The organism is Oricola thermophila, from assembly GCF_013358405.1.
Lineage (GTDB): Bacteria > Pseudomonadota > Alphaproteobacteria > Rhizobiales > Rhizobiaceae > Oricola > Oricola thermophila.
Map to the genome: position 1 here is coordinate 281,723 of NZ_CP054836.1, position 230,031 is coordinate 511,753.

The 230,031-nt window shown below is 63.7% G+C and carries 210 protein-coding genes, 1 tRNA gene, 2 other RNA genes and 1 pseudogene (2 of these 214 only partly in view); 134 read left to right on the plus strand and 80 right to left on the minus strand.

The window, feature by feature from the left end:
• The 26 genes from HTY61_RS01285 to HTY61_RS01405 all read left to right on the plus strand — a co-directional run.
• Positions 1-998 carry the 3' portion of a putative bifunctional diguanylate cyclase/phosphodiesterase gene (locus HTY61_RS01285; protein ID WP_175275091.1) on the plus strand. The gene continues 583 nt to the left of window position 1, outside the view, so only the last 998 of its 1,581 coding nucleotides appear in the window; its start codon lies off the left edge, out of view; the stop codon is at positions 996-998.
• 57 nt (positions 999-1,055) lie between these two features.
• Positions 1,056-1,468, plus strand: an RNA gene (rnpB, locus tag HTY61_RS01290) — RNase P RNA component class A.
• A gap of 419 nt (positions 1,469-1,887) precedes the next feature.
• Positions 1,888-2,328 (plus strand): division/cell wall cluster transcriptional repressor MraZ, encoded by a 441-nt coding sequence (mraZ, locus tag HTY61_RS19420; RefSeq protein ID WP_246272986.1) that lies wholly within the window; start codon positions 1,888-1,890, stop codon positions 2,326-2,328.
• Positions 2,325-3,326, plus strand: a complete 1,002-nt coding sequence (gene rsmH / locus HTY61_RS01295; RefSeq protein ID WP_343045203.1) for a 16S rRNA (cytosine(1402)-N(4))-methyltransferase RsmH — start codon at positions 2,325-2,327, stop codon at positions 3,324-3,326. Before mraZ ends, rsmH begins: the two co-directional genes overlap by 4 nt.
• Positions 3,323-3,694, plus strand: a complete 372-nt coding sequence (gene ftsL, locus HTY61_RS01300) for a cell division protein FtsL (RefSeq protein ID WP_175275093.1) — start codon at positions 3,323-3,325, stop codon at positions 3,692-3,694. Before rsmH ends, ftsL begins: the two co-directional genes overlap by 4 nt.
• Position 3,695: 1 nt before the next feature.
• Positions 3,696-5,372 carry a peptidoglycan D,D-transpeptidase FtsI family protein gene (locus HTY61_RS01305; RefSeq protein ID WP_175275094.1) on the plus strand — a complete coding sequence of 559 codons (1,677 nt, stop codon included), beginning with the start codon at positions 3,696-3,698 and terminating at the stop codon, positions 5,370-5,372.
• Between the two features lie 46 nt (positions 5,373-5,418).
• On the plus strand, positions 5,419-6,876 hold the full coding sequence (locus HTY61_RS01310; RefSeq protein WP_175275095.1) for a UDP-N-acetylmuramoyl-L-alanyl-D-glutamate--2,6-diaminopimelate ligase: 1,458 nt from the start codon (positions 5,419-5,421) through the stop codon (positions 6,874-6,876).
• A gap of 53 nt (positions 6,877-6,929) precedes the next feature.
• The gene (locus HTY61_RS01315) at positions 6,930-8,321 is read left to right on the plus strand and encodes a UDP-N-acetylmuramoylalanyl-D-glutamyl-2,6-diaminopimelate--D-alanyl-D-alanine ligase (protein WP_175278365.1); all 1,392 of its coding nucleotides are present in this window, start codon (positions 6,930-6,932) and stop codon (positions 8,319-8,321) included.
• 47 nt (positions 8,322-8,368) lie between these two features.
• A complete protein-coding gene (mraY, locus tag HTY61_RS01320; RefSeq protein ID WP_175275096.1) occupies positions 8,369-9,451 on the plus strand; it encodes a phospho-N-acetylmuramoyl-pentapeptide-transferase in 1,083 nt (360 codons plus the stop codon).
• Positions 9,448-10,803, plus strand: a complete 1,356-nt coding sequence (gene murD / locus HTY61_RS01325; protein ID WP_175275097.1) for a UDP-N-acetylmuramoyl-L-alanine--D-glutamate ligase — start codon at positions 9,448-9,450, stop codon at positions 10,801-10,803. Before mraY ends, murD begins: the two co-directional genes overlap by 4 nt.
• On the plus strand, positions 10,803-11,957 hold the full coding sequence (gene ftsW, locus HTY61_RS01330; RefSeq protein ID WP_175275098.1) for a putative lipid II flippase FtsW: 1,155 nt from the start codon (positions 10,803-10,805) through the stop codon (positions 11,955-11,957). Before murD ends, ftsW begins: the two co-directional genes overlap by 1 nt.
• Before the next feature lie 9 nt (positions 11,958-11,966).
• Complete coding sequence (gene murG / locus HTY61_RS01335) at positions 11,967-13,085, plus strand: undecaprenyldiphospho-muramoylpentapeptide beta-N-acetylglucosaminyltransferase (RefSeq protein WP_175275099.1); 1,119 nt, start codon at positions 11,967-11,969, stop codon at positions 13,083-13,085.
• 23 nt (positions 13,086-13,108) lie between these two features.
• Positions 13,109-14,521 (plus strand): UDP-N-acetylmuramate--L-alanine ligase, encoded by a 1,413-nt coding sequence (gene murC, locus HTY61_RS01340; protein WP_175275100.1) that lies wholly within the window; start codon positions 13,109-13,111, stop codon positions 14,519-14,521.
• Positions 14,518-15,489, plus strand: coding sequence for a UDP-N-acetylmuramate dehydrogenase (gene murB, locus HTY61_RS01345; protein WP_175275101.1), 972 nt, complete (start codon positions 14,518-14,520; stop codon positions 15,487-15,489). The genes murC and murB overlap by 4 nt, the downstream gene beginning before the upstream one ends.
• A gap of 38 nt (positions 15,490-15,527) precedes the next feature.
• The gene (locus HTY61_RS01350) at positions 15,528-15,938 is read left to right on the plus strand and encodes a PaaI family thioesterase (protein WP_175275102.1); all 411 of its coding nucleotides are present in this window, start codon (positions 15,528-15,530) and stop codon (positions 15,936-15,938) included.
• An 83-nt stretch (positions 15,939-16,021) separates the two neighbouring features.
• The gene (locus tag HTY61_RS01355) at positions 16,022-17,434 is read left to right on the plus strand and encodes an MATE family efflux transporter (RefSeq protein ID WP_246272890.1); all 1,413 of its coding nucleotides are present in this window, start codon (positions 16,022-16,024) and stop codon (positions 17,432-17,434) included.
• Between the two features lie 202 nt (positions 17,435-17,636).
• Complete coding sequence (locus HTY61_RS01360; protein WP_175275103.1) at positions 17,637-18,572, plus strand: D-alanine--D-alanine ligase; 936 nt, start codon at positions 17,637-17,639, stop codon at positions 18,570-18,572.
• The gene (locus HTY61_RS01365; protein WP_175275104.1) at positions 18,560-19,489 is read left to right on the plus strand and encodes a cell division protein FtsQ/DivIB; all 930 of its coding nucleotides are present in this window, start codon (positions 18,560-18,562) and stop codon (positions 19,487-19,489) included. The genes HTY61_RS01360 and HTY61_RS01365 overlap by 13 nt, the downstream gene beginning before the upstream one ends.
• A complete protein-coding gene (gene ftsA, locus HTY61_RS01370; RefSeq protein ID WP_175275105.1) occupies positions 19,489-20,811 on the plus strand; it encodes a cell division protein FtsA in 1,323 nt (440 codons plus the stop codon). The genes HTY61_RS01365 and ftsA overlap by 1 nt, the downstream gene beginning before the upstream one ends.
• A gap of 67 nt (positions 20,812-20,878) precedes the next feature.
• A complete protein-coding gene (gene ftsZ / locus HTY61_RS01375; protein WP_175275106.1) occupies positions 20,879-22,549 on the plus strand; it encodes a cell division protein FtsZ in 1,671 nt (556 codons plus the stop codon).
• A gap of 269 nt (positions 22,550-22,818) precedes the next feature.
• The gene (gene lpxC, locus HTY61_RS01380; protein WP_175275107.1) at positions 22,819-23,775 is read left to right on the plus strand and encodes a UDP-3-O-acyl-N-acetylglucosamine deacetylase; all 957 of its coding nucleotides are present in this window, start codon (positions 22,819-22,821) and stop codon (positions 23,773-23,775) included.
• Positions 23,776-23,959: 184 nt separating this feature from the next.
• The gene (locus HTY61_RS01385) at positions 23,960-24,835 is read left to right on the plus strand and encodes an outer membrane protein assembly factor BamD (protein WP_175275108.1); all 876 of its coding nucleotides are present in this window, start codon (positions 23,960-23,962) and stop codon (positions 24,833-24,835) included.
• 47 nt (positions 24,836-24,882) lie between these two features.
• The gene (recN, locus tag HTY61_RS01390) at positions 24,883-26,553 is read left to right on the plus strand and encodes a DNA repair protein RecN (RefSeq protein ID WP_175275109.1); all 1,671 of its coding nucleotides are present in this window, start codon (positions 24,883-24,885) and stop codon (positions 26,551-26,553) included.
• An 86-nt stretch (positions 26,554-26,639) separates the two neighbouring features.
• On the plus strand, positions 26,640-28,760 hold the full coding sequence (ligA, locus tag HTY61_RS01395) for an NAD-dependent DNA ligase LigA (protein WP_175275110.1): 2,121 nt from the start codon (positions 26,640-26,642) through the stop codon (positions 28,758-28,760).
• Between the two features lie 87 nt (positions 28,761-28,847).
• Positions 28,848-29,546 carry an AzlC family ABC transporter permease gene (locus HTY61_RS01400; RefSeq protein WP_175275111.1) on the plus strand — a complete coding sequence of 233 codons (699 nt, stop codon included), beginning with the start codon at positions 28,848-28,850 and terminating at the stop codon, positions 29,544-29,546.
• A gap of 8 nt (positions 29,547-29,554) precedes the next feature.
• Positions 29,555-29,851 carry an AzlD family protein gene (locus HTY61_RS01405; RefSeq protein WP_175278367.1) on the plus strand — a complete coding sequence of 99 codons (297 nt, stop codon included), beginning with the start codon at positions 29,555-29,557 and terminating at the stop codon, positions 29,849-29,851.
• Here the strand turns inward: HTY61_RS01405 and HTY61_RS01410 are convergent.
• On the minus strand, positions 29,841-31,676 hold the full coding sequence (locus tag HTY61_RS01410; RefSeq protein ID WP_175275112.1) for an aminopeptidase P family protein: 1,836 nt from the start codon (positions 31,674-31,676) through the stop codon (positions 29,841-29,843). The two genes, HTY61_RS01405 and HTY61_RS01410, sit on opposite strands and share 11 nt — an antisense overlap.
• A gap of 215 nt (positions 31,677-31,891) precedes the next feature.
• On the opposite strand from HTY61_RS01410, the gene HTY61_RS01415 reads away from it, so the two are divergent.
• Positions 31,892-32,077 carry a hypothetical protein gene (locus HTY61_RS01415; protein WP_175275113.1) on the plus strand — a complete coding sequence of 62 codons (186 nt, stop codon included), beginning with the start codon at positions 31,892-31,894 and terminating at the stop codon, positions 32,075-32,077.
• 55 nt (positions 32,078-32,132) lie between these two features.
• On the opposite strand, the gene HTY61_RS01420 is transcribed toward HTY61_RS01415, so the two are convergent.
• From HTY61_RS01420 to HTY61_RS01435, 4 genes are all read right to left on the minus strand, one after another.
• Entirely contained in the window at positions 32,133-33,014 is an 882-nt protein-coding gene (locus HTY61_RS01420) for a 50S ribosomal protein L11 methyltransferase (RefSeq protein ID WP_175275114.1), read from the minus strand.
• Between the two features lies 1 nt (position 33,015).
• Positions 33,016-34,863 (minus strand): cation:proton antiporter, encoded by a 1,848-nt coding sequence (locus tag HTY61_RS01425; RefSeq protein WP_175275115.1) that lies wholly within the window; start codon positions 34,861-34,863, stop codon positions 33,016-33,018.
• Positions 34,864-34,966: 103 nt separating this feature from the next.
• Complete coding sequence (locus HTY61_RS01430; RefSeq protein ID WP_175275116.1) at positions 34,967-35,545, minus strand: SCO family protein; 579 nt, start codon at positions 35,543-35,545, stop codon at positions 34,967-34,969.
• Between the two features lie 88 nt (positions 35,546-35,633).
• Positions 35,634-35,810: a hypothetical protein gene (locus HTY61_RS01435; protein ID WP_175275117.1), complete on the minus strand. Its 177-nt coding sequence runs from the start codon at positions 35,808-35,810 to the stop codon at positions 35,634-35,636.
• Positions 35,811-35,946: 136 nt separating this feature from the next.
• Here HTY61_RS01435 and HTY61_RS01440 point away from each other — a divergent pair, with 136 nt between their 5' ends.
• Complete coding sequence (locus HTY61_RS01440; protein WP_175275118.1) at positions 35,947-36,747, plus strand: DUF2189 domain-containing protein; 801 nt, start codon at positions 35,947-35,949, stop codon at positions 36,745-36,747.
• A gap of 121 nt (positions 36,748-36,868) precedes the next feature.
• Here the strand turns inward: HTY61_RS01440 and HTY61_RS01445 are convergent, their stop codons facing one another.
• On the minus strand, positions 36,869-37,609 hold the full coding sequence (locus tag HTY61_RS01445) for a helix-turn-helix transcriptional regulator (RefSeq protein WP_175275119.1): 741 nt from the start codon (positions 37,607-37,609) through the stop codon (positions 36,869-36,871).
• A 220-nt stretch (positions 37,610-37,829) separates the two neighbouring features.
• Between HTY61_RS01445 and HTY61_RS01450 the strand changes: the two genes are divergently transcribed.
• Entirely contained in the window at positions 37,830-38,750 is a 921-nt protein-coding gene (locus HTY61_RS01450) for a diacylglycerol/lipid kinase family protein (RefSeq protein WP_210268618.1), read from the plus strand.
• Between the two features lie 58 nt (positions 38,751-38,808).
• Here the strand turns inward: HTY61_RS01450 and HTY61_RS01455 are convergent, their stop codons facing one another.
• The 5 genes from HTY61_RS01455 to HTY61_RS19730 form a co-directional block, all read right to left on the minus strand.
• The gene (locus HTY61_RS01455; RefSeq protein ID WP_175275121.1) at positions 38,809-40,404 is read right to left on the minus strand and encodes an isocitrate lyase; all 1,596 of its coding nucleotides are present in this window, start codon (positions 40,402-40,404) and stop codon (positions 38,809-38,811) included.
• Positions 40,405-40,607: 203 nt separating this feature from the next.
• Entirely contained in the window at positions 40,608-40,826 is a 219-nt protein-coding gene (locus HTY61_RS01460; protein WP_175275122.1) for a calmodulin, read from the minus strand.
• 301 nt (positions 40,827-41,127) lie between these two features.
• Positions 41,128-42,105, minus strand: a complete 978-nt coding sequence (locus HTY61_RS01465) for a hypothetical protein (protein ID WP_175275123.1) — start codon at positions 42,103-42,105, stop codon at positions 41,128-41,130.
• Between the two features lie 179 nt (positions 42,106-42,284).
• Positions 42,285-43,229, minus strand: coding sequence for a lysozyme inhibitor LprI family protein (locus tag HTY61_RS01470; RefSeq protein WP_175275124.1), 945 nt, complete (start codon positions 43,227-43,229; stop codon positions 42,285-42,287).
• 4 nt (positions 43,230-43,233) lie between these two features.
• Complete coding sequence (locus HTY61_RS19730; protein WP_175275125.1) at positions 43,234-45,891, minus strand: ATP-dependent helicase; 2,658 nt, start codon at positions 45,889-45,891, stop codon at positions 43,234-43,236.
• 148 nt (positions 45,892-46,039) lie between these two features.
• Between HTY61_RS19730 and HTY61_RS01480 the strand changes: the two genes are divergently transcribed.
• The 5 genes from HTY61_RS01480 to HTY61_RS01500 all read left to right on the plus strand — a co-directional run bounded on the left by HTY61_RS01480 (position 46,040) and on the right by HTY61_RS01500 (position 50,853).
• Positions 46,040-47,683 carry an acyl-CoA synthetase gene (locus tag HTY61_RS01480; protein WP_175278368.1) on the plus strand — a complete coding sequence of 548 codons (1,644 nt, stop codon included), beginning with the start codon at positions 46,040-46,042 and terminating at the stop codon, positions 47,681-47,683.
• A gap of 120 nt (positions 47,684-47,803) precedes the next feature.
• Positions 47,804-48,460 (plus strand): DUF2726 domain-containing protein, encoded by a 657-nt coding sequence (locus HTY61_RS01485; RefSeq protein WP_175275126.1) that lies wholly within the window; start codon positions 47,804-47,806, stop codon positions 48,458-48,460.
• Positions 48,461-48,543: 83 nt separating this feature from the next.
• Positions 48,544-48,945: a GFA family protein gene (locus HTY61_RS01490; protein WP_175275127.1), complete on the plus strand. Its 402-nt coding sequence runs from the start codon at positions 48,544-48,546 to the stop codon at positions 48,943-48,945.
• A 215-nt stretch (positions 48,946-49,160) separates the two neighbouring features.
• Positions 49,161-49,802 (plus strand): PEBP family protein, encoded by a 642-nt coding sequence (locus HTY61_RS01495; protein WP_175275128.1) that lies wholly within the window; start codon positions 49,161-49,163, stop codon positions 49,800-49,802.
• Between the two features lie 73 nt (positions 49,803-49,875).
• Positions 49,876-50,853 carry a YHYH protein gene (locus HTY61_RS01500; RefSeq protein WP_197945344.1) on the plus strand — a complete coding sequence of 326 codons (978 nt, stop codon included), beginning with the start codon at positions 49,876-49,878 and terminating at the stop codon, positions 50,851-50,853.
• A 42-nt stretch (positions 50,854-50,895) separates the two neighbouring features.
• On the opposite strand, the gene HTY61_RS01505 is transcribed toward HTY61_RS01500, so the two are convergent.
• From HTY61_RS01505 to HTY61_RS01520, 4 genes are read right to left on the minus strand one after another with little or no spacing between them, the layout of a single operon-like run.
• The gene (locus HTY61_RS01505) at positions 50,896-51,654 is read right to left on the minus strand and encodes an iron ABC transporter ATP-binding protein (protein ID WP_175275129.1); all 759 of its coding nucleotides are present in this window, start codon (positions 51,652-51,654) and stop codon (positions 50,896-50,898) included.
• The gene (locus HTY61_RS01510; RefSeq protein WP_175275130.1) at positions 51,651-52,595 is read right to left on the minus strand and encodes an iron chelate uptake ABC transporter family permease subunit; all 945 of its coding nucleotides are present in this window, start codon (positions 52,593-52,595) and stop codon (positions 51,651-51,653) included. Before HTY61_RS01510 ends, HTY61_RS01505 begins: the two co-directional genes overlap by 4 nt.
• The gene (locus HTY61_RS01515; RefSeq protein ID WP_175275131.1) at positions 52,588-53,535 is read right to left on the minus strand and encodes an ABC transporter permease; all 948 of its coding nucleotides are present in this window, start codon (positions 53,533-53,535) and stop codon (positions 52,588-52,590) included. The genes HTY61_RS01510 and HTY61_RS01515 overlap by 8 nt, the downstream gene beginning before the upstream one ends.
• A gap of 16 nt (positions 53,536-53,551) precedes the next feature.
• Positions 53,552-54,454 carry a siderophore ABC transporter substrate-binding protein gene (locus HTY61_RS01520; protein ID WP_175275132.1) on the minus strand — a complete coding sequence of 301 codons (903 nt, stop codon included), beginning with the start codon at positions 54,452-54,454 and terminating at the stop codon, positions 53,552-53,554.
• 361 nt (positions 54,455-54,815) lie between these two features.
• Between HTY61_RS01520 and HTY61_RS01525 the strand changes: the two genes are divergently transcribed.
• Both HTY61_RS01525 and HTY61_RS01530 read left to right on the plus strand, forming a co-directional pair.
• Entirely contained in the window at positions 54,816-56,837 is a 2,022-nt protein-coding gene (locus HTY61_RS01525; RefSeq protein ID WP_175275133.1) for a TonB-dependent receptor domain-containing protein, read from the plus strand.
• 64 nt (positions 56,838-56,901) lie between these two features.
• Positions 56,902-57,813 carry an alpha/beta hydrolase gene (locus tag HTY61_RS01530; protein WP_197945345.1) on the plus strand — a complete coding sequence of 304 codons (912 nt, stop codon included), beginning with the start codon at positions 56,902-56,904 and terminating at the stop codon, positions 57,811-57,813.
• 15 nt (positions 57,814-57,828) lie between these two features.
• Here the strand turns inward: HTY61_RS01530 and HTY61_RS01535 are convergent, their stop codons facing one another.
• Positions 57,829-58,398, minus strand: coding sequence for a TetR/AcrR family transcriptional regulator (locus tag HTY61_RS01535; protein WP_246272891.1), 570 nt, complete (start codon positions 58,396-58,398; stop codon positions 57,829-57,831).
• Between the two features lie 111 nt (positions 58,399-58,509).
• Between HTY61_RS01535 and HTY61_RS01540 the strand changes: the two genes are divergently transcribed.
• Genes HTY61_RS01540 through HTY61_RS01550 form a run of 3 tightly spaced genes read left to right on the plus strand, consistent with a single transcriptional unit; the run spans position 58,510 to position 62,980 of the window.
• Positions 58,510-59,619 (plus strand): efflux RND transporter periplasmic adaptor subunit, encoded by a 1,110-nt coding sequence (locus tag HTY61_RS01540; RefSeq protein WP_175275134.1) that lies wholly within the window; start codon positions 58,510-58,512, stop codon positions 59,617-59,619.
• Positions 59,616-62,690 carry an efflux RND transporter permease subunit gene (locus HTY61_RS01545; RefSeq protein ID WP_175275135.1) on the plus strand — a complete coding sequence of 1,025 codons (3,075 nt, stop codon included), beginning with the start codon at positions 59,616-59,618 and terminating at the stop codon, positions 62,688-62,690. Before HTY61_RS01540 ends, HTY61_RS01545 begins: the two co-directional genes overlap by 4 nt.
• Positions 62,687-62,980 carry a transcriptional regulator gene (locus HTY61_RS01550; protein ID WP_175275136.1) on the plus strand — a complete coding sequence of 98 codons (294 nt, stop codon included), beginning with the start codon at positions 62,687-62,689 and terminating at the stop codon, positions 62,978-62,980. The genes HTY61_RS01545 and HTY61_RS01550 overlap by 4 nt, the downstream gene beginning before the upstream one ends.
• A gap of 48 nt (positions 62,981-63,028) precedes the next feature.
• Here the strand turns inward: HTY61_RS01550 and HTY61_RS01555 are convergent, their stop codons facing one another.
• The 5 genes from HTY61_RS01555 to HTY61_RS01575 form a co-directional block, all read right to left on the minus strand.
• Positions 63,029-64,705 carry an alkaline phosphatase family protein gene (locus HTY61_RS01555; protein WP_175275137.1) on the minus strand — a complete coding sequence of 559 codons (1,677 nt, stop codon included), beginning with the start codon at positions 64,703-64,705 and terminating at the stop codon, positions 63,029-63,031.
• A complete protein-coding gene (locus tag HTY61_RS01560; RefSeq protein ID WP_175275138.1) occupies positions 64,702-66,651 on the minus strand; it encodes a TRAP transporter permease in 1,950 nt (649 codons plus the stop codon). The genes HTY61_RS01555 and HTY61_RS01560 overlap by 4 nt, the downstream gene beginning before the upstream one ends.
• Before the next feature lie 57 nt (positions 66,652-66,708).
• Positions 66,709-67,716 (minus strand): TAXI family TRAP transporter solute-binding subunit, encoded by a 1,008-nt coding sequence (locus tag HTY61_RS01565; protein ID WP_175275139.1) that lies wholly within the window; start codon positions 67,714-67,716, stop codon positions 66,709-66,711.
• A gap of 95 nt (positions 67,717-67,811) precedes the next feature.
• Complete coding sequence (locus tag HTY61_RS01570; RefSeq protein ID WP_175275140.1) at positions 67,812-68,738, minus strand: LysR substrate-binding domain-containing protein; 927 nt, start codon at positions 68,736-68,738, stop codon at positions 67,812-67,814.
• A gap of 49 nt (positions 68,739-68,787) precedes the next feature.
• Positions 68,788-70,308 (minus strand): helicase HerA domain-containing protein, encoded by a 1,521-nt coding sequence (locus HTY61_RS01575; protein ID WP_175275141.1) that lies wholly within the window; start codon positions 70,306-70,308, stop codon positions 68,788-68,790.
• 353 nt (positions 70,309-70,661) lie between these two features.
• On the opposite strand from HTY61_RS01575, the gene aqpZ reads away from it, so the two are divergent.
• Positions 70,662-71,348, plus strand: coding sequence for an aquaporin Z (gene aqpZ, locus HTY61_RS01580; protein ID WP_175275142.1), 687 nt, complete (start codon positions 70,662-70,664; stop codon positions 71,346-71,348).
• Between the two features lie 123 nt (positions 71,349-71,471).
• Positions 71,472-72,350: a dienelactone hydrolase family protein gene (locus HTY61_RS01585; RefSeq protein ID WP_175275143.1), complete on the plus strand. Its 879-nt coding sequence runs from the start codon at positions 71,472-71,474 to the stop codon at positions 72,348-72,350.
• Between the two features lie 8 nt (positions 72,351-72,358).
• Here the strand turns inward: HTY61_RS01585 and HTY61_RS01590 are convergent, their stop codons facing one another.
• A complete protein-coding gene (locus HTY61_RS01590) occupies positions 72,359-76,246 on the minus strand; it encodes a response regulator (protein ID WP_175275144.1) in 3,888 nt (1,295 codons plus the stop codon).
• 131 nt (positions 76,247-76,377) lie between these two features.
• Entirely contained in the window at positions 76,378-78,009 is a 1,632-nt protein-coding gene (locus tag HTY61_RS01595) for a chloride channel protein (protein WP_175275145.1), read from the minus strand.
• Positions 78,010-78,117: 108 nt separating this feature from the next.
• Between HTY61_RS01595 and HTY61_RS01600 the strand changes: the two genes are divergently transcribed.
• The gene (locus tag HTY61_RS01600; RefSeq protein WP_175275146.1) at positions 78,118-79,527 is read left to right on the plus strand and encodes an FAD-binding oxidoreductase; all 1,410 of its coding nucleotides are present in this window, start codon (positions 78,118-78,120) and stop codon (positions 79,525-79,527) included.
• Positions 79,528-79,673: 146 nt separating this feature from the next.
• The gene (locus HTY61_RS01605) at positions 79,674-83,405 is read left to right on the plus strand and encodes an AsmA family protein (RefSeq protein ID WP_246272988.1); all 3,732 of its coding nucleotides are present in this window, start codon (positions 79,674-79,676) and stop codon (positions 83,403-83,405) included.
• Here HTY61_RS01605 and HTY61_RS01610 read toward each other — a convergent pair.
• The 3 genes from HTY61_RS01610 to ssrA all read right to left on the minus strand — a co-directional run bounded on the left by HTY61_RS01610 (position 83,399) and on the right by ssrA (position 84,668).
• Complete coding sequence (locus HTY61_RS01610) at positions 83,399-83,629, minus strand: ribbon-helix-helix domain-containing protein (RefSeq protein WP_175275148.1); 231 nt, start codon at positions 83,627-83,629, stop codon at positions 83,399-83,401. The two genes, HTY61_RS01605 and HTY61_RS01610, sit on opposite strands and share 7 nt — an antisense overlap.
• Positions 83,630-83,648: 19 nt before the next feature.
• The gene (locus HTY61_RS01615; RefSeq protein WP_175275149.1) at positions 83,649-84,200 is read right to left on the minus strand and encodes an SspB family protein; all 552 of its coding nucleotides are present in this window, start codon (positions 84,198-84,200) and stop codon (positions 83,649-83,651) included.
• Between the two features lie 111 nt (positions 84,201-84,311).
• Positions 84,312-84,668, minus strand: a transfer-messenger RNA (tmRNA) gene (gene ssrA, locus HTY61_RS01620).
• Positions 84,669-84,772: 104 nt separating this feature from the next.
• On the opposite strand from ssrA, the gene HTY61_RS01625 reads away from it, so the two are divergent.
• Both HTY61_RS01625 and HTY61_RS01630 read left to right on the plus strand, forming a co-directional pair.
• Complete coding sequence (locus HTY61_RS01625) at positions 84,773-85,084, plus strand: DUF2853 family protein (protein ID WP_175278372.1); 312 nt, start codon at positions 84,773-84,775, stop codon at positions 85,082-85,084.
• Positions 85,085-85,188: 104 nt separating this feature from the next.
• Positions 85,189-85,983, plus strand: a complete 795-nt coding sequence (locus tag HTY61_RS01630; RefSeq protein ID WP_175278373.1) for a thymidylate synthase — start codon at positions 85,189-85,191, stop codon at positions 85,981-85,983.
• A 30-nt stretch (positions 85,984-86,013) separates the two neighbouring features.
• On the opposite strand, the gene HTY61_RS01635 is transcribed toward HTY61_RS01630, so the two are convergent.
• From HTY61_RS01635 to HTY61_RS01645, 3 genes are read right to left on the minus strand one after another with little or no spacing between them, the layout of a single operon-like run.
• Entirely contained in the window at positions 86,014-86,502 is a 489-nt protein-coding gene (locus HTY61_RS01635) for a DUF488 domain-containing protein (RefSeq protein WP_343045204.1), read from the minus strand.
• Positions 86,499-87,158: a 5-formyltetrahydrofolate cyclo-ligase gene (locus HTY61_RS01640; protein ID WP_175275151.1), complete on the minus strand. Its 660-nt coding sequence runs from the start codon at positions 87,156-87,158 to the stop codon at positions 86,499-86,501. Before HTY61_RS01640 ends, HTY61_RS01635 begins: the two co-directional genes overlap by 4 nt.
• Positions 87,155-87,469 carry a hypothetical protein gene (locus HTY61_RS01645; protein WP_175275152.1) on the minus strand — a complete coding sequence of 105 codons (315 nt, stop codon included), beginning with the start codon at positions 87,467-87,469 and terminating at the stop codon, positions 87,155-87,157. Before HTY61_RS01645 ends, HTY61_RS01640 begins: the two co-directional genes overlap by 4 nt.
• 120 nt (positions 87,470-87,589) lie before the next feature.
• Here HTY61_RS01645 and HTY61_RS01650 point away from each other — a divergent pair, with 120 nt between their 5' ends.
• From HTY61_RS01650 to HTY61_RS01665, 4 genes are all read left to right on the plus strand, one after another.
• Complete coding sequence (locus tag HTY61_RS01650; protein ID WP_175275153.1) at positions 87,590-88,426, plus strand: LysR family transcriptional regulator; 837 nt, start codon at positions 87,590-87,592, stop codon at positions 88,424-88,426.
• A gap of 232 nt (positions 88,427-88,658) precedes the next feature.
• The gene (locus HTY61_RS01655; RefSeq protein WP_175275154.1) at positions 88,659-89,210 is read left to right on the plus strand and encodes a dihydrofolate reductase; all 552 of its coding nucleotides are present in this window, start codon (positions 88,659-88,661) and stop codon (positions 89,208-89,210) included.
• 201 nt (positions 89,211-89,411) lie between these two features.
• Complete coding sequence (ligA, locus tag HTY61_RS01660) at positions 89,412-89,804, plus strand: protocatechuate 4,5-dioxygenase subunit alpha (RefSeq protein ID WP_246272892.1); 393 nt, start codon at positions 89,412-89,414, stop codon at positions 89,802-89,804.
• Entirely contained in the window at positions 89,804-90,652 is an 849-nt protein-coding gene (locus HTY61_RS01665; RefSeq protein ID WP_175275156.1) for a class III extradiol dioxygenase subunit beta, read from the plus strand. Before ligA (HTY61_RS01660) ends, HTY61_RS01665 begins: the two co-directional genes overlap by 1 nt.
• Before the next feature lie 53 nt (positions 90,653-90,705).
• Here HTY61_RS01665 and HTY61_RS01670 read toward each other — a convergent pair whose 3' ends face one another.
• Both HTY61_RS01670 and HTY61_RS01675 read right to left on the minus strand, forming a co-directional pair.
• Positions 90,706-92,811 carry a TRAP transporter permease gene (locus HTY61_RS01670; protein WP_175275157.1) on the minus strand — a complete coding sequence of 702 codons (2,106 nt, stop codon included), beginning with the start codon at positions 92,809-92,811 and terminating at the stop codon, positions 90,706-90,708.
• Between the two features lie 130 nt (positions 92,812-92,941).
• Positions 92,942-93,967 (minus strand): TAXI family TRAP transporter solute-binding subunit, encoded by a 1,026-nt coding sequence (locus HTY61_RS01675; protein ID WP_175275158.1) that lies wholly within the window; start codon positions 93,965-93,967, stop codon positions 92,942-92,944.
• 313 nt (positions 93,968-94,280) lie between these two features.
• Here HTY61_RS01675 and hflK point away from each other — a divergent pair, with 313 nt between their 5' ends.
• The 4 genes from hflK to HTY61_RS01695 all read left to right on the plus strand — a co-directional run bounded on the left by hflK (position 94,281) and on the right by HTY61_RS01695 (position 98,149).
• Complete coding sequence (hflK, locus tag HTY61_RS01680; protein WP_175275159.1) at positions 94,281-95,387, plus strand: FtsH protease activity modulator HflK; 1,107 nt, start codon at positions 94,281-94,283, stop codon at positions 95,385-95,387.
• Positions 95,387-96,295 (plus strand): protease modulator HflC, encoded by a 909-nt coding sequence (gene hflC / locus HTY61_RS01685; protein ID WP_175275160.1) that lies wholly within the window; start codon positions 95,387-95,389, stop codon positions 96,293-96,295. The genes hflK and hflC overlap by 1 nt, the downstream gene beginning before the upstream one ends.
• A 12-nt stretch (positions 96,296-96,307) precedes the next feature.
• Positions 96,308-96,496: a DUF2065 domain-containing protein gene (locus HTY61_RS01690; protein WP_175275161.1), complete on the plus strand. Its 189-nt coding sequence runs from the start codon at positions 96,308-96,310 to the stop codon at positions 96,494-96,496.
• Between the two features lie 144 nt (positions 96,497-96,640).
• A complete protein-coding gene (locus HTY61_RS01695; RefSeq protein WP_175275162.1) occupies positions 96,641-98,149 on the plus strand; it encodes a Do family serine endopeptidase in 1,509 nt (502 codons plus the stop codon).
• Positions 98,150-98,185: 36 nt separating this feature from the next.
• Here the strand turns inward: HTY61_RS01695 and HTY61_RS01700 are convergent, their stop codons facing one another.
• Both HTY61_RS01700 and serB read right to left on the minus strand, forming a co-directional pair.
• Positions 98,186-98,752: a GNAT family N-acetyltransferase gene (locus HTY61_RS01700; protein WP_175275163.1), complete on the minus strand. Its 567-nt coding sequence runs from the start codon at positions 98,750-98,752 to the stop codon at positions 98,186-98,188.
• Positions 98,749-99,651 carry a phosphoserine phosphatase SerB gene (gene serB, locus HTY61_RS01705; RefSeq protein ID WP_175275164.1) on the minus strand — a complete coding sequence of 301 codons (903 nt, stop codon included), beginning with the start codon at positions 99,649-99,651 and terminating at the stop codon, positions 98,749-98,751. The genes HTY61_RS01700 and serB overlap by 4 nt, the downstream gene beginning before the upstream one ends.
• A 47-nt stretch (positions 99,652-99,698) precedes the next feature.
• Between serB and miaA the strand changes: the two genes are divergently transcribed.
• Both miaA and HTY61_RS01715 read left to right on the plus strand, forming a co-directional pair.
• Positions 99,699-100,580 carry a tRNA (adenosine(37)-N6)-dimethylallyltransferase MiaA gene (gene miaA, locus HTY61_RS01710; protein WP_175275165.1) on the plus strand — a complete coding sequence of 294 codons (882 nt, stop codon included), beginning with the start codon at positions 99,699-99,701 and terminating at the stop codon, positions 100,578-100,580.
• A 130-nt stretch (positions 100,581-100,710) separates the two neighbouring features.
• Complete coding sequence (locus HTY61_RS01715) at positions 100,711-101,472, plus strand: GGDEF domain-containing protein (protein WP_246272893.1); 762 nt, start codon at positions 100,711-100,713, stop codon at positions 101,470-101,472.
• A gap of 78 nt (positions 101,473-101,550) precedes the next feature.
• On the opposite strand, the gene HTY61_RS01720 is transcribed toward HTY61_RS01715, so the two are convergent.
• Complete coding sequence (locus tag HTY61_RS01720) at positions 101,551-103,488, minus strand: ATP-binding protein (RefSeq protein ID WP_197945346.1); 1,938 nt, start codon at positions 103,486-103,488, stop codon at positions 101,551-101,553.
• 337 nt (positions 103,489-103,825) lie between these two features.
• Here HTY61_RS01720 and HTY61_RS01725 point away from each other — a divergent pair, with 337 nt between their 5' ends.
• The 5 genes from HTY61_RS01725 (at position 103,826) to HTY61_RS01745 (ending at position 108,825) form a co-directional block, all read left to right on the plus strand.
• Positions 103,826-105,589: an acetolactate synthase 3 large subunit gene (locus tag HTY61_RS01725; protein ID WP_246272994.1), complete on the plus strand. Its 1,764-nt coding sequence runs from the start codon at positions 103,826-103,828 to the stop codon at positions 105,587-105,589.
• 141 nt (positions 105,590-105,730) lie between these two features.
• Complete coding sequence (gene ilvN / locus HTY61_RS01730) at positions 105,731-106,303, plus strand: acetolactate synthase small subunit (RefSeq protein WP_175275169.1); 573 nt, start codon at positions 105,731-105,733, stop codon at positions 106,301-106,303.
• Between the two features lie 56 nt (positions 106,304-106,359).
• Entirely contained in the window at positions 106,360-107,487 is a 1,128-nt protein-coding gene (locus tag HTY61_RS01735) for an ATP-dependent DNA helicase (protein WP_175275170.1), read from the plus strand.
• A 61-nt stretch (positions 107,488-107,548) separates the two neighbouring features.
• On the plus strand, positions 107,549-107,812 hold the full coding sequence (locus tag HTY61_RS01740; RefSeq protein ID WP_175275171.1) for a hypothetical protein: 264 nt from the start codon (positions 107,549-107,551) through the stop codon (positions 107,810-107,812).
• Positions 107,813-108,078: 266 nt separating this feature from the next.
• Positions 108,079-108,825 (plus strand): pyridoxine 5'-phosphate synthase, encoded by a 747-nt coding sequence (locus HTY61_RS01745; protein WP_175275172.1) that lies wholly within the window; start codon positions 108,079-108,081, stop codon positions 108,823-108,825.
• Positions 108,826-108,828: 3 nt separating this feature from the next.
• Here HTY61_RS01745 and HTY61_RS01750 read toward each other — a convergent pair whose 3' ends face one another.
• A complete protein-coding gene (locus HTY61_RS01750) occupies positions 108,829-109,260 on the minus strand; it encodes a potassium channel family protein (RefSeq protein ID WP_175275173.1) in 432 nt (143 codons plus the stop codon).
• 181 nt (positions 109,261-109,441) lie between these two features.
• Here HTY61_RS01750 and HTY61_RS01755 point away from each other — a divergent pair, with 181 nt between their 5' ends.
• The 7 genes from HTY61_RS01755 to HTY61_RS01785 all read left to right on the plus strand — a co-directional run bounded on the left by HTY61_RS01755 (position 109,442) and on the right by HTY61_RS01785 (position 115,339).
• Positions 109,442-110,284, plus strand: coding sequence for a hypothetical protein (locus tag HTY61_RS01755; protein ID WP_175275174.1), 843 nt, complete (start codon positions 109,442-109,444; stop codon positions 110,282-110,284).
• 94 nt (positions 110,285-110,378) lie between these two features.
• Positions 110,379-111,062 (plus strand): TetR/AcrR family transcriptional regulator C-terminal domain-containing protein, encoded by a 684-nt coding sequence (locus HTY61_RS01760; RefSeq protein WP_246272894.1) that lies wholly within the window; start codon positions 110,379-110,381, stop codon positions 111,060-111,062.
• 24 nt (positions 111,063-111,086) lie between these two features.
• Positions 111,087-112,106, plus strand: coding sequence for a ketol-acid reductoisomerase (ilvC, locus tag HTY61_RS01765; protein WP_175275175.1), 1,020 nt, complete (start codon positions 111,087-111,089; stop codon positions 112,104-112,106).
• Between the two features lie 217 nt (positions 112,107-112,323).
• A complete protein-coding gene (locus tag HTY61_RS01770; protein WP_175275176.1) occupies positions 112,324-113,571 on the plus strand; it encodes an aminotransferase-like domain-containing protein in 1,248 nt (415 codons plus the stop codon).
• 1 nt (position 113,572) lies between these two features.
• Positions 113,573-114,283 carry an NUDIX hydrolase gene (locus tag HTY61_RS01775; RefSeq protein ID WP_175275177.1) on the plus strand — a complete coding sequence of 237 codons (711 nt, stop codon included), beginning with the start codon at positions 113,573-113,575 and terminating at the stop codon, positions 114,281-114,283.
• A 31-nt stretch (positions 114,284-114,314) separates the two neighbouring features.
• A complete protein-coding gene (locus HTY61_RS01780) occupies positions 114,315-115,217 on the plus strand; it encodes a PhzF family phenazine biosynthesis protein (protein ID WP_175275178.1) in 903 nt (300 codons plus the stop codon).
• A gap of 46 nt (positions 115,218-115,263) precedes the next feature.
• Positions 115,264-115,339: transfer RNA gene (locus HTY61_RS01785), tRNA-Lys, on the plus strand.
• A 433-nt stretch (positions 115,340-115,772) separates the two neighbouring features.
• On the opposite strand, the gene HTY61_RS01790 is transcribed toward HTY61_RS01785, so the two are convergent.
• Genes HTY61_RS01790 through HTY61_RS01800 form a run of 3 tightly spaced genes read right to left on the minus strand, consistent with a single transcriptional unit; the run spans position 115,773 to position 119,531 of the window.
• Positions 115,773-117,179 (minus strand): aldehyde dehydrogenase family protein, encoded by a 1,407-nt coding sequence (locus HTY61_RS01790; protein ID WP_175275179.1) that lies wholly within the window; start codon positions 117,177-117,179, stop codon positions 115,773-115,775.
• Between the two features lie 25 nt (positions 117,180-117,204).
• Positions 117,205-118,797, minus strand: coding sequence for a thiamine pyrophosphate-dependent enzyme (locus HTY61_RS01795; RefSeq protein WP_175278375.1), 1,593 nt, complete (start codon positions 118,795-118,797; stop codon positions 117,205-117,207).
• A gap of 47 nt (positions 118,798-118,844) precedes the next feature.
• On the minus strand, positions 118,845-119,531 hold the full coding sequence (locus HTY61_RS01800; protein WP_175275180.1) for a GntR family transcriptional regulator: 687 nt from the start codon (positions 119,529-119,531) through the stop codon (positions 118,845-118,847).
• A 145-nt stretch (positions 119,532-119,676) separates the two neighbouring features.
• On the opposite strand from HTY61_RS01800, the gene HTY61_RS01805 reads away from it, so the two are divergent.
• The 12 genes from HTY61_RS01805 (at position 119,677) to HTY61_RS01860 (ending at position 133,317) form a co-directional block, all read left to right on the plus strand.
• Positions 119,677-121,140: an FAD-binding oxidoreductase gene (locus HTY61_RS01805; protein ID WP_175275181.1), complete on the plus strand. Its 1,464-nt coding sequence runs from the start codon at positions 119,677-119,679 to the stop codon at positions 121,138-121,140.
• Positions 121,141-121,189: 49 nt separating this feature from the next.
• Positions 121,190-122,164, plus strand: a complete 975-nt coding sequence (locus tag HTY61_RS01810; RefSeq protein WP_175275182.1) for an MBL fold metallo-hydrolase — start codon at positions 121,190-121,192, stop codon at positions 122,162-122,164.
• A gap of 66 nt (positions 122,165-122,230) precedes the next feature.
• Positions 122,231-123,280 (plus strand): TRAP transporter substrate-binding protein, encoded by a 1,050-nt coding sequence (locus tag HTY61_RS01815; protein ID WP_175275183.1) that lies wholly within the window; start codon positions 122,231-122,233, stop codon positions 123,278-123,280.
• A gap of 65 nt (positions 123,281-123,345) precedes the next feature.
• Positions 123,346-123,822 (plus strand): TRAP transporter small permease, encoded by a 477-nt coding sequence (locus HTY61_RS01820; protein ID WP_210268619.1) that lies wholly within the window; start codon positions 123,346-123,348, stop codon positions 123,820-123,822.
• Positions 123,823-123,824: 2 nt separating this feature from the next.
• The gene (locus HTY61_RS01825; RefSeq protein ID WP_175275185.1) at positions 123,825-125,144 is read left to right on the plus strand and encodes a TRAP transporter large permease; all 1,320 of its coding nucleotides are present in this window, start codon (positions 123,825-123,827) and stop codon (positions 125,142-125,144) included.
• A gap of 438 nt (positions 125,145-125,582) precedes the next feature.
• Positions 125,583-126,299, plus strand: a complete 717-nt coding sequence (locus tag HTY61_RS01830) for an alpha/beta fold hydrolase (protein WP_175275186.1) — start codon at positions 125,583-125,585, stop codon at positions 126,297-126,299.
• A 373-nt stretch (positions 126,300-126,672) separates the two neighbouring features.
• Complete coding sequence (locus HTY61_RS01835; protein WP_175275187.1) at positions 126,673-127,407, plus strand: GntR family transcriptional regulator; 735 nt, start codon at positions 126,673-126,675, stop codon at positions 127,405-127,407.
• Positions 127,408-127,531: 124 nt separating this feature from the next.
• A complete protein-coding gene (ligM, locus tag HTY61_RS01840; RefSeq protein ID WP_175275188.1) occupies positions 127,532-128,941 on the plus strand; it encodes a vanillate/3-O-methylgallate O-demethylase in 1,410 nt (469 codons plus the stop codon).
• Between the two features lie 329 nt (positions 128,942-129,270).
• A complete protein-coding gene (locus tag HTY61_RS01845) occupies positions 129,271-130,278 on the plus strand; it encodes a TRAP transporter substrate-binding protein (RefSeq protein ID WP_175275189.1) in 1,008 nt (335 codons plus the stop codon).
• 9 nt (positions 130,279-130,287) lie between these two features.
• The gene (locus HTY61_RS01850; protein ID WP_175275190.1) at positions 130,288-130,800 is read left to right on the plus strand and encodes a TRAP transporter small permease; all 513 of its coding nucleotides are present in this window, start codon (positions 130,288-130,290) and stop codon (positions 130,798-130,800) included.
• Positions 130,797-132,101 (plus strand): TRAP transporter large permease, encoded by a 1,305-nt coding sequence (locus HTY61_RS01855; RefSeq protein ID WP_175275191.1) that lies wholly within the window; start codon positions 130,797-130,799, stop codon positions 132,099-132,101. The genes HTY61_RS01850 and HTY61_RS01855 overlap by 4 nt, the downstream gene beginning before the upstream one ends.
• Before the next feature lie 319 nt (positions 132,102-132,420).
• Positions 132,421-133,317: a methylenetetrahydrofolate reductase gene (locus tag HTY61_RS01860; protein WP_175275192.1), complete on the plus strand. Its 897-nt coding sequence runs from the start codon at positions 132,421-132,423 to the stop codon at positions 133,315-133,317.
• Here HTY61_RS01860 and HTY61_RS01865 read toward each other — a convergent pair whose 3' ends face one another.
• On the minus strand, positions 133,318-133,821 hold the full coding sequence (locus HTY61_RS01865; protein ID WP_197945347.1) for a LuxR C-terminal-related transcriptional regulator: 504 nt from the start codon (positions 133,819-133,821) through the stop codon (positions 133,318-133,320).
• A gap of 247 nt (positions 133,822-134,068) precedes the next feature.
• Here HTY61_RS01865 and HTY61_RS01870 point away from each other — a divergent pair, with 247 nt between their 5' ends.
• The 36 genes from HTY61_RS01870 to HTY61_RS02045 all read left to right on the plus strand — a co-directional run bounded on the left by HTY61_RS01870 (position 134,069) and on the right by HTY61_RS02045 (position 169,561).
• Positions 134,069-135,271 (plus strand): substrate-binding domain-containing protein, encoded by a 1,203-nt coding sequence (locus HTY61_RS01870; RefSeq protein ID WP_175278376.1) that lies wholly within the window; start codon positions 134,069-134,071, stop codon positions 135,269-135,271.
• A 72-nt stretch (positions 135,272-135,343) separates the two neighbouring features.
• On the plus strand, positions 135,344-136,114 hold the full coding sequence (locus tag HTY61_RS01875) for an ABC transporter ATP-binding protein (protein WP_175275194.1): 771 nt from the start codon (positions 135,344-135,346) through the stop codon (positions 136,112-136,114).
• Entirely contained in the window at positions 136,111-136,833 is a 723-nt protein-coding gene (locus HTY61_RS01880) for an ABC transporter ATP-binding protein (protein WP_175275195.1), read from the plus strand. Before HTY61_RS01875 ends, HTY61_RS01880 begins: the two co-directional genes overlap by 4 nt.
• An 8-nt stretch (positions 136,834-136,841) precedes the next feature.
• Positions 136,842-137,843: a branched-chain amino acid ABC transporter permease gene (locus HTY61_RS01885; protein WP_175275196.1), complete on the plus strand. Its 1,002-nt coding sequence runs from the start codon at positions 136,842-136,844 to the stop codon at positions 137,841-137,843.
• 12 nt (positions 137,844-137,855) lie between these two features.
• Positions 137,856-138,956, plus strand: coding sequence for a branched-chain amino acid ABC transporter permease (locus HTY61_RS01890; protein ID WP_197945348.1), 1,101 nt, complete (start codon positions 137,856-137,858; stop codon positions 138,954-138,956).
• On the plus strand, positions 138,956-139,792 hold the full coding sequence (locus HTY61_RS01895) for an alpha/beta fold hydrolase (protein ID WP_175275197.1): 837 nt from the start codon (positions 138,956-138,958) through the stop codon (positions 139,790-139,792). Before HTY61_RS01890 ends, HTY61_RS01895 begins: the two co-directional genes overlap by 1 nt.
• A gap of 132 nt (positions 139,793-139,924) precedes the next feature.
• On the plus strand, positions 139,925-140,404 hold the full coding sequence (locus tag HTY61_RS01900; protein WP_428978271.1) for a formate dehydrogenase subunit gamma: 480 nt from the start codon (positions 139,925-139,927) through the stop codon (positions 140,402-140,404).
• Complete coding sequence (locus HTY61_RS01905; RefSeq protein ID WP_175275198.1) at positions 140,401-141,957, plus strand: formate dehydrogenase beta subunit; 1,557 nt, start codon at positions 140,401-140,403, stop codon at positions 141,955-141,957. The genes HTY61_RS01900 and HTY61_RS01905 overlap by 4 nt, the downstream gene beginning before the upstream one ends.
• A gap of 4 nt (positions 141,958-141,961) precedes the next feature.
• Complete coding sequence (gene fdhF, locus HTY61_RS01910) at positions 141,962-144,838, plus strand: formate dehydrogenase subunit alpha (protein ID WP_175275199.1); 2,877 nt, start codon at positions 141,962-141,964, stop codon at positions 144,836-144,838.
• A gap of 4 nt (positions 144,839-144,842) precedes the next feature.
• On the plus strand, positions 144,843-145,664 hold the full coding sequence (gene fdhD, locus HTY61_RS01915; protein WP_175275200.1) for a formate dehydrogenase accessory sulfurtransferase FdhD: 822 nt from the start codon (positions 144,843-144,845) through the stop codon (positions 145,662-145,664).
• The gene (locus HTY61_RS01920) at positions 145,654-145,878 is read left to right on the plus strand and encodes a formate dehydrogenase subunit delta (protein WP_175275201.1); all 225 of its coding nucleotides are present in this window, start codon (positions 145,654-145,656) and stop codon (positions 145,876-145,878) included. Before fdhD ends, HTY61_RS01920 begins: the two co-directional genes overlap by 11 nt.
• Positions 145,879-146,026: 148 nt before the next feature.
• Positions 146,027-146,569, plus strand: a complete 543-nt coding sequence (locus tag HTY61_RS19380; RefSeq protein WP_197945349.1) for a hypothetical protein — start codon at positions 146,027-146,029, stop codon at positions 146,567-146,569.
• A complete protein-coding gene (locus HTY61_RS19385; protein ID WP_197945350.1) occupies positions 146,527-146,688 on the plus strand; it encodes a hypothetical protein in 162 nt (53 codons plus the stop codon). The genes HTY61_RS19380 and HTY61_RS19385 overlap by 43 nt, the downstream gene beginning before the upstream one ends.
• A gap of 209 nt (positions 146,689-146,897) precedes the next feature.
• On the plus strand, positions 146,898-147,974 hold the full coding sequence (locus HTY61_RS01935) for a hydrogenase small subunit (RefSeq protein ID WP_175275204.1): 1,077 nt from the start codon (positions 146,898-146,900) through the stop codon (positions 147,972-147,974).
• Entirely contained in the window at positions 147,974-149,773 is a 1,800-nt protein-coding gene (locus HTY61_RS01940) for a nickel-dependent hydrogenase large subunit (RefSeq protein WP_175275205.1), read from the plus strand. The genes HTY61_RS01935 and HTY61_RS01940 overlap by 1 nt, the downstream gene beginning before the upstream one ends.
• A gap of 12 nt (positions 149,774-149,785) precedes the next feature.
• Positions 149,786-150,355, plus strand: a complete 570-nt coding sequence (locus tag HTY61_RS01945) for a HupE/UreJ family protein (RefSeq protein WP_175275206.1) — start codon at positions 149,786-149,788, stop codon at positions 150,353-150,355.
• 10 nt (positions 150,356-150,365) lie between these two features.
• Positions 150,366-151,079: a Ni/Fe-hydrogenase, b-type cytochrome subunit gene (gene cybH, locus HTY61_RS01950; RefSeq protein WP_175275207.1), complete on the plus strand. Its 714-nt coding sequence runs from the start codon at positions 150,366-150,368 to the stop codon at positions 151,077-151,079.
• A 315-nt stretch (positions 151,080-151,394) separates the two neighbouring features.
• A complete protein-coding gene (locus HTY61_RS01955; RefSeq protein ID WP_246272895.1) occupies positions 151,395-152,081 on the plus strand; it encodes a HyaD/HybD family hydrogenase maturation endopeptidase in 687 nt (228 codons plus the stop codon).
• 17 nt (positions 152,082-152,098) lie between these two features.
• The gene (locus tag HTY61_RS01960; RefSeq protein ID WP_246272896.1) at positions 152,099-152,395 is read left to right on the plus strand and encodes a HypC/HybG/HupF family hydrogenase formation chaperone; all 297 of its coding nucleotides are present in this window, start codon (positions 152,099-152,101) and stop codon (positions 152,393-152,395) included.
• Between the two features lie 14 nt (positions 152,396-152,409).
• Positions 152,410-152,844: a thioredoxin domain-containing protein gene (locus HTY61_RS01965; protein WP_175275210.1), complete on the plus strand. Its 435-nt coding sequence runs from the start codon at positions 152,410-152,412 to the stop codon at positions 152,842-152,844.
• Positions 152,845-152,868: 24 nt separating this feature from the next.
• On the plus strand, positions 152,869-153,699 hold the full coding sequence (locus tag HTY61_RS01970; RefSeq protein WP_175275211.1) for a hydrogenase expression/formation protein: 831 nt from the start codon (positions 152,869-152,871) through the stop codon (positions 153,697-153,699).
• Positions 153,696-153,920 carry a rubredoxin gene (locus HTY61_RS01975; protein ID WP_175275212.1) on the plus strand — a complete coding sequence of 75 codons (225 nt, stop codon included), beginning with the start codon at positions 153,696-153,698 and terminating at the stop codon, positions 153,918-153,920. Before HTY61_RS01970 ends, HTY61_RS01975 begins: the two co-directional genes overlap by 4 nt.
• Entirely contained in the window at positions 153,921-154,502 is a 582-nt protein-coding gene (gene hybE / locus HTY61_RS01980) for a [NiFe]-hydrogenase assembly chaperone HybE (protein ID WP_175275213.1), read from the plus strand.
• A gap of 7 nt (positions 154,503-154,509) precedes the next feature.
• Entirely contained in the window at positions 154,510-155,613 is a 1,104-nt protein-coding gene (locus HTY61_RS01985; RefSeq protein ID WP_175275214.1) for a nickel-dependent hydrogenase large subunit, read from the plus strand.
• Positions 155,613-155,954: a hydrogenase maturation nickel metallochaperone HypA gene (hypA, locus tag HTY61_RS01990; RefSeq protein ID WP_175275215.1), complete on the plus strand. Its 342-nt coding sequence runs from the start codon at positions 155,613-155,615 to the stop codon at positions 155,952-155,954. The genes HTY61_RS01985 and hypA overlap by 1 nt, the downstream gene beginning before the upstream one ends.
• Complete coding sequence (hypB, locus tag HTY61_RS01995; protein ID WP_175275216.1) at positions 155,954-156,826, plus strand: hydrogenase nickel incorporation protein HypB; 873 nt, start codon at positions 155,954-155,956, stop codon at positions 156,824-156,826. The genes hypA and hypB overlap by 1 nt, the downstream gene beginning before the upstream one ends.
• Positions 156,827-156,838: 12 nt before the next feature.
• Positions 156,839-157,093 (plus strand): HypC/HybG/HupF family hydrogenase formation chaperone, encoded by a 255-nt coding sequence (locus HTY61_RS02000; RefSeq protein ID WP_175275217.1) that lies wholly within the window; start codon positions 156,839-156,841, stop codon positions 157,091-157,093.
• Positions 157,090-158,241 carry a hydrogenase formation protein HypD gene (gene hypD / locus HTY61_RS02005; protein WP_175275218.1) on the plus strand — a complete coding sequence of 384 codons (1,152 nt, stop codon included), beginning with the start codon at positions 157,090-157,092 and terminating at the stop codon, positions 158,239-158,241. The genes HTY61_RS02000 and hypD overlap by 4 nt, the downstream gene beginning before the upstream one ends.
• On the plus strand, positions 158,238-159,275 hold the full coding sequence (gene hypE / locus HTY61_RS02010; protein WP_175275219.1) for a hydrogenase expression/formation protein HypE: 1,038 nt from the start codon (positions 158,238-158,240) through the stop codon (positions 159,273-159,275). Before hypD ends, hypE begins: the two co-directional genes overlap by 4 nt.
• 3 nt (positions 159,276-159,278) lie before the next feature.
• Positions 159,279-160,970, plus strand: a complete 1,692-nt coding sequence (locus HTY61_RS02015; protein WP_175275220.1) for a hydrogenase maturation protein — start codon at positions 159,279-159,281, stop codon at positions 160,968-160,970.
• The gene (locus HTY61_RS02020; protein WP_175275221.1) at positions 160,967-162,481 is read left to right on the plus strand and encodes a sigma-54-dependent transcriptional regulator; all 1,515 of its coding nucleotides are present in this window, start codon (positions 160,967-160,969) and stop codon (positions 162,479-162,481) included. Before HTY61_RS02015 ends, HTY61_RS02020 begins: the two co-directional genes overlap by 4 nt.
• Positions 162,482-162,487: 6 nt before the next feature.
• Entirely contained in the window at positions 162,488-163,858 is a 1,371-nt protein-coding gene (locus HTY61_RS02025; RefSeq protein ID WP_175275222.1) for a sensor histidine kinase, read from the plus strand.
• Positions 163,845-164,858: an NADH-quinone oxidoreductase subunit B family protein gene (locus tag HTY61_RS02030; protein ID WP_197945352.1), complete on the plus strand. Its 1,014-nt coding sequence runs from the start codon at positions 163,845-163,847 to the stop codon at positions 164,856-164,858. The genes HTY61_RS02025 and HTY61_RS02030 overlap by 14 nt, the downstream gene beginning before the upstream one ends.
• Entirely contained in the window at positions 164,855-166,303 is a 1,449-nt protein-coding gene (locus tag HTY61_RS02035) for a nickel-dependent hydrogenase large subunit (protein ID WP_175275224.1), read from the plus strand. Before HTY61_RS02030 ends, HTY61_RS02035 begins: the two co-directional genes overlap by 4 nt.
• Positions 166,279-168,627, plus strand: a complete 2,349-nt coding sequence (gene hypF / locus HTY61_RS02040; protein WP_175275225.1) for a carbamoyltransferase HypF — start codon at positions 166,279-166,281, stop codon at positions 168,625-168,627. Before HTY61_RS02035 ends, hypF begins: the two co-directional genes overlap by 25 nt.
• A 49-nt stretch (positions 168,628-168,676) precedes the next feature.
• The gene (locus HTY61_RS02045) at positions 168,677-169,561 is read left to right on the plus strand and encodes a DMT family transporter (protein ID WP_175275226.1); all 885 of its coding nucleotides are present in this window, start codon (positions 168,677-168,679) and stop codon (positions 169,559-169,561) included.
• Positions 169,562-169,590: 29 nt separating this feature from the next.
• Here HTY61_RS02045 and HTY61_RS02050 read toward each other — a convergent pair whose 3' ends face one another.
• Entirely contained in the window at positions 169,591-169,986 is a 396-nt protein-coding gene (locus HTY61_RS02050; RefSeq protein WP_175275227.1) for a DUF3775 domain-containing protein, read from the minus strand.
• A gap of 203 nt (positions 169,987-170,189) precedes the next feature.
• Here HTY61_RS02050 and HTY61_RS02055 point away from each other — a divergent pair, with 203 nt between their 5' ends.
• Together HTY61_RS02055 and guaD are read left to right on the plus strand one after the other, a co-directional pair.
• Complete coding sequence (locus HTY61_RS02055; RefSeq protein WP_175275228.1) at positions 170,190-171,416, plus strand: urate hydroxylase PuuD; 1,227 nt, start codon at positions 170,190-170,192, stop codon at positions 171,414-171,416.
• Positions 171,413-172,726 (plus strand): guanine deaminase, encoded by a 1,314-nt coding sequence (gene guaD, locus HTY61_RS02060; protein ID WP_246272897.1) that lies wholly within the window; start codon positions 171,413-171,415, stop codon positions 172,724-172,726. Before HTY61_RS02055 ends, guaD begins: the two co-directional genes overlap by 4 nt.
• A gap of 70 nt (positions 172,727-172,796) precedes the next feature.
• On the opposite strand, the gene HTY61_RS02065 is transcribed toward guaD, so the two are convergent.
• The 4 genes from HTY61_RS02065 to HTY61_RS02080 are packed head-to-tail and all read right to left on the minus strand — an operon-like array spanning position 172,797 to position 177,837.
• Entirely contained in the window at positions 172,797-173,423 is a 627-nt protein-coding gene (locus HTY61_RS02065; RefSeq protein WP_175275230.1) for a sarcosine oxidase subunit gamma, read from the minus strand.
• Positions 173,416-176,295, minus strand: coding sequence for a 2Fe-2S iron-sulfur cluster-binding protein (locus tag HTY61_RS02070; RefSeq protein WP_175275231.1), 2,880 nt, complete (start codon positions 176,293-176,295; stop codon positions 173,416-173,418). The genes HTY61_RS02065 and HTY61_RS02070 overlap by 8 nt, the downstream gene beginning before the upstream one ends.
• Positions 176,292-176,570 carry a sarcosine oxidase subunit delta gene (locus HTY61_RS02075; RefSeq protein WP_175275232.1) on the minus strand — a complete coding sequence of 93 codons (279 nt, stop codon included), beginning with the start codon at positions 176,568-176,570 and terminating at the stop codon, positions 176,292-176,294. The genes HTY61_RS02070 and HTY61_RS02075 overlap by 4 nt, the downstream gene beginning before the upstream one ends.
• Before the next feature lie 7 nt (positions 176,571-176,577).
• Entirely contained in the window at positions 176,578-177,837 is a 1,260-nt protein-coding gene (locus tag HTY61_RS02080; RefSeq protein ID WP_175278379.1) for a sarcosine oxidase subunit beta family protein, read from the minus strand.
• A gap of 221 nt (positions 177,838-178,058) precedes the next feature.
• Between HTY61_RS02080 and HTY61_RS02085 the strand changes: the two genes are divergently transcribed.
• The 4 genes from HTY61_RS02085 to HTY61_RS02100 all read left to right on the plus strand — a co-directional run bounded on the left by HTY61_RS02085 (position 178,059) and on the right by HTY61_RS02100 (position 184,474).
• Entirely contained in the window at positions 178,059-180,410 is a 2,352-nt protein-coding gene (locus tag HTY61_RS02085) for a mechanosensitive ion channel family protein (protein WP_175275233.1), read from the plus strand.
• A 111-nt stretch (positions 180,411-180,521) separates the two neighbouring features.
• Positions 180,522-180,785, plus strand: a complete 264-nt coding sequence (locus tag HTY61_RS02090; protein WP_175275234.1) for a hypothetical protein — start codon at positions 180,522-180,524, stop codon at positions 180,783-180,785.
• A gap of 189 nt (positions 180,786-180,974) precedes the next feature.
• Positions 180,975-183,536, plus strand: a complete 2,562-nt coding sequence (locus tag HTY61_RS02095; protein ID WP_175275235.1) for a GcvT family protein — start codon at positions 180,975-180,977, stop codon at positions 183,534-183,536.
• 107 nt (positions 183,537-183,643) lie between these two features.
• Positions 183,644-184,474, plus strand: coding sequence for a DUF1194 domain-containing protein (locus tag HTY61_RS02100; protein WP_175275236.1), 831 nt, complete (start codon positions 183,644-183,646; stop codon positions 184,472-184,474).
• Positions 184,475-184,483: 9 nt separating this feature from the next.
• On the opposite strand, the gene HTY61_RS02105 is transcribed toward HTY61_RS02100, so the two are convergent.
• The 7 genes from HTY61_RS02105 to HTY61_RS02140 form a co-directional block, all read right to left on the minus strand.
• A complete protein-coding gene (locus HTY61_RS02105; RefSeq protein ID WP_175275237.1) occupies positions 184,484-185,482 on the minus strand; it encodes a GlxA family transcriptional regulator in 999 nt (332 codons plus the stop codon).
• Between the two features lie 628 nt (positions 185,483-186,110).
• Positions 186,111-188,138, minus strand: coding sequence for an ASKHA domain-containing protein (locus tag HTY61_RS02115; protein WP_175275239.1), 2,028 nt, complete (start codon positions 188,136-188,138; stop codon positions 186,111-186,113).
• 9 nt (positions 188,139-188,147) lie between these two features.
• Complete coding sequence (locus HTY61_RS02120; protein WP_175275240.1) at positions 188,148-189,095, minus strand: methyltetrahydrofolate cobalamin methyltransferase; 948 nt, start codon at positions 189,093-189,095, stop codon at positions 188,148-188,150.
• A 12-nt stretch (positions 189,096-189,107) separates the two neighbouring features.
• Entirely contained in the window at positions 189,108-190,010 is a 903-nt protein-coding gene (locus tag HTY61_RS02125) for a methylenetetrahydrofolate reductase (RefSeq protein ID WP_175275241.1), read from the minus strand.
• Complete coding sequence (locus HTY61_RS02130) at positions 190,007-190,318, minus strand: virulence factor (RefSeq protein ID WP_175275242.1); 312 nt, start codon at positions 190,316-190,318, stop codon at positions 190,007-190,009. Before HTY61_RS02130 ends, HTY61_RS02125 begins: the two co-directional genes overlap by 4 nt.
• A 123-nt stretch (positions 190,319-190,441) precedes the next feature.
• Entirely contained in the window at positions 190,442-191,092 is a 651-nt protein-coding gene (locus HTY61_RS02135; RefSeq protein ID WP_175275243.1) for an exopolysaccharide biosynthesis protein, read from the minus strand.
• Positions 191,093-191,174: 82 nt separating this feature from the next.
• Positions 191,175-191,798: a DUF1638 domain-containing protein gene (locus HTY61_RS02140; protein ID WP_175275244.1), complete on the minus strand. Its 624-nt coding sequence runs from the start codon at positions 191,796-191,798 to the stop codon at positions 191,175-191,177.
• 115 nt (positions 191,799-191,913) lie between these two features.
• Here HTY61_RS02140 and HTY61_RS02145 point away from each other — a divergent pair, with 115 nt between their 5' ends.
• Complete coding sequence (locus HTY61_RS02145; protein WP_175275245.1) at positions 191,914-193,005, plus strand: glycosyltransferase; 1,092 nt, start codon at positions 191,914-191,916, stop codon at positions 193,003-193,005.
• A gap of 118 nt (positions 193,006-193,123) precedes the next feature.
• Here the strand turns inward: HTY61_RS02145 and HTY61_RS02150 are convergent, their stop codons facing one another.
• A complete protein-coding gene (locus HTY61_RS02150) occupies positions 193,124-193,822 on the minus strand; it encodes a corrinoid protein (RefSeq protein WP_175275246.1) in 699 nt (232 codons plus the stop codon).
• Positions 193,823-194,088: 266 nt separating this feature from the next.
• On the opposite strand from HTY61_RS02150, the gene HTY61_RS02155 reads away from it, so the two are divergent.
• Positions 194,089-195,675: a trimethylamine methyltransferase family protein gene (locus HTY61_RS02155; RefSeq protein WP_175278380.1), complete on the plus strand. Its 1,587-nt coding sequence runs from the start codon at positions 194,089-194,091 to the stop codon at positions 195,673-195,675.
• Positions 195,676-195,939: 264 nt separating this feature from the next.
• Entirely contained in the window at positions 195,940-196,401 is a 462-nt protein-coding gene (locus HTY61_RS02160) for a glyoxalase superfamily protein (protein WP_175275247.1), read from the plus strand.
• A gap of 376 nt (positions 196,402-196,777) precedes the next feature.
• Here the strand turns inward: HTY61_RS02160 and HTY61_RS02165 are convergent, their stop codons facing one another.
• Positions 196,778-197,590, minus strand: coding sequence for a hypothetical protein (locus tag HTY61_RS02165; RefSeq protein ID WP_175275248.1), 813 nt, complete (start codon positions 197,588-197,590; stop codon positions 196,778-196,780).
• 538 nt (positions 197,591-198,128) lie between these two features.
• Positions 198,129-199,169 (minus strand): SIR2 family protein, encoded by a 1,041-nt coding sequence (locus HTY61_RS02170; RefSeq protein ID WP_175275249.1) that lies wholly within the window; start codon positions 199,167-199,169, stop codon positions 198,129-198,131.
• 232 nt (positions 199,170-199,401) lie between these two features.
• Between HTY61_RS02170 and HTY61_RS02175 the strand changes: the two genes are divergently transcribed.
• The 3 genes from HTY61_RS02175 to HTY61_RS02185 all read left to right on the plus strand — a co-directional run bounded on the left by HTY61_RS02175 (position 199,402) and on the right by HTY61_RS02185 (position 204,268).
• A complete protein-coding gene (locus HTY61_RS02175) occupies positions 199,402-201,018 on the plus strand; it encodes a trimethylamine methyltransferase family protein (protein WP_175275250.1) in 1,617 nt (538 codons plus the stop codon).
• A 242-nt stretch (positions 201,019-201,260) separates the two neighbouring features.
• Entirely contained in the window at positions 201,261-201,695 is a 435-nt protein-coding gene (locus HTY61_RS02180; protein ID WP_175275251.1) for an endonuclease domain-containing protein, read from the plus strand.
• Entirely contained in the window at positions 201,692-204,268 is a 2,577-nt protein-coding gene (locus HTY61_RS02185; RefSeq protein ID WP_175275252.1) for a GcvT family protein, read from the plus strand. The genes HTY61_RS02180 and HTY61_RS02185 overlap by 4 nt, the downstream gene beginning before the upstream one ends.
• A 12-nt stretch (positions 204,269-204,280) precedes the next feature.
• On the opposite strand, the gene HTY61_RS02190 is transcribed toward HTY61_RS02185, so the two are convergent.
• The 12 genes and pseudogenes from HTY61_RS02190 to HTY61_RS02240 all read right to left on the minus strand — a co-directional run bounded on the left by HTY61_RS02190 (position 204,281) and on the right by HTY61_RS02240 (position 212,611).
• The gene (locus tag HTY61_RS02190) at positions 204,281-205,087 is read right to left on the minus strand and encodes a hypothetical protein (protein ID WP_175275253.1); all 807 of its coding nucleotides are present in this window, start codon (positions 205,085-205,087) and stop codon (positions 204,281-204,283) included.
• 51 nt (positions 205,088-205,138) lie between these two features.
• Positions 205,139-206,959: a hypothetical protein gene (locus HTY61_RS02195; RefSeq protein ID WP_175275254.1), complete on the minus strand. Its 1,821-nt coding sequence runs from the start codon at positions 206,957-206,959 to the stop codon at positions 205,139-205,141.
• 119 nt (positions 206,960-207,078) lie between these two features.
• Positions 207,079-207,560: pseudogene (locus HTY61_RS02200) on the minus strand (hypothetical protein).
• A 9-nt stretch (positions 207,561-207,569) separates the two neighbouring features.
• The gene (locus tag HTY61_RS02205; RefSeq protein WP_175275255.1) at positions 207,570-207,836 is read right to left on the minus strand and encodes a DUF1488 family protein; all 267 of its coding nucleotides are present in this window, start codon (positions 207,834-207,836) and stop codon (positions 207,570-207,572) included.
• 122 nt (positions 207,837-207,958) lie between these two features.
• Positions 207,959-208,183, minus strand: a complete 225-nt coding sequence (locus tag HTY61_RS02210; RefSeq protein ID WP_175275256.1) for a hypothetical protein — start codon at positions 208,181-208,183, stop codon at positions 207,959-207,961.
• A gap of 30 nt (positions 208,184-208,213) precedes the next feature.
• On the minus strand, positions 208,214-208,339 hold the full coding sequence (locus HTY61_RS19580; protein WP_281367568.1) for a hypothetical protein: 126 nt from the start codon (positions 208,337-208,339) through the stop codon (positions 208,214-208,216).
• A 30-nt stretch (positions 208,340-208,369) separates the two neighbouring features.
• Positions 208,370-208,657: a hypothetical protein gene (locus tag HTY61_RS02215; protein WP_175275257.1), complete on the minus strand. Its 288-nt coding sequence runs from the start codon at positions 208,655-208,657 to the stop codon at positions 208,370-208,372.
• Positions 208,658-208,824: 167 nt separating this feature from the next.
• Positions 208,825-209,394, minus strand: a complete 570-nt coding sequence (locus HTY61_RS02220; protein ID WP_175275258.1) for an OsmC family protein — start codon at positions 209,392-209,394, stop codon at positions 208,825-208,827.
• Positions 209,395-209,407: 13 nt separating this feature from the next.
• Complete coding sequence (locus HTY61_RS02225; RefSeq protein WP_175275259.1) at positions 209,408-210,643, minus strand: NAD(P)-binding domain-containing protein; 1,236 nt, start codon at positions 210,641-210,643, stop codon at positions 209,408-209,410.
• Between the two features lie 241 nt (positions 210,644-210,884).
• Positions 210,885-211,445, minus strand: a complete 561-nt coding sequence (locus tag HTY61_RS02230; protein WP_175275260.1) for an OsmC family protein — start codon at positions 211,443-211,445, stop codon at positions 210,885-210,887.
• Between the two features lie 84 nt (positions 211,446-211,529).
• Entirely contained in the window at positions 211,530-211,685 is a 156-nt protein-coding gene (locus HTY61_RS02235) for a hypothetical protein (RefSeq protein ID WP_175275261.1), read from the minus strand.
• A 26-nt stretch (positions 211,686-211,711) separates the two neighbouring features.
• Positions 211,712-212,611, minus strand: a complete 900-nt coding sequence (locus HTY61_RS02240) for a class I SAM-dependent methyltransferase (RefSeq protein ID WP_175275262.1) — start codon at positions 212,609-212,611, stop codon at positions 211,712-211,714.
• 358 nt (positions 212,612-212,969) lie between these two features.
• Here HTY61_RS02240 and HTY61_RS02245 point away from each other — a divergent pair, with 358 nt between their 5' ends.
• Positions 212,970-213,650 (plus strand): winged helix-turn-helix transcriptional regulator, encoded by a 681-nt coding sequence (locus tag HTY61_RS02245; protein ID WP_175275263.1) that lies wholly within the window; start codon positions 212,970-212,972, stop codon positions 213,648-213,650.
• 320 nt (positions 213,651-213,970) lie between these two features.
• On the opposite strand, the gene HTY61_RS02250 is transcribed toward HTY61_RS02245, so the two are convergent.
• The 5 genes from HTY61_RS02250 to HTY61_RS02270 are packed head-to-tail and all read right to left on the minus strand — an operon-like array spanning position 213,971 to position 215,824.
• A complete protein-coding gene (locus tag HTY61_RS02250; protein WP_175275264.1) occupies positions 213,971-214,780 on the minus strand; it encodes a transglutaminase-like domain-containing protein in 810 nt (269 codons plus the stop codon).
• Positions 214,781-214,789: 9 nt separating this feature from the next.
• Positions 214,790-215,056, minus strand: coding sequence for a DUF1488 family protein (locus HTY61_RS02255; RefSeq protein ID WP_175275265.1), 267 nt, complete (start codon positions 215,054-215,056; stop codon positions 214,790-214,792).
• Positions 215,053-215,322 (minus strand): hypothetical protein, encoded by a 270-nt coding sequence (locus HTY61_RS02260; protein ID WP_175275266.1) that lies wholly within the window; start codon positions 215,320-215,322, stop codon positions 215,053-215,055. The genes HTY61_RS02255 and HTY61_RS02260 overlap by 4 nt, the downstream gene beginning before the upstream one ends.
• 46 nt (positions 215,323-215,368) lie before the next feature.
• Positions 215,369-215,509 (minus strand): hypothetical protein, encoded by a 141-nt coding sequence (locus tag HTY61_RS02265; RefSeq protein WP_175275267.1) that lies wholly within the window; start codon positions 215,507-215,509, stop codon positions 215,369-215,371.
• A 27-nt stretch (positions 215,510-215,536) separates the two neighbouring features.
• Positions 215,537-215,824 carry a hypothetical protein gene (locus tag HTY61_RS02270; protein ID WP_175275268.1) on the minus strand — a complete coding sequence of 96 codons (288 nt, stop codon included), beginning with the start codon at positions 215,822-215,824 and terminating at the stop codon, positions 215,537-215,539.
• A 250-nt stretch (positions 215,825-216,074) separates the two neighbouring features.
• Between HTY61_RS02270 and HTY61_RS02275 the strand changes: the two genes are divergently transcribed.
• The 4 genes from HTY61_RS02275 to HTY61_RS02290 all read left to right on the plus strand — a co-directional run bounded on the left by HTY61_RS02275 (position 216,075) and on the right by HTY61_RS02290 (position 219,575).
• Positions 216,075-216,923, plus strand: coding sequence for a UDP-2,3-diacylglucosamine diphosphatase (locus tag HTY61_RS02275; RefSeq protein WP_175275269.1), 849 nt, complete (start codon positions 216,075-216,077; stop codon positions 216,921-216,923).
• A 26-nt stretch (positions 216,924-216,949) separates the two neighbouring features.
• Positions 216,950-218,173: a BtaA family protein gene (locus tag HTY61_RS02280; protein WP_175275270.1), complete on the plus strand. Its 1,224-nt coding sequence runs from the start codon at positions 216,950-216,952 to the stop codon at positions 218,171-218,173.
• A gap of 3 nt (positions 218,174-218,176) precedes the next feature.
• Positions 218,177-218,842, plus strand: coding sequence for a class I SAM-dependent methyltransferase (locus HTY61_RS02285; protein ID WP_175275271.1), 666 nt, complete (start codon positions 218,177-218,179; stop codon positions 218,840-218,842).
• A 64-nt stretch (positions 218,843-218,906) separates the two neighbouring features.
• A complete protein-coding gene (locus tag HTY61_RS02290) occupies positions 218,907-219,575 on the plus strand; it encodes a dienelactone hydrolase family protein (RefSeq protein WP_175275272.1) in 669 nt (222 codons plus the stop codon).
• A gap of 90 nt (positions 219,576-219,665) precedes the next feature.
• On the opposite strand, the gene HTY61_RS02295 is transcribed toward HTY61_RS02290, so the two are convergent.
• Genes HTY61_RS02295 through HTY61_RS02310 form a run of 4 tightly spaced genes read right to left on the minus strand, consistent with a single transcriptional unit; the run spans position 219,666 to position 223,132 of the window.
• The gene (locus HTY61_RS02295; protein ID WP_175275273.1) at positions 219,666-220,619 is read right to left on the minus strand and encodes an ABC transporter permease; all 954 of its coding nucleotides are present in this window, start codon (positions 220,617-220,619) and stop codon (positions 219,666-219,668) included.
• Positions 220,609-221,535, minus strand: coding sequence for an ABC transporter ATP-binding protein (locus tag HTY61_RS02300; RefSeq protein WP_343045207.1), 927 nt, complete (start codon positions 221,533-221,535; stop codon positions 220,609-220,611). Before HTY61_RS02300 ends, HTY61_RS02295 begins: the two co-directional genes overlap by 11 nt.
• 8 nt (positions 221,536-221,543) lie before the next feature.
• Complete coding sequence (locus HTY61_RS02305) at positions 221,544-222,734, minus strand: COG1470 family protein (RefSeq protein WP_175275275.1); 1,191 nt, start codon at positions 222,732-222,734, stop codon at positions 221,544-221,546.
• A 53-nt stretch (positions 222,735-222,787) separates the two neighbouring features.
• A complete protein-coding gene (locus HTY61_RS02310; RefSeq protein WP_175275276.1) occupies positions 222,788-223,132 on the minus strand; it encodes a hypothetical protein in 345 nt (114 codons plus the stop codon).
• 236 nt (positions 223,133-223,368) lie between these two features.
• Here HTY61_RS02310 and bmt point away from each other — a divergent pair, with 236 nt between their 5' ends.
• Positions 223,369-224,385, plus strand: coding sequence for a betaine--homocysteine S-methyltransferase (bmt, locus tag HTY61_RS02315; protein ID WP_175275277.1), 1,017 nt, complete (start codon positions 223,369-223,371; stop codon positions 224,383-224,385).
• A gap of 65 nt (positions 224,386-224,450) precedes the next feature.
• Here the strand turns inward: bmt and HTY61_RS02320 are convergent, their stop codons facing one another.
• From HTY61_RS02320 to HTY61_RS02340, 5 genes are all read right to left on the minus strand, one after another.
• Positions 224,451-225,515 (minus strand): TRAP transporter substrate-binding protein, encoded by a 1,065-nt coding sequence (locus tag HTY61_RS02320; protein WP_175275278.1) that lies wholly within the window; start codon positions 225,513-225,515, stop codon positions 224,451-224,453.
• Positions 225,516-225,544: 29 nt separating this feature from the next.
• Positions 225,545-227,089 (minus strand): TRAP transporter large permease, encoded by a 1,545-nt coding sequence (locus HTY61_RS02325; protein WP_175275279.1) that lies wholly within the window; start codon positions 227,087-227,089, stop codon positions 225,545-225,547.
• A gap of 12 nt (positions 227,090-227,101) precedes the next feature.
• On the minus strand, positions 227,102-227,620 hold the full coding sequence (locus tag HTY61_RS02330; RefSeq protein ID WP_175275280.1) for a TRAP transporter small permease subunit: 519 nt from the start codon (positions 227,618-227,620) through the stop codon (positions 227,102-227,104).
• Between the two features lie 72 nt (positions 227,621-227,692).
• On the minus strand, positions 227,693-228,745 hold the full coding sequence (locus HTY61_RS02335) for an AraC family transcriptional regulator (RefSeq protein WP_175275281.1): 1,053 nt from the start codon (positions 228,743-228,745) through the stop codon (positions 227,693-227,695).
• An 82-nt stretch (positions 228,746-228,827) separates the two neighbouring features.
• Positions 228,828-229,088, minus strand: coding sequence for a hypothetical protein (locus HTY61_RS02340; protein ID WP_175275282.1), 261 nt, complete (start codon positions 229,086-229,088; stop codon positions 228,828-228,830).
• Between the two features lie 451 nt (positions 229,089-229,539).
• On the opposite strand from HTY61_RS02340, the gene HTY61_RS02345 reads away from it, so the two are divergent.
• Positions 229,540-230,031, plus strand: the beginning of a protein-coding gene (locus HTY61_RS02345) for an aspartate aminotransferase family protein (protein WP_175275283.1). 894 nt of this gene lie beyond the right edge of the window; 492 of the gene's 1,386 nt are visible here — the first part of the coding sequence; its start codon is at positions 229,540-229,542; its stop codon lies off the right edge, out of view.

A 230,031-nucleotide genomic window follows, 5' to 3' on the forward strand; every position in this document is an offset into this window, starting at 1 on the left:
GCTATATCGAACAGGCCTGCGAGGCATTTCTCGCCGTGCTGCACGAAGGCATTCAACTCAACAATCGTCGCCAGCCGTTGTCTGCATCCATTGGCGTGGCCATGGCGCCGCGCGACGACACCAACCTGCGGGTCCTGCAGTCCTATGCCGACATGGCGCTCTACCAGACGAAGCGCAACGGCCGGTCCGGATGGTCGTTCTTCCGCAAGGACATTCTCGGAGACATGCGCCGGGAACGCTTCATCGAACGCGAGTTGCGCGCGGCCATCCTGCTCAAGCAACTGGCGGTCGCCTACCAGCCGATCGTCACCGAGGGCGGCAAGCTGCACTCGCTGGAGGCGCTTGTGCGCTGGGAACATCCGGTGCGCGGCATCATCAGTCCGGCGGATTTCATACCGATCGCCGAAAAGTCCAGTCTGATACACGAACTGGGACTCTACGTGCTCGAGCAGGTCTGCCGCGACATGGCGGAGTTGCCGGAGGTGGCAATCAATGTCAACGTCTCGGCAAGGCAGTTGCGGCTGGCCGAGTTCAAGGACGACTACCTCTCCGTACTCGAGGCGCAACGCGTTGACCCGGAGCGGATCGTGATCGAGATCACGGAAAGTTCGCAGATCGAGGCCACCGACAGGTTCGTGCAGCGTATCGCGGACCTGCGTGCTGCCGGGTTCCGGATCGCGCTCGACGACTTCGGCCTGGGCTTCAGCGAATTCGACCAGTTGCGGCGGTTGCCGTTCGACATCATCAAGATCGACAAGTCATTCATTCAGAACATCGGGTTCGATCGCGTTACGGACGTCTTCGTCAGCGCTGTCGTCCAGATCGCGGATCATCTCGACCGGAGCGTCGTGGCAGAAGGCATCGAATCGGAAATCGACGGTACACGCGCTGCGGTTGCGGGCTGCCGCCTGTTCCAAGGCTATCACTACAAGGCGCCGGCCAGCGTCGCCGAAGTGGCGGCGAAATACGGATCGGCAAAGCGGAGCAAGGTCGCCTAGTCCGCACAACACCATATTGTTTGCATCGAGACGCCCGACCGACTACATGCACATCCACCAGCCGGCCGGGCGGCCGCGCCTGTCACATGCCGAAAGGCGGCGGGCGAGGAAAGTCCGGGCTCCACGGAGACACGGTGCCGGATAACGTCCGGCGGGGGCGACCCCAGGGAAAGTGCCACAGAAAGCAAACCGCCCCGCCTGCCTTTTTCGCCGTAAACGGGCGCAAACACAGGCGGGGCAAGGGTGAAAGGGTGGGGTAAGAGCCCACCGCATGGCTGGCAACAGACATGGCATGGCAAACCCCACCGGGAGCAAGACCGAATAGGGACGGCACAGGGCTTCGGCCCGGTTCAGTTTCCGGAATGCCGTCCGGGTAGGTTGCTAGAGGCGGGCAGCAATGCCCGTCCCAGATGAATGGCCGCCACGGCGGCAACGCCGTACAGAACCCGGCTTACAGGCCGGCTGGTAATCTTTTTTCCGACATGGCGGATCGCCGGGCCGGACCCGGAACGCGCGGGCCTGGCGCGGCAATTCAACGCTTCCTTAAGGTTAACACCTCATAAATACGGGAATGTGCCGGCATTCGCGCAGGGTCGACATGACGGATTGTGCAAGTTGTTCCCATTGATTCCCATGGTGTCCCATGATATCCCATAATGCGAATAGGAGCGGCAGGCGGACTGTCCTCTTTCATCAGAGTTTGCACGGTGCTCGCTGGGGACGGGCGGGAGAGTGCGGCGCGTCCTGTGACGCGCCGTTTGCGCTCTATACGGCGCTGCTCGACGGGCGGCGCGAGGCAAAGCCGCCCTGTGCGGCACGGTGATCGGAAAGTCTTCGACGATGGCTTCGCTACAGGCCTTCAGGGGGACGGGAACGGCGAGTGTTGGGTGTGGACCGGTTTCTGTCGAATGCGGTGAACAGGATCGATGCCAAGGGACGGGTCTCCGTGCCGGCCCTGTTTCGTGCCGTGTTGCAGAAAAGGGGCCTCGGCGAGCTCTATGCCCTGCAGGCAATCGACACGGCCGCGATCGACGCGGGAGGCATGGATCTCCTGGAGCGCTACGAGGCGCGACTGGCGCAGGACGATCCGTTCCTGCGCTCATCCGACGACATGTCCTTCTTCTGTCACGGGGATGGCGCCTTCCTGAAACTGGACAAGGATGGTCGCATCACGGTGACGGACTTTATCCGCGAACATACCGGCATAACGGACGAGGTCGCCTTCGTCGGCCGGGGTCACTTCTTCCAGATGTGGCAGCCGGAACGGTTCAGGGCATATCGCGAGGAGGTGCGTGCCCGCCTGCGCGCGGCTCGCGAGGCGTCGGCGTGAACGGTGAAACGCGTCATATCCCGGTAATGCTGGACGAGGTCGTCACCGCCCTTGCGGCCGGTCCGGACGATCATGTTGTCGACGGCACTTTCGGCGCGGGCGGTTACAGCCGGGCGCTGCTGGAGAATGGCGCGCGTGTGACGGGCTTCGACCGCGATCCGGATGCGATACGGGACGCGGCGCCGATGCTTGCCCGCTATGGCGGCCGGCTCGACCTGATCGAAGCCCCGTTCTCGGCAATGGGCGAGCATTTCCAGGCGGCAAGCGTCGACGGTGTCGTCCTCGACATCGGCGTTTCCTCGATGCAGATAGACCAGCCCGAGCGCGGATTCTCGTTCCAGAAGGACGGTCCGCTTGACATGCGCATGGCCAAGTCGGGGCTGTCCGCCGCCGACGTGGTCAACTCCTTTCCCGTTTCCGACCTGACGAGGATCATCGGCATTCTTGGCGAGGAGCGCAACGCGGGCCGCGTTGCGCGCGCCATCGAGAACGAGCGGAAGGCAGGCCGGATCGAGACGACCGGACATCTCGCCCGGATCGTGGAAAAGGCGGTCGGGCGTGGCCCGAAGGACAAGATCCATCCCGCGACGCGGACCTTTCAGGGCTTGCGCATCTTCGTCAATGACGAGCTCGGCGAACTCGGCCGGGCGCTGTTCGCAGCAGAAGCGATGCTGAAACCGGGCGGACGGCTGGTCGTCGTGACGTTCCACTCGCTTGAAGACCGTATCGTCAAGCGCTTTTTCCAGGACAGGACCGGGGGCTCAGGCGGCTCGCGTCACATGCCCGAGGTGAGCGAAAAGCCGGCCACTTTCCGCATCGAAGGCAAGGCCATGGTCAAGGCGTCGACCGCGGAGGCGGAGCGCAATCCGCGCGCAAGGTCCGCGAAGCTGCGCGCCGGCATTCGTACGAATGTACCCGCGCGCGCGTCCGAGATGGATCTGTTCGGCCTGCCCGACCTGCCGTGGCCGAAGGCCGTATTCGGGAGACGCCAGCAATGATGCGCATCGTCAACGCCATCCTCGTAGTCCTCATGCTCGCAGCCGCGACCTGGACCTACAGCGTCAAGCACGAGGCCGAGCGCAATCTTGCCGAGATACGCAATCTCGAGAGCCGCATCGCGTTCGAGAAGGACACGATCGATCTGCTGGAAGCCGACTGGGCCTATCTGAGCCAGCCGGCGCGATTGCAGAAACTCTCCGATCTCTACGCGGAAGAGCTTCAGCTGCGTCCCACGGAACCGCAGCAGATCGTTCGCCCGGTCGAGCTGCCGGCTCCGCCGGCCGTGCCTTCCGGCGACGGAATAGCCGAAATCATCGCGGGCGAGATGGCCGATCCCATGATGACCGGCAGCGTGGAGGGCAACTGACATGGCCCTGACGATGGGCAATTCGCACTTCACCGTATCCAACGTCGCGGCGCAGGTAAGGTCGCGCACCGTCATCGCGATTCTCTGCTTCGTCGCCGTGTATGCGGCAATCGGGGCCCGGCTCGTGCAATACGGCATGACCGAAGTCGAGACCGCGAGCCACTATGCGGCGTCCGACCGCAGCCTCGCCTCCAGGCCCGATATCATCGACCGCAACGGCAATGTGCTGGCAACCGACATCCATGTCGCCTCGCTGTACGGCGAACCGAGGCGGATCGTCGATGTGGACGAGGCTGTGGAGGCATTGTCCTCGGTGCTGCCCGATGTGGATTACAGGGAATGGCATCGCAAGCTGTCCTCCGGCGCGGGGTTCGTATGGCTGCGTCGCGAACTGACCCCGCGCCAGCAAGCGGACGTGCTGGCGCTCGGCATACCGGGGATCGGTTTCCGGACGGAAAAGAGCCGGTTCTACCCGGGCGGTCCGCTCGCATCGCACATCCTCGGCCTCGTCAATATCGACAATGCCGGGATCGCCGGCCTGGAGAAATACATCGACGACCAGGGGCTCGGTACATTGCAGGACCTCGGTCTCGACGTTCATGCTGAACTCGAGCCCGTGCAGCTCTCGATCGATGCCCGGGTGCAGCATGTCGTCCATGACGTCCTCAGCGATGGCATGGAGCGCTATGACGCGATCGCGGCCGGCGGTGTCGTGCTCAACGCGAAGACCGGCGAGATCGTCGCGATGGTTTCCCTGCCGGACTACGACCCGAACAACCCGTACAATGCGCTCGACAAGGACCGGCTGAACCGCATGTCGGCAGGCGTGTTCGAAATGGGGTCGACATTCAAAGCATTCACGACCGCGATGGCGCTCGACAGCGGCAAGGTGACGCTGCAGGACAGTTTCGATGCCTCGAAGCCGATCCGGATCGGCGGGTTCACGATCGATGACTTCCACGGCAAGCGCCGCGTGCTGTCGGTGCCGGAAATCTTCATCTACTCATCGAACATCGGTTCGGCGCGCGAGGCCGATGCGGTCGGCATCGACGGCCATCGGGAATTCCTGCATCGGCTCGGACTGCTCGACCGGATGAAATTCGAACTGCCGGAAGTGGCGACGCCGACGGAACCCCGGGAGTGGAAAAAGCTCCATTCGATCACGATCTCCTTCGGCCATGGCGTCGCGACCACGCCGCTGCAGACGGCGGTGGCGGCGGCGGCGCTAATGAATGGCGGCAAGCTGATCCCGCCGACGCTTCTTCCGCGCTCCAAATCCGAAGCAGAAGCGATTGCCAAGACCGTGCTCAAGCCATCGACCAGCGAGGCGATGCGCTACCTGTTCCGGCTCAATGCGGAGAAGGGGTCTGGCAGGCGTGCGGATGTCGAGGGCTACAATGTCGGCGGCAAGACCGGTACGGCGGAAAAGGTTGTGAACGGACGCTATTCCAGCGACAAGCGGTTCAACGCCTTCCTGGCCGCGTTCCCGATGGACGATCCGGAATATGTCGTTCTCACCATTATCGACGAACCGAAGCCGGAAGAAGGTCAGCATAGCGCGACAGCGGGATTGAATGCTGCTCCGATGGTCAACCGCATCATCCGTCGCGCCGCGCCGCTGCTCGGCCTGACCCCGGAATTCGGTTCCGGCGAAGATGCCTTGCTCGTGTCGTATTGACGGTTAAACAGGCACAGGAACAGGAATCACGGACACCGGACCCGAAATGCGCTTGCAGGACATCGACGGACAATCATTGGCGGAGGCCGCGAAACAGGTAGGCGCGGTGGAGTTTGGCGGCGTTACCGCCGATTCGAGGAAGGTCGAGCCGGGCGACCTTTTCGTCGCTCTGTCGGGAAGCAAGGCGGACGGGGCGTCCTTCGCCAAGGCCGCCGCCGATGCCGGGGCGGTCGCCGTCTTGTGTGCCGCGGACGCAGATGTAGGCTCGTTGCCGGTACCGGTCGCCCGTGTCGCCGATCCGCGCCACGCGCTCGCGCTGATCGCCTCGAAACTGTACGTGCCGCAACCGGACACGGTCGTTGCCGTGACCGGCACGGCCGGCAAGACATCGGTCGCATCATTCACCCGCCAGATCTACGCGGCGGCCGGGCTGGAGGCGGCAAGCGTCGGCACGACCGGGGTCATTTCGCCGAAACTCACCATCGAGGGATCGCTGACGACGCCGGACCCGGTGCGCCTGCACAAGGTGCTGCGCGATCTCGCCAGGGCCGGCACGACGCATGTGGCCATGGAAGCCTCCAGTCACGGACTCGACCAGCGCCGTCTGGACGGGGTGAAGCTGGCCGCCGGGGCATTCACCAATCTCGGACGCGATCACATGGACTACCACCCGACGGTGGAGGACTACCTCGCCGCCAAGCTGCGGCTTTTCGACAGCCTGCTGGAGAAGGGGCAGCCCGCGGTAATATTCGCCGATGATGCCTATTCGCGGCAGGCCGAGGAAGCCGCGGCAAGGGCGGGACTCGATGTGCTGACGGTCGGCCGGAAGGGAACCTTCATCACGTTGAAGCGGGTCGAGCACGAGCGCTATCGCCAGGAGATCGAGCTTTCGCACGGCGGCAAGACCTATCTCGTCAAGCTGCCGCTCGCGGGCGATTTCCAGGTGGCCAACGCGCTGGTTTCGGCAGCTCTTGCCATTTCGACAGGGGTTGAACCCGATACCGCCATCCAGGCCCTCGAAGGGCTGGAAGGCGCGCCCGGGCGGCTCGACCTCGTGGCGCACACGCCCGGCGGGGCGCTGGTCTATGTCGACTATGCGCACAAGCCCGAGGCGCTCGAACAGGTTCTCCTTTCGGTCAGGCCGTTCACCACTGGTGATGTTGTTGTGGTGTTCGGAGCCGGCGGCGACCGCGACCCGGGCAAGCGCCCGATCATGGGCGAGATCGCCAGCCGCCTTGCCGACAGGGTCTATGTCACCGACGACAATCCGCGTTCGGAAGATCCCGCAGCGATCCGCGCGCAGATCATGGGCGCGGCGCCCGGCGCAACAGAGATCGGAGACCGGCGGGAGGCGATCCGCACGGCTATCGCATCCCTGAAGAAGGGCGACACGCTTATCATTGCCGGCAAGGGGCATGAAACCGGGCAGACCGCGAACGGCGTGACGGTTCACTTCTCCGACCACGAGGAAGCCCGCGCGGCGATCGGCGAGGCGGCGGCGTGAGCGGGGAGCCGGCGATCGAGAAGGCCGTCGAGCCGCTGTGGACCGGCCAGGACATGGTTGACGCCATGGGCGCGCGGCCCGTGCGCGAACTTCCCGGTGCCGTGACCGGCATTTCCATCGACAGTCGTACCCTTCAGCCGGGCGACGCCTTCTTTGCGATCAAGGGCGACAAGTTCGACGGGCACGACTTCGCAACGGCTGCCGCCGCGGCGGGCGCTTCCGTGCTCGTGGTGTCGGAAGGAAAACTGCCCGCCCTCGGGCGCGTGCACATGCCGATGATGGTGGTTTCCGATGTGCTTGATGCGTTGTGCCGCCTCGCGGCGGCCGCGCGTGCGCGCTCCAAGGCGAAGATCATCGCGGTCACGGGCTCGGCAGGCAAGACCACGACCAAGGAAGCGCTGCGCCACGCCCTAGAACCTTCGGGAAAGGTGCACGCCTCGGCCGCGTCGTTCAACAATCACTGGGGCGTGCCGCTTACATTGGCCCGCATGCCGGCCGATACGCGGTTCGGAATTTTCGAGATCGGCATGAACCATCCCGGCGAGATCACGCCGCTGGTCAAGCTGGTACGACCGCACGTCGCCATCGTGACGCTGATTGCCGCTGCCCATCTGGGCCATTTCAAGGATCTGAACGAAATCGCCCAAGCGAAGGCGGAAATCTTTTCCGGCATCGAGCCTGGTGGCTATGCGCTGATCAACCGCGACGATGCGAAATTCAACCTGCTCAACAGGCTCGCCAAGGCGGCCGGCGTCGAGAAGATTTTCGGTTTCGGCGCCCACGACAAGGCCAAGGTGCGGCTGCAGAATGCCAAGTATCTTGACGATTGCTCGACCATCACCGCGAAGGTGCTCGACGAGGAGGTGGCCGCGAAGATCGGCGTTCCGGGCAGGCACATGGTGCAGAATGTGCTGGCAGTGCTCGGCGCTGCAAAGCTGGTCGGTGCCGACATGACCACGGTATGCCACGCGCTGGCGACGCTGAAGCCGGAAAAGGGCCGGGGGCAGCGCCATCGGCTGAAGGCCGGCAAGGGGAAATTCATTCTGATCGACGAGAGCTACAACGCCAACCCGGCATCCATGGAAGCGGCTCTGGAACTGCTTGCCTCCACGCCGGTAGAGGGGCGCGGGCGCCGCATCGCCGTGCTCGGCGACATGCTGGAACTCGGCAGGCACTCCCGCGAATTGCACGAAAGCCTCGTCGGTCCCGTCATGGCTGCGGGGATCGACAGGCTTTATCTCGCTGGCACCGAGATGAAGGCGTTGGCGGACAAGGTTCCCAATGACATCTATTGCGAGTACGAGGAAGCGACCGACGACCTGGTCGGCTCCTTGCTGTCGACGCCGCAGGCGGGCGATGTGTTCGTGATAAAATCTTCCAACGGAATCGGTTTCTCCCGTGTCGTGGAGGCATTTCTGAAAAAGTATCCGCGTGCGGACGGGTAACGGGAAACTGCGCAGGACCGGCGCCTGCCGGAGAGGGATTTGAGATCATGTTCTACTGGCTGACGGAGTTTTCCGATCAATTCCAGCTCTTCAATCTGTTTCGATACATAACCTTCCGCACCGGCGCCGCGCTGATCACATCGGCCTTCATCGTCTTCCTATTCGGTCCGCGGATCATCTCGGCGCTTCGCATCCGCCAGGGCAAGGGCCAGCCGATCCGCGCGGACGGGCCGCAAACCCATTTCAAGAAAGCCGGCACGCCGACGATGGGCGGGCTGATGATGCTGTGCGGCATCACGGGGTCGGCGCTGCTGTGGGGCAACCTGACCAGCGTCTATGTCTGGGTTGTCCTGCTGGTCACCCTCGGTTTCGGGCTGATCGGGCTGTACGACGACTACCTGAAGGTGACGAAGCAAAACGACAAGGGGTTCTCCGGCCGGGCACGCCTCATCATAGAGTTCATTATCGCCGGCATGGCGACATACATCATCATGCGGGTCGGCAATTCGCCTTTTTCCTCAAGCCTGACCTTTCCCTTCTTCAAGGACTGGCTCCTCAACCTCGGATGGTTCTTCATTCCCTTTGGCGCTTTCGTGATCGTCGGTGCCGGCAATGCGGTCAATCTCACTGACGGGCTGGATGGGCTGGCGATCGTGCCGATCATGATCGCTGCATCCTCCTTCGGCATAATCGCCTATCTCTCGGGCAATGCCATCTTTGCCGAGTATCTCCAGATACATTTCGTGCCGGGCACAGGCGAACTCTCGGTCATTCTCGGCGCGGTCATCGGTGCCGGGCTGGGATTCCTCTGGTTCAATGCGCCGCCCGCGGCCATATTCATGGGCGATACCGGCTCGCTGGCGCTGGGCGGGCTGATCGGCACGACGGCCGTGGCGACCAAGCACGAGATCGTCATGGCCATAATCGGCGGCCTGTTCGTCGTCGAGGCGCTGTCCGTCATCATCCAGGTCGCCTATTTCAAGATGACCGGTCGGCGCGTGTTCCTGATGGCGCCGATACATCACCACTACGAGAAGAAGGGCTGGACGGAGAGCCAGATCGTGATCCGTTTCTGGATCATTGCGGTCATCCTGGCGCTGATCGGCCTTTCCACGCTGAAGCTCAGATGAACCGGGTTACCACCGCCAAGAACAAGCGCATCGCCCTGTTCGGACTCGGCGGGTCCGGATTGGCGACGGCGCGCGCACTTGCCGCGGGCGGAGCGAGGATCACCTGTTGGGACGACAACCCCGAGAGCGTGGCAAAGGCTACGGCAGAGGGTATCGTGACCGGCAATCTGCACGAATTCGACTGGTCTTCCGCGGACAGCCTTGTGCTCGCGCCCGGCGTGCCGCTGACCCACCCGAAACCGCACTGGGTCGTCGATCTTGCACGCAACGCCGGCGTGGAAGTCATCGGTGACGTGGAGCTTTTCTGCCGCGAGCGCCGGGCGCTCGCGCCGACGGCACCGTTTATCGCGATCACCGGCACAAACGGAAAGTCGACGACCACGGCACTGATCGCGCATATTCTGAGGACGGCCGGGCGCGATGTCCAACTCGGAGGGAACATCGGCACGCCGGTCCTGGAATTGGAGCCGCCGGCGGCGAACCGCTACCATGTCGTCGAATGTTCATCCTACCAGATCGATCTTTCTCCCTCACTTGATCCGAGCATCGGCGTGTTGCTCAACTTGTCGCCCGATCATCTCGACCGTCACGGGTCGATGGAGAACTACGCGGCGATCAAGGCACGGCTGCTGCAAGGCGCCGACTATGCGATTTGCGGAATCGACGACGAGCATTCGCGCCGGATCGCGATCGGACTTGAGGACGGTGGTTCCCGTATCGAAACGATTTCGGTAAGCGGCGCCGGAAAAACGCTCGACCTGTCTGCCGCGTCCTCGCTGCGTGGCGACCACAATCTGCAGAACGCGCTGGCAGCGAAAGCGGCATGCAAGGCGCTCGGGTTGGGCGAGGACGAAATCCTGACCGGGCTAAACAGTTTCCCGGGGCTTGCCCACCGCATGCAGATCGTGGCGCGGTGCGGGCGGACGGTCTTCGTCAACGACTCAAAGGCGACGAATGCTGATGCAGCGGCAAAGTCGCTTTCGAGCTTCTCGTCAATCCACTGGATCGCCGGCGGCCTGCCGAAAGAAGGCGGCATCGAGGCGCTTCGACCGCTGTTCGGGCGCGTCGAGAAAGCATACCTGATCGGCGAGGCAGCGCCTGCGTTTGCAGCGACTCTGGGCGATACGGTGCCCTACGAGATTTCGGGTACGCTGGAAGCAGCCGTCGGTCACGCCGCCGAAGGGGCGGCGGCCTCGGATGCCGGGGAGCCGGTGGTGCTCCTGGCTCCGGCGGCGGCGAGCTTCGACCAGTTCCGGAACTTCGAAAAACGTGGTGAAGCCTTTGTTAATGCGGTGATGGCATTGAAGGGGATTGAAGCTTCGCCGACGGCGCAACCGGGGGACGACGCATAATGTACAATCGAAGTGACCGTAGCGCTGTGGCGGAGTGGTGGTGGACCATCGACCGCTGGTTCCTCGCAGCGTTCATTACTCTAATCGGTTTCGGGGTCGTGCTGTCATTCGCCGCCAGCCCGGCGGTGGCGGAACGCATCGGTCTCGATACATTTCATTTCGTCGAGCGGCATGCGTTGTTCCTCGTGCCGGCCATTGGCGTGATGATTGGCGTGTCCTTCCTCGACCAGCGGCAGATACGCAGGCTCGCCCTGGTCGTGCTGCTCGTTTCCGTGGCTTTGATGATCGTTGCGTTGTTCTTCGGCGTCGAGGTCAAGGGATCGCGACGCTGGGTGCGCCTCTTCGGCCTTTCCCTGCAGCCATCCGAATTCATGAAACCGGCCTTCGTCATCCTGTGCGCGTGGCTTTTTGCGGAAGCCGAACGACGGCCGGGGATTCCGGGCAGCCTTATTGCCATGATCCTCTTCGGCGCGATGGCCACGCTGCTCGTGGCACAGCCCGATCTTGGTCAGACGGTGTTGTTGGCGGGAACCTGGGGCGCGATGTTCTTCATCGCCGGTCTGTCCTGGCTGTGGATCATGGTGCTGGGCGGTATCGCCGCGGGCGGGATGGCAGGGGCCTATTTCGCGTTTCCGCATGTGGCGGCGCGCATAAATCGGTTTCTTACCGGTGAGGGCGACACATTTCAGGTCGATACCGGACGCGAAGCGATCATTCGCGGTGGCTGGTTCGGACAGGGGCCGGGGGAGGGTTCGGTCAAGCGCATCCTGCCGGACAGCCACACCGACTTCATATTCTCCGTTCTGGCCGAGGAATTCGGTATCGTGCTCTGCGGCGTTCTGGTCGCCGTGTTCGCTTTCATCGTGTTGCGGGGGTTGATGCGAGCGATGCGCGACCGCGATCCGTTCCAGCGTTTTGCCGTGAGCGGACTGGTCATCCTCATCGGGTTGCAATCGACGATCAACATCGCGGTCAATCTCCAGCTCATGCCGGCCAAGGGCATGACGCTTCCCTTTGTTTCCTATGGCGGCTCGTCCATGATCGCCGTAGCGATGACCGCAGGTATGGTTCTCGCGCTGACCAGGCGCAGGCCGGAAAGCCGGGCAGGGCGGGTGCAGTTCCATTCCGCCACCCGGTTCCGGCCAGCGGTATAGGGCCGAGCAATGGGCGCGAGGCGAGGCACAATACTGATTGCGGCAGGTGGGACGGGTGGCCATCTTTTCCCGGCGGAGGCGCTTGCCCACGAACTGAAGGCGCGGGGCTGGTCGGTGCCACTGGCAACCGATGCACGCGCAGCGCGCTATGCTGATCGCTTTCCGGAGGACAAGCTGCATGTAATCGAGTCGGCAACGCCATCGGGAAAGAATCCTGCGAAGCTGGTCGGTGCGGTCTGGAGCCTGATCAAGGGCTGGATGCAGTCAAAGGCCCTGCTGAACCTGCTCAGACCGAAAGCCGTGGTAGGTTTCGGCGGCTATCCCACGGTGCCTCCGTTGTTCGCGGCGGCAGGTCGTTTCCCCACGTTGGTGCATGAGCAAAATGCGGTCATGGGGCGGGCCAACCGGATGCTCGCCAGTCGTGTCACCGCCATAGCAGGAGGTTTCCTGGCGGCGGACGGTCCATTCCGTGAAAAGATCGTCGAAACAGGCAATCCCGTAAGGCCGGCCGTTATCGCGGTGTCGCATGTGCCTTATGTAGAGCCGACGAAAACCGGCCCTGTCAGGCTGGTGGTGTTCGGGGGGAGCCAAGGAGCGCGCTTCTTTTCCGACATGATCCCCGAGGCTGTCGCGCTGATGCCCGCTGACCTGCGCGAACGCCTGGAAATCGTCCAGCAGGCGCGGCCGGAGGACGAGGCACGGGTCAAGGCACGGTACAGAGAACTCGGTGTTTCTGCGGAGGTTGCGGCCTTCTTCTCGGATTTGCCGGATCGTATCGCAAAAGCCCATCTTGTCATGTCGCGGTCCGGGGCCTCGACGGTCTCGGAAATAGCAGCCATCGGCAGGCCTGCCGTGCTGGTGCCATATCCGCATGCGCTCGATCACGATCAGGCCGCCAATGCGGCGGCCCTGGAGGCTGCCGGCGGGGCATTAGTACAGCGCCAGGCGGCGCTCGATCCGCAGGCCATAGCGACGCTTCTGACGGAATTGCTGAGCGATCCAGATCGCCTCGGGGCGATGGCCGCCGCCGCGCGCAAGGCGGGCAAGCCGGAGGCCACCGCCTTGCTTGCCGATCTGGTAGAGGCTATTGCGACAGGTCAAACTCCGGGCGCCTTCAAGGCGCGCTGACACAGCCAGACAGGACATACTTCATGAAGATGCCGCAGAACATCGGCCTTGTGCATTTTGTCGGTATCGGCGGCATCGGGATGAGCGGTATCGCCGAGGTGCTGCATAATCTCGGATACAAGGTGCAGGGGTCCGACCAGGCGGACAATGCCAATGTCCAGCGGTTGAAGGCAAAGGGGATAGAGGTCTTCATCGGTCATTCACCGGACAATCTCGGCGAAGCCGAGGTCGTCGTAGTGTCGACGGCAATCAAGGCCGACAATCCGGAACTCGTCGCCGCGCGCGAGAAGTTGTTGCCCATCGTGCGGCGAGCCGAGATGCTGGCGGAGATCATGCGGTTCCGCAATGCCGTGGCCATAGGCGGGACGCACGGCAAGACGACAACCACCTCGATGGTGGCAACGCTGCTGGATGCCGGCGGGCTTGATCCGACCGTCATAAATGGCGGTATCATCAACGCCTACGGAACCAATGCGCGCATGGGCGAGGGCGAGTGGATGGTGGTCGAGGCCGACGAGAGCGATGGGACCTTTCTGAAGCTACCTGCCGACGTGGCGGTCGTGACGAATATCGACCCCGAGCATCTCGATCATTACGGATCCTTCGACAAGGTGCGCGAGGCATTCCGCCAGTTCGTGGAGAACGTTCCGTTCTACGGGTTCGGCGTGATGTGCATCGACCACCCGGAAGTTCAGGCACTGGTCTCCAGGATCGTCGACCGGCGCATCGTCACCTATGGCGAGAACCCGCAGGCGGACGTGCGTTTCATGAACCTGCGCATGGACGGTGCGACATCGGTGTTCGACGTGACGATCCGTGATCGCAAGACCGACGCGGTGACGGAGATCCGCGAGCTGAGGCTGCCGATGCCCGGGCGGCACAACGTGTCGAATGCGACGGCTGCAATCGCCGTGGCGCACGAGTTCGGAATGGATGCGGAGGCAATCAAGCGGGGGCTTCTTTCCTTCGGCGGTGTCAAGCGGCGCTTCACCCCCACAGGCACCTGGAACGGAGTGCACATATTCGACGACTACGGCCACCATCCCGTCGAGATCAAGGCGGTCCTTCATGCCGCGCGTGCGGCCGCGGGCGACGGGCAGGTGATCGCGGTCATGCAGCCGCATCGATATTCCCGCCTGCATGATCTGTTCGATGACTTCGCGGCGTGTTTCAACGAAGCAGAAACCGTGCTGGTTGCGCCGGTCTACGCGGCGGGCGAGAAGCCGATCGAGGGCGTGGGTTCGGCCGAACTGGTGTCACGGATGAAGGCTGGTGGGCATCGTGACGCGCGCCTGATCGACGGGCCTGACGCTGTTGCGCCCGTCATTCGCGAAATCGCGCGGCCCGGCGATTTCGTCATATTCCTCGGCGCGGGCAATATCACCCAGTGGGCCTATGCGTTGCCGACGGAACTCGGAGGCGAGCCGGCCTCATGACGGCAGTCGACGGAAATGCATTGCTGGAACGCCTTTCCGGCAAGCTCGACGGCATCCGCGGGCGGCTTACGCCCAATGCGCCGATGGACCAGATCACCTGGTTCCGCACGGGCGGCCCGGCCGAACTGCTGTTCCAGCCGGCGGATGAAGACGATCTCTCGGCCTTCCTGAAGGTGCTGCCGGAGGATGTGCCGGTCACTGTCGTCGGCGTTGGCTCCAACCTGCTGGTGCGCGACGGCGGCATTCCCGGAGTTGTCGTCCGGCTCTCGGCAAGGGGGTTCGGCCAGGCGGAGGTCGTATCGGAGAACCGGATTCGCGCAGGCGCGGCGATACCCGACAAGCGGCTGGCGGCTGCCGCGCTGGAGGCGGGGATCGGCGGCTTCCATTTCTACCATGGCATTCCCGGCAGCATCGGCGGGGCGCTGCGAATGAATGCCGGGGCAAACGGCGTCGAGACGCGCGCGCGCGTCATCGAGGTCCATGCCGTCGACCGGCAGGGCAACAGGGTAACGCTGTCGAACGACGAGATGGGCTATTCCTATCGCCATTCCTCGGCGCCGAAGGACCTGGTCTTCACAGCCGCTGTGTTTGAAGGCTTCCCGGAGGATTCGGCGACGATCAGGGCCGAGATGGATGCCGTGCAACACCATCGCGAGACTGTTCAGCCGATCAAGGAAAAGACCGGTGGCTCGACCTTCAAGAATCCCGAAGGAACGTCGGCCTGGAAGGAAGTCGACAGGGCGGGATGCCGCGGCCTGACGATAGGCGGAGCGCAAATGAGTCCCATGCACTGCAACTTCATGATCAACACCGGCACGGCGACGAGTCACGACCTGGAGACATTGGGCGAGACGGTGCGCGCACGCGTGCTGGAAAATTCCGGCGTTCGGCTCGAATGGGAGATCAAGCGGATCGGCCTGTTCAGGCCGGGACAGGAAGTCCAGGAATTCCTGGGGCGCATGATCTAGCGGCGCGGGGATGCTCGCCGTGCCGGAGGAGAAACGACATGCCCGACATGCTGGAGACCGGTCGCAGGATCCTCGCCGATCAGCCATTCAGCGCGCTGTTGGGAACCGAACTGACCCGGTTCGACAATCAGGGCGCCGAATTGCGCCTCGCACTGCGCAATGAACACCGCCAGCAGCATGGCTTCGCGCATGGCGGCGTGGTCTCCTACCTGGCCGACAATGCGCTCACATTTGCCGGCGGCTCGGTACTCGGAGACGCCGTCACTCTGGAAATGAAGATCAACTACATCCGTCCGGCCGTGGGCCAGGTCCTGGTTGCTCGGGCGGAGGTGGTGTCGGCGGGGAAAATGCAGGCGGTATGCCGCTGCGACGTGTTCGCGGTGAAAGACGGCGAAGAAAGGCTTTGCGCGGCCGCCCAGGGCACGATTTTCCCCGTAAGGGGCGGATAGCCGGAACTTCGCGATCTGCACAGCCTTGCCGAGCGATCGCATTTGTCATGGAAGTCGCCGACCAAATCATGCATAGGCGCCTCATGGCAAACGGTATCAAGTTCCTGGGCAGCCGCGACCGGTCCGCTTCCGGCGAAAACGGCACCCCGGCCGAAATGGGCTGGGGCGGGCATCTGCGCGCGACCATGGTGCTCGGCATTCCGCTGGTCGGGGCGCAACTCGGCCTGATGCTCATCAATACCACCGATACCGTCATGCTGGGCTGGTACTCCGTAGAGGCGCTTGCCGCGGCGGTGCTCGCGACGCCGTTGTTCTTCACGGTGATGATCTTCGGTTCGGGATTCAGCCAGGCGGTCATGCCGATTGCCGCCCAGGCGGAGGGCAAGGGTGATGTTCGCGGGGTGCGCCGTGCGGTGCGCATGGGACTCTGGGTGGCATTGTCCTATTCGGCCGTCGTCATGGTTCCGCTGTGGCACACGGAGGACATATTGCTCGCCTTCGGCCAGGAACCCGCAATCGCCGCGCTCGCGGGTGACTACATGCGCATCGCGCAGTGGGCCATGTTCCCGACACTTGTCGCGCATGGATTGCGCGCCTTTCTGTCCGCCATCGAGCGACCGCGCATCATCTTCTGGTCCACGGTGGCCGGGGTGGTGCTGAACGGGCTTCTCAACTGGGCGCTGATTTTCGGCAACTGGGGTGCACCGGAACTCGGCGTGCGCGGTGCGGCATTCGCCTCGCTGGGGACAACGACGCTCACCCTGATCATCCTCGTGGCCTATGTGACATTCAATCGGCGGGCCTCGGAGTACGAAATCCTTGCCCGCTTCTGGCGCGCGGACTGGCCGGATCTCCTCGAGGTGTTGCGGGTGGGCCTGCCGATCGCGATCACGATCCTGGCCGAGGTCGGCATTTTCGTCTGTTCCTCGCTGATGATGGGCTGGCTCGGCGTGGTGCCGCTTGCCGCGCACGGAATCGCGATTCAACTGGCCTCGATATCCTTCATGGTTCCGATGGGCATGTCGCAGGCGGCGACCGTTCGCGTCGGGCGGGCATTCGGGCGCGGCGATGCTGTGGCGCTCAACCGGGCAGCAGGCACAGTGATGGCGGTCTGTATCGCGTTCTCCGCGATCAGCGGGCTCCTGTTCTGGACAATTCCCGAATCGCTGATCAGTCTCTTCCTCGACAACTCTAAGCCCGAGGCCCCCCATGTCATCGCCTATGCTGTGCCGCTGCTCATGATTGCAGCCCTGTTCCAGCTTTTCGACGGTGCGCAGGTCGCCGGAGCGGGGCTGTTGCGCGGCCTCAAGGATACCAGGGTGCCGATGTGGCTTGCGATAGGGAGCTACTGGGCGGTGGGGTTCACGCTCGCATACGGGCTCGGATTCGTGGCGGACCTGGGCGGTATCGGGGTCTGGTGCGGGCTGGCCGCCGGACTGGGATTCGCCGCCGTAACCATGAACGTCCGGTTCGTGATCCTGCGCCCACGGGCATGACACGGGTGTCGCCGGGGGCGCGGGGCCAGGCTTCCTTTTGATACGCAGGCCCTTGCCAGCGAATCAAAGCTCTGATTCTTATGGGGCAGTTTCCAGTATTACCGATTCGGGCGCTGTTCGAACCCGGCGTGTCCGCGTGATTCCGTTGCGCGGAGGGGCTGGTCCAACCATGCGTTCGTGGCGGCACCAGGAAGGGGTACCAATGGCCGATCGCGCGCGAAAACATGTCGTGGTTCTTATGGGCGGCTTTTCGTCCGAACGGCCCGTGAGCCTGATGTCGGGCAATGCATGTGCCGACGAGCTCGAGCGTTGCGGTTACAGGGTTACGCGCCTCGATGTCGGACACGACGTGGCGCAGAAGCTGGCCGAGATCAGGCCGGACGTCGCGTTCAATGCGCTGCACGGTCCGTTCGGCGAGGACGGGACGATCCAGGGAATCCTCGAATACATGGAAATTCCCTACACCCATTCGGGCGTTCTGGCCTCCGCGATCACGATGAACAAGGACATGGCCAAGCGGGTGGCGAAGAGCCATGGAATTCCCGTGGCCGAGTCGAAGACGATGAACCGGCACGATTTCACCTCGAGCCATCCGATGCGGCCGCCATACGTCGTCAAGCCGGTGTCGGAAGGCTCCAGCTTCGGCGTCGTGATCGTCAAGGAGGACCAGCCGCATCCGCCGCAAGTCATCACTTCCGACGAGTGGAAGTACGGCGATACCGTGATGGTCGAGCGCTATGTTCACGGCCGCGAACTGACCTGTGCCGTGATGGGCAATGTGGCGCTTGGCGTGACCGAGATCATTCCGCAGGGGCACCAGTTCTACGACTACGATTCGAAATACGCGGAAGGCGGATCAAATCACGTCTGTCCGGCGGAAATTTCACCAAATATTTACCAAACAATAACCAAGCTGGCGCTCAAAGCTCATCAGGCGTTTGGGTGCCGGGGCGTGACGCGTTCGGACTTCCGCTACGATGATCGCTTTTCCCCGAATGGGGAGGTGATCTGGTTGGAAATCAACACCCAGCCCGGGATGACGGCGACATCGCTTGTTCCCGAACTGGCCTTGTATGCCGGGCATTCCTTCGGCGAGCTCTTGAGTTGGATGGTGGAGGACGCATCTTGTTTGCGTTGAATGCGACATCGTCGAGGAAAGCGCGAATCGCCTTCGCCGCACGCGATGGCGAGAACGGTCGGGTATTGCCCCGGTTTCTTCGTCGGCCGGCGCGCTTCTTCGCCAAGGTGTTCGACGGCGAGATCGTCATCCCGCGTTTCGTCGAGCCCGTCGGTCTCGTCGGCATCTTCGCTGCGACCGCTCTCTACGGTTCCGTCGTCAGCGGCCAGTTCGGGGGGGCGGCGGAAAGAGTGACGGCTGCGCTCGGGTTCGCCGTCAATGAGGTCGAGGTCTCCGGTCATCGCAATACTTCCGAGGTCGCGGTGTTCGAGGCGCTCGGGCTCGATGAATTCACCTCACTGATTTCGCTTGACGCGGCAGAGGCGCGAAAGGCGTTGGAAAGCCTACCGTGGGTGGAAACGGCGACGGTGCGCAAGGTCTATCCGGGGAAGCTTGAAATCGGGCTGGAGGAGCGGCGGGCGTTCGCTATCTGGCAGACGGGCGAGACCCTGTCTCTGATCGAACGTGACGGTCGTGTAATCGGTGCATATGGCGGGGCCGGCTTTGCCTCCTTGCCGCTGGTTGTCGGACCCGGTGCCGCAACGGCCGCGGCTCCCTTCATGGAGATGTTGTCGCGCTATCCGCGTTTCGCTTCGCAGGTGAAGGCGCTGATCCATGTCGGCGAAAGACGCTGGGACGTGCGGCTTGCCAACGGCATAACCGTCAAGCTGCCGGCAGAGGCGCCCGAAAAGGCGGTCGAGCGACTCATGGCGATGGATGAGCAGACGCAGATCCTGTCCCGCGACATCGCATCCGTCGACCTGCGCCTGGAAGATCGTACCACTGTTGCGCTGACGGAAAACGCGATGTTGCGCCGCGCCGCGGCACTGGAAGCGCGCGCAAAGGCCATCAAGGCCAGCAAACGGAGCAGTATTTGATGCCGCTGAAGGCCCGCGCTCCCGAAAACAGAAAAGCACGCCGTTCCGCGGTCGTCACCGTTCTCGACATCGGCTCGACGAAAACCGTGTGCATCATCGCGCGCATGGTCCCGAACAATGGCGGGCAGTTCCTGCCCGGGCGCACGCACGCGCCGGAGGTGATCGGCATCGGCCATACGCGATCGTTCGGCGTGAAATCCGGCCTGATCAACGATCTCGATGCTGCCGAGCAGTCGATCCGCCATGCCGTCGATGCGGCGGAACGCATGGCCGGGCTCACCGTGGATTCGATCATCGTCAACATCTCCGCCGGCCGGCTGGCCAGCCATATCTCCAGCGCCTCCATCGAACTGGACGAGAGCCGGCCGATCTCCGCCGGGGATATCAGGAAGGTTTTGAAGGCCGCCATTGCGCGCGCGTCCAATGTGGACCGTACCGTGGTGCACATGCTGCCGGTCGATCATGTGCTCGACGGCGAGCGCGGCATTGTCGATCCGCGCGGCATGATCGGCCGCGAGCTGACACTGAACATGCATGTGCTTACGGCGGATTCGGCGCCGCTGCGCAATGTGGAACTTTGCGTCAATCGCGCGCATCTGAGCGTCGAGGCCATGGTGGCCACCCCCTATGCGAGCGGATTGTCCGCCCTGGTCGATGACGAACTCGACCTTGGCTGCGCCTGCGTCGACATGGGCGGCGGCACCACCTCCGTTGCCATCTTTGCCGACAGGGCATTCATCCACGCGGATTCCATTGCCGTCGGCGGCCACCATGTCACCATGGATATCGCGCGCGGCTTTTCCTGCCGCCTGGACGATGCAGAGCGTTTGAAGGTCATGCAGGGTTCTGCGCTTGCGACACCGGCAGACGAACGTGATGTCATCCAGGTTCCCGCGATCGGGGATGAGGACCAGGGCGAGGTGACGCAGGTGCCCCGCAGCCTTCTCAACCGCATCATTGCTGCGCGTGTCGAGGAAACGCTGGAGATGTTGCGCGACCGGATCAACAAGTCCGGCTACTCGAGCGTTGTCGGCAAGCGGGTGGTGCTGACCGGCGGCGCCGCGCAGATGACCGGCCTGCCGGAGCTGGCGCGCCGTATCCTCGGGCGCAACGTTCGCATCGGTCGTCCGCTTGGCGTGAGCGGCCTTCCGACATCGGCCAAAGGGCCTGCCTTCGCTGCGGCGGCAGGACTGATGATCTATCCGCAGGTCAGCGACAATGACCAGCGAAGCATGAAATTCGGCGATCCGTTCCGGGTCGCTGGTACGGGAACCGACGGTCCGCTGGGACGCATGACCCAGTGGCTGAAGGAGAGTTTCTAGCAATCCGCGGGGAAGCTCCCCGCAAACGGATGTGGCGGCGCATCCGGCATCAGAAAGGATGAATACCATGACGATCAATCTTCAAAAGCCGGACATCACCGAACTGAAGCCGCGCATCACGGTCTTCGGCGTCGGCGGTGGCGGCGGCAACGCAGTCAACAACATGATCAGTGCCGGCCTCGAGGGCGTGGACTTCGTCGTGGCCAATACCGATGCCCAGGCATTGTCGATGAGCAAGGCGGAGCGCGTGGTCCAGCTCGGTCTCGGCGTGACCGAAGGCCTCGGCGCCGGCTCGCAGCCGGATATCGGCCGCGCGGCAGCGGAGGAATGCATCGACGAGATCGACGACCACCTCAGCGGCACGCATATGTGCTTCGTGACGGCCGGCATGGGCGGCGGGACCGGTACAGGAGCCGCTCCGGTGGTGGCTCGCGCGGCCCGCGAGAAAGGCATCCTGACCGTTGGCGTCGTGACCAAGCCGTTCCATTTCGAGGGCAAGCGCCGGATGCGGACCGCCGAGGCGGGCATCGAGGAGCTGCAGCAGTGCGTGGACACGCTGATCGTCATCCCGAACCAGAACCTGTTCCGGATCGCGAACGACAAGACGACCTTTGCCGACGCCTTCGGCATGGCCGACCAGGTGCTCTATTCGGGCGTCGCCTGCATCACCGATCTCATGGTCAAGGAAGGCCTTATCAACCTCGACTTCGCCGACGTCCGTTCGGTGATGCGCGAGATGGGCAAGGCCATGATGGGAACAGGCGAAGCCTCGGGCGAAGGTCGGGCAATGGCCGCCGCCGAGGCGGCGATCTCCAATCCGCTGCTTGACGAAACCTCCATGATGGGCGCGCAGGGTCTGCTCATCTCCATCACCGGCGGTCGCGATATGACGCTGTTCGAAGTCGACGAGGCGGCGACGCGCATTCGCGAGGAAGTCGACCAGGATGCCAATATCATCCTCGGCGCCACCTTCGACGAGGCGCTCGAGGGCGTGATCCGCGTCTCCGTGGTGGCAACCGGCATCGAAGCCGCCGCTGCCGAGGGTGGCGCCACGGAATTGCGAGCCCAGCCGCGTCCGGCTGCCGCCGCTTCCCGCCCGGCCACCGCGCCCGCCGCGCCCGTTGCCGCTCAGACCGCACCGGCTGCGACGGCACCCGCTCCCAAGGAAGAGGAGCCGGTGAGCGAGGTCGTTCGCGAGGCCGAGCGGGACATGGCCGCTTTTGAGGAAAGGGTGGCAACCGCAACGGCGCAACCCAAGCCGGAGTTCCGCCCGCAGAGCAAGCTCTTTACCGGGGTTCAGCAGCCGATGCGTGCGGCGCCGGCAACCGCGCCCATTGCCCGTCCGCAGCGGGAAGAGCCTGCCGCCCAGACGGAAGCGCCGCGCATGCCGCGCGTCGAGGATTTCCCGCCGATGGTCAAGGCCGAGGTGGAGTCCCATGCCGCGCGCACCAATGCAGCCGAGGATGACGAACGTGGTCCGCTGGGACTGCTGAAGCGGCTCACGCACGGCCTCGCGCGCGACGAGAAGCCGACCCCTGCGCAGAAGCTGCGCCCGGCAGGTAGCGGCGTCGAGCAGCGACCCGCCGAACCGCGCCGCCAGCTGTCGCAGGATGCCCAGCTTTATGCGCCGCGCAAGGGACAGCTCGACGATCACGGACGCGCGAATCCCCAGGGATCAGCTTCCGCGGAGGAAGACCAGCTGGACATTCCGGCCTTCCTTCGCCGGCAGGCAAACTGACACTGGCGAATTGTAACGGATTGAAATGAAAGGCCGCGACAAGCGGCCTTTTGTTCTTTGTTAACCAACTGAAATAGCTGATTTTTTAACAAATATGCATGACGCAGGGCGTGGTAACAGTCGGTAAAAAAGCGTGATTGGCTCAAGCGCCGACTCAAAGATATTGTCCACGCCTTGAGGGGAGTGTTTTTCGGCCTCGCGGTCGAAAAGGTTAATGTGTATTTGCCAACCATGTTGCGCCATCGGGCGTGGCGTGAATGGGAAGGCCGATGGGGACACAATTGCTAGGATATCAAGCAACGCTTTGTGAGAAAGCAGTACTATCGGGCGTAACCGTTCACTCCGGCGAGCAGGTTTCCATATCTCTCCTCCCGGCTGCTCCCAATACTGGAGTCAAATTCCGGCGAATCTTTGAAGATGGCACGACTTCGGAGGTCATGGCCGTTGCAGGGCAGGTCGGCGCCACGGACCTCTGCACCATGATCGGCGATCCTGCCGGCGTTCACATTGCCACCATAGAGCACCTTATGGCCGCCATCTGGGCGACCGGGCTCGACAACGTCATCATCGAACTCGATGGAAACGAAGTGCCGGTCATGGACGGTTCGAGCCGCGTGTTCATCGATGCGATCGACGAGGCCGGAATCGTGCATCACGCGGTCAAGCGGCGCTATGTCCGGGTGAAGAAGACTGTTCGTGTCGAGATCGGCGGCTCCTGGGCCGAGTTTCGTCCCTATTCCGGCACCCGGTTCGAGGTCGTGATCGATTTCGATAGCCCGCTTATCGGTCGCCAGGAGTTCAAGTCGGATGTGGACGAGGACGTGTTCCGCGAGGAACTTGCCGATGCGCGCACTTTCGGCTTCATGAAGGATGTCGAGCGGCTCTGGGCCTCCGGGCACGCACTCGGTTCCTCTCTCGAGAATTCCGTTGTGATCAGCGACGATCACACCATCATCAATCCGGAAGGCCTGCGGTACCGCGACGAATTCGTGCGTCACAAGACGCTGGACGCAGTGGGTGACCTGGCGCTGGCCGGCGCGCAGTTCATCGGATGCTACGCTTCCTATCGCGGCGGTCACAGGTTGAACGCTGCGGCGCTGAAAGCGCTTCTGACAGATCGTACGGCCTACGAGATCGTCGAGACCCCGGAAAAGCGGGAACGCGTGTTTTCCGGCGATTTCGTCACCGTTGCCGCCGCTCCCGCCTACGCTCCCTGGATGCTCTGAGGCTGTCTCTGAAGGACCCGGGGCCGCATAATCCCAAATCCATTGCAAGTGCGCGATCACCGAGATTGACGGATCGCCACAAAATCGCGACATTCCGGTCGCACGGCGTTGCCCGGCGGAGGGCGAACCGGTATGCACGCAATGCAACCGGGGGTACACCGCGGGGCAGAACGGGAATTTGACCATGGCGACGACGTCTTACGGAAATGCAGCGCGATCGGGACGAACGGCCTTGCGTGTCGCGATCATCGTTGCGTGCGCAGGTTTTGTCACCGCCTGTCAGTCTAAGACCGATGCGCTTGATCTGTCCGGTTATGTCGACACGATCGAGCCTGCGGATGTGCTGTACAATCAGGGTCTTGCGAACATGAACGCCGGGCGGTTGCGGGAGGCGGCGAAGAAATTCGAGGCGGTCGATCGCCAGCATCCCTATTCGGAATACGCGCGCAAGGCCAACGTGATGGCCGCTTACACATCCTACAAGCTGGGAAACTACGACGAAGCCATCCAGGCGGCGCGTCGTTTCGTCAATCTCTACCCGACGGACGAAGACGCGTCATATGCGCAATACATCATCGGCTTGTCCTATTTCGCCCAGATGCCGGAAGTGACGCGCGACCAGCGGGATACCAAGCTCGCGGTACAGAACTTCAACGAGCTCCTGGAGCGGTATCCCGGTTCGATCTACGAGGAAGACGCCAAGGCCAAGATTCGCGCCGCCCGCGACCAGCTTGCCGGCAAGGAGATGCAGGTTGGCCGTTACTATCTCGAACGGCGTGAGTATCCCGGCGCCATCAACCGCTTTCGCAACGTGGTAGAGGACTATGCGAACACGCGTCATGTCGAGGAGGCATTGGCGCGCCTGGTCGAGACCTATTACGCGATGGGGCTTGTGTCGGAAGCGCAGACCGCAGCGGCAGTTCTCGGTCACAATTTCCCGGATAGCCAATGGTATGCCGATTCCTATGCCTTGCTGCAGTCGGGCGGCCTGGAGCCACGCGAGAACACCGGGTCGTGGATTTCGAGAATCGGGGGCCGTATCATCGGTGCTGAAGGCTAGGGCCGACAAGTCCTTATCGCACCGGAACCGCCAGGGGCTGAACGAACATGCTATCGCAGCTTTCGATTCGTGACATCGTCCTGATCGAAGCGCTCGATATCGACTTTTCCAAGGGATTATCCGTGCTGACCGGCGAGACCGGCGCCGGCAAGTCGATCCTCCTCGATGCCCTGTCTATGGCGCTGGGGGCGCGTGGTGATGCTTCCCTGGTGCGGCATGGCGCGAGCCATGGGCAGGTCACGGCAATGTTTGATCTCGCGCCCGGCCATTCCGTTCGGAAACTGCTGGAGGAAAGCGGCATCGATGCGGATCCCGGTGAACCGGTGATACTGCGCCGCATGCAATCCAGCGACGGGCGTACACGCGGTTTCGTCAACGATCAGCCGGCGAGCGCCAGCCTTCTCAGGACGATAGCTCGCAATCTTGTCGAGATTCACGGCCAGCATGACGATCGGGCGCTTGTCGACGTTTCAACGCATCGCGAACTGCTGGATGCCTTCGGTGGTCTCAAGGTCGAGGTCGGGCACGTGGCAGAACTCTACCGGGGATGGAAGACAGCAGAACGCTTGCTGGCAGAGTATCGTGCCAAGGTCGAGGAGACTTCTCGCGAGGCAGATTACCTGAAGGCTTCATACGAGGAACTTTCGGCATTGGCCCCCGAGCCGGGCGAAGAGGAGGTATTGGCGGAACGACGGGCGCAGATGATGCGAGCCGAGAAGATCGCCAGTGACCTGGCGGAGGCGCATGAGGTTCTTTCAGGTCAGGCATCACCGGTCCCGCATATCGCCAGCCTGTTGCGGAGACTGGAACGAAAAGCCGCCGAGGCGCCCGGTCTATTGGAGGAGGTGAATGCCTCGCTGGGCTCGGCGCTCGATCATCTGGCAGATGCGCAAAGCCGTATAGAGATTGCCGTCAATACCAGCGATTTTGATCCGCATGAACTGGAGTCGGTCGAGGAGCGCCTGTTCGCTTTGCGGGCGGCATCGCGGAAGTTCAACGTAGCCGTCGACGAGTTGCCGGCATTGGCCGTGCAATTTGCCGACCAGCTGGCGGAACTTGATGCGGGCGAGGATCGACTTCGGGAGTTGGAAAAGACGGCGACCGAGGCGCGCGACATGTATGATCGCGCGGCGGCGTCCCTGTCGGAAGCGCGCGCGAAGGCACGTGATGCCCTGGTCGCGGCGGTGATGGCGGAACTGCCCGACCTCAAGCTCGAGCGTGCCGAATTCATCGTCCAGATGGATAGCGATCCGCAGCAGCGTTCGGAGGAAGGGATCGACCGCATCGAGTTCTGGGTGCGCACGAACCCCGGCACACGGCCGGGACCGATGATGAAAGTCGCCTCCGGGGGCGAGCTGTCGCGGTTCCTGCTCGCCTTGAAAGTCGCGCTTGCCGACCGGGGTTCGGCTCCGACGCTGGTGTTCGACGAGATCGATACGGGTGTCGGCGGCGCGGTGGCAGATGCCATCGGAGCGCGGCTTGCACGGCTGGCGGACAAGGTGCAGGTGCTTTCCGTGACGCACGCCCCGCAGGTTGCCGCGCGGGCTCGCACTCATTACCTGATTTCTAAAGCTGCATCGCATGGCGAACAGGTCGTTACCTCCGTTGCGTGCATGGGCGACGACGAAAGGCGGGAGGAAATCGCTCGCATGCTGGCGGGTGCCACGATCACCGATGAGGCGCGTGCCGCCGCAGCGCAGTTGCTGAATGCCGGCTGACGCGGAGGTGGTGGATCGCGACGAAATCGGCTTGCGGGTCGGGGTTTCGGCGCTAAGTTCCGCGTGATCATCAGGCGACAGGCGCAATGGCGAAGAACGAACCGATACCCGTAGACATTTTGAGCGAGGAACAGGCTGCTGCCGAGCTCAAGCGGCTTGCTGCCGAGATTGCGGAACACGATGCGCGTTATCATCGCGAGGACGCGCCGATCATTTCGGATGCCCAGTACGATGCTCTGAAACAGCGAAATCTGGCCATTGAGCAGCGGTTCCCCCACCTCAAGCGACCCGATTCGCCGAGTGAGAGGGTCGGCGCCGCGGTCTCGGAAAAATTCGAGAAGATTCGCCACAGCGTGCCGATGCTGTCGCTCGATAACGCGTTCTCGGATGATGACGTGCGAGATTTCGTTGCCCGGCTTCGTCGTTTCCTGAAACTTGCCGAAGATGCGCCGCTCCGACTCACGGCGGAACCCAAGATTGACGGATTGTCGCTGTCCCTTCGCTACGAAGACGGCGAACTCGTTTACGCGGCAACGCGCGGCGACGGAGCGACGGGCGAGAACGTCACCGCCAATGCGAGGACGATTCCCGATATTCCGCACAGGCTGAAAGGCAATCCACCCGCGGTCTTGGAAGTGCGCGGCGAGGTCTACATGACCAAGGAGGATTTCGCGGCGCTGAACGAGCGGCGGGAAGCGGCGGGAAAGCAGACCTATGTCAATCCGCGCAACACGGCGGCAGGGTCGCTGCGCCAGCTCGACGCCTCGGTAACGGCCGAACGCCCGCTGAAGTTTTTCGCCTATGCATGGGGCGAGGTTTCCGACATGCCTGCGGATACGCAGATGGGCATGGTCGATGCCTTCCGGGAATACGGCTTTCAGACCAATCCCCTGATGGCGGTGTTCGACAATGTCGAGAAGCTGATCGAGCACTACCACCGCATCGAGATGGAACGCGGCGAACTCGCCTACGATATCGACGGCGTCGTCTACAAGGTGGACGACCTGAAGCTGCAGGAACGGCTGGGCTTCGTCTCTCGTTCGCCGCGCTGGGCGATCGCGCACAAGTTTCCGGCGGAAAAGGCGATGACGACGCTCAACGCCATCGACATCCAGGTCGGCCGCACGGGCGCGATCACGCCGGTGGCGCGGCTGGAGCCGGTCACGGTCGGAGGCGTGGTGGTGGAGAACGCGACACTGCACAATGCCGAGGAGATCGAGCGGCTCGGCGTCATGATCGGGGACACGGTGATCGTGCAGCGTGCCGGTGACGTGATTCCGCAGATCCTCGGGTTCGTGGAGGAGAAGCGGCCGCCGGACGCGAAGCCTTTCGAATTCCCCACCACGTGCCCGTGCGAACTGAAGACGCCGGTCGTCCGGGAAACCAACGCAAGCGGCGAGGAAAGCGTGGTGCGGCGCTGCTCGGGCGAATTCGCATGTCCGTTCCAGCGCAAGGAGCACCTGAAGCATTTCGTGTCGCGGCGCGCCTTCGACATCGAGGGGCTTGGGGACAAGCAGATCGAGTACTTCTTCGACGACGAGGGCGGGTTGGCGATCAGGACGCCCGCCGACATCTTCACGCTGGCGCGGCGCGATGAAAGCGCCATGACCAAGCTGAAGAACCGCGAGGGCTATGGCGAGGTTTCCGCACAGAAGCTGTTCGATGCCATAGAGGAGCGTCGCACCATCTCGCTGGAGCGATTGATCTATGCACTCGGTATTCGCCATGTCGGCGAAACGACCGCGAAGACGCTGGCGCGGGCCTATGGGGACTGGGCGTCATTCGAGGCGGCGGCGCTGAAGATTGCCGATGGTGACGTGGCCGCGCGCGAGGAGATGGATGCGCTGGAGGACATCGGAGACGCCGTGATCGATGCCATAGCGCGCTATTTCTCCGAGCCGCACAACCGCGATGTGGTCGACGCGCTGATCGCGGAACTGACCGTCGAGGAGGCTGAGAGGCCGCAGACGGATACCGAATTTTCCGGCAAGACCATCGTCTTCACCGGTTCCCTGGAACGCATGTCACGCGACGAGGCCAAGGCGATGGCGGAGAGACTGGGCGCGAAGGCGGCAGGCTCCGTGTCGAAGAAGACCGATCTTGTGGTGGCCGGGCCGGGCGCCGGCTCGAAACTTGCCAAGGCGCAGGAACTCGGCATCGAGGTCATCGACGAGGACGAATGGTTCCGGCGCGTCGAGGCGCTCTGACATCCTGGGGCGGAGTTGTCGCGGTGACAATTCCGGCCGTGACACGTCAATAATGTTGACCTATACGAGCTGCCCGGGAGACGAGATATGTCAGTCAAGCAGGACTTTGGCGATGCCCTGAGGGCGGCGGTGCCCGTCATTCTCGCCGCAGGGCCGTTCGGACTGCTGTTCGGGGCGATTGCCGTGGACAACGGATTTACCGTCGGCGAAGCCGTCCTGATGAGCGCAACCGTCTATGCCGGGGCCAGCCAGATGGTCGGGATCGACCTGTTCGGTGACAAGATCGAACCGTGGCTGATTGTCTTTTCCATCTTTGCCGTCAATTTCAGGCATGTTCTCTATTCGGCCGTTATCGGCCGGAAAATCGGCCATTGGACGGCATTTCAGCGCTATGTCGGGTTCTTTCTGCTTATCGATCCGCAATTCGCCGAGGCGGAAAAGCGAACGGAGAATGGCAAGCCACTAAGCTTTGCCTGGTACATGGGCCTTGCCATTCCGATCTATCTGAGTTGGGTGGCGGAAGGTTTCCTTGGCGCCACGTTCGGCAAGCTGGTGGAAAATCCGGCGGACTACGGCATCGATTTTCTGCTGCCGATCTACTTCCTGGGCTTGGTCATGGGCTTTCGCAAACGGCCGAACTGGTTGCCGGTGGTCATGGTCAGCGCCGTGGCCTCGATCGGCGCCTATGCAGTGGTCGGATCACCCTGGCACGTTTCGATCGGCGCACTGGCCGGCGTGGCATCGGCCGCAGCTATCGGAACCCAACCGAAAGAGGCGAGGGAATAGCCGTGGAATTGTCGACCATATCGTGGATCATACTTGCCGGAGCGGTCGCGACCTATGTGACGCGTATCGGAGGGTACCTGGTATTGTCGCGATTTACGTCGATCCATCCCCGCGTAGAGGCCGCGCTCAATGCCGTGCCCGCGGCAGTCCTGACCACTCTGGTCGCGCCGGCTGCTATTTTTACCGGACCGGCGGAGACGGCGACCATCATCCTCTGTTTCCTGGCCGCCTTCTACCTGCCTTTCATGGCCATGTTCGGCCTGGGCTGGATCGCGATACTGACATTGCGCACAGTCATCGGCTGATCCGGGCGGTCATTTCCTCCAGCCAGCCCAGGACATTCCGGTCTTCGACCAGCGGCGAAATCTCGTCGCGAACGCGCGCATGATAGGCATTCAGCCAGTCAAGCTCCGCATCGCTCAGCAAGGTGACATCCACGAGCCGGCGGTCGATCGGGCACAGTGTCAACGTCTCGAAGGAATGCATCGCGATTTCGCCGCCCTCAGGAATCTCGGCCGGCCGGACGAGTACGAGATTCTCGATGCGGATGCCGTGCGAACCGGCCTTGTAGTATCCCGGCTCGTTGGAAACGATCATGCCGGGCAGGAGTTCCTGCATGCCGCGTTTGGAGATGCTTTGCGGGCCTTCGTGCACACCGAGAAACGAGCCGACGCCGTGGCCCGTGCCGTGCGCATAATCGAGACCGGCCTGCCATAGCGCATTGCGGGCCAGGACGTCGATGTCCACGCCCCGCGTACCAGCCGGAAACCGTGCCATGGATATCGCGATCATGCCCTTCAGAACGAGCGTGAAATGCCGGCGATGCTCAGCCGTGGGATCACCGCAGGGCACGACGCGGGTGATGTCAGTCGTTCCATCGTGATATTGCGCACCGGAGTCCACCAGCAGCAGTTCGCCGGCTTCCAGCTTGCGGTTCGTCTTCTCCGTTACGCGGTAATGCACGATGGCGCCGTTCGGGCCGGCGCCGCAGATCGTGTCGAACGAAATCTCGGCAAGCTCCATGCCGAGCCGTTTCCCGGTCTGGCGTCGGAATTCCTCCAGCGCGGTCACAATGGCGATCTCGTCGAGCGAACCCGGTTCCTGCGCGTCCAGCCAGGCCAGGAATGCGGCAAGCGCGGCTCCGTCCCGGCGCTGGGCATTGCGCGCGCCCTGTTGCTCGGAGGGGTTCTTTTGCGCGCGGGGCAGCCGTACCGGATCTGCAGCCTCTACGAGCGTTGCGCCGGCACCTTCCAGCTCGTCGGCGATCCTGCGCGCGGTAAGCGCCGGGTCGACCATCACCTTCGCGCCTTTTCGGCCCAGTTCCCGCAGGCCGTCGTCAAACTCCGATGGAGGACGCAATCCGGCAAGCTGTGTCAGGTAGGCCTCGGTGCGCACCGGCAGCTTGCGCTTGTCGATGAACAGCGTCGGATCGCCCTTAACCGGGACGATGGCAAAGGCCAATGCAAGCGGCGTATGGACGACGTCTGCGCCACGTATGTTGAACAGCCAGCAGATCGACGCGGGATCCGTCAGGACGACGGCGTCGGCTTCCCTTTCCTTCACGGCATCGGCAATGCGACCGATCTTGTCGCGTGGCGTTTCACCAGCATATTCGAAGGGATGGACATGAACCGGTTCCAGCGGTGGCGCCGGCACGTCGTTGCGGATGGCATCGACAAGGTTCCGATCAACGGCGACGAGTTCTGCTTGCCTGGCTTCGCAGGCCTCGGCGAGTTTGCGTGCGTCGTCCACGGTGTGCAGCCATGGATCGAAGCCGATACGCATGCCTGCCTGGACACGGTCCGCCAACCACTTGTACGGCGGTGTGGCGATCATGTCCTGTGGCGTGAAAACTTCCGGATCGGTCTGGGCGCGGACCTGTAGCGTATATCGACCGTCGGTGAAGACATGCGCTGCGTCGTGAAGGATGATCGCGGCACCGGCCGATCCGGTGAATCCCGTCAGCCAGGCAAGGCGTTCCGCTCGTTCGGGCAAATACTCGTTCTGGTGTTCATCTGCGTGGGGTACGAGAAAACAGTCGAGACCTTCCTCGCGCATGCGGGCACGCAGTGCAGCGACGCGCGCCTTGCCGGCAGCGGGATCGCTCTTTTCGGAAAATTGCTGATACATGGCAGACCCTGAACTTGATCGCCGGCGGACGTTAGGCGCTCGGGGGCCGAGGATCAATCGGATTTCCTTCGGGTTGGGTGCTGCGTCGCAGCATGTGATTTCGCATATGCGAAATATGCATGGCTGCACTGCGACTTTGGGCGTAGTCAAATGACCGAAGCGGTCTCATATTGAAAACGTCGGCAGGAAGCCGGCGATGTCCCAGGAGAATCCCAATGACCGTAAAATCGAAAAAAGGCATGATTCACAATGCCTTCGACGCAATGGTCAACGCTCGTGCACGCCAGGCCTCGTCCTATGTGAATGGCGCACTCTTGATGCTCGACGATGACACGCTGAAGGCCTACGGCTACGATCGCTCGGAACTGCGGCGGCGCCCCACGGCATTCTATCCGTTCTGAGCCGCTCACGGTTCCATCGGATTGAAGGGCGGTCCACTTGGCCGCCCTTACGCGTTCATGGCTCCAGGTGCAATGTCACCCACTCGTCGCGCCAAATGGTGCGGCGATGATACAGCCCTGTGGTGCGAAAACCGGCCAGAACCATCTGGCGCTGGCTTGCCAGAATTCCGGACAGAATCACCCGTCCGTTCGGTGACAGGCTGGCTGTTATGTCCGGTGCCATGCGCATCAGCGGCCGGGCAAGGATGTTGGCAACGATCAGGTCGAACGGGCCTTCCTCGATGAAGGCGCGGTCGGCAAAACCCGCTGCCGTTTCGAAGCGAATTCCGCCGGAGACGCCGTTAAGCCGTGCATTGGCGCGGGCCACCCGCGTGGCAACCGGATCGATGTCGGTCGCCAGGACCGGGCAGTGGGCCAGTTTCGCGACGGCAATTGCGAGCACGCCGCTTCCCGTACCGAGATCCAGTACCCGGGCCGGTCGCCGGGTGCGGACAAGCTGTTCCAACATTATCAGGCAACCGGAAGTCGTGCCGTGGTGCCCGGTGCCGAAGGCCTGCCCGGCCTCGATCTCGATTGCAATGTCATTCGCACGGACAGCGTCGCGGTCATGGCTTCCATGCACCAGGAAACGCCCGGCGCGAACGGGTTTCAATCCCTCGAGGGATTTGGCAACCCAATCTATATCCGGCAGAATCTCGCGCGAAACCGGCAGGCCGAAACCGTCCGAACCGAGGCGATCCACTATGCGCGCCTCGACTGCGGCAACGGCTTCCTCCTCTCCGTCGGCATAGACGGAGATCTCGTAGATATCCGCGTCCTCGTCGATTTCCATGTTTGCCAGCGCGAAGCCGTCGTCTTCGAACTCTCGTTCAAGCAGTTCGAAGATGCGTTCCGCCTCAAGCTTCGTGGCTGACAAATGAAGACGTGTTTGTGGCATTTCAGCTTTCGTCCTTGCCGTTGGCTTCCGCCCGCTTTCTCTTGCGGCCTTCGGGGGTATCCGCCTGGCGCGGCGGTGCAAAGCTCAGGACGATGTCGCCTTCCTGTATCTTTGCGCCGCCGGATGCGGTCTCGAAGACCAGCTTGCCATCCGGCTTGCGCCAAAGGATGGTCCGAGCTTCCGGGTCGCGGCTTGCAATATAGGCCTCGCGGCCGAATTCTTCCGTCAGGCGGGTGGACTGGAAAGTCCAGCCCGAAGAGCGGCGTTCGCGCAGTTCGCGGAAATCGAGTCCGGGCTTGAACAGTTGCCGGCCGCCAATGGTGAAGTGCATGGCCTGCCGGTCGGACTGCTCGCGCTGCCCACCGATTTCGTAGACATTGTTTCGTCCAAGCTCGGGACCAAAATCGGTGCACACCAGCGCGTTGTAGGCATCGTTGTCGGTGGCGGCAATCAACGCATTGAACCGTTCTATGTTCAGGTGGTGATGGGCGTGTTCCGACAGCGGATCTCCGTAGTGGGTATCAAGCCCGGCCTGGCGCGCGTCGACAAGATGATTCCAGTTGGCATCCGCGATGGTGACCGGTACCTCCATCTCCTTCAGCTTGGCGGCCAGCGCTGCCGCCCATCGCGAACCGCCTACAATCAGGATACCCGGTTTGCCGGTCGTGCGCAGGCCGAGAATGCGCGCCAGTGGCGAAAGCGTGAACCCGTGCAGCAATATCGTTGAAACGACGACGGCGAAAGTGAAGGCGACCATTCGCTGACCGTCATCCGTACCCCATTTGCCGAGCAGCCCGCCGAACAGGCTCGCGACAGCGACGGCGACGATGCCGCGCGGCGCGATCCAGGCGGTGAGAACCCGCTCCTGCCAGGAAAGGCCGGTGCCAATGGTCGCCAGAGCGATTGCCACCGGTCGGATGACGAAGAGAAGAGCGAAGACGAAACCGGCCGCTCGCCAGTCCAGGCTGCGGATGACCGGCCATTCCAGAGCTGCCGTCAGGAGTATGAACAGGCCTGAAACCAGCAGGACCGTTATCGTTTCCTTGAACCGCCGCAATTCGCCGAGCGATGCCATGCGCGAATTCGCCATGCGGATTCCCATGATCGTCACTGCCAACAGCCCGGATTCCTCCAGAAACACGTTCGACACGGCAAAGACGGCAAGCACGGCGGCGACCAGAACCGGAGCCTTGAGAAACTCCGGCACATGACCGCGTATGAAGGCCCAGATCAGGAGCTGGGCGGCTGCAAGGCCGGCACCGATCGCAAAAGCGAAGCCGAGCAGGATAGCGACAGCGACACCTTCGGCGTGATGATCGCCATGGAAGACCATGAATATCTCGAACGAGATAACCGCGAAAAGGGCGCCGATGGGATCGTTGACGATTGCCTCCCAGCGCAGAAGCGAGCCGGGACGGGATTTCAGCCGGGCAGTGCGCAGAAGCGGCATGATGACTGTCGGTCCGGTCACGACCAGTATGGCGCCGAGGATGATCGCTACGGGCCATTCGAAGCCGCCCACGAAGTGTCCGGCAAGCGCAGTTCCGAACCAGGTCAGCGGTCCGCCGACCAGCACGATGCGGCGAACCGCCTTCGACGTTTCGCGGATTTCATGAAAGTTCAGGGTCAGGCCGCCCTCGAAGAGGATGATCGCGACTGCCAGTCCGACCGCCGGCTGGTAGACCTTGCCGAAATCCTCCGCCGGCACAAGGAAACCGGTAACGGGGCCGGCCAGGAAACCAGCCGCGAGCAGAAGCACGATTGCCGGCAGGCGCAGCCGCCAGGCGAGCCATTGTGCCAAGATGCCGGCTGCACCGATGAAGGCCAGTTTGACCGCAATATCTTCCATTGCCGAACTCGCCTTTCGTTGCCAGCCGCCTCGAACCTATGTCGCCTCGCCGGTCATATTGCCTTTACGGCATGCCGGGCAAGGCCCAGAGCGCGACAGGCCGTCAGGTTCCGGCGAGATCGCGCAGTTTACTGATCGCGCTTTCGGTGTCCTCGCCATAGGCGATGGTCTTGCGGAACCGGCCATGGCTGTCCAGCAGGATAACCGATGCAGTGTGATCCATGGTATAGTCACCGTCTTCGGTATCGATGCGCTTGAAATAGATGTTGAAGCCACGGGCCATGGCACGCACGGCATCCGGTTCGCCGGTTATGCCGACCACGCGGTCCGTTACACCCGTTATGTAATCGCGGAGAAACTCCGGCGTGTCGCGTTCCGGGTCGATGGTAATGAAATAGGCTTTTATGTTCTTGCCTTCATCGCCGAGCGCCTCGAACCACCCGTTCATCTCGTAGAGCGTGGTCGGGCATATCTCGGGGCAGTGGGTGAAGCCGAAGAAGATTGCAGTCGGATGACCGCGAAACGCGTCTTCCGTGATCGGCTGCCCGTTGTGATCTATCAGGTTGAAGGCGACGCCGTACGGCTCTTCCGACGTACTCTCCTGTTGCCGGTAAATCTCGTAGCCGAGCCAGGCGCCTGCGACGCCCAGGACAACGATAAGTGCTGCGAATAGCGCGCGCATGTTCATCAAATCCCCTTGTCGTTCCGGGAGTCCAGTAGCGAATTCGGTTCAGGATTTCAGCCGGTCATATTGGCGCGGCATGCGGTTTCTAGAGACACCAGGCCAGACCGGCCTGCAACAGCGACCAGAACAGGTTTTCGGCGTTTGCAAACCAGGCGGAGAAGCCGACGAGGCCCGTCGCGGCAACGATGGCGCCGATCAAGACGGCCGGCCCCTTCCTGCCGGACTGCGTATCGGTATTCTCCGTGGTCGGATACTTGCTCATCGAACGAACCTTAGCGGATATTTGCATACTATCAATGGACGGGCTTTGGCCACGCGGGAAGCCGACGCGACAAATTGACCGACGTCAATGTGCGCCGGCATCGCCGATCGCACTGTCAGGCGAAGGAGGAGGAGAGATGACAGCGAAAAGGAAATCAGATGGTGCGGTCGCAAGATCGCCGGCGATGCCGCAGGTAAACCGGATAGCCTTCGGTGATCTGGCTGAAGTGTTGCGTGCGGGACTGTCGGATTTCGCGCGTGCTCCCCAATACGGTCTGTTCTTCGGCGGCGTGTATGCGGCGGGCGGCATCATCATCGCCCTGTCGCTGACAATCTGGAAGATTCCCTGGATGATCTACCCCGTCGCCATCGGCTTTCCCCTGATCGGCCCGTTCGTCGCCGTGGGGCTCTACGAGGTCAGTCGGCGGATCGGGGCGGGCAGGCCGCTCGACTGGCGAGGCGTCCTGGGCGTGATCTGGCTGCAGAGGCAGCGCGAACTGGGATGGATGGCTTTTGTCATGCTGTTTGTCTTCTGGGTGTGGATGTACCAGGTCCGACTGCTGGTGGCTCTGATCCTATCGCGCATGTCATTCTCCACGTTCGACCGCTTCATCGAGATCGTCTTCACGACACCGCAGGGCTGGATCTTTCTCGCCGTCGGCCACGTGGTCGGTGGCGCGCTGGCCCTGGTGCTGTTCTCTGTCACGGTCATCTCGATTCCGCTGCTGCTGGACAGGGAAGCGGATTTCGTCACCGCGATGATCACCAGCGTGAAAACCGTGCTGGCCAGCCCGGCACCGATGATCTCCTGGGGCATCTTCGTCACGCTTGCCGTGATCGCCGCGTCGGTACCGTTATTCGTGGGGCTTGTGGTGGTGTTGCCCGTCCTCGGCCACGCGACATGGCATCTGTACAGGAAGGCGATCCAGGCGCCCTGAGCTCGCTTCGGCCGAGGGGTGAGGCCGATCTTGCGACGCTTGTTTTTCGATACGCCGGGCAAGCGGCGCGGCAATGATCACTGGCGCGGAGGCTTCCGGAGCGGCTTCACCGATGGACAGCCTACAATCCGTGGTCGAACCTGGTGAACAGGCTCAGTCGCAGGGCGCTGGCGATAGCCGCGGCCTTGTTGCTGACGCCGAGCTTCGCCTTGGCGCTCTGGACATGGGCGACAACCGTCCAGCGCGACAACCCCAGGAGGTCGGCCGTCTGCTGGTCGGTCTTGCCGCAGGAGCCCCAGTACAGGACCTCGATTTCACGCTCCGTCAGCGTGTGGTGAGGTATGTTCGTCTTCATGAACCGCTCGGTCACGGCGATCGAGACGATATCCGCCTGTTCGTGAAATCTGGCCATGGTTGTGGTGGACGCGTCCGTTTCCGCGGTGAGGTCCATGTCGGTGGAGAAGATCGTGATCGCGCGGATGTTGCCGCCGATCCTGACAGGAAGCCCGATCGTGAATGCTCCGATCTCGTGCATCAGGGCATCGGCCGCGAAGTCGGCCAGTTCGGGTGTTTCCGGATTTGCCAGTTCGAAAATGACAGGCTCCACGGAATGCAGGCCCGCCGTGATGAGGGGGTCAATGCTCGCGTAGTTCTTCTCCGCGTAGCGTCTCAGCCATGGAGCCGGGTAGGTCGACACGATCAGTCGGGAGAGAAAATCCGGGTTGCCCAGTTCGGCCCAGAACGACACGTAGTTGGAATCCGTTGCGGCGCGCGCGGATTTCAGCGTTTCGAGGAGTGCGGGAGGAAAGTCGGGATCCGACTCTGTTATCTTGAAATCGGGCGCCACCAGTACACGAAACACGTTTTGCCCCTCCCGAAATCGCCATACCGCCGCGGCGACGGTACATCATGCGCATGCCAGAAGGTCAGAGTATACAATCGGTTGCACCGCGTAGCGAATTTCTTTGACAACTGTATCTGTCAGCGCACCATTTCCCGACGCAATTCCGGGGCCTACTGTCCTTGTGCGGGAGCCGGAAATCCCGGGGCGGCCGACGCCGCGACCGGACAACAGCGGAGCAATGCAGTTCATGCGGTTTGCCGCCGTCATCAATCAGGATGCCTCGACGATGAAAGGCATTTCGCGCGACCGGATCGCCGGTTGCCTGCGCGACGGTTTCGCTGCGCGCGACCATTCGATCTCGACAAGCTTCGTTGCGGGCAGGGAGATCAAGGCGGCGCTGCAGGCCGCGAGGGACGACGAAAAGACCGATGCGGTGATCGCCGGCGGCGGCGACGGAACGATCTCGATGGCCGCGGGCCTGATGCAGGGAACCGGAAAGGCGCTCGCGGTTCTGCCCGGCGGCAACATGAACCTGTTCGCCCGATCGCTCGGCATCCCGCTCGACCTTCCGGCGGCGGTCGCCGCACTGGCTGCCGGGCGACCGATGGCGGCCGACATCGCCTTCGCCAATGACAGGCCGTTCATCCACGAGTTCTCGCTCGGGCTGCATCCGGAAGTGGTCGAGTTGCGCGACCGGGAGGCGTTCGGCGCCCGGCTCGGCAAGGTGGTCGCTACAATGCGGTCGCTGTGGCGGGTCCTGCTCAGGCCGCCGCGCGTGCGCGTGTGGCTCGATGACGGCGACGGCGAGCGCGCGGTCGCGGCCGCCGCGCTGGCGATTTCCAACAACCCGTTCGGGGAGGGGCATCTGCCCTATGCCGACAGGGTCGATGGCGGGGTGCTGGGCGTCTATATCGTCCATACGCTGAACCCCGCGGAACTGGCGGCGATCGCTGCGCGGATGTCGACCGGCGGATGGATGGACACGAGGGACGTCGAGGCCTTTACCGCGACGACGCTGCGGCTGACACGGGACGGGCCGATCAAGGCGGCGATCGACGGAGAACTGGCCAGGATGCCGGGCTCTGTGACGGTGCGCATCGCGCCGGGGGCGCTGACGGTGATCGCGCCGCGCGAGGAAGACGCGGTGCGCGGCCAGTAGCGCAACGGAAAGAGGCGGGCCGGGGCCCGCCTCTCCCTCCTCCCGAAGGTTCGCCGGGTCAGGCGGCGAACTGGTTCATCGTGTTGGCCGCGCCGCCCGCCTTCAACGCGGCCTCGCCGGCGAAATACTCCTTGTGGTCGTCGCCGATGTCGGTGCCGGCCATGTTCTGGTGCCTGACGCAGGCGATGCCCTGCCGGATCTCGGCGCGCTGGACGTTCTTCACGTAGCCCAGCATGCCCTCCTCGCCGAAATACTCCCGGGCCAGGTTGTCGGTCGACAGCGCCGCCGTGTGGTAGGTCGGCAGGGTGATGAGGTGGTGGAAGATGCCGGCCTCGCGGGAGGCGTCGCGCTGGAAGGTGCGGATGCGCTCGTCGGCCTCGGCCGCCAGCTCGGAACCGTCATAGGCGGCGCTCATCAGCGTCTCGCGGTCATAGGCGGAGACGTCGCGGCCCTCCTCCTTCCAGGCATCGTAGACCTGTTGGCGGAAGTTCAGGGTCCAGTTGAAGGACGGCGAGTTGTTGTAGACCAGCTTGGCGTCCGGCACGACCTCGCGGATGCGCTTCATCATGCCGCCGATCTGCCCGATATGCGGCTTCTCGGTCTCGATCCAGATCAGGTCCGCGCCGTTCTGCAGCGAGGTGATCGAGTCGAGGACGCAGCGGTCCTCGCCGGTGCCCGGGCGGAACTGGAACAGGTTGGAGGGCAGGCGCTTAGGACGCAGCAGCTTGCCGTCGCGGCTGATGACGACATCGTTCGGGCCGATCTCCTCCGGCGTGACCTCGTCGCAGTCGAGGAAGGAATTGTACTGGTCGCCGAGATCGCCCGGCTCCCTGGAATAGGCGATCTGCTTGGTCAGGCCGGCACCCAGCGAGTCGGTGCGGGTGACGATGATGCCGTCCTCGACGCCGAGCTCGAGGAAGGCGTAGCGGCAGGCGCGGACCTTGGCGAGGAATTCCTCGTGCGGGACGGTGACCTTGCCGTCCTGGTGGCCGCACTGCTTCTCGTCGGAGACCTGGTTCTCGATCTGCAGGGCGCAGGCGCCCGCCTCGATCATCTTCTTGGCCAGGAGGTAGGTCGCCTCGGCATTGCCGAAACCGGCGTCGATGTCGGCGATGATCGGCACGATGTGGGTCTCGTGGTTGTCGATCCTGTGCCGGATCTCGCGCTCGCGGTTGGCGTCGCCGGCCTCGCGGGCGGCATCCAGCTCGCGGAACAGCAGGTTCAGCTCGCGCGCATCGGCCTGGCGCAGGAAGGTGTAGAGCTCCTCGATCAGCGCCGGGACTGCGGTCTTCTCGTGCATCGACTGGTCCGGCAGCGGGCCGAACTCGGAACGCAGCGCGGCGACCATCCAGCCGGAGAGATAGAGGTAGCGGCCCTTGGTGGTGCCGAAATGCTTCTTGATGGAGATCATCTTCTGCTGGCCGATGAAGCCGTGCCAGCAGCCCAGCGACTGGGTGTAGTTGGCCGGATCGCGGTCATAGGCGGCCATGTCCTCGCGCATGATCTTCGCGGTGTAGCGGGCGATGTCGAGGCCGGTCCTGAACCGGTTCATCGCCTTCATGCGGGCGACCGCCTCGGCGTCGATGGCGTTCCATTTGCCGCCATGGCCGTCGATGAGTTCGCGCGCCTGCTCGATGTCCTGCGTGTATGACATGTCGGTTCCTCTCTGTCGTCTTGTAAAAATCGGTAATGCTGCAATGCGAGAGAGAGGGCGGAATGTCACGAATTTCGCGCATTTCCGGCCGGAAAATCGTGTCGAAATGTGACGGAGCGGCGCGGCTGGCGGTAAACTTGTAAAATATTTACAAGGTGCGCCCCGTCGCGGGGCGCACCCTCGATGGCGGGCCGGAGCCGCGGTCAGCCGGCGAGCGCGGCGAATTCCTCGGGGGACAGGTCGCCCGAGCCGTCGGCATCGGCGGCCGCGAAGGCGTCCTCGGTCAGCTCCGGCATCGCCGCCATGGCCTCGTCCATCGAAACCGTGCCGGACGCGTCGGCGTCGACCTCGGCGAACTCGGCGGCCATGGCCAGGCCGGTGGCTGCCGCGAGCGCGGCGACGGCTACGAGAAGTTTCTTCATGGTGACATCTCCCATCTTCGTTTCCGGGCCGCGGGTGCGGCCCGATCCCGCCGCGAGGCATTCGCGGCGCCACGGATCGTGTCGGCCAATTGTGGCGGGCGATTGGATCAATCTTGGCGAAAATTGGAACGGCATTTTCGGAAACCCGTTCTGAATCAACAGGTTATGCCCGTCTCACACACGATTTCCAACGGAAATTCCGAGGGATTTACCGGGAGGACGGGGGCGCCGGGGCGCGCGTCGGCGCCCCCGCGTCGGACGGGCGGGGCGTCGAGGGGCGAGGATTTCGGAAATGCCGCGCTCATGACGTGTTCCAGGCGTCGAGTGCCAGGGTGTGGCATTCCTTCAGCACCTCCCCGATTTCGCTCCTTGGTCGCCTTCGCCAGCCCGGCGGCGGGGCGGGGCGGAAGGGGCGGAAGCGCCAGGGGGATGGCCGCCGGACGGCGTCGGGCGAAAGGCCCTTGATCTCGCCCGCGTCCGCCAATTGGATTCGCTCGATGGCGTGGGCGAAGCGCGCCCGCCAGCGGGCGAGGCGGGCGGCCTGACCGTCGAGATCGTCCAGCGCCAGCGCGAGCGCCCGGATGCGCCGCGACAGGGCGCGGGCGTCCACCAGCTCGCCGGGGTCGCGGTCCGGATCGGGCCAGTCGTTTTCCTCGTCCTCGTCGTATTCGAGGAAGACGTGGCCGAAGGGGCCGTCCAGCCCGGTGACGTCGAACAGGAAGGGTGCGTATCGCTTCCACGGGTCGAACAGGGCGAAGGAAGGCCGGTCGCGGTACAGGTCGAGTAGTTCGGCGTCGGAGGGGGCGGCGTCCGGCTGCCCGCGCTTGCCGTCGTCGGCGGGGCCGACCGGGCGTTTGCCCTCGTCCGGGTCGTCGTCACGGAGGATGACCGTGAGCGCGCTGTTCTTCGGCTCCGGTGCGGGCGCGGCATTCAGGGAATGGTCCCTCGGGTCATCCCCGGTCCTCGGCTCAAGGCCGGGGATGGAGGGGGCGGTCCCGTCATCCTCGCAATCGGTGCCGGGGATGGCAGGAGATTGCCTGCCGCGCGGTTCCGCCTTGCGCGTGACGACCGTCACCAGCTTGCAGGCGGCCATGGCGACCAGGCGACGCGCGGCGAACTCGGCGGGGCGCAGGACCGACAGGATGCGGGCGCGCAGGCCGCGCGGCAGGTAGACCAGCGAGCGGCCCGTCCTTATCCCCGCCATGAAGAACAGCCGCGCGACGATCCTGAGAAGATCGTCCAGGTTCCGCTCCACCGCTCGTTCCCAGTCGAATTCCATCGCCTTCTCCGCAACTACCGGGAGGAGGGTAAGAAAGGGCCGGATGCGGTGAACAAGTTTTCGCGGGAATGGCGGGATTCCGGGGAAGGGGCGCGGGATTTATCCAACGGGGTGGAGACTTCGCGCTTATTTTCCTGACTTTGGGGATCAGGGGATACGGCCAGTGCTCGCAAGTTTTGCTACAAGTCTCCTTCCTTTCGATCCAGCCACCACTGAAGCTCGTGTATGCGCGCCTCTACGGCTTCCAATTTTGCGGAAGCCCATAACATTGGATACATTGATCCGCCTTTAACTAGCGAAGCCCGTAGGTCTGCTTTGCTGTCAGCATATGCAGCCCACTTGGATTGATTTTCCGCAAGAAGGAGCGGATCAACATCCTCGTCATTTGCTACTTGGGTAACGATTTCGTCGAGGTGTTTTAGCCTTTCATCTAAGGTAGCTTTGGCTACCACGTTCATTTGCATTTGCGTACGCGGAATCGAGCCTTTGAGTCTTTCTACGATTAACCAGTCTGTAGCCTGAATGAATTGCTGCGTTGCATCCAAGAAACCATCAAGCTCATCAATTTCGTAAGGTTGTTCGCGCGGTAGTTCATGTACCACTATGTGGCGGACCCATAGAACGCGGGCCAACTGCGCTGCCATTAAGTCGAAGTCTTTTATAATGGGGGGTAGAGGCCATGTTTCCTGATCGTCAGTCCAGCGCTCATGAGCCCTTGTCAATCCGCCCTTGAAATCTGGAATAAGCTCTTCAAATGTAGCGAGAATTCTGTCAAAACTATGGGTGGATATTGAATGGGAAACAATATCTCCAATCGACAACTTTTTCTCATGGGTGTTTATTAGAAACAAAAAATCTATTCGCGTTCCTTTTGTTAGTTTCTCTGCTCGTTCTGTGTAGGGTGATCCGCTGTCAACTAGTTCTCGGATTGCCTCTCGTATAAATATCTCAAGAACTGTTACAATGCGGCACGGGATAAAATCGCTAAGTGAAGCGGCTACATCTTTTACAGAATGCCATTCTGTCCTGAGTCTTTCGATTTCGTTTGACAGTTCTATTCCGAGCCGCGGTCTGCCTCTTCGTTCTTTCCACTCAACAATCTGATCGATGGTGTTGGAGGGCATGGCTTCACACCCGCTCCACAAACCCGTCCAGCACGCGCTTCTCGCCGGCCTTGTCGAAGGCGACGGTGAGCTTGTTGCCGTCGACGGCGACGACGTTGCCGTTGCCGAACTTGAGGTGGAAGACGCGGTCGCCGACCGCGAACTCCGACGGCGTGTCGGCCACCGACTTCGCCACCAGCTCGCCCTCGATGACGCGGCCCTTCACCGACTTCCGCCCGGCGCCGTAGCCGGAATCCGCCTCGCCATAGCCGATGCGCTCGACGCCGACGCCGGAGCGCGAGCCCCAGTTCCTCGCCGTGGCATCGGTGCGGTTGGCGCGCGCGCGCTGCCAGCCCGGCGAGGGGCGGTCTGAGGAGAACGGGTCCGCCCGGTCGAAGCGCGAGGCGCCGTAGGAGCCGTAGCCGCCGCCGACGCCGGTCGGCTCGGCAACGTCGCAATGGGCCGCCGGCAGCTCGTCCAGGAAGCGCGAGGGCAGGGTGCCCTGCCACATGCCGTGGATGCGCCGGTTGGAGGTGAACCAGATGTGGCAGTTGGTCTTGGCGCGCGTCAGGCCGACATAGGCCAGGCGGCGCTCCTCCTCCAGGCCGGAGCGGCCGCCCTCGTCCAGCGAGCGCTGGTGCGGGAACAGGCCCTCCTCCCAGCCGGGCAGGAACACGGTGCCGAACTCCAGCCCCTTGGCGGCGTGCAGGGTCATGATGTTTACAGCGTCAAGATGCTCCTTCTGCTCGGCGTCCATGACCAGGCTGACATGTTCCAGGAAGGCGCGCAGGCTCTCGAACTCCTCCATGGCGCGGACCAGCTCCTTGAGGTTCTCCAGCCGGCCCGGCGCCTCGGCGGAGCGGTCGTTCTGCCACATGGCGGTGTAGCCGGACTCGTCGAGGATCGTCTCGGCAAGCTCGGGATGCGGGGTGCGGTCCATGCGCTCGCGCCAGCGGTCGAAGCTCTCCACCAGCTCGCGCAGGGCGGCGCGGGGCTTCGGCTTCATCTCCTCGGTGGCGACGATATCGCGCGCGGCCTCCAGCATCGGGATGCCGCGGGCGCGGGCATGATCGTGGACGAGGCGGACGGAGGCATCGCCGAGGCCGCGCTTCGGGGTGTTGACGATGCGCTCGAAGGCGAGGTCGTCCGCCGGCTGGGCGACAACGCGCAGATAGGCCATGGCATCGCGGATCTCCATGCGCTCGTAGAAGCGCGGGCCGCCGATGATGCGGTACTCGATGCCCATGCGGATGAAGCGGTCCTCGAACTCGCGCATCTGGAAGGAGGCGCGCACCAGGATCGCCATGTCGTCGAGGTCGTGGCCGTTGCGCTGCAGCGCCTCGATCTCCTCGCCGATGGCGCGGGCCTCCTCGTCGGAATCCCAGGCGGCGTGGACCTGCACCTTGGCGTGGTCGGGGTCGGCGGCCTCGGTGAACAGCGTCTTGCCGAGCCGGCCCTCGTTGTGGGCGATCAGGTGGGAGGCGGCGCCGAGAATGTGCTGCGTGGAGCGGTAGTTGCGCTCCAGCCGGATCACCGTGGCGCCGGGAAAGTCCTTCTCGAAGCGCAGGATGTTGTCCACCTCCGCGCCGCGCCAGCCGTAGATCGACTGGTCGTCGTCGCCGACACAACAGATATTCACGCTCACGGGCCGTTCCGCGCCTTGCGGCGCCGGCCCTCCGCCTTCGGCGGCCCGGTTTGCGCTTACGGCCGGGCGTTCGCTGCGCGAACCGGCCTCCGCGGGGGCGGACGAAAAGTCGTCCGGCGCGCGGTCGCGCGCTCCGCCTTCGGCGGGGGAGGCGGAGCCCGAGACATAGGGCGCCGGGGCCTCGGCAAGCCCGGCATCCTTCGATGCCGGCCTTTGCGCCAGCAGGCGCAGCCACATGTATTGCGCGGTGTTGGTGTCCTGGTACTCGTCGACCAGGATGTAGCGGAACTTGCGGTGATACTCGGCCAGCACGTCCGGGTTGTCGCGCAGCAGGCGGATGGGGTGGCAGAGCAGGTCGCCGAAATCGCAGGCGTTGAGCGTCTTCAGGCGGTCCTGGTAGGCGGCGAACAGCTCGCGGCCCCTGCCCTCGCCGAAGGCGCGGGCGTCGCCCTCCGGGATGTCGCGCGGGCCCCAGCCCTTGTTCTTCCAGCCGTCGATCATGTGGGCGAAGGAGCGCGGCGTCCAGCGCTTGTCGTCGAGGCCCTCGGCCTGGATCACCTGCTTGACGAGGCGGACCTGGTCGTCGGTGTCGAGAATGGTGAAATCGGAGCGCAGGCCGGCAAGCTCGGCGTGCCGGCGCAGGATCTTCACGCCGATGGAGTGGAAGGTGCCGAGCCAGGGCATGCCCTCGATCGCCTCGCCGACGAGGACGCCGATGCGCTCCTTCATCTCGCGCGCGGCCTTGTTGGTGAAGGTGACGGCGAGGATCTGCGAGGGGAAGGCGAGGCCGAGCGACAATATGTGGGCGATGCGGGTGGTCAGGACCCGCGTCTTGCCGGTGCCGGCGCCCGCCAGGACGAGAACCGGGCCCTCGGTGGTCTCCACCGCGCGGCGCTGCTCGGGATTCAGGCCCTCCAGATAGGACGGGGCTTGCTGCCGGCGGGCGGCCATGGCGCGCGCGGCGATGGAGCCTTGCGCCGGTTCCGGGCGCGGCGGCTCGTCGTCGCCGAAGGGGATGTCGTCGAATGGATCGCTCATTGAAGGGCAATGTAGTGATTCGGGCGGGAAAGACCAGAACGAAACGCGAATGGCAAGGCCGGTTCCACCGGAACGAAGGATGCTGGTGACAGCGGGCGCCGCATGGCCCAAGATCGGCAGGCGACAAGGCCGTCCAGGGGAGGAGACGATGGAAGGCACGATTTTCGGCGAGGGGCTCGACCGCAACGCCGCCAACTACCAGCCGCTTACGCCGCTGAAACATCTCGAGCGCGCGGCGGCGGTGTTTCCGGATCATGTCGCCATCATCCACGGGACGCTCAGGCGCAGCTACGCGGACTTTTACGCCCGCTCGCGAAGGCTGGCCTCGGCCCTGCGGAAGGCGGGTATCGGGCGCGGCGACACGGTGGCCGTGATGCTGTCCAACACGCCGGCCATGCTGGAGGCCCATCACGGCGTGCCGATGGCCGGCGCGGTGCTGCTGTCGATCAACACGCGGCTCGACGCCGAGGTGATCGCCTTCCAGCTCGACCACGGCGAGGCGAGGGCGGTGATCGTCGACCGGGAATTCTCCGCCGTCATGGCCTCCGCGCTGAAGCGGGCGGAGCGCAATCCGCTGGTCATAAACTACGACGACCCGGACTATCCCGACGACGCGCCCTTCCCGAAGGGGGAGCCGATCGGATCGCTCGAATACGAGGACTTCATCGCCGGCGGCGACCCGGACTTCGAATGGGCGATGCCGGACGACGAGTGGGACGCGATCTCGCTGAACTACACCTCGGGGACGACCGGCAACCCGAAGGGCGTGGTCTACCACCATCGCGGCGCGGCGCTGATGGGCTATGCCAACGTGATCGCGAGCGGCATGGGCCGGCACCCGGTCTACCTCTGGACGCTGCCGATGTTCCACTGCAACGGCTGGTGCTTTCCGTGGACGCTTTCCGTGCAGGCGGGCACGCATGTGTGCCTGCGCTGGGTGCGGGCGAAGGCGATGTACGACGCCATCGCCGAGCACGGGGTGACGCATCTGTGCGGCGCGCCGGTGGTGATGTCGATGCTGCTGAACGCGGCCGAGGCGGAGAAGCGCGACTTCCCGCAGACGGTGACGTTCAACACCGCGGCCGCGCCGCCGCCGGAAACCGTGCTGGCCGGCATGGCGCAGGCCGGTTTCGAGGTCACGCATCTCTACGGGCTGACCGAGACCTACGGGCCGGCGGTGGTCAACGAGTGGCACGGCGAGTGGAACGCGCTGGAGGGCCCGGAAAGGGCGGCGCTGAAGGCGCGCCAGGGCGTGCGCTACGCCGCGCTGGAGGACGTGACGGTGATGGACCCGGAAACGATGGAACGGGTGCCCGCCGACGGCGAGACGCTGGGCGAGGTGATGTTCCGCGGCAACATCGTGATGAAGGGCTACCTGAAGAACCCGTCGGCGACGGAGCAGGCGTTCGCCGGCGGCTGGTTCCATTCCGGCGATCTCGGCGTGATGCACGAGGACGGATACATCCAGCTCAAGGACCGCTCGAAGGACATCATAATCTCCGGCGGCGAGAACATCTCCTCGATCGAGGTGGAGGACGCGATCTACAAGCACCCGGCGGTCGCCGCGGCGGCGGTGGTGGCGAAGCCGGACGAGAAATGGGGCGAGAGCCCCTGCGCCTTCGTCGAGCTGAAGCCGGGGAAGGCGGCGACGGCGGAGGAGATCATCGCCCATTGCCGCACGCTGATGGCGCATTTCAAGTGCCCGCGCCACGTGGTGTTCACTGAACTGCCGAAGACATCGACGGGCAAGATCCAGAAATTCGTGCTGCGGGAAAAGGCAAAGGAGGCGTGAGGGGGCGGCGTAGTTGTTTCGGATTGAAGATGTTTGAATAATTTCGGGATAAACATAAGTTCTTACATGTGAATCCTGCGCATTAACCTGGAGTATTCGATTTAGTCATAGAATTTCTTCATGGCTTTCGAATTCGAAGCATTGACCGGGTTCCCGGTAATATTTCTCGCTGTCCTGGCGGTGGCCTTCTATGGCGGAATGACGTTCGAGCGATTTCTCGCCGCTCAGCGAAGGCGGAAGTGGCGGGGAAGGAAGCGCCGCCGCTGGCAGGACAGGCGCGTCGGGGCCGATCTCAAATATCGCGGGGAGGAATCGAAACCTGCAGGGCCGGCACCGAAGCCGATCGACGCAGCGGAACAATTGCGGATCGTTATGGACGCGGATTTCGCGATCCAGCCGCTGCTCAACAAAAGCGAGGCGCGGGTTTTCAAGGAACTCGACCGCATGGTGATCGATTGCAATCCCGGCTGGCAGGTGATGGCGCAAGTGTCGCTCGGCGAAATTTTGCGCTGCAAGGACGTCAAGGCCTATAGCTGCGTGAATTCAAAGCGCGTCGACCTCCTTCTCGTCGACGAAAACTGCCAACCGCGCCACGCCCTCGAATATCAGGGCGGCGCGCACCATCAAGGGACGGCGGCGGCACGCGACGCGGTCAAGAAGGAAGCGCTCAGGCGGGCGGGCATAGGCTATCACGAGGTCATCGCCGGGCACACGACCCCTTCCGATCTCAGGCGGCTGGTCGAGCGGCTTGTGGACAAGCCGATTGCCGCGCAATAGCCGGGCAAACCGGGCGTTTATCGCTTGCAAAATCTTCCCGGAGCCGGCTTATCAGTCGTCGGACGTGCGGCAGGGAGGAATTCATGACCAGCAAACATTCGGGCTCGTGCCTGTGCGGCGCGGTGACGTTCGAGATCGAGGGGACGTTCGACCGGTTCATGCTGTGCCATTGCAGCCGCTGCAGGAAGTTCTCCGGCACGGCGCACGCGTCGAACCTGTTCTGCGACACGGGCACGCTCACCTTCCTGTCGGGCGAGGAGAAGATCCGGCATTTCGACGTGCCGGGCACGCGGTTCCTGAAGGCGTTCTGCGCCGACTGCGGCTCGCCGCTGCCCCGGGTTCGCGGCGAGGGCGTCGCAGTGCCTGCCGGCTGCCTCGACACGCCGGTCGACATCGCGCCGACGGCGCACATCTTCTTCTGCGATCGTGCGAACTGGGAGGAGGGGCTGGACGCCTGTCCGAAATTCGACGGCTATCCGAAGTAGGGCGCAGTCCCCGTCCGTCCAATGACACGGATTTCGCGTGCTGTTCGCCGGCCGAGCAGCGCGCTGCGGAACATGTACAATTGTTAATTTGAACGACGGCGATCCAGGGCCTAGCGTGGCATCGTTCCATGACGCATTCGGCACGGCCGTTCCGGCCATTCGCCCTTCGCGTCCATGATTTTCTCCGGCGATCACGCCCAAAAGAGGTCCAGGAAATGCGCCATCTGCTGCCCGCAATCATCATCGCAGGGCTGACCGTCCAAGCTGCGGCCGCCGAGACCTTCTCGACCGACGTGTGGGCGGACAACTGGTTTGCTTTCAAGGTGAACGGCGAGACCGTGGCCGAGGACAGCGTACCGATCACGACGGAACGCTCCTTCAACGCGGAGAGCTTCACCTTCGAGGCGGAACGTCCGTTCGTCATCGGCCTGATCGCCAAGGATTTCAAGGAAAACGACAGCGGCCTCGAATATATCGGGACCAATCGCCAGCAGATGGGCGATGGCGGAGTCATCCTCCAGGTGAAGGACGGAAGCGGAAACACGGTCGCCGTCAGCGACGAAGACTGGCGCTGCCTCGTGATCCATACGGCGCCGCTGGACAAGTCGTGCGAAAGCAAAAGCAACCCCGTGCCCGGTGAAGGCGCCTGCGCCTTCGAGGCGCTCGACGAGCCGGAAGGCTGGAGCACCGCCGGTTTCGATGCCTCCGGGTGGGAGCCGGCACATCTCTATTCCGAAAGGGAGGTCAGCCCGAAGGGCGGTTACGACCGCATCGAATGGGACGGGGCGGCGCGATTCATGTGGGGTCCCGACCTCGAGACCTCCAACACCGTGCTTTGCCGGATGACGGTCGAGTGACGCGCCGGCATGGCGGGCAACCGGCCAATCCCCCCCTAGCGAACAATTGAAGAGATACAGGAGGTCCGCTTTCATGACCCGCATGACGCGCCCGTTCGTCGCGACAATACCGTTCCTGCTCGTCCTGAATGCGGCACAGCCGGCCCATGCCCATGACGATCATTGCGCGGCTATCCGGGAATCGGTCGAGAAGGCCGGTTTCGCCGACAGCGTGACGGTGGTCTGCGACGGCGACCATGCCAGCATCATCTCCGACACGTTTCCCGATCATGAAATGATGACGGGCATCGTCGGAACGAACGAACAGGTTCCGGTTCCCGCCAAGGATCATGCGGCACCCATTCCGCTGGAACCGAAGCTTGGCGACACGCCGCAAACCCGCGACTCCTCTCTGGGTGTCGCGGTCAACGGGGTGCCGATCTACGACTACACCGCCGGCGGCGAGATGACCGAGGCCGAACTGTATCACTACCAGGCTCACCACGACACGGTGGCGACGCAGCAGCTGGATGAATGCGGCGGGCATGCGGGAAAGGGCGACGACTACCATTATCATGCCAAGCCGACCTGCATGATCGAGCAGATGAAAAATGCCGGCGACGACGCCATCATCGGCTGGGCCTTCGACGGATTCCCGATATTCGGCGACAACAATCCCGACGGCACGCAGATCGCCGACGGGGAACTGGATGTCTGCAACGGAAAGGCCGACGATACCTTCGGATACCGGTATCACACTTCGGCGGATGCCCCCTATATCATCCAGTGCCTGATGGGCGAGGTCGCCGACCTGCAGGCGCTTCCGCGCGTGGCGCCTCTCAGATCGATCGACGGCAACGGGGGGCGCGATTCCGGCGTCCCGCCCCGCGGGGGCGTGGAGGATCTCGTCTTCACGCAATTTCCCGGCGGCGGAGGACACATGGAGTACAGCTATCGGGGCGAGACCTACTACATCCGCTACGCTCCGTCGGACCGACCGGATTGCTACGATTTCGAGACGCGAACGGTCACGAATGGCGGCGAAGTCGAGACCGGGACCTATTGCCGATAGAAACCCGGCTCAATCGGGCCCGGTGTTGTCCGGGACAAGCCCTCAGCCGTAGTGAACCGCGAGCTTGCGGCCATCGACCTCGTGGATTGCAATATGGGTGCCGAAGATGGCCGAAAGGGCCTCCTCGGTCACGATCTCGTCCGGCGTTCCCTCCGCGACGAGGCGGCCGTCGCGCATGCCCACGATCCGGTCGGCATGGATCGCAGCATAGTTGATCTCGTGCACCACGATGACGATGGTGCGCCCGTGCCGGTCCGCCAGCTCGCGCAGCTGCCGCATCAGCGCCCGGGCGAAGGGCATGTCCAGATTGTTGAGCGGCTCGTCGAGCAGCAGGTAGTCCGCCGACTGGGCGAAACTCATGGCGACCATGGCCCGCTGGCGCTGGCCGCCCGAGAGCTGGTCCAGATAGCGCTCCGCCAATGGCTCCAGGTGGAAGGCGGCGAGCGCATCGGCGACGATCTCGCGATCCTCGGCGCGCATGTGACCGCGATTGTGCGGAAAGCGGCCGAATCCGACGAGATCGCGCACGGTGACGCGGGTGCCGACGACCGTGTCCTGGCGCAGGATGGCCAGCTTGCGCGCCAGTTCGTCGCTCGGCGTCGTGCTCACGTCGAGTCCGTCGAAGCGGATGCTGCCCGCCTGCAGGCGCTGCAACCGGGCCATCAGCGAAAGCAATGTCGACTTGCCCGCGCCGTTCGGCCCGACCAAGGCGGTGATGCCGCCCTTCGGGATGGTCAGCGAGACATCGTGAAGGACCCGCGTCGCGCCGTGCCGGTGACTGACATTCTCGATCTCGATCATCGCTGCGAACCCTTCAGAACGAGGAGGAGGAACACGAGACCGCCGAGGAACTCGACGGAAACGGAAAGCGGCGTCGCCAAGGCAAGGATGCGCTCGGTGACGGTCTGGCCGGCGACCAGGACGATGCCCGATATCAGCGCCGCGGCCGGCAGCAGCAGGGCGTGGCGATGGGTCTTCATCGCCGAGTGTGCAAGGCTGGACACCAGCAGGCCGAAGAATGTCACGGGACCGGCCAGCGCGGTCGACACCGAGACGAGCAGCGCGACGATCATCAGGATCGCGAACACGGCGCGCCGGTGGTCGACGCCGAGGCTGATGGCCTGGTCGCGTCCGAGCGCGATCACGTCGAGGCGATGCCGGTAGCGCCAGGCCGCCGCGATGCCGATGGCGCATAGAAGCGCCGATATGCCCAGCAGGTCCGTCTCGACCGCGTTGAACCGCGCAAAGGAGTTCACCTGGACGATGGCGAACTCGTTGGGATCGATCAGTCGCTGGATGAAGGCCGTCAGGCTGTGGAACAGCACCCCGAAGATTATGCCTGTCAGCACGGTGCGGTGCATGTCGTGTCGTGCCCGGGACAGCAGCGTGCCGAACAGCAGTACCGCGGCGCCGAGCAGGAGCGAGAATTCCATCGCGAAGCGCAGTCCCTGCGACAGTTGCGCCACGCCGAAACCGCCGATGGCGAAGACCAGCAGGGTCTGGAAAAGGACGAAGAGCGCATCGAAACCCATGATGGACGGGGTGAGGATGCGGTTGCCGGAGATCGTCTGGAAAAGGATGGTGGAAACGGCAATCGCGGCGCCGACGATGAGCAGGGCGGCGAGTTTTGCGCCACGGAAGGCGAGCACGAAATCCCAGTTGCCGCGTGCGCCGAGCGTCATGAACAGCGCGCAGGCGCCGACCAGAGCAAGGGCAAGCCAGGCAAGGCGACGCTCAGGCATGGCCGGGTTTCCGCGCGTAGAGAAGCCACAGGAAGAGCACGGCGCCGACCACGCCGAAGACCGTGCCGACCGGGATCTCGTAGGGATGACGGATCACGCGGCCGATAATGTCGCAGAGAAGGACAAGCCCCGCTCCCCCGGCCGCTGTCCAGGGCAGGCTCGCGCGCAGATTGTCGCCGAGCAGGCGGCTGGCGATGTTGGGCACGACGAGTCCGACGAAGGGGATCATGCCCACGGTGACGACGGTAAGCGCGGTGATGACCGAAACCATGAGAAGGCCGGCGGCGACGGTGCGGGCATAGTTCAAGCCGAGGCTGACGGAAACATCGCGGCCGAGGCCGACGATGGAAAAGCGGTCGGCGACGAACCAGGCCGCCAGCGCCGCGATGCCGGAAACCCAGAGCAGCTCGTAGCGGCCGAGCAGGACGCCGGAGAACTCGCCATTCATCCAGACGCCGACATACTGGAGCAGGTCGGCCTGGTAGGCGACGAAGGTCACCCCGGCGCCGATCACCGAGCCGTAGACGAGGCCGACCAGCGGGACCAGCAGGGGCTGGGTGACCGGGAGGCGGCGCACGATGGCGAGAAAAAGGACGCTACCGGCCAGCGCGGTCAGGCTGGCCGCCAGCATCTTCAGCGCCAGCGGAGCGGAGGGCATGAAAAGGGTGGCGAGCAGGATGCCGAGGGCGGCGCTTTGCCCGGTTCCCGCCGTGGTCGGCTCGATGAACCGATTGCGCGCGAGCATCTGCATGATGACGCCGGCAACCGCCATCGAGGCGCCGGTCAGCAGAACCGCGAGCGTGCGCGGCAGCCGGCTGATCGCCATCAGGCGCGCGGCCTCGGGATCGCGCAGCAGCGCCGCCGGACCGACATCGATCACGCCGACGAAGAGGCTCGCGACGGCGAGCGCCAGCAATGCCGCCACGGCCGCGATTTTCATGCCCGGTCTCACTGCGTCACGACGAGGGCCTGAAGCCCTTCTCGATCAGCCCGAAGGTGTTCATCAGCGAACGGAAGCCGCCGGCGGCGACGTAGAGATCGGCCGCGTTGAGATAGATGACCTGGCCCTTCTTCCATGCGGTGGTCTCCGCGACCAGCGCATTGTCGAGCGTCTCGGCGGCCCGCTCGCCTTCCGCGCCGATCGCTGCGGAGCGGTCGATCACCAGGAGCCAGTCCGGATTGGCGTTGCGGATGAACTCGAAGGAGATCGCCTCGCCATGGGTGGCCTCCTCGACGGACTCGACGGCCTGCGGCAGGTCCAGCTCGTCATGCAGCCATCCGAAGCGTGATCCCTTGCCGTAGGCGGAGATCTTCGGTCCGTTGGTCAGGACGATCAGCGCCGTGCCCTTGCCGGCGGCAGCGGCCTTCGCGCGTTCCAGCCCGGCGTCAAGTTCGCCGGCCAGCCTTTTCGCCTCGTCTTGCCTGCCGAAGATCTCGCCATAGGCGGCAAGCCGCGCCCTGGCTTGGCCGACCACGTCGTTGCCCCAGATGGTCATGTCGATCGTCGGAGCGAATTTCGACAGCGGCTCGAGCTGCTCGGCCGAGCGGGAACCGACGACGATCAGGTCTGGCGCCAGCGCGTTGACGGCCTCGAAATCGGGTTCGAACAGGGTGCCGACCGCCTCGGCATTTTCCGTCGCTTCGTCAAGATAGTCGACGAACACCTTTTCGACGGTGCCGGCCGGCCTGATGCCCAGCGCGTCGAGCGTGTCGAGCGCGCCGACATCGAACACGACAATCTTTTCGGGGTTGGACGGTACCGCGACGGTTCCGCGTGCCGTTTCGACGGCGACGCTCTCCGCCAGGGCGGGCGCGGCCGCCAGGACCGCGGCTGCAAGCAGGGGAACGAATCTCTTCATGACGAATCTCCATGGGGAAACCGTCCGGCAGGAACGGACGGAACTGTTGGCCGCGCCACGCGATTAGCGGATCGGAAATCCGGCGTCCAGATATAATATGACATTTTTTGTCCAGATAGATTGCGCCCCGCATGGCTGACCCGTCGTGCAGTTGCTGGTTCCGTCCATGGGGGCGATTTGACGGGGCAGGGCGGCCAGGAGTGCGTGCGATTGCCGCAGGGCGAAATAACTTGACTCCTTTTGTCACCTAAAATATCGGGGCGGCATCGTGCGGCGGGGGACATCGTCGCGCCGAACAGCCAGCGAGTAGCGGAATATCCGTCCAGCCAGCCAGCCGAACAATCTTCAGCAGGGGGCCCGGATGGTATCCGATTCAACGACATTGCCGACTGTCGGCACCGTTTCAACGACTTCGCGGCGCGTTGCCTTCGCGGCGGCCCTGGCGGCCTCGTCCGCTCTTGCCGGGCCGCCGGCAGCACTGGCACAGGAAACCGCGGAGCAATTGCCGGTGCTGGTGATTACCGCGTCGGGCAGCGAGATCGACCTGCGCGACGTGCCGGCCAGCGTCACCGTGATCTCCGAGGAGGAGATCGAGGACATGCCGGCGCAGGACGTGCGCGACCTGCTGTCCAGGGTGGAAGGCATCACCCTCGCGCGCAGCGGAAACGCCAACAAGGTGCAGATACGCGGCCTCGGCGAGCGCTACACGCTGTTCATGGTCGACGGCAAGCGCGTCAACTCGGCGCCCAACCTGTTCCGGGGCAACGACTTCGACTCCGGCTGGGTGCCGCTTGATGCGATCGAGCGCATCGAGGTGGTGCGCGGGCCGATGTCCTCGCTGCACGGGTCCGATGCCATCGGCGGCGTCATCAACATCATCACCAGGAAGGACTACGACGCCTGGCACGGATCGGTGACGACCGAGTTCACCGCGCAGGAGGATCCCGATGCCGGCGACTACGGGCGGGTCGGATTCCATGCTTCCGGTCCGATCGCCGAGAACCTGGGGCTGCGCATCTACGGCGCCTGGGACCGGCGCAACCCGGACAACCCGACGATCAACCCGGATTCGAGCCTCGACGGCTTCCTGCTGTCTGACAACAAGTTCATCGATGTCACGGGCAGCTGGATGCCGGACGCGTTCAACACATTGGAGCTCAACTACGATTTCTCCCGCCGGGTCCACAATGACGTGCCCATGAACCGACATGCGGGTTCCTTCAGGCACGTCGGCGAATACGATTTCGGCACGACCGAGGTGAGCCTGTGGGGCGACCGTATCCGGAACGAGTACGGACATGGCAACAAGCTGGGCGAGGACCAGCCGAACACGGCCTACAATGCCGGCGCGGACGGGAAGGTGGTGCTGCCGGTCGAGTTCTGGACCGAGCAGACCCTGACCATCGGCAGCTCCTACCGATACCAGCAGATCGACGACGATTACGTGCTGACCGGCGGCGGCGACCCGACATCGTCGGTGTGGCAGGGCGCGATCTTCTTCGAGGACGAGCTGCGCATCACGGACGATTTCCTCCTCACCGTCGGCAACCGGCTCGACTACCACGAGAATTTCGGGGCGCATAACAGTCCGCGGATCTACGGCGTCTATCACCTGACCGAAGGGCTGACGATCAAGGGCGGCTGGTCGTCCGCGTTCAAGGCGCCGACCCTGCTGGAGAACAGCCCGAACTGGTACCAGATCTCCTGCGGCGGCGGGTGCTACCTGGCCGGTTCCGACGAACTCGACCCCGAGACCAGCCGCAGCATCGAGGTCGGGATCCACTACGAGGGGCCGGCCTGGTCGGCCGGCGTGACGGCGTTTCGCAACGATATCGAGGACATGATCCCGTTCCCGCCGGCGCGGACCAGCGACGTTTCCGCGGCGCCGACCTACAGCAACTTCGTCGGCTTCGCGCCCGGCGGCGAGCCGGTCTTCGCCTACGAGAACATCGAGGAAGCGCGCACCCAGGGCGTGGAGGCGACGATTTCCGTCCGGCCGCACCCGGACTGGACGTTCACGGCAAACTATACCTATCTCGATGCGAAGAACCTCACCATCGACGCGCCGATCGCCTACCAGCCCGAGCACAATGCGAACTTCACGGCCGAGTGGCAGGCGACGGACAAGCTGAACCTGGCCGTCAATGTCTCCTATGTCGGCGAGCAGTATACCTATGTGCCCCCGACAGGAGACATGGCCTATGCCTCGGCCGCGGACGCCTTCGTCACAGCCGATGTGATGGCGAAGTACGACTTCAACGAGAACTTCACCATTCGCGCCGGCGTGCTGAACATCGCCGATCACCAGGTTACCCGCGAGACGATCGACGATTTCAACATCGACGGTCGCCGCTTCTTCCTGTCGGCGACCGGGCGTTTCTGACCGTGCAGGTAGCGCCGCGGACGCCGCCTTGTTGCGGCGCCCGCCATTGAAGGGGGAACAAGCAATGCTGCGCACAACGCTGATTGCCGGACTGGTGGCAGTGACGGCGGCCATCGGCGGGGCCGCACCGGCTGCCGGAGACGAGTCGGAAATCCTGCCGGTGACCGTCGACAATACGATGCAGTTCACCATCTCCGCGTCGGTGACGGGCCGGCGCTATCGCATCCATGTCGCGTTGCCGCGCGACGAACCGGCTCGGCCGGAAGGCTATCCGGTGATCTACATGCTGGACGGCAACGCGACATTCCTGACCGGGGCGGAGGCGCTGCGCCTGCAGACGCGCAAGCCCAAGGGGTTCGAGCCGGCGGTCCTTGTCGCCATCGGATACGAGACGGACCAGCCCTTCGCGGTCACCGAGCGCTACTACGACTACACGACACCGGCGCCGCTCGAGAACCTGCCGAAACGAAAGAACGGCGAACCGTGGCCGGAACGCGGCGGTGCGGACGCGTTCCTGGATTTCATTGAGGACGACCTGAAACCAGAAATCGCAAGGCGACTGCCGGTCGACCCGGATCGTGAGACGCTGGCCGGCCATTCGCTCGGCGGGTTCCTGACGCTTTACGCGTTCCTGACTCGGCCGGATTCCTTCGCGACCTACGTGGCCGGCAGCCCGTCGATCTGGTGGAACGGGCAGGAGCTACTCGACTCAGCCGCGCGTTTCGTCAAGAGCTCGCCCGACCTTGCCGGAAAGCGGCTTTTCATCGGCATCGGCGCGAACGAATGGGAGGACATGGTGGCTGACGCAAAGACCATGGCCGACCGGCTGTCCGTGCTGGAGGACAGGGGCCTGACTGTGCGCTACCAGCAATTCGCGGGCGAAGAGCACATAACCGTTCTTCCCGCGCTGATCAGCAGGGCCGTGAGCTTCAGCCTTATCCCCGACGTCGACGACAAGTGGTTCGGCCGATACTAGACGGCCCTGTACCGGCTAGGCGGCACTGGCCGGCGCTTTCCCGAGCAGCGCGAAAACCTTCTCCATCAGAAGCCGGCGTTCCTCGTCATCAAGAACGTCGATGCCGAAGACGTGCTGGGCGCGCAGCCCCTCCATCACCATGAACGCGACGAGGATCGCGCCGGGATCGGCGGCATCGTCCTTCATCCGGTCGAGAAGCTCGCGGTTGAAGGTCTTTACCGGCGCCAGCAGTCCCGGATCTTCCGCCAACGCGGCCAGGACGCCGGACGATCGCGGCGTCTTCTCGCGCAGTTTCCTCGTTCCCAGTTCCAGAAAGCGGGCCGCCAGGGCTTCCCCGTCGCTCGTGCCGGGGGCGTCCTCGATCTCGGCGCGGAATTCCTCAATGAACTGCTCGACAAGTGCGCGCATCAGCGCCGTCTTGTTGGGAAAATTGTAAAGCAGGCCGCCCTTGGACACGCCGGCCCGGGCCGCGACCGCGTCCAGCGAGAGATGCGCGGCGCCCTCGCACATGGCCAATTCGGCCGCGGCCTTCAGAATTTTCTCGCGGGATGTCCCGGCACGTGCCATGATAGTTCCATTTCCCATTGACTTTACCGTCCAGACGGTACAGTAACCCGACCGATTGTGCAATCGGCTTTCCCCTGGGAGGAGGGAAGTCGGGCATGCATTTCACCGGTGACAACGGACCCCGTACCCATGATCAAGAGATTCATCATCGCATTCATCCTCCTTGCCGTCGTGGTCGGCGGGCTGGTCGGATTCAACCTTTTCCGCGACCAGGCGATCGCTGACTTCTTCGCCAACATGCAGCGCCCCGCCGTCGCCGTCTCGACCGCGGAGGTCGAGGCGGTGACCTGGCAGCCGACGGTGCGCGCCATCGGCACGGTCAACGCCGCCAGGGGCGTGGACCTGACGATGGAAGTGACCGGCGTCGTCAAGGAAATCCTGTTCAAGGCCAACGACACGGTCGAGGAAGGACAGGTCCTGGTGCGTCTCGACGACGAGGTGCAGCGCGCCGACCTCGCCGCGGCGCAGTCGCAGCTCGACCTGAACCGGCAGGCGCTGACAAGGGCCCTGGAACTGCAGGAGCGCGGTGTCGGCTCGCAATCGGCGCTGGACACGGCGCAGGCGGCGGCGACCGCCTCCGCCTCGCAGGTGGAGAAGCTGCAGGCGGTCCTGAACCAGAAGCAGTTGCGCGCGCCGTTCGGCGGCACCATCGGCATTCCGCAGATAGATCTCGGCCAGTACATCTCCCCCGGCCAGATCGTCGCGACCCTGCAGGACCTGGGATCGATGCACGTGAACTTCACCGTGCCGGAACAGCAGTTCGGCGTGCTCGCCATCGGCCAGCCGGTGCGGGTCGGCCTCAGCGAGGACGACATGCCGTTCAGGGGCGAGATCACCGGCATCGACCCGAAGATCGATCCGTCCACGCGGCTGGTTTCGGTGCGCGCCGAAATCGAGAACCCGCAGGGAAAGCTCAATCCCGGCCAGTTCGTGCGGGTGCGCGTGGAGCTGCCGAGCGAGGATGACGTCATCATCGTTCCCCAGACCGCGCTCGTGACGAGCCTCTACGGCGACTATGTCTACCGCGTGAAACAGGCGGAAACGGAAGACGGCGAGCTGACGGTCGAGCAGGTCTTCGTGAAGCCCGGCCGGCGCAGCAACGGCGATGTCGAGATCGTGAGCGGGCTTGCCGCCGGCGACGTGGTGGTCAATGCCGGCCAGAACCGGCTCTCCAACGGCGCCCGCGTCACGATCAACAACGAAGTGCAGCCGACAGCGGCGGGAGCCAACGCGCAATGAACATTTCCGCGCTCTTCATCCGGCGACCGGTTCTCTCGACCGTCTTCGCCTTCCTCATCCTGCTGCTCGGGCTGCAGGGCATCTTCAACCTGTCGGTTCGCGAGTACCCGGAAGTCGAGGAAACCGTCATCACGGTGACCACCGTCTATCCGGGTGCTTCCGCCGACCTGATCCAGGGTTTCGTGACCGCGCCGATCGCCGAGGCGGTGGCGACGACCGAGAACATCGACTACGTGACCTCGCAGAGCCGGCCCTCGGCCAGCGTCGTCACCGTGCAGATGAAGCTCGGTTCCGATCCTGACGTGGCGCTGACCGAGGTGATGTCCAAGGTCCAGCAGGTGAGCGGGGACCTGCCCGACGACGCGCAGGACCCGGTCATCGTCAAGGGCACCGGCATGCAGTTCGCGATCATGTATATCGCGATGCAGAACCCGAACATGACCGCCGAGCAGCTCACCGAATATATCGAGCGCGTGATCCGGCCGCGCATGTCGACCATCGAGGGCGTTGCCGAGGTGCAGGTCATGGGCGCGGCGAACTACTCGATGCGCGTGTGGATCGACCCGGTGCGGCTCGCCGCGCGCGGCGTGACGGCGGGCGAGGTCGTCGCGGCGATCAACTCCGCGAACTTCCTGTCGGCGCCGGGCAAGACCAAGAACGAATACGTCACCTACTCGATCACGACGGAAACGACGCTGCGCACGCCCGAAGCGTTCGGCGCGCTGCCGCTGAAGTCGAGCGGCGACGAGGTGGTGCGGCTGCGCGACGTTGCCGACATCGAGCTGGCGGCTGAGAGCACGGATACCGTCGTCAACTTCAACGGCGAGCCGGGTACCTTTATCGGCATATTCCCGACGCCGGCGGCGAACCCGCTGGACACCGCCGATGCAGTGATCGCGGAACTGCCGAATATCCAGGCCACCCTGCCGCAAGGCATGGAAATGAAGCTGGTCTACGACGCCACTGACGCGATCAGTGCCTCCATCGAGGAGGTGTTCAAGACGATCGGCGAGGCCGTGGCCATCGTGGTCGTGGTGATCCTGCTGTTCCTCGGCTCGTTCCGCTCGGTGCTCATGCCCATCGTCACCATCCCGCTGTCGCTGATCGGCGTCTGCGGACTGCTGCTTGGCATGGGCTACTCGATCAACCTGCTGTCGCTGCTGGCGATGGTGCTGGCCATCGGCCTCGTGGTGGACGATGCCATCGTCGTGGTGGAGAACATCCACCGCCATATCGAGGAAGGGCTGACCGCGCGTCAGGCCGCCTTTACCGGCATGCGGGAGATCTCCGGCGCCGTGGTGGCCATGACCATCACGCTGGCGGCGGTGTTCGCGCCGTTGGCCTTCACGGGCGGCCTGACGGGGTCGTTGTTCAAGGAATTCGCCTTCACGCTGGCCGGCGCGGTCGTGATCTCCGGTATCGTCGCGCTGACGATCACGCCCGCCATGAGTGCGAGGCTGCTCAACCATAGCGGCGAAAGCCGTTTCCAGCGCATCGTGGACGGGAGCTTCGAAAGGCTGGAGAACTTCTACGAGCGGCTCGTCGGCGGGTCGCTGAAATACCGGCCGGTGACACTGATGATTGTCATGTGCCTCGTGGCGCTCACCGGATTCCTCTTCGTCAAGACTTCCAGCGAACTGGCGCCCGAGGAAGACCGCGGCGCGCTGTTCTCTCTGATCACCGCGCCGCGCTATGCGACGACGGAATATACGAGCCTCTATATCGACGAGATCAGGGCCAAGACGGCGGACCTGCCGGAACTGGAATCCAATTTCTCGATCGCCGGCCTCGGCGGACAGACCAACAGCGCCATCGCGGTCTGGACATTCGACGACTGGGCAGAACGCGATCGTTCCCAGAAGGAGATCCAGTCCGACATCCAGGCCAGGCTGTCTTCCGTCACCGGCGTCGAGGCGCTGGTCTTCGCGCCGCCCTCCCTGCCGGGCGCCGGCGGCGGGCTGCCGATCTCGGTGGTGATCCAGTCCACCGGCGATCCCAGCCAGGTCTACGAGGTGGCCGAGGAAATCCGCCAGAAGGCGCAGGCTTCCGGCCGGTTCATCGTGGTGCAGAACTCGCTCGCCTTCGACGCGCCGCAGGTCACGGTGGCCGTCGACCGCGACCGCGCCGCGGCGCTGAACATCCCGGCCAGCCAGATCGGAACGACCCTGGGCGTGCTGGTGGGCGGCGGTGCCGTGTCGCAGTTCGACCGCGACTCCAACAGCTACGACATCATCACGCAGGTGCCGCGCGAATACCGGGAGAATCCCGAGAGCCTCGGCAACTTCTTCGTGCGCAGCGCGACCGGCGAGATGGTGCCGCTGTCGGCGGTCACGTCGGTTTCCACCGCGGCATCGCCGGCGTCCATCGAGCAGTTCAACCAGCTCAACTCCGCGACAATCTCCGCGCTGCCGCTGCCGACCGTGACAACGGGCGAGGGGCTGCAGACCATCGAGGAGATCGCCCAGACGGTGCTTCCGGACGGATTCTTCATCGAATATTCCGGCCAGTCACGGCTGGAAAAGGAGCAGGGCAACACCATCCTGATCGCCTTCGCCATGGCGGTGGTGGTGATCTACCTGGTGCTGGCGGCGCAATTCGAGAGCTTCCGCGACCCGCTCATCATCATGATGGCAGTGCCGCTGTCGATCTTCGGCGCCGTGCTGCCGCTCAATCTCGGGCTGGGCACGCTGAACATCTACACCCAGATCGGGCTGATCACGCTGATCGGGCTGATCACCAAGCACGGCATCCTGCTCGTCGAGTTCGCCAACCAGCAGCGCGAGCACAACGGCCTGTCGCGGCTGGAGGCCATCATCGCCTCGGCGAAGGTGCGCCTGCGGCCGATCCTGATGACGACGGCGGCCATGGCGCTGGGCGTGGTCCCGCTGATCCTGTCGTCGGGCGCAGGTGCCGCATCGCGCTACTCGATGGGCCTGGTGATCTTCTCGGGCATACTGATCGGCACCATGTTCACCCTCTTCGTCGTCCCGATGTTCTATACCTACATCTCGCCGCGCGAGCTCAGGTCGGAAGAGGAGGATGATGCCGCATCGGCAACGGTGCTGGCATGAGTGAACGAAGGGGCAGAAGGCCGCGCTTCGACTGGAACGGGAAAGACCTGATCCCGGACGGAGGCGGCCACCCGATTACGCCGGCGCAATGCCGCATGGCCCGCGCCGGCGTGGTGATGTCGGTCAGGGAACTGGCCCGGCTGGCGGAGGTTTCCGGGCTGGCCGTCACCCGGTTCGAGAACGGCAATACCGACTGCCCGACGGAAATCGTTCACCGTTTCAAGCAGGTGCTGGAAGCGCGCGGCGCGCGCTTCCTTCCCGGCGGGGACGGGGTGAAGATCAGGGGCTGACGGCCTGCCGGGCCATCGGCTGCGCGGCAGTCCCCGGCCGGACTTCCGCTATCCGGTGCGTTCGCGGAAATCGGGTACCGGCCTTGCGCGCAACTTGACCGTCATCTCTTCCGGTAGCTCGGCTCCATCGTAGAGCCCCAGCAACACGCCACGGCGCTGGCTCTTGCCGGTCAGCTTGTCGACCTCGGCGTCGGAAATCGCGGTGCGTTGCGACAGGCGGCGCGCCCATTGGCCGAGTGCCTCGTAGAGCCGTTCGATCTCGGCCGCGCATTCGGGGTCGGCACGCCGGTCGCGGAACTCTTCGGGATCCGTCTCCAGATCGAACAGCATCGGCTCGAAGCCGCCCTCGAAATGGATCATCTTCCAGCGGCCGTCGAAGATCATGAAGGCCCGGGCGTCGCGATGGGCGAGGCCGAGCTTCGTGGCCATGGGCGTTGTCGAATAGTCAAACTCGCAGATGACCCAGTCACGCCATTGTTCCGGTTCCCTGCCGTGCAGGAAGGGCATCAGCGAACGGCCTTCGAGAATGTGCGACGGTACTTCGGCGCCGATCGCTTCCAGGAAGGTCGGCGCCAGGTCGATCGCCTCGACCAGTGCGTCACAGACCGTGCCGCGCGTGGCATCGGCCTCCGGGCGGGGATCGTAAACGATCAGCGGGATCTTCACGGCCTGTTCGTGGAAGAAATTCTTTTCGCCGAGCCAGTGGTCGCCGAGATAGTCGCCGTGATCGGAGGTCAGGACGATCAGCGTATCGTCCATCCGTCCCGTTTCCTCGAGATGGGCGAACAGCCTTCCCATCTGGTCGTCGCACTGCTTGATGAGTGCCATGTAGGCGGGGATCACGTTATCGCGGACCCCCTCCCGCGAGTAGCTGGTGGACACGAGCGTCTGCATGTAGGCGTCGTAGACCGGGTGCGGATCCCGCTTCTCTGACTCGTCGCGGATCACGTCCTGGATGTCGTCAGGGCCGTACATGCCGGCATAGGGCGCGGGCACGATATAGGGCCAGTGCGGCTTGATGTAGGACAGGTGGCAAAGCCAGGGCCGGTCGTCGCGTCCGGGCGTCTGGAGGAAGTCGATGCACTGCGTCGTCAGCCAGGGTGTCTCGCTGTCTTCCTCCCGTATGTTGGCCGGCTGCTGCGCGAATTGCGTCAGCCAGCCGGAGGCAAGCATGCCGTCGTCGGTGATGGAGGCATTGGCGTGGTCGGCCCACGGGTTCTCGCCCGGATAGCCCTTCGATTTCAGGTATTCGTTGTAGGGCGAGCGGCGGTCGTCGTAGAAACCGTCCGGGCCTTCGGCCCAAAGACCGTCGTCGCGGACAAACACGTCGAATCCGCATTCGGAAAGACGGGCGCCGATGATGCTGTCCGGCGCGATGCCCAGCCGCTCCAGTCCCTTGGCGTCTGCCTCCATATGTGTCTTTCCGACGAGGAAGGCGTCCATCCCGCTCGCACGCAGGTGGTCGCCGAGCGTCATTTCGCCGACCTTGAGCGGGAAGTTGTTGCGCTGTGCCCCGTGCGAATGGACGTAACGCCCGGTGTAAAAGCTCATCCTCGAAGAGCCGCAGATCGGCGACTGGACATAGGCGCGTGAGAAACGCACGCCCTTCGATGCCAGACGGTCGATGTGCGGCGTGTGCAGCGTCTTGTGTCCGGCACAGGACAGATAGTCCCAGCGCAACTGGTCGAACATGATGAAAAGGATGTTGCGGATCTTTCGACTCATCGTGTCTGTGTCCTGACTGGAGTGAAAACGCGGTGGCGAAGCAGGTGCCCGCCGACGACGGCGAGGCCAAGTGCGAGACCGGCGAGTTGTTGCCAGAGTACCGGGGTGAGCAGCAGGAAAACGGAGGCCAGGCGCAGGAACCTCTCCGCATAGGTCAGTCGTGCGAAATCGAAGCCGCCAAAGCCGGAGGAACAGAGATAGAGTGCCGGCAGCAGGCGGAGGATTGCCCAGAGCCAGGCTTCGAGGGTGAATTCCGCGCCGGCCGCCTGTACGCCGAGAAGGATCGGGTTGAAGACGAAGGCGAAGGGAATGATGAAGATCATCGCGCCGATACGCGTCGACGCGACCGCCGTGGCGATGGGCTTGCCCCCGGATATGGCGGCGGCGGCGTAAGCGGCGATGGCGACCGGCGGCGTGATGCCGGCGGCGGTGCCGAAGAACAGCACGAAGAGATGCGCGGTCAGCGGCTGAACGCCGAGGTCAGCCAGGGTCGGCCCCATGACCACTATGATGGCGATGTAGGCAGGCAGCGTCGGCATGCCCATGCCGAGGATGATGCAGCCGCCCGCCGCAATCATCAGCGCGAACAACAGCGAGGTGTCGAAGGCGGAGTTGAGCAGTACCGCGAATTTTGTCGGTATGCCGGTAGCCGACAGCACGCTGACGATGATGCCGACGACGCCAATGGCGATCATCAGGCGCGCAACGGTCTGCCCGCCGCGCGCCAGTGCGCCGATCAGTCGCCAGGGTTTCCGGCGGATGTCGCCGTTGATGAAGGAGAGCGGGAAGAGGGCGAAGATCGCCGCGATGGATGCGCCCGCGGGCGACATGCCACGGACGAGCAACCAGACGACGATGGCAATCGGAGCGAATACGAGCACCAGATTGATCCAGTCCTGTGTCCGGATATCCGTGTCGTCCTCGGTCATGACGATCGCGTCGCCGAGCTTCCGGGCCTCGAAATAGACCGCAAGATATAGCGAGACATAGTAGGCGAGTGCCGGTGTCACGGAGGCGACTATCACCGTCAGGTAGCTGACACCGACATAGTCGGCCAAGACGAGTGCGGCGGCTCCCATGATGGGCGGCAATATCTGCCCGCCTGTCGATGCGGTGGCCTCGACCGCGCCGGAGAAGGCGGGCGAGAAACCGCGACGCCGGATCATCGGAATGGTCACGACCCCCGTGCCGACGACATTGGCGACGGCGCTACCCGATACCGTGCCGAACATGGCGGAGGCCGTAATGGCAGCGAAGGCCGGGCCGCCACGCAGCTTGCGCATCAGATGGAACGAGATGCGGATCATCGACTCGCCGGCGCCGACGCCTTCCAGCAACGCGCCGAGGATGATGAAGGGCAGCACGGTCGACAGGATGATGGCCATGATCGAGCCGAGAATGCCCTGGTCAGCGTCGTACCAGAGATTTTGCGCCACCGTCTCGACGAAATCGCTCGGCGCCGTCTGCAGGAAGCCTGGCCAGTACTCGCCGGTGGCGAGATAGATGAAGCCGAGCACGCCCAAGAGCGCGATGGGATAGCCCCAGGACGCCCAGCAGAGGATGATCGTTACGGCGGTGGCAACCAGGGCGAAGGTAGCCTCGCGGCCGCTGAAGAACATCACCGAGTCATTGAGAATAGTGTAGACGAGATAGTAGTCCCAGCATACCCAGAGGCCTACCGCAGCAATCGCCAGGGACAATGCAGTCTCGACGGGCGTCAGCCGGTCGGCGGCATGGCGTGCCTGAAGGTGCAGGAGCGTGACGGTGACGATGGCGGCACCGAAGATGAGCGGACGGTACCAGGCGACGGGGAACGGGCCGAAACGGGGGAGAACCCCGTAAGAGGGCAGAACGTTCAGCAGGCCGATCAGGGCAACGAACAGCCCGACCGCGAACACGGTCGCGTTCAGCCAGAGTTCACGGCGGGATTTGCTTTTGGGGGGCATGGTGGTTTCCATCGGAAGGACTCCTTCCCCGAGCGGGGAAGGAGAAGCCGTTTCCCGTTACGGACGAAGCTCTTCGGGAATCTCGATTCCCTTTTCCTCGTAGTAGCGAATGGCACCCGGATGCAGCGGTGCGTTGACGTTGGTGAAGTACTCGCCGTCGCGTATGGAGCGCATCAGCGCGTTCTGTTCCTTCATCTCGTCGAGATGATCCCAGTAGGCCTTGGTGACGCGGTAGGCGACATCCTCGTCGAGATCCTTGTTGACCCCGAGCAGCATGGTGGTGGCAATGGCAACGAGGTCTTCGTCGCGATTTACCTGACCGCTATAGGTGCCGGCGGGTATATCCGACGTCGTTACCGCAGACTGTTTCAGGTAGGCCTTGAACGAATCCGAGTTCACAACTTCCGCAGGAATGCCGATGATCCGGATCTCGCGCTGAAGGCCAAGCTCGTTGATCGACTGCTGGCCGACCGCCACGGACGGGATGTGAACGTCGAACTGGCCGTCCTGGAAGGCCTGCTGCGCGGCGCCCCAAGGCGCACGGATGCCCTCGTAGTCCTCTCCGTCCTTGAAGCCGCTCGCCTGCTCGATCATGCCGCGCATCTGCGCGTTGGCGGCGCCGGCCGGTGGTCCGACATAGACACGCTTGCCCTTGATATCCTCCCAGCTTTCGATGCCGCTGTCGGCCCATGCGATGACGTGGAAGGTTCCGCCGGGAAACCCGAACAGCGCGCGGATGTTGCCGGACAGTTCGGCGGCCTTCTCGCCCTGCTGGGCATAGGGGCCGACGCCCTTGCGCATGGCATTGAGCGCGGGTGGCGGAATTACCGCCATATCAAGCTGGCCCGCGGCCACCTTGAGCGCGGATTTGGTCAGTGTCTGGCCGAGTACGACCTGGACATCCACGCCCTCGCGGTTGGCATAGGAAGCCAGCGCCTGGGGAACGATGCCGGTGAGGGAAGCCGTCCCGGCTCCTTCAAGCGAATAGGTCTCGGCGTGGGTTGCCGTCGCGGTGCCCAACCCGATGATGGCGGCAGCCGCAAAGCAGCGAAGCGTCGATAGCATGGTCTCCTCCCTCGCTATTGGTATGACGCCTACCGGCATAGGCTCGCGACCTCTTGATCGCCAATAAAATTATTGATGGCGTCATAGCGATTCTGTTATACAGTATTGGCGCCCGCGAGGCGGGAAATCCGATCCCGAAGGATTTCCAGAAGCATGAGGGTCGGCGGAGAAAGCTGTCGTCCGGGCAGAAATGTGAGGCCGACCGGGCCACGCAGCGTCTCCGACGGAGTTGCCAGTTGGACCAGCGTACCGTCAGCCAGCTCCGGCTCCATGGCACCAAAGGGAAGGGCGACAACAGCATCGCTGTCCCGAACTATCAGCTTTGCGAACTCAAAGCTGATTGTCTCTATGGAATCGCGGAAACGTGGAATTCCGTTGGCAACAAGAAACTTGTCGAGTTCCTGCCGGATCACCGTTTTCGGTGGGGGGAGAATGACAAGGTGGCGGTCGACGCTGGAAAGCGGCACCAGATCAAGGTCAGCGAGCGGATGACCGGCGCGGGCGGCAAAAACCATGTTTTCATAGAGCAAGTGCTCGAAACTCAATCCCGTCATGGTTTCCGGCCCGGCGAGCCGGCCGATGACGAAATCGACCTCGCCGGTGCGAAGCTTTCCGAGCAGTTCCTCGTTGGTGCCCGACAGTAGCCGGACTATGATGCCGGGACGGACCCGCTTGAACCTGAGGACTGCTTCGGGAAGGATTCGCCGGGTGATGTTGGGCAGTGCACCGAAGGATACGACTTCGTGATGGCCGTCTCCGGCGGCTTCTGCCACGCCCATCTCGATGTGGCTCATGCCGGTGTTTGCGAAGTGGTACAGCCGCTCTCCGGCTTCCGTGAGCACCAGCCCGTCGGACGTCCGCTCGAAGAGCGGGCGCCCTATTTCCGTCTCCAGTTCGCGCAACGAGCGGGACACCGCCGGCTGGACGGTGTTGAGCCGCTCGGCGGCCCGCGTCGCGTTGCGCTGGCGTGCCACTTCGAGAAAGGTGCGGATGTGCCGAAAGCGGATGCGCCGTTCCTTCATGGCATTTCCGGTATCACGATGCCGCGCCCGACGCCATCCGTTTCGGGTGCTATTCCGCGGCGTCGGCCAACGGGGCGTCAGCGTCGCCGCCCTGCGTGCGGGCATCAAGGTCCGGGAAGGCGACAATGCGTTTTCCGGCGTGGTCGGTATGCGTGACGACCAGGCCCTTTTCCTCGAACCAGTCCAGGAAGCGGCGCGCGCGGCGGGCCGAGTGGGTGCCGTAGGCGCGGGCGATCTCGGCATCCGACGGGCAGGGGGCATTCCGGATGGCCGCCGCGGCCAGCATGAGGAACACGCCCTTCAGGTCATCGGTGACATTCCCGGCAAGCGTGACCGCCGTCTGCCAGGCCTCCGAGGCGGCCGTCTCCTCGTCGACACCGGCCCGCGCGATTGCCAGGCGCAGCCGGAACTCGCCCAACGGCAGCGGCGCGCCGGAGATGCGGCGCATGCGGCCGCGCATAAGGAAGTCCTGGTAGAGCTCGGAATCGGAGCGGAAGGCCGAGTTCGGGTCCGAGGTGATCTCGGCCAGTGTGTCCGTGATCCAGGATTCCATTTCCTCCGCGGATAGCGGCGGCTTGCGGCCGGGCATTTCCGTTTCGGTTTCCTCGCCGGAACCGGATTCCTGCCTTTCCACGGCACGGGCGAGATCGTCCATGATGTCGGTGGTCGCGCGCGGCTGGGGCGCGGCGCGGCGCGGGGCCGCGGGGCGGACGAAATCCTCGGGATCCGGCGTGAAGATCAGCTCCTCAACATCCTCCGGCTTGTCAGGCAACGGCATCAGTTTCGGGCTCGAGGAGCGCGCGCCGGTCTCGACGGGGCCGATCTCCACCTTCAGCGGCCTGCGCGACAGCGCTGGGCCGAGGGCGACGAAGGAGCCGCGGCGCAGGTCGCGGAACTGCTCGGCCTGGCGGCGGTCCATGCCGAGGAGATCGGCGGCGCGGGCCATGTCGATGTCGAGGAAGGTGCGGCCCATCAGGAAGTTGGAGGCTTCCGCGGCGACGTTCTTGGCGAGCTTGGCGAGGCGCTGGGTGGCGATGACGCCTGCAAGGCCGCGCTTGCGGCCGCGGCACATCAGGTTGGTCATGGCGCCCAGCGAGGCGCGGCGCGCGTCTTCGGCGACCTCGCCGCCGGCGGCGGGCGCGAACATCTGCGCCTCGTCCACAACGACGAGGACCGGGAACCAGTATTCGCGCTCGGCGTCGAACAGCGCGTTCAGGAAGGTCGCAGCGGCGCGCATCTGGTCGTCGATCTCCAGCCCCTCCAGCGTGAGCACGCAGGAGACACGGTGCTGGCGGATGCGGTTGGCGATGCCGACGAGTTCGCCCTCGGAACGGTCGGCATCAACCACGACATGGCCGAAGGCGTCGGCAAGCGTCACGAAATCGCCCTCCGGGTCGATCACGACCTGCTGCACCCATTTCGCGGACTGCTCGAGCAGGCGGCGCAGAAGATGGGACTTTCCGGACCCCGAATTGCCCTGGACGAGCAGGCGGGTGGCAAGCAGCTCCTCGATGTCGAGCATGGCCGCGTCGCCGGCGGCCGTCTTTCCCATGTCGATGTCGACTTTCAAGCTCGTGCCTGCTCGCGTGTAACGGTGTGAAGAATCGCCGGCAGACGAGCCGGCACTCTCCTGAATAACGGATTCGGCTCGGGAACGGGAAGCGTTTCCGGCTGGTTCCACAGGCTGCTTGTCGCAGTTCCGTGGCAATGGGCTGTCGGTGGAGAGGTGTGGCAAATTCTGTAAAATCAGGCAATTTCCGAGCATTATGTGGTTTTGTTTATCCTTTGCGTGATTTTGCTGTCAGAATATCCCGTGATTATTTTCGATCTTCATGCGTAAATTGCCGTTGCGGCGAGCGAATCAACATGACTGGATTTCTCTCCGCAACCAGCAATACTTTGCAATGGGATGAGGAAACGGTGATGATCAAGAAACTCGCGGCCGAGGGGTTCGGCACATTCTGGCTTGTTTTCGGCGGTTGCGGCAGCGCGGTGCTCGCGGCCGGGTACCCGACGCTGGGAATCGGCTTTGCCGGCGTGGCGCTGGCTTTCGGTCTCACCGTGCTGACCATGGCCTATGCGGTCGGGCATATTTCCGGCGGGCATTTCAATCCCGCGGTATCGCTCGGCCTGGCGGTGGCCGGACGGTTCGACTTCAAGGAACTGGTTCCCTACTGGATCGCACAGGTCGCCGGCGGCCTTGTAGCGGGCATCGTGCTCTACGCGATCGCGTCGGGCGCGCCGGAATTCTCGCCGGGCGGTTTCGCCTCGAACGGCTATGGCGCGAATTCGCCGGGCCAGTACGGCCTGTTCGCGGCACTGCTCTGCGAGGTGGTGCTGACGGCGGGATTCCTCGTCGTCATTCTCGGGGCGACCTCGAAACGGGCGCCCGCCGGTTTCGCGCCGCTCGCAATCGGGTTCGCGCTGACGCTGATCCACCTGGTCTCGATCCCGGTGACCAACACATCGGTCAACCCCGCCCGGTCGACGGCGGTGGCCTTCTTCGCCGAGACGGGCGCTGCGGGGCAGCTGTGGCTGTTCTGGGTGGCACCGCTCGCAGGCGCCGCACTTGGCGCGCTGGCCTGGCGCGGCCTGCTGGCCGAGGACTAGGCGCGCCGCAGGCGGCGGCGTGCCCGCTCGCACAAATGTGATCGCGGCGGAGCGCTTCCGCCGCGGCGCTGCCGCGAAACCGGGCTAGCCTCGGCGGTGTATTCCCGGCGCAAGGAGGCAGGCATGACGCGGAAGCCGACAATCACCCAGGCGATGATCGACGCCTATGACGAGTATACCCACCTGACGCTCGACCGCAGGCGGTTCATGAACCGGCTGACGAAGCTGGCGGGATCCAGTGCCGCAGCGGCGGTGATCGCGCCCATGCTCGCGGCCAGCAGCGCGAAGGCGGCCATGGTCGAGGCCGGCGATCAGCGCATTTCGGGCGAGGACGTGTCCTTCGACGGGGCGACCGGAGCCATGTCCGGCTACTTCGTGACGCCGGCAGGCGCGTCGGACCCGCTCCCCGCCGTCATCGTCATTCACGAAAACCGCGGCCTCAACGAGCACATCCGCGACGTGGCGCGGCGGTTGGCGCTGGAGGGATTCGCCGCGTTGGCCGTGGACTTCCTGTCACCGCTCGGCGGCACGCCGGAGGACGAGGACAGGGCGCGGGCGATGTTCGGCGAGCTGGACGGCGCCGCCACGGTCGCCAATGCGGCGGCGGCGCGGCAGTTTCTCGCCGGGCATGACGCCACGAACGGCAAGGTCGGCGCGGTCGGCTTCTGCTGGGGCGGCGGGCTGGTCAATTACCTGGCCGTCGCCGATACCGGGCTGAACGCGGCGGTGGCATATTACGGACGGCAGCCGGCGGCGGAAGACGTGCCGGCAATCGAGGCCCCGCTGCTGCTGCACTATGCGGGGCTCGATGACCGGATCAATGCCGGTATCGACGCCTATCGGGCCGCGCTGGAGCAAAACGGCAAGGAATTCACGATCCATGTCTACGAGGGCGTGAACCACGCCTTCAACAACGACACCTCGGAGGCGCGCTACGACAAGACGGCTGCGGAACTGGCCTGGAGCCGCACCCTTGCCTTTTTCCGGGAGAAGCTCGGCTAGCCTTCGGCCTAGCCGCTCGCCGCCGCAGGGTCCGAGCGCTCCAGCCACTCGGCAACCTTGGCGAGCAGTGCATCGGGGCTGATCGGCTTGGACAGATAGTCGTCCATGCCGGCCTCGAGGCACTTCTCGCGATCGCCCTTCAGGGCATGGGCGGTGACGCCGATGATCGGCGTGCGCCGGCCGCCGGCCTGTTCCCGTTCGCGGATGAGAGCGGTCGCCTCGAGACCGTTCAGTTCGGGCATGGACACGTCCATCAGGATCAGGCGCGGCGGCTTCCTCTCGCTGGTGTCCACCGCCTGCCTGCCGTCGCCGACGATCTCGAAGCGATAGCCGCTGTCGAACAGGATCTGCGAAAAGACGAGCTGGTTCACGTCATTGTCCTCGGCAATCAGGATGTCGAGGGCAAATTCCCCGGCGTCGGCGCTGGCGCCGTCGCGGGCCGAGCCGCTCGATTCCCCGGCAGGCGCGGGACCAGGCTCGGCGCGTGCAACGGTCGGTGTTGCCACAACGGTCGCTTCCGGCCCTGCGGGGCGTGCGGGTTCGTCCCGCCGGGGCGCAGCTGCAACCATGCCTTCAACCGGCCGCGTCGTTCCGTCCGCGCGTGGCGCCCCCGCTGCCTCTGCAGTTTCCGGGCTTTCCGGTGCCGGCGCGCCGGCTGCGCTGACCGGACCGGCGAGGGGCGAAAGCTGGCGGTCCCGCGGATCGGTCATGGCACCGACGATGGCCTCCAGCAGCATCGAGGCGCGCGCCGGTTTCATCAGGTTCTTCTCGATGGCGAGACGGCGGATGTCCTCAAGCGAGACGCCGTTGTCGGCAGAGGTCAGAATGACGATGGGTGTCGCGGAAAGACGCGAGTCGAGGCGCACGGACGCGGCGACATCCAAGCCGTTCATCCCCGGCATCTGGTAGTCGAGCACCATGCAATCGAAGGGCTTGCCGGCGGCCTGCGCCTCGCGCAGCGCCTGCAGGGCCTCCACGCCGGAGCCGACGGCGACGGTCTCGAATTTCCAGGCGCTCATCTGCTCGGACAGGATCGAGCGGTTCACCTCGTTGTCGTCGACAACGAGTATGCGCGAGCCGGTGACGTCGACGGACGGTCTTGCCGGCACCACCCGCTCGCCGTGTTTCGGCAGGGTGACGGTGAACCAGAAGGTGGAGCCCTCGTTGGGAGTGCTTTCCACGCCATAGTCGCCGCCCATCATCTTCACGATGGAGGAAGAGATGGCGAGGCCAAGACCGGTCCCCTCGTGGCGGCGCGTGGACGAGCCGTCCACCTGGGAAAATTTCTCGAAGATGGTCTCCAGCTTCTCGGGCGGTATGCCTATGCCGGTGTCGGTGACCTTGAAGGTCAGTTCCGTGCGGTCGCCGAGATCGCGGCCATCCACGTCGATCAGGACATGGCCGTACTCGGTGAACTTGACCGCGTTGGAAACGAGGTTGGTCAGCACCTGCCGCAGCCGGCCGACATCGCCGACGAAGGAGTCGTGGACCGCCGGATCGACGCGCACGATCATCTCGATGTCCTTCTGCCGCGCCCGTCCGGTCATCAAGGTGGCAACGTCGGTGACCGCCTCGCGCAAGTCGAAAGGCGCGGGGTCGAGTTCCAGCTGTCCGGCGTCGATCTTGGAGAAGTCGAGAATGTCGTTGATGATGGTCAGCAGCGCATTGCCGGACTTGATGATTACATCGGCGAAGGTGCGCTGCTTCTCGTTCAGTTCGCTGGCCGCGAGCAGTTCGGCCATGCCGAGGACGCCGTTCATCGGCGTCCGGATCTCGTGGCTCATGTTCGCGAGGAACTCCGACTTGGCGCGGTCGGCCGCCTCGGCCTTGTGCTGAGCCTCCCGCAAGGCATTCTCGCGCTTGCGGAACTTCGAGATGTCCTCGATGCGGACAACGAGATAGTCGTTGCCGTCGGCCAGGCGCTCGCGAGACTTGAAGACCTTGGCTGCGAACACGGTGCCGTCGGCACAGACGATGTCATGCTCGTGGACACGGGTCTCGCCGGTGGCCATGACCTCGTCCTCGTACATGGTCGCCTTCTCGTAATCTTCCGGCGGGATCAACTCCCTGGCGCTGCTGCCCACGATTTCCTCGATGGACTTGCCGTGAATGTCGGCAAACGCCTTGTTGGCGATCACGTAGATGCCCTCGGCATTCTTCACCATGACGGGGCTCGAGAGCCGGTCAAGCACGTTCTGCGCCAGTTCCGCCTTGGTCCGCGCGTCGACGGCATCCTGTTCTCGAGCCTTCAACTCGCTGATGTCGGTGGTGACGCCGACAAGATAGACCGAACCGTCGGAGCCGGTGGCCATGCTCTTGCGGGCGAGGCGGTATTGCGGGGTACCGTCGGCATTCCGACCGATCTCTTCGACCTGCTGAACCTCCCCGGTTTCGAGCACACGCCGATCGGCCTCCATGAACTCCCGCCCGGTCTCGCCATAGACGTCCTCGTCGGTCTTGCCGAGCGCCTCGGCGATCGGCATGCCGGAAAATTTCTCCCATCCGGAGTTGGCGTAAACGAGCTTCAGGTCAGGTGTCTTGGCATAGACTGATGCCGGTATGGCCTCGATGATGTTCTGGTAGAGCTCGTTCTCGCGCAACCGTTCGGCGAGGGCGGTCTGCTGGTTCTTCAATTCGGTCACGTCCATGCGCAGACCGATCATCAGGCCCTCGTCAGTGCGAATGTTGACGATCTTGAACCATCGCCCGTCGGCGGTATGGCGCATGGATTCGAACCGCTGCTGGCGGAATTCTTCCAGCTTGCGGCGCTTCCATTCCTCCGGATCGGTCTCGAACAGCCTGTCCACCTCGGTGTCGTCGGTCCGGTTCCAGACGCCCGTCTCGCGGGCGATCTCGACAGCCTCCTCCAGCTTCTTTCCGGGCTGCATGGCCGGCGCGATCTGCGGCTGGTCTGCGCGCAGCGTGCGATTGGCGAGGAGGAAGCGGTCGTCCTCGTCGTAGACGATCATTCCTATCGGCACGTTGTCGAGAATGGTCTGCAACAGCGCGAAGGACTTCTCGACCTCCGCCCTTGCGGCATCCATGTCCGCGGTGTGACGCTTCCAGTCGGTGATCTCGGTGCGGATCGAAACGATGATGCCGTTTTCCAGGCGCCGGTTCTCGACGCGGCACCAACGTCCGTCGGGAAGCTGTTGCTCGGCGACATGACTTTCGGTCCGGTGCTCGGCCAGCCTTTTCCCGACCTCGCGTTCGAGGGCCTCGCCTTCGAGATCCCGGATCTCGTCGAATTCCGCGTAGACTCCGCGCCGGATCGCCTCGCGCAGGAGATCGGCAAGGGCGGTGCCGGGTACCATCATGTCGGAAACGCCGGGGAACATGGAGTGGACGGCATCGTTGGCATAGGCGATCCGCTCGTCGGGACCGTAGATGACGATGCCGGAGGAGACGGCATTCAGGCCGGCGTCGATGATGGTCTCGAGCTGCCGCTTCTCGCGGCGGGCCTGATCGACTTCGGCCAGCTTGTTGAGGACACCGCCCAGGCTTCGGCCCAGGCCGCGATAGCCCTGGAACTCGCCGTTGGCGTCGAATACCGGATGGCCGTCCACGGCGATCCAGCGCACCTCGCCCTGCGGGTCGATGAACTTGTAGATGAAGTCGCGAAAGGGCTCGTGCCGGTCGAGCGTCTCGAGATGGGCGCGATATTCGATCTCACCATTTGCATTGTCGAGAAAGATGCCCTTGCGCGACTTGCCGAGCATCTTTTCGGGATCCACGCCCGTGGCCTCCTTCACCCTGCCGGCGAAGTAGCAGAATTTGTGATCCTTGTCGGTGAACCAGATCCAGTCGGCCGCAACCGACAATAGCGCCTGGTAGTCCTCGAGGTTCGCGGTCTCCGGCAAGAGCGTTTCCGGTCGCGTCTTTCCACTGCCGATCATCTTATCCTCTGGGCGAATCCAACCAGTGGCCACAGGCGGCCCATTTCCGCCATGCGCATGCAAAAATTGCCGAAACTGGTGAACCAGCCGTTAACCCAGACGTTCACCGCAGAAATCCGACGCGAAGAATGCTAACGGTGTTCCTCGATCGAGGCATCGATCAGCGCCTTGTTGAAGTAACGCAGGGCCCGGACCTGATCGGCCCAGCCTATGACCCTGCGCGGATCGCCTTCGTCGCAGACTGGCAGGCGCGACACGCCGTGAGAATCGAAAAGGCGCAGCGCGCGCTCCAGCGTGTCGCTGGGCCTGAGGACCGGCGTCCCGTCGTCCTCCGCCAGGTTGACCGGCTCGGCGTCCGGTTCCAGCAAGTCCATGAAGTCCATGACCCGCTTGGCGCGCGTCAGGCTGCGGTGCGGGCCTTCGTGGATGAACAGGCCGCGCATCTCCAGCTGCCAGTGGAAATAGGAATGGCCGTGGATTGCCTGGTTGATGCCATAGGCAATGGCCACGGTGAGCAGCAGGGCGATCGACAGCGTGTAGCCGCCGGTCAGCTCGAAGACCATGACCGTGGTCGAAATCGGTGCGCCGATGACCGCGCCGGCGACCGCGCCCATGCCGAGAATGGCGTAGAGCCCGCCGCTCGAAGCCATGTCGGGAAAAACCGATCCGGCGATCAGGCCGAATGCGCCGCCGGTCATCGCGCCGAGATAGAGCGATGGCGAGAACACGCCGCCGCCGAAGCGGGAGGCCAGGGTGATGGCGGTGGCGATCGACTTGGCAACGATCAGGACAAGGAGGAGGTGGAGCGGCAACTGGCTCCACAGCGCCTGGTCGGTGACCTGGTAGCCGACGCCCAGCACATGCGGAAAGAAGACCGCAATGGCGCCGACAGCCATGCCGCCGATAACCGGCCGCAGGAACAGGGGCAGCTGGACGTTTCGCGCGACATAGTCGGCGGCGATCAATGAAAACTGGAAAAGGACGGCAACGATCGCGGAGACGACTCCCAGCAGTGCGAAGGCAGGAAACTCCCAATAGGAGGTGATCTGGTAGGCCGGCACGAAGAAGGCGGTCGCCTCGTCGAACCAGAGGCGCGACAGCACCGTGCCCGCGGTCGAGGCGATCACGATGGGTACGAAGGACCGGAAGGCATAGTGCTGCAGTATCACCTCGTGAGCGAACAGGACGCCGGCTATCGGCGCGTTGAAGGAGGCGGAGACGGCACTGGCCACACCCGCGGCGAGTAGCGTGCGCACGCACCACTCGGGCAGTTTCCGCCGGTGCCCGATGACCGAGGCGAGCGTCGCGCCGAGATGGACGACGGGCCCCTCGCGTCCTGCGCTGGCGCCGGCGCCGAGCGAAACTGCCGTCACGATGGCCGATAGGATCCCGTCCCTGAAATCCAGCGGACGGCCGGCCATCGCGCGGGCCTCTATGACATCGGCCACGCCGCCGGTGCGTTTCGCGTTCAGCAGGTGAAGAAGCGCGCCGACAACCGCTCCGCCAGCTACCGGGGCCAGGAAAATCCAGTACCAGGCGATGTTGCGCGCCGCGGTGAGGACCTCCTCCGTGCGCGTGCCCAGCCAGAGAAGCTGCACCAGCCCGATCGCCTCGCGGAACAATATGGCAGCCATGCCGACGCCGGCACCGATGATCAGCGAAAGGGCCCAGATCTTCGGCTGCCCGGTCGACAGGAAAGTATCGACATTCGGACGGATCCAGCTTGCGACAATGGCAGGAATGCGTTTGAAGGTCTCAATCATCGCCCTGAAGCGTGCATGCGCCGGAGGTGAAAAGGAAATCGATGCGGAGTGTATGCTTCGCACGTTAAGGAATTCCATCGAAAGCGCAATTCCAGTCCGGAGGAGACCGTGGCACTGAGCGACATCAAACCTGCCGAGCGCAACGAGAGCGGCATCGCACTCGCCGTGCAAATCCTCAAGCAGCGTTTTGGCGACAATTTCTCGACCGGCGAGGCGCTGCGCCGCCAGCATGCCCATTCGACGACCTACATTCCGGCACAATTGCCCGACGGTGTCGTGTTTGCCGAAAGCGCCGACGACGTACAGCAGGCGGTGCAGATATGCGCCGACAACAAGGTCCCGATCGTACCGTTCGGCACGGGGACGTCGCTGGAGGGACATGTCAACGCGCCTGCGGGCGGCATTTCCATCGATGTCAGCCGCATGAACCGGGTCATCGAGGTGCATGCCGAGGATCTCGACTGCACGGTGGAACCCGGCATCACGCGCAAGCAGCTGAACGAGTATCTGCGTGACACGGGGCTGTTCTTCCCGATCGACCCGGGCGCGGATGCCAGCCTGGGCGGCATGGCCGCGACGCGCGCCTCGGGAACCAACGCGGTGCGCTACGGCACGATGCGCGACAACGTGATCTCGCTCGACGTGGTGCTGCCGAACGGACGCAAGATCACCACGGCGAAGCGGGCCAGGAAAAGCTCGGCCGGCTACGACCTGACGCGGCTGATCGTCGGCTCGGAAGGCACACTCGGCGTCATCACCTCCCTGACGCTGCGGCTGCAGGGCATACCGCAGGCGATCTCGGCGGGGGTCTGCCCGTTCCCGACGCTGGACGCGGCGGCGAATGCCGTCATCATGACGATCCAGATGGGCATTCCGGTTGCGCGCATCGAGCTTGTCAATGAATTGCAGATGAAGGCAATCGTCGAATATTCCAAGCTCGACCTGCCTATCTCGCCCTGCCTGTTCGTGGAATTCCACGGCTCCGATGCCGGGGTGAAGGAACAGGCGGAAACCTTCGGCGAAATCGCGGCGGAGCTGGGCAGTTCCGGGTTCATCTGGTCGACACGAGAGGAAGAGCGGCTGAAGCTGTGGCAGGCACGCCATGATGCCTACTGGGCCTGCATCGCGCTGCGGCCCGGCGCCAAGGCCGTGGCGACAGATGTATGCGTGCCGATCTCCCGGCTGGCGGACTGCATCGCCGAAACCGAGGTCGACATCGAGGAGGCCGGGCTGGTCGCCCCCATCGTCGGGCATGCCGGCGACGGCAATTTCCATGTCTCGGTGCTGGTGGACGACACGAACCCGAAGGAAATCGAGGCGCTGGAGAATTTCGTCGAACGGTTGAACACGCGGGCGCTGGCCATGGGCGGAACGTGCACCGGCGAGCACGGTATCGGACAGGGCAAGATGAAATTCCTGGAGATGGAGCTCGGCGGAGCCCTCGACGTGATGCGGGCGGTCAAGCGCGCCATCGATCCCGACAACATCATGAATCCGGGCAAGATTGTCAGATTGTGACGGGCTTTGCGGTGCTTGCGCCTTGATCTTGTCGCCATGAAGCGCAAAATCGCTGTCCATAGCGAGGGGAGGATTGTCGCCTTGGACGGAGCAGTGATCTGACACGGCTGTTTGTCATAATCGGCGGTATTGTCGCCCTTGCGCTGATTGCGGCTCTTGTCGCGCCCTATTTCATCAACTGGAGCGAGTACCGCACCGAGTTCGAGCGCGAGGCAACGCGCATCCTGGGCCAGAAGGTCACCGTCGCGGGCGATGCGACGGCGCGGCTGCTGCCGTTCCCTTCCGTGACTTTCGAGGACGTTCGGGTGGGCGAGGACGAGCAGCCGCTGGTCGTTGCCGACCGGTTCTCCATGGATGCCGAGCTGGCGCCGTTCCTGTCCGGGGAAATCCTGATCTTCGACATGCGGCTGGAGAACGCAACGATCTCGCTCGAACTTGACGAGCGCGGGCTGCCGGAGTGGTCGCTGCCGAAGGACGGCATTGTCAGCCCCGCGAAGGTGACGCTGGAAAATGCGAGGATCAGCAACGCGACACTGGTGCTCAAGGACAGGGTGGCGAACCGCACATGGCGAATGGAGGGACTCGACGCCACGGTCTCCGCGGAAAGCCTGTACGGGCCGCTGCGCATTACCGGCGACGCATTGCTGAACGGCACGCAACTCGGATTCCGGGTCAGTTCCGGTACGCTTTCCAAGGACGGTTTTTCGCTGCGCACCGCAATCGACCTGCCTGCGCAGGGCATCGAGCTGTCGGTCGACGGCCGCGTCGCGGAGCCGGAAACGGAGGGCGGCGCGCCCTACACGGGCACGTTCACGATGCGGCCCCTCGAGGCGACGCGGGAGAGCCGCTATGTGGTCGAGGGCGATTTCTCCGCGTCGCCACGATCGTTCGAGGTGGCGGAGTACCGCGCCGAATTCGGACCGGTGGAGGATCCGTATGTTGTCACGGGGAGCGCCGGAATCAGCGGGGGCACGGATCCCGGCTACCATGTCGCGATCCGCGGTACACAGGTGACTTTCGACGACGGGGCCGAAGCGATCGGCGGCGCAGGCGACACAGTGTCGTCCTCGTTCGCCGAGCGGCTTGCCGGACTGCAGGCGACGCTCGCCCGCCTGCCGCTGCCGCCGATACCGGGAAGCCTGGACATCGATCTGCCGGCAATTGTTGCCGGGGACACCACCATCCGCGACATCCGGCTCGCCGCCTCGCCGGACGGCAGCGATGGCGCTGCGGCGCGGCGACGCTGGAAGGTTTCGCAATTCTCCGCGCAGCTGCCTGGCCGAACGACGGTGGAAGCCGACGGTGTGCTGCAATTGCCTCTGGCCGGCGACCCGGACAGCCATACGGCTTTCACCGGCAATCTTCTGGTCGCCTCGCGCCAGCCATCCGGCCTGGCGACCTGGCTGACCGGCAGTGCCGACGAACCGATCCGCCGACTCGCCAATGCCGGCTTCGCCGCACAGGTGGAACTGACACCGTTGCGCCAGCGCATCGACAAGCTCGAGGTAATCCTGGGGCCGGCGCGGATGAAGGGTGAAATCGAGCGCATGTCCGACCCGTCGCGGCGACCCACGCTCGATGTCCGGCTCGCCGGCGAGGCCATCGACTATGAAACGCTCGAGGCGTTGGCCGCGGTCTTCGTGGGGGAAGGCGGGGCGAGCCGCTTTTCCGGGCATGACCTCGACGTAACCCTGGACCTGACTGACCCGGATATCCGCGGCATGCGGCTCGAACGCCTGTCCGCGGCGATCCGTTCGCGCGGCGCGCGCACCGAGATCGACCGGCTGTCGGCGATCGGCCTGTACGGCGCGGCCATCTCGGCGACCGCAAGCCTGGAGCGGAAGCCAGACGGGCTGCATACGGTCGTCGACGCAACCGTGGTCGCCGGCGACGGCGCGCGACTGGTTGCCGGCCTGGCGAAGCGCTTTCCCGGCAATTCCGCGCTCAGGAAGCTCGATGCGATCGCTTCGCGGAATGCCACGGTCTTTTCCGACACCCGGCTGGACGTGGTCGGCACCGCATTGCGTGGCGAGGGAACGGCGGGCGAAGCGAGTCTCAGCGTATCCGGCGTTACCGGGGGTACCGAGCTGACGCTGACCAGCACGGCGACCGGGGACGCGGCACAGCCGGAAGAGGCGAAGCTGATGATGCGGGCCTCGCTCGAGAACGAAGAGGGCGAGCGGCTGCTGCAGCAGTTCGGGCTGGAAACGTTCTCCCTCGACAGTGCCGGGGCGCTGCGAGCCATTGCGGTTTTCAACGGCAGCCTGTTCGACGGCATGAGCACGACCGTGACAATCGATGGCGACAACCTGCTTGTGGGGCTCACGGGCATCACGACGTCCGACGTTCTTACGGCCGGGTTTACCGGACGCGCCACGGTCGAAAGCGGCGACATCGAACCCTGGCTGACGTCACTGGGCTACAGCCTGCCGGGCATGGGGCTCGGGGCGGAGACCGATTTCTCGGCGGCGCTCTCGTGGCGTGCCGGAAAGGCGGACCTGCGGGAGATGCAGCTGGTGCTGAATGGCAACAAGGTCACTGGCGACCTGACCGTCGACGCCACCGGCGAGATGCCGGTCGTGCGCGGCGATCTCGCATTCGAATACCTGGATGCCGGTCAGCTTTATGCCATCGTCACCGGCGACGCCGCGTCGGCGCTGCTGGCTGGCGAGGGCGACGCGGCAATGGTGCGCGAGTTCGGTTCGCCGGTGCTTGCCGGCCATGATGTCGAACTGGGGATCAAGGCCGGGGAGGTAACGTTGCCGCTTGGTGCCGCCACGCTTCGGGAGGTGTCCGCGAAGCTGACCTATCGCGACGGGGCGATGGGAGTTGCCGGGTTGAAGGCCGGTTTCGGCGGCGGCTCCATCGGTGGCTCGCTCGACATGCAGAACCTGGATGGCGAGGTCGCGATCAACGCGCAGCTTTCCGGCGACGAAGTCGCGGTGGCCGCGCTGCTGCCGATCGTGGAACCGTTCGTCAACGGCACAACGGATTTTGACCTGCAACTGACCGGCAACGGGCGATCCGCGGCGGCGCTGGTTTCGTCGTTGCGCGGATCGGGCGTGCTGTCGACCGGGCCGCTCGCAATCAGCGGCCCGAATGCGGACGGATTCGAGGGCATGATCGCGCGGGCCGACGCAATCGGCTACGAGATCACATTGGAGAAGATGCGCGAAATCGCCGAAGAGGCGTTTCTTTCTGGAAAGGCCGAACTGCCGCCGGTCGAGCATCCTCTGGCCGTGACTGGCGGTATCGTCCGCATGGCAAACGCGACGGCGAAGGCGGGCGACCTGTCGGTGACCGCGGACGTCAATCTTGCGTTGGCGACCGGCACGATCGACGGCCAGGTGCGGCTGTCGTTCGATCCGGGCGCGGAGGCCGTCGCCGGGCCGCAGCCGGAAATCGCGCTCGAATTCGAGAGCACGGGAGACGGCGTATTCGAGACGACGAGTGATTTCAGCGCCGTTACCGGTTACCTGACCCAGCGTGCGCTCGAGAAGGAACAGGCACGCGTCGAGGCATTGCAGGCCCGGCTGCTGGAAAAGCAGCGCTTGCGCAGGGAGGTGCAGCTCTACAGCTACCGCAAGCGTTCGCGCATCGAACTCATGGAGGAGCAACGGCTGCGCCGGCTGGAGGAGGAACGGGCCAAGCGCCTGCGCGAGGAAGCAGCCGCGGAGGAGGCGCGGCAACTGGCCGAGGAGGAGCGGCTGCGGGGTGGAGCGCAAGCCACACCGGCACCCGGTGTCGCGGCGGAGGATGAGGGGGAACTGCCCGAGGCTGGACGGGACACGCCCGAGTCGCCCCGACTGGAGATCGAGAGACTCAACGAGTTCCTGCCGCAGCCGGTCATCCGGCAGGAACTAGCCCCGCTTCAGTGAGACGAAGCGGCACGGCCTGAGAGGGCCTCGTTCAGGACATGTACGCGAAGGGCCGACGACAGGTTGGAATCGCGCGGCTTGGCCTTGTCGATGGCGGCGACAAGCGCGGCGAGGGAGATGCCCTTGCGCGCAGCGGATTCCTTCAACCGGGCGTGAAACTCGTCCTCAATGGAAAACGAGGTGCGATGACCCGAAATCGTGACCGAGTGCTTGCGGACGGCCATGGGGCTCGCGCCGGGCGGGCTACTTGTTCTTCCTGAAGGAGTCGAGCGAAACGACATCGGCGCCGCCGGCCGGCACTTCCGCCTCTTCCTTTGCCGTCGCGGCCTCGTCCTTCCCGGCCTTTTTGCGGGGCGCGGAGGGGAGGCTGGCCGGCTCGGCGCTTTCCTCGACTTCCTCCTCGGCCGGTTCATCCTGCACGGGAGCGGAGGCGTCGGCATTCTCGACGTCGAATTCCAGCTCGAAATTCACCGATGGATCGTAGAAACCGCGAATCGCGGCGAAGGGCACATGCAGTTTTTCGGGAACGTCGGAAAAGGACAGGCCCACATCGAACGCCGTATCGGAAACCTCGAGATCCCAGAACTGGTGCTGGAGCACGATCGTCATCTGTTCCGGATATTGTTCGCGCATGCGGTTCGAAACCTTCACGCCGGGCGCGTTGGTGACGAAAGTGATGAAGAAATGGTGGTTTCCGGGCAGACCGGTCTTCGCGACTTCCGACAACACCTTGCGGATCACACCGCGCAGAGCATCCTGCACCAGAATGTCATAGCGGATCATGTCTTCGGTCATCGGCTTTTCGGCCCTTCAACTTGCATCGGCCCATGATGTGCTTTTTTCCCGCCGACAGGTCAAGGGGCTTGGCGCAGGCCGAACAGTGGAATTGACGGGAAAGGAGAGATAAGTGGAGGCTTCTGTTGCCAGGTGCCTCCGAACCCCGCCTAGCAGAGCATACCCGCCAGGAGTTTCAGTGAAGCTGTCGCACCGCCGTTAGGCAGCGAGACGTGCCTCTGCATAGTTGTCGTTTGCAACTATTAAGGTGACCCGATAACGGCGGTATCATGCCGGGCAAAAGAACGATCTTTACACCATCGTCGATCCTGTTTCGCCCCCATCACAACCGGCCCCTTGCGGCCGTTTGTGGTGGAGGCGCCGGGTACCGCCCCCGGGTCCGATTGGCTTATTGCATCGCCAGTTTATTGCCATAGCCGGTTTCCCGGCACGGCGAATATAGTGCCTTTCGGCCGGGAATTCAAAGGGTCAACTTGACTTTGCCGGGGGCGTCCCGGACAGTTTCGCCGATGGGGCGCAGCGCAGTCGACCGGGCCGGCATTTCCGGCATGTCGCGAACGAAGGAACAGGCAATGAGCGATTATCTCGATGATGTGAAGCGTTACGACCCCGGCGCGGATGCCGGCGTGGTCGACAAGATCGTCAAGCATCTGGGTATCGCATTGCGGAGCCGCGACTCGTCGCTGGTTTCGTGCTCCGACCCGAGCGAGCTTGCACGGGTGCGCGAGAAATGGTGCGAGAAGAAGCTCGGCTCAACCAACCAGGCCGGGGCCGACGAGGTGATTGCCCGCGTATGCGAGGAAATGAGCGGCGATCGCAACAAGAACCGCGTCACATTCTACTACCTGGTCGCAAAGTACATGGGCAAGCTCGGCGAGCTGTAGTCCGGCCGCGCCGGTTCTTCCGGCACCGGCGGCGCAAGCATTTTCTCCCGGAACAAGCGTTGGGCCGCGTGGACGCGCGTGCAGGAATCGTGTCATCTGACCTCATGCGACAATATCTCGACCTGATGCGCCATGTGCTGGAGAACGGAACCGACCGGGGCGACCGGACCGGGACCGGCACCCGTTCGGTGTTCGGTTACCAGATGCGCTTCGATCTAGCGGATGGTTTTCCGCTGCTCACGACGAAAAAGCTGCACATCCGTTCGATCATATACGAGCTTCTGTGGTTCCTGCGCGGTGACACGAACATCGCCTGGCTGAAGGAGAACGGCGTTTCCATATGGGACGAGTGGGCCGACGAGAACGGCGACCTGGGGCCGGTCTATGGCTACCAGTGGCGCTCGTGGCCTGCGCCGGACGGGCGGCATGTCGACCAGATCGGGAAGCTGGTCGATGGGATCCGGAAGAACCCGTTCTCGCGCCGGCACATCGTCTCGGCATGGAACCCGGCGCTTGTCGACGAAATGGCGCTGCCGCCGTGTCACTGCCTTTTCCAGTTCTACGTCGCAGACGGCAAATTGTCCTGCCAGCTCTACCAGCGCTCCGCGGACATCTTCCTCGGTGTGCCGTTCAACATCGCCTCCTACGCGCTGCTGACGCACATGCTGGCAGAACTGACGGGCTATGAGGCTGGAGATTTCGTTCACACGCTGGGCGACGCGCATCTCTATTCCAACCATTTCGAGCAGGCGGAAACGCAGCTTGCGCGAGAGCCGCGCGCCCTGCCGAAGCTGGCGATCAAGCGCAAGGCAAACGAGATCACCGATTTCACATTCGAGGATTTCGAGTTCACGGGCTACGACCCGCACCCCCATATCAAGGCCCCGGTGGCCGTCTAGCCCTTCCCGATACGCGGGGCGGATGCATGGTCAGCGATTATGGCGGGCACGGCCGAAAGCTCTGCCGTGGGCATCGGTGCCGGAGGATGCTTGAGGCGCGGCTTCCCACGGGCGCAGGAAGCAGGAAGGGTGTCCCGACCGTCCGGCAGCGGTTTCCTGTTCCCTCATCTTCTCTTCGAGATATTCCGCAAGTGCCACGGCGTTATTGTGCATCTCGTTTTTCGCGCCGTAGACCAGCGTGATCGGGCCTTCATCAAGTAGCCCGAGAATGCGAGATATCTCGTCCGGCATCCCGTCCAGTTCGCGAAAATAGGATGCGCGAAACCGGTCCCACTTTGCGGGGTCGTGCCCGAACCATCGCCGAAGTTCGTCGCTCGGCGCGATCTCCTTCGCCCATTCCGCGATCCGCAGGCGGTCCTGCGTCATGCCGCGGGGCCAGATACGGTCGACGAGAATGCGCCGCCCGTCGGAGACGCGCGCGGCACGATAGGCCCGCTTCGTGCGAATTCGCGCCGTCACTTCCTTTCCCATTGCCTGCCTTCGAGGATCATCCGGTCGAAGGGGATGTCGTGCGGCTGCGGGAAGATCGTGTCGATCTCCGCCGAGGGGTGACCAACCCCGACCGTCATCGGCCTGACGGGCAGGCTCGCAAGTGTGCGATCGTAGTACCCGCCGCCATAGCCGAGGCGGTATCCATCGCGGTCTGCGCCGACAACGGGCGAGACCACGATATCGGGAACCAGCCGTCGATCCTCGGCCGGTACGGGAATGTTCCAGATGCCGCGTTCCATTCGGCATTCGGGATGCCATTCGCGGAAAACGAGAGGCCGTCCCTTCGCGACGACGACGGGCAGCGCGACGCGGGCACCTTGCCCGTGGAGCGCAACCATCCAGCCGCGAAGGTCCGGCTCGCCCCGGAACGGCCAGTAGAGAGCGACTGCCGGACGCGAATAGGCAGCCGTCAGTCCGTCTAGAGCCTCGATGATTTTCTGTGCGGTGGCGATGCGCTCCTCCATGGGGACGGCGAGGCGCGCAGCGATCAGGCGTTCGCGCTCCGCCTTGCGCCAGCGGGCAACATCCGTTGCCGTCCGTTCGTCCACCATCTCGTAGCCGTTCGGTCCCTGCTGGAGCTCATGGGCAAAGCAGGGAGGCGATGAAAATGTCCCTTCGTTCATTGTGCCATTCCTTCGTTTGCCCGGGACCCGGCGCTCTCGGCCGTCGACCGGTCGCGGGATGTCTCTATCTCCACTATGCGCGCACAATTGCGCAGCAACAGCGCGGCGCGCGCATTGTCGTCGCATTCGAGGGCCAACTCGGCAAGAATCGCGGCAAGCGCATAGACAAGTGTCGCCGTACCGAAAACGGCCTCGAGTTCGCGGATCGGCGGCAGCAATGCGCCCACGCAGCCAGAGAGGCGCGGCGCCGGCTCGAAACCGGACCAGCAGATCAGGTCGACAATTTCTCCGGGGGACACGTCGGTTCGCATTTTCTCCTCCTCGGGAGAGGATCGCTTGCATCTGCACGGCATTGTCGCGTCCGACATTGAATTGGGAAAGCGAAATTAAATGCGATATCATATCGACAAATCCGATTGATAGATCGCGCCATGAACATCGAACACGCCAGGACCTTTCTCGCCGTTGCCGATACCGGCAGCTTTGTCGCCGCGGCCGAGCGATTGCACGTGACACAGTCGACGGTCAGCGCCCGGATCAGCGCGCTGGAAAAGACGCTCGGGGCGCAGCTGTTCGTGCGCAACCGATCCGGTGCGGTGCTGACGAATTCAGGCGGACGCTTCCTCAAACACGCCGGCCAGCTCGTGCGGACGATGGAACGGGCGCGCCAGGATATCGGCCTCCCGAAAAAATTTCGCAGCCGGGTGGTCATCGGCGGACGAATGGGCCTGTGGGACGGGGTGATGGTCGATTGGTTCGCCTCGTTGTCAACCGAGTATCCTTCCGTTTCCTTTCGCGCGGAAATCGGGTTCGAGCCCGATCTCATGCAGGGACTGGTCGAGGGACGCATCGATATCGGCGTCATGTACACCCCGCAGCGCCGACCCAATCTGGTCATGCGCCCCCTGCTCGACGAGCGCCTTGTCATGGTCACATCCGAGGCCGATCGCAGCCTGCGGCCCGAAGCCTATGTCCATGTCGACTGGGGCGCCGAGTTCGACAACCAGTTCAATGCGAGCTTTCCGGAATTCCCGGGGCCTGCCGTGACGGTCAATATCGGCTGGCTGGGGCTGCAGCTCCTGGCGAGAAACGGCGGCTGCGGCTATTTCCCCCGCCGCCTGGTCGAGGCGCAGCTGTCCGATCGCTCCCTGTTCGTCGTGCCCGGCACGCCGGAATTCGAACTTCCCGCCTGGGTCGTGGTCAGGGAGGACCGGAATGCGTCTCTTGTCGATCCGATGGTCGAGAGCCTGACAAGGGCGGTTGCCTGAAGGACAGCGAGGACTAGTGCGGCATCTTCGCGGTGCTGCTCATGGAAAAGTTGTCGGCGAAACGTGGCAGGGAGAGCTTCGGGGTTGCAACCGCTGCCGGATCCTCGCAAGGATTGGCGATCGACACTCCCTGCCACCGGTCAACAATGCACATTTCCGCGCACGATCTGCCGCTCCGCCGGGCCAGCCCGGAAAACGGCACCCGGTTTCCGCATCACGGGAGGACGATGACATGAGCAACTTTCAACCCGTCATATCCCTGGTGGTCGCTGTCGCGCGGAACGGCGTGATCGGCCGCGACGGCGACATGCCGTGGCGTCTTTCGTCGGATCTGAAGCGCTTCAAGCGGTTGACCATGGGCGCGCCGGTCATCATGGGGCGTCGGACTTTCGAAAGCATCGGCAAGCCGCTTCCCGGCCGGCTGAACATCGTTGTGACCCGCAATTACGACTGGACAGGCGAGGGTGTCGTGCGCGTCGGGTCGCTCGACGCGGCCGTGGAGTTCGCGACGGCCTATCTCGAAAGCGCCGAGCCGGATCCCGAAGATCCGGACGCACCGTTGGCCGACGAGATATTCGTAATCGGCGGTGGCGAAATCTATGCCCAGGCGATCGACATGGCCGACATGCTCCACGTGACGCATGTCGAGGCTGAGGTGGATGGAGACACGCATTTTCCGGCAATCGATCCGGATGCGTGGAAGGCGGTCGCCGAAGAGGATTGTCCGGCGGGCGAAAATGACAGCCACGCCATGCGTTTCGTCACCTACGAGCGGCAAGCGTAGCGCGCGCCAGCGGTGTTTCGGGGCGTATAAATTCTTTGCTCGAGTCTTTCATTTTGAGACCGGGGTCATTCCAATGGCCATATTATGCATTATTGAAGCACCATAAGCGGGCGGTGCCCAGCCGGGCGCCGGATCGCGTGACATTCCGGGAAGACCGGTTTCTTTGCCCGAACCAGGAGGAAAAGGAGACAGCCCTTGGGCATGAAAAAGGATTACGAGGATATCCCCGGCACCTTCGTGTTCGACGCGGACCGGTCCCGGGAAGGATATCACCTGAACCAGTTCTGCATATCGCTCGGCAAGCAGAAGAACCGGGACGCCTTCAAGGCCGATCCGGAAGGGTATCTCGACAAGTATCCGATGACGCCGGAGCAGCGTCAGGCGGTGCTCGATCGTGACTGGAACCGGCTGCTCGAGCTGGGCGGGAACATCTACTACACCTCGAAACTGGCCGCCTTCGACGGCATCAATTTCCAGAACCTGGCCGGGCTGATGACCGGCATGGGCGTCGAGGCCTATCGCGAAATGATGCTCAAGGGCGGACGCCCGATCGAGGGCAACCGATACAAATCCGAATGGGGAGAGGAAGAATAATGGCCCGTATCACCGCAGGCGTCGGCTGCTCCCACGTGCCCGCAATCGGCGTGGCGATGGACACCGGCATCACCGACCAGCCCTACTGGAAGCCGGTCTTCGACGGTTTCAAGAAATCGCGCGAATGGATGAAGGAAAACACGCCCGACGTGATCTTCCTCGTCTACAACGACCACTGCACGGCGTTCGACGCATCCTGCATCCCGACCTTTGCGCTCGGTTGCGCCGCAGAGTTCCAGCCGGCCGACGAGGGGTGGGGTCCGCGCCCGGTCCCGGTGGTGAAGAACCACCAGAAGCTGGCCAGCCATATCGCGCAGTCGCTGATCCTCGACGAGTTCGACATCACCATCATGAACGAGATGGAGGTCGATCACGGCCTGACCGTGCCGCTGTCGGTGATGTTCGGCGAACATGGCCCGGACGACGAGTGGCCGTCACTGGTCATCCCGCTCGCCGTCAATGTCGTGCAATACCCCGCGCCGACCGGCAACCGATGCTTCAATCTCGGCAAGGCGGTGCGCAAGGCTATCGAGAGCTATGACGAGGATCTGAACGTCATGGTGTTCGGTACGGGCGGCATGAGCCACCAGCTTCAATACAAGCGCGCCGGCCTGATCAATCCCGAATGGGACAAGCGTTTCCTCGATATGCTGACCGAGGATCCCGTCGGCCTGTCAAAGATGCCGCATGTGGAATATTTGCGCGAGGCAGGTTCCGAGGGCGTCGAAATGGTGATGTGGCACGTCATGCGCGGCGCCCTGAACGACGAGGTGAAGGAGATTCACCGTCACTACCATGTACCGGCGTCGAACACCGCCGTCGGGCACATCATCCTCGAAAACGTGTAGTCTCCATTCTCCCGAGACCTGTCGTCCGCCGGGAGACCGGCGGGCGGTTGCGCTCAGGCCGGCTCGGTGCGCACGCGCTTCTTCGCGATGTTCCACCCGAACACGGCGGCGAAGCCTGCCAGCGCGGCGATGTTGATCCAAAGTGCCGCGGGCCACATCAGCGCGGCGCCTACGGCCAGCGCAACCAGGCGTTCTGCAAGGTTCATGCGGTTTTCCCAATAGCCTTCTATCGCCGCGGCGACGGCCCACAGGCCAAAGGCCGCGAAGAAGAAAATTTCCAGCATCTGAGGCCAGTCGCCGGAGAGGAAAGGCGTGTAGGCGAACAGCAGCGGCACGAAATACAGCCCCTTGGCTATCTTCCAAGCCGCGAAACCGGTCTTCATCGGTGGACTGCCCGCGATGGCCGCACCGGTGAAAGCGGCGAGGCAGACCGGCGGCGTGACGTTGGAATCCTGGCTCAACCAGAAGATGATCATGTGCGCCGACAGAAGCGCCACGGCGAGGACTTCCGGCTGGAATGCCTGGTCGAACAGCAGCGACAGGCTTTCAAGCGGCAGGGCGGAGATCATCGCCCGTGCCTCCTCGAGCGGCATCGGCGCGGCGAGCGCGGCAAGCTTGTCCGGGGCGGCCAGCATGAAGATCGCCTTGGCGGTCTCAGGCAATTGCCCGGCGGCGAGCATCTCGGCGAGCTGCGACTGCAGGATCAGTTGGTAGAGCGCAGGGGCCGACAGGGTGCCGAGCACGATATAGGCTGCGGTCACCGGCAGCCCCATGCCGAGGACCAGCGAGGCAAGCGCGATCAGAACGAGCGCGAAGAGGAGCGATCCCTGAGACCATGTGGCGATCATGAGCGAGAAGGTGTTGCCGATTCCCGCCGTGGTGATGACATTTACAATCAGGCCAACCCCGCAAAGCAGGATGGCCGTCATGATCATGTTGCGGGCACCCAGTTCCAGTGCCTCGATGATGCGGCCCGGTCCCATGCGGTTCGGCGTCAGCCAGGAGGCGACGACGCAGGCGATGATGGCATAGCCGGCGGCGTAGGTCGGCGTGTAGCCACGAACGAGCAGAACGATCAGCAGCGCGACGGGGATGATGAAGGACGGGCCGCCGTTGCGGAACACAGTCCACAGGGCCGGGCCGTCGCTGTCGGCCAGCGCCGTGGCGTGGGACCGCTTCGCCTCGATGCGGACGAAGAAGGCGACGGTCAGGAAATAGAGAATCGCCGGCAGGACCGAGACTGCGACGATGGTGGTGTAGGGGATCTGGGTGAAACTCGCCATGACGAAGGCGCCGGCCCCCATGATCGGTGGCATGAGCTGGCCGCCGGTGGACGCGGCCGCCTCTACGCCGCCGGCAAACGTGGCCGGGAAGCCGGCGCGCTTCATCAGCGGGATGGTGATGACGCCGGTTGACGCCGTGTTGGCGATGGCGGAACCGGAAATCGTGCCGGTCAGCCCGCTCGACAGCACGGCGACGAAGCCCGGACCGCCGGTCATCCGTCCGGCGACGGCGCGCGATACGTCGACGATGAAATCTCCTGCGCCCGACTTCAGAAGGAAGGCGCCGAAGAGGATGAACATGAAGACGTAAGTGGACGAAATACGTGCAATGGTGCCGAACATGGCGTCGTCGCCATAGAGGGCGCGAAAGAGAATCGTTTCGACATGCAGTCCGCCGAAACGGAACACGCCGGGCACGTATTGCCCCCACCATGTGACATAGGACAGCGCCAGCACGACCAGAACCGGGATGATGAACCCGGTGGTGCGGCGGGTGAATTCGAGCACCCCCAGGATGCAGAGCACGCCGGCGAGCCAGTCGGACCAGACCAGGCGCACGCCGCGATCATAAATCGCGTTCTCCGCATTGATCACGTAGAGCGCGGCAGCCGCGACGGACGCGCCAAAGGCGATGTCGACGATCCGAGCGAGACGGGTGCGCGCCCAGTCGGCCTCGGCGAAGGGCGAGACGAGGACGCACAGCAGGACGAAGCCGGCGAAGTGAAAGCCGTTCTGGGCCAGTGTCGACACGTTGCCGACGGTGTTCATCCAGATGTGGGCCAGCGAGATGCCGACGGCCACGATCAGGGAAGCCATGCCCAGGCCACGGCGTTGGAGCCCCGGCAGGCGGGTTTGCGTCAGGGTCTCGGCGCGCATGGACTTGCCCCCGTCGTTGGGCCTGGTCGCGGAAGTGATGATGCTGGCAGGACCGGTGTTTCCGAAGTTGCCGCCGGGGGAGGGGCCCCCGGCGGGCATGAAGCGAAAAGGACCCGGGCTATGCCGGCCTCTACTGCGCCATCAGGTTATCGGGAATCTCGATCCCCTGCTCCTTGTAGAAGCGCGCCGCGCCCGGATGCAGCGGAACGGGAAGCCCGGCAATCGCCTTCTCGAGCGCCATCGCCTTCGTGGCCGGATGGATCGCCTGCAGGAAAGGCAGGTTCTCGTACATGGTCCGGGTGATCTGGTATACGTCATCCTCCGGAATGTCGGCGTGTGTGGCCAGGAAGTTCGGCTGCGCGATGGTGATCACGTCCTTGTCGAGGCCGGGATAGGTGCCCGCCGGAATGAGGTATTCGGTCCAAAGGTCCTTGCCCGAATTGGCCTTGTCGATCTGTTCCGGCGTGAAGCCAAGCAGCGTCACCTTGTCGCCGGCCGAAGAGAATAGTTGTGTGACTGCGGAAACCGGAACGCCAGCCGGCGTGCCCATGCCCACGGCCTTGCCGTTCTGCACCGCTTCGGCGCTCGGGCCGTAGCCGCCGTAGACGAGCTCGTAATCATTGTCGATGTCGATGCCGAAGCCGGCCAGGATCGTACGGTTGGAGCCGATCGTTCCCGAATTCTGCGAGCCGAGCGCCATGGCTTCGCCCTTGAGAGCCACCATGTCCTCAATGGTGCCGGTCTTAGCCTTGTCGCTGGCGATGACGAAATGCTCGACATTCTGCCACAGCATCGAGACCGAACGCAGGTGCTCCTGCGGGCCGTCGGCCTCCACCGGGCCGGTGCCCGTCCGTGCGTAGTAGCCGTAGAGACCCTGCAGGATGGCGAACTGGGCTTCCTTATCGCGGATCAGCTTGACGTTCTCGCCCGATCCTGCCGACGAGATGGCGGACATGCCGATCTTGTGGGTCGGTTCCAACTTGACCTTGGTGAGCGTCGCGATGGCAACGCCGACGGGGTAGTAGGTGCCGCCGGTCGAGGCGGTGGCGAGAATGTAGTTCTTGGGTTCCTGCGCATGGGCGCCGAAGCCCGCCGTGGCAGCCACCGAAAGCGTCGCCACCGCAGCCAGAATCTTGCGTCGTACCAAATTGACCATATGTTCCTCCCGGAATTGCAAAAGCCGGCCGACCAGCCCGGACGGACAGCGGCCGCAGGGCGGACATTAGTGAATAAAACTCATGCAAACGCAACCTCTTGCGCAAGTTTCCGGAGATATCACGAGTATCGTTCACAGGTCCGCTTGTTCCCGGAACGGCCAGTGTCGTAAATATCCCGGAAGGCATGGCGGCCGAACAAACGTGCGAATCGCCACGTTGCGCGTTGAAAGCGCGGAGACGCGTTCCTATAAAGAGATATGAAGCGCCGCCGGATGCGTAGTCCGGCGGTATTTGCCATTTGAGAGGAAATGAATGCCCTGGAGCAATCAGAATGGTGGCGGCGGCCCTTGGGGCGGCGGAGGTAACAATGGCGGTGGCCCATGGGGCCAAGGACCGTCGGGACCGCGCGGTCCGCAGCGCGGTGGCGGCGGCCAGCCGCCCGATCTCGAGGAGATCATCAAGAGGGGACAGGATCGGCTGAAGCGGGCCATGCCCGGCGGTGGCGGATTCAGCCCTGCGCTGTTCGGCCTGATCGGGATCGGCCTGCTGGTGCTGTATGGCCTGCAGGCGTTCTACCAGGTCGATACCGACGAGCGCGCGGTCGAACTGCTGTTCGGAAAGCCGAAGGCGGAACTGTCCACGCCCGGCCTGCATTTCCATTTCTGGCCGGTTGAGACCGTCGAGAAGGTGCCGATCGTCGAGAAGCAGGTCGCCATCGGAAAGGGCGGCACGGGTCTGATGCTGTCCGGCGACCAGAACATCGTCGACGTGCAGTTCGCCGTGCTCTACTCGGTCGTCGATCCGGCGTCCTACCTGTTCAACGTAGAATCTCCGGACGACATGGTGCGCCAGGTCGCCGAGAGCGCGATGCGCGAGATCGTCGGCCGCCGTCCGGCCCAGGACGTGTTCCGCGACGACCGTGCAGGTATCGCGACCGATGTGCGCGCGTCGATGCAGCAGACGCTCGACGGCTACGGCGCGGGCATCCAGGTCAACACGGTCTCCATCGAGGACGCGGCACCGCCGCGCGAAGTGGCGGACGCGTTCGAGGAGGTCCAGCGCGCCGAGCAGAACGAGGACCAGTTCCGCGAGGAAGCGAACCAGTACTCGAACAAGGTCCTCGGCGAGGCGCGAGGCGAGGCCGCACAGATACTCGAGGATGCATCCGCCTATGCGACGCGCGTCGTGCAGGAAGCCGAAGGTGAGGCGCAGCGTTTCATCTCCATCTACGAACAGTACCGGCTGGCTCCGGACGTGACGCGCAAGCGCCTGTACCTGGAAACGATGGAAAGCGTGCTCGCCGATTCGAACAAGGTCATTCTGGACGAGGGCGGAGGCGGGCAGGGCGTCGTGCCATACCTGCCGCTGCCCGAAGTCCAGAACCGCCGCACGACCACGTCGACGGGAGACGCACAGTGATGAATAGCAATCGACTGACAATTCTCGGCATCCTGGTCGCTGTCGTGCTCATGGCGGTCTATGCCTCGATCTTCGTGGTCAACGAGCGACAGCAGGCGATCGTGCTCCGCTTCGGTGAAATACAGGATGTGAAGACCGAGCCCGGCCTCTACTTCAAGGCGCCGTTCGCCTTCGCCGGTTTCGATACGGTCCAGATCATCGAGGACCGGGTGCTTCGCCTTGACCTCACCGACCAGCCGCCGGTGCAGGTTTCGGGCGGCCGCTTCTACGAGGTCGACGGCTTCCTGACTTTCAAGATCACGGATGCGCGCCGCTTCCGCGAAACGGTCTCCGGCGACCTGGACTCTGCAAAGTCGCGCCTGCGCACGCGCTTCGACGCCGCGCTCCGCCGCGTTTATGGCCTGCGCTCCTTCGAGGCGGCGCTGTCGGAAGAACGCGTCGAGATGATGGAGGAAGTGCGGGACCTCGTGCGCGACGACGCCCAGTCGCTGGGTCTTACCGTGCTGGACGTGCGTATCGTGCGCACCGACCTGACGGCAGAAGTGTCGCAGCAGACCTTCGACCGCATGCGGGCGGAACGCCTCGCCGAGGCCGAACGCATCCGTGCGCGCGGTCGCGAGGCTGCCCGGCGCATCCGCGCCATCGCCGATCGCCAGGTCATCGAGATCGTGTCCGAGGCACAGCGCGAGGCAGAGATCATCCGGGGCCGGGGCGATGCGGAACGAAACCGCATATTCGCCGACGCCTTCAACCGCGATCCGGAGTTCTTCGAATTCTACCGGTCGATGGCGGCCTATCAGAAGGCGCTCGAAAACTCCGACACGACGATGGTCCTGTCGCCGAACTCGGAGTTCTTCCGGTATTTCAAGAACGCGACCGGAGCCTCGCCCGGTGCGTCCGGGGAATAATCGGGCGCAGCGATGACGCTTTTCCTGACGGCCCTCGGTCTCATGCTTGTGATCGAGGGCTTCCTCTATGGCGGGATCCCGTCATTCGCGAAACGCATGGCGGAAATGCTTTTGCAGACGCCCGACGACGTGCTGCGCAAGGCCGGTCTGGCATCTGCCATCATCGGTCTGTGCCTGATCTGGATGGCGCGCGGGCTTTGAGCGCGCCGTTTCACAAAGCGGCCACGCTCGTCACTTATGCGTGAATTCGCCGTTGTGCGGCGCGTGATACGCCTTATGTTCATCGCCAGCCGGCAGCCAGGACAGGCCCCGGCCGCGCGCACATCATCTCACGGAGGAAGCCCGATGGCATTCGACTCACTGGCCCCGAAACTGTCGCGTCTCGTGCGCGCTGCCACGCTATCGCTGGCCGTGGCGGTTCCCGTTCTCGCGATGCCCGGAGGGCTTACCGTTCCGGCGCGTGCGCAGACGGGGCCGGCTTCCGTCGCGGACCTCTCGGAGAGACTGATCGATTCCGTCGTGAATATCTCAACCTCGCAGACCGTCGGCGGCGACGACGAGAACGTGCCGCGCCCGCAACTGCCCGACGGTTCGCCGTTCCAAGAATTTTTCGACGAGTTCTTCGAGAACCAGCCGAACGGCTCGTCGCCGCGCTCGCGCCAGGTGCAGTCTCTGGGGTCCGGCTTCGTTATCGACGCGTCCGGTATCATCGTGACCAACAATCACGTCATCGCCGATGCCGACGAAGTCAGCGTCAATTTCAACGATGGTACCAAGATAGACGCCGAAATCATCGGTCGCGATCCGAAAACCGATATCGCCGTGCTCCGAATCGATCCGGGCGACAAGGAACTGAAACCCGTGCCGTTCGGCGATTCCGAGGCCATACGGGTCGGTGACTGGGTGCTGGCCATCGGCAACCCGTTCGGACTCGGCGGCACAGTGACGATCGGCATCGTCTCCGCGATCGGCCGCGACATCCATTCGGGCCCGTATGACAATTTCATCCAGACGGATGCCGCGATCAACCGCGGCAATTCCGGAGGACCGCTGTTCAACATGGATGGCGAGGTCGTCGGCATCAACACGGCGATCATCTCGCCGTCGGGCGGGTCCATCGGCATCGGTTTCTCGATCCCGGCCGATCTGGCCAAGGGCGTCATCGATCAGCTCATCGAATACGGCGAGACCCGGCGCGGCTGGCTCGGGGTACGAATCCAGGCTGTCACGGACGAAATCGCAGAAAGCCTGGGCATGGACGAGGCGACCGGTGCGCTTGTCGCCGGCGTGGTCAAGGGCGGCCCGGTGGACGACGGCTCGATCGAGCCCGGCGACGTGATCGTCGAGTTCGACGGACGGAAGGTCGAAGACATGCGCGACCTGCCGCGCATCGTCGCGGACAGCCCTGTCGGCAAGGAAGTGGATGTCGTTGTCTATCGCAACGGCGGACGGCGCACGGTCAAGGTCACGCTCGGTCGGCTCGAGGACGGTGAGCAGCTCGCGATGGCGGAGAGCGGGGACAATGGAGCCGCTCCCCTGGACGAGAGCGAGACGATGGAATTGTTCGGCATGAAACTGGTCGAGCTGGACGAGGCGCAGCGCGAGGCGTTCGGGATCGACGAAAGCGTCGGGGACGGGGTTGTCATTCTCGAGGTCACGCCCGGTTCGGCAGCTGCCGAGAAAGGCATCCAGCCCGGCGAGGTCATTGTCGAGATCGCCCAGGAGACAGTCTCGTCGCCGCAGGACGTGGCCGAGGCGATCGAGGACCTGCGGGAAGAGAACCGCCGCAACGCGCTGCTCATGCTGGCGTCGAAGAGCGGCGAGCTGCGGTTCGCGACGATCCGGATCGACTGAGCGCGTATCGCCGGAATGGACCGACAAGGGCGGCTTTCAGCCGCCCTTTTTTCTTGCCCATTCGCCCGTCGTGAGGCGGTACAGGACATGGCGCCTGAGATGCGGATGGGTGTCGGGCACCTTCACATGGTCGAAGTCGGAGCCCATGACCCGCGACATGCCGATGCGCTCCATGACCGCGGTCGAACGACGGTTGTCGTGGACCGCGAAGGAAACGACTTCCGGCAGGTCGATTTCGGAAAAGGCAAATTCGAGCGCGGCCAGCGCGCCCTCGGTGGCGTAACCGTTGCCCCAGTGCCGTGCAGCCAGCCGCCAGCCGACTTCGATGGTTCCGGCCGGGAACTGCGGGGCGAGGTCGCCCTCGTGCAGGCCGCAGAAGCCGATGCACTCGCCGGTGTCGCGGAGTTCGGCGGCCGGGAAGACGAGCCGCTGACGCTGATCGCGCATCAATTGGTCGAAGAATGCGTCGGCCTGTTCACGCGTGCGTCGAAAGGGAAAGAATTCCATCACCTGCGGATCGGAGTTGATCTCGAAGAAGAGATCGCGGTCGCGCTCCTCCCACGGGCGCAGGACCAGCCGTTGCGTTTCGATGCGTGGCGTCACCGGACGAATTCGTCGCGGCGATAACCCTGGATATAAAGAAGCGCGGTCAGGTCGTTGTAATCGATGCGGATATCGGCCTGTTCCGCCACGGTCGGCTTGGCGTGCAGGGCAACGCCCGTTCCGGCGAGCCCGAGCATGGTCAGATCGTTGGCGCCGTCGCCGACGGCGATCGCTTCGGCTGGTGTGAGGCCAAGGCGTCCCGATATCTCGAGCAGTGCATCAGCCTTGGCCTGGCGACCGAGGATCGGCTCCGCGACCTTGCCCGTAAGCTTGCCGTCGGCCTGGACAAGGCGGTTGGCGCGGGTTTCCTGGAAGCCGATCATCTCGCCTATGCGGTCGGTGAAATCGACAAAGCCGCCGGACACGAGGGCGCACCAGGCGCCATTCGCCTTCATGGTGCGGACAAGCTCCGGACCGCCGGGCATAAGCTCGATGCGCGTGTCGATAACCTTCTCGATGATCGTGGCCGACAGTCCCTCGAGCAGGCCGACGCGCTCGCGCAGCGCGCTCTCGAAATCGATCTCGCCATTCATGGCGCGGGCGGTGATCGAGGCGACGTATTCTCCGACACCTGCCTCGTCGGCCAGTTCGTCCACACACTCCTGCCGGATCATGGTGGAATCCATGTCGGCAATCAGGATTTTCTTGCGGCGATCCCGTTCGGCGACGACCTGGACGGCACAGTCTATGTGCGCCTCGACAAAGCGCGCGGCGAGATCGGCGGAAAGCGCCTTCCGCTCGTCGTCGGCCAGTGGCTTCGGCGACGCGATGTCGGCTGCCTGTCCGGGATCGAGCCAGTCGAGCCGCGCATCCGGCAGCATGGCGGCAACGGCATTGACGGTTTCATCGCCCAGCGCGCCTTGCGCCGGATTGGCAATCAGGGTGACGAAAGTGTTCATGGGCGTTAGAAGCGCAATCTCTCGAAGCGAACGGAGGGGCGACTGGCGTGGATGAAATCCGGCACGCGGTGTTGATAGCCGGGCCGACGGCGAGCGGCAAGTCGGCGCTCGCGCTGAGAAAGGCCGAGGAGACCGGCGGCATCGTCGTCAATGCCGATTCCATGCAGGTCTACGACGTGTTGCGGGTGCTCACCGCGCGCCCGTGTGACGAGGAGATGGCACGCGTGCCGCACAGGCTATACGGACACGTGCATCCGGGCGAACAATACTCGACCGGCCGGTGGCTTGAGGATGTGCGCGCCGTGATGGCGGAAACGTCCCTCAACGGACGGCCACTGATATTCGTCGGCGGCACGGGGCTCTATTTTCGCGCCCTGACACAAGGACTTTCGCCGATGCCGGACATTCCGGCGCCGGTGCGGGAGCGATGGCGGTTGCGCCTTGGCGAGGAGGGGCCGGAAAGCCTGCACCGGATACTGAAGCGCGAAGACCCGGCGGCCGCGGCTGCCATCCGTCCGGGCGACGGGCAGCGCATCGTTCGCGCGCTGGAGGTGCTTGAAGCCTCGGGCAAGCCGATCTCGCACTGGCAGGCGCTGGCCGGAAAGGGGCTTGTCGACGGGGAGAGGGCGGAGCGCATCGTGCTGATGCCGGAGCGCGAGACACTCTACCGCACCATCGAGCGGCGGCTCGACCGAATGGTGGAGGAGGGCGCGATGGAGGAGGTGGAGGCGCTGCTTGCGCTCGACCTGGACCCGGCGATGCCCGCGATGAAGGCGATCGGGGTGCGCGAATTCGCTGCCGTGCTCGGCGGCGAGATGACGATGCCGGACGCGCTGGCGGCGGCGAAGACGGCAACCCGGCAATATGCCAAGCGGCAGATGACCTGGTTTCGCAACCAGTTCGGCGAGGGGTGGAAAGTGCAGGGCTGATGCCGGCGCGACCGGCGGTCGTTACAATTAGAGGTGATACCTTAACGTTGGGGCAATCATCGCCCGCTACCCTTCCCCTACTGGTTGGTGGGTTGTGAAAATGAGGCTTCATCGTTCGGAAAAGGCCTTCGTGGCCTTTCTAGTCTTGCTCGCGGGGGCGGCAGGTTCCGCCTTCTGGGCCAATTACTCCATATCGGGCCAGGTCGACGGCATGGCGGACCCGGAAATCGCGTCCGCGCTTTCCGGCGGCATCATGGCGATGCGCATTTCGCTGCTGATGCTTCTGGTGGCCGTGATCGCGGGCTTGCTGTATTTCCTGCCGTTGATCAGGCGCCAGGCGCGCGAATATCTGAGCCTGCGCCAGCTGACGGAGTCACTGACGATGAAGTCGGCGACATTCCAGCAGGCGGCGCTGACTGATCCGATGACCGGACTCCAGAACCGGCGCTATTTCGACGATGCGCTGGCGCAGTACATGGAGGAATTCTCCCGCATCGAGCGACCTCTCGGCATCATGATTGTCGACATCGACCACTTCAAGTCGATCAATGACACCTACGGTCATGACGTCGGTGACGAGGTGATAAAGGGACTCGCGAACACCATTCGCGAATATACGCGGTATCACGATATCGCGGCCCGGATCGGCGGCGAGGAATTCGCGGTGGTCGCGCCGAATGTCGATGTCGAGAACCTGGACAAGATGGCCAACCGGCTGCGGCTCGCCGTATCCGACCTGGTCTTCAACATCGGCAATGTGCGGTTGCGGATCACGGTATCGATCGGCATCGCGATCTGGGACGGCAAGGAGCCAGCATCGTCGCTTTACAAGCGCGCCGACACCAGCCTCTACAACGCGAAGCGCTCCGGCCGGAACCGCGTCTGCGCCTGAGAAGACATCTCCCTGGAAAACGACCGACAGCCGCCCGCGCCCTTCGACAGGTCGCGGGCGGCCAATTTCTGGCCGGTCCTACTTCCGGAAACGGTTGATCAGGTTCCGCGTCTTGCGGGCTTCTTCGGGGCCGAGCGCCGCCTCGGGCGCGGGAGGCCGGGTGAAGCGGTCCCGGCGCAGCGATGATTCCTCGCGGAACAGACCGGCGATCTCTTCCTTCTTCGGTCGCGTGAAGACCGGCGGCTGGTGCGCGGCAATCTGCGGTGCGGGAATGCTGGGCCGCTGTTCGCCGACGATCTGTTCGCCGAGGGGCTGCTTGACGCCCATCGTGCCGGTGACCTCCTCCTCGCCGGTGCCACGCGGATACCGCATCTTCTCGATGACATCCGGAACGTCGACGGCCCCTTCGCCGGACTGCATCTGGGCCTGTTCGTCGTATAGATGGTTGCCAGGAAGTCTTTCCGTGCGCACAGTCTCGAACATCATGCGCATCGGCGTGGAGACGCCCTGACCGAAGGCGATGGCTTCGCGGTTGGCCAGCGACGGCAGGAAATTGATGGCCGAGCGCGACGATCCGGAGATCGCCTTGCGCATGATCTCCTGGTCGCGCTCGTTGCCGAGGCGCATGGAGAAGAAGGTGTTGCACTGCGACAGGATCGTCTCGTCCAGTTCGCCGGGGCGCTGGGTGACGATGCCGAGATAGACACCGTACTTTCGTCCTTCCTTGGCGATACGCGCGATCGCGGCACGGGTCGGCGCGAAGCCGGCACTCGTATCTGCCGGGATGTAGCGGTGCGCTTCCTCGCAGACAACCAGCGTCTGGATCTTCGACTGGCTCCAGATCGCCAGATCGAAGGCGAGGCGGCAGAGCACCGAGGCGACGGAGTTGACCACTTCCGAAGGCATGCCGCTCATCTGGAAGGCGGTGATCGGCTTGCCGTGGGCCGGTACGCGATACAGCGTCGACACCACCTCGTTCATGTTGTCCTCGATGGACTTGCGCGCGAACATGAAGCGGTAGCGTGGATCCGCCACGGCAGCCTCGATGCGATTCTTCAGCGCCTTCAGGTAGGGTCGTTCGTTGCGGCCCTCGAGCATGCCGATCCGTTCGTCGATCAGGCGAACCAGGTCCGAGATGCGGTATGGAACGGGCGTGTCGGAGGTGATCGACGTTGTCTCCGACGTCTTGCGAAGGCTCGGCTGGTCGCCGCCCTTGAACTGCATCTTGGCCAGAGGGATCAGTTCGCGCAGCGCATCGACCTCTTCGGGAATGGCCGGACGGCCACGGAACAGCACTTCGGCGAACTCCTCCAGCCGGAACAGCCAGAAGGGAAGATCGAGATCCCGGTCGTTGATGGTGATGGCCAGGTCAGGGAAGGCACTGGAGAACTCGTTGTGTGGGTCGAGGATCAGGATGCGCACGTCCGGGCGCGCCTCGACAATCTTGCGCAGGAGCAACGTCACCGCCGTGGACTTGCCGACACCGGTCGTGCCCACCACGGCGAAGTGCCGCGAAATCAGGCTGTCGATGGAGATCAGCGCGGGAATCTCCGTGTTCTGCGACAGGCAGCCGACGGGAACGGCGCGCGCGTCCTCGTTCTCGTAGATTGCGGCGAGGTCCTTGGCGCGGATGCGGTGCGCCACGGCGCCGAGGTGCGGATAGGTGGAAATGCCGCCGGAAAAGTCGACATTGCCCTCTTCGTCCTCGGTGATCTCGCCGACGAGCTCGACGTGAATCTGGATGTTGTTGCGACCGTCAGCGTTCCATTCCGGAACCTCGGTTCCGGTGTCGACCTTGTAGAGCATGCCGACTACGCGATTGTTGCCGACCCGGATGGAGATCAGCTGGCCGACAGCCCAGTAATCGATCGGATCGGTGCGCCCCGGCCCGACGGACGCGGCAATGATCGCCTGCGTGCCATCGCAGTAGACGACATGACCCTGGCTGCGATAGCGGTAGTCGTCATTTTCTTTCGTGGCGGATGTAGAAATTTCTTCAGCTTGCACTTCAGACATCAGACTTTCCCAGCCCATTGACCGGCATATACTGGTCGTATGAAGTTAAGGAATGGCTACGGAAATGCCGCCACTTGACGCCGCGGTGACGCAGCCATATGGTTCGCCACCATGACTATGACCCTTATCGTAGTACGACCGCGCATGGGCAGGGCGATGTAATCGCCCGGCGGCAAGCACCCATGCGCGGAAAACACAAGGCTCCTTACGGGGCCTTTTTTATTGCACCTCTCCTCCAAACACAGCATTAGGTCTCAAGCCCGAAAAAGGGCATACAGACGTCGAAGACGGGAACAGTACGATGAATGCGAAAGCAAAGTCCGGCGACAAGCGGGAAATGACCGGCGCCGAAATGGTCATCCAGGCGTTCAGGGACAACGGGGTCGAGCACATCTTCGGCTATCCCGGCGGCGCCGTACTCCCGATCTATGACGAGCTGTTCCAGCAGGACGACGTCAAGCACATACTGGTGCGCCATGAGCAGGGCGCGGGCCACGCCGCGGAAGGCTACGCCCGCTCGACCGGAAAGCCCGGCGTCATGCTGGTGACATCCGGTCCCGGCGCAACCAACGCGGTCACACCGCTGCAGGACGCGCTGATGGACTCCATCCCGCTGGTCTGCATCACCGGGCAGGTGCCGACGACGCTGATCGGCTCCGATGCGTTCCAGGAGTGCGATACCGTCGGTATCACCCGGCCCTGCACCAAGCACAACTGGCTGGTCAAATCGGTGGAGGACCTGCCGCGCATCCTGCACGAGGCATTCCGCGTCGCGACGACCGGCCGGCCCGGGCCAGTGGTGGTCGATATCCCGAAGGACGTCCAGTTCGCCAAGGGCACCTATCACGGCCCGGAAGTCGCCTTCCAGAGGACGAGCTACCAGCCCCGGATGTCCGGCGACGAGACGCTCATCAAGCAGGCCGTCGCGCTGCTGACCTCTGCGAAACGGCCAATCATCTATTCCGGCGGCGGCGTCATCAATTCCGGTCCGGAGGCGAGCAAGCTGCTGCGCGAACTGGTGGAACTCAGCGGTTTCCCGATCACCTCGACCTTGACCGGGCTGGGCGCCTATCCCGCCAGCGGCAAGAACTGGCTCGGCATGCTGGGCATGCACGGAACCTACGAAGCCAACATGGCGATGCATGACTGCGACGTGATGCTGAATATCGGCGCACGTTTTGACGACCGGATCACCGGCCGGGTCGACAAGTTCGCGCCGAAGGCGAAGATCATCCATATCGACATCGATCCCTCGTCGATCAACAAGATCATCCGTACCGATCTCGGGATCATCGGCGACGTCGCCCACGTGCTGGAGGACCTCGTCCGCATCTGGCGCGCTTCCGGAGGTGTCCAGGACAAGCCGGCGCTTGCCGAATGGTGGGAGCAGATCGACCGGTGGAAGGCGCGCAATTCGCTCGCCTACAAGGCGCATGATGATGTCATCATGCCGCAATACGCGATCCAGCGCCTCAAGGAAGCAAGCCTGCGGTCGGGCAAGGAAACCTTCATCACCACCGAGGTCGGGCAGCACCAGATGTGGGCGGCGCAGTTCTTCGGCTTCGAGGAGCCCAACCACTGGATGACATCGGGCGGTCTGGGCACGATGGGATACGGCCTCCCGGCGGCGCTCGGCGTGCAGGTCGCGCATCCCGATGCCCTTGTCGTCGATATCGCGGGCGACGCATCGGTGCTGATGACGATCCAGGAGATGTCGGCGGCGGTGCAGCACAATGCGCCGATCAAGATATTCATCCTGAACAACCAGTACATGGGCATGGTGCGCCAGTGGCAGCAGCTGCTGCACGGCAACCGCCTGTCGCATTCCTACACCGAGGCACTGCCGGATTTCGTCAAGCTGGCCGAAGCCTACGGATGCGTCGGTATCCGTGCCGAGAAGCCGGAGGAACTCGACGATGCGCTCGACGCCATGATCGCGTCGGACAAACCGGTGATCTTCGATTGCCGGGTCGCCAATCTCGCCAATTGCTTCCCGATGATCCCGTCGGGCAAGGCGCACAACGAAATGCTGCTGCCCGACGAAGCGACGGACGAGGCCGTGGCGAACGCGATCGGAACGGAAGGGAAGGCGCTGGTCTAGGCGCCCTCCCGTTGCCATGCAGACGAACCCGAACGGACTTCCCGACGATGCGCCACCCGCGCCGGCAGCCGCGTTTCGCGGCCGCCCGGCCGATTGCATCGAACCATCCAGGAATTCACCCATCGCCCAAGGGAGACACCCATGAACAAAGTCGCCAAACAGCCGGCGTCGGCCTATTTCATAGCCAAGGAAACGGAGCGGCCCGAAAAGCGCACGCTATCGGTCGTGGTCGACAACGAGCCGGGCGTGCTGGCGCGCGTCATCGGACTGTTCTCGGGCCGGGGCTACAATATCGAGAGCCTTACGGTCTCGGAGACCGAGCACGAGAAGCACCTGTCGCGCATCACCATCGTGACGCGCGGCACGCCGCACGTCCTGGAGCAGATCAAGGCGCAGCTCGAGCGCATCGTGCCGGTTCACCGGGTCGTCGACCTGACCGTGATGGCGCACGAACGCGGGCACGAGAAGCCGCTCGAGCGCGAGCTTGCCCTTGTCAAGGTCTCGGGCAAGGGCGATCACCGCGTTGAGGCGCTGCGGCTGGCGGACGCCTTCAAGGCGACGGTGATCGACGCCAATGTCGAGCACTTCGTTTTCGAAGTCACGGGCCGGACGTCGAAGATCGAACAGTTCATCGCGACCATGGCGCCGCTCGGCCTTGTGGAGGTCTGTCGCACGGGCGTTGCCGCGATGGGCCGCGGACCGGAAGGGATGTGACGGCACGGTCGCGATTCCGCATGGCGGCCGGGCGGCGAATCCCCTAGACAGGGCGCATGAAATTCTCTCCGCAACAGGACGAAGCGCTCCGGGCCGTGGCGCAATGGTTGAAGGACGGCGACCGTCAGCTGTTCAGGCTGTTCGGCTACGCCGGCACGGGCAAGACGACGCTGGCGCGCCACTTCGCCGAACATGTCGACGGGCAGGTGCAGTTCGCCGCCTTTACTGGCAAGGCCGCGCAGGTGCTGCGTGCCAAGGGCGCGTCCAATGCGAAGACCATCCATTCGCTGATCTATCGTCCTCGCGGCGAGGAGGCAGTGGAGGACGAGACGACCGGCCGAACCTCGATCGCGCCGACCTTCTCGCTCAACCGTCAGAGCGACATAGCCAAGGCCAAGCTCGTCATCGTCGACGAGTGCTCGATGGTTGACGAGCAGCTCGGCCGCGACCTGATGAGCTTCGGCACCCCGATCCTGGTGCTCGGCGATCCGGGCCAGTTGCCGCCCATTTCCGGCGGTGGCTTCTTCACCGAGCACGAACCGGATTTCCTGCTTACCGAGATACATCGCCAGGCGGCCGAAAACCCGATCATCCGGCTGGCGATGGATGTACGCGCCGGCAAGGAGATCATGTATGGCGACTATGGCACGACGCAGGTGATCCCCAAGAACGAGGTGGACGCCGATCTCGTGCTGGCCGCGGACCAGGTGCTGGTCGGAATCAATCGCACGCGCAGGCGCTACAATCAGCGCTTGCGGGAACTGAAGGGCTTCACGGCAGCCTATCCGCAGGCCGGCGACAAGCTGGTGTGCCTGCGCAACGACCCGGCCAAGGGACTGCTCAACGGCTCGCTGTGGAAGGTGATGACCGCAGCCAAGGAGACGGTGAAACCGGGAATAAACCTGCTCGTCTCCCCGGATGATGGCGACGCTGATCGCGGCGCTGCCAAGATCAAGCTGCTGAAGGCCGCCTTCGATGCGCCGGAGGATGAAATTCCCTGGCAGACCAGGAAGCGCTACGACGATTTCGACTATGGCTATGCGCTCACCGTGCACAAGGCGCAGGGTTCGCAGTGGGACGATGTCGTATTGTTCGACGAAAGTTACGCATTTCGCGACATGCGCAGCCGCTGGCTGTACACGGGGATAACCCGCGCGGCAAATACGCTTGTAATCGTTAAGTGAATTAAAACAATTGATGCCCAATATTTGGGGGATAAGTATTGGGGTGTCTCAGGCGAATAAATTGTCCATCTGCGTAACACTTTCCCTGCTTATGTTGCAGGCGGCAACTGTTGATCCGGTGCAGGCCATGGCCAGCCTTGATGCGGGTCTGGTGTCTCGCCTGGATTTCGATCTCCTGCTCCGCGCCATTTTTGTCTGGATCGGTTTTGTCGTGTTCTGCGTCGCCGTCTTCACCTACCGCCGGAATGACGACGCGCAGAAGGAAGGATTCGAGGCCGAGTACCAGAAGAAGCTCGAAATCATGCGCAAGGGCAGCCATGACTAGGGCAGGTCCTCGTCCGGCCGGGCAGAGACGGCGCGCTACCGGTTCCTGAAATTTGCGTTCGAGGCGTCGCCCGGCTTCATGCGCAAGCCGGGTTGCTTCACCGGTGACGACGGCGCGCTGCGCCGCCAGTCCACATGGCCATTTCTGCGACCGTCGCGTGCGTGTTCCGGGAAGGCCTGCAGGCAAGGAATTTTCTCGTCGGCGGGTTCCCAAAAACCGGCTGATGCAATAGGCCTCAACCGTTCGACAGATCGGGTGAGAAACGCATGCCTGCAAAGCTTTCCGTGAACCTCAATGCCATCGCCATGCTGCGCAACCGGCGCGACCTGCCGTGGCCGAGCGTTACCGGGCTGGGGCGAATCGCGCTTGCCGCCGGCGCGCACGGGCTGACCGTGCATCCGCGGCCCGACCAGCGCCATATCCGCTTCTCGGACCTGCCGGAGATCCGTGCCCTGATCGACGACGAGTTTCCGCAGGCCGAGTTCAACATCGAAGGCTATCCGACCGACGCGTTCCTAGCGCTCGTCGAGGCGAACGAGCCGGACCAGGTGACGCTGGTGCCGGACGATCCGGCACAGGCGACGTCGGACCACGGATGGGATTTTCTCGGGCAGGGAGGTTTCCTGCGCGATTGCGTCCAGCGCCTGAAGGCGAAGGGTATGCGGGTTTCGCTTTTCGCCGATCCCGATGCCGGCGAAAAGGGCATGCAGGCGGCGAAGGATACCGGCGCCGACCGGGTGGAACTCTATACCGGCCCCTACGGTGCCTGTTACGACGATCCGAAGGCTGCGGCCGAACAGATCGCCATGCTCGGCGAAACGGCCGATGCGGCGCATGGATTCGGCCTTGCCATCAATGCCGGTCATGACCTGACTGTCGAGAACCTGCCCCCGCTGGTGGACCGCATACCGTATCTCGCCGAGGTCTCGATCGGTCACGGGCTGACGGCCGACGCGCTGATCCACGGCATGGACGCCACCGTGAAACGCTTCCTGGATGCGTGCGGCAACTAGCGATCAGAAATGCTCGCCGGCCTTGAACGGGCCGACGCGCATGGAGGCTGCCACGAGATAGGCCGTCGACCATCCGATCAGCAGGAAGCCGTTCACGCTTTCCAGCCCCGCGAGAAGGCGCCACTGCTCGCCGGTGACGACATCGCCGTAACCGACCGTCGAGAAGGTCGAGGACGAGAAGTAGAGGGCGGTCTCGAACGAGTCGAAGACGTCGAGGACAAGATAGGCTGCCGCCCACAGCCAGACTTCCACCGTGAGCACGGCGAATATGCCCAGAACGACCGAATTCATCGCCAGCATTCGGCTTCTGTGAGCCTGCAGCCGCACCTTGCCGGTCAGCCAGTTCATGCCGCGCGTCACCCAGATCAGGCCGAAAGTGTGGATCACGACGGTCAGGGAGATAATCAGCGTGCCAATAACCAGATTTGCCAGCATGTCGGTTCCTGTTCGGCGGTCTCGCGAATCGTCCCGCAGCCGCGATTCTGGTTCGAAAACGGTTCGCAAACCGATAAAATGCCGCGTTGTTCGTGCTTCGGAGGCAACAGGGTAAACGCGCGCGAAAGGACCCGTTCATAATTTCGGTCTAAAATCCGTGCATTAACCGAAGGAGGCAACCATGCTCCAGCGGCTGTTTGCACGCCATGTGCCCGAGGAACGGATCGAAGAGGTAGTTGAGCACGGCAGCAGGATCGCGCAACGCGATGCGCTGCGCGATCGCAGTGCGGTGATCCTCGAAAGGCTTGCCCGAAAGCAGGCGGTCGCGCGAAAGCAAGCGATCGAGGCGCGCCGCAAGGCGCAGGAGGCTGCTGAGGAAATCCCGCAGGATGCCGGCGCGCCCGAAGCGGCGCCCGAGGCGTCTGCCGAACCCGATGCGGCGCCGGCCGAAGCCGCGGCCCCGGCCGCCGGCTATGACCAGCCGCCGACACAGGTCGCGGCGACAGCGGCGCCAGACGAGGTAGGGCCGTCGCTGGAGACGCCGTTGGCGGCGCCCGAGACGCAGGAGCCACCCGCGACCGAATCTTCCGCGGCCCCGGCCGCCGATTACGTACCTGCGCCGGATGGCGTGCCCGTCGATCATTCCCCGCTCGATGCGCCGCTGCGCGGTACGGCGGATGGTCATCCGCAAGCGCATCACGAGGAAACCGCCGCCGGTCTCTCGCGCGGTGACGATGCTTCCTTCGCGACGCAGCCGGATGGCATGTCCGCCGATGCCGACAGCGCCTCTCCCGCCGTCCAAATGTCGGACGGCGGAGATGGCGAACGCTCCGGCCCCGGCATTCACGACGACCCGGAAGCCATGGAACTCATCCGTCGCAGGGCGGAAGAGGCAAGGGCCCGCATCGCCGCGCGTCTGCAGGAAATGGCCAATGAAGGGGAACCGGCTGCCGGGTCGCCCACGGGCCATGTCGATCTCGGCGAAAACACGCCGCCGCTTTCACCTCGCGATTCCGAGGAGTGATCCCGGCAACCGCCGGGAAGGTTCCGCTTGACGGGACGCGGTTCAGCATCTAGGAATTCCGAACCGTACCGTACGGTACTATTCGGGCAGGAAGATGTTGAACGCGCAGATTTCGGAAGACATGCCGGCCGAGCATGGCGAGGAGCCGTACAGCCCGCGACAGGCGGCGGTGCTGGAGGCGGCGCTTGCACTGCTGGTGGAGGGCGGCGACAAGGGGTTCACCACGGCACGCCTGGCGAAGGCCGCCAACTGCTCGAAGGAAAGCCTCTACAAGTGGTTCGGCGATCGAAACGGTCTGCTGGCCGCCATGATTACCTTCCAGGCGAGCAAGGTGCGGGTCGAGGGCCCGCTCGCGGAGCCGCCCGGAGCACCGGTATTCCGCAAGCAGTTGCAAGGCTTCGCGGCGGACCTTCTGACTGTCCTTGCGGGACCGACCTCGCTGGCGCTCAACAGGCTGGCCATTGGAGAAGCCGGGCGCGAGGACGCGCAGCTTGGCAGGCTCCTCATCGAGCGCGGCCGGCGAGCGATCGAGCAACGCGCCATGCGGATGATCGAGGCCGGACGCAGGGCAGGGCTGATCGACTATGACAATCGCGACGAAGCATTCAACGCGCTTTACGGTCTGATCGTCGGCGACATGCATGTGCGCATGTTGCTCGGGGATTCCGTGCCGCTGATCGACGGGGAAAGCGCCATCGCGCGCCATGCCGCGCGCGCCATCGACCAGTTTCTGCGGCTCTACGGAACCGCGGATGCATCTACCGCAACCACGAACTGAACACGTCAAGGGAAGGAAACGATCATGCGTGTCTATTACGATCGCGATGCCGATCTCAATCTCATCAAGTCGAAGAAGGTGGCCATCATCGGCTACGGTTCGCAGGGGCGCGCGCATGCGCTCAACCTGAAGGATTCGGGCGCCAACGATGTTCGCATCGCGCTGCGCGACGGGTCGGCCACGGCGAAGAAGGCCGAGGCCGACGGGTTCAAGGTGATGTCGGTTGCCGAAGCGGCTGCATGGGCCGACCTGATGATGATGGCGACGCCGGACGAGCTGCAGGCCGGCATCTACAAGGAACACATCGCGCCGAACATCCGCGACGGCGCGGCAATCGCCTTCGCGCACGGCCTCAACGTGCATTTCGGCCTGATCGAGCCGAAGTCGTCTGTTGATGTCATCATGATCGCGCCGAAGGGCCCCGGCCACACGGTGCGCGGCGAATACGAGAAGGGCGGCGGCGTGCCGTGCCTGATTGCCGTCCACCACGACGCCTCGGGCAATGCCCACGACCTGGCGCTGTCCTATGCCTGTGGCGTCGGCGGCGGTCGCTCCGGCATCATCGAGACCAATTTCCGCGAGGAATGCGAGACCGACCTGTTCGGCGAGCAGGTGGTGCTTTGCGGCGGTCTCGTCGAGCTGATCCGTGCCGGCTTCGAGACGCTGGTGGAAGCCGGCTACGCGCCGGAAATGGCCTATTTCGAGTGCCTGCACGAGGTGAAGCTGATCGTCGATCTCATCTACGAGGGCGGCATCGCCAACATGAACTACTCGATCTCCAACACGGCCGAGTGGGGCGAGTACATGTCCGGCCCGCGCATCATCACCGACGAGACCAAGGCGGAAATGAAGCGGGTGCTGAAGGACATCCAGACCGGCAAGTTCACGTCGGAATGGATGCAGGAGTGGCATTCCGGTGCTGCCCGCTTCAAGGCGACTCGCCGTCTCAACGACGAGCACCCGATCGAACAGGTCGGCGAGAAGCTGCGCGGCATGATGCCGTGGATCAAGTCGAACGCGTTGGTCGACAAGGAACGGAACTGATCCTTCCGTCACCGGAACTCGGCAGGGGCCGCGGAGCGATCCGCGGCCCCTTGTCCTTCCGCCAAACGGGATAGCATCCCGCCAAGCGCGGCGGCGTACCTTTTCATTCGTGACTCCGGAGCTTCCTGGCGCGGCGGAATGTTGCGCAAATAGGTCAGTAATGTTGACATAAATTGCCGGAAGGCGCACTATCACCTCCATAGCCGGAGCATCCGCCATGACACACCATTTCCGCTTCTCCTCGCGCGAAAGCCGCATGAAGGCATCCGAAATCCGGGAGTTGCTGAAGCTGCTGGACCGACCCGACATCATCTCCTTCGCCGGCGGCATTCCCGATGCGGCACTGTTCCCGGCGGACGCGTTCCGGCAGGCCTATGGCGAGGTGCTGGAAGGCGCGGGGGCAGGGGCGGTGCTGCAGTATTCGCCGAGCGAGGGCCATCCCGGCCTGCGCGACTGGATCGCCGAAGAGATGGGGCGCCTCGGCATTCCCTGCGGGCGCGACAACATCGTCATTACCTCCGGGTCCCAGCAGGCGCTCGACTTTCTCGGCAAGCTATTCCTCTCGCCCGGCGACACGGCGCTGGTGACATGGCCGACCTATCTCGGCGCCCTGCAGGCCTTCAATGCCTGCGAGCCGAACTACGACCGGCTGGACGCGATGGCCAATCGCGCGCCGGCCGACTACGCAGGGCAGGCGGGCGAGAAGGGCGGATCGGTGAAATTCGCCTACCTGTCGCCCGACTTCGCCAATCCCACGGGCGAGACCATGACGGGCGCGCAGCGTGAGCGCGTGCTCGATTTCGCCGACGCGCTGGATATCGCCGTCATCGAGGACGGGGCCTACCAGTCGCTGCGCTATGACGGGGAGGCGATCCCACCGCTGCTGGCGCTGGAGATCGCGCGCAAGGGCGGCATCGACGATTGCCGGACGATCTATTGCGGCACCTTCTCCAAGACGCTGTCGCCCGGCCTGAGGATCGGCTGGGTCTGCGCGGCAAGGGACATCGTTTCGCGGCTCGTGATCCTCAAGCAGGCAGGCGATCTCCATTCCGCCACCATCAACCAGGTGGCGATGGAGCGCGTGGCGCGTTCCTGTTTCCACGAACAGGTCGAAAGGATCCGGGCGGTCTATGCCGCGCGGCGCGACCGCATGCTGCGGGCGCTGGAACGCGAGATGCCGGCTCAGGTGCAGTGGACGCGGCCGGAAGGCGGCATGTTCGTCTGGCTGACGCTTCCGGAGGGGCTGGACGGGGCGGCGCTGCTTGCACGGTCGGTCGAGTGGGAGCGGGTGGCCTTCGTGCCCGGCCGGGCATTCTTCCCGGACGGGTCGGGAGCAAACACGCTGCGGCTGTCGTTTTCCTGCGCCCCGGGGGACATGATCGACGAGGGCATCCGGCGGCTGGCCGGTCTGGTCCGGGAAGCGGTCGGGCAGGTTGATCGCGGGCGCCTCGCGGGAGCGGCGTGACGTGACGGACATCCGGATCCACCGGCTGGAGAGCGTGCGGCTCGTTGCGGGCGAGGGGGCTCCGGCCTTTGCCGTCGAGAACCGGAACGACATCGAGCGTTACTGGCAGGCGGCGGTTTCCGCCAATCCGCGGCTGTGGAACGGTCCCTTCTTCATGTTCGAGGACGTGCGTATCGAGGGCGGCGTGCTGACGGGTACCGGCCGGCCGACGGACTTCGCGACATTCCTGTACTGGCGCGACAATGGCAGGCCGGATTGCGTCGTGCACATCACCGGCACCTCGCTGCCGGTCCTGGCCGACGGGGCGCTGCTCGCCGTGCGCATGGCCGCACATACGGCCAATGCCGGGCAGGTCTACTTTCCCGCCGGGTCTTTCGATGCCGCGGACATGCAGGGCGGGCGGTTCGACGTGACCGGCAACATATCCCGCGAACTGGTCGAGGAGACGGGGCTGGAATTCCGCGAGGCGGACGCCGAGGCGCAGCATGTCGCGGTGTGTGCGACCGGCGCGATCCACGTGGCGCGGCGCAATCGGCTACCGTTCGATTTCGAGGCTGCGCGTGGAAGGCTGGAACGCCACCAGGCGGAAACCGGGGACGACGAGATCGAATCCGCGGTCGCCATCCGGCCGGGCGGGGATGCCATCGGCCTGTTGAAGCCCTATGCGCGCGCACTCGCGATGTGGCATTTTGAAAACGAGACCTTCCGCTGACCCGGCAAGGCACACGACAAGGGGAATATGCATGGCGCGCCGATATGCTGTCTACGACGTGTTCACGGACAGACCACTGAGCGGAAACCCGCTTGCCGTGGTGCTCGATGCGGAAGGGCTGGACGACGAGGCCATGCAGGCCATCGCCCGCGAGTTCAACCTCTCGGAGACGGTGTTCGTCCGGCCGCCGGAGAACCCCGCGCACCGGGCGAGCCTGCGCATCTTCACGCCCGGACGCGAACTGCCCTTTGCCGGCCATCCGACGGTCGGCGCGGCGATCGCGCTCGGCGGCGACGATTCCGGCGGCGGAGAAAGCCGGTTGATGGTGCTGGAAGAACGGATCGGTCCCGTACGCTGCGCCCTACGGATGGCCGACAGCCCCTATGCCGAGTTCGACGTGCCGGTGCTGCCCGAGCAGGTCGCCGTCGACATCGAAAGGGCCGGCGTTGCGGCCGCCATCGGCCTCGACGAAAGCGAGATCGGGTTCGAGAACCACACGATCAGCGTCTGGACGGCCGGAAACAGCTTCGTCTTCGTGCCCGTGCACGGCCTCGATGCAGCGGCCAGAGTCTCCGTCAACGCCATGCTGTGGAGCGACATCTCGCCGCTGGTGAATGGCCACAGGGCATCGCTTTTCCTCTACTGCCGCGACACGGTCGGTCACGACTGCTCGTTTCACGGCCGCATGTTCGCGCCTGAAATGGGCGTGTCGGAGGACCCGGCAACCGGCTCGGCAGTGGCGAATTTCTCGGGCGTGATCGCCCGTTTCGACGGTCTCGACGACGGGCCGACGGCCTTCATGATCGAGCAGGGCATCGAAATGGGCCGGCCGTCACGGATCCGGCTCGAAATCGATGCCCGGGGCGGGGAAATGCAGGCCGCGCGCATCGGCGGACACGCGGTCAAGGTGGCCGAGGGCATGCTTGATGCATGACCCCCTTTACAAAGGGCTCCGGCCCGACTAGATAGCCGGCTCTGGCGGGTGTGTAGCTCAGATGGTAGAGCAGCTGACTCTTAATCAGCGGGTCCAGGGTTCGAGTCCCTGCTCACCCACCAAGGATTCTTCTCAAGTTCAAATCCATTGCGGTTCGGCAAACGGGGCAGCAGGAGGACGTGCAATCGCCGCGTGTCAAATGCACGCCCATCTGTCGCGCATGTGATGCGATCAGCGGGACGGCACCGCCACGCAGTTGGCCCTTAACGCTTCTGCCGGAGAGGGGTCATGCTTCGCGGATCGCAACGGCCGCGAGGATCCGGCCTGGATCGAATTCGGGACACGGTGCCGCGGAACGGGCAAGTCGGTGGCCATGGAAATTGGCGGGTTGTCGTGCCGTCGCAACCGGCGTCACCTGCCCGCAACGGGCGCAGTTGCCCAAGCCCTCTCTTCCGGATCGCGACAGATGATTGGGCGGGCCTCCATCGAGGGGCCCGCCCATGCTGTCGGCGTGCCGTCATCCGGAAGCGATGCCCGTCCGGACGCGAGTATTCCCTACCTGTGCAACGTCTGGATCGCCGTGAATTCCTTCAGCCCGTCGACGCCGAACTCGGTGCCGATGCCGGATTGCTTGACGCCGCCGAAGGGCGCGTTGGGATGGAGTCCGCCATGCGAGTTGACCCATGCCGACCCGGATTCCAGGCGCAGTGCGAGCGCCGCGGCGTCATCGATGTTTTTCGACCAGACCGAACCGCCTAGCCCCATGCTGGAGCTGTTCGCGCGCGTCAGTGCGTCCTCCACGTCGGTGTAGCGGATGATCGGCAGAACGGGGCCGAACTGCTCCTCGTCCACGATGCGCATCCCGTCCGTCACGTCGGCGAGGAGGGTGATCGGGTAGAAATAGCCGTCACCCTGCGGAGCCTCTCCGCCGAGCAGCACGCGGGCACCGTTTGCCTTGGCATCCTCGACCAGTTCGCGCACTTTCTCGAACTGCATCGCGTTCTGTACGGGACCGAGGACGTTGTTCTCGTCCATGCCGTCGCCCATCGGGATGCGGGAGGCGAAGTCGACCAGCGCCGTGCAGACTTCGTCGTAAATGCTGTCGTGCACATAGAGGCGTTTCATGCAGGCGCATGTCTGGCCGCTGTTGATGAACGCGCCCCAGAAAATGCCCTCGGCCACCTGTTTCGGGTCGGTGTCGGGCAGTACAATCCCGGCATCGTTGCCGCCCAGTTCCAGCGTCAGCCTCTTGAGCGTGCCGGCGGCATTCGCCATCACCTTCTTCCCGGTCTCTGTCGAGCCGGTGAAGGTCACTTTCGCTACGTCCGGATGCGACGTCAGTACCGGGCCGATGCTGTCGGGTCCGGTCACCGCGTTGAGGACGCCGGCAGGCAGGACGGTATTCAGGATTTCCACCATGCGCAGGGTTGAAAGAGGGGTGTAGGGCGAGGGCTTGATGACGACGGTGTTGCCGGCACGGATCGCCGGAGCAATGTGCCAGATCGCGATCATCAGGGGCCAGTTCCACGGCGTGATCGAGGCCACGACGCCGAGCGGTTTGCGGTGGATCTCGATGCGGCCCTCGTTATCGTCCTTGACCACTTCGACCGGCAGTTCCAGTTCCGCGGTGTTCGCCGCCCAGGCCTGGCATCCGCCAAGTTCGAAGCGCGATCCGAGTCCGCCGAGCGGCTTGCCCTGTTCCGTTGTCAGAAGCCGCGCCAGTTCCTCGGCATTCTCGCCGAGCACGCGGGCCATGTCGCGACATGCCTGGCGGCGCGTTTCGTCGCTTTGCTGGCTCCACTCGTCGAAGGCGGCCTTGGCGGCCGCCACCGCCGCGTTCACGTCCTCAGCCGAACCCGCGGGGCATTTCCCGGCAAGTCCGCCGGTGGCCGGGTTGATCACGTCGAATGTTTCAGAGGGCGTGATCGGTTGACCGTCAATGGTCATGGCAAATGCTGTCATGTTTCATCTCCTCCACGAAAGGTTCTCAGTCGTGCGGCGCGGGGTGCAGGAATTGCCAGGGCGAGGTTTCCGAGCCTCGCTCGACGGGCACCTCGATCAGCGCGGGCGCGTTTTTCGCCAATGCGCCTTCCAACGCCTTCTCCAGCGATTCGGGCGTGTCCACCCTTTCGGCGGCCATTCCGAAGCTCTGCGCCATGGCGACAAAGTCGGGGTTCTTCAGGTCCGCGCCCAGCAGTCTTTCGCTGAAGACGTTCATCTGGTCGCGCCGTACGTTTCCATAGGCGTTGTTGTTGAACACGATCGCGACGACGTTGATGCCATGCTGCATCGCGGTGGCCATTTCCTGCGCCCCGAACATGAAGCCACCGTCTCCGTTGACCGAAACCACCGCCTTGTCCGGATTTGCGACCTTGACGCCCAGCGCGGTGTTGTAGCCGAAGCCCAGATTGTCCTGGTAGGCGCAGGTCACATATTGGCGCGGCGCATAAACGGGGAAGCCGAAACGTGCCGTGAAGCCCATCTGGCTCACCTCCTCGACGAAGAAGCCGTCGCGGGGAAGAGCGCGCCGGATCGCGTCGAGATAGGACATTTGCGGCTGCACGACCTCGCTCGCCTTGCGTGCCCTGTCCCTGATCGCCTCGAATTCGGCGGCTCGGTCCGTCGCCTTGTGACCGGCAAGGGCCTGGGTTAGCGCCCGGGCCGCTTCGGCGGCGTCTCCGACGATCCCCAGTGTCGGTTTCAGACGAACCATCTCGGTCGGGTCGATATCGATCCTGATCACTTTCAGGCCGGCGGGCTGCCACTGCCAGCGCATGTATTGCAGTTCCAGGCGGCTGCCGATTCCGATCAGAAGGTCGCAGTCGCGGAAATAGTCATAGGCAGCGACGAGGTTCATTGCATGGGGATTGTCATCAGGGACGATCCCCTTGCCCGAGCGGTGCGATGCGACGGGTGCCTGGATCGTTTCTGCAAGTTCAAGTACCTCGGCGGCCGCATCCAGCGCACCGCCGCCGACCATGATCATCGGGTTCTTGGCGCCGGCGACCATCCGTGCCGCTTCCCTGATCGCATCGGGATCAATCGCCGTGTGACGGCGTGGCGCGGGCGAAATGTCGGGTGCCGGGCCTTTCTGGCCGAACACGTCCCAGGGCACCTCGATGGCCACGGGACGCTGGCGGTCGGACAGCATCTCGGTGAAAGCTGCGGTCATCTTGTCGGCGGCCTGGCCGGGGTGCTCGATCCTTTCGGCGTGCTTGGTTAGTCCGCGCAAAGTGGCCAACTGGTCCGGCAGTTCGTGCAATTGTCCGCGGCCCTGTCCGATGAGGTGCGACATGATGTTGCCGGTCAGGCACATCACGGGCGCATTGCCGCCATAGGCCGTGCAAAGCGCGGCTCCCGCATTCAGGACGCCGGGTCCCGGAACGACCGTGAAAACGCCCGGTCTGCCGCTGGACTTGGCATAGCCGTAGGCCATGTAGGCGGCACCCTGTTCATGGCGCGTATGGATGAACCGGATGTCGTTCGAACGGCGGGCCAACGCATCGGAGAGCTCGTAGGAGTGGGCTCCGGGAATGCCGAATACCGTGTTCACGCCGTTCTCGATCAGCACCTCGGCCATTATGTCGGCGGTTGTCTTTTTCACTGTCGTTTTCTCCTCCCGGGGTGTCAGATGACGCGGCGCAGCCTCGGTGTCTCGCCCTTTTCGCTGTTGGCTCGATAGTGTTCGGCCAAGTGCCGGATATGTTCGCAGACGATTTTCTGTGCCCGCTCTACGTCCCGCTTCTCGCAGGCCTCAAGCAGCATTGCATGTTCGGCCATGGAGTACTCGAGATGCGCCTGCATCGTTGTGAACAGATGCGTACGCAATGCCATCAGCGGGCCGATTGTGGTCTCGTAGACCTTCGCGATCGAATGATTGTCGCTGCTCTCGATGATGGCGCGGTGAAAGCGCATGTCGCCGGCCGAATATGCTGCCGAATCGTTTCGCGAAAGGGCGCGCTCCATCTGGTCGATTCCCTGTCGCAGGCCGCCAACCAGCATGTTCGGATTACGCTCCATGGAAAAGCGAAGGCATGCCGCTTCCAGCACCGAGCGGTGGTCGCACAGATCGTTGACCGATTTCGTGTCCGGTGTGAACACGAAGGTCCCGCGTTTCGGCAGGACCCGGACCAGACCTTCGATCTGCAGGAGAGCAAGCGCTTCGCGCACTGGCGAACGGCTGATCTGCAGCTTGTCCGCGAGTTTCTGCTCGGAAAGTTTCGACCCCAGCGGCAATTCGCCCTGAATGATCGCGTCGCGAATGCGTTCCGCGGTGAGCTCCATCAGCGATTGCGGCGGGGTAATCGGTTTCATGATTCAAGGTCCTCAAGGCGGTCGTCCCGTTCGCCAGAACTACCATGTTACATGGTGCTTGACAACGCAATCTGCGATGTAACATGGTAGTTTCAAGCGGTGTGATGTCTCCGATGGGGCAATTCGCACCAACCGGGAGGGAGTATTGGTCAACGGTCTCGAGAGCTTGCGTGGCGGGCAAGGCGCCTTTGTTGCTGAATGCGTGAACGTCCTCGGTGAGGCGCATGTATTGACGGATGCGTCGGACCTCGCAGCCCATGGCAAGGACTGGACCGGGCGCTATTCCGCATTGCCCCTGGCGGTCGTTCGTCCCGGTACCACGGAAGAGGTGGCCGCGATCGTCAGGCTCTGTGCCGATGCCGGAATCGCCGTTGTACCCCAGGGCGGACGGACCGGCCTCTGCGGTGGCGGCGTGCCCATAGAGGGGCAGCCGAGCATTATCCTGTCCTTGCAGCGAATGAACCGGATCCGTGCCGTCGATGCAGACGCCCGCACCATGACTGTCGAGGCGGGTGTCGTGCTGGAAGCCGCGCAACAACGGGCGCTTGATGAAGGACTTGTCTTTCCGCTGACCTTCGGCGCGCAAGGAAGTTGCATGATCGGCGGGGCGTTGTCGACGAATGCCGGCGGGTCGAACGTTGTGCGGTACGGAACTGCGCGCGAGCTCTGCATCGGCATCGAGGCAGTGCTGCCCGACGGCTCCGTGATCAATGCGCTGACGGGGCTGCGCAAGGACAATACCGGCTACGATCTCAGGGACATCCTGATCGGCGCAGAGGGCACGCTTGGCGTGATTACGGCGGCGGTCTTCAAATTGTCGCCCCAGCCGCTCGTGCGCGCCACTGCGTTTCTCTCCGTTTCCTCGGTCAAGGCTACGGTGGAGGTTCTGAATAGGCTGCAGGATCGCACCGGAGGCGGGGTCGAGGTCTTCGAGTACATGCCTCGGCCCGCGGTCGAGGTGATCTGTCGCATCTTTCCCGATATCCGTCCGCCGCTGGACGAACCTGCCGAGACCGGTCTGTTTCTGGAAGTCGCATCGAGCCGGAAGGACGATGCCGTGCTGGAGGATGACGGAAGTGTCCGGTTGCAGACCCAGGTCCTTGAACTCCTGCAGGAGCTCATGGAGGAGGGCGTGGTGCTGGACGCTATGATCGCGCAATCCGATCAGCAGCGCGCAGAATTGTGGCGCATGCGCGAATCCATCCTCGAGGCAATCACCGAAGCCGGGCCATCCTATCACATGGATATCTCGTTGCCGCTCGCCAATGTTTCCCGTTTTGTCGACACGATGGATGTCGCTGCAGCGGAGTTGGGATTCCAGCCCCTGACCGTCGGACATCTGGGCGACGGCAACCTGCATTATGCGTTAACCGCGGCCGATGGGCGCGACTGGGATAGCCTGCCGTTGGATAGGGTCCGGCAAATGGCTTTTGACCTCTTGCTGGAGCTGAACGGGTCGTTCAGCGCCGAGCACGGGATCGGGCAGAGCAAGCTCGATGTCATGCGGGCGCTCAAGGAGGATGCCCAGATCTCCGCAATGCAGGCGATCAAGAGGGCGCTCGACCCGCAGAATATCATGAACCCCGGCAAGCTGGTGCCGATGGATTGATCTTCATGCTGCGGTTCGCGGCCGAGATCCGACCGGAGGAGGAACGGAAATGGCGAAAGTTCTTGATGTGAAGCACGCGGCACTGGCGGCTGGGTTGCTTGTTGCGGCCGGAGCCGCTTCGGCCCCGGTCGGGGCCGAGCCGCTGTTCGAAGGCTGCCCCTCGGGTCCGATCCTGGAGCGCTTTGTCGAATTCGGCCGCACGGGCAAAATGCCGCCGGATCTGGGAAAATGGCTCAACACCCCCGATGCCCAATATGTCGAGCCGTGGAAACCCTTCGACAATGTCGATTACGTCGGCATTTGCTGGGTTTCCGCCTGGCTGATCCACACGGATGACGGCGTGGTCCTGATCGACACGCTCTACGGGCCCTTCGTGGACACTCTTGTCGAGAACATCCGCAAGACCGGCACGGATCTCGCCGACATCAGGTACGTCCTGATGACGCACGGGCATTTCGATCACGCGGGCGGGGCGGCGGCGCTGAAACCGATGCTGCCCAACGCGACTTTCGTGATGACGAGGCAGGGCTGGGACGAGGCGATCGAGTCATCCAGGGCCTCGCAGGGCGGGCCGCGGGCCTGGGACATGATCGAGCCCGAAATGGTCGTCGCCGACGGGGACGAGATCACGCTGGGCGGCAACACGTTCACGGTGATCGAAACGCCCGGCCATACATGGGGCACCGCATCCTATGCCTATGACGTACGGGACGGTGACGAAACCCATCGCGCCATAACCATTGGAGGGCTCGGCCTGAATGCCATCGAGGGGCCATCCCAGGTCGAGGCCTATATCGAAAGTGTCGACAAGGTCCGGAGCCTGGTGGAGGTCGGCGGCGTGCCGGTCGAGGTTCACCTGACCACCCACGGTTTTTCCGACAATCTCGAGGAGAACCGCCAGGCGCTTGCCGCCCGCGCGCCGGGCGTGCCCAACGTCTTCGTCAATCCGCAGGGATTGCTGAAGCAATTGGCAACCTTGCGTGGGGGCGCAGTCGAGCGCCTCCATGTCGAAAGGAACAAGTGACCGTTCATCGGGCAACGGTTTGGAGGATCGTTGCCCAGTTCTAACCGCAACCAAGGGAGGAATCCGATGTCCAACTTTACCCCCAACCGTCGTCACGTCCTGGCCGGAATCGGAGCGACGTTGGCAATGCCAGCACTGATCAGTCGTTCCAAGGCGGCGGAACTGACGCTTCGCCTGCACCATTTCCTGCCGGCTGTGTCGCCCATGCACAAGGCTTTCTTCGAGCCATGGGCGAAGGAGCTTTCCGAGGCGTCGAACGGGGCCATCGAGGTTCAGATTTTCCCGGCCATGCAGCTGGGCGGCAAGCCGCCGCAACTGGCTGACCAGGCCAAGACCGGTATCGCCGACATCGTCTGGGCCCTGCCGACCTATACGCCCGGGCGTTTTCTGGTGGCCGAAACCATGGGCTTGCCGTTCCTGAATACGACGGCGGAGAAGACGTCCGTTGCGGTTCACAAGCTCATGGACGAGTTCGGTGGCAACGAGTTCGAGGGCACGAAGCCGCTTGCCTTCTGGAGCCACGCCGGCGGCAAGATGCACATGCGCGACGAACCCGTGCGGACCGCGGCGGATCTCGCAGGCAAGAAGATTCGCAGCCCCAACGCCGGCATGGGCGAGCTTCTCGTGGCGCTCGGGTCCGATCCGGTGTTCTTCCCGGTGACCGACATGGTGCTCGGGCTGAGCAGCGGTGTCATCGACGGCTGCTGCCTGCCATACGAGGTGGTGCCCGCGTTCAAGCTGCAGGAACTGACAAAGTTCTCCAGCGAGGCGGCGCCGGGTGCCCGCGGACTTTACGCGAACACCAATGTGCTGCTCATGAACCAGGAGCGTTATGAAGGCCTTTCGGACGATCTTCGGGGCGTGATCGACGCGAATTCCGGTATCGAACTGTCGCGCCGCATCGGCAAGACCTTCGACGAGTTCGAGGAGGTCGGCCGCGAGGTGGTCAAGAAGCAGGGCAACGAGATCGTCGAGATTCCTGCCGAGGAGATCGCCAAACTGGCCGAAGCCGCGAAACCGGTCTACGCCAATTGGGAAGCCAAGCTGAACGAGGCCGGTCACGACGGTGCCGCGATCCTGGCAAGGGCGAACGCGTTGCTCGATCAGGGGGCCTGACAATGCCGGGATGGTCGGTACTCTGGCCGCAGCAAGGGGGGGGGAATCCCCCCCTGCATGTGTGGTTGGACAGGTTGGCGCGACTGGTGGCCGCGCTCGGGGGCATCGTGATCTTCTCGGTGGCCGTGGCGGTGATGATCTCGGTCATCATGCGCAATTTCGGGCTGCGGGGACTGCGCGGCGATTTCGAGTTGGTGGAAATGTCCTGCGCTTTTGCCGCGGGCCTGTTCCTGCCGCTGTGCCAACTCACGCGCGGGCATGTCATGGTCGACCTTTTCACGAACTGGCTTCCGCAGGGCATCCGGGCCGGGATCGACTGGATCTGGCTGCTTTGCTTCGCGCTGGCGTGGGCCGCGCTTTGCTATCTCACGTTGCAGGGGCTGCTGCAGGTCCGCAGCTACGGCGACCGGACCATGCTGCTGGCCATTCCCGTGTGGTGGTCCTACGCGCCGGCCGTGCTCGGCTTCGGTGCCGCAAGTCTCATCGCTCTGTCCCAGGCGTTTCTGCTGCCGGCTGCGGCAGGTGATCAGGCGGGACGCTGAGCATGGATCCGACACTTCTCGCCATTGTACTGGTCGCTGTCCTGCTGGTCGCCATCCTGCTGCGAGCGCCCATCGGCCTCGCCATGGGGGTGATCGGTGCCTGCGGGTACATCGCGTTGTCCGGCACGGCCGGTCTGACGGCCTATCTTTCGACCGCGTGGCCCGACAAGTTCCTGTCCTATGATCTGGCGGTGGTGCCGCTGTTCATCCTCATGGGCCATCTTGCAACCCGGACCGGCATATCTGCCGCCCTTTTCTCGGCGTCGAATGCATGGATCGGCCATTGGCGCGGCGGACTGGCCATGGCCGCCGTGGCAGGCTGTGCCATGTTCGGGTCAATCTCGGGTTCGTCCATCGCAACGGCCTCGACCATGGCGAAGGTCGCGCTGCCCGAAATGCGCAAGCACAACTACAGCGGGGCGCTGTCGTCCGGTGCATTGGCCGCAGGCGGAACGCTCGGAATCCTTATCCCGCCGTCGATCGTCCTGATAATCTATGCGCTGCTGACCGAGCAGAACATCGTCAACCTGTTCCTGGCCGCAACGGTTCCCGGAATTCTCGCGGTACTGGGCTTCATCATCGCCATCGCCGTCTTTGTCCGCATCTATCCCGATGCCGCGCCCGACCAGGTCAAGGCCGACCTGCGGACCCGGATGCGCAGCTTGCTCGGCATCTGGCACATTCTGGGCATTTTCGTCATCGTGCTCGGCGGTATCTATGGCGGGTTCTTCACGCCGGCCGAGGGCGCCGCGATCGGGGTGGTGCTGACCGCGCTGGCGGGAATTTTGACCCGCAGCCTTTCGCTCCAGTCGATGCTGGAAAGCCTGATCGACACCGCAGGGGCGACCGCCATGATCTTCGTGATCATTTTCGGCGCGGACATTTTCAACATCGCCATCGCGCTGTCGCGTCTGCCCACGACCATCGCCGACTGGTTCAACACGGCCGATATCGCACCCATGACCGTCCTTCTGCTTGTGGTGTGCTTCTACCTGGTCATGGGGTGCGTGATGGACAGCCTGTCGATGATCGTGTTGACGGTCCCGGTGTTCTTTCCGACCCTGATGAGCCTCGACTTCGGCCTGATGCCGGACCAGCAGGCGTTGTGGCTCGGTATCCTGACGCTTGTCGTCGTCGAGGTCGGAATGATCACGCCACCGGTCGGCATGAACCTGTTTATCATCTCCGCCATAGCGCGCGACGTTCCGACCTCGGCGATCTTCCGGGGCACCATCCCGTTCATCACGTCGGAGTTCTTCCGTGTCGCGCTGCTCATCGCGTTTCCGGCGCTAAGCTATTGGTTGGTCGGGCTGTGGCAGTGAAGCGTGGAAGCCGATAAGTCGCGCATCGGGAACGCGATGCCGCGATCCGTCGAGTTCGTTCGGCGGCAGGAAGGAATAGTCCGGGGGTGTCCGCGAAACCCGGACTATTCAGACTGCGTCGGCGACTTACGTCCAATCAGCGGGTCCAGGGGGCGAGTCCCTGTGCCCGCACCAATTCATCCGGAACGCCTCTTTCCTTCCTCGTTTCCATTCGGTCGAACGCCGATTTCAGCCAGCGCATGGCGCGCCGAATGCGACTCCGCGCTTCTGCCACGGCATGCATCTGACCGGCGCCCGAATTCATTTGTCGGGAATCGTGTATACAGTTGAGTGCAAACGCGGGCTTGAGATGCAGATGGCAGCGGGATAGATCTGCAATCTGTATACATCCTGCGCGACCGAAGCCAACTGGTCGAGCGGGCGAGGGGAGCGAAGGGCATGGCGGCAGAGACGCTGGTACTGGTTCCGGGGCTGTTGTCCGATTCGGTCGTCTGGCAGCCGCTTGCCGACGCGGCGGCAGGCCGTTTCAGCGTCCATGTGGCGGACGTGTCGCGGGGCACGTCGATCACCGGCATGGCCGAAACGATCCTGGGCGAGACCGATGGGCCGCTGATCGTCGTCGGCCATTCCATGGGCGGGCGCGTCGCGATGGAGATGGCACGGCTCGCGCCCGGCAGGGTGAAGGGGCTGGTGCTGGCAAATACCGGCCATCATCCGAAGCGCGAGGGTGAGGAGACGAGGCGCCAGGCGATGATCGATCTCGGCCACGAGAGCATGGAGAGGCTCGCCGCGCAGTGGCTGCCGCCGATGGTGGATCCGGCGCGGACGGTGGACGGCGCGCTGATGGAGATGCTGACCGCGATGGTGCTGCGCGCCGATGCCGCGCAACACGAGCGGCAGATAAGGGCTCTGATTGGCCGGCCGAACGCGAGCGCGTACCTCGAGGACGTCGCCTGTCCGGTGCTGCTGGTCGCGGCGCGCCAGGATGCCTGGAGCCCGATCGCGCAGCACGAGGAAATCGGCGCCGCGGTGGCGGATTCCGAGATGGTCGTCATCGAGGATGCCGGCCATTTCGCGCCGGTCGAGCGGCCGGCCGAAACCACGACCGCGATCATGGAATGGCTCGTGCGCAGGTTCGGGGACGGTAGTGGCTGACGCGTTGCGGCGGGAGTTGCCGACGGTCCCGTTCGTCGGAAAGGGGGGCGGCTCGAATATTTTTTGACGCGATGCCTGCACCATCAGGGAATGGACGGGGTGTGCGATGCCTGTCGCGTCGACCATCGCGTCTGGGTGAAGTCGGGCGACGAGGGGGGGCGAGCGCCCGTGCCGTCGCGGAAGGCGATCCGTTCTTCCGGGCCGGAATCGTCCGCTCGGTCGCGCTTGTGCCGCTTCCCGAGACCTTCGAGGCGCACCGCATTTGCGAGCCGATGACGGAACCATGAAGTGCGGCATGTACACATTTGTGGCGCGAGGCGGTGAAACGATGCATAATCTGCGCGCCTGAGGCAGGAGGAGAGTGCAACCGAATATGAAGGAAACGAGCAGCAAGACCCATGCTTCGCGCACGGTCATCGAGCTTCGCAAGAAAATTCTTGGCGGTGAACTGAAGGGCGGGACGCGCCTCTACGAGGTGCCGCTGTCCGAGGAGCTGGAGATATCGCGCACGCCGTTGCGCGACGCAATGTCCCGGCTGGCCGAGGAGGGGCTTCTGGAGCGTGGCAAGAGCGGCGGGTTCATCGTCCGCCAGTTTTCCTATGCCGATGTCGTCGACGCCATCGAGCTGCGCGGCATGCTGGAAGGCATGGCGGCACGTCTGGCCGCCGAGCGCGGCGTGACGCCGGAGAAGCTGGCGAGGATGGAAGAGATCGTCGCGTCACTGGACGACTGCTTCGGCGCGGTGCCAGGCGATGTCGAGTTCGAATCCTACTCGGAATTCAACGCCCAGTTCCACGAGGCGCTTGCCGGCCTCGCTGGCAGCGAGATCGTCCGTCGCGAGATCGAAAGGGCATGCCGCCTTCCGTTTGCCTCGCCGTCGGCATTCAGCCCGGACAAGGCGCATCTCTCGGCGTTCCGGCGCTCGCTGAATGTCGCGCATGACCAGCACCGGGCGATTGTCGAGGCGATCGCGGCGCGCGAGGGATTCCGCGCCGAGACCGTGGCGCGCGAGCACGCCCGCCAGGCGCGGCGCAACCTTGAATACATTCTGAAGGGAGATCGCAGCCTTATGGAACATCTGCCGGGGCTTTCCATGGTTGTTGACTAGCCCGGCTTTTCCAAGGGGTTTTGTCCCGTTTTCGGCAGCGGGGCGCAAAAATTTCTTGCGCGCGGAAGTGAGATCGGTCAAATGTTATGTATACATTTGACGGATCAATGGGAGGATCGTTCCGATGGCGATTTCAAATCTCGAGCAGGCAATTGCCGATGCCGGCGGTGCCGTGCCACTGCTGCGCAACTCGAAGATCGGCATGTATGTCTACCCGGTCGTGGCGCATGAATTCTCGAACTGGCGCGACGAGCAGCGCGCATGGCGGGATTCCGCGGTCCTGTTCGACCAGTCGCACCACATGGACGAGCTCATCGTCGAGGGGCCGCAGGCGGAGGAGTTCCTCGCCTTTCACGGCATCAATGCGTTCTCGAATTTCAGCCTCAACCGCGCCAAGCACTACGTGCCGGTGACGCCCAATGGCCACGTGATCGGCGACCACATCATCTTCCGCGAGCGGGAGGACAAGTTCATCCTCGTTGGTCGCGCGCCAACCTCGAACTGGCTTATGTTCTGCGCCGCCTACGGCAAGTGGAATGTGCGCATCAGGCACGATCCGCGTTCGCCGTCGCGTCCGGACGGTGAGCGGGTGCTGCGCACGCACTACCGCTACCAGATCCAGGGGCCGGAGGCGCCGAAGATCTTCGAGAAGATGCACGGCGGCCCGTTGCCCGAGATCAAGTTCTTTCACGTGGACTGGATCAATATCGGATCCAAGAGGGTCCAGGCGCTGCGGCACGGCATGTCGGGCGCGCCGGGCCTGGAAATCTGGGGGCCTTACGAGGACAAGTCTTACATCCACGCGACCATCATGCAGGCAGCACGGGATGCCGGCGTCGACCTGGTGCAGTGCGGCAGTCGTGCCTACTCCACCAACACGCTGGAATCCGGCTGGATCCCGTCGCCGCTGCCGGGCATTTATACCGGCGACGGCATGCTGGCGGAATATCGCCAGTGGCTGAGTTCCGAGCACTACGAGGCGGCGGGTTCGATCGGCGGTTCCTTCGTTTCCGACAATATCGAGGACTACTACGTCAACCCGTTCGAACTCGGCTACGATTTCTACATCGGCTGGAAGAAGGACGACTTCGTTGGCAAGGACGCGCTCGCGAAAATGAAGGACGGCCCGAACCGCAAGAAGGTGACCTTCGAGTGGAACCCGGAAGACGTGCTGAAGGTCATCGCCACAGCGTTCGAGGAGGGAACGCCGGCCAAGTGGATCGACTTCCCGCAGCCGAACTACGCATCGACGTCCGCGGACATGATCCTGAAGGACGGCAAGATGGTCGGTATGTCCATGTTCAACGGCTACTCCTTCAATGAGCGTCGCATGCTGTCGCTGGGCGTCGTCGATGCCGACATCCAGGAGGAGGAGGTTCTCACGCTGGTCTGGGGCGAGCCTGACGATACCGGCAAGACCTCGACCGAAAGGCACAGGCAGGCCGAGATCCGGGTCCGGGTGGCTCCGACGCCCTATGCGAAGGAGGCCCGCGAGAACTACGCCGACAGCTGGCGCAACAAGAAGGCCGGCTGACCGAAACCGGCGCGGCCCTCCAGGGCCGGGCCGGTTGCGATTGTCGCCGGCGGGACGGGGCCTGTCCCGGTGGCGGCATGGCAGGGCACGAGGCATCCAGGCGGAGCCGGTTGCCTTGCCGAAGTGAGGCAGGCCCGATGGACACGAAGGGTGTCGGGGCCTTGCCGCGCGCGGGCCCCCGCGGCCCGGAAGGTTCGAACTGGGGGCGTGCCGGGCGGGAGCGAGGGTCCGGGACGTTTCGCCATTGAATTGCATGGTCGTTGGTCTGCCTCGAACAGCGAGGATGCCTGCTCCGCGACAGGGCCGAGGACCGACTTGGGAGGTGTAACATGTTGTCTATCCGGTTCATCGAGAAGCTGACGTCCACCATTGCCGTGGCCGGCGTGGCCGCCGCCGTGACGTTTTCCGCCGCCGCCGCGGATTCGCTGAAATTCGCAAGCTGGGTGCCGGCCGCCCACACCATCACCGAGGGGGTCGTCGATCCGCTGATCAAGGCCCTCGAGGAGGGTACCGGCGGCGCGACCGATATCGACTATTTCACGGGTGGCGAGCTCGGTGCCGGGCCGCTGGAGCAGTATGTGCGCGTCGTCCAGGGGGTGGCGGACATGTCTTGGGGACTGCCCGGATACACGTCCTCGCAGTTTCCCAAGACCATGATCTCGGAACTGCCCGGCGTGAAGGGCGACAAGCCCGGCTACGAGCTGCTTTGGAACGCCTATGACGCCGGCCTGCTCGAAAAGGAGTTCCCGGGCGTCAAGCCGCTGGCCCTGTGGCTCAGCGAACCGAACGTCTTCATCATGAAGGATCACGAGATCCGGACTCCGGAAGACGTGAAGGGACTCAAGATCCGCGTCTCCGGCACCATAGCGGGCGACGTGATTGCCGCGCTCGGCGGGACTCCGGTGCAGATCCCGGCCGGCGAACTCTACAATGCCCTGCAAACCGGCCTGATCGACGGCCTCGTGACCGGCACGAGCGCGATCGGCGACTTCAAGCTCGACGAGGTGGCCAACAGCTACACCTACAACGTGCCGCTCGGCCAGATATCCTTCTACACCATCATGAACCAGGCTGCCTATGACGGGCTGTCGGCGGAGGCGAAGGCCGCTATCGACGGCATTGCCGGCCGCACGCTGTCGAAGAGCGCCGAGGATGCCTGGAACCGCAAGGCGGAGGCCGTTCTGGAGAGCATGAAGGCCGCCGGCGACAACACGATCATCGTGCTCAGCGACGAGGAATCGGCCGCGTTCGAGGAACTCGTCCTGCCGGTGACTGACAAGGCCATCGGCCAGCTCGGCGCCGAGGAGGTCTACAAGACGATGCGCGGCGAGATGTAGGGCGGTCCGGTGCGATCCCTCCTGTGGAAATGGGCGGACAGGCTGATCGGCCTGTCCGCGATCGTCGGCACGATCGGCCTTCTTGTGGGGGTTGTCGTGGTGCTCGTCGACGTCGTCGGCCGCGAATTCCATATGCCGCTTACCGGCGCGCAGGATATCTCGCAGATGGCGATGGTGACCATGGTGTTCGGGGGGATGGCAATCGCTGACCGCTTGTCTGCGCATATCGCGGTTGATGTATTCGAAGGCGTCTTTCCGCCGGTAATCAATCGCGTTACGCAGATCATTGCGCCAATCGTCGGAGCGGTGGTGTTCCTGATATTGGCTCGTGCCATGTGGGAAGCGGCAGCGCTGTCGCGCATGCTCAATCTTGCGACGAACATCATCTTTCTACCCAAGGCCTGGTTCCAGTACATGGCGGTTGTCATGTCGGTGATCACGGCCCTAGCCATGATCCTGAGGGCGGTGGACGCCATACTCGGTTGTCCGCGGTCCGAATACGAGGCTGATACAAAACGATGAGCGATATCGCGATCGGCGGCATCGGAATGGCCGTCTTGCTGGCAATGCTTGCATTCAGGATTCCTGTCGCATTCGCCATGTTTTTTGTCGGATTTGTCGGCATTTCTCTTCTGCACAATTCTGCTTCGGCCATGAGCCTGCTGGCATCGGAGAGTTTTACGCTGGCCTCGTCGCAGGAACTGGTTGTGATCCCGCTGTTTATCCTGATGGGCAATGTGGCGACCGTGACGGGCATGAGCCGCAGGCTTTACGATGCTGCATATGCGATTGTCGGCTCATTCAGGGGCGGCCTCGCATCGGCCACGGTCATCGGATGCGGGGGATTTGCGGCGCTGTCCGGATCATCGGTCGCTTCCGCCCTGACAATGGGCAAAGTCTCGCTCGGGGAGATGAAACGGTTCAACTACGACGAACGCCTCTCTACCGGTGTCGTCGCCGCCGGTGGCACGCTTGGAATCCTCATTCCGCCGTCCACGGGTTTCGTGATCTATGCAATTCTCGTCGAGCAGTCGATTGGCCGGCTGTTTCTGGCTGGTGTTTTGCCGGGCCTCCTGTTGGCAGCCATGTTCATCCTGACGGTGACAATGCTTTGCTACTGGAAGCCCGAATTCGGGCCGGCAGGCCCGAAGACTTCACTGCGGCAGAAGGGCAGGGCGTTTCTGGGGGCCGCGCCGATCGTCTCGATTACGCTTTTGACCATCGGCGGAATCTATGGCGGGTTCTTCTCGCCGGTCGAGGCGGCTGCGGTCGGTGCTGGCCTGGTGATTTTCGTCGGCGCACTTATGGGACATCTTTCCCTCAAGGGGCTATGGTCCGCAGCAAGGGAATCGGTGGTAACCACGGCTTCTGTCATGTTGATCGTGATGTCGGCCAGCCTGATCAACCCCTTCCTCGCGCTCAGTCATATCCCGCAGGTTGCGGGTGACTTCCTCGTCAACCTCCCGGTGCCGCCGCTTGCTATTCTGATGTTGATTCTGCTGACCTACGTGGTGCTCGGCTGTTTTCTGGACAGTCTTGCGATGCTGGTGCTGACGTTACCGATCTTCTTTCCGGTGATTGTCAATTTCGGCTACGATCCGATCTGGTTTGGCGTACTGGTGGTGCTGACCTTGGAAATGGGACTGATTTCGCCGCCAGTGGGGATGAATGTATTCATCGTGAAGTCGGTCGCGAAGGATGTGCCGCTTGGCCGGATCTTTGCTGGTGTCATACCGTTTTTCCTTGCCATGCTGCTGACGCTGGCGATCATTGTGGCATTCCCGCAGGTTTCGTTGATTCTTCCAAACACAATGATCAACTGATCGCCGCCGAGCGAAAGCCTAGTCGCTGCGAACACCGGAAATTCGGGCAGCTGTGAAACGACGGCCGCTGCGTAAAGCTAGCAGCAAGCTTTTCCCGTTCCCGGGCGCGGCATCTCCAATAGCACGCCGATGAAAATGGGACCCGCTATCTGCATCGGCCTTGCTTTTGACATCAACCCGCACGAATCCGAAAGCTGTATACATGAAACTCTCGCATTGTGAGAAACTGTGCGATATGATGGGCTAATCAGGGTGCTTCTTCCTGTTTTGTTTCTATTGTGTATACAAATGTCGATCTTGCGTGGAGGAGACGCCGGGTATGTTGGGCATAGTGAGGAACTCGAGTGCCGACCGCGCACCCGACAAGCATCAGCTCAAAGCACTACTTGATGGATTTTCAATAGAGGTGATGCCGCGTACGGCGGCAAAGATCGCGGAATTCAAGGATCTGCTACCGACTGGCACCAGAGTCTATATTGCCCATATCGAGGGAACGCCAATCGAGGACATGGTCGCGTTGGCGAAGCGGTTGCATAGGGATGGATTCCGGGTGATGCCGCATTTCCCGGCGCGGATCATCAAGGACAATTCCACCCTGGAAGACTGGATAAAGCGCTACACCGGCGATGCAGGCGTCTCCGAAGCCTTGCTTCTGGCCGGCGGGGTGGAGAAACCATACGGTATCTTCGAAAGCTCCATGCAACTGATGGAAACGGGCCTGTTCAAGCAATTCGGTTTCGAGCGACTGCATGTGGCGGGGCATCCCGAGGGCAATCTCGACATAGACAGAGATGGTTCGACCAGGATCGTCGACGAGGCACTTCAGTGGAAGCAGGCATACTCCGAGCGAACCGATACCGAGATGGTGATCGTCACCCAGTTCGCGTTCCATGCGGGGCCAATCATTTCCTGGTCGGAGCGACTACGGACAATGGGTATGACATTGCCGATCCATGTCGGTATCGCGGGGCCGGCCAAGTTACAGACATTGTTGAAGTATGCTGTTGCTTGCGGTGTTGGCCCGTCCCTGAAGGTCTTGCAGAAGCGCGCCATGGACGTATCAAAGCTGCTTGTTCCTTATGAGCCGATCGACGTCCTCTCCGATCTCGCTACCTACAAGGCCAACAATCCGGACAGCTTGATCGAGAATGTTCATTTCTTTCCGCTTGGTGGCATCAAGGCCAGCGCGAATTGGGCGGTCGAACGGATCGAATAGTCAGGACAGCCTCGGCATGCCGCCAAGCTTGCCCAGAAGTTCGGCGACGTTTGCTGCCTTGAATTTTTTCAGCAGGCGCGCCCTGTAGGCCTCGACCGTGCGGGGGGAGATGTCGATGATGCGGGCGATTTCCTTGGAAGTGCGCCCTTCGCCGAGATACATCACGAGCTGACGTTCACGCACCGTCAGTTCCTGTACCGGGCGTTCGTGCGAGAGGTCGGCAAAACTCCATACCGCCTTCATAAGCGGATCGCCTTCCTCGGTCAGGGTGATGCCGCGTACACGGCACCAGAACAGCGAGCCGTCGGATCGGGCCATGATGCGTTCGTCCGAGTAGCGGTTGGCCTCGCGCAGCGGCTTCACCCCCACATCCCGTATTTTCACGAACTCCTCGTAGGACGGATAGAGAATGGCAAAGGACTGGTTGCGCAGGTGGTCAACCGTGAAACCGAACATGCGCGCAAATGCCGGATTGCAGGTTCGAATCACCCTGTTTTCGGTCATGACTATTCCGACCGGGGCATGTTCCCAGGCCAAGCGATCTAGTGTCTCGTAACTGTTCGCGGGGTCCATGCGTAATTCTACGATATTGCCTGCCTTGCTCGTTGAAGCGGATACTACCATCCAACCCGCATGTGCAAAGAGGAATGCATGCGTGGGCACGTTCCGGTCTGGCCCGGCAACTAAGTGCATGGCGCAGCGCGCGGGTTGGGGGCGTAGATCGCGCTACGTAAAAAGGGAGGATATTGCGATGAAACGGATCTTGGCGACGCTTGCCGTCGCGGGAAGTGTCACTGCGGCCGCGTTCGCATCGGCTTTGGCCGGCGATGACACTGTCAAGCTGGCGCTCGTGCATGGCCTGTCGGGTTCGCCGCTTGAAGCTTATTCGAAGCAGACATCAACCGGTTTCATGCTCGGGCTTGAATATGCCACCAACGGCACAATGACCGTGAAGGGGCGCAAGATCGAGGTCATCGAGAAGGATACACAATTCAAGCCCGACATCGCGCGTTCGGTTCTCGAGGAGGCCTATGGCGACGACGACGTGCTGATCGCCGTTGGCGGGACCTCCTCGGGCGTTACAACTGCCATGTTGCCGGTGGCCGAGGAATACGAGAAAATCCTGCTGGTCGAGCCGGCCGTGGCGGACACTCTGACCGGTCCGGATTCCAACCGCTATGTCTTCAAAACTTCGCGCAACTCGTCGATGGACATGCAGGCCCAGGCACTGGCCCTGAGGCCCGATTCCGATCTGCATGTGGCAACACTGGCGCAGGATTATGCCTTTGGTCGTGACGGTATCGCCGCCTTCAAGGCCGCGCTCGAAGGCACCGGCGCAGTGATCGAGGCGGAAGAATACGTGCCTCAAAAGACCACGGACTTCACCGCAACCATAGAGCGTCTGTTCAATGCGCTGAAAGACAAGGAAGGCCGCAAGGTTATTGTAATCTACGTGGCGGGAATTGATGCAATGACGCCGCTCGTTGCCGCCGATCCCGGCCGCTACGGTATCGAAATATCTACCGGTGGCAATATCCTGCCGGCCATGGCTTCTTACAAGAAGGTGCCGGGCATGGAAGGCGCGATTTACTACTACTATGAAGCGCCGAAGAACCCGATCAACGACTGGCTCGTAACCGAGCACATGAAACGCTTCGACACTCCGCCGGATTTCTTCACCGCCGGCGGCATGGCGGCGGCCCTCGCCATCGTGGAGGCCCTTGAGGCGGCCAACGAATGGGATACGGAGACGCTTGTTTCAACCATGGAGGGGATGAGCTGGGAGACCCCGAAAGGCACGATGACCTTCCGGCCGGAAGATCATCAGGCGTTGCAGCCAATGTTCCACTTCAAGATCCGTGTCGATGACGATGTGGAGTGGGCCATTCCGGAGTTGGTGCGCGTAATCGCGCCGGAAGAGTTGGACATTCCGCTGGGGCGCAACAACCAGTAGGTCGTGTCTTTCGCGTAGTCGGATGCGGCGATTACATCGCCGCGCCGGCCACCATGTCGCGGTATTCCAGCCATGATCGCTCCTTCCATCGAAACGCGTGACCTGACGATCCGCTTCGGCGGACATGCCGCGGTGAATAGTGTCTCCTGCACCTTCCGCCCGGGCGAACTTACCGTGATCGTCGGGCCCAACGGCGCGGGCAAGACAACTTTCTTCAGCCTGGTGTCCGGCCAATTGAGTCCGACCGAGGGGGCGATCCTGAAAGACGGTAGGGATATCACGCAATTATCGCCATCTGCGCGGGCCAAGGCCGGTATTGGCCGGGCATTCCAACTGACCAATCTCTTCCCGAAGCTTTCGGTGCTGGAGAATGTACGTCTTGCCGTCCAGGCCCGGCATGGTGTTGGCCCCCGGCTGTTTCGGCCCGCAGCTGCTTTCTCGGAGATCAGTGACCGGGCGGCGGAACACCTGCGTGCAACGCGGCTGGAGGACGTGGCGGACTTGCCGGCTGCCGCGCTTCCGCATGGCGATCAGCGCAAACTCGAGGTGGCGATCCTGCTGGCCATGGAGCCGGACATCTTCATGTTTGACGAACCGACCGCCGGCATGAGCGTCGACGAAGCGCCGGTAATCCTCGAACTGATCGACGAAATCCGGCAGGACAAGACCAAGACAGTCCTGCTGGTCGAGCACAAGATGGACGTGGTGCGTGCATTGGCGGATCGTATTGTTGTCCTGCACAATGGTGAATTGGTCGCCGATGGCCCGCCGGAAGAGGTGATTGCCATGCCGATCGTGCGCGAGATCTATCTTGGCATTCCGGCAGAGGGGGGGGGCGCATGAGCCAGTATGTCCTCCGTCTTGATGATGTGCATACCGACATCGGCGAGTACCAGGTTCTGCACGGCATAACATTCAATGTGCCTGAGGGCGGTGTGCATGTGCTGCTGGGGCGCAATGGCGCCGGAAAGACAACAACACTACGCACAATCATGGGGCTGTGGCGGGCACGCTCGGGCGCCGTCGTGTTCAAGCATCATGACATCACTTCGATGCACACGTCCGACATCGCGCGGCTTGGGATCGCCTATGTGCCGGAGAACATGGGCATTTTCGGTGGCCTGACGGTGCAGGAAAACATGCGGCTGGCAACGACCAGCGGCAAATTCGACGACGGGCGGCTCGGCCATGTATTCGAACTGTTTCCGGCGATGGAGAAATTCTGGAGCAAGCCGGCGTGGTCGCTTTCCGGCGGGCAGAAGCAGATGCTGGCGATCTCGCGGGCGATCATCGAGAAACGTGAACTGATCCTGATCGACGAACCCACGAAGGGGCTGGCCCCGTCGATCATCCGGTCGATGATCGCCGCCTTCGAAGAGATATCGAGAGATTGCACCATCCTTCTGGTGGAGCAGAATTTCCTCTTCGCTTCTTCGCTTGGTCGCAATGTCAACGTGATCGATGACGGGCGCATCGCGCACGGCGGGTCAATGGAAGAGCTGGCCGGTGACAAGGAACTGCAGACACGTCTGCTGAGCCTGTCGCTCGACGCACATCAGTAGAGGCGGCGATGAAGAAGAGGATCATTGGGACAATGTTCGAGCGGGCCGGTGGAGTAAACGTGCTTCCGGTGATCCTAATGATCGTGGCGCTGCCGCTGGTCGGTTCGTTTTCATCCTGGGTGACGCTGACGGTCGCCGGGCTGGCCATGGGCATGATGATTTTCCTGATGGCGTCAGGACTCAGCCTCGTTTTCGGGCTGATGGATGTGCTCAATTTCGGCCATTCGGCCTTCATTTCGTTCGGGGCCTTCATCGCCGCCTCCGTCCTCGCGGCGCTGGCTGCCTGGGTGGGGGCGGATTCACTGACCCTGAATTTTCTGGCGCTGTTCGCGGCACTCGGCGCGGCGACGCTTTTCGGGCTGGCCGCCGGCTGGTTCTTCGAGCGTGTCATCGTCAGGCCGGTCTATTCGGATCACCTGCGCCAGATCCTGATCACCATAGGTGCACTGATCGTGGCGGAGCAGATTATCCTGGCTGTTTGGGGCGGCAATCCCGTCGCTGTGCCGCGTCCGACAATGCTCGAAGGTGCGTTTATCATCGGCGATGTCGCAATCGAGGTTTACCGCGTGTTCGCCTTCTTCCTCGGGCTGGCCGTGTTCATCGCGCTCAGCATGGTTCTCAACCGCACTCGCATCGGCCTGCTGATCCGGGCCGGTGTCGAGAACCGCGAGATGGTCGAGGCGCTAGGTTTCAGGATAGATCGACTGTTCATCGCCGTATTCATGGTCGGCTCGGCGCTGGCCGCGATGGGCGGCGCGATGTGGGCTGGTTACCAGGGGCTGATATCGGGGACGCTCGGCGGCGAACTGATGATCCTGGTCTTCATTGTCGTCATCATCGGCGGGCTCGGTTCCATCGAGGGGTCGCTGCTCGGCGCGGTTCTGGTCGGGTTGCTCGGCAATTACGTTGCCTTCATCTTCCCGAAACTCTCGCTTGCCTCGAACATGATCCTCATGATGGCGATATTGCTTTGGCGGCCATTGGGCCTGCGACCCGCGGTCGGCAGATAGGGGGCGCGGACCATGACGAGTACCAAGCTTGCTTTCGCGCCGCTTGCGGATACGGCCCGCCGGGGCCGAATGATCGTCCACGGGATCGTGTTGGTCATAGGACTGGCGCTCGCTTTCGCGCCGTTCCTGTTCCAGGATGTGCGCTCGGCGCAGGTGGCCGCGCGAATCTGCGTATTCATAGTGCTGGCCGCGAGCTACGATCTGTTGATCGGCTACACCGGCATCGTTTCCTTCGCTCACACCATGTTCTTCGGCCTTGGCGCCTATGGTGCGGCGATGGCGCTGAAGGCACTCGGTCCGGGTTGGGACGCGGTGTTTCTCGGCGGATTGGCGGGCACGTTGACGGCCGCGATCCTTGCCGTGCTGATCGGAGCGCTGTCATTGCGCGTGAAAGCCATATTCTTTGCCATGGTCACATTGGCGGCGGCTTCCGTGATGATGGTGCTTGCCTCCCAGTTTTCCGAATTCACCGGCGGCGAGGACGGCATCGTCTACAAGGCGCCGGACCTGTTCAAGCCGGCGACCAAGCTGCTGACGGATGACGACGGCAAGGTGCTCAAGCTGTTCGGCGTGTCGATGAACGGCAAGATAGCCGCATACTACTTCGTGTTCCTGACCTGCCTGATGCTGTTCCTGGCGCTGATGCGTATCGTACGCTCGCCGCTGGGTACCGTGCTGGAAGCAATCCGTGAAAACGAACTGCGCGCCGAGGCGATCGGCTATCGCGTCGTCGCGTACCGGACATCCGTTTTCGTCATCGCCGCGGTCGTTGCGGCGCTAACCGGTTCGGTCTGGGCCGTGTGGCTGAAATACACCGGGCCCGAGACGACGTTGTCCTTCTCGATCATGATCGACATATTGCTGATGGTGGTCATTGGCGGAATGGGAACCATGGTTGGCGCGGTGATCGGCGTCACGCTGATGAGCCTCGCGCAATTCTACCTCAAGGACCTGATGGCAGCGGCTGCGGATGCGACGGAAGCGGTGCCACTGTTGCCGGACCTGCTCAACCCGGACCGGTGGCTGCTGTGGCTCGGCATCCTGTTCATACTCCTTGTCTATTTCTTCCCGGCCGGCATCGCGGGAACCCTGATGAAGAAAGGCTCTCATTGATGGTCGAACGGCGCTCGGTTTACGTTGCCTGCGGGCAGCACGAATTGCATGTCAGCGCTTGGGGCAAGCCCTCCAGGCCGGCATTGGTCATGTGGCACGGGCTGGCGCGTACGGGGCGCGATTTCGACGAGGTGGCCGCCGCGCTCAGCGATACCTATTTCGTGGTCTGTCCCGATACGGTCGGGCGAGGACTTTCGTCCTGGGCGAAGGACGTGAAGACCGATTATTCCTATGCTGCCTATGGAGAGCATGCGGCGGCCATATTCGATCATTTCCATATCGACAGGGTGCGATGGGTCGGCACGTCAATGGGCGGACTTGTCGGCGTGACCTTGGCCGCGGGAAGGATGAGAGGGCGCATCACGCATCTCGTCGTCAATGATATCGGCCCCTGGATCCCGGAAGAGGCCAGAGACCGGATTTCCGCCTATGTCGGCAATCCCCCCAGTTTTCATACCGTGAGCGAACTGGAGCAATGGCTGCGTGCGGCCTATGCGCCATTCGGCGACAATAGCGATACGTTCTGGCGGCGAATGGCAGATACATCGGTGCGGCGCAAGGACGATGGCGGTGTCACGGTTCACTATGATCCGAACATCGTCACGCAATTCACCTTGCACAAGGGGGATCTCGACTGCTGGGCTGAGTGGGATTCGCTGGATATCCCGGTGCTCCTCCTCCGCGGAAGGCAATCCGATGTATTGCCGGAAACGGTTGCAGCCGAGATGTGCCAAAGAGGGCCGAAACCGGAATTGGTGGAGTTCGAGAATGTCGGCCATGCGCCAACGCTGGCGACAGAGGCCGAGTGGAGCCTCCTGCGAGATTTCCTCGCCTGAGAGAAAAAGTCATTTCGCATCAAGCGGTTCGTTCGATAGGAAACCGCTATCGTTCAACGGGAATGCCTTATTGATCCCGTGGCCTGCCGGCTGACAAGATGTTGCACTACCGATATGCCGAGGAGGAGTGCTTTGGCCGGGACATCGTCGACCGCCGAGATCGATGATCGAGTCAATTCGATCGTCGATCAACACAGCCATCTTGAAGGGCCGCTTCTGCCGATCCTGCATGCGGTGCAGGAGGAGCTCGGGTGTGTTCCGCAGGAGGCGCTGCCGATCATTGCCGGGCGACTCAATCTAAGTCGTGCCGAAGTGCACGGGGTTGCCAGCTTCTACCATGATTTCCGGGAGCAACCTGCTGGTCGGCACACGGTCAGGATCTGTCGTGCGGAAGCCTGCCAGTCGATGGGGGCGGACCGGGTTGCCGAACATGCCAAGGGGCGTTTCAAGCTGAATTTCGGCGAGACTGCAGCTGACGGAACGGTTACCCTGGAGGCGGTCTACTGCCTTGGCCTGTGCGCCTGCGCGCCGGCCGCGATGGTTGATGGCAAGGTAGTCGGCCGTGTTGACGAGGCGCGCATCGACGCGATCGCCGAGGAGGTGCGGGCATGACGGTCACGGTCTATGTTCCGGGAGATTCCGGTGCCCTTGCGCTTGGAGCCGACGAGGTGGCGCGGGGCATCGCCGAGCAAGCGGCGGCCATTGGCGCGGATATCCGGATCGTACGCAACGGTTCGCGCGGCCTTTACTGGCTGGAGCCGATGGTCGAGGTCGCGACGGGCGGCGGTCGCGCAGCTTACGGGCCCGTATCGGCAGGCGACGTGGCGTCGCTTTTCGAGGCGGGATTCCTGTCCGGCGGCGCGCATCCGCTTTCGCTGGGCGACCCGGAGGAAATACCTTTCCTGAAGAACCAGACGCGGCTCACTTTCGCGCGCTGCGGCATCGTCGATCCGCTTTCGCTGGAGGACTACGAGGCGCATGACGGGCTGAAGGGATTACGCAATGCGATCGCGATGACGCCATCCGATATCGTGCAGACGGTCACCGATTCCGGGCTGCGCGGTCGTGGCGGGGCGGGATTTCCGACCGGTATCAAGTGGAAGACGGTGCTCGATGCGGCGGGACCGCAGAAATACATCGTCTGCAATGCCGACGAGGGAGACAGCGGTACCTTCGCCGACCGGATGCTCATGGAGGGCGATCCCTTCGTGCTCATCGAGGGCATGGCGATCGCAGGCCTGGCGACCGGTGCGACCAAGGGATATCTCTATACCCGGTCGGAATATCCGGACGCGATCCGCACAATGAATGCCGCCTTGGCGGTTGCCCGCGAGAAAGGGGTTCTCGGCACTTCGGTGCTCGGGTCCGGCAAGGCCTTTGACATCGAGGTGCGAGTCGGTGCCGGGGCCTATGTCTGCGGCGAGGAGACGTCGCTTCTCAACTCTCTGGAGGGCAAGCGCGGCGTGGTGCGTGCCAAGCCGCCACTGCCGGCCCACCACGGCTTCCTCGGCAAGCCAACGGTGGTCAACAACGTCATATCGCTTGCTTCGGTACCGGTCATCTTCGACAGGGGCTCCGAATTCTACCGCGATTTCGGCATGGGCCGGTCGCGCGGCACGATTCCGATTCAGATCGCCGGCAACGTCAAGCATGGTGGATTGTACGAAACGGCCTTCGGCCTAACCCTTGGCGAGCTCGTGGATGAAATCGGCGGCGGCACGGCGACGGGCCGTCCGGTGAAGGCCGTGCAGGTCGGTGGCCCGCTGGGCGCCTATTTCCCGCGTGAACTGTTCGATACGCCGTTCGACTACGAGGCCTTCGCGGCAAGGGATGGCCTGATCGGACATGCGGGCATTGTCGTGTTCGATGATACGGTGGACATGGCGAAACAGGCTCATTTCGCCTTCGAATTCTGTGCCATCGAGAGCTGCGGCAAGTGCACACCGTGCCGGATAGGCGCGGTGCGCGGTGCGGAAACGGTCGACAAGATCATGCAGGGGATCGACCGGGAAAAGAACATCGCGCTGGTCGCCGACCTCTGTAACACGATGAAATTCGGCTCGCTCTGCGCTCTGGGCGGTTTTACGCCCTATCCGGTGATGAGCGCGCTCAACCATTTCCCGGATGATTTCCGGAAAAAAACCTATCTGCAAGCGGCGGAGTGAAGCGATGCGTCTGGTACAAGAAACCGATTTCGGTACTCCCGCTTCCCGGTCCGAAAAGACCGTGACCCTGACGATCGACGGCTTCGAGGTCACGGTGCCCGAGGGCACTTCCATCATGCGGGCGGCGATGGAAGCCGGCATCCAGGTGCCCAAGCTGTGCGCGACCGACATGATCGATGCCTTCGGCTCATGCCGTCTCTGTCTTGTCGAAATCGAAGGACGTGCAGGTACGCCCTCTTCATGCACGACGCCGGTCGCCGAAGGGATGGCTGTTCATACACAGACGCCGAAGCTCAAGGATATTCGCCGCGGCGTGATGGAACTCTACATCTCGGACCATCCGCTCGATTGCCTGACCTGCGCGGCAAACGGCGATTGCGAGTTGCAGGACATGGCGGGTGCAGTCGGCCTGCGCGACGTGCGCTACGGTTACGACGGCGACAACCACGTGACGGCGCGCAACGGTGACCAGCCGAACATGCGCTGGATGCCGAAGGACGAATCAAATCCCTACTTCACCTACGATCCGTCGAAATGCATCGTCTGCTCGCGCTGCGTGCGGGCCTGCGAGGAGGTTCAGGGCACGTTCGCGCTGACCATCGAGGGCAGGGGTTTCGACAGTCGCGTATCGCCCGGAATGCACGAGGATTTCCTGTCGTCGGAATGCGTTTCCTGTGGCGCTTGCGTGCAGGCCTGCCCGACCGCGACGCTGACGGAGAAATCGGTCATCGAGACCGGACAGCCGGAGCACTCGGTGGTGACGACCTGTGCCTATTGCGGAGTCGGCTGTTCCTTCAAGGCGGAGATGCGCGGCGAGGAACTCGTGCGCATGGTTCCCTACAAGGACGGCAAGGCGAACCGCGGTCATTCCTGCGTGAAGGGGCGCTTCGCCTGGGGCTATGCGAACCACCGTGACCGCATCCTGAACCCGATGATACGTGAGAGTATCGACCAGCCCTGGCGCGAGGTTTCCTGGGACGAGGCATTGAGCTTTGCCGCGGGCAGGTTGAAGGGCCTGCAAGAGGAGTATGGGAAGAACTCGATCGGCGTGATCACCTCGTCGCGCTGCACTAACGAGGAGACGTTCCTCGTCCAGAAACTTGCGCGCGCGGTTTTCCGCAACAACAACACCGACACCTGCGCCCGCGTCTGCCATTCGCCGACGGGTTACGGTCTCGGCCAGGCTTTCGGTACCTCGGCAGGCACGCAGGATTTCGATTCCGTCGAGCATTCCGACGTCGTGGTGGTCATCGGCGCGAATCCCACGGACGGACATCCGGTTTTCGGCTCGCGCCTGAAGAAGCGGCTGCGCGACGGGGCCAAGCTGATCGTCATCGATCCGCGCCGGATCGATCTGGTGCGCACGCCGCATGTCGAGGCCGCCTACCACCTGCCGCTCAGGCCGGGCACCAATGTCGCGGTTCTGACCGCGATGGCGCATGTCATCGTTACCGAAGGGCTGATGAACGAAGCCTTCATCCGCGAGCGTTGTGACTGGGACGAGTTCCAGGACTATGCCGCCTTCGTTGCCGACGAGCGCAACTCGCCGGAAGCGGTGGAGGCGTCGACCGGTGTGCCCGCAGAGGCCGTTCGCGGGGCAGCGCGGCTGTATGCGACGGGCGGCAACGGGGCGATCTACTACGGTCTCGGCGTGACCGAACACAGCCAGGGTTCGACCGCCGTGATGGCGATCGCCAATCTCGCCATGCTGACCGGCAATATCGGTCGGCCGGGTGTCGGGGTGAACCCGCTGCGCGGCCAGAACAATGTGCAGGGCTCCTGCGACATGGGGTCATTCCCGCACGAGTTGCCGGGATACCGGCACGTCAAGTTGCCGGAGGTGCGTGCCATCTTCGAGGAGGCCTGGGGCGTTGAAATCGACTCCGAGCCGGGGCTGCGCATCCCGAACATGCTGGACGCGGCCGTCGACGGCACATTCAAGGGCATCTACATACAGGGCGAGGACATCCTGCAATCCGATCCCGACACCAAGCATGTCGCCGCCGGGCTGGCGGCGATGGAATGCGTGATCGTTCACGACCTTTTCCTCAACGAGACGGCAAATTACGCGCACGTGTTCCTGCCCGGCTCGACCTTCCTGGAGAAGGATGGCACCTTCACCAACGCCGAGCGTCGCATCAACCGCGTGCGCCGGGTGATGCGTCCGAAGAACGGCTATGCCGACTGGGAAGTCACCCAGATGCTCGCCAACGCGATGGGTGCGGAATGGAACTATACCCATCCGAGCCAGATCATGGACGAAATCGCGGCGACGACGCCGAGCTTTGCCGGTGTCAGCTACGATCTGCTGGAGGAGAAAGGCTCGGTGCAGTGGCCGTGCAACGAGGCGAATCCGGAAGGCTCGCCGGTGATGCACGTGAACGGCTTCGTGCGGGGAAAGGGCAAGTTCATCGTTACCGAATATGTCGCGACCGACGAGAAGACCGGTCCGCGCTTCCCGCTGTTGCTGACGACAGGCCGAATTCTCAGCCAGTACAATGTCGGCGCGCAGACACGGCGCACCGCGAATGTCGTCTGGCATGACGAGGACGTGCTCGAGATCCACCCCCACGATGCCGAACAGCGCGGAATCCGTGAGGGCGACTGGGTGCGGCTCTCCAGCCGTTCCGGCGAGACCGCTCTGCGGGCCCGGATCACCGACCGCGTGGCGCCGGGCGTCGTCTACACGACGTTCCACCACCCGGACACACAGGCCAACGTGATCACCACCGATTTTTCGGACTGGGCGACCAACTGTCCGGAGTACAAGGTGACCGCGGTGCAGGTGACGCCTTCGAACGGACTGACGGAATGGCAGATCGAGTACCAGGAGAAGTCACGGAAGGCACGGCGGATCATTCAAGCGGAACCTGCCGAGTAGAGCGATGTCGCCAGACACGGTTCATCCCATCGAAAGGCAGTATCGGCGCGCGGGGCGCCATGGCTCCGGTCCGCGCATGGTTGCCGAGGAGACACCGGTTGCATTGACTTTCAACGGCGTGACCCATGCGGTGATGATGGCAACGCCGTCGGACCTGGAAGATTTCGCGGTCGGTTTTTCCCTCAACGAGGGGATTGTCGGGGCACTTGACGAAATCGAACGGATCGAGATCGTAGAGGCCGACAACGGTATCGACCTGCAAATACGCCTGAGGGAAGATGCGGACGAGCGGCTGGCAAGACGCCGCCGCGCAATGGCGGGGCCGGTCGGGTGCGGGCTTTGTGGCGTCGAGAGCATAGAGGAGGCGGTGAAACCGCGCGCGGCCGTGGACAGCGATTTCACGATGCCTGCCGACGAAATCACCAATGCCGTCGCGGAGTTGACCAAGGTTCAAGTGATGAATGCCGAAACGGGAGCCGTGCATGCTGCCGGTTTCTGGTCGCCGGAAGAAGGAGTCGTTCTGGCGCGCGAGGATGTAGGCCGTCACAATGCGCTCGACAAGCTTGCGGGCGCACTCGCCCGCGTCGGCACCGATTGCGGGCAGGGTGCCGTGTTGCTGACAAGCCGGGTTTCGGTCGAAATGATCCAGAAAACGGCGGCAATCGGCGCGCCGATCGTGCTCGCCATTTCTGCGCCGACCGCGCTTGCAGTGCGGACTGCCGTTCAGTCCAACATCACGCTTGTCGCAGTGGTGCGCGGCGAGGACCACGAGATCTTTACCCATCCCAGACGGATCACAAACGGGGAAATTGCCGATGTCGCCTGAGAAGCTCATCCGCATGGCCAATCAGATCGCCACCTTCTTCAGGACGAAGCCGCATGAGGAAGCGGTAATGGGAGTTGCAGAACACATCTCGAATTTCTGGGAGCCACGCATGCGGGCACGGTTGTTCGACCTGTTGTCCGACAATTGCCAAGGCCTTGATCCGCTCGTGATCGAGGCGAAGGACTATATCCGTCCGGTAGAGGAAAATGCCTGACGGAAGGGAACTCGATCGACAGACGTCAATCCTGATTGGTCTCCGATTGTATAACGTTCACCGCTATTGGGCGCGGTGGATGACCATCTTCTCCATCACGTAACCTGAACCGCTGCCAGTGCCGGTGTGAACTACGGTTGATGCCGAATTGGATTGGCACAAGCGCGCGAGGCTGGCGTTCATGGAGGTTGGTGCCGAGTTTGGTTTCGTCATCGACAGTCCTGCGCCGCTCCTGGACGCGCTGCGGTTCGACGGTTGGCGCATAATCGGACCGAAAGCCGGCGACGGCGCGATCGTCTTTCAAGAAATCGAACTTGGCGAAGATTTTCCGCCCGGATTTTCCGATGAGCAGGAAGGCGGACATTACCGGCTTGTCGAGGGCAATTCCGGCCGTTGGTTCGATTACATGATCGGCCCCCATACCCGGAAGAAATTTCTCTTTCCGGCGCACCAGAAGCTCTGGTCGGCGAAGCGGACCGACGACGGATTTTCCGTAAAGCCGCACGAGGATGAATGGCCGAAGACAGTTATTTTCGGCGCGCGCGCCTGCGAGATCGCCGCGATCGAGGTGCAGGACCGCGTGTGCGACAATGGCGACTTCGCCGACAGCAGCTACGTTCGCCCCACCGTTTCGGCCTGGCCGAGGCCGTGGAGACGGCATGGGCGCTCGGTGCGCTGCCGCAAAGCCTGACGGTCTACGGCATCGAAGGGCAGGAATTCGGCGCGGGAACGGCCCTGTCGGAGCCGGTCGCGCGGGCGGCGGAACGGCTGGTCGCGCTGTTGGCGGACGCGCCCGGTACCGGTAACTGATCTACCGGTTGCAGGTGGCAGATCGCTTTCCACTTCGGCTGGAAGGCTTTCAGCGCAGCGGCGCCGGCGACTTGCCGGCACATGCCGTAAAAACCTCAATCCACTGAAAACACGCGGAAAAATCCATCTGGCACGGCGAATGCTTTTCATCGGCCAAGAGCGCGCGGAACGTCCGACGCGACCGGAAGCCATGAGGAGGAAATGCCCACATGACAGAAACATTTTACGAGGTGATGCGCCGACAGGGGATTACGCGGCGCAGTTTCCTGAAATTCTGCAGCCTCACGGCGGCCTCCCTGGGCCTCGGTCCGACATTTGCCCCGCAGATCGCGCATGCGATGGAGACCAAGCCGCGCATTCCCGTGCTCTGGCTGCACGGACTGGAATGCACCTGCTGCTCGGAGAGCTTCATCCGCTCGGCGCATCCGCTGGCGAAGGACGTCATCCTGTCGATGATCTCGCTCGACTATGATGACACGATCATGGCCGCCGCCGGACACGAGGCCGAGGCGATCATCGACGAGACGATACAGAAATACGACGGCAACTACATCTTGGCTTGCGAGGGGAACCCGCCCCTCAACCAGGAAGGCATGTCCTGCATCATTGGCGGACGGCCTTATCTGGAGCAGCTCAAGCACGCCGCCGACCACTGCAAGGCGATCATTTCCTGGGGTTCCTGCGCGTCGTGGGGATGCGTGCAGGCCGCGCGGCCGAACCCGACACAGGCGACGCCGATCCACAAGGTGCCGGGCCTCGCGCCCAAGCCGATCATCAAGGTGCCCGGCTGCCCGCCGATCGCCGAGGTCATGACGGCGGTGATCACCTATATCCTGACCTTCGAACGGTTCCCGGAACTCGACCGGCAGGGCCGCCCGAAAATGTTCTATTCCCAGCGCATCCACGACAAATGCTACCGCCGTCCGCATTTCGATGCCGGCCAGTTTGTCGAGCACTTCGACGACGAGGGCGCTCGCAAGGGCTACTGCCTCTACAAGGTCGGCTGCAAGGGACCGACCACCTACAACGCCTGTTCGACGGTGCGCTGGAACGGCGGCCTGTCATTCCCGATCCAGTCCGGCCATCCGTGCTTCGGCTGCTCGGAAGACGGTTTCTGGGACAAGGGATCGTTCTACGACCGCCTGACCGATGTCCACGGCTTCGGGATCGAGGCCAATGCTGACGAGATCGGCGGCACCGCGGCGACGGTCGTCGGCGCGGCAGCGGCGGCACATGCCGCGCTCAGCGCAGTCAAGCGTGCCCGCCAGAAGGGAGACGAAAAGTAATGGCCACCATCCAGACACCAAACGGTTTCGAACTCGACAAATCCGGCCGCCGTGTCGTCGTCGATCCGGTTACCCGGATCGAGGGGCACATGCGCTGCGAGGTCAATGTCGACGAGAACAACATGATCCGCAACGCGGTCTCTACCGGGACGATGTGGCGCGGGCTGGAAGTCATCCTGAAGGGCCGCGATCCGCGCGATGCGTGGGCGTTCACCCAGCGCATCTGCGGCGTGTGCACCGGCACGCATGCCCTGACTTCGGTGCGCGCCGTGGAAGACGCGCTCGGCATAGACATTCCGGAGAACGCGAATTCGATCCGCAACATCATGCAGCTTTCGCTGCAGATCCACGATCACCTGGTCCATTTCTACCACCTGCATGCACTCGACTGGGTGAACCCGGTCAATGCGTTGAAAGCCGATCCGAAGGCGACTTCGGAACTGCAGATGGCGACCGGCCCGAACCACCCGAAATCCTCTCCGGGCTACTTCCGCGACGTCCAGAACCGGCTGCGGAAATTCGTCGAGTCCGGGCAGCTCGGCCCGTTCAAGAACGGCTACTGGACCAATCCGGCCTACCTGTTGCCGCCGGAAGCCGACCTGATGGCGGTGACGCATTACCTGGAGGCGCTCGACTTCCAGAAGGAGATCATGACCACGCGCACGATCTTCGGCGGCAAGGACATCCATCCCAACTGGCTCGTCGGCGGGGTGCCGTGCGCGATCAACATGGATGGCGAACTGGCGGCGGGTGCGCCGCTCAACATGGAACGCCTGAATTACGTGAAGGGGGTCATCGACCGGACCCTCGAATTCGTGAAGAACGTCTACATTCCGGACATTCTTGCGATCGGCGGCTTCTACAAGGGGTGGCTCTACGGCGGCGGCCTGTCGAGCAAGAGCGTGCTCGCCTATGGCGACATTCCGGACCGGGCGAACGATTACTCGCCGGAAAACCTGATGATGCCGGTGGGCGCGATCATCAACGGGAAGCTCAGCGAGGTGCATCCGGTCGACCTGCGCGATCCCGAGCAGGTGCAGGAGTTCGTGCCGCATTCCTGGTACAGCTATCCCGACGAAGCCAAGGGTCTGCATCCATGGGACGGCATCACCGAGCCGAATTACGTTCTCGGCGCGAACGCGAAGGGCACGAGCACCAACATCATCGAGCTCGATGAAGCCGCCAAGTACTCCTGGATCAAGGCGCCGCGCTGGCGGGGTCATGCGATGGAGGTCGGCCCGCTGGCGCGCTACATCGTGGGCTACGCACAGGGCCACGAATACTTCACCGACCAGATCAACCGGACGCTGCGTGCCCTCGACGTTCCCGTGGACGCGCTGTTCTCGACGCTCGGACGCACTGCCGCCCGCGCGCTGGAGGCGGAATGGGCAGCCGAGATGCAGGTGTATTTCTTCGACAAGCTGATCGCCAACATCAAGGCCGGCGACACGGCGACCGCCAATGTCGAGAAGTTCGATCCGAAAACCTGGCCGTCGGAAGTGAAGGGCGTCGGCTTCACCGAAGCGCCGCGCGGCGCACTGGCTCACTGGATCAAGATCAAGGACACCAAGATCGACAATTACCAGTGCGTCGTGCCGACCACGTGGAACGGATCGCCGCGCGACAACGAAGGCAATATCGGCGCCTTCGAGGCTTCGCTGATGAACACCAAGATGGAGCGTCCGGACGAACCGGTGGAAATCCTGCGCACGTTGCATTCGTTCGATCCGTGCCTTGCCTGCTCGACCCACGTGATGGGGCCGGACGGCGAGGAAATGGCCGAAATCAAGGTTCGCTAGAGGAGGGCGATCATGACTTTCGCATACAAGAGACTATTCGCAGCGGCGGGCCTGACATTGGCCGCGACCCCGGCTCTGGCCCATACGGGCGGCGCCGTGAGCGGCTTTGCCTCCGGTCTTGCGCACCCGGTCCTGGGCGTCGATCACCTCATGGCGATGGTGGCGGTGGGGATCTGGTCTGCCGCGGGACCGGCAAGGACCGCATGGCGCGGACCGGCGCTGTTCATCGCCGTCCTGGGGCTTGGCGCGGTCCTCGGCATGAGCGGTCTTGCCCTGCCGTTCGTCGAGCCGGGCATTCTCGCCTCGATCTTCGTGCTAGGCGCCATGATCGTCGCAGCGCGGTTCCTGCCTGCGGCGGCGGGTATGGCGGCGATTGCGGGTTTCGCCTTGCTGCACGGCCATGCGCACGGCGTTGAAGCGGCAGGCGCCGTTTCTGGCTACATGGCCGGCCTGGTGCTGACGAGTGCCCTGCTGCACGCTGGCGGCTACGTTGTCGGCCGGCTGGTTTCCGGCATGCGCTACGGGATGATTGTCTCGGGCATGGCCGTTGCTGCGGGCGGTCTCGTCCTGGCAGCCGGTTGAGGAGGGCGTCATGAGCGCAGACGTCACCAAACCCCATTCAGAGGAAGCCGTTTATGTCTACCAGGCGCCCGTTCGCCTGTGGCACTGGATCAATGCGCTGTCGATCCTGGTGCTTGGCATTACCGGCTACCTGATCGGTTCTCCGCCACCCTCCGTCGGCGGAGAGGCCAGCGCGAGCTTCGTGTTCGGCTGGATCCGGTATCTGCATTTCGCGGCGGCCTACATCCTGATCGTCGGCTTCGTGTTCCGCATCTACTGGGCCTTTGTCGGCAACTCCCATGCGCGGCAGATATTCCTGCCGCAGGTCTGGCGCGGTTCCTTCTGGAAGGAACTGTTCCACGAGGTCGCATGGTACGCGATGATCGCGAAGCAGCCGCTGAAATATTCCGGGCACAATCCGCTGGCAACGCTTGTGATGCATGTGATGTTTGTGTGGGGCATCATCTTCATGATCGTCACCGGCCTTGCTCTCTATGGCGAGGGCACGGGAATGGGATCGTGGCAATACGACTATTTCTCGTCTTGGGTCATATCGCTTTTCGGCGAGAGCCAGAACGTCCACACATGGCATCATCTTGGCCTGTGGGTGATCGTCTGCTTCGTGATTGCCCATGTCTATGCGGCTGTCCGCGAAGACATCATGTCCCGGCAATCGATCATGTCATCGATGTTCTCAGGCTGGCGCACATTCAGGGACGGGAAGCCGGCAGACGACATACGTTGATCCGCGCGTGTCCTCCCAAGCGGATTACTGGCGGGGCCTTTCGGCCCCGCCTTTTTTTCCGCCGCGGATAGTCCGGATATTCAGAATGGCTGCTTCATTTCCACGCCGCCATCGGGCCGGAGAATCTTCTGGAAGAACAACTTTCAAAATGACAGATAAGTGGAAACCTTTCTTCCGCTTAGGGGTGGCTGGTGTTTCCCAAACGGGCCGGGAGCCGCGGAAATGTCCGGGTTATCCGGTTTGGCACGGGGATTGCTGATCAAGGGGCAGAACACGATTCCGAATGGGACGACGGGATATCTTGGGAGGGGGCTCGTGAACACTGATGCACCGAACGTGCTGATCCTTGGCATCGGCAACCTGCTCTGGGCCGATGAGGGCTTCGGCGTACGCGCCGTGGAAGAACTTCACCGTGCATATGAATTTGGCGGCAATGTCCGCGTCGTCGACGGCGGGACGCAGGGCATCTACCTAGTCCAGCTTATCCGCGAGGCGGACATACTGGTCGTGTTCGATGCCGTCGACTACGGCCTGCCGCCGGGAACGCTGAAAATGGTCGAGGGCGACGAGGTGCCGAGTTTTCTCGGTGTCAAAAAGATTTCGTTGCACCAGACCGGTTTCCAGGAAGTGCTTGCCATGGCGGAAATGCTGGGCGACTATCCCTCGCACCTGCTGCTGGTCGGCGTGCAGCCTGTCGAACTGGAGGACTATGGCGGCAGCCTGAGGCCGCAGGTCAGGGCGCAGATCGGCCCCGCTATCGAAACCGCGCTGGCATATCTGTCAGAACACGGCGTCACCGCGCAGCGCCGATCGGTGCCGCTGGGCGAGAACGATACGATCGCATCCCCCGAAATGGTGCTGGGCCGTTACGAGTCGGAGCGACCGGGCGAGACCGACGCGTTCCGGCACGGGGATGAGCGCGTTCTCGTCGGCGGCGCGTGGCGCGGGCCCGAGGATTTCGACGCGGAGATCGAGCGCCTGGTCAAGTCGGGGTCCAGCTGATGTGCGTCGGCATACCAATGCAGGTGATCGAGGTGGACGGATCGCGGGCACTGTGCCGGGCGCGCGACGGCGAGCATGCGATCGACATGAGCCTGGTCGGCACGGTGGAGGCCGGGACATGGGTGATGACTTTCCTCGGCGCTGCCCGTGAGACGATCAGCGAGGAAACCGCGCGCCAGTCGGCCGATGCCCTTGCCGCGCTCGAAATGGTCATGCGCGGAGACGTCGGTTTTGAACACCTCTTTGCCGACCTGATCGACCGCGAACCCGAATTGCCGGAATTCCTGCGTCCAAAGACGCAGCGCAACGCCTGACGAAAGGACGCCTCATGTTTTCACCTCTCCTGCAATCCGTCATCGATCGCGAAGGGTATCGTGTCGTCGCGGATGACGAGCTTGATACGGTGGCGACGGCGCTGCCATTCTCGATGCTGTTCGTTGCCGGCGATGCGGCACGAATTGCCGAGAGCGACGACGTCGCGGTCGTCGTGCCCGAACTGGAAAAGGCGTTGGCCGGTGCCGTGACGGTGCTGGTTGCGGACCGGGCAAGCGAACGCGATATCCAGCGGCGATTCAGATTCAATGCCTTTCCGGCGCTGATCTTCCTGCGTTACGGCGAGTATCTCGGGGTCATCCAGCGAATCCAGGACTGGAACGACTACCTGCGCGACATCCCGCAGATCCTCGCAAGCGAGCCGAGCGATCCGCCTCCCTTCAAGTTTCCCGACGGGTGCGGCGCGCCGCAGCCGAGCCAGCAACACTGATCCGACAGGACCGAGGAGAGAGCCATGACCAATCCGATTTCACCCCTGGTCGGGCCGGGAAGCCAGCCCGGCGAAGAAGACGGCGCGACACTGAACTACCTGCAGATGCCGTCCGGCATGATGACCTTCGCCGTTCCTGATCTTCCCGAGTCGGAGCAAGCCGAGGGGCTGGAGGCCGGGAAGGCCGTTCTGGAGACCGTGCTGGCGATCACCCGCGGGGAGGAAGTCGAGGGCATGGTGGATCTCACCTCCATCGATGCGGTCAACCTGGAGTTCGTCAACCAGGTGCTGGGTGAGGGCGAGGTGTCCGTGATCGCGGGCAGCATGGCACAGGCCCAGGAATCGGTGCTTGCCGGTGTCTGGCGCGTGCGCGAGACCGGCGAGAGCGGAGATTTGCTGCGGGATTACCTAGAGGTAGGCGACTTCCCGTCGCGCATCCTCGCCCATGCTTTCACCGGCGCCAAAAACAGGGTTCCCATCGCAAGTTCCTTCGGACCGAACATCTTCAATGCGCCGCCATTGCTGCCGGAAATCAACGACCATATAGACGGCGCAGGCAGCGAGACCCATGTCATCAATCTTTCGCTGCTGCCGCACACGGAAGAGGACCTTGCCTATCTCAATGATGTGCTGGGGCGCGGCATGCTCACCATATTGTCGCGCGGCTACGGGAATTGCCGGATCACCGCGACGGATACCGAAAATGTCTGGTGGGTGCAGTTCTACAACTCACAGGACACGATGATCCTGAACACGATCGAGATCACGTCGATCCCGGAGGTGGCATGCGCCTCGCCGGAAGACATCGCCGATTCCGCGGAGCGGCTCGACGAAATCTTGGAGATCTACCGGTGAACGAGCATTTCTTCGGCGGCTCATATGGCGGCGACGCTTCGAAGATCGGGCCGAAAACGAGGCTGGAATGCAAGATATGCTGGCATATCTACGACCCGGAGGAGGGCGACGCCTATTGGCAGATACCGCCGGGGACGCCTTTTTCCGAACTGCCCGACCACTGGACCTGCCCGGAATGCGACAGCGCCAAGTCCGGTTTCATGGTGGTCGAGGGGAACTGAATGACCGATGCTGCCGACATCGCGGAGACACTCGAAGCCTGCTTCGAGGAGATACGGACAAGCCGCATGGCGGGTGTGCCGATCCTCAACGAGGCCCTGTCGGTAAAGGCGGTCGGCGGATGCCGCTGGAACGGATACTGGCTCTGCGTGCTGGTCACACCCTGGTTCATGAACCTGATGCTGGTGCCGGACGAGGCGGGCGGGGAATCTGCCGTACCGGGAGCCAAGCGCAATTTCGTCTTTCCCGCCGGTTCGTTCGAGTTCATACTCGGTTCCGAGGACGGTATCGGCTCCTACTGGATGTGTTCGCTGTTCTCCCCGGTGCTGGAATTTTCCGACCAGGAGACGGCGGAAGCCGCTGCGGCCGCGGCGCTCGAAGCCCTGTTCGAAGGCGGCGGCGAAACGGATGCCTCGGAAGAGGCGATGGCCCGCATGTGGCGGGGCGAGATTCCCGCGCCCGCCGAACCGGACGCCGAACTGGCGGAAGATGAGGCGGATTGCGGGAAGCCGGTGGCCGGGACAGATGTCAGCCGGCGCCAGTTCCTTTCCGGCGGACGGCGGGAGGCGCGACATGAGCCTTGAGGGCCGTGTGGATATCGTGCTGCCGCGCGAGAATAACGGCGCCGTTGCTGTGCGCTACCATCCGCCCGCCGACATTGCGGCATTACTCGTCGGCAAGCGCCCCGAAGAGGCCGTGCGGGCGGTATCCGCGATCTACGGCATTTGTGCCAATGCACAGGCGCACGCCGCCGTGCTGGCGCTCGAAGCGGCGCTCGGTATCGAGGCGACGCCGGTCACCGTATCCGCACGGGCGCTCGTGACCGCGATGGAGTGTCTGCGCGAAAACGTGCTGCGCATCGCGCTGGACTGGCCGCGGTTGACCGGCACAGAGCCGATCGGCGCGTCGGTGCGCAATGCGATCGGCTTCGTGCCGGAAATGCGGAGAGCGCTGTTCGGCGAGACCGATCCGTTTGCTCCGGGGGCGCAGGCAAGCCCCGATCACGGCGCCGCAGACGCGGTCATCGCGGATGCGGAGATCCTGCTGGAACAAGCGATATTCGGCGAGCCGCTCGACCTCTGGTCCCGGCGGCGTGGGAACCTGGGCATTCTCTCCTGGGCCGTCGGCACGCAGACGCCGGCCGCGGACCTGATCGTTCATCTCGTCGAGCGGGGATGGGTCGAGGCGGCGGATGAAGAAAGCGAGCGTGCGGATTTTCTCGACGCGGCGATCCTTGCCGGGTGCGCCCAGCCGGCGAAGTCCACTGTTCCGGAAACCACGCTGTTTTCACGGCGGGCGCTGGCGGGGCCCGTGTTGAGCCTCGACAGTTCCGGGCTGGGTGCGCGCTACGTCGCACGCCTCGCGGAGCTTGCCTGGCTCCCCCGCGAGATGAAACAACTGTTAGAAGGGAAGGATGTTCCCGATACCGTATCCAGACTTTCCGACGGTCGCGGCGTCGGAATAGTCGAGGCGGCGCGCGGGCTATTGGCCCATCGCGTGCGCCTGGAAGAAGGACTGGTGACAGAATACCGGATCATCTCGCCGACAGACTGGAATTTCGATGCGAAAGGGGTGGCCGCACGATGTCTTTCGGCGCTCGATGGACATGGCGATGCGGATGAAAAGGTCGAACTGGCCCATCTCGTTGTCAACGCGATCGACCCTTGCGTCGCCTACGAAGTGAGACATTGCTGATGCACGAGATGTCGATCTGTGAAAGTATTCTCAACGTGCTCAAGGATCAGGCGCGTGAGCAGGAATTCGAGTCGGTGAACAGGGTCTGCCTGGAGATCGGACCGCTTTCCGGGGTGGAAGTCGAGGCATTGCGTTTCGGGTTCGATGTCGTGATGCGGGGTTCGATAGCCGACGGTGCCAAGCTCGATATCGTCGAAACGGAGGGCGCTGCCTTCTGTCTGGCCTGCGGAAAGCAGGTTGTCATTGCCGCGCGATACGATCCCTGCCCGGAGTGCGGGTCGCACCAGTTGCAGGTGACTGGCGGGGACGAATTGCGGATCAAGGAACTGGAGGTGAACTGATGTGCACGGTTTGCGGATGCGGAGAGGGCGAGACCCGGATCGAGAGCGGGGACAAGGCAGGCGGCCATCACCATCACCACGGGGACAGCCATGCCCATGAACACGGGCATCACCACCATGGCGAGCACGGCGTGATCGACTATGGCGCGGGCGAGGCCGGCGCGGCAGTGCCGGGGATGAGCCAGGGCCGGATGATCCAGCTGGAACATGATATCCTTGCCAAGAACAACGCCTATGCTGCTGAAAACAGGGCGTTTTTCGCAGATCACGGCATCCTCGCGCTGAATCTCGTTTCAAGCCCCGGCTCTGGCAAGACCTCGCTGCTGGTCAGGACGATCGAGATGCTGGGTGACAGGCTTCGGCCCTATGTCGTGGAAGGCGATCAGCAAACGGCAAACGACGCCGAGCGGATCCGCGCGACCGGCGCGCCGGCAATCCAGATCAATACCGGCAAGGGATGCCATCTCGACGGCCACATGGTTGGCCATGCGGTCGAGCATCTCGCGCCGCAGGACGGTTCGGTGGTGTTCATCGAGAATGTCGGCAACCTGGTCTGCCCCGCGGCCTTCGATCTCGGCGAGGCGCACAAGGTGGCGATCCTCTCGGTGACCGAGGGTGAGGACAAGCCGATCAAGTATCCCGACATGTTCGCCGCATCCGACTTGGTGCTGGTCAACAAGACGGACCTGCTGCCGCATCTCGATTTCGACGTAGATGCCGCGATTGCCAATGCCCGCAAGGTCAATCCGGCGATCAAGGTTCTAAAAGTGTCCGCGCGAACGGGCGAGGGCATGGACGGGTGGATCGCCTGGATAATGGCGGCGCGCTCCATGGTGCTGGCGGGTCATCCGCTCGGCACGGCAGCGGAATAGGAGGACAATCCGATGTGTCTGGCAATCCCGGCAAAGGTGATGGCGTTGGAGGCGGGCGACATGGCGGTCGTCGCGCTGGAAGGCGTCAAGAAGCGGATATCCGTGGCGCTGCTCGATGATGTGGCGGTGGACGACTACGTGCTCATCCATGTTGGCTATGCGCTGCACAAGGTGAGCGCCGAGGAGGCGGAACGCACGCTGGCGCTGATGGCCGAGGCCGGGGTTCTCAAGGAGGAACTCGAGGAGATCACGGGAGGTGCGGCATGAAATATGTCAGCGAATTCCGCGCCCGTGACCTTGCAGAGAAACTCGCCGCGCAGATTGCGCATGAAGTCAGGCCAGATCGCACATACCACCTGATGGAATTCTGCGGCGGACATACGCACGCGATTTTCCGCTACGGGGTGCAGGACCTGATGCCCGAGAACGTGAAGTTCGTGCACGGTCCGGGCTGTCCGGTCTGCGTTTTGCCGGTTCGCAGGCTCGACGATGCCGTCGAGCTTGCCGAGAAGCATGGCGTGATCCTGTGCACCTATGGCGACATGATGCGAGTTCCGGGCACCAAGCAGCGCTCGCTTATCCGCGCAAAGGCTGACGGCGCCGATATCCGGATGATCTATTCCACGCTCGACGCGCTGAAGATCGCGCGCGAGAACCCTGACCGGGAGGTCGTGTTCTTCGCCATCGGGTTCGAGACAACGACTCCGCCGACGGCGGTCGCGATCATGCAGGCGGAAACCGAGGGACTGGAGAACTTCTCGGTCTTCTGCAATCACGTGCTCACGCCGGCCGCCATCGGCCATATCCTGGAATCGCCCGAGGTGCGCGATCTCGGCACGGTGAAGATCGACGGTTTCCTCGGGCCGTCCCATGTCAGCTCGGTGATCGGTTCCGAGCCATACGAATTCTTCGCTGAGGAATTCGCCAAGCCCGTCGTCATCGCCGGTTTCGAGCCGCTCGACGTGATGCAATCGACGCTCATGCTGATCCGCCAGATCAACGAGGGGCGTGCCGAGGTGGAAAACGAGTATGCGCGCGTCGTCACGCGGGAAGGAAACCTGAAGGCGCAGTCGCTGGTCTCGGATGTATTCGAACTGCGCCAGAGCTTCGAGTGGCGCGGGCTGGGCGAGGTGCCGTACAGCGCGCTGCGCATCCGCGACACTCACGCGGCGCTGGACGCGGAAAAGCGCTTCACCGTCTCCGAGAAAAAGTCGCGCGAGGTGAAGTCCTGCGAGTGCCCGGCGATCCTGCGCGGGGTGAAGAAACCGACCGACTGCAAGCTGTTCGGCACGGTGTGCACGCCGGACAACCCGATGGGCTCCTGCATGGTATCATCCGAAGGCGCGTGCGCTGCCTACTGGACCTATGGCCGGTTCCGGGAAACGGCGAAGGAAGCGGAAGAGGCAGCGGCATGAACGCGGTCGACGGAAAGATCGCCCTGCGGAGCGGCAATGTGGACATGACGCATGGCGGCGGCGGGCGCGCCATGGCGGATCTCATCCGCGACCTGTTCCGTCGCCACCTGCACAATCCGATCCTCGACCAGGGCAACGACGCAGCACTGTTTTCCGTTCCCGAGGGGCGGCTGGTGATGTCGACCGACGGCCATGTCATTTCGCCGATCTTCTTTCCGGGCGGGGACATCGGGTCGCTCGCCGTGCACGGTACGCTCAACGACGTGGCTATGTCGGGCGCGCGACCGCTCTATCTCACCGCCGGTTTCATACTCGAGGAAGGATATCCGCTCGCGGACCTGGAGCGCATTGTCATGTCGATGGCACGCGCGGCCAAGGAGGCGGGCGTGCCGGTCGTCACCGGAGACACCAAGGTCGTAGAGAAGGGCAAGGGCGACGGGGTATTCATCACAACGACCGGGCTCGGCGTCGTGCCGGAGGGCGTGCATGTATCGGCCGAGCGGGCTGCGCCGGGCCAGGCAATCCTGCTCTCGGGCACGATCGGCGATCATGGCGTGGCGATCCTGTCGAAGCGCGAGAACCTCGAATTCGAGACCGAGATACTGTCGGATTCCGCCGCGTTGCACGGACTTGTCGCGGAGATGGTCGCTGCCGTTCCCGGCATCGCCGTGCTGCGCGATCCGACGCGCGGCGGCGTGGCGGCCACGCTCAACGAGATCGCGCGGACGGCCAATGTGGGCATGATACTCGACGAGGCCGCGATTCCCATGAAGCCGGATGTTTCGGCTGCCTGCGAACTGCTCGGGCTCGACCCGCTCTATGTTGCCAATGAAGGCAAGCTTCTCGCGCTTTGCGCGGCGGAGGATGCCGACCGTCTGCTTGAAGCGATGCGGGGGCATCCGCTCGGCGCCGAGGCGGCGATCATCGGGACGGTGACCGAAGATCCTGCAAATCTCGTCCAGATGAAGACCGGTTTTGGCGGCACGCGGGTTGTCGACTGGCTCGCCGGAGAGCAATTGCCGAGGATATGCTGACCTATGCGCATCCTGTTTCTTTGCCATAGCTTCAACTCCCTCAGCCAGCGGCTGTTCGTTGAACTGCGGATGCGAGGTCACGAGGTGTCGGTGGAATTCGACATCAATGACGCTGTGGCAATGGAGGCGGTGGAACTCTACGAGCCGGATATCGTCGTTGCATCGTTTCTCAAGCGGGCGATCCCCCGCTCCATCTGGGAGAGCCGGATTTGTCTCGTCGTGCATCCGGGCCCCATCGGCGACGGTGGGCCTTCGGCGCTGGACTGGGCTATACTGGAAGGCAAGCCGGAATGGGGCGTCACGGTGCTGCAGGCCGAGAGCGAATTGGATGCCGGTCCTGTCTGGGCGCACCGGAAATTCGCGATGCGGGATGGTCGCAAGTCCAGTCTCTATCGCCACGAGGTAACGGACGCCGCCGTCGAGGCCGTGCTGGAAGCGATCGGAAAGATCGAGGCGGGCGACGCTCCGTCAAACCTCCATGCAATGGGTGTTGCGCCGGTCTGGCGTGTCGGGGCGAAACAGGCCGACCGGGCCATCGACTGGCGGAACGACGATACGGATACCGTGCTGAGAAAGATCGCGTCGGCGGACGGGATGCCGGGCGTGCGCGATACGCTGTTCGATGAGACCGTTTTCCTGTTCGACGCGCATCGTGCGGACGGGCTTTCGGGCGAACCGGGTGCCGTCATAGCGCGTTCGGGCGGCGCGATCGCGCGTGCGACACGCGACGGCGCGGTGTGGATCGGCCATGTGCGCAAGGCGAGGGACAAGGCGATAAAGCTGCCCGCGACCTCGGTTTTTCACGCCGAGGCCGAAAGCCTCCCGGAACGGCCCGGTTACGAGGATATCCGTTACGAGGAATTGGGAGAGGTCGGGTTTCTGCATTTCGCCTTTTACAATGGCGCGATGGGGACGAGGGCTTGCGAACGGCTGCTCGAAGCCTGGCGCGAGGCCTTGAAACGGCCGACAAGGGTGATCGTGCTGATGGGCGGGCCGGATCACTGGTCGAACGGTCTCAACCTCAACCTTATCGAAGCGGCAGCGAGCCCGGCCGACGAATCCTGGGCCAATATCAACGCGATGGACGATCTGGCCGAAGCCGTTATCCGCGCGACGGACCGGATCGTCGTCTCGGCTGTCGGCGGAAATGCCGGTGCGGGCGGCGTGTTCCTGGCGCGTGCGGCCGACGAGGTCTGGCTGCGGCAAGGCGCGGTTCTCAATCCGCATTACAAGGACATGGGCAACCTGTACGGTTCTGAATTCTGGACCTACCTGCTGCCTCGCCATGCCGGCGCGGAGAATTCGAAACGGATTGCCGCGGCAAGACTGCCCATGGGCGCGCGGGAAGCCTTGTCGCTGGGACTTGCGGACGAGATCATTCACACCAGCCGCGAAGACTTCGAGGAAACGGTGCGCGACATGGCGCAGCAACTTGCCGGCAACGGCACTCTCGATGCGCGGCTTCGCGACAAGGCGGAGCGTCGCGCCCGCGACGAGGCGGTAAAGCCGCTCGAACAGTACAGGGCCGAGGAGTTGCAGCGCATGAAGCGCAATTTTCACGGGTTCGATCCAAGCTATCACGTTGCGCGCTACAATTTCGTCCATAAGGTGCCAAAGTCGCGAACACCGATTACAATCGCGCGGCATCGCGCAAATGGCGCGAACACGCAGTCCGGGAGGAGGGCCGCATCATGACCGAGGTCTCGGCAACGGCCCCGACCATTCTCGTCATCGACGACGAGGTCCGTTCGCTGGAATCGCTTGCGCGTATCCTGGACGACGATTTTGATGTGCGGACCGCCGCGACCATCCGCGAAGCCACCGAAGTGCTGGAAACCGAGTGGGTGCAAGTCATCCTGTGTGACCAGCGAATGCCGGAACAGACCGGCGTGGAGTTTCTGAAGTCGGTGCGCACCCGGTGGCCTGACGTGATCCGCATTATCGTATCGGGCTATACCGATGCCCATGACATCATCGACGGGATCAACGAGGCCGGCATATTCCAGTACATCACCAAGCCGTGGCATCCCGAAAGCCTGATCCTGACGCTGAAGACTGCCTGCCGGCTCTACCAGTTGCAGCGTGAAAACGAGCTGCTGGCGATCGAGCTGAAAATGTCGCCGGCGGGCGCGCGCCAGAAAGTCCGTGACCGGCGCGAGCAGCTGCGCCGGGACTACGATTTCGACGACGGCATCATTCGCGGCGAGGAAAGCCCGATGAATGCCGTCTGCGAAATGCTGAAGCAGGTCGCGCCCTACGATGTGCCCGTGCTGCTGACGGGGGCGTCGGGGACCGGCAAGGAACTGGCCGCGCGGGCGCTGCACTACGGCTCGCTGCGCTGGAACAAGCCCTTCGTGGTTGAGAATTGCGGCGCGCTGCCCGACGAACTGCTGGAAAGCGAACTGTTCGGCCACAAGCGGGGCGCGTTCACGGGCGCGGTGGAAGATCACATGGGGCTCTTCGAGAGGGCCAACGGGGGCACCGTGTTCCTTGACGAGATCGGCGAGGTTTCGCCGGCCTTCCAGGTAAAGCTGTTGCGCGTCCTGCAGGAAGGGGAGATACGCCCGGTCGGCAGTACGCGGACGCGCAGCGTCGACATAAGGGTGGTCGCGGCCACCAACCGCGATCTCGACGAGGAAGTGCGGGCCGGGCGGTTCCGCGCCGATCTGTATTACCGGCTGGCCGGGATGGTGATCCGCATTCCCGACCTGAAGGACCGCCGTTCCGACATTCCCGTTCTGGCCCAGGCATTGCTGGCACGCGCCGTCGGCCAGCTCGGCAAGCAGGTGACGGGCTTCAGCCGGGAAGCGATCGACTGCATGTGCAACTACAACTGGCCGGGCAACGTGCGCGAGATGCAGAACGAAATCCAGCAGATGCTCGTCATGGCGCATGAAGGCAGCGAGCTTGGCGCGGACCTGCTTTCCCGGCATATTCTCAGGGCGGATCCTGCAGACGCCGATGAAGCCGGCACCATGAATGTCGAGGCGATCGCGGGCATCGAGGGGACGCTCAAGGAGCGCATAGAGGCGCTGGAAACACGCATAATCAGGGAGACGCTCATCCGCCACCGCTGGAACAAGTCCCGCGCCGCCCGCGAATTGGGGCTGTCGCGGGTCGGGCTCCGTTCCAAGCTGGAACGCTACGGACTCGACAACGTCAAGCCGCTGCCGGCATCGCGCCGCTCGGCCGGTTCGACGGGATAGCGGCGCATGCTCAGTTCCATGGACAAGAGCGGCCCGTTCGCGGGAAAGCTGCCCAGGGGAAAATCCCTGCCGATCGGGGACGGCGGCGAGGATGTCTGGATCGACGTCATCCAGAAGATGGACGAGGTCTATGCCGAACTCGTCCGTTCGCAAACGGAACTCGAGGAGAAGAACGTGCGCCTCGAGGAAGCGCACGATTTCATCGGCTCCGTGCTTGCCGCCATGACGGATGTTGTCATTGTCTGCGATGCCGATGGCCTGATCCAGCAGGTGAACCCGGCGCTGGAAAGCGCGGCAGGGCGACGCGAGAGCGAATTGCTCGGACTGCCGGTGACGGACATTTTCGACGAGGCGAGCCGTGCGGCGGTTGCCGGCTTCCTGCCGGAACTCAAGAACAGCGGCTCGGTTGCGCAGCACGATGTCTGCCTCGCCGGGCCGGACCAGGGCAACGCGCTGGTCTCTGTCAATTGCACGCCGCGGCGCGACAGCCGCGGGCGGCTCGTCGGCATGGTGTTGGTCGGACGGCCGATCGGCGAGTTGCAGCGCGCCTATCGCGAACTCGATGCCGCGCACCAGAAACTGACGCAGACCCAGCAACGCATGCTCGTATCGGAAAAGATGGCTGCGCTCGGCCGGCTGGTTGCCGGGGTGGCTCACGAATTGAACAATCCGATCAGCTTCGTCTTCGGCAACATGTACGCGCTGAAACGCTACGGGGAGGCGCTGACGCGCTACCTGGCGGCCTGCGATGAAGGCGGCAGCCGCGAGGAGATGGAGGAACTGCGCAAGCAGCTGAAGATCGATCGGGTGCTGCATGACATCGGGCCGCTGGTCGATGGCACGCTGGAGGGCGCGGAACGCGTCCGGGACATCGTGCAGGACCTTCGCCGCTTCTCTTCCAACCAGGAGGAGACACTGGAGACATTCAACGTCACTCGTCTGGTGCGCACGGCGGCCGACTGGGTAATCAAGACACAGAGGGTCAAGCCGTCCGTGCGGCTGGACATTCCCGACAAGCTCGAGATCCGGGGGCGCAAGGGACAGCTGCACCAGATATTGGTCAACCTGGTCCAGAACGCTGCCGATATGCTCGAAGGCAATCCGGGCGGCGAGATCGTCATATCGGGCGAGAAGGTCGATGGCGAGGTCGTCATTCGCGTCGTCGACAACGGCCCCGGAATTCCGCCGGACCGGATCGACAAGATATTCGAGCCGTTCTTCACCACGAAACCGATCGGCGAGGGGACCGGCCTTGGCCTCTATGTTTCCTATAACATGGCCGTCAAGCAGGGCGGCGACCTGACGGCGGCAAACCGCCCGGAAGGCGGCGCGGAATTTACGGTAAGGGTACCATTCGATGACAATGCACCGGCGTAGAGAGCCCCTGCGGCTCCTGTGGCTGCAGTCCGGCGGCTGCGGCGGCTGCACCCTGTCGCTAATCGGCGCCGAGGGGCCGGACCTCATTGCGACCTTCGAGGCGGCCGGTATCGAGGTGCTTTGGCATCCCTCACTGAGCGAGGCCAGCGGCCGCGAGGTGATCGAGATACTGCAACGCATTGTTGATGGGGAGGAGACGCTCGACATTCTCTGCCTGGAGGGCGCGGTGATGCGCGGACCGAACGGAACGGGGCGTTTCCATATGATGTCGGGGACGGACAGGCCGGTCATGGACTGGGTCGCGGAACTCGCCGCGAAAGCCGGGCACGTGGTGGCGGTGGGAAGTTGTGCCGCGTTCGGCGGGATCACTGCCGCCGGCGCGAACGAGGTCGAGGCGTGCGGGCTCGCCTATGACGGCCAGCGGGAAGGGGGGCTGCTCGGCCCGGATTTCCGGTCGCGGTCGGGCATGCCGGTGATCAACATCGCGGGTTGCCCGATTCATCCCGGCTGGCTTACCGAAACGCTGCACTCGATCGCCGCCGGGCGCTTCGGCGCGACCGAGATCGACGAATGGGAGCGGCCGCTGTCCTACACGATGCATCTCGTTCACCACGGCTGTGCGCGTAACGAGTTCTACGAGTTCAAGGCAAGCGCGGAAGAGCTCTGCGACATGGGATGCATGATGGAAAATCTCGGATGCAAGGGCACGCAGGCGCGCGCGGACTGCAACACACGCGCATGGAATGGCGGGGGATCGTGCCTCGACGGCGGCTATCCCTGCATCAATTGCACGGCGCCGGGCTTCGAGGAGCCGGGGCACAGCTTCACGCGGACCCCGAAGGTGTCAGGCATACCGGTCGGGTTGCCGACCGACATGCCGAAGGCGTGGTTCGTCGCGCTTGCCTCCCTTTCCAAGGCAGCAACGCCGCCACGGCTAAAGGAGAACGCAGTGGCAGACCATCTGACACGATCCCCGGTCGACCGGCAGAAGAAACGATGACACGGCTCGTCGTCGGCCCTTTCAACCGCGTCGAAGGCGATCTCGAAGTCAAGCTCGAGATCGGGGACGGGCGTGTCGAGAAGGCGCATGTGGTATCGCCGCTCTACCGCGGCTTCGAGCGCATACTCCTGGGCAAGCCCCCGGCAGATGCGCTGGTCTATGCTCCAAGGATATGCGGGATATGTTCGGTGTCGCAGTCGGTTGCCGCCGCAAAGGCTCTTGCGCAGGCCCAGGGACTGGCCATGCCGCCGAACGGGGAACTGGCGGTCAATCTCGTCCACGCGACGGAGAACATTGCCGACCACCTGACCCATTTCTACCTGTTCTTCATGCCCGACTTCGCTCGCGAGACATATTCGCGCGAGAGCTGGTTCGCCGCCGCGCGGGAACGCTTCACGGCGATCAAGGGAACCGCGGCCGAAGACATGCTGCCCGCCCGGGCGCAGTTCATGCACCTGATGGGGCTGCTCGCCGGCAAGTGGCCGCACACGCTGTCGATCCAGCCCGGAGGTTCCACGCGCGCCGTTACCAATGGAGAAATCGCGCGGATGAGTGCGATCCTGTCGGCATTCCGCCGGTTCCTCGAACGAACGCTGTATGGCGATACGCTGGAGCGGATCGCATCCCTGTCGAGCGTGGCGGAACTGGAGGGATGGGCAGCCGAAAAGGCTCCCGAGTCCAGCGACTTTCGCCATTTTCTCTCGATTTCCAGACATCTCGACCTCAGGCGGCTGGGGCCGTCTGCGGGTCTGTTCATGAGCTTCGGCGCCTACACGGTGGACGGTGCAACGCTGTTCCCGCGTGGCGTTCACGACAATGGCCACCTGGCGCTCGATATCAACGCGATTGCCGAGGATGTCAGCCACGCAATGTACAGGAGCGGCGCGGACGCGCTGAAACCCTTTGACGGCGAGACCGTTCCGGACATCGATCGCGAGGGCGCCTACAGCTGGTGCAAGGCACCACGGCTGAACGGCAAGATCGCGGAAGTGGGCGCATTGGCACGTCAGCTCGTGAGCGGGCATCCGCTTGTGCTGGATCTCGTGTCGAAGGATGGCGGGAACGTGCATGCGCGGGTGGTGGCGCGCCTGCTGGAAGTCGCGCTGGTCACCATGGCGATGGAGGGCTGGGTCAATGCCCTGAGATCCGGCGAGCGGTTCATCCGGCATGCGGACATGCCGGACAGCGCGGAGGGCGCCGGGCTAGCCGAAGCTGCTCGCGGCTCACTCGGCCACTGGATACGGATCGAGGGGGGACGGATCGCCAACTACCAGATCATCGCCCCGACGACCTGGAATTTCTCGCCCCGCGATGCGGACGGTACGCCGGGGCCGCTGGAGCAGGCGCTCGAGGGCGCACCTGTGCGATCGGGCGAGACGGAGCCGGTTGCCGTGCAGCATATCGTCCGGTCATTCGATCCATGTCTCGTGTGCACAGTGCATTGACGAATGCGTCGGGCAGAACCGTCGGGCGCAGAATCCGCGTACGCGGGCTGGTGCAGGGCGTCGGCTTTCGGCCGCATGTCTGGCGCCTGGCGCGGGAAGCCGGGCTGGCGGGACACGTGCTGAACGACGGCGCGGGCGTCGAGATCGAGGCCTGGGGCGACGAGGTCCTGCTCGACGCGTTCATGGAGCGGCTGGAGGCCGAGGCACCGCCGCTGGCCCGCATCGACGGGATCGGTCACGAAAGGCTCGAGGGTGCGCCGCAAATCGCCGAGTTCAGCATAGCGGAAAGCGCGGAGGGCGTTGTGTCGACAGGCGTGGTGCCGGACGCGGCCACCTGTCCGCAGTGCCTCGCCGAGGTGATGGCCCCAGCCGACCGCCGATACGGGTATGCGTTTACCAACTGCACCCATTGCGGGCCGCGGCTCTCGATCGTCCGCGCCATTCCTTATGACCGCGCAAGTACATCGATGGCCGTATTCGAGATGTGTCCCGACTGCGCGCGTGAGTATGCCGATCCGGCAGACCGCCGGTTTCATGCCCAGCCGAATGCATGTCCGACATGCGGTCCCAATGTGTGGCTGGAGGATGTGTCGGGAATCGTGGATTGTACCGACCCGATCGCCGAGACCGCAGCGCGGCTTAAAGCGGGCGGCATTGCCGCAATCAAGGGGATCGGCGGGTTCCATCTTGCATGCGACGCGACCAGCGAGGATGCGGTCGCCGAGTTGCGCAACCGCAAGCGACGTGGCGCCAAACCGCTCGCGGTGATGGCGAAGGATACGAGTCAAATCAGGCGCTTCTGCGCGGTGACTGAAGCGGAACTGGAACTGCTTCAAGCAACTTCTGCACCGATCGTGCTCCTGCCGAAATCAGGCGAGCCGCTTGCGCCGTCCGTCGCGCCGGGACAGCGTCGGGTCGGATTCATGCTGCCCTATACACCACTGCATCATCTGCTTCTGACGGCCGCAGACGTCCCGCTGGTCATAACTTCCGGCAACTTGTCCAACGAGCCCCAGGCAATTGAGAACGAGGAGGCGAGGACGAAACTCTCAGGAATCGCCGACTGCTGGCTGATGCATGACCGGGACATCGTCAATCGGCTGGACGATTCCGTCATGCGCGTGGACGTGCCGGGTTCGCAGGTGCTTCGCCGGGCACGCGGCCTCGCGCCTGAGCCGATCCCGCTCGCGGTGGAGTTTGCATCCGCGCCTCCGGTCCTGGCCGCGGGAGGGGAGCTCAAGTCGACCTTCTGTCTGCTCAGCGGCGGAAACGCGGTGGTTTCGCAGCATCTTGGTGATCTCGAGGAAGCGGCGACGCATGCCGACTACCGCAAGGCGATCGCCCTCTATCGTGACATCTTCCGTTTCGAACCGGAGGTCGTCGCGGTCGATCTGCATCCCGACTATCTTTCGACGCAATGGGGGGAGGCGCTGGCAAGCGAAACCGGTGCGCGGCTGGTTCGCGTGCAGCACCATCACGCGCACATGGCAAGCTGCCTTGCAGAACACGGTATCGAACCGGGTGACGACCAGACGCTCGGGATCATACTCGACGGGCTCGGTTTCGGCACGGACGGGACTATTTGGGGCGGCGAAATCCTGCTCGGCGGATATGACGGCTTCGAGCGGGCCGCCCGTTTCGATCCCGTGGCTCTGCCCGGCGGGGCGCAGGCAATGCGCGAACCATGGCGCAACCTTGTTGCGCAGCTGGCTTCGGCATTCGGCGATGGTTGGCGCTCGCGGATCGCGGGCACGGCGGCGGAGAAAACACTTCGGGACAAGCCAACAGACACCATCGAACAAATGGTCGCGCGCGGGATAAACGCGCCCTTGTCGTCGTCGGCCGGCCGTTTGTTCGACGCGGTGGCCGCTGCACTGGGCATTTGTCCCGACCGGCAGGAATACGAGGGGCAGGCGGCAATGGAAATGGAGGCGCTGGCCGAGCCGTGGCTGGAGAGGGCCGGCGGATATCCGGCCGGGATCGCAAAGCAGGGAAATATGCGGACCATATCGTGGCAGCCGCTCTGGGACGCTTTGGCAAGGGACCTGGACAAGGGCGTCGAACCCGGATTGATCGCGGCGAAATTCCATTGCGGGATCGCCAGCGCGCTCGCGGGGACGGCGATCGAGATCGCGGAGACGTCGAACGCGTTCCGCATCGCCCTGTCCGGCGGTGTGATGCAGAACCGCATACTGACCGGATTGCTTCATGCAACGCTAGCCGGGCGGGGATTCGAAGTGTTGGTGCAGGCGCGCGTCCCTGCCAATGACGGGGGGCTGTCCCTGGGCCAGGCGGTGATCGCGGCCCGCGCCTCCGATGCGTAACAGTTTATCCCTTGGCGTTGCTGGCGGCGTCGACTAATCACCGACTACCATGCAGGCTTCTTCAACGTCATCACCGCTGACTGCCGCCTTCTGGATGGGGGGCGCCATCCTGTCATTCGCATCCATGGCGATCGCGGGCCGCGAGATCCAGGCGGAACTGAACACTTTCGAGCTGATGGCTTACCGGTCTGTCGTCGGATTCGCGATTGTCTGCGCCGTCATCGCGTATTCGAAGCACGGTTTCGCACAGGTGAAATCGACGAAACCCGGCGTTCACGTGCTGCGAAACCTGTTTCACTTCACCGGACAGAACCTGTGGTTCTACGGTGTCGCGGTAATTCCGCTGGCCCAACTCGTGGCACTGGAATTCACCAATCCGCTGTGGGTCGCGGTCCTGGCGCCGCTCATGCTGGGCGAAAGCATGACGCGGGCACGGCTGATCGGCGCCATAATTGGATTCAGCGGCGTGCTGGTCGTTGCGCGTCCCGGTGTGGCTCCGCTCGAGACAGGCCATTTCGCGGCGCTGGGTGCTGCTGTCGGCTTCGCCATGAACACGATCTTCACCAAGAAGCTGATGCGGACGGATACGACGCTGTGTGTCCTGTTCTGGATGACGGCGAGCCAGGCGCTCATGGGATTCGCGCTCGCCGCTCCGGGTGGAATAACCATGTTCTCGCTTTCGATGGCGCCATGGATCGTGGTTGTCGGCGTTGCCGGCCTGTCGGCACACTACTGCCTGACTTCGGCCCTCGGGCATGCTCCGGCCTCGGTTGTCGCGCCGATGGAGTTCATCCGGCTGCCGGTTCTGGCGATTCTCGGGATGATGATCTACGGCGAACCGCTTGAGGTCGTCGTGTTCGTGGGCGGTGCGATCATCCTTGCCGGCAATCTCTACAACATCCACTCCGAGCGCCGTTTGCGGCGGCAGGGTTGAACCGCAATCCGATCCCGCCGCCAGCGCGCCTATTCGAGTTCACCGGACTCCCGCATTTTCTCCCAGCCCTCCTCGATCTGGTCGGGGACAAGGGGGTGGGCAAGCAGGTACTCGGCCGTCGAACCCTCGTGCCGCTGGCGGGCAAGGGTAATGGTGCTGTTCCACTCCTGGGGTTCGGCATCGCCGCGGCCGATCCAGTACAGCGCGACCAGCGCATCCTGCTGGTCATCGTTGAGCGCCTCGATCTCCTGGACGATTTCGGCGCGCGTTAGGTCGCCGGACAGCTCCTGCAGTGCTGCGGGAACCTCGTCGTCGCTGGGATTGCCGCCGGGATCGGATACATCGGTCTCCTCTCGGGCCAGCAGGGCGCGCATCCGCAGGATCAGACCTTCGAGTTCGCCACTGTCAATCGCGATATCGGCCATGTAGTCCTCCACGTTGCCAATTTCCTTGAAGCAAGATTAGACCGCGCGGGGACGTTTCCATTGATTTCTGTCAACCGGAGCCGGGCGAATTCGATGCGCGGTATCCTGCCGCGCCGGAGTGGCAGCGCACCTTTCGTGGCTCAATTCCCTCTTGCCTTTGACGACATGATCAGCATGGTATCGGTATCAAAGGGGACACAGTCTTGCTCGATTTTGCCATTGCCTGGGACTGGCTGACCTTCGCCGCGCGCTGGCTGCATGTCGTGACAGCGATCGCGTGGATCGGCTCGTCCTTCTACTTCATCGCGCTCGACCTTGGTCTCACGCAGAGGCCCGGGCTGCCCGACGGTGTTCACGGCGAGGAATGGCAGGTCCATGGCGGCGGTTTCTACCACATCCAGAAATACATGGTCGCGCCGCCGCGGATGCCCGAGCACCTGACCTGGTTCAAGTGGGAATCCTACATGACCTGGCTGTCGGGCGCGTTGCTGATGGCGCTGCTCTACTACGCCGGGGCGGAACTCTACCTTATCGACCGGAACGTGCTCGACGTGCCCGCCTGGGGCGCTATCGCGATCTCCTTGGCCTCCTTGACCGTCGGCTGGATCGTGTACGACCTGCTGTGCAAGTCGCCGCTCGGCAAGAGCGACACCGGACTGATGCTATTGCTCTATGTCCTGCTGGTGTTCATGGCCTGGGGCTACACGCATCTGTTCACCGGCCGCGCGACCTTCGTGCATCTCGGCGCCTTCACGGCGACGATCATGAGCGCCAACGTGTTCTTCATCATCATCCCCAACCAGAAGAAGGTGGTCGCGGCGCTGAAGGCAGGCGAGACGCCGGACCCGGCGCTCGGCAAGCAGGCCAAGCAGCGTTCGCTGCACAACAACTACCTGACACTGCCTGTCATTTTCCTGATGTTGTCGAACCACTATCCGCTGGCCTTCGCGACACCGTACAACTGGGTGATCGCCTCGCTGGTGTTCATCATGGGCGTGCTGATCCGGCACTATTTCAACACCCGGCATGCGCGGAAGGGAGAGCCGACATGGACGTGGCTGCTTACCGCCGTGATCTTCGTCATCATCATCTGGCTGTCGACCGTGCCGATCCGCCATGTCGAGGAGGACGCTGAACTGGCGACCCCCGCGGCTGAGCGGATGATGGCATCGGCACATTTCGAGGAGGCGCGCGACATCGTGCTGTCGCGCTGCTCCATGTGCCATGCCGCCGAGCCGGTGTGGGACGGCATTCACTGGGCGCCGAAGAACGTGCTGCTCGATACCGACATTCGCATCGCCGCGCATGCGCGGGAAATCTTCCTGCAGGCGGGTGTCAGCCACGCGATGCCGCCGGGCAATGTTACGGAAATTCCTCCAGAAGAGCGCGCCGTGCTGGCGCAATGGTACCGGACGCGCGGGGACACGTGAGCAAGCAAGGACTGTTCAGGGGGCGGCTACTCTGGTTCGAGCGCGAACCGGATGGCGCCACGGACGAAGACGCGTATCACTATATCGAGGATGGCGGGATCGCCGTGGCGGACGGGCGGATCGCCTGGTCCGGGCCGTGGTCCGCCCTGCCTGACGAGTATGGCGGCGTGGATTACATCGATCACCGGCCGTACCTTTTCATGCCGGGCTTCGTCGATTGTCACATCCATTTCCCGCAGGGGCAGGTGGTCGCGTCCTATGCGGGCAGCCTGCTGGAATGGCTGAACACATATACCTTCGTGGAAGAGCAGAAATATGCCGACCCGGACCATGCCGGGCGAATGGCCGACCGATTTCTCGACATGCTGCTGGCGCACGGCACGACCACGGCGGTGGCCTATGGCTCAGTCCACAAGGGGTCGGTCGATGCGCTGCTCTGCGCTGCTCTGAGGCGCAACATGCGCATGGTCGCCGGCAAGGTGATGATGGATCGCAACGCCCCTGAAGCCCTGACAGACACTCCGAAAACCGGCTATGACGACACCAAGGCGCTTATCGCCGCATGGCATGGCAAGGGGCGCGTCGAAGTGGCGGTGACGCCCCGCTTCGCACTGACGTCGACCGAGGCGCAGATGGAAATGGCAGGTGCGTTGGCCCGCGAGCACCCGGAATGCCTCGTGCAGACGCACCTGTCGGAGAACCATGTCGAAATCGAAACGGTGGCGAAGCTGTTTCCCTGGTCCAAGGACTATACCGACGTCTACGATCACTATGGCCTGTTGGGGCCGAAGACGCTGTTCGGTCACTGCATTCACCAGAACGCGCGGGAAATGGCGAGGATGGCGGAAAGCCGCTCCGTGGCGGTGTTCTGCCCGACCTCGAACCTGTTCCTCGGTTCAGGCCTGTTCAGCCTCGACAAGATGCGCACGACAGAGCCGCCCGTGCGTCATGCCATCGCCACCGATATCGGCGGCGGCACCTCGTGGTCGATGCTTCGCACTCTGGACGAGGGCTACAAGGTGCTGAACCTGCAGGGCCAGCGCTATCATCCCTTGCGCTCCTTCTACCAGGCGACGCTCGGCAATGCCGAGGCCATCGGGATGAATGACAAGATCGGCAAGCTGGAAGCCGGTTACGAGGCGGATTTCATCGTGCTCGACAGCGCGTCAAACCCGGCGATGGCGCTCCGGTCCGAGACGATCGCGACGCTACCGGAAGAGTTGTTCCTCCTGCAGACGCTTGGCGATGATCGCGCGGTGGTCGCAACCATTGTGTCGGGTATCACAGCGCACTCTCGCGGCAAGCTCTAGAACGGGATCAAGTTCAGGGCCGGCGATACAACAACAAGATGACCGGCCAAGAAGGGACGGCGCTGCCGGGTCACTCGACCCGGTAGCCGACCTCTTCGGACGATCGGCACAGAAGATGCCAGAACGACCGGGCGAAAGAGCGGAAGACATAGACGTCGAAGGCGTTTGGACCGACGCGCTGGATCCGGGCGGAAATGTCGTGATGGGCGGTCGCAAGGCCGTTTCCCCGCGCAAGTGCCTCGTCGGCAAGGTCGACCGCGAATATCTTCGCCAGCACCCAGCGGCTTTTCTCCCCGTCGATGCGGATGACGGTGCGGCCGTGGCCGAGATCAGTCACGGTTCCATGCCCTGCGACCGCCGTGTCGAGTGCCGCTGCGAGAGCCGGTTCCCCGCCGGAGACCAGCCAGCGGCGCGGCGCGATGTTGAAGGCCGATTTCTCGCCCTTGATCGTGCCCGAGCCGGGCGCGGTCTTAAGGGACAGGCCACAAGCCTGCCGGATCGCGTTGCGGATCTTCGCTTCCGAGCCGCGCCATGAAGCGACTTCCGCTATCGCGATGCCAAAGCGTTCCAACAGGACGACACCGGGACCGGTTCCGCCGATGGCGCCGAACTCTCCGTGTTCGTAGGCGCCCGAAAGCGGTGATTTCGCGAATTCGGGCCGAACCGGATCGGCAATGAAGGGCGGCAGGTCAGCCATGCATCCGCTCTCCCTTCGGGTCGTAGAAGTGATGGCTTGTGATTTCGATCGGAACATGGCTGCCCGACCGGGCGGGGTCGGTGGCAAATGCGCGGGTTCCGATGCGCGATTTCCCGTCTTCCACCAATGCCAGCCCGACATGCTTGCCCATGACGGGCGAGTAGCACGTCGCAGTCAGGTGACCGAGGCTGCGCCCGGGATCATCCCTCGAGCCTTCCACGACGTGACTTCCGCCGCGCAGCCGTTCACCCGACAGGGAAATTACACCGACAAGCGACCATCGTGACGGGGCGGTCAGGCCTTCCCGGTTCAACATGGCCGAGCCGATGAAGGGCTTCTTCTTCGAGATCAGCCAGTCGAGGTGGAGATCGCGCGCGGTGGTTCGTCCGTCGATCTCGGCGCCGGTGACATGTCCCTTCTCGATACGCAGCGCGCCGAGCGCCTCGAGGCCGTAGGGCTCGATGTTCCAGGGGCGCCCGGCTTCCATCAATGCGTTCCACACATGCGTGCCGTGATGGGCACCGCAATAGACCTCGTAGGCGCGCTCGCCGGAGAAGGAGAGGCGGCAGATCATTACCGGAATTCCGGCAACATCGCCGTGGACGATGCCCATGAAGGGCAGGGTGGCGTTGTCGACATTCGTGCCGGTGACGCAGGCGGCCAGCACTTCGCGGCTGTTCGGTCCGGCGATGGCCGCGCCGGCCCACTGGTCCGTGACCGAGGTCAGGTGGACCTTCAATTCCGGCCAGATGCAATCGAGATAGAATTCCAGGTGCTGCATGACGCGGCCGGCATTGGCGGTCGTGGTCGTCATCAGGTAGCGGTTTTCGGCGAGGCGCCAGGTCGTGCCGTCGTCGAATGCAAAGCCGTCCTCGCGCAGCATCAGGCCATAGCGGGCCTTGCCAACGGGCAGTGTCGAAAAGGTGTTGGTGTAGACGCGGTCGAGAAACTCGCCCGCGTCCGGACCATGTATGTCGATCTTGCCCAGCGTCGAAACATCGACGATGCCGACGTTGGCGCGCACGTTGCGTGCCTCACGGACATAGGCCTGATCGACAGTCTCGCCGGGCTTGTTGTAGCTTTCGGGCCGGAACCAGAGCCCAGCGGAATACATGCCGGCACCGTTCTCCACGTGCCAGTCATGCATCGGTGTCAGCCGCTCCGGGCGCAGCTCACCGTATCGCTCGGCGGCCAGCCCTCCGAGCGATACACCCGTGAAGGGCGGCCGGAAGCGCGTGGTGCCGACGTCCGGAATGGGCTTGCCGAGGGCCTCGGCCATGATCGCCATGCCGGCAACATTGGCAGTTTTCCCCTGATCGGTTGCCATCCCGAGCGTGGTGTAGCGCTTCAGGTGTTCGACAGAGTGGAACCCCTCGCGATGGGCAAGGCGAACGTCGTCGGCGGTCACGTCGTGCTGGAAATCGACAAATGCCCTCGGCCCCTTGGCGCGGATTTCCAAGATCGGGGCGGGCGGGTCGATTCCCTCGCCGGACGCCGACCCGGTCGCTTGCCACCTCCCGTTGCTTTCCGGTGGCAGAAAGGTCCGCAATTCATCATCCCAGACGGGTTTTGCGCCGGCCTGCGAGGCGAGATGCAGGACTGGCGACCAGCCGCCGGATACGAGGAGCGTATCGCATCGGATGTCCCGCTTCGCACCCGAGAGCTTGCCCGTTTCCGCGTCGAAAGCCTGGATGGTGATGGCGCGCAGCGATTGGCCGCCCGCCGTCGAGACGACCGCGTGGCCTCCAACAAGTTCGGCTCGGGCCTTGTCCGCCAGCGACTTGGCCCGCGCGCCGGGGGCGGGCCGCACGTCGACTATGGCACGGATGCGCGCGCCGAGGGCGCGGAGGCGGGCCGCAGTCTCATATGCGCTGTCGTTGTTGGCGAAGACGACCAAGTCGCTGCCGGGCAGGACGCCGTATTCGGCCGCGTAGCGCAACGCTGCGCTTGCGAGCATGACGCCGGGGCGGTCATTGCCGGGAAAGACGAGAGGGCGTTCCAGCGCGCCCGTCGCCAGCACCACGCTTTCCGCCCGAATGGTCCAGTGGCGATGGCGCGGTTCGCCGGGAGCCGGCCTTTTCTTGTGATCGGCGACCCGCTCCAGCGCGGCCAACGTATTGCCGTCGTACCAGCCCCAAACCGTAGTCCGAGGCAGGAGGCGGACGTTTGCTTTCTCTCGGAGCCCGGAGAGGACGGCGTCGGCATACATCATGCCGTTCGCATCGGCCCATTTGGCAGACCCGCCAAGGACGGCATCGGTCTCGCAGAGAATGACGCGTTTTCCTTCCGATGCCGCCTTCTGCGCCGCATCGAGTCCTGCAGGGCCCGATCCGACGACGAGCACGTCGCAATAGGCATTCATGCGCTCGTAGCGGGACGGATCGGCCTTCGTACCGGCCGAGCCAAGTCCGGCGGCGCGGCGGATGAAACGCTCGCAGAACATCCAGAAGCGGGTGCCCTTCAACGGGCCGATCACCGGCCCCATGAAGGTTTTGTAGTAGAAGCCGGCGCTAAAGAGCTTGCCCGCCAGCTGGTTGACAGCCATCACATCGAAGGCGAGCGACGGCATGCGGTTCTGGCTCTCGGCGACGAGGCCGGGATATATCTCCAGTTCGGTCGCCCGGACGTTCGGTTCGCGCGCGCCGTCGGTGGTGACGGTGACGAGCGCGTTCGGCTCCTCGTAGCCGGCCGACAGCAGGCCGCGGGGGCGGTGATACTTGAAGGAGCGGCCGAACAGCCGAACACCATTGGCGAGCAGCGCCGATGCCAGCGTGTCGCCCGCATATCCGCTGTAGCGTCTGCCGTCGAAGGTGAAGCTTACGGGGCGAGTACGATCGACGCGGCCGCCGGACGGAAGACGATGCGAGGTCATTTCCGCTTCCTCCGCGCCTGGGTGCCGGATGCAAGGCGGATATCGGAGATCTCGTGCGTCAGCGTGTTTCGCGTGACGATGACGAATCCGCGGCAGCCGCCCGAATGCTGCCAGTATTCACGATGCTCCCCGGCCGGATTCTCGCGGTCATAGACATAGGCGTTCCAGGCATCCTGATCCGTCGAGGACGGATCGGGGCGCGTCGCCGTCGCATCGCCGAAATAGGAGAACTCGGCGAGGTCGCGAGGGCCGCAGTGGGGGCAGGTTATGATCATGCTTGCCTCAGTGCCGCCACGGGAAGGATCCCTGGCCCTTCTCGTCGATGACATGGCCGCGATGGAAGCGATCCAGCGTGAAGGCGGCGCTCAGCGGATGTGGCTCGTTCCTCGCTATTGTGTGGGCGAAGCACCAGCCGGAGGCCGGCGTAGCCTTGAAGCCGCCGTAGCACCAGCCGCAATTGAGATACATGCCCGGCAGCGGTCCGGTCGTGATGATAGGCGAGCCGTCCATCGTCATGTCCATGATTCCGCCCCAGGAACGCAGCAGCCGCACCTTGGCGGCGGCCGGAAACAGCGCGACGACCTCGGACATGACGTCTTCCACGATGGGCAGGTTTCCGCGCTGTGCGTAGCTGTTGTAGCCGTCGATGTCTCCGCCGAAGACGAGGCCGCCCTTGTCCGATTGTGAAATGTAGAGGTGGCCGCCGCCAAACGTCACCACCGTGTCGATCATCGGCTTGAGCGACTCGGAGACGAATGCCTGCAAGACGTGGCTTTCGATCGGAAGGCGGTCGATGCCTGCCAGCTTCATCACCCGGCCGGTGGAGCCGGCAACGCAGACGGCTACCTTCCGGGCGCGTATCTCGCCGCGTGTCGTCTTCACGCCGGTCACGCGGTCGCCGTCGCGAAGGAAGCCGATGACCTCGCAATTTTCCAGGATGTCGACGCCGCGCCGGTCGGCCGCGCGGGCATAGCCCCAGGCGACCGCGTCGTGGCGGGCCGTACCGGCACGCGGCTGCTCCAGACCGCCGAGAACCGGGAAACGGGCATTTTGCGACAGGTCGAGACCGGGTACCCGTTTCGCGAGTTCGTCCGGCATGACCATGCGGGCATCAACGCCGAAGAGGCGCATGGCATTGCCGCGTCGCGCGGCCTCGTCCATCTGCGCCGGCGTGTGGCAGAGATTGATGATGCCGCGCTGGGAGAACATGACGTTGTAGTTCAGTTCGTGGCTGAGATTCTCCCACAGCTTCATCGAATGCTCGTAGAAGGGCGTATTGCCCTCCAGCAGGTAGTTGGAGCGCACGATGGTCGTGTTTCGGCCGATATTGCCGGAACCCAGCCATCCCTTCTCGCATACAGCGACATTGGTGAAGCCGTGATTGGCCGCGAGATAGTAGGCCGTCGCAAGGCCATGACCGCCGCCTCCGACAATGACCACGTCATAAGACGGCTTCGGCTCCGGCTTGCGCCAGGCAGGACGCCAGCCGGCATTGCCGGTGACCGCATTCTTCAGAACCTGCCAGGCAGAATATTCCGCCATTGCCCCCTCGGTCTCGATGCGACGTTTCATCAATCTAAACATTCGCCGCACAGGCTGCATTGTAAAATTTCGTCGCGGATTTGCGCCATCGCGACCGGCGCGGTTTCAACGGAAAAGAGGGGATAGGGGAGTCTTCCGCCGTACTTTTTTGTGCTATCTGCCGGTCAATGAGACATCCAGCCAAATTCATTGCCGTTTTTCTATTGCTCGCCTGGACCGGGATGGCATGGGCGCAGCAACTGGACAAGATCGAGAACGCCGTCGAACGCTACGATCGCGAGCTGGTTCTGATCAGCGATGCGTTCGATGAGGCGCGCAACAATGACGGCAAGCTTGTCGCTCTGAACGAGAGGCTGCGGCTACTCGGAAAGGAAATCATCGCCGCCGGCGTCGAGCTGTCACCGCGCGTGGCCGAAATCCGGGCGCGGCTCGATCAGTTGGGACCTGTGCCGGAACAGGGGGGCGAGCCCCAGGCGCTGCAGGACCAGCGTGCCGAACTCGCGGAGGAACGGGTGCGGGTGAACACGTTGCTCGGCAAGCTCGAGGAGATGTCGATCCGTGCCAACTCGCTGGCGAACGAAATCTCGAGCGCGCGGCGCGACCTGTTCACCTCTGCGCTGTCCAAGCGTTACGATATCACGGCGGCCTTCGGCAGCGACCTGCTGGTTGACCTGAAGGATCGCCGCGCGGACCTCGTCAGCAAGGTCAGTTCCTGGTTCAGTTTCGCGTGGCGTTTCAAGTCCCGCGCGATGGCGGCGGCAACCATATTGTCGCTTGCGGCTGCGCTGCTGTTCCTCGTTTTTGCCCGCAAGATGTTCGGAGAGGTGATACGGCGCGATCCCGAAGCCGAAGAACCGGGCTATTTCGCGCGGCTGACGGTCGGTTTCTCCGGAACGCTCGTGCCGGCCGTGGGAGTGTGGTTGTTCTTCGTCCTTATCTACGCGCTGTATGCCTATTTCGGGGTCATGCGCGGCGATATCGGCGTTGTCTTCCTGAACCTGTTCATCGGCATCGGAGCCATCATCCTCGTATGGCGGCTGGCCGAAGCCGTGTTCGCGCCGCGCTTGCCTGCATGGCGCCTTGTCCGGATGTCGGATCGTGCGGCGCTGGCGCTGAAATGGCTGGTTGTCGCCATGGCGGTTCTGACAGTCGCCGACGGAATGGTGTCCGCCATGCTGGAACTGGTCGGGGATTCCCTGCCGATCACGGTGGCGAAGAGCCTTATCAGCAGCGTGGCAGTGGGCGTCATTCTCCTGATCATCGCGGCAGTCCGCCCGTTTCCCGTATCCGAGGGACGGTCGGATGGACGCTGGTCGGCCTGGTTCCGGCTCCTGTTGTCCCTTACCGGTCTCATGCTGATCCTCGCCGCTCTAACAGGCTATGTCGGGTTCGCGGAATTCGTATCCAAACAGCTTGTCATTACCGGCGCGGTCGTGGCGACCATGTATCTCGGCTATCTTGCGGCCTACGCGATTTCCCGGGAACACGCGCTGGCGCACAGCAGGATCGGCGAGAGGCTGCGTGCCGCCCTGGAGCTTTCGGAACCACAGATCGATCAGCTGGGCCTTTTTGCGGGCATTTTGCTGACGCTGACCATACTCGCCATCGGCGTGCCCGTGCTGTTTCTCCTGTGGGGGTTCAAGTGGATCGACATACGGGGCTGGGTGCTTGGCGCGTTGACGGAGTTTTCCGTCGGTTCAATCACGATCTCCATCACGGGCATACTGGCGGGGATCATCGTCTTCTTCATCGGCTTCTATGCCACGAGGCTGTTTCAGCGCTGGCTCGAAGGCGATGTGCTGTCGCGCAGCAAGATGGATGTCGGGGTCCGCAATTCAATCAAGACGGCGGTCGGATACGGTGGCGTAACGATCGCGGGGCTCGTCGGCGTATCGGCCGCGGGGCTGGATCTCTCGCAACTCGCACTTGTCGCCGGTGCCCTTTCGCTGGGCATCGGATTTGGCCTGCAGAACATCGTGTCGAATTTCGTCTCGGGCCTGATATTGCTGGCCGAACGCCCGTTCAAGGTCGGAGACTGGATTGAGGCCGGCGGAATCTCGGGGACGGTGAAGAGCATCAACGTGCGTGCGACGGAGATCGAAACCTTCCAGCGCAAGACGATGATCCTGCCGAACTCCGACCTCATCAATTCGGCGGTGGGCAACTGGACGCATCGCAACACGCTGGGGCGTATCGAGATTCCCGTCGGGGTCTCCTACGACAGCGATCCGAAGCTGGTGCGCGAATTACTCATGGACATAGCGCAAGACCATCCCAGGATTCTCAGCAATCCGGAACCGTTCGTGGTGTTTTCCAATTTCGGCGACTCGTCGCTGGACTTCGAGTTGCGCGCCTATCTGGCGGATATCAACTACATGCTGACCGTCAGTTCCGAGGTGCGTTTCGCGGTGTTCGAGCGGTTCAAGGCGGCGGGCATTGAAATTCCGTTCCCGCAACGCGATGTGAATCTGCGTATCGTCAACGATGCCGAGGCAATGCCAACGACAGTCGTGCCTGGCGACAGCGAATTCGGCGTGATCAAGGCGAGCAGGCGGAAAGAGCGCGAGGATTAGCTTTCCGGCCGTTCAGCTTCGGTTCAGGCTGGGAACCCTATACAAGGTACAAGTTGGCGGGTTCCCCGCAACAAAAAAGGAGGCGGTGCCTGCTGGGCATTGTTCTATAACATGAAAACAGTTTCATACGCAGTCATCGCGATGCTTGCCGCCACCGGTGCGGCCAGCGGTGCCAGCCTTACCAACAAGGGCACAGACAGCGTGACGGTTATCGTAACCGAGGGTGGCATCAAGAACGAGTTCGTCATTGCAAGCGGCGAAACGGTCACGGTCTGCAACGGCGGCTGTTTCCTGACGCTGCCCAATGGGGACCGCGCCGCGCTCGCCGGGCCCGAGACGGTCGAGATCGTCAATGGACAGGCGGTGATAAAGTAACCGAATCGTGGTCCTGAAATGAAACCGGATTGCCAGCCGGCGGCCAGTGGGCCGCCGGTTTTGTCTTTGCCGTGGCCGGGCTGCACGGTTCTGGTCGCGTGGCGTTTTGGGAATGTCGCAAACAGGCTGCAATTGCCCCTCGGCACCGCCTTATAGTCTGGCCGGATAATCATCTCGGAGTGGCGGGGAATGGCACAGTTTCCGGAAAGGGCGAAGGTCGTCATCATCGGCGTGGGCGGTATTGTCGGCGCATCGGTGGCCCATCACCTGATCGAGCGCGGTTGGGACGATATAGTGGGCATCGACAAGTCGGCGATCCCGACCGATATCGGCTCGACGTCGCATGCCTCCGATTTCTGCTATGCGACCAGCCATGATTTCCTGTCCTGCTGGACCACGCTGTATTCGATCGACTTCTTCGAGAAGCGGGGGCGCTACGCGAAGGTTGGCGGTCTCGAGATCGCCCGCGTGGGCGACGATGCGAGAATGGACGAGATCAAGCGCAAGGTGGCTTCCGCGAAGGCTTTCGGAACGCGCGCGCGGCTGGTCGGTCCGGCCGAGATCAAGGAAAGGTTCCCGCTGATCGAGGAAAGCGTGGTGCAGGGTGGCATGTGGGACCCGGATGCCGGGCTCGTGACGCCGCGTTCGCAGACGGTTGCGGGCGAGCTGGTCGACGAGGCCGTTGCCAGCGGCAAGCTCAAGGCCTTTGCCAATACCCCGGCGCAGGATCTCGTCATCGAGAATGGCCGCATCAAGGGCGTCAAGACGCATCGCGGGACCATCACGGCCGACTACGTGGTCGTTTGCGCCGGTCTGTGGGGGCGGCTGATCGCGGAAATGGCCGGCGAGGACCTGCCGGTGATGCCGGTCGACCATCCTCTGACTTTCTTCGGGCCGTACACGGAATTCGAGGGCACGGGCAAGGATATCGGCTGGCCGCTTTTGCGCGACCAGGGCAATTCGGCCTATATGCGCGATACCGGCGATCCGAAGACCCCGGAAGGCGGCCAGATCGAGTGGGGGTACTACGAGGAGACCAATCCGCGCCTCTGTCATCCGCGCGATATCCTTGAAAAGGATCAGGCCCGGCTTTCGCCGTCGCAACGCGACCTCGAGATGGAGCAGGTGATCGAGCCGCTGGAGCGGGCGATGGAGCTGACGCCGATCCTGGCGGAGCTCGGCTACAACGAGAGCCATTCCTTCAACGGGCTTCTGCAGGTAACCACCGACGGCGGCCCGTCGATCGGTGAAAGCCAGAAGGTACGGGGCCTGTGGTACGCGGTGGCGATCTGGGTCAAGGACGCTCCGGGCATGGGCAAGCTTATCGCCGACTGGATGACGGACGGTCGCACGCAGATCGATCACCACGCAATCGACTATTCCCGTTTCTATCCGCACCAGACCGGGGAGCAGTTCATCTGGGATCGCTGCACCGAAACGGCGATGAAGATCTACAACCCGGCGGTCCATCCGCGTGAGCCCTTCTCCAAGGGGCGCGATGTGCGCCGCTCGCCATTCTGGGAGCGGGAGAAGGAACTGGGCGGTTACTTCATGGAACTCGGCGGCTGGGAGCGCGCGCACGGCTATGCCGCCAACGAACACCTTCTCGAGAAGTATGGCGATCGGATCCCGGTGCGCGAGAACGAGTGGGACAATCGCCATTTCTGGCGAGTGTCGAATGCCGAGCACCTGGCGATGAGCGAGGATTGCGGCATCGTGAACCTTTCGCATTTCGCGATCTACGACGTCGAGGGGCCGGACCATGTGGCGCTGATGGAGTGGCTGTGCGCCGCCAAGATCGGCGGAGACAACATGATCGGGAAGGGCATCTACACGCACTTCCTCGATGACGAGGGGATGGTACGTGCCGACCTGACGGTGATCCGCATGGCCGACCGTTGCCGGGTCATCGACGGTGCCGATGCCGGTCCGCGCGATTTCCACTACATGCGCCGGGTGGCCGAGGACAGGGGCTTCGACGTCACCATCACGGACGTGACCGAGAAATACGTCACGATCGGCATCTGGGGACCGAATGCGCGTGCGATCCTGAAGAAGGTCGTGGAGAAACCGGCCGGGCTCGACCCCGAGAACTTCCCGTTCGCGGCGATCAGGCCGATCAGGATCGCCGGCAAGGACGTGACCGCCTTCCGCATTTCATATGTGGGCGAGCAAGGCTGGGAACTGCACATGGCCTACGAGGACGGGCTGGCCGTATGGGACGCGTTGCGCGAAACCGGCGTGATGGCAGTCGGCATCGAGACCTATGCCAACAGCCGCCGGCTGGAAAAGAGCCTGCGCCTGCAAAACGCGGACCTGCTCACCGAGTATAATCTCTACGAGGCGGATCTCGCCCGTCCGAAGGTTAAGGAAGCCGACTTCAGGGGCAAGGCGAAGCATCTCGAATATCGGGCCCGGGATCACCAGCCGGCCATGCTTTGCACCCTGGTGATGACGGACAATGTCGATTCGCAGGGCGTTGCACGCTATCCGGTGGGCACCATGCCGGTCATGGATCCCGAAACGGGGGAGACACTCAAGGACGAGCTCGGTCGGCTTTCCTACACCACCTCGGTCGCATACGGGCCGACGATCGGCCGGAACATCGCGCTTGCCTATCTGCCATGGGCCTACTGCCAGGAAGGGCGCAAGCTGACGGTGGAGTATTTCGGCGAGACCTTCCCGGTCGAGGTGGCAGCCGTCGGTTACAAGCCGTTGTACGATCCGGATAACCTGAAGCCGCGAAGCTGACGAAAGCGCGCGGCGAATCCGGCCCGGAGAAGTGCGCGCGATCACCTTTTGGCGAGGGCATCAATTCGCCATGTGCCGCCGCGGGATTTTTGGCGTATCATTGGCGTATGGGAAATGCCGGATATTTCAAGCCGGTTGTCGGCTTCTTGTTCTTGGTCCTTGCCCACGCAGTGCCGGCAAGAGCCGAGGAGCGCGTCGACGTGGCACTGGTCCTCGCCGTGGACGTTTCGCGCTCGATGTCATACGAGGAACTTCGCATCCAGCGCGAGGGATACGCCTCGGCGATCGCCAGCCCCGAGGTCGTGCGAGCAATCCGCCAGGGGGCATATCGGCGAATTGCCGTGACCCTGTTCGAATGGGCCAATGACAGCCATTCACGCGAGGTTGTGGGCTGGACGATCATAGAAAGCCAGGCCGATGCGAATCGAATTGCAGCGCAATTGCTGGCGACGCGGAGCGTCGGCCAACGGCGCACCTCGATTTCCGGCGCCATCTCTCATGCGTCCAGGCTCTTGCAGGCCGCGCCCCTGGAGGCCGACCGCAAGGTGATCGACATATCCGGCGACGGTCCGAACAACCAGGGCATGCCGGTCACCGTAGCGAGAGATCAGGCGGTAGCGATGGGCTACACAATCAACGGCCTGCCCATGATGACGCGCGGCGGCATGGCATCGCAATTCCACATCGAGGACCTGGATCGCTATTATGCCAAATGTGTCATCGGCGGGCCGGGCGCATTCATGGTCCCGGTCAACGACTGGGACCAGTTTGCCGAAGCGGTACGGCGGAAGCTGGTTTTGGAGATTGGCGATGCCGCACCGGTCAGGCGGCCAGCCCCGGTCAAGGCCCAGTTCGTCCTGGAAGACACCTTTGACTGCCTGATCGGGGAAAAGATATGGCAGATGCGCGGTTGGCAGTTCGACGATCCGAACCCCTAAACCTCCGGGTCAGGCAACCATCAACTGCTTGCGCTCGTTGCGTTCCTGCTGTGGCGACTTGGCGTAGACCTCGCGGTAGCACTTCGAGAAGTGCGAGGCTGAGACGAATCCGCATGCTATCGCCACCTCCACGACCGGCATGGACGACTGGATCAGCAGATGGCGGGCGCGATCGAGGCGGATCTCGAGATAGTAGCGGGCCGGTGAGCGGCCCATTTCCTGGCGGAAGAGACGCTCGATCTGGCGGCGCGACAACCCGACATGGTCGGCGATCTCGACAAGCGACAGCGGTTCCGAAAGGTTCGCTTCCATCAGTTCGATTATCGTGAGTACCTTTGCGTTCTGCACGCCCAGGCGCGCGCGCAGCGGCAGGCGCTGACGGTCGGTCGGATTGCGCACCCGATCCGTGAGAACCAGTTCGCAAATGCGATTCACCGTGTTGTCATCGAAGTCCTCTCCGATGATTTTCAGCATCATGTCGAGGGCCGCGGTGCCGCCGGCGCAGGTGTAGACATTGCCGTCGATCTCGAACAGGTCCGAAAAAACCTTCACCTGCGGGAATGCCTCCTGGAAGCCGGGCAGGTTCTCCCAGTGAATGGCGCAGCGCTTGTTGTTGAGGAGGCCCGCCGCGCCGAGGATATGCGCGCCGGTACAAAGCCCGCCGATCTTGACGCCGCGATTGTGTTCCTCTCTCAACCATGCCGAGAGCGACTTCGACTGGTACTGATCGATATTGGTGCCACCGCAGACGAAGACAATCGAGGGACGCCGCTCACCGAGCATCAGCTTGCGCTCCTCCTCGATACTCGTGTCGACCTTGACCTCCACGCCGTTGGATGCGGCGACCGGACCACCGTCACGGCTTGCCAGCCGCCAACGGTAGGCTTCGTAGCCGAGCACGCGGTTCGCCCCGCGCAATGGCTCGATGGCCGCCGTAAACGCAATCATCGTGAATTCGGGCATCATGTAGAAAACGATCGTTTTCTGGGGTGCCGGTGTGTTTGTCATCCTCCCACCATCGCTCCCGAGCGGCGCTTGTTACCGCAATCCGTACAGAAAACCAGCCTCACTGGTGCCGGTCAAACGAAAAAGCCGAGCGCTGTTCGCTGCTCGTTCGCCGAATTCGTCGGCGGTCATGCAAAAAAGCCCCGTCGGTGATCGGCCGGCGGGACATTTCGGTCATCATGAATGACCTGCGAAATCAGTTGACGATGAAGCCATAGCGCGAACCCGCGCGCGCGCCAGTCTCGCCGGGCATTGTTCGCGCAAGTCGAGCCCGCTCGAACAGCGTGGTCGAGTTGGCGGCCGCATTTCGACGGCGACGGAAAAATCTTGTGAAAGCGTTCATAGTTGCACTCCATGCAATTGCCGGTTCACACGGAGCAGCCATTTCGCGTCCGGACCGTTTCGACAGTGTTTTGGACACACCGCTGGCAGAAACGGCCGGCTATTATAAGAACGGTTCCCTGTTGTTTGGGACCAACCGGGATCACGTTCCCTCATGGACGGCTCATGGTCCCGAATATGTATACGTTGGCGACCTTCCGCAACGCGAATTGCGAAGGAAAATCCGAAAAATGCGACATCCTGACATGTCGCAGACTGAATGCCCTTCGGAAGGCGCGCTTTTCGATGCCTAGCTCCGTGAGCGGCGGCCGCCTTCGCGCCGGCGCCTGCCCGTAGCTCCTTCGGTCAGAACCTTGCGCGGTGGCAGCCGCACGGCCTTCGCCAGTTCGGGAAAGGGGTCGGCCTTGTTCGGCAGCGCCATGGCGGCGACAAAGTGCGACTGGAAGTCGGGTTCAAGCGCGGTCTCGATTTTCTCGATCCTGCGCACGGTATTCTCGATTTCGCGTCGATAGTCGCGATTGACCAGCGCCATCCGCGCGCCGGTGCCAGCGGCGTTGCCCACGGCCGAAACCTTCGACAGGTCGCAATCGGGGATCAGGCCGAGCACCATGGCGTATTTCGGGTCTATGAAGGAACCGAAAGCGCCCGCAAAGCGGATCGCGTCGACATGGTCGATGCCGAGCTTGTCCATGAGCAGCTTGATGCCGGCATAAAGCGCGGCTTTCGCAAGCTGGATTGCGCGCACATCGTTCTGGGTGACGGTGATCCGCGGGTCGCCGTCATTCAAGACATAGGAGAATGTGCGGCCGCTGGAGACGATGCGTGGCGATTTTGCCGCAAGGGCGCCGTCGATGACGCCGTCCTCGGAGATGATGCCGGACAGATACATTTCGGCGACGATCTCGATGATGCCGGAACCGCAGATGCCGGTGACGCCGGTCTTCGACACGGCTTCGGCGAAGCCGCTTTCGTTGGACCACAGGTCGCAGCCGATGACCTTGAAGCGCGGCTCCAGGGTTTCGGGATCGATGCGAACGCGCTCGATCGCCCCCGGGGCGGCGCGCTGGCCACCGGAAATCTCCGCGCCCTCGAAGGCCGGGCCGGTGGGGGAGGATGCTGCCACGACCCGTTCCGAGTTGCCGAGCACGATCTCCGCATTTGTGCCGACATCGACCAGCAGCATCATCTCGTCCTGGCGATGCGGACCTTCGGACAGCGCTGCTGCCGCCGCGTCGGCACCGACATGGCCGGCGATGCAGGGGATGACGTAGACGCGGCAGCCCTTGTTGGCGCCGAGACCGAGATCGTCGGCCCAGGTGTGGACCGCGCCGGAAACCGCAAGCGCGAAGGGTGCGCCGCCCAGTTCCGTCGGATCGATGCCGAGAAACAGGTGGTGCATGATCGGGTTGCCGACGAATACCGCGTCGAGAATGTCGTTGCGATTGGCGCCCGATTCCTCGCATACCTTGCCGATCAGATCGTCGACGGCCTCGCGCACGGCCCGCGTCATCGCTTCGCGTCCGTCCGGATTCATCATCACATAGGAGACGCGGCTCATCAGGTCCTCGCCGAAGCGGATCTGGGGATTGGACGTGCCGGCGGACGCGACGACGTGTCCGGACAGCAGCGAAACCAGATGCATCGCGATGGTGGTGGAACCGATATCGCAGGCGATACCCCAAGCCTCGTTGTGCAGCCCCGGCCACAGGGCGATCATGCTTGCCTGGGCCGTCTCCTCGTCCTTGTGGATCGCCGCGGTGACCGCCCATTTGCCCTTGCGCAGAATGGCCTGCACCTGCGGGTAGAGATACTGGTCGACGAGTATGTTGGAAAAGCCCCAATCCCGTTCCAGCGCTTCCTTGAGCCGGTCGAGGTCGCCGAGCGGCTTGTGCATGTCGGGTTCGTCGACTTCGACATAGCAGAGCTGGACAGCCGGCTTGCGTTCGAAGACGCGGGTATCCGCGGCCTTGCGGATGATCTGGGCGTTTATCTGCACATCCTGGGGAATGTCGATGACGAGATCGCCCTGGATCGTTGCCGAGCAGGACAGGCGGCGACCCGGCTTCAGTTCGCGCTTTTCCGCATAGCGCTGCTCCTTGGCGCCGAAAGGCGAGAGGTGTTCCTGGGCCGATGTGATGCCGTGCTTGGCGAACTGGCCTTCCTGCACCTCGACCTGGCAGCGTCCGCAAATGCCACGGCCGCCGCACACGCTCTCGACATAGACGCCGAGCTGCCGGGCGGCTTCGAGAACGGTCGTGCCCTCGGGGAAGCGTCCGCGCTTTCCCGAGGGCATGAAAAGGATGAGGGGATCGGCCATCTGCTCCCGTCAGGCCCTGGCACGCCGCGCTTCGCGCCCGCCGCGACGACCCGCAGCGCGGCCTGCTGGTGCCGCGGTTGCGGTGCCCGCGGCTGCCGGCTGGTGATCGCGGTAGTTCACGATCCAGTTGCCGCAATCCGGGTCGTTGCCACTGAGCACATTCGCGGCATGGACCATCTCCATTTCCTGCGGGCGGCAGGGATTCATGATCGCCGAGGTCATCCCCGAAGCGATGACCATCGGGATGAAGGCCGCGTTGATGCCGTGGCGGTGCGGCAGGCCGAAGGAGATGTTGGACAGGCCGCAGGTCGTGTTCACGCCGAGCTCCTCGCGCAGGCGGCGCACGAGGCGGAACACCTGCTGGCCGGCCGTACCCATGGCTCCGATCGGCATGACAAGCGGATCGACGACGATGTCGTCTGCCTTGATGCCATAGTCAGCTGCCCGTTCGACGATCTTCTTTGCGACGGCGAAACGGACGTCCGGGTCCTCCGAGATGCCGGTCTCGTCGTTGGAAATGGCGACGACCGGGACATCGTATTTCTTGCAAAGCGGCAGGATAGCTTCCAGCTTCTCGTCCTCACCGGTGACGGAATTCACCAGCGGACGGCCCTTGGCCACCTTCAGCGCAGCCTCGATCGCGCCCGTGACGGAGGAGTCGATCGACAGCGGGACATCGACCAGATCCTGGACGATTTCCAGTGTCCTGACGAGCAGTTCCGGCTCGGTTGCATTCGGATCGACTGCGGTGACGCCTGCGTTGACGTCCAGCATGGTGGCGCCGGCGGCCACCTGGGCCAGGGCATCGGCCTTCACGGTCTCGAAATTGCCCTCGACCATCTCCGCAGCGAGTTTCTTGCGGCCGGTGGGATTGATGCGTTCTCCGATCACGCAGAACGGCTGGTCGAAGCCGATGACGATTTCCTTGGTGGCCGAGGCGACGATAGTGCGAGCCATGTTGGACTGTCCTTATGACCTAGATTCCATAGAAGGATATAAAGATGTCTTTATATCCCATGTTCCTCGTTCTTCAAGCCACTCCGCCGATTTTTTGATTCCGCCGAAGGGGAAGACGTGGATCTGCTTGATTGCCGAACCGGGTGTCGCGAGCAGGTGTCTCTCGATCGGGCCGACGATGCTTTCGGGCGAATGGGTTGTCGCAAGGGTCGCCAGCGAACGGGTGCGCTTCTTGAAGAAGTCGAGCGAATTGCCGACGCCGCACATAGCGGCATACTTGATCAGCGTGGTGATCCGGGCAGGGCCGGCGACACCGAGATGAACCGGCAGGTCTATGCCATGGTCGCGCAGGCTTTCCGCCCAAGCGATGAATTTCTCGGCGTCGAAACCGAACTGGGTGACGATCCGGATGCGCGCGCCGGTGCGTTCGCCGAATGATTTCTTCAACCGCAGGGCTTCCAGGGCCACTTCCTCCGAGAAGTCGGGGCTGCCTTCCGGATGTCCGGCCACCCCTATATCGGTGATGCCGTACTTGTCGAAGAAACCGGTTTCCAGCACTTCCATTGTGGAGGAGAACTCGCCGGCGGGTTGCTCCAGCCCGCCGCCGACGACGAGAATGTCGCGAACGCCGGCATCCTCGGTCATCGCCTTGACGCGTTCCTCGAGCGCCGCCTTCGTGGTCAGGCGACGCGAGGCGAAATGCGGCACCGGCTTGTAGCCCAGATCATGCACGCGGCGCGCGGCGGCGACCAGCGTATCGTTGGTGTCCGAGCCGATATCCGTGATGTAGACACGGATGCCTGCAGGGAACAGTCCGGGCAGGTCCGGGGATTCAATGGCCTGTTTCGGCGAAATCTCGATCGAAGCCGCGATCTTTTCAGGGGCTCCGCCGGTTTCAATGCTGACCGCGTTCATCCGTCTGTATCCTCCTCGTAGCCCTCGTTCTTCACCAGGGCGACCAAGCGTTCCTTCGTATAGGTTGCCTCGATTTCCGCAGCCGCCTTTTCCGCTTCTGCTTCCAGATCGTCACCGACCGCGACGGGATCGGCCTTGCGCCATTCAGCGAGATAGGCATCGGTATCCTTCGCGCCGACGCGCATGGCACACATGTCGATCGCCTCGGTAAAGCGCAGCGGGAGCTCCCGTCTTGCCGTCTGGCGCCGTTTCCGGACGATCACCTGAGCCGGAATGTCGCGCCAGTAAACTATGATCCTGTCAGCCATGGCTGTTCTCCATGTGGTTATGAGCAATGACGCAAGCCACGGCCTTCGGCTTGTTGCGCGACGACGCGGGGCAATTCAAAAGCGACAGCGTTCGGTGTCGCGGTCAGGATGGTTGGCGAAAGGCTACAGCAGCCAGGTATGGGCAAAGGCGTGGGCAACGATGACCACGCCAACCATGATGCCAATGGCGATGACGCCGGTCGCGATGCCGATCGTCAGCCAAAAGCCATCGCGTTCCGACAGGGCGATGCCGCAAATGAAAGCGGCAAGTGCCGGAAGCCAGTTGCCGAAAGGAATGGGAATGACGACGGCGATGCCAAAAACCAGGGCTATGGTGCCGACGGCCTTCTCCGCGCTTTTGGCGCTCGGAAACGGCCAATACCGCGGCCGGACCCAGTTTTCCAAACGCTCGAGGAACGGGATCAGCCGGGTTGTCATCCTGTGAAAAGCCTTTTGGCTGAGCGAACGGCGAAGGAAGAAGCGAGGCAACCAAACCGTCGGGTATCCCATTACCATCTGGAATGCGACGAGGACGATCGGAATACCGAGGATGAGTGTCGATCCGGGCGGGAAGGGTAGCAGGTTCAGGCCTGCCGTGAATACCAGGAATGTCGCAAAGGAGCGGTCGGCAAGTGCGTTGCGCATCCGGCGGACGGTTATCACGCCGCGTTCCTCGGATGCGAGGTCTCTCAAGACCTTGGAGAGCGGGCGGGGATGGCCAAAGGAAATCGTTGCTTCGGCCGGTTCGAACTGCTCCGGATTCTCTTGCAACATGATACTTGTCTGCCCCCAAGGCGCCCATGACACATCATTGTGTCAGCCAGATAACGATATTTCCGAAATGCCACGATTTGGTTTACGTCCGTGGCGTTTTTATCAATTGTCCTGCCTCCTTCATAGCTGACGTCAGGTCGCCGTAGCCGGTAAAGCGTCGCTCAAAGGCGAGACCGAGCCATTCAGCCGCCGCGCGCGCTTTCTCCGTCAGCTCCGGATTGTCGGTCTGCGCGATGTAGAGCAGCCGGTCATAGGCGCCGAAATACATCTCCTTCAATTCCGGGTGCCGGTCCAGACCGAGCGGCCTCATGAGGAAGGTGTCGAAATGCCGGGCGAGGAAGTCCGTGACGAAAAAGGTGGTCATGTACTCGTCGTCGGCCGCCTCGAAGGACGCATTGCCAAGGTAGAACGAGAAACAATGCGGACCGGCGATGCGCTCGACACCGTGCTCGGCACAGACCTTGTCCAGCATTCCGCCGGTTCCGCAGTCGGCATAACCTATGAATATGTGTTCGTAGCCCTCCTCGCGGGCCCGGCGGATTGCCTTGTCAGTCTCGGGCGCGATCTTCTCCGGGTGGTGATGGTAGTCCGCCGGCAGGCAGGTCAGCGAAATGTAGTCAAGACCGTTGATGCGGCAGACGTCCAAGATCTCTCTCGCGATCATGCCGCAAGCGATCACCCTGACCTTTTGTGCCGGTGCCGTCATGGCGGTCCGCCTTTTGTTAAGCAATGGCTGACAGATAGTGTGGATAACAGCGGTTGCCTATCGCGCGCAATCGCTACATGACGCACACCGATTCGAAACCGACCAGGAAGCAGGGATGAAAGCGCCCGAACTGTCGATCATATTGCCCGCATACAACGAGGCGAGAAACATTCCGCTGATCGTCGACAAGATCGCGGACGCAATGGGCGAGATTCCCTTCGAGATCATCGTCGTCGATGACGACAGCCCCGACGGCACTGCGAGCGTCACGCGCGCGATCGCCCGCGAGAAGCCGAATGTGCGCTGCGTGCACCGGATCAACCGGCGTGGGCTGTCAGGTGCATGCATCGAGGGAATGATGGCAGCCAATGCGCCCGTCGTCGCGGTGATGGACGCCGACATGCAGCATGACGAGACGCGGCTCCCGGTCATGCTGGAGGAAATCAGAAAGGGTGCGGATCTGGTCATCGGCAGCCGCTACGTCGATGGCGGGAGCGCCTCGACGGGATTCCAGAAGAAGACGCGTGCGAAGGGCAGCGAACTGGCGACCGCCCTGGCCAACCGGATCACCGGTGCCTACACGACCGATCCGATGAGCGGATTCTTCATGATGCGGCACGAGGTGGCCGACAAGGCGGCGCGCTCCGTGTCACGCGACGGCTTCAAGATCCTGTTCGATATCGTCAGCCGGTTCGGCCACGAACTGAAGATCAAGGAAGTGCCTTTCCAGTTCCGCGAGAGGGTCGAGGGCGAGAGCAAGCTCGGCTTCCTCGTGACGGTCCAGTTTCTCGGGCTGCTCGTATCGCGCTACACCGGCGGACTGCTGCCGGTGAAGTTCCTGCTCTACGGGCTCGTCGGCTTCTCGGGCCTGTTTGTCCACATGGCCATGCTGTTCGCTCTCAACGGCGGCATCGGTATGGCATTTCCGACTGCACAGGTTATCGCCACCTTCGCCGCGATGACCTCAAACTTCATCTTCAACAACGAAGTCACCTACGCCCATCGCAAGCTCAAGGGCTGGCGTTTCGTCACCGGCCTGCTGACTTTCTACCTCGTTTGCGGGATCGGCGCGCTTGCCAACGTGTCGATCGCAGTGCGGCTGTTCGAATGGGACTGGTCGGCCTGGGTGGCCGGATTCGCCGGCGCACTGATGAGCGCCGTGTTCAACTACGCCGTGACCAAGCTCGTTACCTGGCGCGACAACTGATCGTCACGGTTCTACCGGTCGACTTCCATTCGATCGTGCGCCGAGAACCGAGGGTGGGCGAAGACGGGGTAGGGCGGCCCGGAGCGGGCCGCCAAATGCGAGGCGGGAATGCCGAGGTTCAGGCAGTCGCCTGCTGGTTGTGCTTGCGCTTCATGAATTCCTTTGCCGTCTCGACCGCCACGGCGGCGTCGCGGCAATAGGCGTCGGCGCCGACGGCCTTGCCGAAATCCTCGTTCAGCGGCGCGCCGCCGACCAAGACGATGTAGTCGTCGCGAATGCCCTTTTCCTTCATCGTGTCGATGACGATCTTCATGTAGGGCATGGTCGTGGTCAGGAGGGCGGACATGCCGACGATATCCGGCTGTTCGCGCTCGATGGCCTCGAGATAGTTCTCGACGGGATTGTTGATGCCGAGATCGATGACATCGAAACCGGCGCCTTCCATCATCATGCCGACGAGGTTCTTGCCGATATCGTGGATGTCGCCCTTGACCGTGCCGATCACCATCTTGCCAAGCTTCGGCGCTCCGGTCTCGACCAGCAGCGGACGCAGGATCGCCATGCCCGCCTTCATGGCATTGGCCGACAGCAGCACCTCGGGCACGAACAAAATGCCGTCGCGGAAATCCTCGCCGACGATGCGCATGCCCTCGACCAGAGCCTCGGTGAGCACGTCGTATGGCGCCCAGCCGCGGTCGAGCAGGATCTGCGTTCCCTCGACGATTTCCTCCTTCAGGCCATCGTAGAGGTCGTCGTGCATCTGCTGGACGAGCTCTTCGTCTGACAGTTCGGACAAAATGATTTCATCGTCGGACATGTGCGTTCTTCCAGTGCTGACGGGTTTACCCGGTGACGTGTTTTTGCCGGATATTGAAACGGAAATCATCAAAAAAGCGCTTCAAATGCGACGGCGCCAAATTCTTTTGCGACCGGGTGGCCTTCGCGGGGACCGGTGCGCCTTGTCGCGGCAACGCCAATGGCTGGCGCGAATGGGAAGGCCAAAAGCCGCGTTGCGGATCATTGTCGGAGGCAACCAGGCCGGGTGCGGAGGTGCCGAGGCACATGATTCTTCAGGGTGACAACATGACGGGTTCCGACAAGGACACGGATCTTTCCGAAACGCCGACCCCGCGCGGACGGGGCGGACGGCGTGCATCGGGCGGCGCCGCGGCGCGTCGCGCGGCGCGCAGTGGCGCCAAGCGCGCCGCCGCGATGCCCTACATCACGCGGCGGGTACCGGTCTACGAGGTGCTGGACGAGGAGGCGCTCGCCAGGATCGAGGCCAATGCCGACACGGTGCTGGAGGAAGTCGGCATCGAGTTTCGCGACGACGAGGAGGCGCTCCGGCTCTGGAAGGATGCCGGCGCCGACATCAGGGGACAGCGCGTGCATTTCCCGAAAGGGCTCTGCCGCGAACTGCTCAAGACCGCGCCGTCGGTCTTTACCCAGCATGCGCGCAATCCCGAGCGCAACGTGCAGATCGGCGGCGACGCGACCGTCTTCGCGCCGGTCTACGGCCCGCCCTTCGTGCGCGACCTGGAGGGCGAGCGGCGTTACGCGACCATCGAGGACTTCCGCAATTTCGTGAAGCTCGCCTACATGGCGCCGTCGATGCACCATTCGGGCGGAACGGTTTGCGAGCCGGTGGACATACCGGTCAACAAGCGCCACCTCGACATGGTCTACAGCCACATCCGCTATTCCGACAAACCGTTCATGGGATCGGTCACGGCACCGGACCGGGCCGAGGACACGGTGGCGATGTGCCGGATCCTGTTCGGCGAGCAGTTCGTGGACAACAACACCGTCGTCATCAACCTGATCAACGCCAACTCCCCGATGGTGTTCGACGACACCATGCTGGGCGCGGCCAAGGTCTATGCGCGGGCCAACCAGGCCTGCATCGTCTCGCCCTTCATCCTGGCCGGCGCGATGAGCCCGGTGACGGTGGCCGGTACGCTGACGCAGATCCTCGCCGAGGTGATGGCCGGTGCGGCCTTCACCCAGCTGGTGCGTCCCGGCGCCCCGGTGCTGTTCGGCACGTTTGCCGCCTCGATCTCCATGCAGTCGGGCGCGCCGACCTTCGGCACGCCGGAACCGGCGCTGGTCTCCTACGGCGCGGCGCAGCTGGCGCGGCGCCTCGGCCTGCCGTTCCGCACTGGCGGGTCCCTGTGCGGCTCGAAAGTGCCGGATGCCCAGGCCGCGCACGAGAGCGCCAACACGCTGAACACGACGCTGCTCGCCGGAACCAACTTCGCGCTGCATTCGGCCGGATGGCTGGAAGGCGGGCTGGTCGCCTGCTTCGAGAAGTTCATGATCGACGTGGACCAGCTCGGCATGCAGCAACGCTTCGCCGAGGGGGTCGACATGAGCGAGACCAGCCTGGCGATGGATGCCATCCGCGAGGTCGGACCGGGCAACCACTATCTCGGCTGCGACCACACGCGGGCGAATTTCGAGAACGCCTTCTACCGTTCGCTGATCGCCGACAACAACTCCTTCGAGCAGTGGGACATGGAGGGCCGCAAGCCGGCCGAGCAGCGGGCCAACGCGCTGGCGCGCAAGTGGCTGGAAAACTACGAGGCGCCGGCGCTCGACGAGGGCATCGACGAGGCGCTCCAGGCCTATATCCGCCAGCGCAAGGAGGCCATGCCCGACGCCTTCGGTTGAAGGAAGCCCGCGGACGGCCGGGCGAAAGTGGCCGACATCATCCACCGGGAGGTCTGGCGCACCGGTTCGCCGGGCGGCGATTGACCGCGCGGGCCGGCGGGTATAAGGACGCGGCGGGCACGAGGCGCCCGCCGCTCACCGCATTCGCGATGGTGAAGTCCTCCCGGCGCAGGCCGGCTTTCGAGCAGACCCGTTTGCAACGCGGTCGCGCGGCAATGTGAGCGCCCGCATGTCATGACCGCATGACGGAAACGGAACTGCATCATGCCCGGACTTTCCCCAGACCTGCCGCGCACCCGCGACGAGGCCAAGCAGCGCGCCAAGGCGCTGCGCCAGGATCTCTTTGCGCGCGGCGTGAAGATCACGTATTCCCAGGCGCTGGAGCGCGTCGCCGCCGAACTCGGCTTCCGCGACTGGAACACCGCCGTGGCGCGGCTGTCCAACGACCCGGACTTCCGCATCGCGGTCGGCGACACGGTCTCCGGCACATATCTGAAGCAGCCCTTCACCGCGCGCGTGCTCGCCGTGCGCGAAATGTCCGGCGGCAGCCATTTCGAGGTGACGCTGGACCTGGAGGAAGCGGTGGACGTGGTGACGTTCGACGGCTTCTCGAACTTCCGCAGGCGGGTGAGCGGCACGGTGGACGACCGGGGAATCTCGCCCGCGCGCACCGGCGACGGCGAACCGCAGCTGGTGATCCAGCCGTTGAGCTCGGCACTGGCCTGACCGGGGAGGACGGCTTTTCCCGGCCCGGGGCGCCTAGAAGCCGCCGTTTCGCAATGCGAGCGCCGCGATGACGAGCAGCGGCGCCACGAAGAGGCCGAGCGCGAGAATGGAGGCGGCGATGGGTCTGAGCTGCATGGCGCGTGATCCTTTCCTGCCACGGCGCGTTTCGATGCCGGCAGACGCGGGATCCCGGCGCGGGAATTCCGCGAATCATGGCCGGTCTTCGGAAGCCTGATATGCCAATGTGGCCGAAAGGGGACCGCCGTGCCGGCCTGTGGACAAGCCGGTTTCCCGCGCTTCGAAAGGGGCGCGCGGAACCGGCCCCGTGCCACGGGACCGGGGCGTTGCGGCGAGCGGGTTTCGGGGACAGGCGCGCTCACGACGTGTTCCATGCGTCGAGTGCCAGGGTGTGGCATTCCTTCAGCACTTCCCCGATCTCGTCTCGCGGGCGCCTTCGCCAGCCCGGCGGCAGGCCGGGCCGCAACGGGCGGAAACGCCACGGCGCGGGCCTGCGCACGGCGTCGGGCGCCAGGCCGTCGATCTCGCCTGCGTCGGCGGCGCGGATTTTCTCGATGGCCCGCTCGAAACGCGCCTTCCAGCGGGCGAGGCGGGCGGCCTGGCGATCGAGATCGTCCAGCGCCAGTGCCAGCGCCCGGATGCGGCGGGAAATCGCGCGGGCATCGACCAGCTCGTCGGGGTCGCGCTCCGGGGCGGGCCAAGTGTCGCCGTCCTCGTCGTATTCCATGAAGACGTGGCCGAAGGGGCCGTCCAGCCCGGTGACATCGAACAGGAAGGGCGTGTACCGCTTCCACGGGTCGAACAGGGCGAATGAGGGCCGGTCGCGGTAGAGGTCGAGCAGCTCGGCGTCGGACGGTTCTGCGTCCGGCTCCCTGTCCGCCCCGGCCTCTGGCGCGATGTTCGATTGACCCTCACGGCTGCCTTCTGGCCGCTCGCCGCGTTCCGGGGAAAGTTTCACTTCCCGTTCCAGCTTGCAGGCGGCCACGACGATCAGTCGGCGGGCGGCGAACTCGGCGGGGCGCAGGACAGACAGGATGCGGCTGCGCAGGGAACGCGGCAGGAAGACCAGCGAGCGGCCCGTCCTGATCCCGGCCAAGAAGAACAGCCGCGCGACGATCCGCAACAGATCGTCCAGGTTCCTTTCCACCGCCCGTTTCCAGTCGAACTCCATGCCTTTCTCCATCTCTTCCCCTGTTGCGGGCGGAAACAGGGTAGGGGCGGTGCGCCGGCGGTGGACAAGTTTTTCCGGGAATGCCGGAATTCCGGGGAAGCGGGGCGGAAGTTATCCAACGCATGGCCCCATGTCGCTTCCGCCTTGCTCCCGGTCGGATTTTCGCGCCGGATGCGCGAGAATCTGCCGCGAAGTGGACTTGCTGCTCAGGGCGAGGCCTGCGCTGCGAACAGCACCGCGACCATGCGCAAGAGCGCGTCGCGGTTGCGGTCGTTGGTTGCCGACCAGTCGAATATGGGCCACATCCTTTGCGGGCAGGGAGGAGAACTTGGGGCGGCGGCGGATTGAGCTCAGTGCGGGAAGCAGCAGGTTGGGAGCTTTCGCCTTCGCCGGGAAACAAAAAATCTACCGGTCAAAGAATTCGGTTTGAGGACATAGGGCCAAAATATCGTCACGATCAACGACTATCGTCAATGCTGGATGGCAACCCCGAATTCACTATATAAGTACCTCGGATATTAAAATATCTTTTGTGCCCCTATTTCATCAAATATCTATAGTGCTCATAGAACAAATCCGAGCAAGTCCCATCTATTATTGATATCCTCTCTTTGGACCCCTCAGTCATCTGGGAGGCTATTTCCTCGGTAACTATCTTTCTCGATTCATTCGAAAGACCCTTTCCGGTCCCTATAACTCTATCGAAAGAATATTTCTTATCTTGCAATAGTAGCTTCATATTAAGGGGGAGGAAGGAGAATCCTAGAAATATAGCTAGATCAGACCCGGCTAATGACTCATCAATAGCTGATATTATTTCCGAGTCTGCTCCTTCAGTGAATGTCTTTATCTTCTTTGAGCTTGCTACTAATTCTGCAGGATGTAGATCTGCGCCGAAACCGGTGTCAATTGGATGATTCCATTCTAACTGGCCAAGGGAGCCGTATGGGTGTATTACATTCAGTGCTTCACGTACACAATTCAATTTGCTGCTATCTAGATGAAAATAACTCTTTGATGCATGTAAGAAAAACTGCTCAATACATCTGTCATAGTTGAATGAAATAAATGTAATGTTGTCTAGCGCCTTTATGAATTCATGGAAGTCTCTTTGTGATACAAGAATTCCAAATAACCTTGCGATCCACGTATCCTTAATATCATTAGTGTTTATTGTGTTGTAGATATTACCACCGCTTACGTAGAGGTGGCTAGACCTTTCTGCACCGTGAATGGTAATCGCAATCAATAACTTCCCAAGATTGACAATGTAGTCGTTGTCTCTGTGTGTATCCAAGAAATTGTCTATAGAGGGTGCTAATTGCATATTATTTGCTATAATTCTGGCTGCGCCATAAAATCCATTTATGTCCGGTTTATCCGGATCTCTTTCAGCCGCCAATCGGCGAATTGCATATAATAATGATTCTTTGCTCGCCGTTTTTATCTGATCTCTTCTGGCGGCGACGCTTGATATTGCTCTAATGATTTCTGTAAGCTCGGGACCTGTTGGTAATCCGAACTCCTTACTTGCTCCAGCCCCGACAATAAAAACGTTTTTCCGGTTGCTGTTACCCATTAATTCCACTGCTCCTAACCGGTAACCTTCTTTACAAGAATCTAGCATAAGCGGGTGTGTGACGCCTTGCTTATACTCACACTATTCTGGTTTATCCGCGGTTGCGAGATATGCTGTTGTGTGCATTTGCAGTTTTGCACCATGTCGCATTTTTCTTCCCTCCCGGTCGGATTTCTGGCGTCCGGTTTCTGAAAATCTGGTCTGATAATTCCTCCAACCGCCGGAGGACCGAATGGACGAGGACGCCGATCCAGAACAGCCCACCGATCCGCTGATCTCGGAGGCGCTTTCGGAGGCCGTGCCCGAGGCGGCGCCGGGGAGGCTGCGCAAGCGCGGCGGGCGGGCCGGAAACACGCGCCGCGGCGGACCGGCGATCCGCCAGACGCTCTGGACCGACGTCATCAACACAGACCATCCGACCGAGCCGCTGCCGCCGGAAGGCGTCGAGGCGATCCACGACGGGGCGATGCGCGTGCTGGAGGAAATCGGCATCGAGTTCCTCAATGCCGAGGCGCTGGAGATCCTGCGCGACGCGGGCTGCACGATCGACGGCGAGAACGTGCGCATGGGCCGCGACTTCGTCATGGAGATGCTCGGGCGGGCGCCGTCCGAGTTCACCCTGACGCCGCGCAACCCGGACCGCACCATCACCATCGGCGGCAGGCACATGGTGTTCGGCAACATCTCCTCGCCGCCCAACTGCTCGGACATCGAGCGCGGCAGGCGCAGCGGCAACCGCGAGGACTACCGGAACTTCCTGAAGCTGACGCAGTATTTCAACTGCATCCACTTCGCCGGCGGCTATCCCGTCGAGCCGATCGACATCCACCCGTCGGTGCGCCATCTCGACTGCCTGTACGACAAGCTGACGCTGACCGACAAGGCGGCGCATGCCTATTCGCTGGGGCCGGAGCGCGTCGAGGACGTGATGGAGATGGTGCGCATCGCGGGCGGGCTTTCCCAAGAGGCGTTCGAGGCGACGCCGCGCATGTATACCAACATCAACTCGACCTCGCCGCTCAAGCACGACTGGCCGATGCTGGACGGCGCGATGCGGCTGGCAAGGCGCGGCCAGCCGACCATCGTGACGCCGTTCACCCTGGCCGGCGCGATGGCGCCGGTGACGATGGTGGGCGCGGTGACGCAGTCGATCGCCGAGGCGCTCGCGGCCATCGCGCTGCTGCAATGCATCCGGCCGGGAGTGGGCGTCGGCATCGGCACCTTCACCTCCAACGTGGACATGAAGACGGGCGCGCCGGCCTTCGGCACGCCGGACTACGTGCGCGCCACACAGATCACCGGCCAGATGGCGCGGTTCTACGGCCTGCCGCTGCGCTCGTCGAACGCCTGCGCGGCCAACACGCCGGACAACCAGGCGACGTGGGAATCGATGATGTCGATGTGGGCGGCGGTCACCTCGGGCACCAACATGGTCTACCACGCGGCCGGCTGGCTGGAGGGCGGGCTGTGCGCCTCGTTCGAGAAGTTCATCATGGACTGCGAGGTGCTGCAGCAGTTCATCGCCTATTTCAGGCCGCTGACCACCGGGCCGGAGGACATCGCCGTGGACGCGATCCGCGAGGTCGGGCCGGGCGGGCATTTCTTCGGCATCCAGCACACGCAGGACCGCTACGAGACGGCGTTCTACTCGCCCTTCCTGTCGGACTGGTCGAACTACGAGAACTGGGAGGACCGGGGCGCGGTGACGACGGTGCAGCGGGCGAACAGGCTCTGCAAGCAGATCCTGGGCGAATACGAGAAGCCGCCGATGGACGAGGCGATCCGCGAGGAGCTGGCCGACTTCGTGGCAAGAAGGAAACAAGAGGGCGGCGCGCCGACGGATTTCTGATGACGATTGCAGCGTATCCCATCGCTTGTTCGCAGAACACACGGCGCTCCGTTCGGCGCGCCATCGACGACCGTGCGGTCGTGCCGGCGGCTTTCGGCCCCCCTCTCCGTCTCGCTGCGCTCGACACCTCTCCCCCCGAAGGGGGGCGAGGAAGCGGTGGCGGGCGCGACGCCTTTCCTCGCCCCCACGTAGTGGGGGAGAGGTGGTTTGCAAAGCAAACCGGAGAGGGGGAAACTGGCCGCATGTCGGAGAAGCCCTCCAGAAGCCGCAGGAAGCCCGGCGTCACCATGCGGGCGCGCCAATTCCGCTCGGCCGGCAACCAGGCAGAGGCGCTTCTGTGGACGGAACTGAAAGCGCGGCGGCTGAACGGGTTCAAGTTCGTGCGACAGTTTCCGGTCGGCCCCTATTTCGCCGATTTTCTCTGCCGCGAGGCGAAACTCGTTGTCGAGCTCGACGGCAGCCAGCACGCGGGCAGTGCACATGACGAACGGCGCGACGCGTTCCTCAACGCGGCCGGATACTCGGTACTGCGTTTCTGGTCCGTGGACATGCTGCGGGACCGGCAAGAGGTTCTGGCCTCCATCGTGGAGGCCCTGGAGGGGCGCCTGGCCGAGAACACGGACGCGCCCGACATGAATTACAAGATGGCGTTTCGTCGAGGGAGGGGCAGACCATGAAAACCAACACGCGCGTTGTCGTCATCGGGGGCGGGGTCGTCGGCTGCTCGGTGCTCTACCACCTGGCCAAGGCCGGCTGGACCGACATCATGCTGATCGAGCGCTCGGAGCTGACCTCCGGCTCGACATGGCACGCGGCGGGCGGGTTCCACACGCTGAACGGCGATCCGAACGTCGCCAAGCTGCAGGCCTACACGATCTCGCTTTACGAGGAACTGGAGGCGATGACCGGCCAGTCCTGCTCGCTGCATCTCGTCGGCGGCTTCCAGATGGCCGACACGCCGGAGCGCATGGACTTCCTGCGGCAGGTGCACGCCAAGTGCCGCTATCTCGGCATGGACACGGAACTGGTGACGCCGGCCGAGGCCAAGGCGATGTTCCCGATCATGGACGAGACGAAATTCGTCGGCGCGCTGTGGGACCCGGTGGAGGGGCATCTCGACCCGTCGGGCACGACGCATGCCTATGCCAAGGCGGCGCGGATGCTGGGCGCGGAGATCGTGCTGCGCAACCCGGTGAAGGAACTGACGCAGGACGCGGACGGCACATGGAACGTGGTGACCGAGCAGGGGACGGTGCGGGCCGAGCACGTGGTCAATGCCGGCGGGCTGTGGGCGCGCGAGATCGGCCGCATGGTCGGCCTCGAGCTGCCGGTGCTGGCGATGGAGCACATGTACCTGCTGACCGAGGACATGCCGGAGGTGGTCGAGTACAACGAGGCGACGGGGCGCGAGCTGTGCCACGTCATCGACTTCAAGGGCGAGATCTACACGCGGCAGGAACGCAGGGGGATGCTGCTGGGCACCTACGAGCGGGCCTGCAAGCCGTGGTCGCCGGTCGAGACGCCGTGGGATTTCGGCCATGAATTATTGCAGCCGGACATCGACCGCATCGCGCCGTCGCTGGAGGTGGGGTTCAGCCACTTCCCGGCGCTGGAGCGGGCCGGCATCAAGCAGATCATCAACGGGCCGTTCACCTTCGCGCCGGACGGCAACCCGCTGGTCGGGCCGGTGCCGGGGCTGACCAATTTCTGGTCGGCCTGCGCGGTGATGGCCGGGTTCAGCCAGGGCGGCGGCGTCGGGCTGACGCTGGCCAACTGGATGACGACCGGCGACCCGGGCGCCGACGTGTGGGGCATGGACGTGTCGCGCTTCGGCGAATGGGCGACGCTGCGCTACACCAACGCCAAGGTGCGCGAGAACTATTCGCGGCGCTTCCGCATCCGCTTTCCCAACGAGGAACTGCCGGCGGCGCGGCCCGCCCAGACCACGCCGCTTTACGACATCATGGTGAACGAGAACAACGCCGTGATGGGCGACTCCTGGGGGCTGGAGACGCCGCTGTGGTTCGCGCCGTCGAAGGACGAGGCGCATGATGTCGTCTCGTTCCATCGCTCCAACGATTTCAAGCATATAGGCGAGGAAGTGAAAGCGGTGCGCGAGCGCGTCGGCGTGACCGAGATCGCCAATTTCGCCAAGTACGAGATCAGCGGACCCGGGGCGGAGGCCTTTCTCGATCGGCTGCTGACCAACAGGCTGCCGAAAAGGGGGCGCCTCGCGCTCTCGCCGATGCTCAACGAGTTCGGCAAGCTGATCGGCGACTTCACCATCGCCCGGGCGGACGACGACCGCTTCATGGTGTGGGGATCGAGCGCGGCGCAGATTTATCACATGCGCTGGTTCGAACGGCACATGCCGAGGGACGGCAGCGTGCGCATCCACCGCTTCGACCAGACGCTCGTCGGCCTGTCGATCGCCGGACCGAGGAGCCGGGACGTGCTGGCGAAACTCGTGGACGAGGACGTCTCGAACGGGGCCTTCCGCTTCATGGATTTCCGCGAGATGGCGGTCGGCGCGGCGCCGTGCATGGTCAACCGGATCTCCTATACCGGCGATCTCGGCTACGAGATCTGGATGCAGCCCGCCTACGAGCGGACGGTCTACCGCGCCATCAAGGAGGCGGGCGAGGAGTTCGGGATCAGGGATTTCGGCATGCGGGCGCTGCTTTCCATGCGGCTGGAGAAGAACTTCCCGACCTGGGGGCACGAGTTGCGGCCGATCTACGGGCCGTTCGAGGGCGCGATGGAGCGCTTCGTGAAACTCGACAAGGGCGACTTCATCGGCCGGGAGGCGGCGGCAAGGGAACAGGCCGAGGGGCCGAGGCTGCGCCGCGTCTCGATGATCGTGGATGCCACGGACGCCGACGTGATGGGCGACGAGCCGATCTGGGCGAAGGTCGGCGACACGGACTACGGGACGGTGGAGGAATCGCACGGATACGGGCCGAGGCGCACCGGCCCGGACGGCAGGGAAGCGGGGCCGTCAGCGGCCGATTTCGGCGCCGCCTCGGTGCGCGGCATCGCCGACGGCGACTGGCGGGTGGTCGGCTGGGTGACGTCGGGCGGCTACGCGCATGGCGTCGGGCTGTCGATGGCGCAGGGCTACCTGCCGGCGGCACTGGCCGGGCGCGCGGAGGAGGGGCTGTTCGAGATCGAGATCCTGGGCGAGCGCTGCCCGGCGAGGATCGCGGTGGAGCCGCCCTTCGACCCGGCGGGCGAGCGGATGCGGGGGTAGGGTGGCGACTACCTATTCGTAAACAGCCTCGCGACCTTCTCGGTAGTCACCAACGATCCAGATAAAGCTCTGGATATCTATTCCGTCCCGAGGTTTCAGGTCCGCGAGCTCCATTTCGGTGCGTTGCCGAAGATCCAGCAGCGACGCATAGACGTTGAAGTCGAGGCTCGGCGTGTAGATCGATGCGAAGGGATGGCCGACCCGAGTGGCGTAGTCCTTCGTGACTTCGGGTTTGAGGAAGATATGTTTGTCTGGCTGCCAGAGAAACGGCAGGTAGGTGACGACCGTCCACTTGGCACAATCGTCTGGTTTAAGAATGGTCGAAAGGTCGTGTAGCGCCGATTCCGAAGGGGCAAGCGTGAACTTTGCCGCGGCACTGACAAACCGGTCGGCTCGGGGGCCACGTAGAACGGCCTGAAGTCGGGTTTTCTCGAAGGGCGACAAGAGATTTGTGGAGCGGTAGGCGGAAAGGATCGCCTCGCCAAATCCGGTACCATTTGCCGAGGCCTCGAGCGGCGCGGAAGTGTCCAGTTTCTGCTTTGCGGCGACCTTGTAGTCGCGTTCCTGTAACGCGTAGCCATCCGAGTGGAAGCCGTTGGGAAAAAATTTCAAAAATCGATTCCGAGCTCCCGAGTATCCGAAATAATCGGGATCGGACTTTCCGGATTCATCGTGCAGACGCCGCCAAACATCGTCGGCGTCGTCGCCTTCGACGCAAATTTTCCCGTCAGCTAGCCCGAAATAGGTTCCGTCCTTTTCGACGAGCCTAAGTTCCCTCTTACCGAGCGTTCCATTCCGAATGGTTTTAGGTGGCGCCATGATGCGAAAGTCTATCATCAGGAAATTGAGGCGCGCAATGTGGGCGCCCCGTCAATAGGTGCAGTCGGGGCCCTTCCTGCGGGCGCGGTCGATTTCGCGCTCGAAGCGCTTCGCGGTGCGGCCGCTTTCCCCGAATTCGACGGCTGCGCGGATGTCCTCCATCCCGGCGCCGAGTGCGAAGAGGGTATTGATGTTCAGGTCCCAGTAGCTGCCGTGCTGGACGATCCTTCCGGAGGCCATGCGGTCGATGAACGGGCCGACGGCATCGCCGGCGGCGGTACCGGCGCGGCACAGGCCTATGACACCGGCGAGATAGGGATGCTGCCACGCGTTCGGGCCCTTGCCGCGGAAACGCCAGGCGTCGTCGATCAGCCAGAGCAACGTGTCGGCACCCTCTGCCCCGAACTCAGACAGGCGCGTGAGCGCGGCATAGGCCGGAACGCGCAGGCGTTCCTCGCGGGCCAGCCATTCAAGGTCGCCACGGCGGGAAAGGATCGTCTCGCGCGGCAGGCGCGATACGACAATGCCGAGGCTCCGGACCTGTTGCAACCATCCCCTTGCGTTCGCACCCGGTTCGACGGCGGACAGATCGCGAAGCCGTTCGAACGCCGTGGCGGCGATGGCGCTGAAATGGGTTTTGGGCGCGTCTCCCGCATACAGCACGGCGGCAAAGGCCGCTTCCGGCACGGCGAAGCGCCGGTCGGCGAGGATGCGCCGGGATAGCACGCGGTCCGCCGGCGACATGGTGCGGGACTTCCGGATGCGAACGAAGAAATCCGCCGCGAGGGCGGAGGGCACCTCCGCCCGGTCGTCATCCAGCGCTTCGACCAGGAGACGCCGCATGGCTTCATCTGCGTCGTCCTGCCGGAGCGCGAGATCCCAGCCGAGCCGTTCGGCGAGGAACCCCCCGATGTTTTCCGATGACGCGTTTTCGCCGCCGCTTTGTTCCTTGCGGCGGACGAGGCCGGGATACATGCGCAGCTCGGCCCCGCCGACGACGCTCGGCATGTAGAGATGCCAGAGCCTGCGGTAGGCGACCGATGTCTCGCGGAAGGTTTCCCTGAAGGCGGCGCCGTCGCGTTCGTGCAGAGTGAGGCGACCGGCGGACACCGTGTCGGCGAAGATATCGAGGCCGGCGGAAATATCGCTCATGCCACGCTTGATCGCGCCGGAGGAGACGACCAGGCCGGCCTCGCCGAGCGGGGCTTCCTCTGCCACAAGGCAGGTGCCCGCCGCGATGCGGATGTTCATCAGCTCGGCCACATTTTTCCCGTCGCGGTTCCGGCGTTCGCCATCCAGCTTCACGGGGTCATTTCGCGGCAACTCGATGTCAGGGCAGGTGCCGCGTCGCTCCATGCGGTAGGCCGCGGCGACCGTGCCCGGCGCGGGCGGGTTCGAGACGTCCTCGCGGATATACAGCACGCGGTCCGCGACGCCGTTCAGCAACAGGCGCTGGCACAGGCCGTCGCAGCGCAGGGGTTGCGGTTTCGATGCGCCGAGCCGGCCGAAACGGAAAGCGATGACGCGGGCTTCGGTCCGTGCAAGGTCGTCGTGATCATCCATGGCAAGCTGCCGGGCCGCCGCGTCGAGCCGGGCATTGGCCAGGAGCGGCGGGACGGCGAGCAGGGCGAGCGCAACGATTGCGCCGCCGGCGCGAACAAGGAAACCGCCGCCGAACAGGCGGCCGAAAATCCAGGCGCCGAGCGCGACGAGAAACAGTGTCGGGGCGAGCGCGAGGTAGATGCCGAGCGGGATGCCGATGATGGTGATCATCGCGACGGACACGATGCTCGGCGCGAGCAGGGTGATCGCCGCGGAGAGGCCGAGGATGATGAGCAGGCCTTTCGAGACCAGCAATGAAAGTATCCGCATGAGGCAGCCCCGATCTGGAATCGCGACGACTTTGCCCGGAAAACGTGAAAAATCCGTCAGGCCCGCTTTCGACTGCATGGCTGGGGGGCGAAATACGTCATCGAATTCCTGCCGGCGGCCTAAGGCCCGGTGACGTCGTAGGTCCAGACGCGGAAGTTCTTCAGGACGTGCGGGCCGAAGGAGTTGATCAGCGGGACATCGGCGGCGTCGCGGCCGCGGGCGACGACGATGCGGCCGATGCGCGGCATGTTGTTGCGCGGGTCGAAAACGTGCCAGCGGCCGCCGAGCAGACAGGCGAGGCATTCGTCCGGCAGGTCCTGCACCGGGATTTCCTCGGCATCGGGAAAGGCGGGATCGTCGGTGCCGGGATCGGAGACGGCAGAGTCGGCCCAGAGCGAGAATTCCCCGGCGGGCGCGGTGAAGCGGCGGCAGACATTGCCGAACATGTCGAGATAGGTGTGCGTCGGCACGGCGGGCGTTGAGACCCGCCGTTCGGGCGCAACCAGGTCACCACGGCGCTCGGGCCTGATTTCCATCAGGCACACCATGGGCGTCGGCTGCTCGCACTGAACGGTAATGCGTAACCGAAACGGATCAGCATGAAGGAATTCTAGCGGAAATTGGCGGACGTCAGGATGTATTCCGGCTTCTGGCTGTTGGAATGCGCCTTGGACGCGGCCTTTTCTATGGAGGCGCGGTTCCTGTCGAAAGCGGCGAGATAGGCGGCTTCCTCGTTTGCGTCAGGGGCCACCTGGTCGGCAATCGCGTCGACATCGACACGGAAGGGGATGGTGCGCATCCCTTCATAGCCGAAGAAGCGCACCTGGCGGCGGGTGTCGTCGTAGTTCCTGCTTCTGTTGGGAAATGCCAGCGTCATCGTGCGATGTTCTCCAAATACGGGTGTTCAAACGGGTTCGACGCCGCGGCGACCGGAGCCCGATGGGCGGGTACGGGCGCCATTTCGCGATCGCTCTTCGACGGGCCCGAACGGGTCCAGTGTCATGTTTCCCGGGGCGTGTCGATGGCGCCGCGGAAGAATTCGGTTCCGTCCTCGTCAAGGATGCGGACGAGATCGGGTGTCTGCGGCATGCTGCGCGAGGCGGCCAGCACGAGCGCGATGCTTCTTGCCGCCGCCTGGCTGACGGCGTCGCAGCGGACGCGGTCAATGACGGCGAGCATGGTGCCGGGCAGACGGGTACGGCAGTATTCGATCGTAATTCTCATCCGCTTCGCCCTGCACGGAAAGTCGTGGGTTTACTTCTTCTTCCTGGCGGAAAACCCGGCGGCCTCGACGATCTTCACCGGCGACATGGCGCTTGCGGACATTGCCTGCTTGGGTTTGCGGACTTCCTTGTTACTGCGTTTCTGACCCTTGGCCATGATGATAGCTCCCTTGTGGATGCGTGGGTGTCACAGAATGTCGTTTTCGGGGCCGTCGCCGCGCTTACGGTCAAGTTCGAGCGCCTGCTCGAGGTCGGCATGGTCGATTTCCACCATCTGCCGGGTGCGCGCGCCTGCGTGACCGGCGTGAAGGTGGATGAAGGTCGCGGTGCGGTGCCATGCGATCCATGACAGGCCCTCGACCACCTGCTCGTCCTCGTCGATGTCAAATTCACCCGGCGGCTGGGCATCGCCGAGGCCGGCCAGGACAAAGGGATGAAGGAAGCATGCGGTGGAGCGGCGGGTGCGTGTCTGCATCTGATGGTCCCGAGTGGCGGAAGAGCTGTTCCGCGGAAAAGGATGCACCGCTCGTCTTCGCCGGTGCCAGCGCAGGAAACGCAAGAAGATGCCGCTCCCATCCTGCAGGAGGGCACCGGGCGCGGTTTCGGGAATCGCGCCCGGCATGATCGCGCCGCGAATGTGGCTTATTCGCGTCCGTCCGCGCCGCCGCTGACCGTCAGCTTAGGCAGGACCCTCTGCGCGTCGCGCAGGGCGAGGTACCACGGGTCCATGGCCAGGGTGCGGTCGACGAGTTCCCGCACGGTTGCCTCGTCCTCGTCGCTTTCGACCCGGATGTCGACGCGGGTCTCGAGCGGCCCGGCCGGGGACGAGCCGAGCCCAAAGATGGCGCTGTCGTCGAAATCGGTCTCGACCGTGACCTCGACGCTGCGAAAGACCAGTCCTTCGCGCGCGGCGAGCATCTTGATCGCCATGCCGACACAGCCGACGATCGCGACGCGGGCATGGAAGCCCGGCGGCGGGGCGGACGCATCGCCGCCCATGCCGCGGCCGAGATCGGTGACGGTCGAGAAACGTCCCTGCTCGACCGTGCAGGCGAGGCCATCATCGATCCGGCCGGTGGTCACGAGCGTGCTTTTCGCATCCTCCGGCCGGGCCTTCATCCGTGCGATGACGCCGTTCTGGGTTTCGCGTATCACCCTGTCGCGGTCCGGCTGGGCCGCGAAGTCTTCAGTTTTCGTTTTCATATCAAGCATGTGAGTCTCCATTTCATGCGGCCATCCTGCCGCGGGTTCGAGTGATGTGATCGGCCAGCACTTCGGCATCGGCGCCGACGCCGTCGATAAGCGCGGAGTTGCGGCGACGCATGAAGGGCAGGCCGAGAACGTAGAGGCCGGGCAGGACATGCCCGCCGCGATGGGCGAGACGTCCCCTGGCGTCGAAGACCGGCAGGTGCAGCCAGGCATAATCCGGTCGGAAACCGGTCGCCCAGATCACCGTCCGGTACCTGCCGCGCGACAGGTCGCAGGCCAGGCGCGGAGCGGACGGGCAGGCGGTCGGATCGAAGCGTTCTGCCGGATCGAGGCCGTCCAAACCTTCCTGCAGCGCCCAGTCGTCGAGCGCGGCCAGCAGGCGGTTCATCTTGAGATCCGAGAGCGCGCAGTGATTGGCGAGGGCGCCCGAGAACAGCACCCGGCCGTCGCGGATGCCCGCCAGGCGGCCGACGATCTCGATGCCGTCGCCTTGCAGGGCATTCAGATCGAGGAATTGCCGTGCCGACGATCCGACAAGCTGCAGCGAGGGGACGCGGCGGGCGCGGTCGATATCGTCGACCTCGTCGATGGTCGTGCCGTGGATGCCGGCGCGCTCCATCCACCACTGGATGTCGCGGCCACGGTAATGGCGCGGCATGCGGATATGCTCGCCGGCGGCCAGCGTGACCTCGTGTCCGGCGGCGCGGATCTCGTCCGCAAGCTGGACGCCGGTGGCGGATGCGCCGACAACCAGGACGCCGCCGGGCGGCAGCTGGCCGGGGCCGCGATAGCCGAACGGCGTCAGCTGCAGGATATCCCCGGGCAGCCCGGCCGCCAGCGCGGGAACGTTCGCGACGGCGCAGGCGCCGGTCGCGATGACGAGGTTGCGGCATGACCATTCGCCACGGTCCGTCGAAACGCGGTAACCGCCGCCTTCCGCCGTGACGGAACGGACCGTCGTGAAAGGCTCGACGGGCGCGGCGCTGGCCGCCGCGTAGTCGCCGAGGTAGCCGACGATTTCCGGCATCGACATGAAGCCGTCCGGGTCGGGTCCCGCATAGGCGAAGCCGGGAAGCCGGCTCTGCCAGTTGGGTGTGAGGAGCCGCAGGCTGTCCCAGCGCTCGCGGCGCCAGGAGTTCGCTACTTCGCCACGCTCGAGCACCACGTGGGCAATGCCGCGCTGCGACAGGCAGTGGCTCATCGCAAGGCCGGCCTGGCCGGCGCCGATGACAACCGTGGAAATGCGTCTCATTGCATCTGCTCCTTGTCCGGGTTTGCGGAGGCTTGCCGCCGGGCCGCGATCAGCGGGCCTTGCGGGGGATCGGGCCGGAGCGTGCCTTCGGCGCGATGGCGAACGGCTTGTAACGGCCGAGGTCGAAGCGGGCAGCGCCGCGCAGGTGTTCGGGGGCGATGTACATCTGTTTATTCCTTTCGTTTCGGGGAGGTCGGCAATTGCGGCCGGGACACGTGCCCCGGCCGGTTGTCGTGGGGCGTCAGGCCACGGAAACCGCGACGCTGGTGGGGTTGGTCAGGATGTCGAACACGGCCGAGCGCTTCTGCGACTGGGCGACCAGTGCCTCGATATCCTCGCGACTGGCATCGGCGTCGATTTCGAAGCGCACGCGGATGGACGAGAAGCCGTTGCGGATTTCCGGGTCCATTCCGAGGATGCCCTGCACATCGATATCGCCTTCCACGACGGCGCGGACCGACTTGAGCTGGATGCCGCGATGCTGGGCGACGGCGGCGACACCGCCGGTCAGGCAGCTGGCCAGGGCCGAGAGCACGATCTCCGTCGGGGTCGGGGCGCGGTCGGCCGCGGCGAAGACGACGGGATGGTCGGACTCGATCCTGAAGGTCTTGGCGCGCTGGTGCTCCTCGCCAAGGCCGAAATAGCCGTTGATGGCGTTGGAGCTGTAGGTGCCCTCGACCCAGTCGCAGGTGCTGCGGAAGGTGAACCGGGCGGCCTGCGGGGCCTCTGCGAAAGCGCCGCGGGCGCCGATGAGAGCTTCGGTGTTGACGCCGTTGTCGGCGATGGTGGTTGCGATATTCATGGTATTTTCCTTTCGGGTTTTCAGAGTTGGTTTCAGTCTCGATGGGGACGCGGCCAGGTTTCCGGCGGCCGCGCCATGCCGGCCCTAACGCAGGACCAGCAGGTGAGCGGGAAGCAGCGTCCGGCGATGACCGTCTTTCGGTCGGTCGATGCCGGAAATCTGCGAACCCATGCCGGAATTGGTTTTTCCGTTCGCTGCGGAAATCAGGGCGTGAAAACGCCTGGAAACGGGGTTTTTCATCTCGGTTTTCCTTCGGTTGCAGTCGATCAGGACCCGGGAGAGCGGGCGGTGATCAGCCAGGACGAACTGTCCATCCAGAGGCCTTCGGGCGTGGTCTCCACGCCGGAGAAAAGCTCTTCGAGGGCGCGCACGATCCCGGCGCGGCGGGCCTGTCCAAGCTCGCCGGCCTCGCGGAATGTTTCCCCGGCGGGCCCGATGGCGAGCTGGAAGCCGATCGCGTCCTCGATGTCGCGTCCGACCAGCACCTTCGCGTCGATGCGCCTGAAGGCGATGTCGGTGAAGCCGGCGGCCTCCATCTGGGCGCGGGTGACGTCTTCGCTGGCCATCGAGAAGGGGCCGGGGCCACAGGTCAGCGCTTCCTCGCCGGGAGGCGGCAGGAACCGGCGGACCACCTGGTGCGGCTCGTTGAGCCAGGGATTGTCCTCGCGGCGGCGCCAGACGATGTGGGCCACGCGGCCGCCGGGTTTCAGCGCCTTGCGCATCGAGCGGAGCCCGGCGACCGGGTTCATGAAGAACATGGTTCCGAAGCGGGAAAACACGAAGTCGTAGGCGTTTTCCTCCAGCCCGCGTTCCGCGTCGCGGGCCGCGAAGTGGATGTTGGGGGCGAGGCTGAACTCGGCGCAGTTCCACGCGATGTCGAGAAAGGCCTGGCAGCAGTCGATGCCGACGACATGGCCGCCCGGGGCGACGCGATGGGCGATCTCGATGGCGGTATCGCCGAAGCCGCAGCCGACATCGAGGACGCTGCTGCCGGGTGCGATGCCGAGCGCCGGCATCACGGCCGCGCTGTGGCGGGACAGGCCGCCGACCAGGATATGGCGGTAGCGGATGAATTTCGGGGCCAGAATATCGTTCCAGAAATCGACGAGCGGGGAGGGCTGCTCGTGTGCGGCGGAGGGCGCCGCGAATGTCGGGTTGATGGTCATGTCGAATGTCCTTGGTGTGATTGCGTATCGGTCCGGCTTTTCAGGCCGGGGGTGCCGGCGGTCAGCGGGACCAGTGGGCCGGGGCGTCCCATCTCGCCTGCGCGGACCGCTCGGCGCGGCGCTCGCGAACAAGGCGGATGGGGCCGAATTCACGGCGAATGATTTTGCGCGGGTTGAACATCTGATCTTTGTCCTGTGTCGGTGGCGTCGGGGCTGTCCCTCGGCCGGTGACAGGACGAATAGCGGAGCGGACGGGCGGGTTCTGCTTCAGGGAGTGAAGGATTCAGCTACAGAAATCGGAGAATCCTGCTACAATTTGTGAAGCTCGGGGCGTCCGCGCCGTGGAGAGGGTGAGCAGATGAACTACAACCAGTTCTGTCCCATCGCGAAGGCGTGCGAGGTTCTCGGCGAGAGATGGACGATCCTGATCCTGCGAGAAATCCTCATGGGCGCGCGGCGATTCAACACGCTGCAACGGGGCCTCGGGGACATTTCTCCCGCGCTTCTGACCAGCCGCCTCAAGGGGCTGGAACAGCACGGCTTGGTCATCAGGCGGCGGATCCCCGGGCAAAAGGGGTTCGAGTATTTTCCCTCGGAGGCCTGCGAGGCGCTGCTGCCGGTTCTTGTCGCGCTCGGCGAATGGGGGATCGTATGGGCCCGGCAAACGATGTTTGCCGAGGACTTCGACCCGGAGCTCCTGATGCTCTATCTCGAAAGAAGCATAGACAGGGACAAGATCAAGGGCGCCGAGACGATCATCAAGTTCCGCTTCTCGGACATTGCCGATCAAAGCGACTGGTGGATCATCGTGAACCCCGAGAAGGCGGAGGTCTGCCTTCGTGACCCGGGCAAGGATGTCGACGTCTACTTCAACTGCACGGTGCGCACGATGACCGAGGTCTGGATGGGAGACCGCACCTATCGCGACGCGATCAAGGCCGGCGACCTGTCCATCGAAGGGGATGTCTACCTGACCCGGAACGTTTCCGCCTGGCTGCGTGCCAGTGTATTCGTGGATTCGCCGCGCGAGCCGGCCTAGCGCTGACGATGGCGAATGCGGACCGGCGGTCCGCCCCGTCGAGCCGGGCATCGGCAAGGAGGGGCGGGACGGCGAGCAGGGCGAGCGCGACAACCGTGCCGCCGGCGCGGACGAGGAAACCGCCGCCGAACAGGCGACCGAAGATCCAGTCGCCGAGCGCGATGAGCAAGGCCGTCGATCCAATCAGAGACAGTATCCGCATGAGGCAGCCGCGATCCGGAATCGCGACAACTTTGCCCGGAAAACGCGAAAAATCCGTCAGGCCCGCTTTCGACCGCATGGCCGGGGGCGAAACACGTCATCGAATTCCTGCCGGCGGCCTAAGGCCCGGTGACGTCGTAGGTCCAGACGCGGAAGTTCTTCAGGACGTGCGGGCCGAAGGAGTTGATCAGCGGGACATCGGCGGCGTCGCGGCCGCGGGCGACGACGATGCGGCCGATGCGCGGCATGTTGTTGCGCGGGTCGAAAACGTGCCAGCGGCCGCCGAGATAGACCTCCATCCAGGCGGAGAAATCCATCGGGTCGAGGATCGGCACGCCGATATCGCCGAGATGGCCGTTCACGTAGCGCGCCGGGATGTTCATGCAGCGGCAGAGCGTGATGGCGAGGTGGGCGTAATCGCGGCAGACGCCGACCCGCTCGTTGTAGGCTTCCAGCGCCGTGCGGGTGGCGCGCGCCTTCATGTAGTCGAAGTCGAGATGGTCGTGGACGAAATCGCAGATCGCCTGGACGCGGCCCCAGCCGGGCTCGACATTTCCGAACAGGTCCCAGGCGATCTGGCTCAGCCGGTCGGTTTCGCAATAGCGGCTACCCATGAGATAACCGATGCATTCGTCAGGAAGCTCGGGGACCGGGATCTCGGCTGCATCCGGAAAGGCGGGATCAAGGGTGCCGGGATCGGAGATCGTGGCATCGGCCCAAAGCGAGAAATCGCCCGCCGGCGCGGTGAAGCGTCGGCAGACATTGCCGAACATGTCGAGATAGGTGTGCGTCGGCACGGCGGGCGTGGAGACCAGCCGTTCAGGCGCAACCAGGTCGCCACGGCGCTCGGGCCTGATTTCCATCAGGCACACCATGGGCGTCGGCTGCTCGCACTGGACCGTCAGTTCGTATCCGAAACGGATCTGCATGGACGCATTCTAGCGGAAATCTTCCGCGGTCAGCACATAGACGGTCTGCCGCCTGTTGGAATAGGCCTCCCGCGCGACGCTGCGGATGGATTCGCGCTTGCCGTCGAAGGAATTCAGGAAAAGGGATTCGTCTCCCGGCATATCGGGGGCCTTTTTCACTATGGCATCGATGTCGATGCGAAACGGCACTGTCGACATGCCGTCATGCCCGACAAAACGGATCTGCCGGCGTCCGGGATCATAAAAGCGGCTTTCGTTGAGAAAGGTCAGCGTCATCGTTCCGTCTCCTGGTCGGTCGAGACCGGCGTCCGGGCCGGTTCCGAAGTGTTTGCCGGACCGATGCCCTGGCGGAAAAACTCAATGCCCCGCTCGTCGAGAACGCGGACCAGATCCGGCTCCGGCGGTATCATGCGCGATGCCGCCATCGCGATGGCGATGCTCTTTGCCGCCGCGAGGCTGACGGCCTCGCAATGAACGCGGTCGACAACGGCAAGCGCGGCGTCGGGGTGACGGTCGCGGCAGTATTCGATAACGATTCTCATCCGTTTTTCCCGTTCCGGGCCGTCCCGCCAAAGGGCGGGGGCCGCATCACTTCTTCTTGCCGGTGAAGCCGCCGGCACCGGAAGTCCTCAACGGTGCCATGGTGTCCGAGGAAGCCGCCTGCTTGGCCGGCTTGTCCTGTTTCGGTTTCCGGATTTCCTTGTTGCTGCGTTTCTGACCCTTGGCCATGATCGATCCTTTCAGGATGCGTGGTTGTCATTGAGTGCGGTTTTCCGGTTCGCTGCCGCGTTTCTCGTCCAGTACGAGGGCGGCCTCGAGTTCGGCGTGGTCTATCTTCACCATCTGGCGACTGCGGGCTCCCTCGCGCCTGGCGGGCAGGTGGATGAAAGTGGCGACGCGGTGCCACGCGACCCAGGACCTTCCCTCGACGGCCTGCTCATCCTCGTCAATGTCGTATTCGCCCGCCGGTTGCGGGGAGCCGAGTGCCGCAAGGAAAAAGGAATGGCGGAAACTTGCGGTGGTGCGGCGGGTGCGAGTTGGCATCTTATTGTCCCAAGCGGCGGAAGGGCCGTTCCGCGAAAACAGGCCTGCCGTCCGCCCTGTCGGCGCAGGAGGCGCGTGGCCCTGCCGTTGCCCGGAAGGTTGCGATCACGCGGTGTGTATCCCGGAAACACAGTCGCGCTTCGATTGTGGCCAATTCGCGTCCGGCCCTTCCGAATTGTGCTGCGAAACGCCGCCGGCGGCATGCCGTCACACGGCTGTCACGCGACTCTGGTTTTGGGCTGTCATGCAGATGCGCGACGACAGGCCGGGCGAGGAAAAGAAGTTCCGAACGCTCTTTCTCTCCGACATCCACCTCGGAACGCGGGGATGCCGCGCCGACATGCTGCTGGATTTCCTGCGCGAGCACGACGCCGAGAAGATCTATCTCGTCGGCGACATCTTCGACGGCTGGCGGCTGAAGCGCGGCTGGTACTGGCCGCAGGTGCACAACGACGTGGTGCAGAAGCTGCTGCGCAAGGGCCGCAAGGGGGCCGAGATCGTCTACGTGCCCGGCAACCACGACGAGGTGATGCGGCAGTTTCCCGGCACGCATTTCGGCGGCATCGAGGTGAAGAACCGCGACATCCACGAGACAGCCGACGGCAGGAAGCTGCTGGTCATCCACGGCGACCAGTTCGACATGGTGGTGGTCAACGCCAAGTGGCTCGCCCATGTCGGCGACGTGGCCTACACGATCGCGCTGGCGGTGAACTTCTGGTTCAACCGGCTGCGCCGGCTGTGGGGCGGGCAGTACTGGTCGCTGTCCAGATGGGCGAAGCTGCGCGTCAAGCAGGCGGTCAATTTCATCGGCGCCTATGAAACCATCCTCGTCTCCGAGGCGGCCAAGGCCGGCGTCGACGGCGTGGTCTGCGGCCACATCCATCATGCTGCGCTCACCGAGATGAACGGCATCACCTACGTCAACACCGGCGACTGGGTGGAAAGCTGCACGGCCATCGTCGAGGAGCACGACGGCACGCTGCGGCTGATCGACTGGTCGGCGATCATGCGCGAGCGCAACCGCGGCAGGCTGCCGGCGGTGATGCCGCAGGCGAACGGGCGCAAGGCAAAACGGCAACGACAGAAGACGGCGGCCTGACCGCCCGAACGGAAAGCGGCACAGACATGAGCGATGCCATCACGGTCAGGGAACAGCTTGGCGCTGCGGTTCACCGGAATTCCGCCCTGTCGAAGACCGGCCTGCTGGAGCGGATATTCTCGAAGGCATTCAACGGGCTGGTCTATCCCCAGATATGGGAGGACCCGGAAGTGGACATGGCGGCGCTGGAAATCGAGCCGCACCACAGGCTCGTCTGCATCGCTTCCGGCGGCTGCAACATGATGAGCTACCTGACGGCTGGGCCGGACTCCGTCACCGCGGTCGACCTGTCCCCGGCCCACGTGGCGCTGAACCGCATGAAGCTGGCCGCGGCGCGTCATCTGCCGGACCACGAGAGCTTCTTCGCCATGTTCGGGCGGGCCAACGTGCGCGGCAATGCCGACCTGTTCGACCGGCTGGTGGCGCCGCATTGCGACGCGGCGACGCTTTCCTACTGGAACGGGCGGCGCGGCATCGGCGGGCGGCGCATAGAGATGTTCGAGGACGGCTTCTACCGGCACGGAATGCTCGGCCGCTTCATCGGTTCGGCGCATCTGCTGGCCGGGCTGTTCGGTGTCGACCTGAAGAGCTTTCTTGCCTGCCGGACGCCCGAGGAGCAGGCGACGTGGTTCGAAGCCAATCTCGCGCCGGTGTTCGAAAAGCGGCTGGTCAGGTGGATCGCCGGCAACAAGGCGTCGCTGATCGGGCTCGGCATCCCGCCGCAGCAATATGACGCGCTGGCCGGCGCGGCGGACGGCGACATGCTGGCGGTGCTGCGCGAGCGCACGCGGGCGCTGTTCTGCGACTTCCCGCTGTCGGAGAACTGGTTCGCCTGGCAGGCGGTCGCCCGCGGCTACGGCGAGAACGGGCCGGTGCCGCCCTATCTGCGCGAGGAGAATTTCGACGCGCTGAAGGAAAACGCGGTGCGCGCGACGGTGCACAACCGCTCGCTGACCGACCTGCTCGGCGAATTGCCGGCGGGATCGCGTCACGGCTACGTTCTGCTGGATGCGCAGGACTGGATGACGGACCGGCAACTGAACGAGCTGTGGTCGCAGATCACGCGGACGGCCGCGCCGGGCGCGCGCGTCATCTTCCGCACCGCGGGCATCGGGACCATCCTGCCGGGCCACGTCGACCGGGCGATCCTGGATCGCTGGACCTACCACGCGGAACGGTCGAGGGCGTGGACGCGGGCCGACCGTTCGGCCATCTACGGCGGCTTCCACCTCTACACGCTGGACGGGTAGCGCATGGCGCGGGTGACGGAGCAGGACAGCGAGGCCCACGGCAGGCTGATGGACGCGATCTACCGCAACCAGCGCCATGTCTACGACCTGACCCGGAAATACTACCTGCTCGGGCGCGACCGGCTGATCGCGGACCTCGCGGCGGGCGAGGGGACGACGATACTGGAGGCGGCCTGCGGCACCGGGCGCAACCTGATCGTCGCGGCGAGACGCTATCCGAAGTCGAGCCTCTACGGCTTTGACATTTCATCGGAAATGCTGAAGCAGGCGAGCCGTAATATTGACAGGGCCGGGCTTTCGGACCGCATCGTGCTGGCGCAGGCCGACGCCACCGGTTTCGACCCGCAGGCGCTGTTCGGCGTTGCCTCGTTCGACAGGATATTTCTTTCCTATGCCGTTTCGATGATCCCGCCATGGCGGGCGGCGATTGCCGAGGCGGCGCGGCACCTGGCCGATGACGGCGCGCTGCATGTCGTCGATTTCGGCCAGCAGGAGCGGCTGCCGGGCTGGTTCCGTGCGGGGCTGCAGGGATGGCTGGCGAAGTTCCACGTCGAGCCGCGCAAGGAGCTGGAGCGGGGCATGGCAGAAGCCGCGCAGGACGCCGGGGCGACGCTTCGCTTCGAGAGCCTGTGTCGCGACTATGCGCGCTACGGGGTGATTCGGCGCTGAGGCCGTTGCACCGCGCGGTGCCGATGCATTATCAGGGCGTCATTCCAAGCGAGGAGCCCGAACCATGCCGAAAATCACCCTGACAGCATCCGACGGCCACACGCTCGGCGCATACCGTGCCGACCCGGCGGGAAGCCCGCGCGGGGGCGTCGTCGTCATCCAGGAAATATTCGGCGTGAATTCGCATATTCGGTCGATCTGCGACCGGCTGGCCGCGGATGGCTACGCCGCGATCGCGCCGGCGCTGTTCGACCGCACGGAGCGGGATTTCGAATCCGGCTACTCGCCGGAGGAAGTCGAGCGGGCGCGGGGCTTCATCGCCGATCCCGATTTCGACGCCTTCCTGCGCGACACGGACGCGGCGCGCGCGGCGCTGGCGGATGCCGGAAAGGTCGGCATCGTCGGCTTCTGCCTCGGCGGGTCCGTCGCCTTCGCGGCGGCAACGCGGCTGGAGGGATTTTCTGCGGCGGTCGGTTTCTATGGCGGGCGGATCGCCGGCATGGCGGACGAGAAGCCGCGTATTCCGACGCAGCTTCACTACGGCGCCGAGGATCCAAGCATCCCGACGAGCAATGTCGAGACCGTGAAGGCGAAGCGACCGGATGTCGAGATCTTCGTCTACGAGGGGGCCGGACACGGTTTCAACTGCGACGCGCGGCCGAGCTATCACCCGGAGGCGGCGAAGCTCGCCTGGGGGCGGACAATGGACTTTCTTGCGGCGCATGTCGGCTGACGGATGCATCGCAAGCCGGACCGGAAAGGGCCGGGGCGGCAGCCGCCCCGGCCCTTTCTTTGCCCCGAAGGGCAGGGTTTCGAATAACCGTCAGGCCCGGACCTCCTGGCGCTGGAAGAACACGTAGGCGCCGGTGAACAGCAGCACCATCGCGGCAACCAGGCCCGAGATCTGCGGCCAGACGATCAGGATCGATTGCAACGTCGGCAGCGGCGCGCCGACCAGTGCGCCCTGCAACTGGCCGAGGAACACCGGCCCGACCGAGCGCGATGCCGGGTCGAGAAGCATCCGCGCGATCTCGCCGTAGAGCGTCGCGGGCGACACCCGGGAAACGGCAAGCTGGGTCTCGAAGGCATTGACCACGCTGACCGGATCGAAGGGATCGGCCGGCGAGATCGCCGCGGCGATGAAGGGCGCGATCATCGACCAGAACATCGAGAGGACCAGCCACACCGACAGGGCCGCGAGCGCCGAGGTGGCGGGCGTCCGGATGACCGTCGAGAAGGCCAGCGACAGGGCCAGCCAGACACCGGAATAGATCAGCGTCGCCGCCAGATAGGCAAGGCTGCGCGCCAAGTCGCCGCCGGATGGCGGAAGGCCGAGCAGCAGGATGCCGAGCCCGGTCATCAGCAGCCACAGCGTCAGCAGGGCGATGCCGATGACCAGCATGCCGCCGAGAAACTTCCCGAACAGCACCGCGTCCCGGTAGATCGGCTGGGCGAGGATGCGACTCATGGTGCGCCGCGAGAACTCGCCGTTGACGCTGTCGAAGCCAAGCGCGATCGCGACCAGCGGCAACAGGAAGCCCATGAAGGAGGCGAATGACGGCAGCGGCTCGCGCGCCACCGTGAACAGCTTCAGGAACAGATAGGGGTCTTCCGACGTCGTCGCCCTGATCTGCTCGATCGCCGCGTAGACCGCGCCGGCGGCGGTGAGAAGGACCAGCAGCATGATGAGATGCATGCGGGCGCTGGTCATGTGATCGGCCGCCTCCTTGAGGGCGATGGCGGTCACGCCCTTGAGCGGTGAACCTTCACGCTTCATTTGCAGCCTCCCTGAAGAACAGATTGTAGGCTTCGCCGAGCGAGAGGCGGCGGGCCGCCAAGTTCCTCAGCGCGCCGCCGGCCTCGACGATCCGGCGCGCCAGCTCGTCGCGGACATCGCGCGAGGCGGTGATCGCCCACTGGCCATCCCCGGTCTGCGCCACGCCGCTGACGCCGTCCAGTTCGCCGGCGATACCGGCGACGTCGGCTCCCTCGGCGCCAAGCTCGACATGGAAGGCGCCGTCGGCGACGCGGTCGGCGAGTTCCGCCACCGTTCCGACGAAACCGATGCGTCCCTTGTTGAACAGGGCCACCCGGCTGCAGATCGACTGCACGACGTCGAGCATGTGCGAGGAGATCAGCACCGTCATCCCGTCATGGGAGAAGGTGCGGATCAGCTCGAGGAGCTCTTCCGTAGATTGCGGGTCGAGACCGGAGGTCGGCTCGTCGAGGATGGCGACGCGGCTGTCGCGCATCAGGAGCTCGGCAAGGCCGAGACGCTGGCGCATGCCGCGCGAATAGGTGGCGACCCGGCGGTCGCCAACCCCGTCGAGACGGACGCGGGCGAGCGCCGCGTCAATCTTGCTGTCGGCCTCGGCGGGCGACAGTCCGCCGAGGCGTGCCGTGTAGCGCAGGTTCTCGCGCCCGGTCAGGTTGTCGTAGAACCCGACCGCGTCGGGCAGGTAACCGACCTCGCGTTTGACGGCGAGGGGATCGCGCACCGGATCCTTGCCGAGTACGCGGACGGTCCCGCCCGAGGCTTCCGTGAGGCCAAGCAGCATCAGGATCGTCGTCGTCTTGCCGGCGCCGTTCGGGCCGAGCAGGCCCAGAACCTCGCCTTCCTCGACCGTGAGGTCGATGCCATCGACGACGGCGGTGCCGTTGTAGCGCTTGGTCAGCCCCGTTGCTTCGATCACGTGCCCGGTCATCGACGTCCGTACCTCATGACGGCGAAGGCGAGAACGATGACGGCGGCGCCGATGACACCGATGCCCGCGAGGCCGAACATGGTCGAGGTCTCGACCGTGGTGCGGAACCGGACGCTCTCGGACGTGCCGTCGGCCTGGGTGCGCAGCGTGACCATGTAGTCGCCGGCAATGGCCTTCTCGGTCGGCTTGATCGTCACGTTGACGTCACGGCTGTCGCCGGGCGCAAGCTCGGGCATCTCCTCGGGATCGAAGGTCACGGTCCAGCCGCTCGGCGCGGTGGAATTGAAGCGGACCGACTGGGCCGGCGCGCTGCCGGTGTTCTCAATGGTGAAGGCGAAGGAGGATTCCTTGCCGGCAACGGCCGTGCCGGACAGCCTGTCCTGCGGACCGCGGAAGTTCAGTTCGGGCGAGCCGGTGACCTCAAGCGCCAGGTCGGTCGATGCCTCCACGTCGCCGGCCACGGTGGTCACGCGGATCGGGTATTCGCCGGCCTCGACGGAGTTGTCGAGCTTGACCTCCAGCGTCACGTTCTCCGTTTCGCCGGCCTTGACCGGAATGCCGGTGATCTCCTCCGAGCCGTAACCCCGCTTGAACGTCGTGCGGAAGCCCGGCGGCACGTCGGCGGCGAGATTGAACAGCGCGTCTTCGCCGCCTTCATTCGTCAGCTTCATCTTGTACTGGAAGGTGGACTTCACGCTACCGCGGATTGCCGGCAGTTCCGGCTCCAGCGTCGCCCCGCTTTCCGCGTCCTCCGAGATGGTCAGGCTGATCGGCAGGCCGGCAGTGCCGTCACCATATTCGGCGACCAGCTCGAGGTCGTAGGTGTCCGGCGCGGAGCCGGCGGGCGGGGTCAGCTCGAGCGTCATGCTGCCGGTTTCGCCGGGCGCGACCATGGCGGCGGTTGCCTCGCGGCCGCCGCTGCGGATGGACCATTCCCAGCCCTCCGGGATCCCCGACAGCTCAAGCCGGGCGCGCTGCGGCGCCTCGGTGTAGTTCAGGATGTCCAGCGGAAGGGTGATCGTCTTGCCGGCACCGGCGGTGAATTCCGGGGTCGGCGTGGTGAGCCAGAAGCCGTGCGGGCGCGGGGCGCCGTCGGCGGCGGTATCGGATTGCGCATGAGCAGGCGCGTTTGCAAGCAGGGTGCATGCGACAAGCGCACCCATAAACAAGCGGGTGTTTGCGTTCATTTTTTCCTCGTTTCATGACTAGCCGGCGCGGACACGCCGCGCGCTATGGACAATCAGGACAACGAAGTGGAAGGCGGAGCGCGGCCCTGCCAGGCATGGGCGTGCGCGCCGGCGACCACGGCCGGCACGTTCGCCGCGATGCAAACCGATCCGAGGAAATCCCGGGTGTCCGGCCGGTCCTGCGCGGCGGCCAGCGCGGCGGGCCTGTGCGCCAGGCCCGGAACCTCCCGGACCGGCTCTGGGCCGCCGACGACAAGGCCGTCGCGAGGACGAAGGCCGGAATGGGAACTTGCCGCGAAGCTTTCCAGGCTGGTGTCGGAAGCGAGCGCTTCCAGCGGCGCGAGCGCAAGGGCCAGCTGAAAAACAGCCGAAACCAGGCATCCGAGAATGCCGGTCACCGAAGAAATCGTGTTTTTCCCGCGTGAGCCCACCAGCCGCACCTAGGATTCTTCGGACAATCGAGGCCGGCTCAAGGCCGTCCTGCTTCGCGCCGGTCGTATCCACGCCGCAATTTGGGCAATTTTTTGAAACGGTGTCCGATTTGGAGCACCGCCCTGCGGCGGACGCAATTTCGTCGTTGCGGCGATATAATCGCTTCTTTATATCGTTATGTGAATTGCAACCGAGGTATACCATGTCCAATCCGCTTTCCGACCTGATTGCCGAAAAAGGCGTGCTGCTTGCCGACGGGGCGACCGGCACCAACCTGTTCGCGATGGGACTCATGTCCGGCGACGCGCCGGAGCTCTGGAACGTGGACCATCCGGAGCGGATCACCAAGCTTCACCAGGATTTCGTTGATGCGGGGTCGGACATCATCCTGACGAACTCCTTCGGCGGAACGCGGCACCGGCTCAAGCTGCACGGCGCGCAGGACCGGGTGTTCGAGCTGAACAAGCGCGCAGCCGAGATCGCGCGCGCGGTGGCCGACAAGGCGCCGCGCAAGGTGATCGTTGCCGGTTCCGTCGGCCCGACCGGGGAATTGCTGATTCCGCTCGGCGCGCTCAGCTTCGAGGGGGCCGTCGAGGCGTTCAAGGAACAGATCGAGGGCCTGAAGGCCGGCGGCGCGGACATAGCCTGGATCGAGACCATGTCGTCGCCCGACGAGATCCGGGCCGCCGCGGAAGCCGCGATCGCGGCCGGGATGCCCTACACGTTCACCGCCTCCTTCGACACGGCGGGCAAGACGATGATGGGACTCTCGCCGAAGGACATTTTCGGCGTCGTCGCCAACGAGCCGGAGCAGCCGGTGGCCCTCGGCGCCAATTGCGGCGTCGGCGCGCCGGACATCCTGTCGTCGCTGCTCGACATGAGCGGGGCCAATCCGGACGCCACGCTGATCGTCAAGGGCAATTGCGGCATTCCGAAATTCAAGGGCGACGAAATCGTCTATTCCGGCACGCCGGAACTGATGGCGGAATATGTGCACCTGGCGATCGACGCGGGCGCGAAGATCATCGGCGGGTGCTGCGGCACGTCATGCGACCATCTCAAGGCGATGCGCGAGGCGCTCGACCATCACCAGAAGGGCGCGCGGCCGACGCTCGACGACGTGGTGGCGAAGGTGGGGCCGCTGAAGAACCGGGCGGCCGACACGCCCGGTGCAGGCTCGGCGCGGCGCGAACGGCGCGGCGGCCGGCGGCGCGGCTGATCCCGAAAGAAAAAGCCCTCCCGGCCGGGCCGGGAGGGCTTGCGTTGCATTGACAGGGCCGGGGCCTAGCCGCGACCCGCGAGCATCGGGCCGGTCATGGCATCGGAGTAGGCGATGGCCTGGCCGAGGAAGGCATCGTAGCTTTCCAGCACGGTCGCCACGTCGTCGCTCTGGCTCCTGAGCTCCTCCTTCACCTCTTCCCAAGCGCCACGCATCGCCTCGACGACATCGTCCGGGAAGCTGAGGAATTCCACGCCGGATTCCTTGAGCTGCTGCATCGCCTGGGCGTTGAAGTAATCGAACTGGGCGTGCATCTCGAGCGCGGCGGCCGAGGCGGCCGCGCTGCAGATCGCCTGGAGATCAGGCGAAAGCTCCGCCCAGGCATCGTTGTTGAAGACGACCGCGACGCCGGCACCGGGCTCGGCATAGGCCGGCACGTAGCACAGATTGGTGATCTTCTGCAGGCCGAAGGCCTGGTCGAGCATCGGGCCGACCCATTCGGCGGCGTCGATGGCGCCGGACTGCAGGGCCTGGAAAATCTCCGTCGCCGGCATGAGCACGGCATTGACGCCCAGCTTGCGGAACATCTCGCCGCCGAGGCCGGCAATGCGCATGTTCAGCCCCTTGAGGCTGTCGAGGCTCTCGATGCGGTTCTTGAACCAGCCGCCGGACTGGGTGTTGGAGTTGCCGCTGTAGAACGGCTTCAGGTTGCGCTGGGCGTAGATATCGTCCCAGATCTCCTGCCCGCCGCCCCATTTGAGCCACGCGACATGCTCGTTGGAAGTCATGCCGAAGGGCACGCCGGTGTACCAGTGCAGCGCCGGGTTCTTGCCGGCGGCATAATAGGTCGGTCCGTGACCGACGGGAACGTTGCCCTGCTGGACCGCGTCCTCGACGCCGAGCGGCGGAACCAGCTCGCCGGCACCGTAGACCGTAAGTTCGATGCGGCCGTCCGACATCTGGCCGACGAGCTCGGCGAAGCGGGTGACGTTGGTGCCGACGCCCGGCGCGGCTTTTGGAAAGGCAGATGCAATGTTCCACTGGATCTTGCCCTGCGCGATCGCCGGCGCGGCAAGTGTGGATGCGGCGGCGACACCTGCGCCACCTGTCAAGAACGTTCTGCGTTTCATGTTGCCTCCCAATCGGTTGAACGGATTCCCTAACCAAAAATCACATGCGGAAGCCAGGTTGCAAGCGGCGGATATGCCGCAAGTATGGCAAGCGCAAGCAATTGCAGGACGATGAATGGCACGACACCGCGGTAAATGTCGATGGTTGTGATGTTTCGCGGCGCCGCGGAGCGGAAATAGAACAGCGCGAAACCGAATGGCGGCGTGAGGAACGAGGTCTGCAGGTTCATGGCCATCAGAACGGCGAACCAGACCGGCGAAATGTCCGTGCCAAGCACGGCAGGGCCGAGCAGCGGGACGACGACATAGATGATTTCCACGGCTTCCAGGATGAAGCCGAGGAAGAAGACCAGCAGCATGATGATGACAAGCGCGGAGACATGACCGCCGGGCAGATGGGCGAGCAACTCGGTCACCATCCGGTCGCCGCCGAAGCCGCGAAAGACCAGAGACAGCAGTGACGCCGCGACCACGATGCCGAAGACCATGCCGGAAATCCTGATCGTGTCCATCAACGAGGGCAGCAGCGTCTGACGGCGCCAAAGCCGAACGGCCGACGCGACGGTGCCGACGGCGATCAGGACGCCCGCGGCGATCGCGAAGAGCCCCGCGAGGCTTCCCGCGCCCGACCGGCCGAAGCCCGCCACCTGCAAGGCCACAAGGGCAAAGGCGGCCAGCCCCGTGGCGACGATCAGCCGACGCTCGGCGCGGCTCGCGGCGGACTTGAAGGCGGCGAGCAGCAATGCGCCGACCGCGCCGAGCCCGGCCGCTTCGGTGGCCGTGGCGATGCCGCCGAGAATCGAGCCGAGGACGGCCAGTATCAGCAGCATGGGCGGCAGGAAGGTATAGGCGATCTCTGCGCGGGAGACGCGATCGGCCGCCGGAGGCGGCGGAGCATCCTTTGCCGGGCGCAGGGACACGGCGAGATAGATGGCGTAAAGCCCGACCAGGACGAGGCCGGGCATGAGGGCACCTGCGAACAGGTCGCCGACCGAGACGGGAAGCGGCGCGAAATTGCCGGCTTTCTGCTGGGCTTCCAGATAGGTGTTGCCGATCTGGTCTCCGAGCAGGACGAGCAGGATGGACGGCGGGATGATCTGGCCGAGCGTGCCCGAGGCACAGATGAGGCCGGAGGCCTGGCGTTTCGAGATGCCGACATCGAGCATCGGCTTCAGTCCGACGAGGACGAGCATGACGACGGTGGCGCCGATGATGCCCGTGGCCGCGGCGATCATCGCGGAGAAAAACAGCACCGAAAGCCCCATTCCCCGGGCGCTGCCGCCCATCATGCGTGCAAGAACGCCGAGCATATCCTCGGCAAGGCGCGCACGCTCCAGAAGGACTCCCATGAGGACGAAGAGCGGCACCGCCATCAGCAGGTTGTTCGTCATTATGCCCCATATGCGGGCGGGGAAGAAGGAGAGGAAACCGAGGTCGAAAACGCCGAAGAAGTGGCCGATCACGGCGGTGACCAGCGGCACGCCGGAAATCGCCAGCATGGCGGGAATGCCGCTGAGGATGCCGGCAAAGAGGCCGAATACCATCAGGAGAAGGAATGTTTCCTGGGCGGTCAAGCGATCAATCCCCTAGAGTGCGTCCTGTCCGGAATGTGCCGCACCGGCCCGGCGCGGGCGAAGCACGGCGGCTATGCCCTGCGCGATCGTCAGCGCGGCGGCGACGGGCAGGGCGGTCTTGACGATGAACAGGCCGCCGAGGCCGCCCGTTTCCACGGAACCTTCGCGGATCGACCAGCTGTAGGCGAGTTCGGGCCAGTAGGCCCACACGACCAGTCCGAATACCGGAACAAGGAAAAGGACGAGGGCGACGCGATCGGCCCATGCGAGATAGCGGTCGCCGAGCGCCTCGGAAAGGATCTCGACGCGCACGTGGCCGTCGCGGGCAAGGCAGACAGGTATGGCGAAGATCAGCAGGACCGCGAAGGCGTATCCGGCCAGTTCCTGCAGACGGATGAAGCCCGTGCCGAAGCCGTAGCGCAGCACGACGATTGCCAGGACCGCCGCCACGAGGATTGATGCCGCGAGAACGCAGACCGCGCTGGCGAAGCGGTCGAGGATGGAACACAGGAAGAGTATACGCTGCCGCATGGACGCCCCGTCTTGATGGTTGGCGAGTCCAACCATCCCGAAATGCATCCGTCAATGCGTCGCCGATCCGGATCAGGCCTGTTGCAGCGCCTTTTCGCGGAACTGGGACGGGCTCATGCCCATGCGCTCGCGGAATGCGCGGTTGAAAGGTGCCAGCGATGAATAGCCGAGATCGAAGGCGAGGCCGGTGATCTGCTCGCGCGCCGATTGCGGGTCGGACAGGCGGCGCCTCGCCTCCTCGATGCGGTGATCGTTGAGGAAGGCGGCGAAGTTGCGGTAGCCGAGCCCCTTGTTGATGAGGCGGCGCAGGCGGTGCTCCGGGATGTCCAGGCGGCCCGCCAGTTCGCCGATGGTGAGGCCGGGATGCAGGAAAATACCCTCCTCCATGAGCTTCTCGAGGCGGGCGAGGTCGTGACGGTCGGCCGCCGAGCTGACGGCCTCGGGCTGCGGCCTTGGGCGTCCCGTCTCCGGAATCAGAGACTTGCGGATCCCGGAAATGCCGAAGCCGAAGGCCGCGGCGACGGCGAACAGCATGGCGGCAATCATGGGCGAGGCCACGGTGCTGCGCAATTCGAGCATCTCGTAGGTCGCGACCACGACGATGGTAAGGCACACCAACGGCACGAGCACGACGACAATGGTCGTGAACTGGCGCCGTGCGGCAACGAGGTCGTCGCCGAAATTGCGGCGGGTGAGGACGAGGACGTGGGCCATAAGGACGATGACGATGGCAACATGGGCCACCCGCGCGGCATGTGCCGCGTCGGGGAAGGGAAGGGCCGCCAGGTGGACCAGATCGATCGTCGCGGGCGGAATGGCCATCCAGGCCTTCCATTCGAAATCGTCATCGAACATCGCCATGATGAACAGCCAGAAGAAGGCCGGTGACAGCATGGCAAACAGCCTGAGCGGCGCGTAGGCCGCGCCGACCGCCTCCTGGATGGCCGGAGCGGATATCATGGCGTAGACGGCCGCGCCGATTGCGAACAAGCCGCCGAGAAACGTGGTCGCACATACCGGCCGGACCGAGAACAGCAGGCCCGCCATCAACAGGCCGATCCCGGTCGTCCCGCCGCGCAGCGCAAATTCCAGCAGAAGAATCAGGGAGGAAGATTCGGACTCCATGCCCTCTAGATAGGTGACCCGCCGGCCTCCGAAAAGATACCGGCGGGCGCCGCTTGCATTTCTCCACCCCTTGCGAGGGAAATCAGAGTCCGAAAGCCGGATTGACGGGGACGGAGGGGAACTTCGGGTCCGGGTTGCCCCTGGTGATACGGCAGACGATGTCCGCGTTCGGATCGTCGGGATTGCAGGCGCGATCAAGGGAGGAAATGGAGCCGGTATTCATGGCGTCCGTTACCACCTGGCGGTCCTGCGGGTATTCATCGGCACTGGCCGGCATTGCGACGGCGGCCAGTCCAAGGAGGGCGGCCGCGGCGATGCGCATGGTGTTCAACTGGCGTTTCATCGTTTCATCCTTTCATTCCGGGCGCGTACGGCACTCGCCGTATCGCGTTGCCGGGGAGATGGGATTCCGCGTGCCGTCGTGCCGCGCTGTTTTCGGAATCGCCAAACGATTTTCGGAATCGATCAGAGGTTTTCGAAATCGAGCAGGCGGGAAACGCGGTTGCGCGGCGCCCGCCGCCAAGAGGTTGCGGTGCTTGGCGAATCAGCGGCCTGGCGCAAGTCCCGCGTTGCCGCAAAGGCCGCGTGCGGGAGCGATTCCGGGGCAAGGTTCCGTCTTGCACGGCGGCGAATGCCTGCTAATTTCCGGGCATGATCCCGATACCCACATCGCGCACCCGGCACAGCGACCTGCTGCTGCTTTGCGCACGCATCGGCTACTCGCCCCACGGGACCTCCTGAGCACCATCTGGCGCCCGAGAGGCGTCACCCGAACGAATTTCCAGGAGGTTTCGATGACTTACAAGAACTACTCGACCGAACAGCTGCGCGCGATCGACAACGCGCACCACCTGCATCCCTTCACCGACCACAAGGACCTGCGCCAGGCCGGAACCCGTGTCATAGCGCGCGCGGACGGGCCCTTCGTCTACGATACCGAGGGCAACGAGATCCTGGACGGCATGGCCGGGCTTTGGTGCGTCAATGCCGGATACGGCCGCGAGGAACTGGTCGAGGCGGCGACCGCGCAAATGCGCGAGCTGCCCTATTACAATGCCTTCTTCCGCTGCACGACGCCGACGCCGACCTTGCTGGCGCAGAAGCTGGCCGAGATCGCGCCGGATCACATCAACCAGGTGTTCTACGGCTCCTCCGGTTCCGAGGCCAATGACACGGCGCTGCGGCTGGTGCGCCACTACTGGGCGCTGGAAGGCAAGCCGGAAAAGAACATCATCATTTCGCGGGATTGGGCCTATCACGGCTCCACTGTCGCCGCGACTTCGCTC

Excerpts from the sequence above, each read along its gene's own strand:
- ftsL (WP_175275093.1), top strand. The coding sequence starts at position 3,323 with ATGATGCGCATCGTCAACGCCATCCTCGTAGTCCTCATGCTCGCAGCC.
- HTY61_RS01305 (WP_175275094.1), top strand. The coding sequence starts at position 3,696 with ATGGCCCTGACGATGGGCAATTCGCACTTCACCGTATCCAACGTCGCG.
- HTY61_RS01310 (WP_175275095.1), top strand. The coding sequence starts at position 5,419 with ATGCGCTTGCAGGACATCGACGGACAATCATTGGCGGAGGCCGCGAAA.
- HTY61_RS01315 (WP_175278365.1), top strand. The coding sequence starts at position 6,930 with ATGGTTGACGCCATGGGCGCGCGGCCCGTGCGCGAACTTCCCGGTGCC.
- mraY (WP_175275096.1), top strand. The coding sequence starts at position 8,369 with ATGTTCTACTGGCTGACGGAGTTTTCCGATCAATTCCAGCTCTTCAAT.
- murD (WP_175275097.1), top strand. The coding sequence starts at position 9,448 with ATGAACCGGGTTACCACCGCCAAGAACAAGCGCATCGCCCTGTTCGGA.
- ftsW (WP_175275098.1), top strand. The coding sequence starts at position 10,803 with ATGTACAATCGAAGTGACCGTAGCGCTGTGGCGGAGTGGTGGTGGACC.
- murG (WP_175275099.1), top strand. The coding sequence starts at position 11,967 with ATGGGCGCGAGGCGAGGCACAATACTGATTGCGGCAGGTGGGACGGGT.
- murC (WP_175275100.1), top strand. The coding sequence starts at position 13,109 with ATGAAGATGCCGCAGAACATCGGCCTTGTGCATTTTGTCGGTATCGGC.
- murB (WP_175275101.1), top strand. The coding sequence starts at position 14,518 with ATGACGGCAGTCGACGGAAATGCATTGCTGGAACGCCTTTCCGGCAAG.
- HTY61_RS01350 (WP_175275102.1), top strand. The coding sequence starts at position 15,528 with ATGCCCGACATGCTGGAGACCGGTCGCAGGATCCTCGCCGATCAGCCA.
- HTY61_RS01355 (WP_246272890.1), top strand. The coding sequence starts at position 16,022 with ATGGCAAACGGTATCAAGTTCCTGGGCAGCCGCGACCGGTCCGCTTCC.
- HTY61_RS01360 (WP_175275103.1), top strand. The coding sequence starts at position 17,637 with ATGGCCGATCGCGCGCGAAAACATGTCGTGGTTCTTATGGGCGGCTTT.
- ftsA (WP_175275105.1), top strand. The coding sequence starts at position 19,489 with ATGCCGCTGAAGGCCCGCGCTCCCGAAAACAGAAAAGCACGCCGTTCC.
- ftsZ (WP_175275106.1), top strand. The coding sequence starts at position 20,879 with ATGACGATCAATCTTCAAAAGCCGGACATCACCGAACTGAAGCCGCGC.
- lpxC (WP_175275107.1), top strand. The coding sequence starts at position 22,819 with ATGGGGACACAATTGCTAGGATATCAAGCAACGCTTTGTGAGAAAGCA.
- HTY61_RS01385 (WP_175275108.1), top strand. The coding sequence starts at position 23,960 with ATGGCGACGACGTCTTACGGAAATGCAGCGCGATCGGGACGAACGGCC.
- recN (WP_175275109.1), top strand. The coding sequence starts at position 24,883 with ATGCTATCGCAGCTTTCGATTCGTGACATCGTCCTGATCGAAGCGCTC.
- ligA (WP_175275110.1), top strand. The coding sequence starts at position 26,640 with ATGGCGAAGAACGAACCGATACCCGTAGACATTTTGAGCGAGGAACAG.
- HTY61_RS01400 (WP_175275111.1), top strand. The coding sequence starts at position 28,848 with ATGTCAGTCAAGCAGGACTTTGGCGATGCCCTGAGGGCGGCGGTGCCC.
- HTY61_RS01410 (WP_175275112.1), bottom strand. The coding sequence starts at position 31,676 with ATGTATCAGCAATTTTCCGAAAAGAGCGATCCCGCTGCCGGCAAGGCG.
- HTY61_RS01415 (WP_175275113.1), top strand. The coding sequence starts at position 31,892 with ATGACCGTAAAATCGAAAAAAGGCATGATTCACAATGCCTTCGACGCA.
- HTY61_RS01420 (WP_175275114.1), bottom strand. The coding sequence starts at position 33,014 with ATGCCACAAACACGTCTTCATTTGTCAGCCACGAAGCTTGAGGCGGAA.
- HTY61_RS01425 (WP_175275115.1), bottom strand. The coding sequence starts at position 34,863 with ATGGAAGATATTGCGGTCAAACTGGCCTTCATCGGTGCAGCCGGCATC.
- HTY61_RS01430 (WP_175275116.1), bottom strand. The coding sequence starts at position 35,545 with ATGCGCGCGCTATTCGCAGCACTTATCGTTGTCCTGGGCGTCGCAGGC.
- HTY61_RS01435 (WP_175275117.1), bottom strand. The coding sequence starts at position 35,810 with ATGAGCAAGTATCCGACCACGGAGAATACCGATACGCAGTCCGGCAGG.
- HTY61_RS01440 (WP_175275118.1), top strand. The coding sequence starts at position 35,947 with ATGACAGCGAAAAGGAAATCAGATGGTGCGGTCGCAAGATCGCCGGCG.
- HTY61_RS01450 (WP_210268618.1), top strand. The coding sequence starts at position 37,830 with ATGCAGTTCATGCGGTTTGCCGCCGTCATCAATCAGGATGCCTCGACG.
- HTY61_RS01455 (WP_175275121.1), bottom strand. The coding sequence starts at position 40,404 with ATGTCATACACGCAGGACATCGAGCAGGCGCGCGAACTCATCGACGGC.
- HTY61_RS01460 (WP_175275122.1), bottom strand. The coding sequence starts at position 40,826 with ATGAAGAAACTTCTCGTAGCCGTCGCCGCGCTCGCGGCAGCCACCGGC.
- HTY61_RS01465 (WP_175275123.1), bottom strand. The coding sequence starts at position 42,105 with ATGGAATTCGACTGGGAACGAGCGGTGGAGCGGAACCTGGACGATCTT.
- HTY61_RS01470 (WP_175275124.1), bottom strand. The coding sequence starts at position 43,229 with ATGCCCTCCAACACCATCGATCAGATTGTTGAGTGGAAAGAACGAAGA.
- HTY61_RS19730 (WP_175275125.1), bottom strand. The coding sequence starts at position 45,891 with ATGAGCGATCCATTCGACGACATCCCCTTCGGCGACGACGAGCCGCCG.
- HTY61_RS01480 (WP_175278368.1), top strand. The coding sequence starts at position 46,040 with ATGGAAGGCACGATTTTCGGCGAGGGGCTCGACCGCAACGCCGCCAAC.
- HTY61_RS01485 (WP_175275126.1), top strand. The coding sequence starts at position 47,804 with ATGGCTTTCGAATTCGAAGCATTGACCGGGTTCCCGGTAATATTTCTC.
- HTY61_RS01490 (WP_175275127.1), top strand. The coding sequence starts at position 48,544 with ATGACCAGCAAACATTCGGGCTCGTGCCTGTGCGGCGCGGTGACGTTC.
- HTY61_RS01495 (WP_175275128.1), top strand. The coding sequence starts at position 49,161 with ATGCGCCATCTGCTGCCCGCAATCATCATCGCAGGGCTGACCGTCCAA.
- HTY61_RS01500 (WP_197945344.1), top strand. The coding sequence starts at position 49,876 with ATGACCCGCATGACGCGCCCGTTCGTCGCGACAATACCGTTCCTGCTC.
- HTY61_RS01505 (WP_175275129.1), bottom strand. The coding sequence starts at position 51,654 with ATGATCGAGATCGAGAATGTCAGTCACCGGCACGGCGCGACGCGGGTC.
- HTY61_RS01510 (WP_175275130.1), bottom strand. The coding sequence starts at position 52,595 with ATGCCTGAGCGTCGCCTTGCCTGGCTTGCCCTTGCTCTGGTCGGCGCC.
- HTY61_RS01515 (WP_175275131.1), bottom strand. The coding sequence starts at position 53,535 with ATGAAAATCGCGGCCGTGGCGGCATTGCTGGCGCTCGCCGTCGCGAGC.
- HTY61_RS01520 (WP_175275132.1), bottom strand. The coding sequence starts at position 54,454 with ATGAAGAGATTCGTTCCCCTGCTTGCAGCCGCGGTCCTGGCGGCCGCG.
- HTY61_RS01525 (WP_175275133.1), top strand. The coding sequence starts at position 54,816 with ATGGTATCCGATTCAACGACATTGCCGACTGTCGGCACCGTTTCAACG.
- HTY61_RS01530 (WP_197945345.1), top strand. The coding sequence starts at position 56,902 with ATGCTGCGCACAACGCTGATTGCCGGACTGGTGGCAGTGACGGCGGCC.
- HTY61_RS01535 (WP_246272891.1), bottom strand. The coding sequence starts at position 58,398 with ATGGGAAATGGAACTATCATGGCACGTGCCGGGACATCCCGCGAGAAA.
- HTY61_RS01540 (WP_175275134.1), top strand. The coding sequence starts at position 58,510 with ATGATCAAGAGATTCATCATCGCATTCATCCTCCTTGCCGTCGTGGTC.
- HTY61_RS01545 (WP_175275135.1), top strand. The coding sequence starts at position 59,616 with ATGAACATTTCCGCGCTCTTCATCCGGCGACCGGTTCTCTCGACCGTC.
- HTY61_RS01550 (WP_175275136.1), top strand. The coding sequence starts at position 62,687 with ATGAGTGAACGAAGGGGCAGAAGGCCGCGCTTCGACTGGAACGGGAAA.
- HTY61_RS01555 (WP_175275137.1), bottom strand. The coding sequence starts at position 64,705 with ATGAGTCGAAAGATCCGCAACATCCTTTTCATCATGTTCGACCAGTTG.
- HTY61_RS01560 (WP_175275138.1), bottom strand. The coding sequence starts at position 66,651 with ATGCCCCCCAAAAGCAAATCCCGCCGTGAACTCTGGCTGAACGCGACC.
- HTY61_RS01565 (WP_175275139.1), bottom strand. The coding sequence starts at position 67,716 with ATGCTATCGACGCTTCGCTGCTTTGCGGCTGCCGCCATCATCGGGTTG.
- HTY61_RS01570 (WP_175275140.1), bottom strand. The coding sequence starts at position 68,738 with ATGAAGGAACGGCGCATCCGCTTTCGGCACATCCGCACCTTTCTCGAA.
- aqpZ (WP_175275142.1), top strand. The coding sequence starts at position 70,662 with ATGATCAAGAAACTCGCGGCCGAGGGGTTCGGCACATTCTGGCTTGTT.
- HTY61_RS01585 (WP_175275143.1), top strand. The coding sequence starts at position 71,472 with ATGACGCGGAAGCCGACAATCACCCAGGCGATGATCGACGCCTATGAC.
- HTY61_RS01590 (WP_175275144.1), bottom strand. The coding sequence starts at position 76,246 with ATGATCGGCAGTGGAAAGACGCGACCGGAAACGCTCTTGCCGGAGACC.
- HTY61_RS01595 (WP_175275145.1), bottom strand. The coding sequence starts at position 78,009 with ATGATTGAGACCTTCAAACGCATTCCTGCCATTGTCGCAAGCTGGATC.
- HTY61_RS01610 (WP_175275148.1), bottom strand. The coding sequence starts at position 83,629 with ATGGCCGTCCGCAAGCACTCGGTCACGATTTCGGGTCATCGCACCTCG.
- HTY61_RS01615 (WP_175275149.1), bottom strand. The coding sequence starts at position 84,200 with ATGACCGAAGACATGATCCGCTATGACATTCTGGTGCAGGATGCTCTG.
- HTY61_RS01625 (WP_175278372.1), top strand. The coding sequence starts at position 84,773 with ATGAGCGATTATCTCGATGATGTGAAGCGTTACGACCCCGGCGCGGAT.
- HTY61_RS01630 (WP_175278373.1), top strand. The coding sequence starts at position 85,189 with ATGCGACAATATCTCGACCTGATGCGCCATGTGCTGGAGAACGGAACC.
- HTY61_RS01640 (WP_175275151.1), bottom strand. The coding sequence starts at position 87,158 with ATGAACGAAGGGACATTTTCATCGCCTCCCTGCTTTGCCCATGAGCTC.
- HTY61_RS01645 (WP_175275152.1), bottom strand. The coding sequence starts at position 87,469 with ATGCGAACCGACGTGTCCCCCGGAGAAATTGTCGACCTGATCTGCTGG.
- HTY61_RS01650 (WP_175275153.1), top strand. The coding sequence starts at position 87,590 with ATGAACATCGAACACGCCAGGACCTTTCTCGCCGTTGCCGATACCGGC.
- HTY61_RS01655 (WP_175275154.1), top strand. The coding sequence starts at position 88,659 with ATGAGCAACTTTCAACCCGTCATATCCCTGGTGGTCGCTGTCGCGCGG.
- ligA (WP_246272892.1), top strand. The coding sequence starts at position 89,412 with ATGAAAAAGGATTACGAGGATATCCCCGGCACCTTCGTGTTCGACGCG.
- HTY61_RS01665 (WP_175275156.1), top strand. The coding sequence starts at position 89,804 with ATGGCCCGTATCACCGCAGGCGTCGGCTGCTCCCACGTGCCCGCAATC.
- HTY61_RS01670 (WP_175275157.1), bottom strand. The coding sequence starts at position 92,811 with ATGCGCGCCGAGACCCTGACGCAAACCCGCCTGCCGGGGCTCCAACGC.
- HTY61_RS01675 (WP_175275158.1), bottom strand. The coding sequence starts at position 93,967 with ATGGTCAATTTGGTACGACGCAAGATTCTGGCTGCGGTGGCGACGCTT.
- hflK (WP_175275159.1), top strand. The coding sequence starts at position 94,281 with ATGCCCTGGAGCAATCAGAATGGTGGCGGCGGCCCTTGGGGCGGCGGA.
- hflC (WP_175275160.1), top strand. The coding sequence starts at position 95,387 with ATGAATAGCAATCGACTGACAATTCTCGGCATCCTGGTCGCTGTCGTG.
- HTY61_RS01690 (WP_175275161.1), top strand. The coding sequence starts at position 96,308 with ATGACGCTTTTCCTGACGGCCCTCGGTCTCATGCTTGTGATCGAGGGC.
- HTY61_RS01695 (WP_175275162.1), top strand. The coding sequence starts at position 96,641 with ATGGCATTCGACTCACTGGCCCCGAAACTGTCGCGTCTCGTGCGCGCT.
- serB (WP_175275164.1), bottom strand. The coding sequence starts at position 99,651 with ATGAACACTTTCGTCACCCTGATTGCCAATCCGGCGCAAGGCGCGCTG.
- HTY61_RS01720 (WP_197945346.1), bottom strand. The coding sequence starts at position 103,488 with ATGTCTGAAGTGCAAGCTGAAGAAATTTCTACATCCGCCACGAAAGAA.
- HTY61_RS01725 (WP_246272994.1), top strand. The coding sequence starts at position 103,826 with ATGACCGGCGCCGAAATGGTCATCCAGGCGTTCAGGGACAACGGGGTC.
- ilvN (WP_175275169.1), top strand. The coding sequence starts at position 105,731 with ATGAACAAAGTCGCCAAACAGCCGGCGTCGGCCTATTTCATAGCCAAG.
- HTY61_RS01735 (WP_175275170.1), top strand. The coding sequence starts at position 106,360 with ATGAAATTCTCTCCGCAACAGGACGAAGCGCTCCGGGCCGTGGCGCAA.
- HTY61_RS01745 (WP_175275172.1), top strand. The coding sequence starts at position 108,079 with ATGCCTGCAAAGCTTTCCGTGAACCTCAATGCCATCGCCATGCTGCGC.
- HTY61_RS01750 (WP_175275173.1), bottom strand. The coding sequence starts at position 109,260 with ATGCTGGCAAATCTGGTTATTGGCACGCTGATTATCTCCCTGACCGTC.
- HTY61_RS01755 (WP_175275174.1), top strand. The coding sequence starts at position 109,442 with ATGCTCCAGCGGCTGTTTGCACGCCATGTGCCCGAGGAACGGATCGAA.
- HTY61_RS01760 (WP_246272894.1), top strand. The coding sequence starts at position 110,379 with ATGTTGAACGCGCAGATTTCGGAAGACATGCCGGCCGAGCATGGCGAG.
- ilvC (WP_175275175.1), top strand. The coding sequence starts at position 111,087 with ATGCGTGTCTATTACGATCGCGATGCCGATCTCAATCTCATCAAGTCG.
- HTY61_RS01770 (WP_175275176.1), top strand. The coding sequence starts at position 112,324 with ATGACACACCATTTCCGCTTCTCCTCGCGCGAAAGCCGCATGAAGGCA.
- HTY61_RS01780 (WP_175275178.1), top strand. The coding sequence starts at position 114,315 with ATGGCGCGCCGATATGCTGTCTACGACGTGTTCACGGACAGACCACTG.
- HTY61_RS01790 (WP_175275179.1), bottom strand. The coding sequence starts at position 117,179 with ATGACAGCATTTGCCATGACCATTGACGGTCAACCGATCACGCCCTCT.
- HTY61_RS01795 (WP_175278375.1), bottom strand. The coding sequence starts at position 118,797 with ATGGCCGAGGTGCTGATCGAGAACGGCGTGAACACGGTATTCGGCATT.
- HTY61_RS01800 (WP_175275180.1), bottom strand. The coding sequence starts at position 119,531 with ATGAAACCGATTACCCCGCCGCAATCGCTGATGGAGCTCACCGCGGAA.
- HTY61_RS01810 (WP_175275182.1), top strand. The coding sequence starts at position 121,190 with ATGGCGAAAGTTCTTGATGTGAAGCACGCGGCACTGGCGGCTGGGTTG.
- HTY61_RS01815 (WP_175275183.1), top strand. The coding sequence starts at position 122,231 with ATGTCCAACTTTACCCCCAACCGTCGTCACGTCCTGGCCGGAATCGGA.
- HTY61_RS01825 (WP_175275185.1), top strand. The coding sequence starts at position 123,825 with ATGGATCCGACACTTCTCGCCATTGTACTGGTCGCTGTCCTGCTGGTC.
- HTY61_RS01830 (WP_175275186.1), top strand. The coding sequence starts at position 125,583 with ATGGCGGCAGAGACGCTGGTACTGGTTCCGGGGCTGTTGTCCGATTCG.
- HTY61_RS01835 (WP_175275187.1), top strand. The coding sequence starts at position 126,673 with ATGAAGGAAACGAGCAGCAAGACCCATGCTTCGCGCACGGTCATCGAG.
- ligM (WP_175275188.1), top strand. The coding sequence starts at position 127,532 with ATGGCGATTTCAAATCTCGAGCAGGCAATTGCCGATGCCGGCGGTGCC.
- HTY61_RS01845 (WP_175275189.1), top strand. The coding sequence starts at position 129,271 with ATGTTGTCTATCCGGTTCATCGAGAAGCTGACGTCCACCATTGCCGTG.
- HTY61_RS01855 (WP_175275191.1), top strand. The coding sequence starts at position 130,797 with ATGAGCGATATCGCGATCGGCGGCATCGGAATGGCCGTCTTGCTGGCA.
- HTY61_RS01860 (WP_175275192.1), top strand. The coding sequence starts at position 132,421 with ATGTTGGGCATAGTGAGGAACTCGAGTGCCGACCGCGCACCCGACAAG.
- HTY61_RS01865 (WP_197945347.1), bottom strand. The coding sequence starts at position 133,821 with ATGACCGAAAACAGGGTGATTCGAACCTGCAATCCGGCATTTGCGCGC.
- HTY61_RS01870 (WP_175278376.1), top strand. The coding sequence starts at position 134,069 with ATGAAACGGATCTTGGCGACGCTTGCCGTCGCGGGAAGTGTCACTGCG.
- HTY61_RS01875 (WP_175275194.1), top strand. The coding sequence starts at position 135,344 with ATGATCGCTCCTTCCATCGAAACGCGTGACCTGACGATCCGCTTCGGC.
- HTY61_RS01880 (WP_175275195.1), top strand. The coding sequence starts at position 136,111 with ATGAGCCAGTATGTCCTCCGTCTTGATGATGTGCATACCGACATCGGC.
- HTY61_RS01885 (WP_175275196.1), top strand. The coding sequence starts at position 136,842 with ATGAAGAAGAGGATCATTGGGACAATGTTCGAGCGGGCCGGTGGAGTA.
- HTY61_RS01890 (WP_197945348.1), top strand. The coding sequence starts at position 137,856 with ATGACGAGTACCAAGCTTGCTTTCGCGCCGCTTGCGGATACGGCCCGC.
- HTY61_RS01895 (WP_175275197.1), top strand. The coding sequence starts at position 138,956 with ATGGTCGAACGGCGCTCGGTTTACGTTGCCTGCGGGCAGCACGAATTG.
- HTY61_RS01905 (WP_175275198.1), top strand. The coding sequence starts at position 140,401 with ATGACGGTCACGGTCTATGTTCCGGGAGATTCCGGTGCCCTTGCGCTT.
- fdhF (WP_175275199.1), top strand. The coding sequence starts at position 141,962 with ATGCGTCTGGTACAAGAAACCGATTTCGGTACTCCCGCTTCCCGGTCC.
- fdhD (WP_175275200.1), top strand. The coding sequence starts at position 144,843 with ATGTCGCCAGACACGGTTCATCCCATCGAAAGGCAGTATCGGCGCGCG.
- HTY61_RS01920 (WP_175275201.1), top strand. The coding sequence starts at position 145,654 with ATGTCGCCTGAGAAGCTCATCCGCATGGCCAATCAGATCGCCACCTTC.
- HTY61_RS01935 (WP_175275204.1), top strand. The coding sequence starts at position 146,898 with ATGACAGAAACATTTTACGAGGTGATGCGCCGACAGGGGATTACGCGG.
- HTY61_RS01940 (WP_175275205.1), top strand. The coding sequence starts at position 147,974 with ATGGCCACCATCCAGACACCAAACGGTTTCGAACTCGACAAATCCGGC.
- HTY61_RS01945 (WP_175275206.1), top strand. The coding sequence starts at position 149,786 with ATGACTTTCGCATACAAGAGACTATTCGCAGCGGCGGGCCTGACATTG.
- cybH (WP_175275207.1), top strand. The coding sequence starts at position 150,366 with ATGAGCGCAGACGTCACCAAACCCCATTCAGAGGAAGCCGTTTATGTC.
- HTY61_RS01960 (WP_246272896.1), top strand. The coding sequence starts at position 152,099 with ATGCAGGTGATCGAGGTGGACGGATCGCGGGCACTGTGCCGGGCGCGC.
- HTY61_RS01965 (WP_175275210.1), top strand. The coding sequence starts at position 152,410 with ATGTTTTCACCTCTCCTGCAATCCGTCATCGATCGCGAAGGGTATCGT.
- HTY61_RS01970 (WP_175275211.1), top strand. The coding sequence starts at position 152,869 with ATGACCAATCCGATTTCACCCCTGGTCGGGCCGGGAAGCCAGCCCGGC.
- hybE (WP_175275213.1), top strand. The coding sequence starts at position 153,921 with ATGACCGATGCTGCCGACATCGCGGAGACACTCGAAGCCTGCTTCGAG.
- hypA (WP_175275215.1), top strand. The coding sequence starts at position 155,613 with ATGCACGAGATGTCGATCTGTGAAAGTATTCTCAACGTGCTCAAGGAT.
- hypB (WP_175275216.1), top strand. The coding sequence starts at position 155,954 with ATGTGCACGGTTTGCGGATGCGGAGAGGGCGAGACCCGGATCGAGAGC.
- HTY61_RS02000 (WP_175275217.1), top strand. The coding sequence starts at position 156,839 with ATGTGTCTGGCAATCCCGGCAAAGGTGATGGCGTTGGAGGCGGGCGAC.
- hypD (WP_175275218.1), top strand. The coding sequence starts at position 157,090 with ATGAAATATGTCAGCGAATTCCGCGCCCGTGACCTTGCAGAGAAACTC.
- hypE (WP_175275219.1), top strand. The coding sequence starts at position 158,238 with ATGAACGCGGTCGACGGAAAGATCGCCCTGCGGAGCGGCAATGTGGAC.
- HTY61_RS02015 (WP_175275220.1), top strand. The coding sequence starts at position 159,279 with ATGCGCATCCTGTTTCTTTGCCATAGCTTCAACTCCCTCAGCCAGCGG.
- HTY61_RS02020 (WP_175275221.1), top strand. The coding sequence starts at position 160,967 with ATGACCGAGGTCTCGGCAACGGCCCCGACCATTCTCGTCATCGACGAC.
- HTY61_RS02025 (WP_175275222.1), top strand. The coding sequence starts at position 162,488 with ATGCTCAGTTCCATGGACAAGAGCGGCCCGTTCGCGGGAAAGCTGCCC.
- HTY61_RS02030 (WP_197945352.1), top strand. The coding sequence starts at position 163,845 with ATGCACCGGCGTAGAGAGCCCCTGCGGCTCCTGTGGCTGCAGTCCGGC.
- HTY61_RS02035 (WP_175275224.1), top strand. The coding sequence starts at position 164,855 with ATGACACGGCTCGTCGTCGGCCCTTTCAACCGCGTCGAAGGCGATCTC.
- hypF (WP_175275225.1), top strand. The coding sequence starts at position 166,279 with ATGTCTCGTGTGCACAGTGCATTGACGAATGCGTCGGGCAGAACCGTC.
- HTY61_RS02045 (WP_175275226.1), top strand. The coding sequence starts at position 168,677 with ATGCAGGCTTCTTCAACGTCATCACCGCTGACTGCCGCCTTCTGGATG.
- HTY61_RS02050 (WP_175275227.1), bottom strand. The coding sequence starts at position 169,986 with ATGGCCGATATCGCGATTGACAGTGGCGAACTCGAAGGTCTGATCCTG.
- HTY61_RS02065 (WP_175275230.1), bottom strand. The coding sequence starts at position 173,423 with ATGGCTGACCTGCCGCCCTTCATTGCCGATCCGGTTCGGCCCGAATTC.
- HTY61_RS02070 (WP_175275231.1), bottom strand. The coding sequence starts at position 176,295 with ATGACCTCGCATCGTCTTCCGTCCGGCGGCCGCGTCGATCGTACTCGC.
- HTY61_RS02075 (WP_175275232.1), bottom strand. The coding sequence starts at position 176,570 with ATGATCATAACCTGCCCCCACTGCGGCCCTCGCGACCTCGCCGAGTTC.
- HTY61_RS02080 (WP_175278379.1), bottom strand. The coding sequence starts at position 177,837 with ATGGCGGAATATTCTGCCTGGCAGGTTCTGAAGAATGCGGTCACCGGC.
- HTY61_RS02085 (WP_175275233.1), top strand. The coding sequence starts at position 178,059 with ATGGCATGGGCGCAGCAACTGGACAAGATCGAGAACGCCGTCGAACGC.
- HTY61_RS02090 (WP_175275234.1), top strand. The coding sequence starts at position 180,522 with ATGAAAACAGTTTCATACGCAGTCATCGCGATGCTTGCCGCCACCGGT.
- HTY61_RS02095 (WP_175275235.1), top strand. The coding sequence starts at position 180,975 with ATGGCACAGTTTCCGGAAAGGGCGAAGGTCGTCATCATCGGCGTGGGC.
- HTY61_RS02100 (WP_175275236.1), top strand. The coding sequence starts at position 183,644 with ATGGGAAATGCCGGATATTTCAAGCCGGTTGTCGGCTTCTTGTTCTTG.
- HTY61_RS02105 (WP_175275237.1), bottom strand. The coding sequence starts at position 185,482 with ATGACAAACACACCGGCACCCCAGAAAACGATCGTTTTCTACATGATG.
- HTY61_RS02115 (WP_175275239.1), bottom strand. The coding sequence starts at position 188,138 with ATGGCCGATCCCCTCATCCTTTTCATGCCCTCGGGAAAGCGCGGACGC.
- HTY61_RS02120 (WP_175275240.1), bottom strand. The coding sequence starts at position 189,095 with ATGGCTCGCACTATCGTCGCCTCGGCCACCAAGGAAATCGTCATCGGC.
- HTY61_RS02125 (WP_175275241.1), bottom strand. The coding sequence starts at position 190,010 with ATGAACGCGGTCAGCATTGAAACCGGCGGAGCCCCTGAAAAGATCGCG.
- HTY61_RS02130 (WP_175275242.1), bottom strand. The coding sequence starts at position 190,318 with ATGGCTGACAGGATCATAGTTTACTGGCGCGACATTCCGGCTCAGGTG.
- HTY61_RS02135 (WP_175275243.1), bottom strand. The coding sequence starts at position 191,092 with ATGTTGCAAGAGAATCCGGAGCAGTTCGAACCGGCCGAAGCAACGATT.
- HTY61_RS02140 (WP_175275244.1), bottom strand. The coding sequence starts at position 191,798 with ATGACGGCACCGGCACAAAAGGTCAGGGTGATCGCTTGCGGCATGATC.
- HTY61_RS02145 (WP_175275245.1), top strand. The coding sequence starts at position 191,914 with ATGAAAGCGCCCGAACTGTCGATCATATTGCCCGCATACAACGAGGCG.
- HTY61_RS02150 (WP_175275246.1), bottom strand. The coding sequence starts at position 193,822 with ATGTCCGACGATGAAATCATTTTGTCCGAACTGTCAGACGAAGAGCTC.
- HTY61_RS02155 (WP_175278380.1), top strand. The coding sequence starts at position 194,089 with ATGACGGGTTCCGACAAGGACACGGATCTTTCCGAAACGCCGACCCCG.
- HTY61_RS02160 (WP_175275247.1), top strand. The coding sequence starts at position 195,940 with ATGCCCGGACTTTCCCCAGACCTGCCGCGCACCCGCGACGAGGCCAAG.
- HTY61_RS02165 (WP_175275248.1), bottom strand. The coding sequence starts at position 197,590 with ATGGAGTTCGACTGGAAACGGGCGGTGGAAAGGAACCTGGACGATCTG.
- HTY61_RS02170 (WP_175275249.1), bottom strand. The coding sequence starts at position 199,169 with ATGGGTAACAGCAACCGGAAAAACGTTTTTATTGTCGGGGCTGGAGCA.
- HTY61_RS02175 (WP_175275250.1), top strand. The coding sequence starts at position 199,402 with ATGGACGAGGACGCCGATCCAGAACAGCCCACCGATCCGCTGATCTCG.
- HTY61_RS02180 (WP_175275251.1), top strand. The coding sequence starts at position 201,261 with ATGTCGGAGAAGCCCTCCAGAAGCCGCAGGAAGCCCGGCGTCACCATG.
- HTY61_RS02185 (WP_175275252.1), top strand. The coding sequence starts at position 201,692 with ATGAAAACCAACACGCGCGTTGTCGTCATCGGGGGCGGGGTCGTCGGC.
- HTY61_RS02190 (WP_175275253.1), bottom strand. The coding sequence starts at position 205,087 with ATGGCGCCACCTAAAACCATTCGGAATGGAACGCTCGGTAAGAGGGAA.
- HTY61_RS02195 (WP_175275254.1), bottom strand. The coding sequence starts at position 206,959 with ATGCGGATACTTTCATTGCTGGTCTCGAAAGGCCTGCTCATCATCCTC.
- HTY61_RS02205 (WP_175275255.1), bottom strand. The coding sequence starts at position 207,836 with ATGACGCTGGCATTTCCCAACAGAAGCAGGAACTACGACGACACCCGC.
- HTY61_RS02210 (WP_175275256.1), bottom strand. The coding sequence starts at position 208,183 with ATGAGAATTACGATCGAATACTGCCGTACCCGTCTGCCCGGCACCATG.
- HTY61_RS19580 (WP_281367568.1), bottom strand. The coding sequence starts at position 208,339 with ATGGCCAAGGGTCAGAAACGCAGTAACAAGGAAGTCCGCAAACCCAAG.
- HTY61_RS02215 (WP_175275257.1), bottom strand. The coding sequence starts at position 208,657 with ATGCAGACACGCACCCGCCGCTCCACCGCATGCTTCCTTCATCCCTTT.
- HTY61_RS02220 (WP_175275258.1), bottom strand. The coding sequence starts at position 209,394 with ATGCTTGATATGAAAACGAAAACTGAAGACTTCGCGGCCCAGCCGGAC.
- HTY61_RS02225 (WP_175275259.1), bottom strand. The coding sequence starts at position 210,643 with ATGAGACGCATTTCCACGGTTGTCATCGGCGCCGGCCAGGCCGGCCTT.
- HTY61_RS02230 (WP_175275260.1), bottom strand. The coding sequence starts at position 211,445 with ATGAATATCGCAACCACCATCGCCGACAACGGCGTCAACACCGAAGCT.
- HTY61_RS02235 (WP_175275261.1), bottom strand. The coding sequence starts at position 211,685 with ATGAAAAACCCCGTTTCCAGGCGTTTTCACGCCCTGATTTCCGCAGCG.
- HTY61_RS02240 (WP_175275262.1), bottom strand. The coding sequence starts at position 212,611 with ATGACCATCAACCCGACATTCGCGGCGCCCTCCGCCGCACACGAGCAG.
- HTY61_RS02245 (WP_175275263.1), top strand. The coding sequence starts at position 212,970 with ATGAACTACAACCAGTTCTGTCCCATCGCGAAGGCGTGCGAGGTTCTC.
- HTY61_RS02250 (WP_175275264.1), bottom strand. The coding sequence starts at position 214,780 with ATGCAGATCCGTTTCGGATACGAACTGACGGTCCAGTGCGAGCAGCCG.
- HTY61_RS02255 (WP_175275265.1), bottom strand. The coding sequence starts at position 215,056 with ATGACGCTGACCTTTCTCAACGAAAGCCGCTTTTATGATCCCGGACGC.
- HTY61_RS02260 (WP_175275266.1), bottom strand. The coding sequence starts at position 215,322 with ATGAGAATCGTTATCGAATACTGCCGCGACCGTCACCCCGACGCCGCG.
- HTY61_RS02265 (WP_175275267.1), bottom strand. The coding sequence starts at position 215,509 with ATGGCCAAGGGTCAGAAACGCAGCAACAAGGAAATCCGGAAACCGAAA.
- HTY61_RS02270 (WP_175275268.1), bottom strand. The coding sequence starts at position 215,824 with ATGCCAACTCGCACCCGCCGCACCACCGCAAGTTTCCGCCATTCCTTT.
- HTY61_RS02275 (WP_175275269.1), top strand. The coding sequence starts at position 216,075 with ATGCGCGACGACAGGCCGGGCGAGGAAAAGAAGTTCCGAACGCTCTTT.
- HTY61_RS02280 (WP_175275270.1), top strand. The coding sequence starts at position 216,950 with ATGAGCGATGCCATCACGGTCAGGGAACAGCTTGGCGCTGCGGTTCAC.
- HTY61_RS02285 (WP_175275271.1), top strand. The coding sequence starts at position 218,177 with ATGGCGCGGGTGACGGAGCAGGACAGCGAGGCCCACGGCAGGCTGATG.
- HTY61_RS02290 (WP_175275272.1), top strand. The coding sequence starts at position 218,907 with ATGCCGAAAATCACCCTGACAGCATCCGACGGCCACACGCTCGGCGCA.
- HTY61_RS02295 (WP_175275273.1), bottom strand. The coding sequence starts at position 220,619 with ATGAAGCGTGAAGGTTCACCGCTCAAGGGCGTGACCGCCATCGCCCTC.
- HTY61_RS02305 (WP_175275275.1), bottom strand. The coding sequence starts at position 222,734 with ATGAACGCAAACACCCGCTTGTTTATGGGTGCGCTTGTCGCATGCACC.
- bmt (WP_175275277.1), top strand. The coding sequence starts at position 223,369 with ATGTCCAATCCGCTTTCCGACCTGATTGCCGAAAAAGGCGTGCTGCTT.
- HTY61_RS02320 (WP_175275278.1), bottom strand. The coding sequence starts at position 225,515 with ATGAAACGCAGAACGTTCTTGACAGGTGGCGCAGGTGTCGCCGCCGCA.
- HTY61_RS02330 (WP_175275280.1), bottom strand. The coding sequence starts at position 227,620 with ATGCGGCAGCGTATACTCTTCCTGTGTTCCATCCTCGACCGCTTCGCC.
- HTY61_RS02335 (WP_175275281.1), bottom strand. The coding sequence starts at position 228,745 with ATGGAGTCCGAATCTTCCTCCCTGATTCTTCTGCTGGAATTTGCGCTG.
- HTY61_RS02340 (WP_175275282.1), bottom strand. The coding sequence starts at position 229,088 with ATGAAACGCCAGTTGAACACCATGCGCATCGCCGCGGCCGCCCTCCTT.